205 protein-coding genes, 1 tRNA gene, 2 pseudogenes and 1 riboswitch (2 of these 209 cut by a window edge) are annotated in these 228,431 nt (G+C 63.2%); of the genes and pseudogenes, 85 read left to right on the top strand and 123 right to left on the bottom strand.

The annotated features are described in order from the left end of the window. The 4 genes in view from AC1DYO_RS01845 to AC1DYO_RS01830 are tightly spaced (at most 10 nt apart) and all read left to right on the top strand, a layout consistent with a single transcriptional unit that may run on beyond the window. Positions 1–287, top strand: the end of a protein-coding gene (locus AC1DYO_RS01845) for a type I restriction-modification system subunit M (RefSeq protein WP_477259734.1). The gene continues 1,255 nt to the left of window position 1, outside the view; 287 of the gene's 1,542 nt are visible here — the last part of the coding sequence; its start codon lies off the left edge, out of view; its stop codon occupies positions 285–287. Further along, positions 284–1,483, top strand: coding sequence for a restriction endonuclease subunit S (locus AC1DYO_RS01840; RefSeq protein WP_477259732.1), 1,200 nt, complete (start codon positions 284–286; stop codon positions 1,481–1,483). Before AC1DYO_RS01845 ends, AC1DYO_RS01840 begins: the two co-directional genes overlap by 4 nt. Then, positions 1,480–2,421, top strand: a complete 942-nt coding sequence (locus AC1DYO_RS01835) for a hypothetical protein (protein WP_477259730.1) — start codon at positions 1,480–1,482, stop codon at positions 2,419–2,421. Before AC1DYO_RS01840 ends, AC1DYO_RS01835 begins: the two co-directional genes overlap by 4 nt. Before the next feature lie 10 nt (positions 2,422–2,431). Continuing rightward, positions 2,432–5,851, top strand: coding sequence for a DEAD/DEAH box helicase family protein (locus tag AC1DYO_RS01830; protein ID WP_477259728.1), 3,420 nt, complete (start codon positions 2,432–2,434; stop codon positions 5,849–5,851). A 2-nt stretch (positions 5,852–5,853) separates the two neighbouring features. Here AC1DYO_RS01830 and AC1DYO_RS01825 read toward each other — a convergent pair whose 3' ends face one another. Continuing rightward, on the bottom strand, positions 5,854–6,774 hold the full coding sequence (locus AC1DYO_RS01825) for a DUF1003 domain-containing protein (protein WP_477259727.1): 921 nt from the start codon (positions 6,772–6,774) through the stop codon (positions 5,854–5,856). Between the two features lie 167 nt (positions 6,775–6,941). Between AC1DYO_RS01825 and AC1DYO_RS01820 the strand changes: the two genes are divergently transcribed. Beyond that, positions 6,942–7,496 (top strand): dihydrofolate reductase family protein, encoded by a 555-nt coding sequence (locus AC1DYO_RS01820; RefSeq protein ID WP_477259725.1) that lies wholly within the window; start codon positions 6,942–6,944, stop codon positions 7,494–7,496. 99 nt (positions 7,497–7,595) lie between these two features. Here the strand turns inward: AC1DYO_RS01820 and AC1DYO_RS01815 are convergent, their stop codons facing one another. Both AC1DYO_RS01815 and AC1DYO_RS01810 read right to left on the bottom strand, forming a co-directional pair. Further along, a complete protein-coding gene (locus AC1DYO_RS01815; protein ID WP_477259723.1) occupies positions 7,596–11,441 on the bottom strand; it encodes a DUF7929 domain-containing protein in 3,846 nt (1,281 codons plus the stop codon). Between the two features lie 10 nt (positions 11,442–11,451). Continuing rightward, positions 11,452–13,386, bottom strand: coding sequence for a hypothetical protein (locus AC1DYO_RS01810; protein WP_477259721.1), 1,935 nt, complete (start codon positions 13,384–13,386; stop codon positions 11,452–11,454). Positions 13,387–13,895: 509 nt separating this feature from the next. Between AC1DYO_RS01810 and AC1DYO_RS01805 the strand changes: the two genes are divergently transcribed. Next, complete coding sequence (locus tag AC1DYO_RS01805) at positions 13,896–15,488, top strand: ABC transporter substrate-binding protein (RefSeq protein WP_477259719.1); 1,593 nt, start codon at positions 13,896–13,898, stop codon at positions 15,486–15,488. A 6-nt stretch (positions 15,489–15,494) separates the two neighbouring features. After that, on the top strand, positions 15,495–16,355 hold the full coding sequence (locus tag AC1DYO_RS01800; protein ID WP_477259717.1) for a hypothetical protein: 861 nt from the start codon (positions 15,495–15,497) through the stop codon (positions 16,353–16,355). A 5-nt stretch (positions 16,356–16,360) separates the two neighbouring features. On the opposite strand, the gene AC1DYO_RS01795 is transcribed toward AC1DYO_RS01800, so the two are convergent. The 7 genes from AC1DYO_RS01795 to bcoG all read right to left on the bottom strand — a co-directional run bounded on the left by AC1DYO_RS01795 (position 16,361) and on the right by bcoG (position 24,143). Beyond that, positions 16,361–17,314, bottom strand: coding sequence for an alpha/beta hydrolase (locus AC1DYO_RS01795; RefSeq protein ID WP_477259715.1), 954 nt, complete (start codon positions 17,312–17,314; stop codon positions 16,361–16,363). A gap of 55 nt (positions 17,315–17,369) precedes the next feature. Further along, positions 17,370–18,152 (bottom strand): carnitinyl-CoA dehydratase, encoded by a 783-nt coding sequence (locus AC1DYO_RS01790; RefSeq protein WP_477259713.1) that lies wholly within the window; start codon positions 18,150–18,152, stop codon positions 17,370–17,372. Next, complete coding sequence (locus AC1DYO_RS01785; RefSeq protein ID WP_477259711.1) at positions 18,145–20,223, bottom strand: acetate--CoA ligase family protein; 2,079 nt, start codon at positions 20,221–20,223, stop codon at positions 18,145–18,147. Before AC1DYO_RS01785 ends, AC1DYO_RS01790 begins: the two co-directional genes overlap by 8 nt. Positions 20,224–20,303: 80 nt before the next feature. Continuing rightward, positions 20,304–21,467 (bottom strand): acyl-CoA dehydrogenase family protein, encoded by a 1,164-nt coding sequence (locus tag AC1DYO_RS01780; protein WP_477259709.1) that lies wholly within the window; start codon positions 21,465–21,467, stop codon positions 20,304–20,306. Positions 21,468–21,472: 5 nt separating this feature from the next. Beyond that, positions 21,473–22,567: a carnitine 3-dehydrogenase gene (locus tag AC1DYO_RS01775; protein WP_477259707.1), complete on the bottom strand. Its 1,095-nt coding sequence runs from the start codon at positions 22,565–22,567 to the stop codon at positions 21,473–21,475. 2 nt (positions 22,568–22,569) lie between these two features. Next, complete coding sequence (locus tag AC1DYO_RS01770) at positions 22,570–23,193, bottom strand: HD domain-containing protein (protein ID WP_477259705.1); 624 nt, start codon at positions 23,191–23,193, stop codon at positions 22,570–22,572. A gap of 38 nt (positions 23,194–23,231) precedes the next feature. Further along, positions 23,232–24,143: a 3-dehydrocarnitine:acetyl-CoA trimethylamine transferase BcoG gene (gene bcoG, locus AC1DYO_RS01765; protein ID WP_477259703.1), complete on the bottom strand. Its 912-nt coding sequence runs from the start codon at positions 24,141–24,143 to the stop codon at positions 23,232–23,234. 78 nt (positions 24,144–24,221) lie between these two features. On the opposite strand from bcoG, the gene AC1DYO_RS01760 reads away from it, so the two are divergent. Next, the gene (locus AC1DYO_RS01760; RefSeq protein ID WP_477259701.1) at positions 24,222–25,202 is read left to right on the top strand and encodes a GlxA family transcriptional regulator; all 981 of its coding nucleotides are present in this window, start codon (positions 24,222–24,224) and stop codon (positions 25,200–25,202) included. A gap of 14 nt (positions 25,203–25,216) precedes the next feature. Here the strand turns inward: AC1DYO_RS01760 and AC1DYO_RS01755 are convergent, their stop codons facing one another. Together AC1DYO_RS01755 and xylA are read right to left on the bottom strand one after the other, a co-directional pair. Further along, a complete protein-coding gene (locus tag AC1DYO_RS01755; protein ID WP_477259699.1) occupies positions 25,217–25,423 on the bottom strand; it encodes a hypothetical protein in 207 nt (68 codons plus the stop codon). Between the two features lie 205 nt (positions 25,424–25,628). Next, positions 25,629–26,954: a xylose isomerase gene (gene xylA, locus AC1DYO_RS01750; RefSeq protein ID WP_477259697.1), complete on the bottom strand. Its 1,326-nt coding sequence runs from the start codon at positions 26,952–26,954 to the stop codon at positions 25,629–25,631. Between the two features lie 112 nt (positions 26,955–27,066). Here xylA and AC1DYO_RS01745 point away from each other — a divergent pair, with 112 nt between their 5' ends. Further along, on the top strand, positions 27,067–27,429 hold the full coding sequence (locus AC1DYO_RS01745) for a nuclear transport factor 2 family protein (RefSeq protein WP_477259695.1): 363 nt from the start codon (positions 27,067–27,069) through the stop codon (positions 27,427–27,429). Positions 27,430–27,626: 197 nt separating this feature from the next. Here the strand turns inward: AC1DYO_RS01745 and xylB are convergent, their stop codons facing one another. The 4 genes from xylB to AC1DYO_RS01725 form a co-directional block, all read right to left on the bottom strand. Then, a complete protein-coding gene (xylB, locus tag AC1DYO_RS01740; RefSeq protein ID WP_477259693.1) occupies positions 27,627–29,081 on the bottom strand; it encodes a xylulokinase in 1,455 nt (484 codons plus the stop codon). 82 nt (positions 29,082–29,163) lie between these two features. Further along, entirely contained in the window at positions 29,164–30,486 is a 1,323-nt protein-coding gene (locus AC1DYO_RS01735) for a tetratricopeptide repeat protein (protein WP_477259691.1), read from the bottom strand. A gap of 124 nt (positions 30,487–30,610) precedes the next feature. Beyond that, positions 30,611–30,961: a hypothetical protein gene (locus AC1DYO_RS01730; protein ID WP_477259689.1), complete on the bottom strand. Its 351-nt coding sequence runs from the start codon at positions 30,959–30,961 to the stop codon at positions 30,611–30,613. 290 nt (positions 30,962–31,251) lie between these two features. Continuing rightward, positions 31,252–31,875: a LysE family translocator gene (locus tag AC1DYO_RS01725; protein ID WP_181056726.1), complete on the bottom strand. Its 624-nt coding sequence runs from the start codon at positions 31,873–31,875 to the stop codon at positions 31,252–31,254. A 228-nt stretch (positions 31,876–32,103) separates the two neighbouring features. Here AC1DYO_RS01725 and AC1DYO_RS01720 point away from each other — a divergent pair, with 228 nt between their 5' ends. The 6 genes from AC1DYO_RS01720 (at position 32,104) to AC1DYO_RS01695 (ending at position 38,124) form a co-directional block, all read left to right on the top strand. Continuing rightward, positions 32,104–32,871, top strand: a complete 768-nt coding sequence (locus AC1DYO_RS01720; protein ID WP_477259687.1) for a L,D-transpeptidase — start codon at positions 32,104–32,106, stop codon at positions 32,869–32,871. A 100-nt stretch (positions 32,872–32,971) separates the two neighbouring features. Beyond that, entirely contained in the window at positions 32,972–34,138 is a 1,167-nt protein-coding gene (locus AC1DYO_RS01715; protein ID WP_477259685.1) for a diphosphate--fructose-6-phosphate 1-phosphotransferase, read from the top strand. Between the two features lie 25 nt (positions 34,139–34,163). Beyond that, a complete protein-coding gene (locus tag AC1DYO_RS01710) occupies positions 34,164–34,898 on the top strand; it encodes an MBL fold metallo-hydrolase (RefSeq protein ID WP_477259683.1) in 735 nt (244 codons plus the stop codon). A 211-nt stretch (positions 34,899–35,109) separates the two neighbouring features. Beyond that, positions 35,110–36,642 carry a DegQ family serine endoprotease gene (locus AC1DYO_RS01705; protein WP_477259681.1) on the top strand — a complete coding sequence of 511 codons (1,533 nt, stop codon included), beginning with the start codon at positions 35,110–35,112 and terminating at the stop codon, positions 36,640–36,642. Positions 36,643–36,775: 133 nt separating this feature from the next. Further along, positions 36,776–37,387: a molybdopterin-dependent oxidoreductase gene (locus AC1DYO_RS01700; protein ID WP_477259679.1), complete on the top strand. Its 612-nt coding sequence runs from the start codon at positions 36,776–36,778 to the stop codon at positions 37,385–37,387. Next, positions 37,384–38,124: an FAD-binding oxidoreductase gene (locus AC1DYO_RS01695; protein WP_477259678.1), complete on the top strand. Its 741-nt coding sequence runs from the start codon at positions 37,384–37,386 to the stop codon at positions 38,122–38,124. Before AC1DYO_RS01700 ends, AC1DYO_RS01695 begins: the two co-directional genes overlap by 4 nt. A gap of 90 nt (positions 38,125–38,214) precedes the next feature. Here the strand turns inward: AC1DYO_RS01695 and AC1DYO_RS01690 are convergent, their stop codons facing one another. The 4 genes from AC1DYO_RS01690 to AC1DYO_RS01675 form a co-directional block, all read right to left on the bottom strand. Beyond that, positions 38,215–39,684 carry a nucleotidyltransferase family protein gene (locus AC1DYO_RS01690; protein WP_477259676.1) on the bottom strand — a complete coding sequence of 490 codons (1,470 nt, stop codon included), beginning with the start codon at positions 39,682–39,684 and terminating at the stop codon, positions 38,215–38,217. After that, the gene (locus tag AC1DYO_RS01685) at positions 39,684–39,836 is read right to left on the bottom strand and encodes a hypothetical protein (protein ID WP_477259674.1); all 153 of its coding nucleotides are present in this window, start codon (positions 39,834–39,836) and stop codon (positions 39,684–39,686) included. Before AC1DYO_RS01685 ends, AC1DYO_RS01690 begins: the two co-directional genes overlap by 1 nt. A 166-nt stretch (positions 39,837–40,002) precedes the next feature. Beyond that, positions 40,003–41,103 (bottom strand): FAD-binding oxidoreductase, encoded by a 1,101-nt coding sequence (locus AC1DYO_RS01680; protein WP_477259672.1) that lies wholly within the window; start codon positions 41,101–41,103, stop codon positions 40,003–40,005. Between the two features lie 37 nt (positions 41,104–41,140). Next, a complete protein-coding gene (locus tag AC1DYO_RS01675) occupies positions 41,141–42,388 on the bottom strand; it encodes an aromatic ring-hydroxylating oxygenase subunit alpha (protein ID WP_477259670.1) in 1,248 nt (415 codons plus the stop codon). Between the two features lie 117 nt (positions 42,389–42,505). Continuing rightward, positions 42,506–42,707, bottom strand: a riboswitch (cobalamin riboswitch). Positions 42,708–43,208: 501 nt separating this feature from the next. Here AC1DYO_RS01675 and AC1DYO_RS01670 point away from each other — a divergent pair. Together AC1DYO_RS01670 and AC1DYO_RS01665 are read left to right on the top strand one after the other, a co-directional pair. Beyond that, the gene (locus AC1DYO_RS01670) at positions 43,209–43,415 is read left to right on the top strand and encodes a DUF680 domain-containing protein (RefSeq protein ID WP_477259668.1); all 207 of its coding nucleotides are present in this window, start codon (positions 43,209–43,211) and stop codon (positions 43,413–43,415) included. Positions 43,416–43,513: 98 nt separating this feature from the next. Continuing rightward, positions 43,514–43,696, top strand: a pseudogene (locus tag AC1DYO_RS01665) (DUF680 domain-containing protein); the annotation flags it as partial. A 65-nt stretch (positions 43,697–43,761) separates the two neighbouring features. Here the strand turns inward: AC1DYO_RS01665 and AC1DYO_RS01660 are convergent. From AC1DYO_RS01660 to AC1DYO_RS01640, 5 genes are all read right to left on the bottom strand, one after another. Beyond that, a complete protein-coding gene (locus tag AC1DYO_RS01660; RefSeq protein ID WP_477259666.1) occupies positions 43,762–44,874 on the bottom strand; it encodes an ABC transporter ATP-binding protein in 1,113 nt (370 codons plus the stop codon). Between the two features lie 58 nt (positions 44,875–44,932). Then, positions 44,933–46,597: a beta-galactosidase BglA gene (gene bglA, locus AC1DYO_RS01655; protein WP_477259664.1), complete on the bottom strand. Its 1,665-nt coding sequence runs from the start codon at positions 46,595–46,597 to the stop codon at positions 44,933–44,935. 5 nt (positions 46,598–46,602) lie between these two features. Continuing rightward, positions 46,603–47,757: a carbohydrate ABC transporter permease gene (locus tag AC1DYO_RS01650; RefSeq protein ID WP_477259662.1), complete on the bottom strand. Its 1,155-nt coding sequence runs from the start codon at positions 47,755–47,757 to the stop codon at positions 46,603–46,605. 1 nt (position 47,758) lies between these two features. Next, the gene (locus tag AC1DYO_RS01645) at positions 47,759–48,772 is read right to left on the bottom strand and encodes a carbohydrate ABC transporter permease (RefSeq protein ID WP_477259661.1); all 1,014 of its coding nucleotides are present in this window, start codon (positions 48,770–48,772) and stop codon (positions 47,759–47,761) included. A gap of 219 nt (positions 48,773–48,991) precedes the next feature. Continuing rightward, a complete protein-coding gene (locus tag AC1DYO_RS01640) occupies positions 48,992–50,347 on the bottom strand; it encodes an ABC transporter substrate-binding protein (RefSeq protein ID WP_477259659.1) in 1,356 nt (451 codons plus the stop codon). 364 nt (positions 50,348–50,711) lie between these two features. Here AC1DYO_RS01640 and AC1DYO_RS01635 point away from each other — a divergent pair, with 364 nt between their 5' ends. From AC1DYO_RS01635 to AC1DYO_RS01620, 4 genes and pseudogenes are all read left to right on the top strand, one after another. Beyond that, positions 50,712–51,734 (top strand): substrate-binding domain-containing protein, encoded by a 1,023-nt coding sequence (locus AC1DYO_RS01635; RefSeq protein WP_181056708.1) that lies wholly within the window; start codon positions 50,712–50,714, stop codon positions 51,732–51,734. A gap of 573 nt (positions 51,735–52,307) precedes the next feature. Next, the gene (locus AC1DYO_RS01630; RefSeq protein WP_477259656.1) at positions 52,308–53,333 is read left to right on the top strand and encodes a hydroxyacid dehydrogenase; all 1,026 of its coding nucleotides are present in this window, start codon (positions 52,308–52,310) and stop codon (positions 53,331–53,333) included. Between the two features lie 43 nt (positions 53,334–53,376). Beyond that, positions 53,377–53,661: pseudogene (locus AC1DYO_RS01625) on the top strand (substrate-binding domain-containing protein); the annotation flags it as partial. A gap of 171 nt (positions 53,662–53,832) precedes the next feature. Further along, positions 53,833–55,179 carry an NAD(P)/FAD-dependent oxidoreductase gene (locus AC1DYO_RS01620; RefSeq protein ID WP_477259654.1) on the top strand — a complete coding sequence of 449 codons (1,347 nt, stop codon included), beginning with the start codon at positions 53,833–53,835 and terminating at the stop codon, positions 55,177–55,179. A gap of 13 nt (positions 55,180–55,192) precedes the next feature. On the opposite strand, the gene AC1DYO_RS01615 is transcribed toward AC1DYO_RS01620, so the two are convergent. Together AC1DYO_RS01615 and AC1DYO_RS01610 are read right to left on the bottom strand one after the other, a co-directional pair. Further along, entirely contained in the window at positions 55,193–55,537 is a 345-nt protein-coding gene (locus tag AC1DYO_RS01615) for a VOC family protein (RefSeq protein ID WP_477259652.1), read from the bottom strand. A 120-nt stretch (positions 55,538–55,657) separates the two neighbouring features. Continuing rightward, positions 55,658–56,566 (bottom strand): LysR family transcriptional regulator, encoded by a 909-nt coding sequence (locus AC1DYO_RS01610; protein ID WP_477259650.1) that lies wholly within the window; start codon positions 56,564–56,566, stop codon positions 55,658–55,660. Positions 56,567–56,672: 106 nt separating this feature from the next. Between AC1DYO_RS01610 and AC1DYO_RS01605 the strand changes: the two genes are divergently transcribed. Further along, entirely contained in the window at positions 56,673–57,491 is an 819-nt protein-coding gene (locus tag AC1DYO_RS01605) for a class I SAM-dependent methyltransferase (RefSeq protein WP_477259648.1), read from the top strand. A gap of 23 nt (positions 57,492–57,514) precedes the next feature. After that, positions 57,515–58,009: a hypothetical protein gene (locus AC1DYO_RS01600; protein ID WP_477259646.1), complete on the top strand. Its 495-nt coding sequence runs from the start codon at positions 57,515–57,517 to the stop codon at positions 58,007–58,009. A 10-nt stretch (positions 58,010–58,019) separates the two neighbouring features. Here AC1DYO_RS01600 and AC1DYO_RS01595 read toward each other — a convergent pair whose 3' ends face one another. From AC1DYO_RS01595 to puuE, 15 genes are all read right to left on the bottom strand, one after another. Continuing rightward, positions 58,020–59,450 (bottom strand): S8 family serine peptidase, encoded by a 1,431-nt coding sequence (locus AC1DYO_RS01595; protein WP_477259644.1) that lies wholly within the window; start codon positions 59,448–59,450, stop codon positions 58,020–58,022. Next, positions 59,440–60,108, bottom strand: a complete 669-nt coding sequence (locus tag AC1DYO_RS01590) for an anti-sigma factor (RefSeq protein ID WP_477259642.1) — start codon at positions 60,106–60,108, stop codon at positions 59,440–59,442. Before AC1DYO_RS01590 ends, AC1DYO_RS01595 begins: the two co-directional genes overlap by 11 nt. Beyond that, complete coding sequence (locus AC1DYO_RS01585) at positions 60,105–60,671, bottom strand: sigma-70 family RNA polymerase sigma factor (protein ID WP_181056698.1); 567 nt, start codon at positions 60,669–60,671, stop codon at positions 60,105–60,107. Before AC1DYO_RS01585 ends, AC1DYO_RS01590 begins: the two co-directional genes overlap by 4 nt. A gap of 295 nt (positions 60,672–60,966) precedes the next feature. Then, entirely contained in the window at positions 60,967–61,806 is an 840-nt protein-coding gene (locus AC1DYO_RS01580) for an alkaline phosphatase family protein (RefSeq protein WP_477259640.1), read from the bottom strand. Positions 61,807–61,987: 181 nt separating this feature from the next. After that, positions 61,988–63,643 (bottom strand): ABC transporter ATP-binding protein, encoded by a 1,656-nt coding sequence (locus tag AC1DYO_RS01575; RefSeq protein ID WP_477259638.1) that lies wholly within the window; start codon positions 63,641–63,643, stop codon positions 61,988–61,990. Further along, positions 63,643–64,467, bottom strand: coding sequence for an ABC transporter permease (locus AC1DYO_RS01570; protein ID WP_477259636.1), 825 nt, complete (start codon positions 64,465–64,467; stop codon positions 63,643–63,645). Before AC1DYO_RS01570 ends, AC1DYO_RS01575 begins: the two co-directional genes overlap by 1 nt. A gap of 9 nt (positions 64,468–64,476) precedes the next feature. Next, on the bottom strand, positions 64,477–65,436 hold the full coding sequence (locus AC1DYO_RS01565) for an ABC transporter permease (RefSeq protein WP_477259634.1): 960 nt from the start codon (positions 65,434–65,436) through the stop codon (positions 64,477–64,479). A 15-nt stretch (positions 65,437–65,451) separates the two neighbouring features. Beyond that, positions 65,452–67,041: an ABC transporter substrate-binding protein gene (locus tag AC1DYO_RS01560; protein ID WP_477259632.1), complete on the bottom strand. Its 1,590-nt coding sequence runs from the start codon at positions 67,039–67,041 to the stop codon at positions 65,452–65,454. Positions 67,042–67,197: 156 nt separating this feature from the next. Continuing rightward, on the bottom strand, positions 67,198–69,183 hold the full coding sequence (locus AC1DYO_RS01555; RefSeq protein ID WP_477259630.1) for a CocE/NonD family hydrolase: 1,986 nt from the start codon (positions 69,181–69,183) through the stop codon (positions 67,198–67,200). Between the two features lie 79 nt (positions 69,184–69,262). Further along, on the bottom strand, positions 69,263–69,676 hold the full coding sequence (locus AC1DYO_RS01550) for a type II toxin-antitoxin system MqsA family antitoxin (RefSeq protein WP_477259628.1): 414 nt from the start codon (positions 69,674–69,676) through the stop codon (positions 69,263–69,265). Positions 69,677–69,712: 36 nt separating this feature from the next. Continuing rightward, positions 69,713–69,934, bottom strand: coding sequence for a type II toxin-antitoxin system MqsR family toxin (locus AC1DYO_RS01545; RefSeq protein WP_477259626.1), 222 nt, complete (start codon positions 69,932–69,934; stop codon positions 69,713–69,715). A 95-nt stretch (positions 69,935–70,029) separates the two neighbouring features. Next, a complete protein-coding gene (locus tag AC1DYO_RS01540) occupies positions 70,030–70,623 on the bottom strand; it encodes a nucleoside deaminase (RefSeq protein ID WP_477259624.1) in 594 nt (197 codons plus the stop codon). Continuing rightward, positions 70,623–71,126, bottom strand: a complete 504-nt coding sequence (locus AC1DYO_RS01535; protein ID WP_477259622.1) for an ureidoglycolate lyase — start codon at positions 71,124–71,126, stop codon at positions 70,623–70,625. The genes AC1DYO_RS01540 and AC1DYO_RS01535 overlap by 1 nt, the downstream gene beginning before the upstream one ends. Beyond that, positions 71,123–71,980 carry a bifunctional allantoicase/(S)-ureidoglycine aminohydrolase gene (locus AC1DYO_RS01530; protein WP_477259620.1) on the bottom strand — a complete coding sequence of 286 codons (858 nt, stop codon included), beginning with the start codon at positions 71,978–71,980 and terminating at the stop codon, positions 71,123–71,125. Before AC1DYO_RS01530 ends, AC1DYO_RS01535 begins: the two co-directional genes overlap by 4 nt. Before the next feature lie 26 nt (positions 71,981–72,006). Then, positions 72,007–73,425 carry an allantoinase PuuE gene (puuE, locus tag AC1DYO_RS01525; protein WP_477259618.1) on the bottom strand — a complete coding sequence of 473 codons (1,419 nt, stop codon included), beginning with the start codon at positions 73,423–73,425 and terminating at the stop codon, positions 72,007–72,009. A 182-nt stretch (positions 73,426–73,607) separates the two neighbouring features. Here puuE and uraH point away from each other — a divergent pair, with 182 nt between their 5' ends. From uraH to xdhC, 4 genes are all read left to right on the top strand, one after another. Continuing rightward, entirely contained in the window at positions 73,608–73,982 is a 375-nt protein-coding gene (uraH, locus tag AC1DYO_RS01520) for a hydroxyisourate hydrolase (RefSeq protein WP_181056687.1), read from the top strand. Positions 73,983–73,985: 3 nt separating this feature from the next. After that, the gene (gene xdhA, locus AC1DYO_RS01515) at positions 73,986–75,467 is read left to right on the top strand and encodes a xanthine dehydrogenase small subunit (protein ID WP_477259616.1); all 1,482 of its coding nucleotides are present in this window, start codon (positions 73,986–73,988) and stop codon (positions 75,465–75,467) included. Next, positions 75,467–77,812 carry a xanthine dehydrogenase molybdopterin binding subunit gene (gene xdhB, locus AC1DYO_RS01510; protein WP_477259614.1) on the top strand — a complete coding sequence of 782 codons (2,346 nt, stop codon included), beginning with the start codon at positions 75,467–75,469 and terminating at the stop codon, positions 77,810–77,812. The genes xdhA and xdhB overlap by 1 nt, the downstream gene beginning before the upstream one ends. 62 nt (positions 77,813–77,874) lie before the next feature. Beyond that, positions 77,875–78,885, top strand: a complete 1,011-nt coding sequence (gene xdhC, locus AC1DYO_RS01505) for a xanthine dehydrogenase accessory protein XdhC (protein ID WP_477259612.1) — start codon at positions 77,875–77,877, stop codon at positions 78,883–78,885. Positions 78,886–78,897: 12 nt separating this feature from the next. Here the strand turns inward: xdhC and AC1DYO_RS01500 are convergent, their stop codons facing one another. From AC1DYO_RS01500 to AC1DYO_RS01490, 3 genes are all read right to left on the bottom strand, one after another. Further along, positions 78,898–80,148 (bottom strand): LLM class flavin-dependent oxidoreductase, encoded by a 1,251-nt coding sequence (locus AC1DYO_RS01500; RefSeq protein ID WP_477259610.1) that lies wholly within the window; start codon positions 80,146–80,148, stop codon positions 78,898–78,900. Continuing rightward, complete coding sequence (locus AC1DYO_RS01495) at positions 80,145–81,083, bottom strand: LLM class flavin-dependent oxidoreductase (protein ID WP_477259608.1); 939 nt, start codon at positions 81,081–81,083, stop codon at positions 80,145–80,147. Before AC1DYO_RS01495 ends, AC1DYO_RS01500 begins: the two co-directional genes overlap by 4 nt. 126 nt (positions 81,084–81,209) lie before the next feature. After that, on the bottom strand, positions 81,210–82,130 hold the full coding sequence (locus tag AC1DYO_RS01490; protein WP_477259606.1) for a LysR family transcriptional regulator: 921 nt from the start codon (positions 82,128–82,130) through the stop codon (positions 81,210–81,212). Between the two features lie 139 nt (positions 82,131–82,269). Here AC1DYO_RS01490 and AC1DYO_RS01485 point away from each other — a divergent pair, with 139 nt between their 5' ends. Genes AC1DYO_RS01485 through AC1DYO_RS01470 form a run of 4 tightly spaced genes read left to right on the top strand, consistent with a single transcriptional unit; the run spans position 82,270 to position 86,622 of the window. Continuing rightward, a complete protein-coding gene (locus tag AC1DYO_RS01485) occupies positions 82,270–83,487 on the top strand; it encodes a urate hydroxylase PuuD (protein WP_477259605.1) in 1,218 nt (405 codons plus the stop codon). A 2-nt stretch (positions 83,488–83,489) separates the two neighbouring features. After that, positions 83,490–84,809 (top strand): guanine deaminase, encoded by a 1,320-nt coding sequence (gene guaD, locus AC1DYO_RS01480; protein ID WP_477259603.1) that lies wholly within the window; start codon positions 83,490–83,492, stop codon positions 84,807–84,809. Between the two features lie 53 nt (positions 84,810–84,862). After that, positions 84,863–85,366, top strand: a complete 504-nt coding sequence (locus tag AC1DYO_RS01475; protein WP_477259601.1) for a heme-degrading domain-containing protein — start codon at positions 84,863–84,865, stop codon at positions 85,364–85,366. Next, on the top strand, positions 85,363–86,622 hold the full coding sequence (locus AC1DYO_RS01470; RefSeq protein WP_477259599.1) for a glycerate kinase type-2 family protein: 1,260 nt from the start codon (positions 85,363–85,365) through the stop codon (positions 86,620–86,622). The genes AC1DYO_RS01475 and AC1DYO_RS01470 overlap by 4 nt, the downstream gene beginning before the upstream one ends. Before the next feature lie 16 nt (positions 86,623–86,638). On the opposite strand, the gene AC1DYO_RS01465 is transcribed toward AC1DYO_RS01470, so the two are convergent. Beyond that, positions 86,639–88,024, bottom strand: a complete 1,386-nt coding sequence (locus tag AC1DYO_RS01465; protein WP_477259597.1) for a glutamine synthetase family protein — start codon at positions 88,022–88,024, stop codon at positions 86,639–86,641. A gap of 62 nt (positions 88,025–88,086) precedes the next feature. Continuing rightward, on the bottom strand, positions 88,087–89,469 hold the full coding sequence (locus AC1DYO_RS01460; protein ID WP_477259595.1) for an aspartate aminotransferase family protein: 1,383 nt from the start codon (positions 89,467–89,469) through the stop codon (positions 88,087–88,089). A gap of 157 nt (positions 89,470–89,626) precedes the next feature. Between AC1DYO_RS01460 and AC1DYO_RS01455 the strand changes: the two genes are divergently transcribed. Further along, a complete protein-coding gene (locus AC1DYO_RS01455) occupies positions 89,627–90,007 on the top strand; it encodes a hypothetical protein (RefSeq protein WP_477259593.1) in 381 nt (126 codons plus the stop codon). Between the two features lie 76 nt (positions 90,008–90,083). Here the strand turns inward: AC1DYO_RS01455 and AC1DYO_RS01450 are convergent, their stop codons facing one another. The 4 genes from AC1DYO_RS01450 to AC1DYO_RS01435 form a co-directional block, all read right to left on the bottom strand. Further along, positions 90,084–91,058, bottom strand: coding sequence for a WD40 repeat domain-containing protein (locus AC1DYO_RS01450; RefSeq protein WP_477259591.1), 975 nt, complete (start codon positions 91,056–91,058; stop codon positions 90,084–90,086). A gap of 111 nt (positions 91,059–91,169) precedes the next feature. Beyond that, positions 91,170–91,697, bottom strand: coding sequence for a GNAT family N-acetyltransferase (locus AC1DYO_RS01445; RefSeq protein ID WP_477259589.1), 528 nt, complete (start codon positions 91,695–91,697; stop codon positions 91,170–91,172). Then, complete coding sequence (locus AC1DYO_RS01440; RefSeq protein WP_477259587.1) at positions 91,694–91,972, bottom strand: type II toxin-antitoxin system TacA family antitoxin; 279 nt, start codon at positions 91,970–91,972, stop codon at positions 91,694–91,696. Before AC1DYO_RS01440 ends, AC1DYO_RS01445 begins: the two co-directional genes overlap by 4 nt. A gap of 80 nt (positions 91,973–92,052) precedes the next feature. Continuing rightward, the gene (locus tag AC1DYO_RS01435) at positions 92,053–93,105 is read right to left on the bottom strand and encodes a CobW family GTP-binding protein (protein ID WP_477259585.1); all 1,053 of its coding nucleotides are present in this window, start codon (positions 93,103–93,105) and stop codon (positions 92,053–92,055) included. Between the two features lie 421 nt (positions 93,106–93,526). Between AC1DYO_RS01435 and AC1DYO_RS01430 the strand changes: the two genes are divergently transcribed. Further along, positions 93,527–93,997, top strand: a complete 471-nt coding sequence (locus tag AC1DYO_RS01430) for a MarR family winged helix-turn-helix transcriptional regulator (RefSeq protein WP_023694717.1) — start codon at positions 93,527–93,529, stop codon at positions 93,995–93,997. Positions 93,998–94,012: 15 nt separating this feature from the next. Here AC1DYO_RS01430 and AC1DYO_RS01425 read toward each other — a convergent pair whose 3' ends face one another. Continuing rightward, positions 94,013–94,873: an AraC family transcriptional regulator gene (locus AC1DYO_RS01425; RefSeq protein WP_477259583.1), complete on the bottom strand. Its 861-nt coding sequence runs from the start codon at positions 94,871–94,873 to the stop codon at positions 94,013–94,015. Between the two features lie 47 nt (positions 94,874–94,920). On the opposite strand from AC1DYO_RS01425, the gene AC1DYO_RS01420 reads away from it, so the two are divergent. The 6 genes from AC1DYO_RS01420 (at position 94,921) to AC1DYO_RS01395 (ending at position 99,769) form a co-directional block, all read left to right on the top strand. Then, positions 94,921–95,328 carry a DUF2000 family protein gene (locus AC1DYO_RS01420; protein ID WP_477259581.1) on the top strand — a complete coding sequence of 136 codons (408 nt, stop codon included), beginning with the start codon at positions 94,921–94,923 and terminating at the stop codon, positions 95,326–95,328. A 185-nt stretch (positions 95,329–95,513) separates the two neighbouring features. Continuing rightward, positions 95,514–96,398 (top strand): DMT family transporter, encoded by an 885-nt coding sequence (locus tag AC1DYO_RS01415; RefSeq protein ID WP_477259579.1) that lies wholly within the window; start codon positions 95,514–95,516, stop codon positions 96,396–96,398. 65 nt (positions 96,399–96,463) lie between these two features. Continuing rightward, positions 96,464–97,486 carry a LacI family DNA-binding transcriptional regulator gene (locus AC1DYO_RS01410; RefSeq protein WP_181056868.1) on the top strand — a complete coding sequence of 341 codons (1,023 nt, stop codon included), beginning with the start codon at positions 96,464–96,466 and terminating at the stop codon, positions 97,484–97,486. After that, complete coding sequence (locus tag AC1DYO_RS01405) at positions 97,483–98,466, top strand: 2-hydroxyacid dehydrogenase (protein WP_477259577.1); 984 nt, start codon at positions 97,483–97,485, stop codon at positions 98,464–98,466. The genes AC1DYO_RS01410 and AC1DYO_RS01405 overlap by 4 nt, the downstream gene beginning before the upstream one ends. A 90-nt stretch (positions 98,467–98,556) precedes the next feature. Continuing rightward, on the top strand, positions 98,557–98,946 hold the full coding sequence (locus AC1DYO_RS01400; protein ID WP_477259575.1) for a hypothetical protein: 390 nt from the start codon (positions 98,557–98,559) through the stop codon (positions 98,944–98,946). A 151-nt stretch (positions 98,947–99,097) separates the two neighbouring features. After that, positions 99,098–99,769: an outer membrane protein gene (locus tag AC1DYO_RS01395; RefSeq protein WP_477259573.1), complete on the top strand. Its 672-nt coding sequence runs from the start codon at positions 99,098–99,100 to the stop codon at positions 99,767–99,769. Between the two features lie 34 nt (positions 99,770–99,803). Here the strand turns inward: AC1DYO_RS01395 and AC1DYO_RS01390 are convergent, their stop codons facing one another. Then, on the bottom strand, positions 99,804–100,577 hold the full coding sequence (locus AC1DYO_RS01390) for a gamma-glutamyl-gamma-aminobutyrate hydrolase family protein (RefSeq protein WP_477259571.1): 774 nt from the start codon (positions 100,575–100,577) through the stop codon (positions 99,804–99,806). 297 nt (positions 100,578–100,874) lie between these two features. Between AC1DYO_RS01390 and AC1DYO_RS01385 the strand changes: the two genes are divergently transcribed. Then, entirely contained in the window at positions 100,875–101,984 is a 1,110-nt protein-coding gene (locus AC1DYO_RS01385) for a TRAP transporter substrate-binding protein (protein ID WP_181056664.1), read from the top strand. 72 nt (positions 101,985–102,056) lie between these two features. On the opposite strand, the gene AC1DYO_RS01380 is transcribed toward AC1DYO_RS01385, so the two are convergent. The 4 genes from AC1DYO_RS01380 to AC1DYO_RS01365 all read right to left on the bottom strand — a co-directional run bounded on the left by AC1DYO_RS01380 (position 102,057) and on the right by AC1DYO_RS01365 (position 106,600). Continuing rightward, a complete protein-coding gene (locus AC1DYO_RS01380; RefSeq protein WP_477259569.1) occupies positions 102,057–103,085 on the bottom strand; it encodes a zinc-dependent alcohol dehydrogenase family protein in 1,029 nt (342 codons plus the stop codon). Between the two features lie 33 nt (positions 103,086–103,118). Further along, the gene (locus tag AC1DYO_RS01375) at positions 103,119–104,894 is read right to left on the bottom strand and encodes a TRAP transporter large permease (protein WP_477259567.1); all 1,776 of its coding nucleotides are present in this window, start codon (positions 104,892–104,894) and stop codon (positions 103,119–103,121) included. After that, positions 104,891–105,496 (bottom strand): TRAP transporter small permease subunit, encoded by a 606-nt coding sequence (locus tag AC1DYO_RS01370; protein WP_477259565.1) that lies wholly within the window; start codon positions 105,494–105,496, stop codon positions 104,891–104,893. Before AC1DYO_RS01370 ends, AC1DYO_RS01375 begins: the two co-directional genes overlap by 4 nt. A 198-nt stretch (positions 105,497–105,694) precedes the next feature. Continuing rightward, on the bottom strand, positions 105,695–106,600 hold the full coding sequence (locus AC1DYO_RS01365) for a branched-chain amino acid ABC transporter permease (protein ID WP_477259563.1): 906 nt from the start codon (positions 106,598–106,600) through the stop codon (positions 105,695–105,697). 95 nt (positions 106,601–106,695) lie between these two features. Here AC1DYO_RS01365 and AC1DYO_RS01360 point away from each other — a divergent pair, with 95 nt between their 5' ends. The 6 genes from AC1DYO_RS01360 (at position 106,696) to AC1DYO_RS01335 (ending at position 115,160) form a co-directional block, all read left to right on the top strand. Beyond that, positions 106,696–107,307: a CGNR zinc finger domain-containing protein gene (locus AC1DYO_RS01360; RefSeq protein WP_477259561.1), complete on the top strand. Its 612-nt coding sequence runs from the start codon at positions 106,696–106,698 to the stop codon at positions 107,305–107,307. Then, positions 107,300–107,827 (top strand): hypothetical protein, encoded by a 528-nt coding sequence (locus AC1DYO_RS01355; RefSeq protein ID WP_477259559.1) that lies wholly within the window; start codon positions 107,300–107,302, stop codon positions 107,825–107,827. Before AC1DYO_RS01360 ends, AC1DYO_RS01355 begins: the two co-directional genes overlap by 8 nt. Positions 107,828–108,045: 218 nt before the next feature. After that, entirely contained in the window at positions 108,046–111,516 is a 3,471-nt protein-coding gene (locus AC1DYO_RS01350; protein ID WP_477259557.1) for an indolepyruvate ferredoxin oxidoreductase family protein, read from the top strand. A gap of 106 nt (positions 111,517–111,622) precedes the next feature. Beyond that, positions 111,623–113,965, top strand: a complete 2,343-nt coding sequence (locus AC1DYO_RS01345) for a putative bifunctional diguanylate cyclase/phosphodiesterase (protein WP_477259556.1) — start codon at positions 111,623–111,625, stop codon at positions 113,963–113,965. Between the two features lie 171 nt (positions 113,966–114,136). Next, complete coding sequence (locus tag AC1DYO_RS01340) at positions 114,137–114,904, top strand: N-acyl amino acid synthase FeeM domain-containing protein (protein ID WP_477259554.1); 768 nt, start codon at positions 114,137–114,139, stop codon at positions 114,902–114,904. A gap of 106 nt (positions 114,905–115,010) precedes the next feature. Next, on the top strand, positions 115,011–115,160 hold the full coding sequence (locus AC1DYO_RS01335) for a DUF3096 domain-containing protein (protein ID WP_477259552.1): 150 nt from the start codon (positions 115,011–115,013) through the stop codon (positions 115,158–115,160). An 8-nt stretch (positions 115,161–115,168) separates the two neighbouring features. Here AC1DYO_RS01335 and AC1DYO_RS01330 read toward each other — a convergent pair whose 3' ends face one another. Then, positions 115,169–115,984 (bottom strand): alpha/beta fold hydrolase, encoded by an 816-nt coding sequence (locus tag AC1DYO_RS01330; RefSeq protein WP_477259550.1) that lies wholly within the window; start codon positions 115,982–115,984, stop codon positions 115,169–115,171. Positions 115,985–116,243: 259 nt separating this feature from the next. Between AC1DYO_RS01330 and AC1DYO_RS01325 the strand changes: the two genes are divergently transcribed. The 6 genes from AC1DYO_RS01325 (at position 116,244) to AC1DYO_RS01300 (ending at position 121,800) form a co-directional block, all read left to right on the top strand. Next, positions 116,244–116,468 (top strand): aa3-type cytochrome c oxidase subunit IV, encoded by a 225-nt coding sequence (locus AC1DYO_RS01325; RefSeq protein WP_112563740.1) that lies wholly within the window; start codon positions 116,244–116,246, stop codon positions 116,466–116,468. An 81-nt stretch (positions 116,469–116,549) separates the two neighbouring features. Next, on the top strand, positions 116,550–117,827 hold the full coding sequence (locus AC1DYO_RS01320) for a Re/Si-specific NAD(P)(+) transhydrogenase subunit alpha (protein ID WP_477259548.1): 1,278 nt from the start codon (positions 116,550–116,552) through the stop codon (positions 117,825–117,827). After that, the gene (locus AC1DYO_RS01315; RefSeq protein WP_477259546.1) at positions 117,827–118,258 is read left to right on the top strand and encodes a proton-translocating transhydrogenase family protein; all 432 of its coding nucleotides are present in this window, start codon (positions 117,827–117,829) and stop codon (positions 118,256–118,258) included. Before AC1DYO_RS01320 ends, AC1DYO_RS01315 begins: the two co-directional genes overlap by 1 nt. Before the next feature lie 11 nt (positions 118,259–118,269). Next, positions 118,270–118,815 carry a hypothetical protein gene (locus tag AC1DYO_RS01310; protein WP_477259544.1) on the top strand — a complete coding sequence of 182 codons (546 nt, stop codon included), beginning with the start codon at positions 118,270–118,272 and terminating at the stop codon, positions 118,813–118,815. Between the two features lies 1 nt (position 118,816). Continuing rightward, positions 118,817–120,214 carry an NAD(P)(+) transhydrogenase (Re/Si-specific) subunit beta gene (locus tag AC1DYO_RS01305; RefSeq protein ID WP_181056650.1) on the top strand — a complete coding sequence of 466 codons (1,398 nt, stop codon included), beginning with the start codon at positions 118,817–118,819 and terminating at the stop codon, positions 120,212–120,214. 131 nt (positions 120,215–120,345) lie between these two features. Next, a complete protein-coding gene (locus AC1DYO_RS01300; protein ID WP_477259542.1) occupies positions 120,346–121,800 on the top strand; it encodes a hypothetical protein in 1,455 nt (484 codons plus the stop codon). A 36-nt stretch (positions 121,801–121,836) separates the two neighbouring features. On the opposite strand, the gene gyrB is transcribed toward AC1DYO_RS01300, so the two are convergent. From gyrB to AC1DYO_RS01275, 5 genes are all read right to left on the bottom strand, one after another. After that, on the bottom strand, positions 121,837–124,308 hold the full coding sequence (gene gyrB, locus AC1DYO_RS01295; RefSeq protein WP_477259540.1) for a DNA topoisomerase (ATP-hydrolyzing) subunit B: 2,472 nt from the start codon (positions 124,306–124,308) through the stop codon (positions 121,837–121,839). A gap of 145 nt (positions 124,309–124,453) precedes the next feature. Then, positions 124,454–127,084 carry a caspase family protein gene (locus tag AC1DYO_RS01290; protein ID WP_477259538.1) on the bottom strand — a complete coding sequence of 877 codons (2,631 nt, stop codon included), beginning with the start codon at positions 127,082–127,084 and terminating at the stop codon, positions 124,454–124,456. A 101-nt stretch (positions 127,085–127,185) separates the two neighbouring features. Further along, positions 127,186–129,273: a caspase family protein gene (locus tag AC1DYO_RS01285; RefSeq protein WP_477259536.1), complete on the bottom strand. Its 2,088-nt coding sequence runs from the start codon at positions 129,271–129,273 to the stop codon at positions 127,186–127,188. 11 nt (positions 129,274–129,284) lie between these two features. Next, positions 129,285–130,430 (bottom strand): trypsin-like serine peptidase, encoded by a 1,146-nt coding sequence (locus tag AC1DYO_RS01280; protein WP_477259534.1) that lies wholly within the window; start codon positions 130,428–130,430, stop codon positions 129,285–129,287. 131 nt (positions 130,431–130,561) lie between these two features. After that, on the bottom strand, positions 130,562–131,131 hold the full coding sequence (locus AC1DYO_RS01275) for an NADPH-dependent FMN reductase (RefSeq protein ID WP_477259532.1): 570 nt from the start codon (positions 131,129–131,131) through the stop codon (positions 130,562–130,564). A 207-nt stretch (positions 131,132–131,338) separates the two neighbouring features. Here AC1DYO_RS01275 and AC1DYO_RS01270 point away from each other — a divergent pair, with 207 nt between their 5' ends. Next, positions 131,339–132,709: a cytochrome P450 gene (locus AC1DYO_RS01270; RefSeq protein ID WP_477259530.1), complete on the top strand. Its 1,371-nt coding sequence runs from the start codon at positions 131,339–131,341 to the stop codon at positions 132,707–132,709. A gap of 9 nt (positions 132,710–132,718) precedes the next feature. On the opposite strand, the gene AC1DYO_RS01265 is transcribed toward AC1DYO_RS01270, so the two are convergent. The 7 genes from AC1DYO_RS01265 to AC1DYO_RS01235 all read right to left on the bottom strand — a co-directional run bounded on the left by AC1DYO_RS01265 (position 132,719) and on the right by AC1DYO_RS01235 (position 139,027). After that, positions 132,719–133,702: a complex I NDUFA9 subunit family protein gene (locus AC1DYO_RS01265; protein ID WP_477259528.1), complete on the bottom strand. Its 984-nt coding sequence runs from the start codon at positions 133,700–133,702 to the stop codon at positions 132,719–132,721. Positions 133,703–133,806: 104 nt separating this feature from the next. Continuing rightward, positions 133,807–134,259, bottom strand: coding sequence for a DoxX family protein (locus AC1DYO_RS01260; RefSeq protein ID WP_477259526.1), 453 nt, complete (start codon positions 134,257–134,259; stop codon positions 133,807–133,809). Between the two features lie 324 nt (positions 134,260–134,583). Beyond that, complete coding sequence (locus AC1DYO_RS01255; protein WP_477259874.1) at positions 134,584–135,585, bottom strand: Ldh family oxidoreductase; 1,002 nt, start codon at positions 135,583–135,585, stop codon at positions 134,584–134,586. A gap of 146 nt (positions 135,586–135,731) precedes the next feature. After that, positions 135,732–136,541 carry an ABC transporter permease gene (locus AC1DYO_RS01250; RefSeq protein WP_477259524.1) on the bottom strand — a complete coding sequence of 270 codons (810 nt, stop codon included), beginning with the start codon at positions 136,539–136,541 and terminating at the stop codon, positions 135,732–135,734. Then, positions 136,541–137,254, bottom strand: coding sequence for an ABC transporter permease (locus AC1DYO_RS01245; protein ID WP_477259872.1), 714 nt, complete (start codon positions 137,252–137,254; stop codon positions 136,541–136,543). The genes AC1DYO_RS01250 and AC1DYO_RS01245 overlap by 1 nt, the downstream gene beginning before the upstream one ends. A gap of 109 nt (positions 137,255–137,363) precedes the next feature. Further along, a complete protein-coding gene (locus tag AC1DYO_RS01240; protein WP_477259522.1) occupies positions 137,364–138,158 on the bottom strand; it encodes a transporter substrate-binding domain-containing protein in 795 nt (264 codons plus the stop codon). 53 nt (positions 138,159–138,211) lie between these two features. Further along, the gene (locus AC1DYO_RS01235) at positions 138,212–139,027 is read right to left on the bottom strand and encodes an ABC transporter ATP-binding protein (protein ID WP_477259520.1); all 816 of its coding nucleotides are present in this window, start codon (positions 139,025–139,027) and stop codon (positions 138,212–138,214) included. 214 nt (positions 139,028–139,241) lie between these two features. Here AC1DYO_RS01235 and AC1DYO_RS01230 point away from each other — a divergent pair, with 214 nt between their 5' ends. From AC1DYO_RS01230 to AC1DYO_RS01215, 4 genes are all read left to right on the top strand, one after another. Then, on the top strand, positions 139,242–140,114 hold the full coding sequence (locus AC1DYO_RS01230) for a dimethylarginine dimethylaminohydrolase family protein (RefSeq protein WP_477259518.1): 873 nt from the start codon (positions 139,242–139,244) through the stop codon (positions 140,112–140,114). Then, positions 140,084–140,752 carry a TetR family transcriptional regulator C-terminal domain-containing protein gene (locus tag AC1DYO_RS01225; protein WP_477259516.1) on the top strand — a complete coding sequence of 223 codons (669 nt, stop codon included), beginning with the start codon at positions 140,084–140,086 and terminating at the stop codon, positions 140,750–140,752. Before AC1DYO_RS01230 ends, AC1DYO_RS01225 begins: the two co-directional genes overlap by 31 nt. Next, a complete protein-coding gene (locus AC1DYO_RS01220) occupies positions 140,749–142,329 on the top strand; it encodes a 5-guanidino-2-oxopentanoate decarboxylase (RefSeq protein ID WP_477259514.1) in 1,581 nt (526 codons plus the stop codon). Before AC1DYO_RS01225 ends, AC1DYO_RS01220 begins: the two co-directional genes overlap by 4 nt. 183 nt (positions 142,330–142,512) lie before the next feature. Further along, the gene (locus AC1DYO_RS01215; RefSeq protein ID WP_477259512.1) at positions 142,513–143,220 is read left to right on the top strand and encodes an SDR family NAD(P)-dependent oxidoreductase; all 708 of its coding nucleotides are present in this window, start codon (positions 142,513–142,515) and stop codon (positions 143,218–143,220) included. A 418-nt stretch (positions 143,221–143,638) separates the two neighbouring features. Here the strand turns inward: AC1DYO_RS01215 and AC1DYO_RS01210 are convergent, their stop codons facing one another. From AC1DYO_RS01210 to aroA, 4 genes are all read right to left on the bottom strand, one after another. After that, the gene (locus AC1DYO_RS01210; protein WP_477259510.1) at positions 143,639–144,460 is read right to left on the bottom strand and encodes an MOSC domain-containing protein; all 822 of its coding nucleotides are present in this window, start codon (positions 144,458–144,460) and stop codon (positions 143,639–143,641) included. Positions 144,461–144,663: 203 nt separating this feature from the next. Next, positions 144,664–146,361: a 30S ribosomal protein S1 gene (rpsA, locus tag AC1DYO_RS01205; protein WP_112563700.1), complete on the bottom strand. Its 1,698-nt coding sequence runs from the start codon at positions 146,359–146,361 to the stop codon at positions 144,664–144,666. Positions 146,362–146,567: 206 nt separating this feature from the next. Further along, the gene (cmk, locus tag AC1DYO_RS01200; protein WP_477259508.1) at positions 146,568–147,218 is read right to left on the bottom strand and encodes a (d)CMP kinase; all 651 of its coding nucleotides are present in this window, start codon (positions 147,216–147,218) and stop codon (positions 146,568–146,570) included. 242 nt (positions 147,219–147,460) lie between these two features. After that, positions 147,461–148,819: a 3-phosphoshikimate 1-carboxyvinyltransferase gene (aroA, locus tag AC1DYO_RS01195; protein ID WP_477259506.1), complete on the bottom strand. Its 1,359-nt coding sequence runs from the start codon at positions 148,817–148,819 to the stop codon at positions 147,461–147,463. A 206-nt stretch (positions 148,820–149,025) separates the two neighbouring features. Between aroA and AC1DYO_RS01190 the strand changes: the two genes are divergently transcribed. From AC1DYO_RS01190 to AC1DYO_RS01180, 3 genes are all read left to right on the top strand, one after another. Next, positions 149,026–149,418: a TIGR02300 family protein gene (locus AC1DYO_RS01190; protein WP_181056631.1), complete on the top strand. Its 393-nt coding sequence runs from the start codon at positions 149,026–149,028 to the stop codon at positions 149,416–149,418. 265 nt (positions 149,419–149,683) lie between these two features. Next, a tRNA-Ala gene (locus AC1DYO_RS01185) sits at positions 149,684–149,759 on the top strand. 102 nt (positions 149,760–149,861) lie between these two features. Further along, positions 149,862–150,251 carry a hypothetical protein gene (locus AC1DYO_RS01180; protein WP_477259505.1) on the top strand — a complete coding sequence of 130 codons (390 nt, stop codon included), beginning with the start codon at positions 149,862–149,864 and terminating at the stop codon, positions 150,249–150,251. A gap of 20 nt (positions 150,252–150,271) precedes the next feature. Here AC1DYO_RS01180 and msuE read toward each other — a convergent pair whose 3' ends face one another. Further along, complete coding sequence (msuE, locus tag AC1DYO_RS01175; protein WP_477259503.1) at positions 150,272–150,829, bottom strand: FMN reductase; 558 nt, start codon at positions 150,827–150,829, stop codon at positions 150,272–150,274. A 59-nt stretch (positions 150,830–150,888) separates the two neighbouring features. Between msuE and AC1DYO_RS01170 the strand changes: the two genes are divergently transcribed. Both AC1DYO_RS01170 and AC1DYO_RS01165 read left to right on the top strand, forming a co-directional pair. Beyond that, a complete protein-coding gene (locus tag AC1DYO_RS01170) occupies positions 150,889–151,113 on the top strand; it encodes a hypothetical protein (protein ID WP_477259501.1) in 225 nt (74 codons plus the stop codon). A gap of 52 nt (positions 151,114–151,165) precedes the next feature. Next, on the top strand, positions 151,166–152,185 hold the full coding sequence (locus tag AC1DYO_RS01165; protein ID WP_477259499.1) for an LLM class flavin-dependent oxidoreductase: 1,020 nt from the start codon (positions 151,166–151,168) through the stop codon (positions 152,183–152,185). A 45-nt stretch (positions 152,186–152,230) separates the two neighbouring features. On the opposite strand, the gene AC1DYO_RS01160 is transcribed toward AC1DYO_RS01165, so the two are convergent. From AC1DYO_RS01160 to AC1DYO_RS01140, 5 genes are all read right to left on the bottom strand, one after another. Then, on the bottom strand, positions 152,231–153,076 hold the full coding sequence (locus AC1DYO_RS01160; protein WP_477259497.1) for a fumarylacetoacetate hydrolase family protein: 846 nt from the start codon (positions 153,074–153,076) through the stop codon (positions 152,231–152,233). Positions 153,077–153,152: 76 nt separating this feature from the next. Beyond that, positions 153,153–153,884: an SDR family oxidoreductase gene (locus AC1DYO_RS01155; RefSeq protein WP_477259495.1), complete on the bottom strand. Its 732-nt coding sequence runs from the start codon at positions 153,882–153,884 to the stop codon at positions 153,153–153,155. 286 nt (positions 153,885–154,170) lie between these two features. Then, positions 154,171–156,543, bottom strand: coding sequence for an aldehyde dehydrogenase family protein (locus tag AC1DYO_RS01150; protein WP_477259493.1), 2,373 nt, complete (start codon positions 156,541–156,543; stop codon positions 154,171–154,173). Positions 156,544–156,774: 231 nt separating this feature from the next. Beyond that, entirely contained in the window at positions 156,775–157,824 is a 1,050-nt protein-coding gene (deoC, locus tag AC1DYO_RS01145; RefSeq protein ID WP_181056620.1) for a deoxyribose-phosphate aldolase, read from the bottom strand. A gap of 217 nt (positions 157,825–158,041) precedes the next feature. Next, positions 158,042–158,869: a ferredoxin--NADP reductase gene (locus AC1DYO_RS01140; protein WP_477259491.1), complete on the bottom strand. Its 828-nt coding sequence runs from the start codon at positions 158,867–158,869 to the stop codon at positions 158,042–158,044. A 222-nt stretch (positions 158,870–159,091) separates the two neighbouring features. Here AC1DYO_RS01140 and AC1DYO_RS01135 point away from each other — a divergent pair, with 222 nt between their 5' ends. Both AC1DYO_RS01135 and AC1DYO_RS01130 read left to right on the top strand, forming a co-directional pair. Next, a complete protein-coding gene (locus tag AC1DYO_RS01135; protein ID WP_477259489.1) occupies positions 159,092–161,176 on the top strand; it encodes a hydantoinase/oxoprolinase family protein in 2,085 nt (694 codons plus the stop codon). A 1-nt stretch (position 161,177) separates the two neighbouring features. Continuing rightward, positions 161,178–162,863 carry a hydantoinase B/oxoprolinase family protein gene (locus AC1DYO_RS01130; RefSeq protein ID WP_477259487.1) on the top strand — a complete coding sequence of 562 codons (1,686 nt, stop codon included), beginning with the start codon at positions 161,178–161,180 and terminating at the stop codon, positions 162,861–162,863. Between the two features lie 40 nt (positions 162,864–162,903). Here the strand turns inward: AC1DYO_RS01130 and AC1DYO_RS01125 are convergent, their stop codons facing one another. Further along, positions 162,904–163,794, bottom strand: a complete 891-nt coding sequence (locus AC1DYO_RS01125) for an SGNH/GDSL hydrolase family protein (RefSeq protein WP_477259485.1) — start codon at positions 163,792–163,794, stop codon at positions 162,904–162,906. A 255-nt stretch (positions 163,795–164,049) separates the two neighbouring features. Between AC1DYO_RS01125 and AC1DYO_RS01120 the strand changes: the two genes are divergently transcribed. Both AC1DYO_RS01120 and AC1DYO_RS01115 read left to right on the top strand, forming a co-directional pair. Further along, positions 164,050–164,820 (top strand): ABC transporter substrate-binding protein, encoded by a 771-nt coding sequence (locus AC1DYO_RS01120; RefSeq protein ID WP_477259483.1) that lies wholly within the window; start codon positions 164,050–164,052, stop codon positions 164,818–164,820. A 69-nt stretch (positions 164,821–164,889) separates the two neighbouring features. Continuing rightward, the gene (locus AC1DYO_RS01115) at positions 164,890–166,005 is read left to right on the top strand and encodes an aminomethyl transferase family protein (protein ID WP_477259481.1); all 1,116 of its coding nucleotides are present in this window, start codon (positions 164,890–164,892) and stop codon (positions 166,003–166,005) included. Between the two features lie 4 nt (positions 166,006–166,009). On the opposite strand, the gene AC1DYO_RS01110 is transcribed toward AC1DYO_RS01115, so the two are convergent. From AC1DYO_RS01110 to AC1DYO_RS01085, 6 genes are read right to left on the bottom strand one after another with little or no spacing between them, the layout of a single operon-like run. Continuing rightward, positions 166,010–166,471 (bottom strand): MarR family winged helix-turn-helix transcriptional regulator, encoded by a 462-nt coding sequence (locus tag AC1DYO_RS01110; RefSeq protein ID WP_477259479.1) that lies wholly within the window; start codon positions 166,469–166,471, stop codon positions 166,010–166,012. Then, positions 166,468–167,052: an amino acid synthesis family protein gene (locus AC1DYO_RS01105; protein ID WP_477259478.1), complete on the bottom strand. Its 585-nt coding sequence runs from the start codon at positions 167,050–167,052 to the stop codon at positions 166,468–166,470. Before AC1DYO_RS01105 ends, AC1DYO_RS01110 begins: the two co-directional genes overlap by 4 nt. Further along, positions 167,045–167,929, bottom strand: a complete 885-nt coding sequence (locus AC1DYO_RS01100) for a UPF0280 family protein (protein ID WP_477259476.1) — start codon at positions 167,927–167,929, stop codon at positions 167,045–167,047. The genes AC1DYO_RS01105 and AC1DYO_RS01100 overlap by 8 nt, the downstream gene beginning before the upstream one ends. Then, positions 167,929–169,470: a 6-hydroxynicotinate reductase gene (locus tag AC1DYO_RS01095; RefSeq protein ID WP_477259474.1), complete on the bottom strand. Its 1,542-nt coding sequence runs from the start codon at positions 169,468–169,470 to the stop codon at positions 167,929–167,931. The genes AC1DYO_RS01100 and AC1DYO_RS01095 overlap by 1 nt, the downstream gene beginning before the upstream one ends. Continuing rightward, positions 169,467–172,268, bottom strand: coding sequence for a molybdopterin-dependent oxidoreductase (locus AC1DYO_RS01090; protein WP_477259472.1), 2,802 nt, complete (start codon positions 172,266–172,268; stop codon positions 169,467–169,469). The genes AC1DYO_RS01095 and AC1DYO_RS01090 overlap by 4 nt, the downstream gene beginning before the upstream one ends. Further along, positions 172,265–173,128 (bottom strand): FAD binding domain-containing protein, encoded by an 864-nt coding sequence (locus tag AC1DYO_RS01085; RefSeq protein WP_477259470.1) that lies wholly within the window; start codon positions 173,126–173,128, stop codon positions 172,265–172,267. Before AC1DYO_RS01085 ends, AC1DYO_RS01090 begins: the two co-directional genes overlap by 4 nt. Positions 173,129–173,425: 297 nt before the next feature. On the opposite strand from AC1DYO_RS01085, the gene pncA reads away from it, so the two are divergent. Then, positions 173,426–174,040 (top strand): bifunctional nicotinamidase/pyrazinamidase, encoded by a 615-nt coding sequence (gene pncA, locus AC1DYO_RS01080; RefSeq protein WP_477259468.1) that lies wholly within the window; start codon positions 173,426–173,428, stop codon positions 174,038–174,040. A 22-nt stretch (positions 174,041–174,062) separates the two neighbouring features. On the opposite strand, the gene AC1DYO_RS01075 is transcribed toward pncA, so the two are convergent. Next, complete coding sequence (locus tag AC1DYO_RS01075) at positions 174,063–174,746, bottom strand: hypothetical protein (protein WP_181056607.1); 684 nt, start codon at positions 174,744–174,746, stop codon at positions 174,063–174,065. A 314-nt stretch (positions 174,747–175,060) separates the two neighbouring features. On the opposite strand from AC1DYO_RS01075, the gene AC1DYO_RS01070 reads away from it, so the two are divergent. After that, a complete protein-coding gene (locus tag AC1DYO_RS01070; RefSeq protein WP_477259870.1) occupies positions 175,061–176,434 on the top strand; it encodes a sodium:proton antiporter in 1,374 nt (457 codons plus the stop codon). Here AC1DYO_RS01070 and AC1DYO_RS01065 read toward each other — a convergent pair whose 3' ends face one another. From AC1DYO_RS01065 to gcvA, 8 genes are all read right to left on the bottom strand, one after another. Further along, entirely contained in the window at positions 176,435–177,157 is a 723-nt protein-coding gene (locus tag AC1DYO_RS01065) for an ABC transporter ATP-binding protein (protein WP_477259466.1), read from the bottom strand. Further along, positions 177,154–177,879, bottom strand: coding sequence for an ABC transporter ATP-binding protein (locus AC1DYO_RS01060; protein ID WP_477259464.1), 726 nt, complete (start codon positions 177,877–177,879; stop codon positions 177,154–177,156). Before AC1DYO_RS01060 ends, AC1DYO_RS01065 begins: the two co-directional genes overlap by 4 nt. After that, on the bottom strand, positions 177,876–178,838 hold the full coding sequence (locus tag AC1DYO_RS01055; protein ID WP_477259462.1) for a branched-chain amino acid ABC transporter permease: 963 nt from the start codon (positions 178,836–178,838) through the stop codon (positions 177,876–177,878). The genes AC1DYO_RS01060 and AC1DYO_RS01055 overlap by 4 nt, the downstream gene beginning before the upstream one ends. Next, positions 178,835–179,716, bottom strand: coding sequence for a branched-chain amino acid ABC transporter permease (locus AC1DYO_RS01050; RefSeq protein WP_477259460.1), 882 nt, complete (start codon positions 179,714–179,716; stop codon positions 178,835–178,837). The genes AC1DYO_RS01055 and AC1DYO_RS01050 overlap by 4 nt, the downstream gene beginning before the upstream one ends. Positions 179,717–179,923: 207 nt before the next feature. Further along, the gene (locus tag AC1DYO_RS01045; RefSeq protein ID WP_477259458.1) at positions 179,924–181,228 is read right to left on the bottom strand and encodes an ABC transporter substrate-binding protein; all 1,305 of its coding nucleotides are present in this window, start codon (positions 181,226–181,228) and stop codon (positions 179,924–179,926) included. Positions 181,229–181,481: 253 nt separating this feature from the next. Continuing rightward, positions 181,482–182,924 carry a hypothetical protein gene (locus AC1DYO_RS01040; RefSeq protein WP_477259456.1) on the bottom strand — a complete coding sequence of 481 codons (1,443 nt, stop codon included), beginning with the start codon at positions 182,922–182,924 and terminating at the stop codon, positions 181,482–181,484. Positions 182,925–183,121: 197 nt separating this feature from the next. Further along, positions 183,122–184,426 (bottom strand): nicotinate phosphoribosyltransferase, encoded by a 1,305-nt coding sequence (pncB, locus tag AC1DYO_RS01035; RefSeq protein ID WP_477259454.1) that lies wholly within the window; start codon positions 184,424–184,426, stop codon positions 183,122–183,124. Between the two features lie 168 nt (positions 184,427–184,594). After that, positions 184,595–185,563, bottom strand: a complete 969-nt coding sequence (gene gcvA, locus AC1DYO_RS01030) for a transcriptional regulator GcvA (RefSeq protein WP_477259452.1) — start codon at positions 185,561–185,563, stop codon at positions 184,595–184,597. Positions 185,564–185,770: 207 nt separating this feature from the next. Here gcvA and speB point away from each other — a divergent pair, with 207 nt between their 5' ends. The 8 genes from speB to AC1DYO_RS00990 all read left to right on the top strand — a co-directional run bounded on the left by speB (position 185,771) and on the right by AC1DYO_RS00990 (position 192,998). Next, complete coding sequence (gene speB / locus AC1DYO_RS01025; protein ID WP_477259450.1) at positions 185,771–186,832, top strand: agmatinase; 1,062 nt, start codon at positions 185,771–185,773, stop codon at positions 186,830–186,832. A 93-nt stretch (positions 186,833–186,925) separates the two neighbouring features. Next, on the top strand, positions 186,926–187,708 hold the full coding sequence (locus AC1DYO_RS01020) for a transporter substrate-binding domain-containing protein (protein WP_477259448.1): 783 nt from the start codon (positions 186,926–186,928) through the stop codon (positions 187,706–187,708). 6 nt (positions 187,709–187,714) lie between these two features. Further along, positions 187,715–188,371, top strand: coding sequence for an amino acid ABC transporter permease (locus AC1DYO_RS01015; RefSeq protein ID WP_477259447.1), 657 nt, complete (start codon positions 187,715–187,717; stop codon positions 188,369–188,371). Further along, on the top strand, positions 188,368–189,015 hold the full coding sequence (locus AC1DYO_RS01010) for an amino acid ABC transporter permease (RefSeq protein WP_477259445.1): 648 nt from the start codon (positions 188,368–188,370) through the stop codon (positions 189,013–189,015). The genes AC1DYO_RS01015 and AC1DYO_RS01010 overlap by 4 nt, the downstream gene beginning before the upstream one ends. Before the next feature lie 68 nt (positions 189,016–189,083). Then, entirely contained in the window at positions 189,084–190,172 is a 1,089-nt protein-coding gene (locus tag AC1DYO_RS01005) for an ABC transporter substrate-binding protein (protein WP_477259443.1), read from the top strand. Between the two features lie 137 nt (positions 190,173–190,309). After that, positions 190,310–191,347: an ABC transporter ATP-binding protein gene (locus AC1DYO_RS01000; RefSeq protein ID WP_477259441.1), complete on the top strand. Its 1,038-nt coding sequence runs from the start codon at positions 190,310–190,312 to the stop codon at positions 191,345–191,347. Next, positions 191,344–192,198 carry an ABC transporter permease gene (locus AC1DYO_RS00995; protein WP_477259439.1) on the top strand — a complete coding sequence of 285 codons (855 nt, stop codon included), beginning with the start codon at positions 191,344–191,346 and terminating at the stop codon, positions 192,196–192,198. The genes AC1DYO_RS01000 and AC1DYO_RS00995 overlap by 4 nt, the downstream gene beginning before the upstream one ends. Then, entirely contained in the window at positions 192,195–192,998 is an 804-nt protein-coding gene (locus AC1DYO_RS00990) for an ABC transporter permease (protein ID WP_477259437.1), read from the top strand. The genes AC1DYO_RS00995 and AC1DYO_RS00990 overlap by 4 nt, the downstream gene beginning before the upstream one ends. Positions 192,999–193,277: 279 nt before the next feature. Here AC1DYO_RS00990 and ccoS read toward each other — a convergent pair whose 3' ends face one another. The 14 genes from ccoS to AC1DYO_RS00920 all read right to left on the bottom strand — a co-directional run bounded on the left by ccoS (position 193,278) and on the right by AC1DYO_RS00920 (position 207,063). Continuing rightward, positions 193,278–193,424, bottom strand: coding sequence for a cbb3-type cytochrome oxidase assembly protein CcoS (gene ccoS, locus AC1DYO_RS00985; protein ID WP_477259435.1), 147 nt, complete (start codon positions 193,422–193,424; stop codon positions 193,278–193,280). Next, positions 193,421–195,709 (bottom strand): heavy metal translocating P-type ATPase, encoded by a 2,289-nt coding sequence (locus AC1DYO_RS00980; RefSeq protein WP_477259433.1) that lies wholly within the window; start codon positions 195,707–195,709, stop codon positions 193,421–193,423. The genes ccoS and AC1DYO_RS00980 overlap by 4 nt, the downstream gene beginning before the upstream one ends. Before the next feature lie 37 nt (positions 195,710–195,746). After that, positions 195,747–196,532: a DUF2189 domain-containing protein gene (locus AC1DYO_RS00975; RefSeq protein ID WP_477259431.1), complete on the bottom strand. Its 786-nt coding sequence runs from the start codon at positions 196,530–196,532 to the stop codon at positions 195,747–195,749. Positions 196,533–196,563: 31 nt separating this feature from the next. Beyond that, positions 196,564–196,794 (bottom strand): hypothetical protein, encoded by a 231-nt coding sequence (locus AC1DYO_RS00970; RefSeq protein WP_477259429.1) that lies wholly within the window; start codon positions 196,792–196,794, stop codon positions 196,564–196,566. Next, a complete protein-coding gene (gene ccoP, locus AC1DYO_RS00965) occupies positions 196,791–197,672 on the bottom strand; it encodes a cytochrome-c oxidase, cbb3-type subunit III (RefSeq protein ID WP_477259427.1) in 882 nt (293 codons plus the stop codon). The genes AC1DYO_RS00970 and ccoP overlap by 4 nt, the downstream gene beginning before the upstream one ends. Continuing rightward, a complete protein-coding gene (locus AC1DYO_RS00960) occupies positions 197,663–197,833 on the bottom strand; it encodes a cbb3-type cytochrome c oxidase subunit 3 (protein ID WP_477259425.1) in 171 nt (56 codons plus the stop codon). Before AC1DYO_RS00960 ends, ccoP begins: the two co-directional genes overlap by 10 nt. Then, complete coding sequence (gene ccoO / locus AC1DYO_RS00955; protein ID WP_477259423.1) at positions 197,830–198,567, bottom strand: cytochrome-c oxidase, cbb3-type subunit II; 738 nt, start codon at positions 198,565–198,567, stop codon at positions 197,830–197,832. Before ccoO ends, AC1DYO_RS00960 begins: the two co-directional genes overlap by 4 nt. A gap of 3 nt (positions 198,568–198,570) precedes the next feature. Further along, the gene (gene ccoN, locus AC1DYO_RS00950) at positions 198,571–200,214 is read right to left on the bottom strand and encodes a cytochrome-c oxidase, cbb3-type subunit I (RefSeq protein WP_477259421.1); all 1,644 of its coding nucleotides are present in this window, start codon (positions 200,212–200,214) and stop codon (positions 198,571–198,573) included. A 458-nt stretch (positions 200,215–200,672) separates the two neighbouring features. After that, positions 200,673–202,076 carry an MATE family efflux transporter gene (locus tag AC1DYO_RS00945; protein ID WP_477259419.1) on the bottom strand — a complete coding sequence of 468 codons (1,404 nt, stop codon included), beginning with the start codon at positions 202,074–202,076 and terminating at the stop codon, positions 200,673–200,675. Positions 202,077–202,272: 196 nt separating this feature from the next. Then, positions 202,273–203,034: an SDR family NAD(P)-dependent oxidoreductase gene (locus tag AC1DYO_RS00940; protein ID WP_477259417.1), complete on the bottom strand. Its 762-nt coding sequence runs from the start codon at positions 203,032–203,034 to the stop codon at positions 202,273–202,275. A 10-nt stretch (positions 203,035–203,044) separates the two neighbouring features. Beyond that, entirely contained in the window at positions 203,045–203,857 is an 813-nt protein-coding gene (locus tag AC1DYO_RS00935) for an ABC transporter permease (RefSeq protein ID WP_477259415.1), read from the bottom strand. Beyond that, on the bottom strand, positions 203,857–204,720 hold the full coding sequence (locus tag AC1DYO_RS00930) for an ABC transporter permease (RefSeq protein ID WP_192255222.1): 864 nt from the start codon (positions 204,718–204,720) through the stop codon (positions 203,857–203,859). Before AC1DYO_RS00930 ends, AC1DYO_RS00935 begins: the two co-directional genes overlap by 1 nt. Positions 204,721–204,782: 62 nt before the next feature. After that, complete coding sequence (locus AC1DYO_RS00925; protein ID WP_477259413.1) at positions 204,783–205,946, bottom strand: ABC transporter substrate-binding protein; 1,164 nt, start codon at positions 205,944–205,946, stop codon at positions 204,783–204,785. Next, on the bottom strand, positions 205,927–207,063 hold the full coding sequence (locus AC1DYO_RS00920; protein ID WP_477259411.1) for an ABC transporter ATP-binding protein: 1,137 nt from the start codon (positions 207,061–207,063) through the stop codon (positions 205,927–205,929). Before AC1DYO_RS00920 ends, AC1DYO_RS00925 begins: the two co-directional genes overlap by 20 nt. Before the next feature lie 113 nt (positions 207,064–207,176). Here AC1DYO_RS00920 and AC1DYO_RS00915 point away from each other — a divergent pair, with 113 nt between their 5' ends. The 7 genes from AC1DYO_RS00915 to AC1DYO_RS00885 all read left to right on the top strand — a co-directional run bounded on the left by AC1DYO_RS00915 (position 207,177) and on the right by AC1DYO_RS00885 (position 214,584). Continuing rightward, positions 207,177–207,986 (top strand): response regulator transcription factor, encoded by an 810-nt coding sequence (locus tag AC1DYO_RS00915; RefSeq protein WP_477259409.1) that lies wholly within the window; start codon positions 207,177–207,179, stop codon positions 207,984–207,986. A 220-nt stretch (positions 207,987–208,206) separates the two neighbouring features. Further along, a complete protein-coding gene (locus AC1DYO_RS00910; protein ID WP_477259407.1) occupies positions 208,207–209,124 on the top strand; it encodes an AraC family transcriptional regulator in 918 nt (305 codons plus the stop codon). Positions 209,125–209,352: 228 nt separating this feature from the next. Next, positions 209,353–210,624: an ABC transporter substrate-binding protein gene (locus tag AC1DYO_RS00905; protein WP_477259405.1), complete on the top strand. Its 1,272-nt coding sequence runs from the start codon at positions 209,353–209,355 to the stop codon at positions 210,622–210,624. 104 nt (positions 210,625–210,728) lie between these two features. Continuing rightward, entirely contained in the window at positions 210,729–211,595 is an 867-nt protein-coding gene (locus AC1DYO_RS00900) for a carbohydrate ABC transporter permease (RefSeq protein WP_477259403.1), read from the top strand. Beyond that, the gene (locus tag AC1DYO_RS00895; protein ID WP_477259401.1) at positions 211,592–212,419 is read left to right on the top strand and encodes a carbohydrate ABC transporter permease; all 828 of its coding nucleotides are present in this window, start codon (positions 211,592–211,594) and stop codon (positions 212,417–212,419) included. The genes AC1DYO_RS00900 and AC1DYO_RS00895 overlap by 4 nt, the downstream gene beginning before the upstream one ends. 15 nt (positions 212,420–212,434) lie before the next feature. Continuing rightward, the gene (locus AC1DYO_RS00890) at positions 212,435–213,481 is read left to right on the top strand and encodes an NAD(P)-dependent alcohol dehydrogenase (RefSeq protein WP_477259400.1); all 1,047 of its coding nucleotides are present in this window, start codon (positions 212,435–212,437) and stop codon (positions 213,479–213,481) included. Positions 213,482–213,483: 2 nt separating this feature from the next. Beyond that, positions 213,484–214,584 carry an ABC transporter ATP-binding protein gene (locus AC1DYO_RS00885; protein ID WP_477259398.1) on the top strand — a complete coding sequence of 367 codons (1,101 nt, stop codon included), beginning with the start codon at positions 213,484–213,486 and terminating at the stop codon, positions 214,582–214,584. On the opposite strand, the gene AC1DYO_RS00880 is transcribed toward AC1DYO_RS00885, so the two are convergent. The 10 genes from AC1DYO_RS00880 to AC1DYO_RS00835 form a co-directional block, all read right to left on the bottom strand. Further along, complete coding sequence (locus AC1DYO_RS00880) at positions 214,577–216,163, bottom strand: FGGY-family carbohydrate kinase (protein WP_477259396.1); 1,587 nt, start codon at positions 216,161–216,163, stop codon at positions 214,577–214,579. The two genes, AC1DYO_RS00885 and AC1DYO_RS00880, sit on opposite strands and share 8 nt — an antisense overlap. Further along, entirely contained in the window at positions 216,160–216,843 is a 684-nt protein-coding gene (locus AC1DYO_RS00875; protein ID WP_477259394.1) for an HAD family hydrolase, read from the bottom strand. Before AC1DYO_RS00875 ends, AC1DYO_RS00880 begins: the two co-directional genes overlap by 4 nt. A gap of 11 nt (positions 216,844–216,854) precedes the next feature. After that, positions 216,855–218,333, bottom strand: coding sequence for a mannitol dehydrogenase family protein (locus AC1DYO_RS00870; RefSeq protein ID WP_477259392.1), 1,479 nt, complete (start codon positions 218,331–218,333; stop codon positions 216,855–216,857). Between the two features lie 177 nt (positions 218,334–218,510). Next, complete coding sequence (locus tag AC1DYO_RS00865) at positions 218,511–219,281, bottom strand: L-iditol 2-dehydrogenase (protein WP_477259390.1); 771 nt, start codon at positions 219,279–219,281, stop codon at positions 218,511–218,513. Then, complete coding sequence (locus AC1DYO_RS00860) at positions 219,278–220,282, bottom strand: ABC transporter ATP-binding protein (RefSeq protein WP_477259389.1); 1,005 nt, start codon at positions 220,280–220,282, stop codon at positions 219,278–219,280. The genes AC1DYO_RS00865 and AC1DYO_RS00860 overlap by 4 nt, the downstream gene beginning before the upstream one ends. A gap of 52 nt (positions 220,283–220,334) precedes the next feature. Next, on the bottom strand, positions 220,335–221,159 hold the full coding sequence (locus tag AC1DYO_RS00855; protein WP_477259387.1) for a carbohydrate ABC transporter permease: 825 nt from the start codon (positions 221,157–221,159) through the stop codon (positions 220,335–220,337). 11 nt (positions 221,160–221,170) lie between these two features. Next, the gene (locus AC1DYO_RS00850) at positions 221,171–222,043 is read right to left on the bottom strand and encodes a carbohydrate ABC transporter permease (RefSeq protein WP_477259385.1); all 873 of its coding nucleotides are present in this window, start codon (positions 222,041–222,043) and stop codon (positions 221,171–221,173) included. A 119-nt stretch (positions 222,044–222,162) separates the two neighbouring features. Beyond that, positions 222,163–223,473 (bottom strand): ABC transporter substrate-binding protein, encoded by a 1,311-nt coding sequence (locus AC1DYO_RS00845; protein ID WP_477259383.1) that lies wholly within the window; start codon positions 223,471–223,473, stop codon positions 222,163–222,165. 233 nt (positions 223,474–223,706) lie between these two features. Then, the gene (locus AC1DYO_RS00840; RefSeq protein WP_477259381.1) at positions 223,707–224,192 is read right to left on the bottom strand and encodes a hypothetical protein; all 486 of its coding nucleotides are present in this window, start codon (positions 224,190–224,192) and stop codon (positions 223,707–223,709) included. After that, entirely contained in the window at positions 224,105–225,013 is a 909-nt protein-coding gene (locus AC1DYO_RS00835; protein WP_477259379.1) for a LysR substrate-binding domain-containing protein, read from the bottom strand. The genes AC1DYO_RS00840 and AC1DYO_RS00835 overlap by 88 nt, the downstream gene beginning before the upstream one ends. Positions 225,014–225,123: 110 nt before the next feature. On the opposite strand from AC1DYO_RS00835, the gene AC1DYO_RS00830 reads away from it, so the two are divergent. Beyond that, positions 225,124–225,309: a hypothetical protein gene (locus tag AC1DYO_RS00830; RefSeq protein ID WP_181056574.1), complete on the top strand. Its 186-nt coding sequence runs from the start codon at positions 225,124–225,126 to the stop codon at positions 225,307–225,309. A 22-nt stretch (positions 225,310–225,331) separates the two neighbouring features. On the opposite strand, the gene AC1DYO_RS00825 is transcribed toward AC1DYO_RS00830, so the two are convergent. After that, a complete protein-coding gene (locus tag AC1DYO_RS00825) occupies positions 225,332–226,288 on the bottom strand; it encodes a sugar-binding transcriptional regulator (RefSeq protein WP_181056573.1) in 957 nt (318 codons plus the stop codon). A 212-nt stretch (positions 226,289–226,500) separates the two neighbouring features. On the opposite strand from AC1DYO_RS00825, the gene AC1DYO_RS00820 reads away from it, so the two are divergent. After that, complete coding sequence (locus AC1DYO_RS00820; RefSeq protein ID WP_181056572.1) at positions 226,501–227,133, top strand: HAD family hydrolase; 633 nt, start codon at positions 226,501–226,503, stop codon at positions 227,131–227,133. Between the two features lie 3 nt (positions 227,134–227,136). On the opposite strand, the gene AC1DYO_RS00815 is transcribed toward AC1DYO_RS00820, so the two are convergent. Continuing rightward, entirely contained in the window at positions 227,137–227,904 is a 768-nt protein-coding gene (locus AC1DYO_RS00815) for a class II aldolase and adducin N-terminal domain-containing protein (protein WP_477259376.1), read from the bottom strand. Positions 227,905–227,984: 80 nt separating this feature from the next. After that, a protein-coding gene (ureG, locus tag AC1DYO_RS00810) for an urease accessory protein UreG (RefSeq protein ID WP_023695873.1) crosses the window boundary here: on the bottom strand, positions 227,985–228,431 show its 3' portion. It continues 186 nt past the right edge of the window; the window shows 447 of its 633 coding nt (coding positions 187–633); its start codon lies off the right edge, out of view — the gene reads right to left on this strand; its stop codon occupies positions 227,985–227,987.

Here is a 228,431-nt window from a genome sequence, read left to right as displayed (position 1 = left end):
AGGCACATCTTGATGAAGACGAACGCGCGAAGAACAACCTGCCCGATATCGCTGCGCGCTGGGCAGAGCGCCATGGCGCCGAGCGGGAGCGTCCGCGCACCGGGCAGAGTTTTTGTGTGCCCAAGGCCCAGATCGCCGCAGCAGGCTACGATCTTTCGATCAATCGCTACAAGGAAGTGCTGCATGAAGCGACGGATCATCGCCCGCCGAAGGAGATCATAGCGGAGCTGAAAGCGCTGGAGCAGGAGATTGCTGGCGGCCTCGGTGACCTGGAGGCAATGTTGTGAATATCCGCCTAGCACCAATAGGTGACTTCGTTGAATCTGTTCGGACTTGGAATCCAGCGACAGCACCCGGCTCGGATTTTCTCTACGTCGATCTGAGCAGTGTCGACCAAATTGAAAAACAGATAAAATACGCCACCCTAGTTCGCGGGTCTGAAGCCCCAAGCCGTGCGCGGCAGTTAATTAAGAAGGGCGATATTCTTGTTTCGACTGTTCGGCCTAATCTCAATGGTGTCGCAGCGGTTACCGATGTGTTCGATGGCGCGACGGCCTCAACCGGCTTCTGTGTTCTACGACCGCGTCGTGAGAAACTATCTAGCAATTATCTGATGCATTGGGTCCGCGCACCGCAATTCATTGAACAGATGGTTCGAGAAGCGACGGGGGCTAGCTATCCGGCTGTCAGTGACCGCATCATAAAGGCTTCACATATTCCGCTCCCCCCGCCTTCGGAGCAGCGGCGGATTGCGGCGATCCTGGACAAAGCGGACGCGCTACACCGCAAGCGCAAACATGTCCTTGATATGATTGATAGCCTCAGCCAGTCGATCTTTCACGAGATGTTTGGTGAGTGGATAAAGGTCGGCAAGCACTTCATTGCCTTCGGCGAAGCGGTTGAGGAATTTCGCTATGGGACGTCAAACAAGTCGAGCACCACCGGCCATCCGGTCTTGCGAATTCCGAACGTGATCGGGGGACAAATTGACCTATCTGATCTTAAGACTGTCCCATTGGAGCAGCGCGAGTTTCAGCGCCTAAGCATGCAAGATGGTGATCTTTTGTTGGTGCGGACGAACGGCAACCCCGAGTATGTAGGTCGTTGCGCCGTCGCTGATATGGAGCTTGAAAGGAAGTCGAAATTCTCGATTCACCAATATGTGTATGCATCCTATCTTATCCGCGCTCGGATCAGGCAGGACATTTTCAACCCCTATTTTGTGCAGGCATTCCTCTCATCGCCTAGTGGCAGAAAGGCGCTGTTGGAAAGGTCAAAAACATCCGCCGGCCAGTTCAACATAAATACTGAAGGTTTGGGCTCCATAATGCTACCTGCCCCAAATCCCGATTTGCAAAATAAGTTTGCGAGCCGTGTATTGCTAATTCGTCGGTATGTGGCATCGTCTTTAGCGTTGACGGTTAAGACAAAAGCGCTTTTCTCTTCTCTTCAACACCGCGCTTTCTCTGGAGAACTGAGTTGAACGGTGAGCTTCTGCCGGCCTGGCAACGTAGCTGGCATGAGATATGGATACCTTTATCTAAATCAGCAATTGCGCCCGATGATATCTTCGTCGAACTCGTAAGGAGCATCGCGGTAGTTCCGCAGCAACCAATGGCGCCGCCGTTACCTTCTGAGGACGCGTATGATGCCGACGGAATTCTGACTGAACCGGCAGCTTTGCAAGCAGTCGTTGCCTACACGGCCGCCATGTTGCAGTTTGAGTCATATCGCGACGACTATGAAACCGCCCTTTCAGGAGCTTCGGGAGTCGCGGCAAAACCGTTCTTCAAAAAGCTACATCGAGAAGTAAATAGCGAAACCGTGGCGATCGAGTTTTTGGAAATGGCGTGGTCAAGCCTCGTTGGCTATGAAAACGACCGATTGAGCTCGCGATATAGAGAGCTAGTGAGCAATTTTCTCACCAAATTTAATATTAGATATGAGCTAAGCAAACCATTCAGGTTGCACGCAACGGTCCCAGGCGTCTTCACCAAACTATTTTCTGAGGTTAAGCGGATATCAAAAGCAGACCCGCATCTAAACAATCTTTTGCTGGAGTTTGAGGAGGCGTTTAGTGATTTGAGACTCGATCGGAGTCAGTCACGGATAAAAACTTGCCTCCAAAAGCAGTTCAATTTGCTCGAGGCCTTGGGGCAAAGGTGCCCCAGCGTTACAGAAACAACACTCGGCGCGATATGCAATCAACTGGACTGGCCACACGCGACAATCAGGGATGTCGGGAAAAGGCTGTATGGGTTTCGCTCGGACTATCCAGGTGTGGGACATGGGGGCAATGCACAGGGGGTGTTAAGACAACTTGAAATGAAAGATTTTGTCGGCCTTTCTATGATGCTGGCTTCTTTCATGCCCTATGTCACCCACAACCTCGATTGTAATCACTGCTACAGCGCCGCTTAGCGGGTTTCTCATGTCCAACTTCGCTTTTCTCGCCGCCGAGTTCCCAACTGTCCACGAGGCGGCGGTGGAGGCTGAGCGACAGGCGGCGGTGTCGCCGACGGCAGCGGCGTTCTTCGCCGGCAAGACGGTCGAGCTTGCGGTAAAATGGGCATTCCGCTCCGATCCCGGCCTGAAGCTGCCCTATCAGGACAACATTGCCGCGTTGCTGCACGAGCCAAGCTTTCGCCGTGCGGCGGGCGAAGCGGTGTTCGCCAAGGCGAAGTTAATCAACACGCTGCGCAATCGCGCCGTCCACGAGGAAAGGACGATCCGTCCCGGCGATGCCGCCGGCGCGGTCAAGGAACTTTTCCACGTCTGCTTCTGGCTGGCGCGCACCTATGCACGAAAGTCCAAGCCAGCGGACGGGCTCGTGTTTGACGCCTCGGTTCTTTCGCGCCGTGACGAGACACTGAAGAAGGCGTTCGCTCATCTGAAAATGCAGCAGGAGGAACTCGACGCCAAGAACGGCGAGCTGGCAAGGCTCCTTTCCGACAAGGGCAATCTCGACGGCGAATTGAAGCGGCTGCGCGCCGAAGTCGCGGTGGCGCGGCAGGCCAGCGAGGCGACGCCCGACCGCCACGACTACAACGAGGCCGAGACTCGCGACCGCTATATCGACCTGCTGTTGCGCGAGGCCGGCTGGGCGCTCGACAAGCCGGAGGACATTGAGTTCCGTGTTGAGGGCATGCCGAACAACGAGGGCGTTGGCTTTGTCGACTATGTGCTGTGGGGCGCCGACGCTAGGCCACTCGGACTGGTCGAAGCCAAGCGCGCTCGCAAGGATGCACAGCAGGGTCGGCAGCAGGCGAAACTCTATGCAGACTGCTTGGAGGCGCGAAACCGGCAACGGCCAGTCATCTTCTATTCAAACGGCTACGAACACTGGATCTGGGACGATCAAAATTATCCGCCGCGCCAGATCGGCGGCTTCTACAAGCGTGATGAACTGGAACTCCTGATCCAGCGCCGCACCAGCCGGAAGTTGATAAGCTCAGAAGCGATCAATCGCCGCATAATCGAGCGTCCATATCAACACCGAGCCGTCAGAGCTATTGCACGTAGCTTTGAAAAGGAAGGCGAGCGTAAAGCGCTGCTAGTCATGGCGACCGGCTCCGGCAAGACGCGCACGGTCATCGCCCTGGTCGACCTGCTAATGCGAGCCGGCTGGGCAAAGCGTGTTCTGTTCCTGGCCGACCGCGTCGCTCTGGTCAACCAGGCGGCTGGTGCCTTCAAGGCGCATCTGCCGGACTCTGCCCCGGTCAATCTCGTCACCGAACGGACGAGCGAGGGCCGCGTCTTCCTCTCCACTTATCCGACGATGATGAACCTGATCGACGGCAAGGCCGACGAGAAGCGCAAGTTCGGACCCGGTCACTTTGACCTTATCGTCATCGACGAGGCGCATCGTTCGGTCTACCAGCGCTATCGGGCGATCTTCGAATATTTCGATAGCTTCCTCGTCGGGCTTACAGCGACGCCCAAGGACGAGATCGACCACAACACCTATTCGCTGTTCGACCTCGAGGACGGTGTGCCGACCGATGCCTACTCGCTAGACGAGGCGGTGGCCGATGGCCATCTCGTGCCGCCCAAGGCGATCTCCGTGCCGCTGAAAATCGTGCGCTCTGGCCTGCGCTACGACGATCTGAGCGATGAGGAGAAAGATCGCTGGGACATGCTGGAGTGGGGCGAGGAGGAGATCCCCGACAGCGTCGATGCCGCTGAAGTCAACAAGCGGCTGTTCAACACCGACACGGTTGATCTCGTCATCGCGCACCTGATGACCAATGGCGTGAAGGTCGAAGGCGGTGATCGGCTCGGCAAGACCATCATCTTCGCCAAGAACCAGGCGCACGCGGCGTTCATCGAGGCCCGGTTCAACGCGGCCTATCCAAACCTCGCCGGCCATTTTGCCCGCGTGATCACCTATGAGAGCGGACCCTACGCTCAAACGCTGATCGACGACTTTTCGAAGAAGACAAAGGCGCCTCATATCGCCATCTCGGTCGACATGCTCGATACCGGCATCGACGTCCCGGAGGTGGTCAATCTCGTCTTCTTCAAGCAGGTGCGCTCGAAGACGAAATTCTGGCAGATGATGGGGCGCGGAACCCGCCTGTGTCCAGACCTGTTCGGACCAGGCCAGGACAAAGAATTCTTTCGTGTCTTCGACTACTGCCAGAACCTCGAATTCTTCGGCGTCAATCCAGAACTGAAGGAAGCAAGCGCTGCGAAATCGCTGACGGAACGGCTGTTTGCGGCGCGGCTCGATCTGGTGCGTGCGCTGGATGAGAAGAAGCAAAAGTCCGATGGCCTGGCGGAGGATCCCACCCCTTTCAAAATCCCGGACGGCGCCGCCCTGCCACCAACCGAGAATGACATCCGGACTGAAGCGGTGAACGTTCTACGAGACACCGTAGCAGGGTTGAACCTCGACAATTTCATTGTGCGTCAGCGTCGTCGTGCAGTGGAGAAATACCAAAAGCCGGAAGCTTGGATTTCGATCGATGACGAGAAGCGCAAGGAGCTTGTCGATGAGGTTGCGCCATTGCCATCGGCGAAGCAGTTCGGCACCGAGGAAGCGAAGCGGTTCGATCTGTTGATGTTCTCGCTGCAGCTTGCGCTGCTGAAAGGGTCCAAGCGTTTCGCGACGCTCAAGAAGCAACTGCTGGAGATCGCATCGGCATTGGAAGGACAGACAGGCATTCCAGCGATCGCCCAGCAGGCCGTCTTGATCGAGGAAATCCAGACGGACCTTTGGTGGGAAGGCGTCACGGTTTCATTGCTGGAACTGGTAAGGCTGAGGTTGCGCGAGCTTGTCCAGCACATCGAAAAAGGGCGGAAAGCTGTGGTCTATTCCGACTTCGCCGATGAGATCGGCGAAGGGGTCGAGGTTGACCTCCCGCAAGTTGGCGAGGCGGACTTTGCCCGCTTCAAGCAGAAGGCGCGCCATTTCCTCAGAAAGCATGAGGATCATCTCGTCCTCCACAAGCTGCGGCAAGGCAAGCCACTGACCGCCATCGACTTGGCCGAGCTGGAGAAGATGTTGCTTGATGCTGGCATTGGCGACGCCGGCGACATCGAACGTGCTCGCGAGACCAGCCAAGGTTTTGGTCGTTTCGTGCGTTCATTGGTCGGGCTAGACCGTGCGGCCGTTCGGGACGCCTTTGGCGAGTTCCTGTCGGCGGGAACCGCTTCCGCCGCGCAGATCGAATTTGTCGACATGATCATCGAGCATCTGACCGACCAGGGCACGATGGACCCGAGCCTGCTCTACGAGCCGCCCTTCACAGACCTTGCGCCCATAGGTCCGGAGCAGGTGTTCGACGAAGAACGTGTGACCCGGCTTGTCAGCCGCATCCGCGAGATCAGCGATAGCGCGGTCGCCTAACCTCACCCCGCCACTTCGGCCTTCGCCACCCTCCTGCGCACCCTGCGGGTGGTGCGCTTCGCCTTCTTCGCACCCGTCAGCTCGTGCATGGCATCCAGCTGCATCTGCTGCATTTCGGCCAGCCGCGTCCATTGGCGCGAGATCAGATAGTCGAGCTTTTCGTGCAGGTGGCGCACTTCCAGTTCGGCTTTCAGGTTCACCCGGTAGTCGTTGAAGGAGCGCAGGCGGTCCTTGGCCTCCGTCCGTCTCTGGCTCATCATGATGATCGGCGCCTGGATGGCGGCGATGCAGGAGAGCAGCAGGTTGAGCAGGATGAAGGGGTAGGGGTCGAAGGCGCTGCTCATGCCCGCGATCAGGTTGATGCCGATCCAGACGGCAAGCACGCTGCCGAACGAGATCAGGAACCACCAGCTGCCGCCGAAGGCCGCCATATTGTCGGAGACGCGGTCGGCGAACGACCTGTGCTCCTCGAACTCCTCTTCCGAGTTTTCCGAGATCGTGTCCTGCCTGGCGATCGATTCGACCACCTGGCGGTCGAGCTCGGAGAATTCGCCATGCTCCTGCTGCAGCAACTCCTCCATGTAGCGCATGCGGTAGCGGCCGAGCTCCTCGCGGCTGATGCGGGCGCCGCGCGGCAGGTCGGGATGGTCGGAGCGGATGCGGTCGGCCAGGCTGGGCCTCAGATCGTCGATCCGCACCAGGTCGCGCTTGCGGAATTTGCGGCCCGATATCGCCGACGGCTTGCGCTTCGGCTTCAGGCGCCCGTGAACAGTGGGTTCGGAGTCCGGCACATCAGGCGCTTCGAGCGCCTCGTCGGCAACCAGCTCGGCTTCATGGTCGCCAATGGTCGGCGCTTCGAAATACTCGCCGCCGCTGTCGTTTTCGTCGGCGGCCTGCTCGGATGGTTTTGGGACGGTGCTCATGATGCCGGCTCCTGCTGTCGCGCCCACGATACGCCAAGCCGGCGCGGCATAGCCACTGTTGCGGCGCATTTCGCGCATGTCCGGATTTCAATTCTTCTTGCGACAAACCGCTTGCAGTTCGCAAGCGGTTATGCCTCATTCAGTGTGGACAAGAACGGAGAGGTCAGATGGCCAGGATCGTCTATTCCATGCTGACGTCGCTGGACGGCTTTATCGAGGGACCGTCGGGCGACATCGGCTTGCCGGTGCCCGAGGAAGAATTGCACCGGCATTTCAACGACGAGATGCGGCGGACCGCGATCGCGCTCCGCGGACGCCGGATGTATGAGGCGATGCGCTTCTGGGACAGTCCGGAGCGGGAGACCGGCGAGGAGGTCGAGGTAGATTTCGCCCGGGCCTGGCAGCAGACACCGAAGATCGTGTTTTCGACGACGCTTCGCGACGTCGGACCCAATGCCCGGTTGGTAAGCGGCGATGTCGAGACCGTTGCAAACCAGATCAAATCGCAGACGGAGGGCGAAATCTCCGTCGGCGGCGCCGATCTTGCCGCTCACTTCGCGCGCGCGGGCTTGATCGACGAATACCGGCTCTACATGCAACCGGTCGTTCTCGGCGGCGGCAAGCCGTACTTCCAGTCCGGCCTGTCGCTGACCTTGCAGCCGCTCGGCACGCAAAGCCTTGCCCAGGGCGTGACGTTGTTGCGCTACGCACCCGCCAACTGAGATTCGGCCTGGAACAGGTCGACGACACTGTGCCGCCTGAAAGAAGAACCCCGCCGGATCGCTCCGGCGGGGTTCTGAATTTTGACTCGTATCCAGATCCTATGGCTTGAAGTTGGTCGCCGGATCCCTTTGCGGCTGCGTGTCCTGCTGCGGCGTGCGCTTCGGTATCAACTGCTGAAGGATACCCGGATTGAGCAACAGGGTCGGATCAAGCGACGGCTGTTGCCGGATGGCCCTGCAGTTCGGATACCGTCCAATCGTGCCTTCCGGGCAGCGCCGCTTGATGATCGGCACGCACTGGCCACCGACCATCTGCGAGCCCGGTGCGCATTCCACCTGCGGCCTCGGCTTGCGGCATGCGCCGTTGATCACCTGGGTGCCGCGCAGGCACACGCAATCGCCGTTACCGTTGTGGACCTGGCCGCGTATGTCGCACTGTTCCTGCACAGGCCTCTTCTTGCGGCAGGCATTGCCTTGCACCTCGGTACCCCGCGGGCAGACGCAATTGCCATTGGCGTCGTGAACCTGACCGCGGATGGTGCATTGCTCGGGCTTCGGCCGGATCGGCCGGCAGGCTCCATTGCGCACCTCGGTGCCACGCGGGCAGACACAATCGCCGTCGGCGTCATGAACCTGACCACGGATCGAGCACTGTTCAGGCTTTGGCTGGATCGGCCGGCAGGCTCTATCGCGCACCTCGGTCCCACGCGGGCAGACGCAGTCGCCATCGGCGTCATGAACCTGGCCGCGTATGGTGCACTGCTCGGGCTTCTGCTTGTCGCGCACGCAGGCATTTGCCTGTCGGTCGAGATGCGTGCCGTCGGGGCAGTAGCAGCCATTGCCGTCCGACGTCGGAACCGAACCGGGGATGGTGCAGCCCGGCTTGTCGGTCTTGACGCAGGCGCCGTTCTCGAGCTCGGTTCCACGCGGACAGACACAGCGCCCATCCTCGGTGCGGATCTGGCCCTTGAGCAGCACGCACGGCCTTGGCTTTGGCTCGATGATAACGCCACCGTCGGGCGAGCACTGGCCGTTGCGGAACGTCGTGCCTTCCGGACACACGCACCGGCCTGCGTCGTTCATCACAAAGCCCGGCGAGCACTCTTTCTTCACCTGACGCTTGATGGTGAAGGGATGGCACGCATAGGCCTTGCCGCGATCGCCCTGGATGTTGGTCTGATCGCCGGACAGCACGTCGCCGCCTTGCACCCTGGTATCAGGAGACAAGACACCGACGCAGTTCCGGCCGCTGACGTCGCCCTGCAGCTTGGCCAGGCGGCCGTCGTCGGGAAGGACCACGGTGACATTGTGCACGTGGCTTTCCCCGGCGCCGAGCGTCAGGTTGGCAATACAGGACAGAGGCAGTGTCGTCGGTTCCGGCGAGCAGCCGAAGGGCGGCGAGATTGAAGTGATCTCGACACCTTCCAGCCGGCCGAGCCCGTCCACGCCGATCGCATCGCCGATGCGGACCGGACCCGAGAATGGGGTCTGGCCGTCATTGGTGATGGTGATCTCGAACGAGCAGGGCTGTCCCGGCTGGCACTCGGCATCGCCGGTCTTCTTGACGCTGATCGTGGACGTGCCACCGCCCTTGGCGCAGGCCTGGCCGATCGGGTAGACGATGTCGTCTCCCGGAGCCGGGCCATACGAGCCGCGTGCACAGTTCTCGAACGCGCCATTGGCCGAGACCGTCACGTCGAAGTGCCTGGAGGTTCCAGGCGTCATCACGGCGCCGGGAATCTGGCACGACAGCGCGTTGGCTGGAACCGCTCCGCAGGCCCATTCCGCGCCGTCGGGGGTGACGGTCTGGATCTGGACCGGCGCGCCGCCCGAGATCAGCGTGGCGGCATCGTTGACCCGCACCGGACCGGTGGGGGCAGCGGTGCCAAGGCTGATGACGGTGATGCGGCAGGAAACGACCGCCGCGCCGGCCAGCGAGCCGTTGCAGACCTTGGTTATGCGCAAGGTTGGCTTGCCGCCATTGGGATGCCGGAAGCGTTCCTTGGCGCAGGCCTTGTTGTTGGTGAGGTCGACCTCACCGGGGACAGGCTTCAGCGCCGCGCAGTTTTCCACCGAGTCCGACTGGTAGCCGGCCGGCATCACCGCCTTGACGACGATCGGCGTCGAGGCGCCCGGCATCAGCACGATGCCGGCATTGTCGCAGCGGAACTGGCCGGGGCCATTCGGTCCGCATGTCCAGGGTGGAGACGGGCCGAAGGTCGAAGAGGCCGGCGCGCCGCCCGGGTAATTGTCGATGACCGTCAGCGGCCCATTATAGGGGACGCTGCCATTGTTGATGATGTCGATCACGAAGTAGCAGATGCCGTCGGGCGTGCAGACCGGAATGCGGGCACGCTTCTTCAGGATCAGGTCGACCTTCTTGTCGACCGGCGGCCGGCAATCGCGGTCGCGATCGCCACGCCGGCAGATCGGGATCGAGGCGCAGCCGCGATCGTTCTGCTGGCTGCCGAACAGCGGCTTGCCGCTGGCGCCATAATTGTAGGTGGCGCAGTTGCGCAGCACGCTGCCTTGCCAACCGCCCGCCGGCTTGAAACCGAGCTTGAGGTTGACGGAGGCACCCGGATTGAGCGTGGTCACCGGATAGGTGCACGTCATCGGCGTCACGCCGGGCACGCAGACCCAGGGCGGATTGGGCCCTGAATCCAGCGTCGAGCCGGCCGGCAGCGTCACCTCGTCGAGCACGATCTTGCCGTGATACGGCCCGTCGCCGACATTGGTGACCTTGATGGTGAAGTCGCAGCCGCCGCCCATCGTGCAACGCGTCACGTCGGCGCGTTTCTCGACCTTGAGGTCTGGTTCCTTGTCTTTGGGCGGACACCTCAGGTCACGCGGAATGACGATGTCGATGGTCTGCGTGCAGCATAGCCCCCAACCCTCCTTCGGGCCGGCATAGGTCTCGATGCCGGTGACAATGAGGTGGATGACGTCGCCGGGCGATGCGCCGACGATCTTCCAGTTGAGCACGCCGCCGCCCGCCGGCACCAATTGGGTGTCGGGGATGATGGTGATGCCGGGGGTGGTCGTCGACACCTGCACCCACTTGCCGCCCATCTCCGGGCCGACAGGCATGTGGTAGATGAAGGCGCCGCCGCCTTGCACGCAATCGACCGTGCCGCGCTCCACCTTGAAGCATTCCCGGTCGGGAGGCGGAGGCCGCTTGTCACAGTTGGTGAGGTCGATCTTGATCGAGGTCTTGGCGCCGGTCTTGTAGTCGCCATCATCGGGCTTGCCCGGATCCTGCGACGGGATGATGGTCCCGGTGCCGGCTCCGTTGCTCACCTTGATCAGGCCCTGATTGTCGATGACGGTCGGCGAGGGAAACGCCGCATGGTCGATCTTGGCCGTGATCTGGAAGTTGATGACGCGTTCATTGGCGGCCCCCGCGCCGTCGAGATCGGCGGCGGAGAGCCGGAAATCAGACACGGTTGCCGTATCGTTCGGACCAGCCGAGGTGCTGATCGAAACGCCGGGCAATGGTCCGCCCGACGCGTCCGTGCCGTCGCCCGACACATGCGCGCTGACGATCGAAAGGCCGTGCGGAAGCTGGTCCTTGAACTCGATCTTGAGCGTTTTCAGCAAGCCGGCCAGGTCGGCAAAGGCTTGCGCGTCGCCGCGCAGGCCGAAACTCAGAGAGTAGACGACGTAGTCGCAGCTCCGCTGGGTGCCTTTCTTGGTGAAGAACGGCACGACCCGTTCCGGCCTCGGATTGATGATTTTCGAATTATCGAGGTCGAGCCGCAGTTCCGGCGTGATCGGGACGGCGTCTTCGGCGTGGCTTGCCACAGGGGTGTACATGGCGACCGCGATACCGGCCGCCATCAGCCAGCGCGCGCCGCGCCTGGCGTATGACAGGGGTCTCATGATGGTCTCCATGACGGTTTTCTGGTTGCGCGTCGCGGTGGGGGAAAGTGCAGAAATGTTCATCTCTCCCTCCTCAACGTTCGCAGCTGACGGCTGGGGTTCTGAGCGGCAAAGTCATCTTGCAGCAAGGGTAGTAGCCACCCTTGTCCTTGTCGGACTGCCTGTAGAAGCAAAGTCCAACATCGACTCTGTCGCCCGGAGAATGGCCGGTGATGTCGACCGTGTAAGGCTTGCCGGGCGCATGCGACTGGGGTGATGTCACCCCGACGCCTGGCGTCCTGGACTGGGCCTTGATCGAATCGCCGCCGAAGCCGGCATGGTCATGGAGATAGAGGTCGGCCTGGAGGCCGCGAGGCGTGCAGTAGAACTGAACATCCTCGACATCGATGCACGGAGGCAGGTCGCCGGGCGGTGGGAAATCCGGCGGATAGAAGGGCGGCAGATACCCGCCGGGGATCTCTTCATAGTAGCCGGCACGGCCTTCGCAGGGGTGCCAGACCTCGACATCGCCGACATGGCCTTCCACCTCTGGGTCTTCGAAATAGCCGTCGAAATCGACGAACCACGACCCGAAGGGCGGCACGTTGGCCGGCTTGACCAGCGGCGTCGGCGTGATCTGTACGCCGTGCACGGCAAGCGGCCCGCCGGCGGCGAGCTGGTCGGCAAGTGTCGGGTTGTCGCGCAGCTTGTCGCCGGTGTTGACCAGCGTGTCGGTGCACACACCGGTGTCGAGATTGCCGTCGGCGTCATAGCCATATTGCAGGTCCAGCCCGCCGGCCGACTGCCGGTTGCCTTGCGGGAAGCCGACCGCATATTCCTGCGGCTCTTCCACCCACTCTGATTCCGTCGCCGGATCGTCGGGGTTTTCGCGCCAGTAGCGGATGACTTCGCCTTTGCCGGAATCGGCGAACTGGCTGTAATCGTAGCGGTTTTCCACCGGGCCGCGCTGCGCCAGGTACATGAAGCCCTGGTTGTCGAAAGCGATGTCGGTGACGGCGTAATCCTTGTCGGCCTTGACCGTTAGCTCCCAGCGCGGATCGCCGGCGAAGCTGCCGTCGCGGGCAATGCCCACCGACCAGATCTCGGCCTTTTCGCCGACCGAATAGTAAACCCGGCCGCCATGATAGGCGACGGACCAGACGCGGCGCTCGTCCTGCGTGTAGCCCCAGCTGTCGGGGTCTTCCGAGTCGAAGGCAGCGCCCTGTATGTCCATCACCGCGCCGTCGTCGGCGACGGGCGCCAGCCCATGCGCCGGCCGCCCGGCAACGCCGTGATCGAACGTATCGATCAGCGTGCCGATGGCGTCGATGCGGTGGATGAGGCCGGTATCGAGGTCGCTGGCGAAGAACTCGCGGTGATTGCTGTCGAACGTGACGTCACTGATGCCGGGACCGCTGTTGGTGTCGATGTCGGCAAATTTGGAGACGGCGCCGGTAATGCCGTCGATCTTCCAGATCGTGCCGGGACCGCCACCGTTTTCGGTGCCGAACTGGCCGTCCATGAACACGGCGCCGGCTGTGCCGCGGCGCTGCCGCTCGGGCCGGCCGTCGGAATCTTCGTCAGGGGTGACGATGCGAATGCCGTGCAGCGAGGTGGCGCCGGCATAGAGGTTGGGGATGCCCGAGGGAACGCCGTCGCGCACGCCATCATCATAGGTGACGGCGAACACCTGGCCGATCTGTTCGGCCGTCACCTCGAAAGGCGGCGGCGTGTAGACGAGCTGGCCGGAGGCTGGTCCGCCCAGCGCCGAAACGTCGAAAACGCGCAAGGTAGCGCGCGTCGTGTCGATGAAGGTTTCGTCGACCGGGTCGACACCGGGCGGCAGCCCTTCGTCGAAATTGGGAATGACAGTGCCGGAAAATCCGGTCACGGCCATCGAGCCGGGATAGATGATCTGGGTTTCCTGCGCCCGGGCAGCTGTGCCCAACCAGAGCGTGGCGCTCAGCGCCAGGGCAAGCAAACCGCCGCTCAGTTGGAGCGAACGGCGAAAACCGCTTGGAGATGGCATGGATGTGCCGCGATCGCAGGACATAAAACTCCCCCCGAAGTTTTCGGGAGGAACATCCGGTCCCGCCGCGCGAGTCAGGGCAAGGCGCGGCGTTCCGGCACGTTCGTCCCTGATCGAATTGTCTGCTTTCCTCATCCTCACGATACGCCTGCTCCTACGCAGGGTCAACGGAATCAGCCGAAAGCCCAGCGCATCGACCCCGTCCCGAAGGCGGTGGTCGCGCTGAGCTTGCGTTGGTCCCGGAGACCGTGGAGCCTCTAGGGTCCTGGTCATTGGGGGCGTCCTTTCCGGCCCCGCACCATGCGGCGCCTGGTCGTCAGTCGCAGGCTGGAACGGAAAGGTTCATGCAAAACGGCGGCTGGGTCTGTTTGCCATTTCACAGAAGTGGCGAACGGCTCTTTGTGTCAGGCAACTCAGAATGGAAACCAGCCTGGCGCGAAAGAACTGGCCGGCTTACTTACCGTCAGTGCCGCCTTCTGCTAGCGTCTTCCCAACCCTGGGGGGGTACCATGACACGCAGGCATTTCGTTCTGTTGCTGGCCGCGCTTTTTCTATGTGCGTTGCCGGTTCATCAGTCCGTAGCCAAGACCTTGGTCTACTGCACCGAGGTCAGTCCGGACACGTTCGATCCCGCACTTGCCTCCGGCGCGCGCGACGCCTCGGCCACCGCGCTCTACAACCGCATCGTCGAGTTCGAGCCCGGCACCACCAAGGTGCGCCCCGGCCTTGCCGAACGCTGGGAGATTTCCGACGACGGTCTCACCTACACATTCCACCTGCGGCATGGCGTGAAATTTCACAGCATCGAGGGCTTTACGCCGAGCCGCGGCTTCAACGCCGACGATGTGCTGTTTACCTTCGACCGGCAGGGCAATGCGCAGAATCCGTTCAACACTTATGCCAAACGCCAGTACATCTACTTCGACGGCATTGGCATGCCGGGTCTCGTCGCCGGCTGGCGCAAGCTTGACGACTACACGGTCGTGATGACGCTGAAGGCGCCGCATTCGCCGATGCTTGCCGATCTGGCGTTGGATTTTGCTTCGATCGTGTCCAAGGAATATGCCGACAAGCTCGTCACCGAGAAGCGGCTGCTCGATCTGGCGCTGAAGCCGGTCGGGACGGGTCCGTTCCAGCTTGTCGACTATCAGCAGGATGCGGTCATCCGCTACAAGGCCAATCCGGACTACTGGCGCGGCAAACCGAAGATCGACGATCTCGTCTTTGCCATTACCGCCGATGCCAGCATTCGCATGGAAAGACTGCGCGCCGGCGAATGCGATCTCATGCCCTATCCAAATCCGGCCGACCTGGAGGCGATCGAGGCGACGCCCGGCATCAAAATCATGCGGCAGGAGGGCCTCAACACTGGATACCTCGCCTTCAACACCTTGCAGAAGCCCTTCGACGATCCGAGGGTGAGAAAGGCGATCGCCATGGCCATCGACACCCAGGCGCTGGTCGATGTCGTGTTCCGAGGCACCGGTAAAGTCGCACGCAATCCGCTGCCGCCGACCTCCTGGGCCTATGACAAGACGAGCCCCGATCATGTCTTCGACCCCGCCGCCGCCAGGCAGGCGCTCGCCGATGCCGGCATCAAGGACCTGCACATGAAGATCTGGGCCATGCCGGTGCAGCGTCCGTACAACCCGAATGCGCAGCGCATGGCTGAGATGATCCAGTCGGACCTGGCAAAGATCGGTGTCAGCGTCGACATCGTCACCTATGAGTGGACGGAATACCTCGCCCGCTCAAAGGCACGCGACCGCGACGGCGCCATGTTGTTCGGCTTCACCGGCGACAATGGCGACCCCGACAATTTCCTGTCGGTGCCGCTTGGCTGCGCCGGCGTCGGCACCACCAATCGCGCCAACTGGTGTTTCCCCGCCTTCGACAATTTGCTCAAGCAGGCGGCCGGGATCGTCGACCCCGCTGCCCGCGCGAAACTCTATGCGCAAGCGCAAGCGATCTTCAGGGAGCAGATGCCGTGGATCGTCATCGCCCACTCCGTGGTCTCGATACCGATGCGAGAACGGGTGACCGGCTATGTCATGGACCCGTTTGATCACCATGATTTCTCGGGCGTCGATATCAAGGAATAGCGGCTCGTGGCGGCCGATCTCGATGTCTATGTGGAAAGCCTGCGCAATTTCCGCCTTGTGCGGGGCTACAGCATCGCGCAGCTGCTGCCCTACCTGGAACAGGCCGGATTGACGGTGCGCCTGCTCGATCGGCCCGCCCGCCATGATCGGGCGACGGCGGCCCTATTGCACATCGACCTGACCGTGGTCCCGCCACCCTACCGTGACATCGGCCAACGCTACGAGCGCACGATCAATGGCCGCGCGCTGTCCATCCACAGGTACCTCTATTCGACGCTGAAGCTGGAGGCCGGCGACAGCCACAAGGGGCCGGTTATCGTCAAGACTGTCCTCAACTCCAGGGGCCGGCCAGAGCAGCGCTGGTGGCAGCACCGCAACGGCTTGACCCGGAGCGCTCACGCCATCCGCAAGCTCTTCGACCCCGGCTACAAGGAACGCCTGTGCCCACCTTATCAGGTCTACCAGACGATCGCGGAGGTTCCGCCGGATGTATGGCGCAACGATCGCCTGATGGTCGAGAAATTCGCCTTCGATACACTCGACCTGCCCATCGTCAAGCATCGCTACATGTTCCTGCTTGGCGCCGAGATCAACATGCGGCAGGTCTTTGATGATGTGTTGTGCGCCGGCTCAAAAATACTAAGCAATGAGGTGGGCGGCGCCGTCCCGCCGGAGGTGCTGGCGGTGCGGCAAAGGCTCAATCTGGATTTCGGCGCCATCGACTATTTCATCGTCGACGGCAAAGGCATTGTCGTCGACGCCAACAAGACCGTCGGCTCAAATCCGGAATGGCTGAAGAAAAACCGCTTTCGCCAGGAGTTCAACGATCGCATGGCCGAGGCGCTGATCGCCTTTGTTCGCGGCTGAGCCGTTCACCAGATCCACTCGCCTCTGCCAAGCACCGAGACCGCCTCGACGATGCGACTGAACGAGGCTCGGGCACGGCCGACCGTGTGCCTGGCCCGGAGATAGCCGTGCACCAGTCCTGGCTCTTCGAACCAGGTGGCATGGCCGCCGGCGGCAAGGATGCGGTCGCGATAGGCCTCGCCGTCGGATGACAGCGGGTCGCACTCAGCGGTGATCAGCACTGTCGGCGGCAGGTTGGTGAAATCGGCGTCGGCCAGCGGCGACAAGGTGATGTCGCCGGTCCGATCCACACCACCGGTGCGGATGTGCTTATAGAACTCGATATCGCGCACCGTCAGCATCGGTGCCTCGGCATGCGTCACATAGGAGCCCTTCGACCGGTCGCCGAAAAGGCCGGCATAGATCAACACCTGACCGACCGGCCTTTTGGCGTGACCGCGCGTCGCGTGGGCGACGGCGGCGCAGAGATTGCCACCGGCGCTGTCGCCGCAGAGCAGGACAGGTTGATCGTAGGTTTTGGCCGCCCATTCGAAGGCATGCAGCGCATCGTCGAAGGCGGCGGGGTGCGGATGCTCCGGCGCCAGGCGGTAGCCCACGGAGACCACCTCGAAGCCAGTGCGAGCGCAAAGCTCGGCGCAGACATCGTCGTGGCTGTCGAGCCCGCCGAGGATGAAGCCGCCACCATGGACGTAGAGCACCATCGCCGCCTTGTTAGGGGTAGCGCTGCTGCGATAGATGCGGATCGGGATGTCATGCGCCGCAATGATTGTCGTTTCCGCCGTCACACCATCGGGATAGCCGGCAAAGAACTCACGACACATCCGGTCATAGATCGCGCGCTGCTGGGCAATGGTGTAGTCGATCGTGTCGGGCGGATAATAGGAATTCGTCCGTTCGATGAAGGCCCAGGTCTCGGCGTCGATGAGGGTTTTGGGGGGGGGGTGGGCCGCGCGGCGCATCACCCCACCCCGGACCTTCGGTCCGACCCTCCCCATCGAGGGGAGGGTAAAGAGGCTACTTCCCCTTCCACACCGGATCGCGCTTCTCGGCGAATGCGCGGAACCCTTCCATGTTGTCCTCCGAGCCATAAAGCGCATCGACGGTCGCCAATTGCCTCCGCGTCACGCGGTTCATCGCGTCCTGGAAGGTCAGCGCCTCGGCCACCCGCGCCGTCTCCTTGATCGCCGCGAACACCAGAGGCGGGCCGCTGGCGAGCAGGCGGGCGATCTCCCAGACGCGGTCCTCGAGCTTTTCCTTGGGCAGCACTTCGTTGACTAGGCCCCAGCGATGCGCCTCGGCGACATCCATCCAGCGGCCGGTGAGGAGAAGGTCCATGGCGACGTGATAGGGAATGCGCTTGGGCAATTTGATCGTCGCGGCGTCGGCCAGCGTGCCGGCACGGATCTCGGGCAGCGCGAAGGAGGAATGGTCGGAAGCGACGATGAGGTCGCAGGACAGCGCCAGTTCGAAGCCGCCGCCGACCGCCATGCCGTTGACGCAGGCGATGACCGGCTTGTTCATGTCGCGCAGCTCCTGCAGGCCGGCAAAACCGCCAACGCCATAGTCGCCGTCGACGGCATCGCCACCGGCGGCGGCTTTCAAATCCCAGCCGGCGCAGAAGAACTTGTCGCCGGCGGTCTTGACGATGGCGACGCGAAGCTCCGGATCGTCGCGGAACGCCTTGAACGTTTCGCCCATCAGCCGCGAGGTCTTGAGGTCGATGGCGTTGGCCTTCGGCCGGTCGAGCGTGACCTCGAGGATGGTGCCTTCGCGGCGGGTCGAAATAACGTCAGACATTCTTCTTGTCTCCCAGCACCAGCAGCGCGTCGGCGATCCAGGCGCCCTTGCCCTCGGCGCAGACGATCAGCGGGTTGATGTCGAGTTCCTCGATCTCGCCGGCATTCTTCTGCACGAAGTCGGCAATGCCCGCGATGGCCTCGATGGCAGCCGCGACATCGGCTTTCGGCCGGCCACGATAGCCCTCGAGCAACGGGAACAGTTTCAGGCGGCGCAGAGCGGCCTCAATGTCGTCACGCGTTGCCGGCAGCATCAGGGTGACGCTGTCGCGCAGCAGCTCGACCAGCACGCCGCCGGTGCCCAGCGTCATCACGGCGCCGAACATCGGGTCGCGGGTGAAACCGACGATCAGCTCGGCGACGCCGTCGCGCACCATGCGCTCGACATAGAGCCCGGTGCCGAGTGGCAGCAGATCATGCGCCGCCGTGCTGACGGATTCGGCGTCCTTGAGGCTCAGCCTGACGGCGCCGACTTCCGACTTGTGGGTGACGCCGAGCRCTTTCAGCGCCACCGGGAAGCCGAGCGCCATCGACGAGATGACGGCCTCGACCGCATTGGCGGCCCGTTCGCCCTTTGGCACCGGCAAGCCGGCCTTGATCAGCCGCTCCTTGGCTTCGGCCTCGTCAGGCGTCACATGGCCGCCTTCGGAAGCGCCCGCGGCCGACGTGTCGATGGGCTGCGCCTGCGGCTCGGCCCAGGCCCAGCCGATGAAGGCTGCGGCACCCGCGGCGTCCATGGCCTCGGAGATGCCGAACAACGGCACCATGCCGCGCGCCATCAGCTCGGCGGTGTATTCCTCCGGCAGGTTCTCCGGCAGCGACGAGACGATCGCGCCATGCGCAGTGTTGGTCTTCAGCGCCGATTCGAAGGCGCGCAGCGTCGCCCACCAGTCGGTGACCGAGCAGCGATCCGGGCGCGGAAAGTCGAGCACCAGCATGCTGAGGTCGAAGCCACCCGACACCATGGCGGTGAAGGTGGCGGTCATCGCCGGCTCGTTGTTCCAGATGAAGGTGTGGTAGTCCAACGGATTGGCGACAGCGACCAGCGGCCCGAGCGTCGATTTGACATGGGCGCGGTGCTTGCTCGTGAGCTCCGGGAAATTGACCCAGCGGCCCTCGGCGCTGTCGGCCATCACCGAGGCTTCGCCGCCCGAGCAGCTCATCGACGACAGCCTGTAGCCGGGCAGCGGCCCGGTGACATGCAGCAGCTTCAGCGCCTCGATGAAGGCGGGGATGGAGTCAACGCGCGCAATGCCGAGCCGCCTAAGAAAGGCGCCTGAGGCGGCATCCGAGCCGGCGAGCGATGCGGTGTGCGAGACCGTTGCCTGCCTCGCCTGTTCGGAGCGGCCGACCTTCATGGCAATGATCGGCTTCTTCAGCTCGCGCGCTCGTGCGGCCAGCTTCTCGAAGCCGGCTACCGAATCGAAGGCCTCGATGTGCAGGCCGAGCGAGGTGACGCGGTCGTCCTCGATCAGGCCGAGCGCCATTTCGGACAGGCCGGTCTGCGCCTGGTTTCCCGCGGTCATCAGAAAGGCGATCGGCAGGCCGCGCTTCTGCATCGTCATGTTGATGGCGATGTTGGAGGACTGGGTGATGATGGCGACGCCCTTGGCGCCTTCGGGCAGCCTGATGCCGCCATGCTGGTCGGGCCACAGCAGCGCGCCGTCGGCGTAGTTGATCAAGCCATAGCAATTCGGCCCGATGATCGGCATCTGGCCGGCAGCAGCCACCAGTTCGGCCTGCAGCCGCTCGCCGTCGTCGTCATAGGCCTCGGTTTCGAGAAAGCCCGCGGCAAAGCAGACGCCGCCGCCGGCGCCACGCTCGGCCAGCGCCTTGACCACCTCGATGGTCAGATGCCGGTTGACACCGACAAAGGCAGCGTCGGGCGCACCGGGAAGGTCTGCAACAGAACGATAGGCCTTACGGCCGGCGACCTCGTCCTTGGTCGGGTGCACCGGCCAGATTTCGCCGGCAAAACCCATCTTGATCGATTGCGCGACGACGGCAGCAGCCTGCGCCCCACCGAACACGGCTATGGATTTTGGGCGCAGGAGACGTTCAAGCTTGTGCATATTTCCCGTCTTTTCTTTAAGTCTTTGTTTTGATGCATGTCGTTCTCCCAAAACCGCTTCGCACTTTTGGGCGACATGCACTATGCCCCGAACGGGCGCAGCAGCGCCCGCGAAATGATGTGGCGCTGAATCTCCGAAGTGCCTTCCCAGATGCGCTCGACGCGGGCGTCGCGCCAGATGCGCTCCAGCGGGAGGTCATCCATCAGCCCCATGCCGCCATGGATCTGGATCGCCTCGTCGGCGACGAAAGCGAGCATTTCGGTAGCCTTCAGCTTGGCCATGGCCATGTCCTGATCGGTGACGGTGCCCTGATCGTACTTCCAGCCAGCTTCGAACACCATCAGGTCGGCGGCCTTCAATTCGGTGGCCATGTCGGCGAGCTTGAACGACACGCCCTGGAACTTGCCGATCTGCTGGCCGAACTGCTGGCGCTGCGCGGAATATTCGATGGCATGGCCGAGCGCCCGCTCGGCGCGGCCGAGACAAGTGGCGCCGACCTGCAGGCGGGTGGCTCCGAGCCAGGAATTGGCGACCTCGAAGCCCTTGTGCATTTCGCCCAACACCTGGCTCGCCGGCAGCCGGCAGTCGTCGAATTCGAGGATGGCGTTGGTGTAGCCGCGATGCGAGACGTTGCGGTAGCCGTCGCGCACCGCAAAACCCTTTGTGCCCTTGTCGACGAAGAAGGCGGTGATCTTCTTGCGCTTGCCACGCGGCGTTTCTTCCTCGCCCGAGGCCATGAAGACGATGGCAAAGTCGGCAAGATCGGCGTGGCTGATGAAATGTTTGGTGCCGTTGAGCACCCAGTCATCGCCATCCTGCACAGCAGACGCCTTCATGCCGCGCAAATCGGAACCGGCGCCCGGCTCGGTCATCGCCAGGCAGTCCCACTTCTCACCGCGGATACACGGGAACAGATACTTTTCGCGCTGCTCAGGTGTGCCGGCGAGAAGGATGTTGGAGGGGCGCGCCACGCAGGTCCAGTGCAGCGCGTAATTGGCGCGGCCGAGTTCCTTTTCGTAGAGCAGCCAGGTCACCGTATCGAGGCCGGCGCCACCGACATCGGCCGGCATGTTGGCGGCGTAGAGCCCGGCCTCGATCGCCTTGACCTTGATCTCTTCGATCAGCTCGCGGCGCAGCACGCCGGTGCGCTCGACCTCACGTTCATGCGGGTAAAGCTCATTTTCGACGAAGGCGCGCGTCGTCTCGACGATGAGCTTCTGTTCCTCCGACAGCCCGAAATCCATGGTCTTCAGCCCTTCTTCATTTTCTTTGGCTTCTCGGCTTTCTTCACCGGCTTCGACGCCTTGGCCTTTTCGGCGGCCTTGGAAGCGGCCGGCTTCTTCGCCGCCAGCTTGGCCAGCTGCTTGGTATAGTCCTTGTGCAAGGCGCCGGCGCCCCACCCCTTGCCTTTGTTCTGCTTCGACAAAGCATCCATGATCGCGACCAGATTGTCGTCGCGGATCTTTTCCAGTTCGCGGATCGACAGGCCGTGCGCCTGGTCGTCCGACTGGGTGGCGATCAGATCGACCAGCTCGTCGTTGAACTCCGGCACGTCCATCAGCTTGGTCCACGGCCATTTGAGGCACGGCCCGAACTGCGCCATGAAGTGGCGCATGCCAGCTTCGCCGCCGGCAACGCGGTAGACCTGGAACATGCCCATCTGCGCCCAGCGCAGGCCGAAGCCATAGCGCATGATGTCGTCGAGTTCCTCGACCGTGCAGATGCCGTCCTTGATCAGCCACAGTGCCTCGCGCCAGGCCGCTTCCAGCAGGCGGTCACCGACAAAGGCCTCGATCTCCTTGCGGATCACCACCGGCTTCATGCCGATCGAGGCATAGATTTCCTTCGCGACTTCGATCGCCTCGGGGAACGTCTGCTCGCCGCCAACGATCTCGACCAGCGGCAAGAGATAGACCGGGTTGAAGGGATGTCCGACAACCAGCCGCTCCGGATGCTTCTTCATCGCCACCTGCATGTCGGTCGGCTTGATGCCGGAAGTCGACGAACCGACAATGGCGTTGGCCGGCGCATAGAGATCGATCTCGGCCAGCACGCGATGTTTCAGGTCGAGCCGTTCCGGCACGCTTTCCTGGATGAAATCGACATCTGCCACCGCCTCGGCGATGGTCTTGGCGAAGGTCAGCGTGCCTTCCCTAGGCAAGCCGCCGGGAACCATCTGCTTGTACGCGCGGCGCGCGCCCTTCATCACTTCCGAGACCTTGCGCGACGCCTCCGGATCGGGATCGAAGATCGACACGTCGATGCCGTTGAGCAGCAGCCGCGCCACCCAGCCGGCGCCGATGACACCGCCGCCAATGGCAGCCGCCTTGTTGATGACGCTCATGGTCAGGCTCCGGTTCTTGTCTTGGCTGTTTGAGGGTCGATGAGAGGCACACGCTCGCCGGCGCGGATGACGGAAGCGTCGTAGGCCTTGCGGGCAAAGACTTCGAGCACGAAGGGCCGGAAGAATTCGACCGGCAGCGTGTCGTAGTCGGGGTCGAAGCTCGACTGGTCCCAGCGTTCGCAGAACTGGTCGCAATCGTCGAAATAGGCATAGCCGGCGAAGCGGTCGCGCGCATGGCGGTTGCCGCCGAGATGATGAGCAAAGTAGAGGCGCTGGAAGTCGCCGTGTTTCTCCACCACCCAGGTGCATTGCTCGCGCACGAAGGGTTTCAGGATCGAAGCCGCGTATTCGTCGTGATTGTAGGGCGCATAGATGTCGCCGATGTCGTGCAGCATTGCGCAGGCGATCCAGTCGGTGTCGGCGCCGTCGCGCCAGGCGCGCGTCGCCGCCTGCAGCGAATGGCCAAGCCGGGTGATCTTGTAGCCGGACAGGCCCTCGTCGAGCTGGACCAGCGCGTCGAGCAGCCGTTCGCCGGTCTTCGCCGCATAGTCGATCTCGTGCTCGGTAAGGAAGGCGTAATCCTCGCGGTCGCCATCCTTCATGGCGGTGAACTTCACGGTCTTCATCGGCGGCTCCTCCTTAACCGATTTCTGGCTACCCTTGCTCAGACTGGCGCGCGCTTCGTCAGATTGAGCTTCTTGCGCACTTCTTCCGGCCCAAGGATACTGGCGCCGAGATTTGTGACGATGCTGGCGGCACGCTCGACCAGCTGCGCGTTGGTCGCCAGCACACCCTTGTCGAGCCAGAGATTGTCTTCGAGCCCGACGCGGACATTGCCGCCGGCCAGAACCGCTGCTGCGGCATAGGCCATCTGGTTGCGGCCGATGGCGAAGGCCGACCAGTTCCAGGTCGACGGCACATTGTTGACCATCGCCATGAAGGTGTTGAGGTCGTCCGGCGCGCCCCACGGCACGCCCATGCAGAGCTGCACCAGCGCATCGGGGTTCAGCACCTTTTCCTCGACCAATTGTTTGGCGAACCAGAGATGGCCGGTGTCGAAGGCTTCGATCTCCGGCTTGACGCCGAGCGCCGTCATCATGCCGCCCATGGCGCGCAGCATGCCGGGCGTGTTGGTCATGACATAGTCGGCTTCGGCGAAGTTCATCGTGCCGCAATCCAGCGTGCAGATTTCCGGCAGGCACTGGCGCACATGTTCCATGCGGTTGGTGGCGCCGCCCATGTCGGTGCCTTTTTCGTTGAGCGGCAACGGCGCTTCGGGTGAACCGAACACCATGTCGCCGCCCATCCCGGCGGTGAGGTTGAGCACCACATCCACATTGGCGTCGCGGATGCGCTCGGTCACCTCGCGGTAGAGATGCACATCGCGGCGCGGCTTGCCGGTTTCGGGGTCGCGGACATGGCAGTGGACGATCGCAGCGCCGGCCTTGGCCGCATCGATCGCCGAATCGGCGATCTGCTTGGGCGAGCGCGGCACGTGCGGCGAGCGGTCCTGCGAACCACCGGAGCCGGTTACTGCACAGGTAATGAAAACCTCACGGTTCATCGCAAGCGGCATGGAATTCTCCTCCCAGTCAAAACAGAGCACAACATTGCTCGACTTGCGGCAGACTGCTTTGCGCTTTACGAAGGTGGCATGATAAAAAACGAAAAAACGACAATCTTTCGCTCCGAGCAGTCGCCGCTCAAGGTTACGCTGCTGGTGTTTTCCGGAGCATCGATCATGTGCGTGGCATGCGCCGTTGATCCGCTGCGTGCCGCCAACCGCATCGTCGGCGAGACGCTGTTCGATTTCAAACTGGTCTCGGTCACCGGCGAGGCGCCGGTCACCACGTGCGGCCTGCCCGTGGCGGTCAGCGGCCGGTTCGATGCGACGGAACCGACCGATGTCCTTGTCGTGGTCGCGGGCTTCGGTACGCAGAACTATGCCACGTCAGCCTTGCTCGCCGGCCTGCGCCGCGCGGCGCGGGCGGCCCGCGCCTGCGGCGGCGTCGAGGCGGGCACATGGCTGGTGGCGCGTGCCGGCTTGCTGGAAGGACGTAGCGCCACCACCCACTGGGAGGACATGGAGGATTTTTCGTCCGCCTTCCCGGGCGTCGACGTGCGCCCCGACCGATACATTATAGACGGGCCGGTCTTTACCACAGGCGGGGCGTCGCCGACCTTGGATCTGATGCTGCACCTGATTCGCACCCGGCTTGGTATGGCCGTGGCGCTGGATGTGGCAAGTTCGTTCATCTACGACCAGGCCCGCGCCGCGACCGACGCGCAGCCGCTGGTCTCGCTCGGCCGACTCGACGGCTACGATCCGCGTCTGGCGCAGGCGATCAGGCTGATGGAATCGCATGTCGACCAGCCGCTGACCATCGATGCGGTGGCAAAACGCGCCGGGGTGACGGCGCGGACATTGGAGAGCATTTTCCGCAAGTCGATCGGCGAGACGCCCGGCGCCTATTATCTCAGGCTGCGGCTGGGCGCGGCGCGGCGGCTGGTGGTCGACACGAGGATCGCCATGGCGGATATTGCCGGGCGGACGGGGTTCTCGTCCGCCGCGGCATTTTCCAGAGCGTTTTCAAGAGCTTTTGGCGAAGCCCCGGTCAGGCTGCGCCGACGATAATCATATCCAGGGGACTACGCGGCGTTCTGTCGATCGCCGCCGGCGTCCATCTGCGAACGCATCTGCCTCGCCAGCCGGACTTCGAAGCGGCTGCTGACAGCGCGATCCCATTCGTTTTTCACATTGTCGGTCGGCCTCGGCAACGCCATCAGCCGGTCGATGATCGATCCGGTCTCACCGGATGAGAGTAGGGCGTCGATTTCGCGTTCGTGTTGCATCATCGGTTCGCCTCCTTCCTTTTCACCCGCCACGACGGCACTCTTATACGAGATACGTGACGGCAGTTTGAAGGCAAGAGCGAGGTCATTGAGGGGCGACAAAGGGCAAAACCATGTCGCCGGAAGAGGGCTGCCGCACAAAGCATTCCAAGGCGGCAGGGGTGTTCATCCTGCCGCCCCTTACGCAGTGCGAATCGGTTTTCCGCCTTCAGACGTAGCGGTTGACGATGTTCTCCAGCAGCTCCTGGCGGCCGGAGCGCGGCTGCGGCTCGATCTTCTTCTTTACAACGCGCTCGGCGATATCCTCCAGCGAGCGCTTGCCCGACAGCATCGCCTTGGCCTCGGCCGAATTCCAGCCGGCATAGCGTTCGGCAAGCGGGCCTGACAGCGCCTTGTCCTCGACCATGCGGGCCGCGGCTTTGAGGCCGCGTGCGCAGGAATCCATGCCGCCAATATGGCCGATCAGCAGATCCTGCGGATCGAGCGACTGGCGGCGCAGCTTGGCGTCGAAATTGGTGCCGCCGGTCTTGAAGCCTCCGGCCTGCAGGACCTGGTAGTAGGCCAGCGCCATCTCCGGCACATTGTTGGGGAACTGGTCGGTGTCCCAGCCGGACTGGTAGTCGTTGCGGTTCATGTCGATCGAGCCGAAGACGCCGAGCGCATTGGCCAACGCCAGCTCGTGCTCGAAGGAATGGCCGGCGAGGATGGCGTGGCCCTGCTCGATGTTGAGTTTTACTTCTTTCTCCAGCCCGAAGCGCTTGAGGAAGCCGTAGACCGTGGCGACGTCGTAATCATACTGGTGCTTGGTCGGCTCCTGCGGCTTCGGCTCGATCAGGATCGTGCCCTTGAAACCGATTTTGTGCTTGTAGTCGACGACGAGGCTGAGGAAACGGCCGGCCTGCTCCTGCTCGCGCGCAAGGTCGGTGTTGAGCAGCGTCTCATAGCCCTCGCGCCCCCCCCACAGCACATAGTTCTCGCCCTTCAGCCGCTTGGTGACGTCGATGCAGCTTTTCACCGTCGCCGCCGCATAGGCAAAGACATCCGGATCGGGATTGGTGGCGGCACCCGACATGAAGCGGCGGTTGGAGAACAGGTTCGCCGTGCCCCAGAGCAGCTTGACGCCGGTCTTCTTCATCTTGGCGGCGAAATAGTCGGCGATCTCGTCGAGCCGCGCCGCACTTTCGGAAAAATCCTTGCCCTCGGGCCGCACATCGGCGTCGTGGAAGCAGAAATAGGGCGCGCCGAGCAGCGAGAACATCTCGAAGGCGACGTCTGCCTTGAGCTTGGCCAGTTCCATCGTGTCGACGCCGCCCGCCTTGGGGAACCAGGGACGGTCGAAAGTCTGGCCGCCGAAGGGGTCGCCGCCCGGCCAGGCGAAGGAATGCCAGTAGGCGACAGCAAAGCGCAGATGTTCTTCCAGCCGCTTGCCGGCGACGACCTCGTCGGGGTTGTAGAACCGGTAGGCCAGCGGATTGGTCGAATCCGGTCCTTCATACTTGATCTTCTGGATGTCGCCGAAAAATCCGCTGCTCATGATTTCTGTCCTCTCACAAAGTTCTGCCGCCATTACCTCAGGCGTAATTGGTTTCACGCCGGCGCTGATCGAAAAGGGTCATGTCAAAGCCACTCAACCAAGGAGACAGACCATGACCGACCTCAACACGATCGCCCAAAACTACATCACCGCCTGGAACGAGGCCGATGCGGGTCGCCGCACCGAATTGCTCAGGGCGACGTTCACCGAAGACGTCAGCTACCGCGATCCGCTGATGCAGGGCGACGGCCATGCCGGTGTTGCCGCGCTCATCGATGGCGTGCAGCAGCGCTTTGCCGGCTTCCGGTTCTCGCTGAAGGGCAAGCCGGACGGGTTCGCCGACACGATCCGCTTCTCGTGGAACCTCGGGCCGGAAGGCATTCCATCGGTTATCGAAGGCACCGATATCGGCATCATCGAGAACGGCCGCCTGAAGAGCGTCACCGGATTTCTGGACAAGGTGCCGGCGCAGTGAGGTTAACTGATGAGGAGGGGTGCGAGCCGCCCCCCTCTGGCCTGCCGGCCATCTCCCCCTCAAGGGGGGAGATTGGCTGTCACGCGGACCTTCGCCAACGACCAACGTGGAAAGAGATGAGGCATTGCTAAGCCTGCCGATCTCCCCCCTTGAGGGGGAGATGCCCGGCAGGGCAGAGGGGGGTGCCTCGCGCCTACTCACGCCGTGGCGTCCTTGATCGCCGGATAGAGCGCCCGGTAGCGCTGATAGGCATCGGCATAGGCGCCGCCCAAGGCGGACTCCGGTTCGATCGTCGCATCCGTCCTCGGCGCCGTGCAGACGCTGAGCGGATCAGCCCCCGTCGCCGCGATCAGCCCAAGCCTTGCCGCCCCAAAGGCGGCGCCGAAATCGCCGTCTGCCGGAATATCCACCGGCATCTGCAGCGCGGTGGCGATCGCCTTCAGCCAGTAGCGCGAGCGCGAGCCGCCGCCGATCGCGGTCACCCGCGTCAGCGTAGTGCCGGCCGTCTTCAAAGCTTCGAGACTGTCGCGGAAGGCGAAGGCAACGCCCTCAAGCACCGCTTGTGTCAACACCGCGCGGCTGGATTCATGCGCCAGCCCGGTGAAGGCGCCGCGAATAGCGGAATCATTGTGCGGCGTCCGCTCGCCCGAGAGGTAGGGCAGGAACGACACCCCGCTCGGCGCCTTCAGCGTCTCGCCGAGTTCGGCGGTCAACTCGCCGGCTTTCTTGCCTGATATCTCCGACAGCCAATTGAGCGAATCCGTCGCCGACAGGATGACGCCCATCTGGTGCCAGGTGTTGGGCAGCGCGTGGCAGAAGGTGTGCACCGCGCTGGCCGGATTAGGCAGATAGGACGCGTTGGCGGCAAACAGCACGCCGGATGTGCCCAGCGACACAAAGGCATGGCCGGCGCCGACGGTGCCCATGCCGCAGGCGGACGCCGCATTGTCGCCGGCGCCGCCGGCAACCGGGACGCCTGATGTCATGCCCCAGCTTGCGGCCAGTTCGGCGCGCAAGGCTCCGGCCCTTTCCGTGCCTTCGACCAGCGACGGCATCTGCGTCTCGTCGAGCGATGTCGCTGCCAGCAATTCCGCTGACCAACGCCGCTTGCCGACATCGAGCCAGGAGGTGCCGGCCGAGTCGGACATTTCCGACATATGCTCGCCGGTTAGCCAGAATCGCAGGAAGTCCTTGGGCAAAAGCACCTTCACCACCTTGGCGAAGACGGCGGGCTCGTTGTTCTTCACCCAGGCGAGTTTCGGCGCGGTGAAGCCGGGGAAGACGATGTTGCCGGTCAGCTTGCGGAAGCGCGGATCGGCGTCGAGTGCTGCCGCCTCGGCGTGGCTGCGCGTGTCGTTCCACAGGATACAGGGGCGCAGCACCTGGTCGGCGGCGTCGAGCAAGGTGGCGCCATGCATATGGCCGGAGAGGCCGATGCCTTTGACCGCGGCAAGCTCTTTGGGATGCGAGGCTTTCAACTCGGCAATGGCGGTCTCGCAGGCGCGGACCCAGTCGGCGGGGTTCTGCTCGGACCAGCCGGGGTGCGGCCGCGATACGTCAAGCGAAGCATGGCCGGAGCCGATGACGGTTTGCCCGGCATCGATCAGCAGCGCCTTGACGCCCGACGTGCCGAGATCGAGGCCGAGATACATGCAGTCCTCCCATCGCCATTAATTTTTTCGGGTCCCGAAAAAATCTGGCTCGGCCAGTTTTTAAAACAAGATCCGCTGCGGGTCAATTCTCTGACAAATCTGCGGCGCGCCGCGAAAAGAGCGCCGACAGCGGACTGTCCGGCCGGGCCAGTTGACGCTCGGCCGTCAAGGCCCGTGCAAGTGCCGTGCCGCCGGCGCGCAACGCCGCTTCGATCAGCGTCAGGTCGATGACGTCGCGCTGGGCATGGCTGCCGCCGAAGCGATAAGCTATGGCACGGATGGGACGGATCAGGCGCACCGTCTCGTTGTAATTGCCCTCGCCAAAGGCCTTGATCGCCAGCGTCAACGGATGGCCGACATCCCTGGTGAAGGCAGCGTTGTCGTCACTGCCGCGCATCGCCGCTTGCTGCGCCTCGAGCAAGGTCTTGGCGGGCGCTTCGAGCCCTGCTCCGACGAAGGCCATCATCGCATGGGCGTCGTTGAAGGCGTAATTGCCGGCACCGACCTTGGGCCAGTTGGCGGCGAGCGCTATCCAGCGGTCGCCGACATCGACGCCACCGAGATGAAGCCGCCACAGGATTGCCGAGGCATCGACCATATTGAGCGCCATCGCCGACGGGGTGCCGTAGATCGGCCCGTCATAGAGGTCAAGCACTTCGCCGGTCTCGCCGAGATCGTAGTGGAACAGCGCCAAATGCCACCAATTGTGCACCTGCAGGAAGCTCTCTTTTGCCCACGCTTCGGGATTGGCGCGCATCCAGACGATGCCATCCCTTTGCCGGCTTTGCATCTCCATGACGTGAGCGACGGCATGTTGGCCCCAGCCGTCGCGCGGCTCGATGGCGACCGCGGTGCGACCAAACTTCTCGGCCTGTGCATAGTCGCCCATCTCTTCCAGCCCGAACGCCTGCATACCGAGCATGGCGTGGTATCCAGGCATGTCCTTTTGCCATGACGGCAGGGCGCGGCCGATGCGGTCGCGCAGCATGCGGGCGTTGCCGGTGAAGAAGTCGATCTGGTGCCCGGTCTGCAGTGCCACCGCGTCGAGCGGGAAGTCGATGGCGATATCTTCGAGCAAGCGCGAGGCTTCGTGCCAGCGGCCGGCGGCAAGATGGCCAAGGGCAGCCACATGCGCCTGCTCGCGCGCTGTCGCGGCAAGCGGCAGCGCAGCTTCGTGGCATGCCTTGGCCATCGCCGTTGCCTCGCGCTCGGTGGCGAGGCCGAACAGGTAGCCCTTGAACACATGCGCCATGACGAAGCCCGGGTCGGCCGCAATGGCGCGATCGACGGAAGCGACGGGGTCGCCGATGAAGCATTGCAATTCGCGGACGGCCTGGCTGTAGGGCGTGAAGCCGGCCTCCGTCGCGCCTGATAAGGTCAGGCCGAATGCGTCCCTGACTGCCATGTCGGCCCTCCGGTGATCATAAAATTCCAGCTGCGCGCCGATCCTAGAGCATCGGCGGCGGGCGCGCCAAGCGAAGTCTGGACCAATCAATACCGGAGTCCAGTTCAACTAGTTTCGCAGTTCATCAACCATGAGGCACAGAATAGGCTTTGTAAAATCTGGCGGATTGTGTCTTCATTGCGGCGCCCGGCGGGGAGCTTGAAATCGCGAATCGAGAGGGACGCGATGCGGCACCGGAAGAACAAGCCTGCGGACAGTTGTTTGCGGGATACGGAGGAAACAGTTGCTTTATCGCGACGAAAGCCGTGTCAGCCAAACGCGACAGCGCCTGTTTGCGCTCTTGCGCGAACAATGAAAACTCAGTCGCGTTGGTCGCGCCACACAGGCTTGCCGCGATCATCATCACGATCAGGTCGCCAAGCCGGTGCGTGGCGTTGGCTGCGCGGATCAGGCACCGCGCCGAAATAGCTCTCAAGGCTGGAAATGGCAGTCGCTCCTTCGCTAAGACTGCCTTCCCAAAGAATCCCTTCTCAAACCAACTTCAAGCCTAAAATCGCCATATGCGATTCCCCTGCCGTGAACGGGGAGAAAGAAGCTGGCCGCTACCTCGCCGCTTATCCTGCAACGTTGGTGATTGGCGAAATCTGTGGTGACAGCGTCCTTCTCCCCGTTCACGGGGAGAAGATGGCGGCAGCCAGATGAGGGGCGGCGCCGACTTTCGCAGTGGGCGAATCCAGTCTCGACCGTCGGCCTTGGTAATCCTACCTAATTCCCCGAGCGCATTGCCACCGTGGCGATCCCCGCGCCGACCAGCAGCGTGCCGCCGGTGCGGTTGAAGATGCGGATTGCCTTGGGGTTGCGCACGACGTTGCGGGCGCGTGCCGCAATCAGCGCGTAGCCGAAGGCATTGGCGAAGGCGAGCGCCAGGAAGGTCGTCTCGAAAATCAGCATCTGCGGCCAGAAATCAGCTTCCCGGTTGAGAAACTGCGGCAGGAAGGCGACGAAGAAGGTGATGCTTTTCGGGTTGAGCGCGGTGACCAGCCAGGCATGCGCCATCATCTTGGCGGCCGAGACGGCGTCGGTGCGCGGCTCGGCTTTCAGAGCGCCGCCGGCACGAAACAGTTTAATGCCGAGATAGATCAGATAGCAGGCGCCGATAAGCTTCAGGATGGTGAACACGGTTGCCGAAGCCGCCAGCAGCGCGCCGATGCCAAGCATCGACAATGTCATGGCGGTGAAGTCGCCCAGCGCCACGCCGACGGCCATCGGCAAGGCGGTGCGCCAGCCCTGGCCCAGCGCATAGGACACGACCAGAAGAATGGTCGGGCCGGGAATGATCAGCAGGACGGTGGAGGCGGCGGCGAAGGCGGCCCAGTTTTCGAACGACATCTTTGTCTCCTTGAGCGCAAAGAAAAGGATAAATCCTCGGGTCCGGGGGAATGTAAAGAGCCATCTGAAAAAATGCGCGGCGTGCCATTTCGCGCGGCCGTTGCGGCTAACGGCGGCACAGGGTTAAGACCGATCGTGAGACCTTCACCCTTTTTCAACCATGTTTGGCGAAACTGCCTGCTATCCGGCCGGACCGTGTTTCCCGCCGACAGTGTAGGGTTTGGGTGCATGCGTGAGTTGCCGCAGAATGTGACGCCGCCTGTAAATGGCGACGCAATCGAAACCGAAAATCTCTATTCCCGCCGCTTCGTCCTGTCAGGCGCCGGCGCCATGGCGCTGCTCGGCATGGCCGGCTGCAGCACCTCGACGCTCGAACTGCCCCAATTGCAGCTGGACGATACGGTCACCGGCTCGGTGCGACCGATCCGCCCGGCGATCAGCGTCGACAAGAACATCACCGGCCCCGACGTCATGTACGCCGCGCTCACCGATGGCGGTTTCCAAGTGCCGGCCGTGCCCTATCAGAAGGTCAAGCCGGAGTTCCGCCGCCAGATCGTCGTCAACGAGACCGGCGAGGCGCCCGGCACCATTGTCGTCCATCTGCAGGAGCGTAAGCTCTATCTCGTGCAGGAGGGCGGCGACGCCATCCGCTACGGCGTCGGCATCGGCAAGGACGGCTTCCGCTGGTCGGGCCGCGCCAACATCCAGTACGGCAAGGAATGGCCGGTCTGGACGCCGCCGCCGGAAATGATCCAGCGCAAGCCGGAACTGGTGAAGTGGCAAGACGGCCAGCCCGGTGGCCTCACCAATCCGCTCGGTGCCCGCGCCCTCTACATCTACCAGGACGGCAAGGACACCGGCTACCGCATCCACGGTTCGCCGGAATGGGCAAGCATCGGCCAGGCGATGTCGTCGGGCTGCGTGCGCCTGATCAACCAGGACATCATCGACCTCTACAGCCGCGTTTCCAAGAAGAACCCGGTCGTCGTTGTCTGATCCCTCTGCGGCGTGTTAGCCCCGCTGGAAACTCCCGTTGCGCGATGCGGCAAGCTAGGCCAAGGTGCCTTGAAAACCATCACGCCGGGAGACATCAAGCATGGCTGGAACGTTTGTTATCGCGCAGGGTGGCGGCCCGACCGCCGTCATCAACCAGACGGTCGTCGGCGCCACGCTGGAAATCCGCAAGCGCCATCCCGGCGCCAAGGTGCTGGGCTCGATCCACGGCGTGCGCGGCATTCGTGACGGCAACTATGTCGACCTCTCCGCTATCCCCGAGGATCGTCTGCGACTGATCGCCGGTACGCCGAGTGCCGCCCTCGGCTCGACGCGCGACAAGCCGGATGCGGCCTATTGCGAGGTCATCCTCAACGGCCTGAAGAAGGCCGGCGCTGACGCCTTCATCTATATCGGCGGCAACGACACGTCGGGTACGCAGCAGATCCTGACCGACGCCGCCGGCGGCAGCATTGCCTTCGTCCATGCGCCAAAGACCATCGACAATGATCTCGAGGAAAACGACCACACGCCGGGCTTCATCTCGGCGGCCGAATTCGTTGCTGGCGCCTTCCTGTCCGTCGATCTCGATTTCCGCGCGCTGCCCGGCATCTATGTCGGCATCGTCATGGGCCGCCATGCCGGCTTCCTCACCGCCGCTGCTGCCGCCTGGCAGCTCGATCCCGACAGCGGCCCGCATCTGGTCTACGTGCCGGAGCGACCGTTCTCGGCCGCCGGCTTCATCGACGACGTGCGCGCCTCGCTCGACCGCCACAAGCGCTGCATCGTCGCCGTCTCCGAGGGCGTCAGCACCGCCGACGGCAAGGCGCTGGTCGAAAGCCTGGTGCCGCCGGACAAGCTCGAGCGCGATGCCCATGGCAACGTCAAACTGTCGGGCAGCGACCTGCCGGCGGCGCTCGAACGGGCGCTAGCCGAAGGCCTGCCGGGCAAGCGCGCCCGTGTCGACGCATTGGGCTATATGCCGCGCGGCTATATCGGCGCGATCAGCGCCGTCGACGCGCAGGAGGCCTTCGATGCCGGCGCGTTCGCGGTTGCGGTTGCCGGAGAAGGCGGCGGCTCGGTGGCGTTGCAATATGACGGCAGCAAAACGGTACTGAAGAAGGTGCCGCTGAAGAACGTCGCCGGCAAGACGCGCCATATGCCGGACGATTTCATGAAGCCCGACGTCAACCAGCTGTCGGAGGCCGGCATGGCCTATTTGAAGCGGCTGGTGCCGGAAAAATACAAGGTCGGAAAGCCATTCGTCTGACGGGCCCGTCGTGGGCGGCGGTTTCATGGGTGAGCGTGTCGTCGGCGACTGGTTCGGCAAGACCGTCATCGATGCCAATACAACGATGCTGACCGAGCCGTTCGTGCACGATTTCGTGCGCGCCAACATCTGGCACCTCAAAGGCCGCGATGCCGACCTTCTTGTCGACACCGGCATGGGCATTTGCCCACTGGCGCCGCAGATCGACACGCCTAAGGGCAAGCCGCTGATCGTTGTGGCCACCCACATCCATCTCGATCACGTCGGCTCGCTGCACGAGTTTCCGCTGCGGGCCGGGCCGAAGCACAGTGCCGAACATTTCGAGACCATGAACGAGGCGGTGACCTACGCCTACATGTTCAACAATCTCGACGGCGCCGTCTCGAAACTGCCGGCACCGGGCTGGACGGCGGCCGATTACAAGATCCCGCCGGCACCGTTGACGCGCACGCTGGACGAGGGCGACATCGTCGATCTCGGCGACCGGCAGTTCCGCGTGCTGCATCTTCCCGGACATTCGCCGGACTCGATCGCGCTGTTCGATGAGGCCGATGGCCTGTTCTTTGCCGGCGACGCCATCTACGATTCCATGCTGATGGACGACCTGCCGGACTCGTCGCGCTCCGACTATCGCCACACCATGCGCAGGCTGCTCGATCTGCCCGTTCGGCTCGGCCATGGCGGCCATGGGCCGAGCTTCGACGGCAATCGGATGCGCGAGATCGCCACCGCCTATCTCAGGCGGGCCGGTGGGGTTTGATCTTGGCCAGGCGCAGCCCCGGATATTAAATCTTCGTAAGATAGCGCAAAAACCCTAAATCGGGCCGATCTCTGCCCTAGATGCAGGGTTGTCGATCCGGTCCGCTGCCATGCCAGGCGAGACGGGCAACCGCGACCGTCGACACGCCGGATGGCTGATTTCCCCGCGAACGGCCACGGCGCCGGATCACCTCTCGCCCGGACAAACGACCATGTCAGACATCCTTCGCAGACATCGCGTCGCGGCCTTGCTGGGCGCTGCGCTGATCATATCCCCCTTCGTCGTGTCTTTCGCCGAAAGTGCCAGCAACGCCGTTGCGACGACCCAGACCCCTGTTGCCGGCATAACGGCGCCCAACGGCTCGTTCGCTCCGATCGTGGCGACCGACAAGCCGGCGGTAGTGACGGTCACCACGGTGATGAAGGCACAGCCGCAAACCATGGGCGAGGAGTCTCCCTTCGACGGCGGCGGCTCGCCTTTCGACGAACAATTCCGCCAGTTTTTTGGTGATCAGGGCATACCCATGCCGAAAACGCCGCCGCAGCAACAGGCACAGCGCACTGAGGCCCTCGGCTCCGGCTTCATCGTCGGCGCCGACGGCACCATCGTGACCAACAACCATGTCGTCGACGGCGCCACGTCGATCAAGGTAACGCTCGACGACGGCACCGAGCTTCCCGCCACGTTGGTCGGCCGCGACGCCAAGAACGACCTCGCGGTGCTCAAGGTCAAGTCCGGCAAGCCTTTGCCGACCGTCAAATGGGGCGATTCCGACAAACTCATGCCGGGCGACCAGATACTCGCCTTCGGCAACCCGTTCGGCATCGGCACCACGGTCACAGCAGGCATCGTTTCGGCACGCGGCCGCGACCTCGACAGCGGGCCTTTCGATGATTTCATCCAGATCGACGCGCCGATCAACCACGGCAATTCCGGCGGCCCGCTGGTCGATGTCAGCGGCAATGTCGTCGGCATCAACACGGCGATCTTTTCACCGAACGGCGGCAGCGTCGGCGTCGGCTTCGCCATTCCGTCGGACCAGGCGCAGAAGGTCGTCGCCAAGCTGATGAAGGGCGGCAACATCGAATATGGCTATCTCGGCGTGCAGATCCAGCCGGTGACGCCGGATGTGGCCGGCGCCGTCGGCCTCGACCATCCCGGCGGCGCGCTGGTTTCCGACGTCACTCAGGGATCGCCGGCGGCAAAGGCCGGGATCAAAACTGGTGATGTCATCACCAGCTTCGCCGGAGTGCCGATCAAGGACCCCAAGGACCTGTCGCGTGCCGTCGCCGATGTCGCGCCCGGCGCGAAGGAAACGCTCGATGTCTGGCGCGGTGGCAAGACCGTGCAGATCTCCGCCGATGTCGGCCGCAACAGTGACGATGTGAAGACGGCCTCCACCGAGGGCGACAATCAAAGGCCCTCGGCCGGCCAGGCGCTGCGCGTGCCCTCGCTCGGCCTCGGCCTGACCGACCTCACGCCCGATATCCGCGAGGAGCTGAACCTGGCGGCCAACCAGCGTGGCGCCGTGGTCGAGCGGGTCAATCCGGACAAGGCGGCGTCCAATGCCGGCCTGCAGCCGGGCGATGTCATCGTCGCCGTCGACCAGTTGCCAGTGCGCAACGCAAGGCAAGCCAACCAGGCGATCGCCGAGGCCGGCAAGTCGGGCCGGAAGTCGGTGCTGCTTCTGGTCGACCGTGGCGACGCGCAGATCTTCGTCGCCGTACCTTTCGCCGCCGGCTGAGGCACATGATGCGGCAGGCTCGCCGGAACCACCGGCAGGCCTGCCGTACCGCGCCGCCAAAATTCCTGTTGCCCGCCGAGATATCTTCGAGAACACTGCGGCAGCTCGGCTCGCAGCAAACGGACAAGTCCCGATGGCCACTCGCGGTTTTTTCTCTAGTCGAAAGCCTCCAACCGAGACCGATGCGCGCATCCCGCCCGGGCAGTATCTGGAACAGGGTTTTCCGGTGCTGTCGGCGGGGCCGACGCCGCGGGTGCGCACCGAGGACTGGTCGTTCACGCTCAAGCACGGGCCGCGCCCGATCAAGAAGTGGAACTGGGCCGAGTTCAACGCGCTGCCCTTGACCAAGATGACTCGCGACATCCATTGCGTCACCGCCTGGACCAAGTTCGACACCGCCTGGCAAGGCGTGCTGGTCGACGACATTCTCGCCGATGCCGGCATCGAAGCGCCGACCGGCTTCCTGCTGGCACATGGGTTCGACGGCTACACCACAAATGTGCCGGCCAAGGATCTCACCACCGGCAAGGCGATGGTGGCGCTGCTCTACGAAGGTAAGCCGATCACGCCGGACCATGGCGGTCCGGCGCGGCTTTTGGTGCCGCATCTCTATTTCTGGAAGTCGGCCAAATGGCTGAACGGATTGCAATTCACCGAGCGTGACGAGCCGGGCTTCTGGGAATTGCGCGGCTATCACATCTATGGCGATCCGTGGCGCGAACAGCGCTATAGCGGCGATCCATGAGCGAAGCGCCGCAATCTCCCTGGCAGACGGCGAAAATCACCCGGATCGAAAAGCGCACGCCGCGCGTCACCAGTTTCTTTTTTGCGCTGTCGCGGCCTTTTGCCTATCGCGCCGGACAGCATGTCGACGTCAGGCTGACGGCGCCTGACGGCTACCAGGCGCGCCGCTCCTATTCCATCGCCTCGGCGCCGGAAAGCGGCGCCACGATCGAGCTGGCGATCGAAAAACTCGACGACGGCGAGGTCTCGCCCTTTTTCCACGAGGTGGCGGCGGTCGGCGATGAGATCGAGCTGCGCGGACCGCTTGGCGGGCATTTCGTCTGGTCCGACAGCGATGGCGGGCCGCTGCTTCTGGTCGGCGGCGGTTCCGGCGTGGTGCCGCTGATGGCGATGGTGCGTCACCGGACCTTGCGCAAATCGGCGGAGCCGGTCGCGCTGATGTTTTCGGTGCGGGTCTGGGATGAGGTGATCTTCCGTGACGAGTTGATCGGTCTCGACGACCACCGCGACGGTTTCGACCTCGTGTTGACGCTGACGCGTGAGGCGGCACGGCGCCCGTCCGACTATTCGAGGCGTATCGACACGGCAATGGTGATGCAGGCGCTGGCGCGGCTGCCGCAACCGCCGACGCTCGCCTTCGTCTGCGGCTCGAACGCCTTTGTCTCGGCGGCCGCCCAGGCGCTGATCGACGCCGGCATATCAGCGGACATCATCCGCACCGAGCGCTACGGCGTCTGAACAGATATGTCTTTGTTTTTACGCAATTCCCAAGGGAAAGCGCTCCGCGCTTTTCCCGGGAAAACCGCCCACACTTTTCCTGGAATTGCTCTAGCGGGTTGGCGAAAACCGTGCCGACAGCAATTGGAACGGCAATGCGCCATAGGCGGCGATTTCGGCCTCATTGTCCCAGGTGCGGAACTGGCGTGACGGCCGGGCTTCGAGCATCAGCGCCCGGCCGGCCTCCCCCAGGCTAACCCGACCGCGAAAATGCAGCACCTTTTCCCCGCCGGCGCGGCTGATCACCAGCGAGCGCAGGCGGGCGACATGCTGGCCGCCGGCATTGATCTCCATTTCGATTCGGCGGCGCACCGGCGGAACGACGATCCTGACGGTGACGTCCAGCATCATCTCGCCAGCCATGTTCGGAGACGGCAGAGCCTGCGAAAGCGCAAAGGCCGCCGGCGCCGGCTTTGCCCTGCGCAAGACCGGCTTGCCGCGCCAGACGGTTGCTGCCGGCTGCTGCAGGCGGCCTTTCTTGCGTTTCAGGCGCAGTTGCTTGGCAAAGCCGCGCGACAGCCAGACGAGGCCACCGAAATCGGTGCGTGGCTTGGCTTGCAAGACCGAGGACCAGCGCGACAGGCCGGCGCGATCGGCGCTCGCTACCGTTCGTGCGAGTTCGCCCGGTGGCACCGCAATGCCGATCTCCAGGCTGAGGTAGGACAGCGCCACCGCCGCGGCGACGGCCAGGTGGCGCCTGGCGACGATGTCGGCAAATACGTCCCAGTCGACCTCGCCGCCCTGGATGGCGACGGCGCAGTCGACCAGCCAGTCGCTGTGGGTATGGGCATCGAGGCCGCCATGCGCGATGGCGAGCGTCATGCGGTCGGCAGGTGATGGGACGAGCAGGCGGACGCCGTTGAACTCGGCAAACCGCGCCCGCTGCCAGATCGCCAGATCATCTTCCGCGCTTTGCTGCGATCCGTCATAGGCCTGCTGGTGCAGGTCGATATCGCCGAAATTACCCTTGAAGAAATTCATCGATCGCAACGACGCCAGCCTGGTGCGCAGGAACTGCGGGCTGACGCCGGTTGCGATCTGCCAGTCGCGCTGCGTCAGCACGTCGAAGGCGGCGAGCATGTCTTGCGGGCGCACCAATATGTCGATGTCGTGCGCCACCCGGCCGCGCTGCGCCGATGCGTTCACCGCGATGCGGCTGGCGCCCTTGATCAGCATGACCGCGCAGCCGGCACCGACCATGGCCTGAAGGGCAGGCTCGGCCTCACGCATCGCCAGCCGCGATTTGGTCCACAGCATCTTTTGCAGGCCGACAAGGCGTGGATGCGCCGGGTGGCCGGCGAGTTTGCGGCCAAACCTGTCGGAGATCGCCGCCAGCAGCCGATGTTCACGGAAGGAGACATGGTCGATGTCGTTGTCATCGAGCCAACGCGCAGCGTAACGGCCGGCCGCCTCTTCATCAGGCAACAATGCGGCCTTTAGCAGCTGGTCGAGGCCGCCTGTGGGCCATGACCACCCATAGTCCGGAAACCGGCGGCCGATGCGGCGAAGAGCCTTGGCCATCACTCGGTCTTCTTCCCTGCCCGCGTTTGCATGGCCAGCCTTACGACGTCGAGAGAGCGGCGTAAGGCCAGGACCTCGTCGAGCATGGTCAGTACAATGCCCGCCTCGCGCGCCCGGGCGACAGCGACGATCGCGTAGACCCGCTGCTGCATCGCTCTATCCCCGTCGCGGACGCCCCTGAAGGGATCGCCCCCGGTTCACGGTCTGGCAGGCCCTTCCAAAGGTGCGTCTAGATCAGTTGGCCCTTGCTTGGCAAGACTAAGACCCGCGAGCGCCATGCCTGCGCCTCGTGACCAGTTGCGGCGATGTCGGCGCCGCTCAGGCCTCGATCTCGAGCGCCGACAACGGTTTCGAGCAGCAGGCAAGGATGAAGCCGTCATCGATCTCGTGGTCGAGGATGCCGCCATTGTGGCTCATCTCGACAGCGCCGGAGACCTTCTTCACCTTGCAGGTGCCGCACAGGCCGAACTCGCAGGCCGCAGGTATCCGCACACCCGAGCTGCGCGCTGTCTGCAGCACGGTCTGGCCGGCGACGCAGTCCGCGTCGACCTCCGAAAGCGAGAAGCGGATCGGCGTCACGGCTTCGCCAGGGACAGCAGTGCCGTCTTCGGCGGGTGAGGCAAACGGCGCCGGGACTTCCTCCACCGCAGGCGCGGCAAAGCTCTCCTGATGGTATTTCGTCATGTCGAAGCCGGCGGCATCCAGCATGCCGCGCACGGCGCGCATGAACGGATCGGGGCCGCAGCAGAAGATCTCGCGTTCGCGGAAGTCGGGCGCCAGCAGCGGCAGCCGGATCGCGTCGATGCGGCCCATATGACCGTACCAGCCTTCACGGCTCGAGCGTTCCTCGATCATGAAGCCGAGCGATAGGCCGGGCATATGGCCGCCGAGCAGTTCGAGTTCCTTGCGGAAGATGATCTCTTCCGCACGCCGCGCGCAATTGACGAAGCCGACATCTGTCCATGGCGCGCAGTCGTTCAGCCAGCGCAGCATCGACATCATCGGCGTCACGCCGGAGCCGGCCGAAATGAACAGATATTTAGCCGCTGGGTGGCTGTGCAGTGAGAAGTCGCCGGCCGGCCCATAGGCCTTGACGTGCGAGCCGGGCACCAGATGGTCGAACATCCAGCGCGTGCCGATGCTGCCGGCCTGCGCCTTCACCGTCACCGCGATCGAGAATGGCCGCGACGGCGACGACGACAGCGTGTAGGTGCGCATCAGCGGCCCGTCCGGCGTCGGCAGTTCCAGCGTCAAGAACTGGCCCGGCTGGTAGCGGAACCAGGTCTGGTTGTCGGAGCGAAAGGTGAAGGTCTTTACGTCAGGCGCCTCGTCGGCGACGCCGATCACTTCCAGCACCTGCAGCCTGTCGTTCCACGGCGCCATCTGGTCGAGATGGCGATAGAGGCCAAGATCCGTCATCGCATTCATCCTCTGGTCCTTCTTCGCCTGCTTGAGCTCACGCCACGCTGCGCAGCGCCGGCCGGCCGCCTTCGGCGAGGCGCGGACCGATGAAGGCTGCGTACCATTCGACAAACTGGATCACGCCGCCCTCATGCAGCTCCGAATAGGGACCCGGCTCATAGGCGGGAGACAGGATGCCGAAGGCGTTTTCCTCGACGATGCGGCGGTCCTGGTCGTTGGTCTCGGTCCAGACATGAATGAGTTCGTCGATGGTGTAGTCGACGCCCTCGACGGCATCCTTGTGCACCAGCCACTTTGTCGTCACCGCGGTTTCGGTGGCGCTGATCGGCAGAACCCGGAAAGTGACCGCATGGTCGATCAGGATGTGGTTCCAGGTCGTCGGATAGTGATAGTGCATCAAGGTGCCGATGCGGTCGGCGGCAACGGTGTCGGACAGATTCTTCGTCACCGCGCGCTTTCCCGTCATCGTATAGCTGACCGCATCGCGCAGCAGCGGCGCGCGGGTGGCGCGGTACTGCCCGGCCGGATCGATACGGAATTTGCTCGGCAGGCCCGCCGCTTCGCATTTTGCCCAGTGCGCCAGCATCTCCGGATCGCTGTCGGCGCCCTGCACGCCGGTCACCGTCGGCGCTTCCGGGAAGGTCTTGCAGAGCTCGGGATGGTTGCCGGCGCAGTGATAGCACTCGCGGTTGTTTTCCCAGACCAGCTTCCAGTTACCCTTCTCGACGATGGTCGATTCGAAAGCGATCTTGGCTTCATTCAGCCGATGCGGCTTGAGGTAGGGCTCGATCATGGCGCGCATCGGCGCGAAGTCGGCAGGTTCTTTCGCCAGGCAGATGAAGATGTAACCGGCCACACTTTCGCAGGCGACCGGCTTCAGGCCGAACTGGCTCTTGTCGAAACCCTCGGCCATCTGGCGGGCGAACAAGAGCCGGCCATCCAGCTCGTAGGTCCACTGGTGATAGGGGCAGACGAGCTTTGCCGCCGTGCCTTTCTCGGTGTTGCAGACGCGGCTGCCGCGATGGCGGCAGGAATTGTGAAAGGCGTTGATGTTGCCCTTCTGGTCGCGGACCAGAACCACCGGATAGTCGCCGATCTGAACGGTAATATAGCTGCCGGGCTTCGGCAGCTCGCAATCATGGCCGATGAACAGCCAGTCGCGATACCAGATCAGCTCCATATCGAGCTTGAAATAGTCCGGGTCGGTGTAGAAGGGCTGTTCCAGCGAAAAGCCTTGCTTGCGGCCATTCAAGAGCCTCAGCATATCGTTGCGCGCATCCATAGTTCCGTCCTCGTGGTTTAAGGACTGAACTTGGTGGTGATGGAGGAAGGATCGGCCGCAGGCCGGCAAGCCGCCGGACATGCGCTACCCACCTCTTGACCGCCCACCGCGATCAGTCGAGTTCAAGCATCTCGGGCTGGTTTCCGGGCTCTGGAGTTGTCCTTGCGGACCATCGCGACACCTTCCCAGGCTGTTGCCCAGTGGTCTCCCGTTGCGACTTGAACTCCACCACCGTTGCGGGGGCAGCGCCGGATTCTGACCGGCTTCCCAATTCTCCGCTGCGTCGTCACGAAGCGGCACCTGAGATGTGATCATCTAACCACGGCAGCGATCGCGACATCGGCATGAAAGCGACATCGTATCCATGCGGCGCGACACGCGCGGCATGCGCTTCAGCCGACGACTGAACGGCTGAAATCCTGTCTTGGGAAGCGATCCTCGCCGTTTCGAATCGCTTCGAATCCAGCCCCCTGCGCCGGCAAAATAGGTTAACAGTATCGAAAAGTTACTATTAGCGATCTCTAAAATCGAACCGAACGGTTCGTTTCTGTTGACAATGCGTGCAGGACGGTGTGAACGACGGCCCGAAAGCTGACACCGGAGCGAACCGCTCGGTTCGACATAACTATCTGAAAACAATGCAATAAAGCACCATGAGGGAACTCTCTGGCACAATTTCAAGGTGCAGAGTCGTGGTCCACACGGAACAACTTCGTGATTGGAAACCAGCCTATGGCTTTCCCACATCGGGGCTGTCCGAACGACGCGAAATCCTCCCAGGACACGCCGCTAGACGGACAGACAAACTGGAGTACTAAAAATGAAAAAGATCATCCTTACTGCCGCCGCCGTTTTGGCCATCACCGGCAGCGCCTTCGCTGGTAGCGACAATTACAGTTCCAATGGTTCGAACCAGCCTGCGGTTACGTCGACCGACAGCGGCCATACCGCTGCTATCGTGAAGTCGGATTCGGCTGCTCAGGCCCCTGCACAGGGCGCCGACCGTAACCTCTTCGGCAACCGCTAACAGCCGATCGGGATCTGACCTCAGAGTTTTTCCGAAAACGATCCCAGTCGAACATCGAACAAGACGCAGAGCGGCGGGATCACCGGCCGCTTTGCCGCATGATGAAATTCAGGAGACTTGAAATGAAGAAGATTGCTCTTGCTGCCGCTGCGCTTTTGATTGCCGCCGGCAGTGCTTATGCCCGCAACGACAATGTCGGCTCAAGCGCCGTCGACAACCAGGCGACCGTCAACGTCGACAATACCCGCACGTCGTCGGTACCGAACACCGGTTCGCCGGTCTACAAGCTGTTGAAGGGGGGCCTGGCCCGCCGCTCTTTTTTCATGCCGATACGAGGAGCCGGCTCTCAGGCCGCCTTCACTTCCAGGGGCTTGAGCGAGAAGGAGTGTCCGTCGGCGTCGAAGATGTGCAGGTCGCCGGCATCCGCGGTCAGCCGCAGCTTTGCCCCGCGCTTGACCTCGACATTGCCGGGCAGCTTGGTCACCAGAGGCAGGTCGGCGCGGCCGATGTCGACATAGACCAGCTGGACCTCGCCGAGCTGCTCGACATAGTCCACCACCCCCTCGAACAGATATTCCGCGCCGGTGGCGACCGACAGATCCTCCGGCCGCACGCCGAAGCTGACCGCCGCGCCCTTGGCGGACGCCGGCGTCGCGATCGGCACCGTCGCCTTGCGGCCGCCGACATGGCTGACAATGGTCGGATCGCCCGTCTTGTCGATCGTTGCCGGCAGGATGTTCATGGCCGGCGAGCCGATGAACTGGGCAACGAACAGATTGCCGGGCTTCTTGTAGAGGTCCATCGGCGTGCCGACCTGCTCGATATGGCCGTCCTTCAGCACGACGATGCGGTCGGCCAGCGTCATCGCTTCGACCTGGTCGTGGGTGACATAGATCATCGTCGTGTTGGGCATCGATTCCTTGAGCTTGGCGATTTCGATGCGGGTAGCAACGCGCAATGCGGCGTCGAGGTTCGAAAGCGGCTCGTCGAACAGGAACACTTTCGGGTTGCGCACGATGGCGCGGCCGATGGCGACGCGCTGGCGCTGGCCGCCCGACATCGCCTTGGGCAGACGGTCGAGATATTTGGTCAGCTGCAGGATCTCCGCTGCCTGCCGCACCCTTTTGTCGATCTCGGCCTTGCTTTCCTTGCCGATCTTCATCGAGAACGCCATGTTGTCGTAGACGGTCATGTGCGGATAGAGCGCGTAGGACTGGAACACCATGGCGATGCCGCGCTTCGACGGCGGCACGTCGTTGACCACCTCGCCGGCGATCTTCAGCTCGCCGGAGGTGATTTCCTCAAGCCCGGCGATGGACCTCAGCAAGGTCGACTTGCCGCAGCCCGACGGACCGACAAAGACGATGAACTCGCCCGACGTTATGTCGAGGTCGATGCCGTGGAGAATGTGTAGATTGCCGTATGATTTCTTCACTTGTCTCAGCGTGACATCGGCCATGATTTCCTCCCAGTGATTTCCCTAGAGATTTCCTCAAGAAATTCAGTTTCGTCAAAACTCAGTCGATACGCCCGAACCAGGCGCCGTAGCCGCCGAGGCGGATGGAACCGGTGCCGGATTGTCCCGAAAAACCGTGCCCTGGCAGTGGTTGCAGCGCCTGGCCGCCGAGATTGACCTCGGCCGGCCTGCTGGCCAAATTGAAGACGCAGACGATCTGCTCATTGCCCTCACGGCGGGTGAAGGCGACAGTGTCGCCCTCGCTTTCGATGAACTCGATGTCGCCTTTGGCCAGCGCCGGATGCTGGCGGCGGAAGCCGAGAAAGCGCCGGTAGTGCTCGAGCAGCGAGGCGGCGTCGCCCTGCTGAACATTGACCGCTTGCGACAAATGCTTGCCGGGCACCGGCAGCCAGGGCTTGGCCGTTGAAAAGCCGGCATTGCTGGCGGTGGCGTCCCACACCATCGGCGTGCGGCAGCCGTCGCGACCCTTGAATTCGGGCCAGAAGCGGATGCCGTACGGGTCCTGCAGATCCTCGAACTTAAGCTCGGCTTCGCCCAGCCCAAGCTCCTCGCCCTGATAGAGGCAGACCGAGCCACGCAGCGACATCAGCAGCGCCGAGATCACCTTGAGATAGGCGGCCGGATCGGTCTCATCGGCGGCCCAGCGCGAGGCCGGACGCATCACGTCATGATTGGAGAAGGCCCAGCATGACCAGCCGTCGCTGGCGACCTTGCCGAAGGCTTCCAGCACCTGGCGCACCTTGGCGGCGCTGATCTTTTCCGGCGCCAGGAAATCGAAGGAATAGCACATGTGGACGCGTTTGCCGCCGGCCGTGTAGGCGGCGACCACTTCCAGCCCGCGCTGCGAATCACCGACTTCGCCGACGGCGGCGGTCGCCGGATATTCGTCGAGCAGCGCCCGGAACCGTTCGAGGAAGGCAAGGTTCTCCGGCCGGCTCTTGTCGTAGATGTGGTCCTGGTAGTTGTAGGGGTTGACGGCAGGTGCGGTCTGGTCGTTGCGCTCTTCCGGCGGCAGCGGCGGATTGTTCTCCAGCCCCTGGCTGTGGAAGTAGAAATTGATGGTGTCGAGCCGGAAGCCGTCGACGCCGCGCTCCAGCCAGAAGCGGGTGACGTCGAGCAGCGCGTCCTGGACTTCCAGATTGTGGAAGTTGAGGTCCGGCTGCTCTGACAGGAAATTGTGCAGATAATATTGCTGGCGGCTGGTGTCCCACTGCCAGGCCGAGCCGCCGAAGATCGACAGCCAGTTGTTGGGCGGCGTGCCGTCGGGCCGGGCGTCGGCCCAGACATACCAGTCGGCCTTCGGGTTGCTGCGGTTGGCGCGGCTTTCCTTGAACCATGGATGGATGTCGGCGGTGTGCGACAGCACCTCGTCGATCATCACCTTGAGGCCAAGGTGATGGGCTTCGGCAACCAGCGCATCGAAATCGGCAAGCGTGCCGAACATCGGGTCGACGTCGCAATAGTCCGAGACATCGTAGCCGAAATCCTTCATCGGCGACTTGAAGAAGGGCGAAATCCAGATGGCATCGACGCCCAGCGAAGCGATGTAGGGCAGCCTGCGGATGATGCCCTTGAGATCGCCGATGCCGTCGCCATTGGAGTCCTGGTAGGAGCGCGGATAGATCTGGTAGATCACCGCGCCCCGCCACCAGTCGCGATCGATGGCGAGATCGGGTTTCGAGGTCGCCTTCAAAGCGGATTGCATCAGTCTCAACCTCCTTTGACCGAGCCGGCCAGCAGCCCGCGGACGAAATAGCGCTGCAGCGAGAAGAACACGATCAGCGGCACGATGATGGTCACGAAGGCCGATGTCGTCAGGATCTCCCAGTCGCCGCCGCGCGAACCGAGCAGCGCATTAAGCTTGGCGGTCAGCACGATCTGATCGCCCTCGGTACCGAGGAAAACCATCGCCACCAACAAATCGTTCCACACCCACAGGAACTGGAAGATGGCGAAGGAGGCCAGCACCGGGAACGACAGCGGCAGCACGATCTTGACGAAGATCTCGAAATCGCTGGCGCCGTCGATACGTGCCGATTCCATGATCTCTCGCGGCAGACCGGCAATGTAGCTGCGCAAGAGATAGATGGCGAAGGGCAGGCCGAAGCCGGTATGCGCCAGCCAGATGCCGAGATAGGTTTTCGACGGAACGCCGAAGAAAGTTCCGACGCCGTTGTAGAGTTTGAGCAATGGAATCAGCGACATCTGCAGCGGCACGACCAGCAGGCCGATGATGACGGCGATCAGCAGCGCACGGCCGGGAAAGCGCATCCAGGCCAGTGCATAGGCGGCGAAAGCCGCGATCAGGATCGGGATGACGGTCGCCGGAATGGTGACGGTCAGCGAGTTCATGAACGAGCGGCCGATGCCTTCTGAAAACAACACGGTGTTGTAATTGTCGGTGGTGAATTTCGGCGGCGCCGACGAGGCATAATAGACGCGCTGGCCACGGTCGCCCTCAAAGGCTTTCGGCGACGACATGACGAAAGTCCCGTCGGCATTGAGCTGCAAGGTGACGCCGTCGCCGAGATCGGCCGTCGTTCCTGCCGGATACTGCGTCGGCGCGGCCGACTTGACGCCGAAGGCGCTGATGTTGCGGGCGGCAGCGTCGCCGAAGATGTTGCCGGCAAGCACGAACTTGCCGTCCTTTTCGACCTGCGCCGAGGCCGGCGGCAACCGGCCGGCTTCGGTCTGGGTGGAGCTGGAGAACGAGTTCCACCAGCCCGAGGCGATGATCTGGTCCTTGTCGCGCAGCGACGAAACCAGGATGCCGAGCGTCGGCACGGTCCAGATGGCGACGAAGATGAGTACGGCGATGTGGACGCCGAAACGGCTGGCAAAGGATTTTCCGGTTGCGACGGCCATCTCAATGTCCTCCCGTCTCTTTGTTCGCCTGGCGGATGTTCCAGACCATGATCGGGATGACCGCGATCATGATGATGATGGCGATGGTCGCGCCGCGGCCGAAATCACCGCCGCCGCGGAACATCCAGTCAAACATCAGATTGGCCAGCACCTGACTGTTCCATTGGCCATTGGTCATGGTCAGCACGATGTCGAATACTTTCAGCACCAGGATGGTGATCGTCGTCCAGACCACGGCGATCGTGCCCCAGATCTGCGGCACCATGATCTTCCAGAAGATCTGGAACGGATTGGCGCCGTCGATGACGGCGGCTTCGAGTGTCTCTTCGGGGATGCCGCGCAATGCCGAAGACAGGATGACCATGGCAAAGCCGGTCTGGATCCAGATCAGGATGATCATCAGGAAGAAATTGTTCCAGAACGGCAGCGATATCCAGACCTGCGGCTGGCCGCCGAAATACTGGATGATGGCGTTGAGCAGGCCGATCTGCGTCTGGCCCTCGCCGCGATATTCGTAGATGAATTTCCAGATCACGCTGGCGCCGACGAAGGAGATCGCCAGCGGCAGGAAAATCAGGCTCTTGGCGATCGTGCCCCACCAGATCTTGTCGGTGAGCACGGCGATGATCAGCCCGAGGAAGGTGCACGCCGCCGGCACCACCGCCAGCCAGATGATGTTGTTGAGGATCGAGTTGCGGAACTCGCGGTCGCCGAACGCCCATTCATAGTTGGCGAAGCCGACAAAGTGCTGGCCGCCGCGGTCGAGGAAGGACAGCCAGAGCGTCGCCACCACCGGATAGATCAGATAGACGGTGAGGATGATCATCGCCGGGCCGACGAACAGCCACGGACGGACCAGCCCTTGCCGGCGCAGATTGTCGATGGCTGCAGCCCCGGCGACACCGCGCGACGGGAATATCAGGTCGACCAGTTTGTTGGCGCCCCAGAAATAGGCGACGCAGCCGCCGACGCCGATGATGATGACAAAAATGGCCGAGAAGATCTGAGCAGCCATGGGTCCCTCTCCCTGCGCATGATCGGCCGGGCCTTGAACAGCCCTGGCGATGTGGCAATGCGCCGATTTAAGTTATTCGGAACGAACGAACGCAAATCGGTCCGGCACACTGTGCCGGTCGGATCCGGGCCAACAAGGCCCGGATCCCGTCTGTGGAGGACGTCCTAAAAACTGCAGCCTGAGCGGCTGCTGACTCGCCGCTGATTACTTGCCCACTGATTACTTGATCGCGTCCCAGCTCTTCTGGATGTCGGTGGCGACATCCTGCGCCGACTTGCCGCCGACCAGATCGATCATGCCGGTCCAGAAGGCGCCGGCGCCGATCTTGCCCGGCATCAGGTCCGAGCCGTCGAAGCGGAAGGTCGACGCGTTGGCCAGGATGTCGCCCTGCTTGCGCAGCGCGTCACTGGCATAGGCATCCTTGTTGACCGACTTGAACGGCGTCACGAAGCCGCCTTGGGCCATCCAGATTTCATGCGCCAGCGGCATCTTCAGGAATTCGATGAAAGCGCGCGCGCCCTTCGAGTCCTTGGTGATCATGGCCAGCGTACCAGCGCCGAGCACAGGCGTGCCAAGCTCGGGCTTCGAGGCATAGGGCGGGTAGTAGAAGAAGTCGGCGTCCTGACCCACCTTGGTGCCTTCCGGGAAGAAGGTCGGGATGAACGAGGCCTGATGGTGCAAATAGCATTTCGGCGGCACCGAGAAGAGGCCCTTCGGGCTGTCGCGGAAGTCGGTCGCGGCAACCGCCTTGGCGCCGCCGTCGACCATCTTGTCGTCGGTGGCGATCTTGCCGAAGATGTCGATGGCATTGACCACCGCCGGATCGTTGAACGGAATCTCGTTCTTCACCCACTTGTCGTAGACGTCGGGCGCCTGGGTGCGCAGCATGATGTCTTCGACCCAGTCGGTCGCCGGCCAGCCGGTGGCGCCGCCCGAGCCGAGGCCGATGCACCACGGCGTGCCGCCGTCGGCGACGATCTTCTTCTCGAGATCGGCGAGTTCTTCCTGGGTCTTGGGAACCTTGTAGCCGGCTTCCTCGAAATTGTCCGGCGAATACCAGACCAGCGATTTCACGTCGGCCTTGTAGGGGAAGGCGAAGAAGCCCGGCTTGCCGTCCTTGTCCTTGAAAGTGCCGAGGTCGACCCATGACTGGCCGGCGCCGTAATTATCCTTGACCCATTTGGCGGTGTCGTCGCCCAGCGGCGTCAGCAGGCCTTTGGAGGCCAGGTCCTGGATCAGGCCCGGCTGCGGCAGCACGGCGATGTTGGGCGGGCTGCCGGCCTGGGTGTCGATGACGATCTGCTGTTCGTAATTCTCCGACGAGGAGTATTTGATCTCGGCGCCGGTGGCTTCCTGGAAATATTCGAGAACCGTGCGGATGAGGCCTTCGTCCTCGCCGCGCCATGGCCCGAAGATGGTCAGCGTCTCGCCCTTGAGATCGACCTTTTTCAGCTCTTCGTAGTTGGCCCAGTTGAACCGCGGGTCCTCGCCCGGCTTGAACTTCAGTTCGGCTTGCGCCGGCAGGGTCAAGGCCAGCGTGGTAAACGCTGCGCCAAGCAGAAGCATCTTCTTCATCGGTATTCCTCCCAGTGGTCACATACACCCGGACGGAACCTCCATTCCGTCCGCCGACGCCGCAGGACTGTGACTCACTCGGAAAGGAACCGCAACCTTTCGAAAGAGTCTTCCAAAGCGCTTTGGTCCTTTTGATCTCGCCATTGAATCCAACGGAAGTCAAGAGGGTAGTAGGCTAATCGATTTAATTTCATGCTGCAACACTTGATAAAGTGCACTGCAGCATAGTTTTTTGGCGGTGCAGCAGCATATTATGCTTCAAACTGGCCAGACCAGTGCGTATGGTCGATGGGCTCGGCGGCGCCCGTCGTGGCGGCAGCGTGGATTCAAAATTAAAAGCGCTTTGAGGCTTGGAGACCTCCCGGTGAACCTGAAGCAGCTCTCCCATATGCTGGCTCTGTCGCAGACAACGGTCAGCCGTGCGCTCAACGGCTATCCGGAGGTCAACGAGGAAACCCGCCGGCGCGTGGTGGATGCCGCCAAGCGCCACGGCTACCGGCCCAACCCGAGCGCGCGCCGGCTGGCGACCGGCAAGACCGGCATGATCGGCTATGTCCTGCCGACCGGCGCGTCGGTCGACATCGATCCGCATTTCGTCGAATTCCTCTCCGGTCTGGGCGACTATGCCCGCTCGCACGAACTCGACCTCGTTCTGTCGCCGGCAGATGCCGACGACCAGGAGACCACCTATCGCCGCATCGTCGCCAACCGACAGGTCGACGCGGTCTACATCTCCTCGCCACGGCCGGCCGACCGGCGGGTGGCGCTGGTCAACACGCTCGGCATCCCCTTCATCGTCCATGGCCGCAGCGACGGCTTCGATTTCGACTACCCGTTCACTGACATCGACAATGAGGGCGCCTTCCACGAGGCGGCCCGGCTGCTGGTCCAGCTCGGCCACCGGCGCCTCGCGCTGATCAATGGCGACGACCGCGAGACCTTCGCCATCCACCGTGAGCGCGGCATGCGCCGAGCGCTGGCCGCCAGCGGCCTGACGCTCGGCGAGCGCCATGTCTGCTCGGTGACGATGACCGAGGAGAACGGCTATCGCGCCGCCCGGCGCCTGCTCGAACAGAGCGAGCCGCCAACCGCGATCGCCTGCTCCAGCCTGATCATGTCGCTCGGCGTCGTGCGCGCGGTGCGCGATCTCGGCCTGACCATTCCCGGCGACCTGTCGCTGATTGCTCATGACGACGTCTTCCCATGGCTGAAGCCGGAGAATTTTTCCGTTCCGCTGTCGACGACGCGCTCGTCGATCCGCCTTGCCGGCGCACGCGTCGCCGAGCGGCTGGCGGCGCGGATATCAGGGCTGGAGGAGGGCGCCCGCGGCGAGGTCTGGCCGGTCGACCTGGTGGTCAGGGGCTCGGTGGCGGGCGCGCCGGTATAGGGTCAGAACTCAATCACATGTAGCGATCGAGCTGGAGCCAAAGCCTACGTCCGTCTTCCACGACGCGAATGGCCCCTACGCGCCCAACATCAGCCGTGGAGCAGACATACATGCGTCCCGGAAAGCGGACGCGATGCACTCCTGCTTCTGGCGCGATGTGGGTTGGGCGACCAGATCGTGCTCGACGGCACTGACCGCGTACTTCGCGCCTCGACCAACGCCGCCAACTGAGGCGGAGATACTCCCGCTATAGCCAGGAAAAGTGAATGCAGGACCTCTGCTGCGCTATTTTTTTGGACGGTCGTGTGCGAGGCTTAGGCCGTGGGTCCGATATGCCCTAGGAAAGAAGCATGCTTAAGATGCGTTGCGCCCCCTCCGGCAGCGATTGCGGTTGAGCACTCAAGCCGCTGCCCGGCAACGCGGGGAATGCGCACGCATCTGTCCAACACCTGCCAGCGCATTTTCCGCGGCCGACGGACCAACCAGCCCGGACGGCGCTTCGAAGCGGATTGAAATCGGCAAGAACTGTTCCGTCGGGAGAATTCGAAGGTATTTGAGGAGATCGCCACCATCATGAGCGCTCAAGGCTTGCCCAGCGTTCTCGCATTTGAACGCTACGACCCGACTGATGCCTCGCTGGACTGGCTGCGCGAGCGTGGGGTCAACGTCATTTTCGGCAATGCGCTCTGGGAAATGCCGTTCAAGCGCTTCACCGAGGATGAGCTGATTGCCAAGGCACATGGCTGTGTCGCCTTGATGGGGGCAAGCGGCACCCGCATCACCAGGCGCGTGATGCAGGCGCTTCCGGATCTGCGCTACATCTCAAAATATGGCATTGGCGTCGACAGCATCGACATCGACGCCGCCACCGAGCACGGCATTCTGGTTTCGAGTACGCCGAACGATTTTCAGATCTTCACGGTCAGCGAGCACGCGGTCGCCCTGATGCTGGCGGTTGCCAAACAACTTGGCACGTGGACGCCCGAATTCATGCGGCGTGGCGGGTGGCGCGGCCTGACCCATGGCGCGACGCTGCGCGGCGCCACCGTCGGCATCCTCGGCCTCGGTCGCATCGGCCGTGGCGTGGCGCAACGGCTGTCGGGCTGGGAGACCCGCATCCTTGCCTACGATCCCTTCCTGAAGGAAGCGCCTCCAGGCATCGAACTCGTCGACTTCTTCACCCTGATGGAGCAATCCGACTTCCTGACGCTGCACGCAACGCCGAGCCCGGATAACCATCACATCCTGAACGCCGCCGCGTTCGCGAAGATGAAACCGTCAGCCATCGTCGTCAACACCGGGCGCGGGTCGCTGATCGACTACACAGCCCTGCGAGCAGCGCTGGCCAATGGCCAAATCGCGGGTGCGGCGCTCGACGTGTTCGACCAGGAGCCGCCGAAGACCGACGATCCGCTGTTTTCGCTACCCAACGTCTTGTGCACCCCACATGTCGCGGCCTGGACGACAGAAGGAACTCAGGCCATCGGCTGGCATGCGGCCAAGAACCTGTGGGCCATGATGAGCGGCGAAGGACAAGCCGATATCGTCAACCCGCAAGCCAAGCAGCGTAGGACTGCGGCCTCGCTCAGCGACGTGTGATTTCAGGAGGCTGCACCAAGCCGCCCCTTGATGCCCTTGCTCATCCAGCCTGATCATGTCGCTCGGCGTCGTGCGCGCGGTGCGCGATCTCGGCCTGACCATTCCCGGCGACCTGTCGCTGATTGCCCATGACGACGTCTTCCCATGGCTAAAGCCGGAGAATTTCTCCGTTCCGCTGTCGACGACGCGCTCGTCGATCCGCCTTGCCGGCGCCCGCGTCGCCGAGCGGCTGGCGGCGCGCATTTCCGGCCTGGAAGAGGGCGCCCGCGGCGAGGTCTGGTCGGTCGACCTGGTGGTCAGGGGTTCGGTGGCGGGCGCGCCGGTTTAGGGATCAACCCAGTCACTCCTTTAGACCGAGTTCGACACCTTGCGGACGTTTGACTGCGGATAGATTGAAGTGTCGTGGGACAACGGTCTGCCTGGCCCTGTCCTTGCTTTGGCTTCTAGGGGGTGGCAACCAGTCAGCCAGAGCCATCGACCAGCCTACAGGGTGCGCCACTTGCCTACATTCCCGTTCTCCGAAGCGGATACAATCCAGCATCCTGGCCCACCGCCGAAGAGTTCGGAGGTGGTGATCGTTGGCGGCGGTGTTATTGGCGTAACGACGGCGCTTTTCCTGGCGCAGCGCAACATTCCGGTGACGCTGCTGGAGAAGGGACGCGTTGCGGCCGAACAGTCCTCGCGAAACTGGGGCTGGATACGAAAGCAGGGACGAGACGCCGACGAGTTGCCCATTGTCATCGAGGCTATTCGCCTGTGGCGGCAACTGGCTGAGGAGTGCGGCGAAGACATCGGGCTGACCCAGACAGGCGTGACCTACCTGGCGAACTCGGACAAGGACATGGCCGGCTTCGAAGCATTCATGAAGATCGCGGCGATCCATGCGCTCGACACGCGCCTCCTGGACGGCGACGAAACGGCGAAACTCATCAAAGGCACGTCGCGCAAGTTCAACGGCGCGATGACGACACCCTCCGACATGCGTGCGGAGCCTTGGTTGGCGGTGCCGGCGCTTGCCCGGCTTGCCGTGCGAAAAGGCGTCAAAATCGTCGAGAATTGCGCAGCACGGACACTCGAGATCTCGGCCGGCAGGATCAAGGGCGTGTGGACCGAGGCGGGGTATATCGAGGCCTCCAGCGTACTGGTTGCGGGCGGCGCCTGGTCATCCCTGCTTTTGCGAAGACACGGCGTGTCCATCCCCCAGCTCAGCGTCAGGGTGACCGCAGCCGCAACGGAGCCCTTGCCTGAGATCTATCCGGGCGCGGCGGCTGATGACCACATCGCTTTCAGGCGCCGGCAGGATGGCGGCTACACGCTCGCCCCGGGGAGCAGCCATTTGCTTTACCTGGGGCCTGATGCATTCCGCCACGCCACCAAATATCTGCCCGCCCTTAGGGACAGTCCGCTGGGAACACGCTACTTGCCGTTCGCGCCATCAGGCTACCCCGATGGCTGGTCGACCCCGCGCGATTGGGCGCCGGATTCGCAGAGCCCTTTCGAGAGAAAGCGGGTGCTCAACCCGGCCCCGGAACCCGCCAAATTGCGATCGATAGAACGCAATTTCAAACGCCTTTTTCCACAGTTCGAAACCGTTCGCCTGAAGGCCGGCTGGGGCGGCATGATCGACGCCATGCCCGACGTCGTCCCCGTCGTGGATCGGGTAGAGGCAATCGGCGGTCTGTTCGTCGCGACGGGAATGAGCGGCCACGGCTTCGGTGTCGGGCCTGGCATAGGGCGCGTCGTTGCCGACCTGATTCAGGGAAACCAGACCGGGCACGATCTCAGCCGTTTCCGCCTGTCGCGCTTCCATGATGGGAGCCCTGTCCGGTTAGGTCCGGCCCTCTGACGATCAGTGGAACTTACTTTGAGGGAGGTTCCGCCAAGGTGATCAGGTTGCCATCGGGATCGTTAAGCTGTGCAATCTTCCCGAATTCGCCGGCCTTCTCGTCCCGAACCGACAAGCCCGCACGTGCGAGTTCCTGTCGGGCAACGGACATTTGCGGAACGACAATAGTGCAGCGGCCGTGACCGGCGTTGGTTTCGTCGCGAAAAAGTTGAATGTTGGCCCCAGCAACGTCGCGCCATTGGATGAGATTGTCCATCGGACGATCGTCCGGCCCACGCCCGAACAAGATCGAATAAAACTGTTCAGCCCGTTTCATATCCTTGGTTGTCAGTGCCGCATAAACGCCTTGGATCTGCATTTCGTTCTCCTTCATCTAGGAGAAAAACTCAGCCTCTGGCGGTTTGGTTCCGTCCGGGATCTTCGCCGTCAGACTACTCACTTCTTCAGCGCTTCCGCCGCTTTCTACCCATTCATTGCCTCAAGCCGCAGATTTGAGGTGATCGATGAAAGCGCGCAGTTTCGGCAGGACTTGGCGCTTGCCGGGATGATAGAGGAAGACGCCTGGCGTCGCGGCGGCCAAGCCCTCCAGCACCGGCTTGAGTTTTCCCTGGGCGATCGGACCTTCAGCGACGGGTCGAGGCGTCTGCGCCAGCCCGACGCCCTGCATCGCAGCCCCCAGCAACGTCGGATAGTCGTGCGCGATCAGCGGGCCTGTGACCATCGCCTCGACCGCCTCGTTGCCGTCGGCGAAAGACCAGGGCGCAAGGGCGCCGTTCGAGCGGCGCAAGCGCAGGCAGGCGTGGTGGCGCAAGTCGTCGACACGCTCGGGACAGCCGTGGCGGTCGAGATAGTCGGGGCTGCCGACAACTACAAACGAGAACGATGGCGTAAGTCGCACCGCGACCATGTCGGGCGCGATGAACTGTCCCAAGCGAATGCCGGCATCGAAGCCGCCGGTCGCCAGATCGACCATCTCGTCGCTCGCGGCAATCTCCAGTTCGATCTCTGGGTAGGCCCGGCAGAACGACGCGATCATCGGCTCCAGGATCAAGGGCACGACGGAACGGGGCACCGATAGGCGCAGCAGCCCCGTCGGCCGTTGGCCGACGTCGCGCGCGGCCTCGCCGGCCGCGACGATCTCCTCGAAGGCAGGTCCGGCGCGGTCGAGGAAGCGCTGGCCGGCCTCGGTCAGACCGACGCTCCGCGTCGTGCGGGCGAACAGCGCCGCACCCATACGGGCTTCCAGCGTGCGCACCGCCTGGCTCACCGCGGATGGCGTCACTCCGAGATCGGCGGCGGCACGGCGGAAGTTGCGGTGCCTGGCGACTGCCAGGAAGACCTCCACGCCCTCCAGGGCGCCATGCCGGATTGTGTAGTTCTGCTTCATAGGTTGTTCTGATTACAGCGGATGRTCGAATTATGGAAGCGGGCTTAGGTAAGAGCGGCAAGTCAGACATCTTGCCCAGAGATATCTTGCCCAGGAGATATATTGCATGACCGATGAACTTGATGGCGTGCGTGACCATTATCGCGCGACCGGCCTGACCGAGCGGCTGAAGACGGTACTGGCTGCCCTCGGCCCGGAGGATCAGCGTCTTACGCCCCAGCAATTGGGTGCCGTCGACCAGTTTCACACCCGTGGGCTTGCTGCCACCGCCGAGCTTGCCCAATTGGCGGGGATCGCGGCCGGCATGTCGGTTCTGGACGTCGGTTCGGGCGTCGGCGGGCCGGCGCGCTTTCTGGCCGCGACCCATGGCTGCTTGGTTACCGGCGTCGACCTCAGCGAGCCTTTCGTGGATGCCGCGCGCTACCTGACCGAGCGGACGGGACAGAGCGGGCAGCTGTCATTCCAGATTGCCAGCGCGCTGGGGCTACCATTCGATGATGGCCGTTTCGACGTCGCGCTGCTGCAGCATGTGGCGATGAACATTTCCGACCGGGCGCGGCTCTACAGTGAGATCCGGCGCGTGCTGAAGCCTGGCGGCAGGTTTGCCACCTTCGACGTCGTCTCGGTCATTGGCGAGCCGCACTATCCGCTGCCTTGGGCGCGAACGCCGGCGACGAGCTTCCTCCTCACAGCCGAAGCGACGGGCGAGACGATCGAACCGGCCGGCTTCCGCGTGCTGGCATGGCAAGACGACACCGAGACCGCCAAGGCCTGGTTCGCGCAACTGCGCGCATCCGGGCCGCCGCCTTCACCAAATCTCGGCGTGGTGATGGGACCGGACTTCGCTGAGCTCTCGACCAACCTGGGACGAAATCTCATGCAAGGCCGGCTCGGCGTCCTGACCGCGGTGTTCGAGGCCGTGTGAACCAACTGATGATGGGAGGCCAAATGTCGACGGAAGTCCTGTTCCAAATCCATCTCGTTCTAGGCTATGTCGCGTGGCTGCTTTGCTTTGGCGCTTATATTTGGCCGTGGTTAAGCGCGATGGAAGGGGTCGCGGCGCAACGCGCCATCGCTACCCTCCACAGCTTCCGCTTCTTCGGGCTGGTCTTCATCCTTCCGGGCGTCGTCAGCCCCGATCTACCTTCCAGCTTCGCCACCTTTGCCGCCTATGGCGACTTCGCAACAGGCGTGCTGGCCATGCTGGCGCTGCTCACGGTGAGGATACGTTCGCTGTTCTGGCTGTTCGTCGTCGCCTTCAATCTCGTGGGAACTGTCGACATCGTCGTCGACTACTACCATGCCATACAGGTCAACCTTCCCGCGCACGCGGAGTGGCTGGGCGGCACCTACGCGATCCCGGTCATCTATGTACCGCTGCTGATGATCACGCACATCGTGGCAATCTATTTTTTGGTACGTCCTCGGCAAACCGAGACTTGAGCCAGCGCGGCTACTCCTTCGCCGCTTCCGCCGCTTTCGTATCCAGCAGGCCGTAGCCGAAATCATTGTCGCGCCCCTTCGGGCCGAGATCCCTCGCGGTGGCGGCCAGCGCCTTCTCGATGTCGTCGGCCGAGCGTTCGGGCGCGGCATGGATCAAATTGGCGATGGCGCCGCTGACGATCGCGGCGGCAAACGAGGTGCCGGTGACGACGTCCGAGCCGGCGCCGCTCGGCGCCACCATCTCGACGCCGGGCGCCGAGATAAAGACATAGGCGCCGCGATTGGCCTGCTGCATCAGCCCGTCCTTGGCGTCGGTGGCGGTGACCGCGATGACGCCGTCATAGGCGGCGGGGTAACCATAGGGCGCTTTCGGCCCGTTGTTGCCGGCCGCCGCAACCAGAATGATGCCGAGCCCGCGCGCATTGCGGCAGGCTGTGGCGAGCAGTTCGTTCTTGGGGCCGACGAAGCTCATATTGATGATGCTGACATTCTGGTCCGCCGCCCAGTCGAGCGCCGACAGGATGACGTCCATCGTCGACTTGCCGTCCTCGAAGGCGCGGGCGTGATAGATACGGGCGCCGGGCGCCATGCCTTCGAGTGCACCGACACCGGCGATAAGGCCGTCGACCGAAGTGCCGTGGTCGCGCTTTTCGATCGGCACATTGGGCATGGCGTCGAACTGGTCGGCAATGACGCCGGCCAGCGCCGGATTGGTGTCGTCGATGCCGGTGTCGATGACGGCGACGCGCACATTTTCGCCGCTGGCCTTTTTGTTGTCGAGCTGAATGCGCTCGAAGGCATAGTTGACGATGCCGGCGGCCTGCTGCAGCGAATAGACATGGTTGGGCTCGCGCCGCTGGGTGCGGCCGTCGGCGGCCAGCTGCGCCAGCACGGTGCCGACCGGGCGGCCGTCGGGAATGCCGAAGCGGACCAGCGTGGTGCCGAGCAGCCGCGACTGGCGCTGCGAGCGCACTTGCAGGCCAAAGGAGGCGGCGATCTGCTGAACGGCGCCGGCATCGCCATCGACGGTCACCAGCACCTCGTCGGGCACGAAATCGCCGGCGATGGCACGCCGCGGCGCAGTCGCGACAAGATCGGTCGGCGAAACGATCGGGCCGCCGACCGGCGGTCCGGCCTGCGTATCGGCAGGCGGCGCTGACGGCCGTGGCGTCGGCACGGGTGCCGCGGAAGCAGGCGGATTGGGAAACAGGTCGACGATCAGGGCCGGCAAGACAACAGCGCCCTGGCCGCCGCCCGCTCCGCCATTTGCACCATCGTCGTCCTTGGGGCAGTCGGCAGCCGCCGCACCGGCCGCGTCGGTGCAGTCCACCTTTGTGCGGCCGGTATTGGGTTCGTTGGTCTGGGCGGACGCGGGCACGGCGGCGATTGTCATCGCCGCCGTAAGGATTGCCACAAATCGAAGGGCTGCTTCAGCCGCCATCAACCGGTTTCCTTCCCTCGATGACAGTCTCCGCAAAAGGCTGGGCGGCAATAAGGCCGACAAGCTTGGTGTAGTCTGCTCCGGTCTTGGCCGGGATGGCAATGCGGAAGACGCCCGAGGCGGTCGGCCCGCCGGCGATCTTCAATCCGTTCTGGTCAAGGAAGACGGCGATGTCGGACATCTTGGCCTCCGGCTTGAACTTGACCAGCGCGAACGGCAGTTTCGCCAGATCGTCCTCGGCGCCTGCAATCTCGAAATCATTGCCCTTGCCACCGGTGTGCACGTAGGACTGCACCACGACGAGCGCCAGCAGCACCGCGGCTGCCGCCCAGGCGACACCGACCGGCACCGCCATGAAACGGTCGAGCGCCTGCGCCAACCAGGAGCGACCCGCCGGCGCGCGCACCGGCCCGGCTTCGGCGTCGAGCGCCTTGGCAAAGCGGCTGAGCGCATCGGCCGGCGGCCGGATCGCCTCGTTGGCGGCGGTGGTGCCGGAGAATTCGGCCTCGGCCTCGGCAAGCGCTGCCATCGCGGCCGGATCGGACGCCAGCCATTCCTCGACGGCTTCGAGGTCAGAACCCTCCAGCGAGCCGTTCAGGTAGAACGGCAGCAGCGTTTCCATTTCGTCGCGGCGCGACATCTTTTCAGCGGCACTCATGGCCACCCCCTGTCGTAACCGGCGGCCTTGAGGGCTTCGCCGAGTTTCTTGCGGGCGTAAAACATTCGGGTCTTGACGGTGGCGACCGGGATGTTGAGCACCTCGCCGATCTCTGTCACTGACTGTCCGTGGTAATAGGCAAGGTCGATCACCGAGCGGTGTTCTTCCGGCAAGGCATCGACGAAGCGGCGCAAGGCGGCGCCCTTGTCTTCCTTCATGGTCGCGACTTCCGGCGTGTCGGCGCTGTCGGGAACCTGCGCCGCATCGTCGTCGTCGATCCAGTCTTCCTTTTTCTTGCGCAGCATCGACAGCGCCTTGAAACGGGCGATGCCGAGCAGCCATGTCGAGACTTCCGAGCGTCCTTCGAAGCCGGGCGCCTGGCGCCACAGCTCAAGAAAAACTTCGTTTGCGATATCGTCGGCCATCATTTCCGATCCCGTCTGGCGCACCACGAAGCGGTAGACCCGCGCGTGGTGACGCATGAACAGCAGCCGAACAGCGGCACGGTCGCCCTTCGCGACCCGGTCGACAAGCGCGCGATCAGTCTCTGTCGCTGCCGTCATTGCCGGTCGAGCCGCCTGGCTCCTGTCTGCTCTGTCGCCGATCGGTCCAAAAAGGTTCATCCTTCCGCCAAGGAATTTTCCGGAAGCTAACTGAAGAAGGTGAGTGTTGCCAGAGGTGCGCCTTTTTCCCTTCTCCCCCTGTGGGAGAAGGTGGATCGGCGCGTAGCGCCGAGACGGATGAGGGGTGTTCCAGCGAAATGAGGCGTTGGCGTTCCCTGAAACACCCCTCATCCGACCTCGCTTCGCGAGGCCACCTTCTCCCACAAGGGGAGAAGGTAAGGGCTCTGCACTCACATCACCCCAAAAACGGCTTCGCCTTCATCGTCTCCGGCACCGCCACGCCCAGCCGCTTCAGCACCGTCGGCGCCAGCTGCAGCTGGTCGAGCAGCGTGTCCGCATTCGGCCCTTTGCCTTTCCCGAAATAATACAGTGCGAAATCCTGCATTTCGTCGTCGTGGCCGCCATGATGGCCACGGTCGGTCTGGCCGTGATCTGCGGTAACGATCACCTCGTAGCCGGCTTGCCGCCAGAGGGGCAGGAAGGCGGCCAGCATGCCGTCCATCGCATAGCAGGCATGGTCCATCTCGTGGCAATCGTGGCCGAAGCGGTGGCCCATCGAATCCAGCGTACAGGTGTGCAGGATGCCGTATTCGATCCCGTGGCGCCGGGTCAGCATGGTCAGGGTCGCAAACAGGTCGACATCGCTCGGCGTCATCTGGTTGCGCAAATTGTAGCCGGTCATGGTGTGGAAGCGGCCATGCGTGATCGGTCCGTCCGGCTCATCGAACTCCATGTCTTCGACCAGGTCGAACGGATAGGAGCGGAAGAATTCCGACCAGTAGGAGTGGGTCACCGCGCCGGTCTTGCCGCCGGCCTTGCTGACCTCGGAGAAAATGTCCGGCTTGTTGACGAGAAAACGGTTCTCGTTGGACAGGATGCCGTGCTCCTGCGGCGTAACTCCTGTGTGGATCGAGGCGTAGCAGCAGGCCGAGGTCGACGGCAGCACCGAGCGCATCTTCCACACCTGCGCCTCGCCCGACTGCACCCAGCCCTCGAGATTGCCCATCAGCCGGCGCCAGTTTCGGTAGGGCACGCCATCGAGGACGATGAGGAGAAGCTTGGTCTTGAGCGCCATGGCAGGCTCTATGAAGTTGGCAGTTTGAAATCAGGACGCCGTGTGCCGTTTCGGGCATGCGGCGTTTGATAGTGTCAGCTGAATGCTAGGCGTTCAGCCGCGCGAGCCGTGTCCGCTCGCGCCGATCTTTTCCGTTCAGCATTGCAGCCGGATGACGGCAGCGCTGTCTATCTCGGGCGGATCAGTTGCCCGCGCTGGCCATGCGCCGTCCCTTGATCGCCTTCTCCAGCCAGCCGATCTCCATCTCTGGGACGGAGGACAGGAGCAGGTCGGTATAGGCGTCGAAGGGTGGCGTCAGCACCTTGCTCTTGGCGCCGTAGCGCACCACCTCGCCGCGATACATCACCGCGATCGAATCGGCGATCGACTTCACCGTTGCCAGATCGTGGGTGATGAAGAGGTAGGCGACCTTCTCGTGCTGCTGCAGGTTGAGCAGCAGCTTGAGGATGCCGTTGGCGACCAGCGGGTCGAGCGCCGATGTCACCTCGTCGCAGATGATCAGCTTCGGCTTGGCGGCAAGCGAGCGGGCGATACAGACGCGCTGCTTCTGGCCGCCGGACAGTTCGGCCGGATAGCGGTCGAGGAAGCCCTTGCCCATCTCGATCTCGTCGAGCAGTTCGGCAACGCGCTTGTCGCGCTCGCGGCCGCGTATGCCGAAATAGAATTCCAGCGGCCGGCCGATGATGGTGCCGACGGTCTGGCGCGGGTTCATCGCCACGTCGGCCATCTGGTAGATCATCTGCAATTGCCGCAGATCCTCCTTCGGCCGGTCGGCAAGCCGGTTGGCTAGCGGCCTGCCATCGAAGGTGACGGTGCCTTCCTCGGGCGGCAACAGCCCGGTGATGGCGCGCGCCAGCGTCGACTTGCCGGAGCCGGATTCGCCGACGACGGCCAGCGTCTGGCCCGGATAAATGTCGACCGAGACGTTCTTCAGCACCTTGACGTTGCCGCCGCCATAAGCGGCGGTGACGTTCTTGACCGACAGGAACGGCGCGGTACCTGGCTTCTGTTCGGCATGCTCGATCTCATGCACCGAGACCAGCGCATTGGTGTATTCCTGGCGCGGTTCCTTGATGATCTGGCGGGTGCCGCCCCATTCGACCAGCCTGCCATGGCGCAGCACCATGATCTCGTCCGAGACCTGGGCGACGACGGCAAGATCGTGGGTGATGTAGAGCGCCGCGACATGGGTGTCGCGGATGGCGTCCTTGATCGCCGCCAGCACATCGATCTGCGTCGTCACGTCGAGCGCGGTGGTCGGCTCGTCGAAGACGATCAGGTCGGGTTCCGAGCACAGCGCCATCGCCGTCATCACCCGCTGCAGCTGGCCGCCGGAGACCTGGTGCGGGAAACGTTCGCCGATGGTTTCAGGATTCGGCAGGCTGAGCTTCTTGAACAGCGCCACGGCGCGTTTCTCGGCCTCGGCCCGTGTCGCCGTGCCGTGCAACAGCGTGGCTTCCACCACCTGATCCATCAGCTTGTGCGCCGGGTTGAAGGCGGCGGCCGCCGATTGCGCGACATAGCAGACCTCGCGGCCGCGCAATTTGCGGAAACCTTCCTTGCCGCCCTTGAGGATGTCGCGGCCGTTGAGGAGCACCTCGCCGCCGGTGATGCGCACACCGCCGCGGCCATAGCCCATCGACGACAGGCCGATGGTCGACTTGCCGGCACCGGACTCGCCGATCAGGCCGAGCACCTTGCCCTTTTCCAGCGTCAGCGAGACATCGTGCACCAGCACGATGTTCTTCGGCGCCTCGCCGGGCGGAAACACTGTCGCTTCGATGCGCAGATTGCGGATATCGAGCAGCAGGCCGGGTTTTGCCTTTGTGTCAGCCATCACCCGCGTCCTCCCTTCAGGCTTGTCGTGCGGTTGAGGATCCAGTCGGCGACAAGGTTAACCGAGATTGCCAGTGCGGCGATCGCCCCGGCGGGAATAAGTGCCGCCCCGATACCGAAGACGATGCCGTCCTTGTTTTCCTTGACCATGCCGCCCCAGTCGGCATCCGGCGGTTGCACGCCAAGGCCGAGGAAGGACAGCGTCGACAGGAACAGCACCGCATAGATGAAGCGCAGGCCAAGTTCCGAGACCAGCGGCGACAGCGCGTTGGGCAGGATCTCGCGGAAGATGATCCAGCCGCTGCCTTCGCCGCGCAATTTGGCGGCCTCGACATAGTCCATGACGTTGATGTCGACGGCCACCGCTCGCGACAGGCGATAGACGCGGGTCGAGTCGAGAATGCCCATCACCAGGATCAGCGTCACCAGATTGGTCGGCAGCACCGAAAGCACGACGAGGCCCATGATCAGCGTCGGGATCGACATCAGGAGATCGACAAGCCGCGACAGCAGCGTGTCGTACCAGCCGCCGAAAACCGCCGCCGAGAAGCCGAGGATGGCGCCGAGCGAGAACGACAGCGCGGTGGCCAGCACGGCGATGAACAGCGTGATGCGGGCGCCGTAGATCATGCGCGACAGCAGGTCACGGCCGAGATTGTCGGTGCCGAGCCAATGTGCGGATGACATAGGTTCCCAGACGTCACCGATGATTTCGCCATTGCCGTGTGGCGCGATGAAGGGCGCGAAGATCGCCGCCAGCACGAACAGTGACGTCAGCACGATGCCGATCAGCGCGGGGATCGGGATGCGTTTGATATCGAGCATACCCGCCCCCTATTTCGGATGTCTGAGACGCGGATTGGCGACGATTGCCGCAATGTCCGCAATGATGTTCAGGCTGATGTAGACGGCGGCAAAAATCAGGCCGACCGCCTGCACGACGGGCACGTCGCGCTTGGTGACGTGGTCGACCAGATATTGCCCCATGCCCGGATAGACGAAGATCACTTCGACCACCACGACGCCGACGATCAGGTAGGCGAGGTTGAGCATGACGACGTTGATGATCGGCGCGATGGCGTTGGGAAAGGCATGCTTGCGAATGACATTGAACGCCGACAGGCCTTTCAGCTCCGCCGTCTCGACATAGGCCGACTGCATGACATTGAGGATCGCAGCGCGCGTCATGCGCATCATGTGGGCAAGCACCACCAGCGTCAGAGCCGTCGCCGGCAACGCGATCGCCTGCATGCGTTCGAGGAACGGCATCCCCTCATAGACGGTGGAGATGCCGGGAAAGATCTGCCACTTCACGGCGAAGAAATAGACGAGCACATAGCCGATGAAGAATTCGGGAAACGACGTCGAGGCGAGCGCCAGCCCCGAGATCAGCTTGTCGACCCAGCCATTGCGATAACGCACTGCAATCAGACCGAGGATGATCGCCAGCGGCACGGCGACGACCGCCGCCCAGAAAGCGAGGAACAGCGTGTTCCACAACCGTCCGCTGATCGACGTTGCAATATCCTGGCCGCTCGACATCGCGGTGCCGAGATCGCCGGTCACGACGCCGCCGAGCCAGCGGAAATATCTGAGATAGGCCGGGTCGTTGAGACCCAGCTGCTCGCGCAGATTGGCGAGCGATACCGGCGTCGCGGATTGTCCGAGAATGGCTTGTGCAACATCGCCGGGCAGGATCTGGGTGCCGGCGAAGATCAGGACCGAAACGGCCAACAGGAGAACGATGCCCAGCGCAATGCGCTGGGCAATTAGTTTCAGGATGGGTGAGGACATATCCGCAAGGCCGGCTCAGGCTTCGAGCCAGCACTTGGCCAGAGCGTATCCGTTCATCAGCTCCTGATGCGGATCGTCCACCCAACCGGCGACCTTGGCGCCCGTCGCGTCGATGAACTGATTGAACATCGGCAGGATGAGACCGCCTTCGTCGCGGACGAGCATCGCCATGTCTCGATACATAGCTTTGCGCTTGGCCTCGTCGAGCTCGCCGCGTGCCGCCAGCACCATCTTGTCAAAATCCGGACGCAGGAAACGCGTGTCGTTCCACTCGGCCGTCGACAGATAGGCGGTGGAGTACATCTGGTCCTGCGTCGAGCGCCCCCCCCAGTAGGAGGCGGAGAAGGGCTGCTTGTTCCAGACTTCCGACCAGTAGCCATCGCCGGGTTCGCGCTTGATCTCCAGCGTGATGCCGGCCTTGGCCGCGCTCTGCTGATAGAGCTGCGCCGCATCGACGGCGCCCGGGAAGGCGACGTCCGATGTGCGCAGCAGGATGGCGCCGTCATGGCCCGACTTCTTGAAGTGGAACTTGGCCTTGTCGGGATCGTATTTGCGCTGCTCGATATCGTCGGAAAACAACGGGTAGGCCGAATTGATCGGGAAATCGTTGCCTAGCGAACCATAGCCGCGCAGGATCTTGTCCAGCATCTCCTCGCGATCGATCGCCAGCTTCAGCGCCATGCGCAGATCGTTGTTGTCGAAGGGCGCCGTGTTGCAGTGCATGATGAAGACGTAGTGGCCGGGGCCGGCGTGGTTGCGGATGGTGACGCCGGGCAGACGCTTGATCAGGTCGACGATCTTCGGCTCGACGCGGTTGATCATGTTCACCTGGCCGCCCTGCAAGGCCGCCGTGCGCGCCGTCGCGTCGTTGATGACGATAACCTCGACCTGGTCAGCATGGCCCATCTTGTCGCCTTGCCAGTAGTTGGCGAAGCGCTCACCGCCATGGCGCACGCCCGGCTCGTTGGTGGTGATCTTGTAGGGGCCGGCCGAGATGCCGGCATCGGCCTTGTCTTTGCCGCCATTGGGCTGGACGATCAAATGATAGTCGCTGAGCAGGTAGGGAAGGTCGGCATTGGCTTCCTTCAGCGTCAGCACGACTTCCTTGCCGCTGGCCTTGATCGTCTCGATGCCCTTCATGTAGCCCAGCGCGCCGGACTTCGACTTCTCGTCCGAATGACGCTCAAGCGTGGCAGCCACGTCCTCGGCGGTCACCGTCTTGCCATTGTGGAACTCGACACCGTCACGGATTTTCAGTGTCCAGGTCTTGGCGTCATCCGACGCACCGATCTCCTCGGCAATGCGGTTCTCGAGTTTGCCTTCCGGAGAAAGCTCGACGATCATTTCGCCCCACATCTTGGCGAAGGCGAACGGCACCTGGGTCATCATCAGTGCCGGATCGAGGCTGTCAGTGGACTGGCCGCCGACCAGACCGGCCTTCAGCGTGCCGCCCTTGACCGGACCTGCCGCGCGCGCAGCGCTTGAGAGCAGTGAGTTGGCGAAGGGCGCGGTCACGCCGAGCGCTGCCGCCCGGCCGAGAAAATCGCGACGGCTCAGTTTGCCGGACGCAACGCGCCGGCTCAGATATTCGAGTTCGTTGGACATTTGAGTTCCTCACTCTGTTGGTTCGACCTTGTGGTCGTTTTTTTGTTTGTTATTACCGAGGGAATAATGACCGGAAGCCAAAGCCGTAAGCAAGACCGAATGCGACATGCCGTGGCGTAAATCGCACGTCGCAACTGGACCAGTCCACTCGGGAGCTCAGAGCAGGGAGCGCGGGACGCTTTCTTCGAAATTGCGCTCGAAAACCAGGATATCGCCTTCATAGGCTTCGATTCTGGCGCTGACGATGAAGTTTTGCGCATCGCAGCGCATCTCGGCAGACGTCTCGGTGCGCACTGACCATCCATTTCGCGACAAGGTCTGCGTCCAGTGCGTCCGGCCCGAGGCCGACAACGGGTCGTCGGGATGGATCGACCACCTCTCGCGGGCAATGCTGCCATTGGCAAGCCCATGCGCGAGATCGCGCACTTCGCCGAAATCGTCGGTAATGGACAGCGTGACGATGCCGGTCTTCTCGTCGCGATCCACATGACGCTCGGAATTCGCCGCACGAACCGTCTCGGTCGCCCAGGGCGTAGCGCCTTCAGGGGCCTGGAATGAGACCTCGTCGCCTTTTGCCAATGGGCGCAACGGCAGCCTCAGCGTCGCCGCCGAAAGGTCGAGCCGCACCGGCTCGGGCGACGGCCAGATCATCGGCCAGTAAGCGTTGGAGACGGCAATGCGCAGGCGGTGTCCAGCCGGAACGCGGTAGGCGCATTGGTCGAGGACAACGCGCGCCGAAACGGTCTCGCCCGGCACCAGCGCTTGCGGGTGTTCATGCGAGTTGCGATGCGTCAGGTTGAGCACACCGTAGGAGATCAGCTCCGAGGCGCCGTCGGGATGGACGTCGCACAGCCGTACCGCAATGTTTGCCTGTGGCCGATCCGACGATACCCCGATGAGAAGCTCCGGCGCGCCGACGATGTCGATGGCTTCAGCGAGCGGTGGCTGGTCGAAACAGACCGACAGTGCGTCGTCGGGGCGCTGGTCGCCCGGCAGTTCCGGGCCAAAGGTGAAGGGAAAATATTCGCCGCCGGCGAGCCCGCAGCTTTGCGGTGTCACCACGATCGCCGGCTTGGCGTCGGCTGCGATGAGTTCGATCGTCTCGATCTTGATGTTGGGTGACGGCCACTCCTGCTCTGCGATCCAGCGGCCAGGCCGCTCCGGGTGCCAGCGCGACGGCCGCACGCTGTCCATGACATAGGCGCGATAGTCCGGGTCGGCCTCGACGCCGGTGTCGACGCCCTTCAGCCAGCGATCCCACCAGCGCAGAGCCTCCTGCAGGAAACCGATGGCAGGCTTTGGTCCTGCATAGTGCGGGTATTTGTGGATCCACGGCCCGACAATGCCCTTCACCGGCGCCTGGATGTTGGTGACCAGGTGCGAGATCGTGTTGCGGTAGCCGTCATGCCAGCCGCCGATCGACAGCACCGCAGCTTTGACAGCGGAAAAATCCTCGCAGATCGAACCGCGTTTCCAATAGGCGTCGCGGTGCTGATGGCTAAGCCATAGCGGCAAAAGGAAAGACTGGTTTTCCAGCCGTGTCAGCCACAAATCGCGCCAGCGGTTGTCGCCGGCGATTAGCGGATCCGGCGGCCGCGACGAGTAGGACAGCATGGTCGAAGCCCAGCCGAAATTCTCAGTCAGCAGGCAGCCGCCCTTGTAATGGATGTCGTCGGCATAGCGGTCGACGGTCGAACACAGGCTGATGACAGCCTTCAGCGCCGGCGGCTGTTTGGCCGCCACCTGCAGGCAGTTGAAGCCGCCCCAGGAGATGCCCATCATGCCGACGCTGCCGTTGCACCAAGGCTGCGCAGCCGCCCATGCGATGACGTCGCTGGCGTCCTGCAATTCCTGTTCGGAGTATTCGTCGTCCATCAGCCCTTCGGAATCGCCATTGCCGCGCATGTCGACGCGGATCGAAGCGTAGCCGTGGCCGGCGAAATAGGGATGCGTCAGCTGATCGCGAAAAATGGTGCCGTCGCGCTTGCGGTAGGGCAGATGCTCGAGGATCGCCGGAACCGGATCATCGCCCGCATCCTGCGGCATCCACACCCGCGCCGACAGCCGGCAGCCATCCGGCATGGTGATGCCCATATCCGGAAATTCGACGACCTTGCGGGGAAATTCGGTGACGGTTTTCATAGGCTGGCATAACGCCCCGCCATCCCGAGACTTTCAATCGCCATTCGCGACTGGAGCAGCGAAAAATGCGACCTGGCCGCTACCGCAATTCATCCAGCAGTTCAGGGTGCTTTTCCAGCAGCGTCATCAGCTGGATAGTCGGACCGCTAGGCTCGATCAGGCCTCTTTCATACTTGTCGAAGGCATTCTCGCCGACCTTGAACAAAGAGCCTGCTTCGCGCTGCGACAGTTTGAGCTTTGTGCGCATGCGCCGGATGGTTTCCGGCGCCGGCACACCATCGACTTTTTCCTTGAGACTGCGAAGAGCCGCATCGGTGGCAACCATATCGTCTCCCACATGCACGCCTTCGCCCTCCGAAGCCGGATAGTAACCCGGCAGGTCGACGGTCATGCTCTCGCCCTTGTAGATCACCGTGAACGGACGAACCCCGCGCCTCAGGGTCTCTCCTGTCTCGGGGGAGATCATGGATTCACTGGTTTCTTTTGCCGCCATATCATTTCTCCTTGAATGCCATGACCGTGAAATCAGTCACAACATCCGCCTGGAATTCACATAGAGAACGACGTCGCGTGCCGGCACGTAGTAGACGTCCTGCCAGACCCGATGGTCCGCGAAAGTCGTCATCGATTTCACAAACATCTTGCGTGTCATACCGCCGATCACTTCAACAATGCCGGCGCGATCGAGGCCGAGGGCGTCGCGCAGCGCGGATGTTGTGATCGCCAGCGTATCTACAGACCCGAACGTCATCTTGATCGCGTCAAGATCGTAAGTGGGTCTGCGCTTCCTCAATATGCCACCATAAAGGTGGCAATTCAAGGCAGGTCAGATCAACGACCCGAAGGTCAGTTTAACGGGATCTCGTTTTCGGCCTTGCTATCTTGATAGACGCCGGACAGTTCGTCGTAGCGCGCTGATATCTTGCCGATCCGCGTCTCCAGCCGGCCGCGCTCGGCCTCTGGCAGCGCCCGCACCAATCTGCGTATGGAAAAACTCTTCCAATAGGCGTTTTCGGCGTTGTAGCCGCCGGGATCGAGGGTGAAGACCTCTTTGAGGATCTTCAGATCGTGCGGGATGGCAAAGCTGTCGCGCGAATCTTCGTGGCTGAAGAGGTAGTAGAAATTGTCGAACCCGGTCCAGGTGATCGCCGACAGGCAGAGCGAGCAAGGCTCGTGCGTGGCGATGAAGATGGCATCCTTGGTGTCGACACGCTCGGCCTTGGGCATTTCATAAAAACGCTTCAGGCAGTGCACCTCGCCATGCCAGAGCGGGTTTTCCATCTCATTGTTGGTTTCGGCCAGCACCAGCAAGCGGTCGCTTTTCCGCAGGATCGCGGCGCCGAACAGCTTGTTGCCACGGGCCACGCCTTCTTCTGTCTTCGGCACGATGTCTTGCTCGATGACATCGAGCAGGCGGTCAATCAGCGATATGTCGGTCATTAATGGTTCTCGTCGGGGAGATGGATTTCGTAGGGGTGCGAAAAATGGAATTCTTCGAGGTTGGAGCCGTCGCCGCCACGGTCGACAATGACGAAATCCTGGGCTTCGCCGAGCGGTGTCAGCACGCCGTGCCAGAGATTGCGCGGATAGTTGATGCCTTGGCCGGGCGCGGTGATGAACGCGTGCGGTTCGCCCGGACCATCCTTGCCGTCATGGCAGACGACGACCAGGAACGGCCGCGGCGACTGCGGGATGAAGGCCTGGCTGCCGAAGGGATGGCGCTCGACCATGGTCAGCTTCAGCGGCAGTTCGTAAGGCGTGCCACGCACCATCGAGATCAGCACGCGGGCATTCGGTCCGGCGGCGTCAGCCGTGGCGAGATCGTGGTAGCGCTCTGCCTTGCCGCCATTGATCGGGTAGTGGTTGTCGCCGCCCATGTCGATGACATCGCCGAAGCCGGCAAAGCTTTCGCGGGTCAGCTTCTGTGCTGTGATGCGGATCACCGCGCGCGGCCGCCAATGCCCGCCCCGCCGAGCTTGGCGTGCCGGTTGACGTCCTTGTAGAGCAGATAGCGGAATTTGCCGGGGCCGCCGGCGTAGCAGGCCTGCGGGCAGAAGGCGCGCAGCCACATGAAATCACCGGCCTCGACCTCGACCCAGTCCTGGTTGAGACGGTAGACCGCCTTGCCCTCCAGCACATAGAGCCCGTGTTCCATGACATGCGTCTCGGCGAACGGAATGACGGCGCCGGGTTCGAGCGTGACAATGGTGACATGCATGTCGTGGCGCATGTCGGCCGGATCGACGAAGCGCGTCGTCGCCCAGCGGCCCTCGGTGCCGGCCATCGGCGCCGGCGCCACTTGCTGGTCGCTGCTGAACAGGGCTTCCGGCGCGTCGATGCCGTCGACGGCCTCATAGGCCTTCCTGATCCAGTGGAAGCGTACGGCGTCGCGGCCTTCGTTGCGTACCGTCCAGCCGCTGGCCGGCGGCAGGAAGGCAAAGCCGCCGGCTTGAAGCACGTGTTTCTTGCCGGCCAGCGAAACGGTCAACGCGCCCTCGACCACGAACAGCACGCCCTCGGCGCCGGCGTCCGGCTCCGGCCGGTCGCTGCCGCCGCCAGGCAACACCTCGACGATGTACTGCGAAAATGTCTCGGCGAAGCCCGATAGCGGCCTGGCGATGATCCAGGCCCTGGTCTTGTCCCAGAACGGCAGGGGGCTGGTGACAATGTCCTGCATCACCCCTTTGGGGATGACGGCATAGGCCTCGGTGAAGACAGCGCGGCCGGTCAAAAGCTCATTTTGGCCGGGATGGCCGCCATGCGGGGCATAGTAGGTTTTCTGGTCAGTCTTGATCATATCCATTGGGTCCTGACCCTCAGTCATTAGAGCGGGAGCATATCTTTCAGGCGGAGCAGCGCGATGCGCTCGACCTGTTTGCAGGCGGTGTCGAGTTCGACGCCACGGCTGTTGCCGATGCGCGCCTCGAACTCGGCGAGGATTTCCTCCTTGGCCTTGCCCCGCACCGCGATGATGAAGGGGAAGCCGAAGGTGGTGACGTAAGCAGCGTTGAGCTTGGAAAACAGCTCGCGCTCCTTGTCGGTCAGCGCATCGAGGCCGGCGGAAGCCTGCTCGCGGGTCGATTCCGCCGTCAGCCGCCGCGCCTTGGCCAGTTTGCCGGCGAGATCGGGATGGGCGTTGAGCACGCCGAGCCGTTCGCTCTCGCTGGCGGCGCGGAAGACGCGGCACAGCGCATTGTGCAGGCCGCCAGCGCTGTCATGCGCAGGCCCGAGCTCCAGCTCATAGGCGCGCTCGGCAATCCAGGGCGAATGTTCGAACACGCCGCCGAATGTGTGGACGAAGGTCTCGAACTCCATCTTTGACGGCTTGAGCGCCGCCGGCTTGTAGGCATGGTGCTCCTGCCAGTGCCGGGCGATATCGATGCGCCGTGCCAGCCACACCTTATCGTGCGACTTCACATAGTCGACGAAGCGCTTCAGCGCCGCCACCCGGCCGGGACGTCCGACGAGGCGGCAATGCAAGCCGATATTCATCATGCGCGGCCGGCCCGCTTTGCCCTCGGCATAGAGCGTGTCGAAACTGTCCTTGAGGTAAGCAAAGAACTGGTCGCCCGAATTGAAGCCTTGCGGCGTGGCGAAGCGCATGTCGTTGGCGTCGAGCGTGTAGGGGATGACGAGCTGCGTGCCGCCGCTGTGTTCGAACCAGTAGGGTAGTTCGTCGTCATAGGTGTCCGACACATAGTCGAAACCGCCTTCTTCGGCGACCAGCCGCACCGTGTTGACCGAGGTGCGGCCAGTGTACCAGCCGGTCGGGCGCTGCCCGGTCACCTCGTAGTGCAGTTTGATCGCCGCTTCGAGATCGCGGCGCTCGTCCTCGGCGCTGTGGTCGCGGTAGTCGATCCATTTCAGGCCGTGTGAGGCCATTTCCCAGCCGGCCTCCTGCATCGCCGCGACCTGGTCGGGCGAGCGGGCAAGGGCTGTGGCGACGCCGTAGCAGGTCACCGGCACATCGGCCTCGCTGAACAGGCGCAGCAGCCGCCAGAAGCCGGCCCGCGCGCCATATTCGTAGATCGATTCCATATTCCAGTGGCGCTGGCCGATCCAAGGCGCCGCGCCGACGATCTCCGACAGGAAGGCTTCCGAAGCCTTGTCGCCGTGCAGCACGCAGTTCTCGCCGCCTTCCTCGTAGTTGACGACGAATTGCACGGCTACATGCGCACCGCCCGGCCATTTCGGATCCGGCGGATTGGCTCCGTAGCCGCGCATGTCTCTAGAGTAACGCATTGCCCCTCCTGCCGGACGCTGCCGGAAGTTGTCATCAGGATAGTCGAAAGGACTGCCTGCGCATTCCCCCGAAATTTTTGAAAGTGTTTTTGTGCCGCTCCGCTCGACCGGGACTTATGCATCGCCTTTAATTGGCGCACAATTCATTGCTTTGTTCGATTGTACCGAGATGGGAGGCGCCAGTGGCAGAAACGTCGAAAGCCGATGGCGGACGTCTGACGACGCATGTGCTCGACACCGCGACCGGCAAGCCGGCGGCGGGCCTGTCGATCGCGCTTTATCACCTCGACGGCGAGGCTCGGACACATCTGAAGACCGTTGTTACGAATGCCGACGGACGCTGCGATGCGCCGCTGCTGGCAGGCGCGGAGTTTCGTACCGGCGAGTACGAACTGATCTTCGCGGCCGGCGACTATCTGCGCGGCCAGGGAACAAACCTGCCGAAACCGGCCTTCCTCGATACCGTGCCGATCCGCTTCGGCATGGCTGCAACAGTGCACTATCATGTGCCACTGCTTATCTCTCCTTATGGCTACTCGACCTACAGGGGGAGCTGAAGCATGGCCAAGATCACCATACGCAACGAGATCCGTTTCATCCTCAATGGCAGGGATGTCGCGCTGTCATCGGTGGCGCCCGACGCGACCTTGCTCGACTGGCTGCGGCTCGACCGCTCCTTGCGCGGCACCAAGGAAGGCTGCGCCGAGGGCGATTGCGGCGCCTGCACCGTGCTGGTCGGCAAACTCTCGGCCGGCAAGCTGGTCTATGAAAGCGTCAATGCCTGCATCCGCTTCCTCGGCTCACTCGACGGCACCCATGTCGTGACCGTCGAGCATCTGCGCGGCGCGCCCGACCAGCTGCACCCGGTGCAGCAGGCGATGGTCGATTTCCACGGTTCGCAATGCGGCTTCTGCACGCCGGGTTTCGTCATGTCGCTCTACGGCCTGTGGATGAAGTCGCCCGACCCGTCGAACGCGGCGATCGAAAAGGCGTTGCAAGGCAATCTCTGCCGCTGCACCGGCTACGAGGCGATCATGCGCGCCGCGCACGCCATCTCCAGCTACGGCAAGGCGGCAAAGGACCCGCTGGCGGCCGAGCGCAAGGCAATCACGGCAAGGCTCCAGGCCATGCATGACGGCTCGCGGGTCGAAATCGGCACGGGCAAACAGCGGCTGGTCGTGCCGGCCAATGTCGACGATTTCGCCGCCGTGCTCGACAAGGAGCCCGGCGCCACGGTCGTCGCCGGTTCGACCGATGTCGGCCTGTGGGTGACCAAGCATATGCGCGACATTTCACCGGTGGTTTTCATCGGCAACCTCGACGGGCTGTGTGCGATCTCTGAGGACAATGACGTCATCACCATCGGCGCCGGCGTCACCTACACCGACGCCTTCGCGACGCTGGCCAAGCGCATCCCGACGCTCGGGCCGTTGTTCGACCGCATCGGTGGCGAACAGGTGCGCAACATGGGCACCATCGGCGGCAACATCGCCAATGGCTCGCCGATCGGCGACACGCCGCCGCCCCTGATCGCGCTCGGCGCGCAGCTGACGCTGCGCCGGAGCAAGAAGCGGCGCACCATCCCGCTCGAGGATTTCTTCATCGCCTATGGCAAACAGGACCGGCAGCCGGGCGAGTTCGTCGAGGCTGTGCATGTTCCCGTGCCGGCCAAGGGCACAAAGTTTGCCGTCTACAAGATCACCAAGCGCCGCGACGAGGACATCACCGCAGCCCTCGGCGCCTTTTTCCTCGACCTAGCCAAAGATGGCACGGTGGCCGACATATGCATCGCCTATGGCGGCATGGCGGCAACCCCGAAGCGAGCTTTCGGCGTCGAGAAGTCGCTGCTCGGCAAGCCGTGGACGGAGGCAACGGTGGAAGCGGCAATGGCTGAATATGCCAGCGATTTCACCCCGCTGACCGACATGCGGGCTTCGGCCGAATACCGGGCGCTGGCGGCCAGGAACCTTTTGCTGCGCTTCTTTGCCGAGACCAGCGGCAGCAAAGCGCCGTTCCAGGTGTCACGCAACGAGGCAGCCTGATGAACAAGCACGCTTCTCCCAACCTCAAGGCGCAAAACATTTCCGGCGGTGTCGCCACCGACCAGCGCCATGATTCCGCGCACAAGCATGTCAGCGGCACCGCAGTCTACATTGACGACATGCCGGAGCCGGCAGGCATGCTGCATGGCTGCCTCGGCCTGTCCACGGCGACGCATGCAACCATCACCAAAATGGACCTGTCGGCAGTGCGCTCGGCGCCGGGCGTCGTTGACGTGCTGACCGCGAGCGACGTGCCCGGTGAAAACGACATTTCGCCGACCGGCCGCCATGACGAACCGGTGCTGGCCGACGACAAGGTGCAGTTCTACGGCCAGCCGATCTTCTGTGTCATTGCGAGGACGCGCGAGGAGGCGCGCCGCGCCACGCGGCTGGCCAAGGTCGAATACAGCCCGGTGCCTTTCGTCACCGACATCGGTGACCTCGATCCGCGCAAGGACAGACTGGTCACGCCGCCGCTCACCTTGAAGCGTGGCGATGCCGCGGCCGCGATCAAGGCGGCGCCGCGCCGGCTGAAGGGCAAGATGCGCATCGGCGGCCAGGAGCATTTTTATCTCGAAGGCCATATCGCCGTGGCCATTCCGGGAGAGGACCAGGACGTCACCATTTATTCCTCGACCCAGCATCCGAGCGAAGTGCAGCATATGGTCAGCCATGCGCTGGGCGTGCCGAGCAACGCCATCACGGTGGAAATCCGCCGCATGGGCGGCGGCTTCGGCGGCAAGGAGACGCAAGGCAACCAGTTTGCGGCACTCGCGGCGATTGCCGCCAAGAAACACCATCGCGCGGTCAAAATCCGGCCCGACCGTGACGACGACATGATTGCCACCGGCAAGCGCCATGACTTCCTCGTCGATTATGAGGTCGGCTTCGACGACGACGGCAACATCCTCGGTGTCGATTTCATGTTCGCGGCGCGCTGCGGCTTCTCGTCGGACCTCTCAGGCCCGGTCACCGACCGCGCGCTGTTCCACTGCGACAACACCTATTTCTGGCCTGCGGTGCATGCGCAGTCCGCGCCGCTCTACACCAACACCGTTTCGAATACGGCGTTTCGCGGCTTCGGCGGCCCGCAAGGCATGGTCGGCGCCGAACGCGTCATCGACGAGGTTGCCTTTGCTGTCGGCAAGGATCCGCTCGAAATCCGCAAGCAGAACTTTTACGGCACCAGCGATCGCAACGTCACGCCCTATCACCAGACGGTCGAGGACAACATCATCCATCGCATCGTCGCCGAACTGGAGGCGAGTGCGGACTATGCAAGCCGCCGCCGCATCATCCAGGCCTTCAACGCCAACAGCCGCTTCATCAAGCGCGGCCTGGCGCTGACGCCGGTGAAATTCGGCATCTCCTTCACCGCCACCCACTACAACCAGGCCGGCGCGCTGGTGCATGTCTACACCGACGGYTCGGTGCWKSTGAACCAYGGCGGCACSGARATGGGGCAGGGCCTCTACGTCAAGGTGGCGCAGGTGGTGGCGGAAGAGTTCCAGATCGATCTCGACCAGGTGAAGATCACCGCGACGACGACCGGCAAGGTGCCGAACACTTCGGCTACCGCAGCGTCGTCCGGCACCGATCTCAACGGCATGGCGGCGCAGAACGGCGCCCGCCAGATCAAGGACCGGCTGACCGATTTCGCCGCTGAAAAATACCAGGTGCCGCGCGACCAGGTGCTGTTCCTGCCCAACCGCGTGCGCATCGGCAACCAGGAGATCCCTTTCGCCGACTTGGTCAAGCAGGCCTATATGGCCCGCATCCAGCTGTCGGCGGCGGGCTTCTACAAGACGCCGAAAATCCACTGGAACCGCGACAAGGGCGAGGGCCGTCCGTTCTACTACTTCGCCTATGGCGCTTCGTGCTCGGAAGTCTCGGTCGACACGCTGACCGGCGAATACATGGTCGAGCGCACCGACATCCTGCACGAGACCGGCCGCTCGCTGAACCGCGCTATCGACCTTGGCCAGGTCGAGGGCGGCTTTATCCAGGGCATGGGCTGGCTGACGACGGAAGAACTGTGGTGGGACGACAAGGGCCGGCTGCGCACGCACGCGCCGTCGACCTACAAAATCCCGCTCGCGTCCGACCGGCCGAAGATCTTCAACGTCACGCTGGCCGACTGGCCGGAGGCCAACGAGCCAACGGTGCACCGTTCCAAGGCGGTTGGCGAGCCGCCCTTCCCGCTCGGCATGTCGGTGCTGCATGCACTGTCCGATGCGGTGGCCAGTGTGGCCGACCACACGGTCTGTCCACGCCTCGATGCGCCGGCGACCCCCGAACGCGTGCTGATGGCAATCGAGCGGTTGAGAGCCGCAAAACCGGCCTGATTGAGCCAGAACGTGCAAATCGAGCCTGAAAACGCTATGTTTCCCAGGTGGGAATGCAGACGATGAACTCGAAAGTGCAAAGCCTGAAAGCCTTCCTTGCCAGCGCCGGCCGGCTTGCCCTGGTCGAAGTGGCGGGCACCAAAGGCTCGACGCCACGCGAGAAGGGCGCCTTCATGCTCGTCTCGCAGGCAGCGATTTTCGGCACCATCGGCGGCGGCCAGCTTGAGTATATGGCGATCGACAAGGCCAGGCAGATGCTTTTCTCCCCCCTTGAGGGGGAGATGGCCGCGAAGCGGCCAGAGGGGGTCCTCTCAGAAGGCACCGCAAAGACGTCGCGCACTGCCGCAGAGACCCCACCCGGCGGCTCCGCCGCCACCCTCCCCTCGAGGGGGAGGGGCACCCGTATCGAGGTTGATGAAGTCTGCGCCACGCTCGATGTGCCGCTAGGCCCCGAAATCGGCCAATGTTGCGGCGGGCGGGTCGAAGTCTTGATCCGGCTCGTCGATACCGCGCTGGCTACCGAATTGGTTGCTGCTGCGGAAGCCGAGGAATCCCATTTGCCGCATGTCTATATCTTCGGCGGCGGCCATGTCGGTCAGGCGCTGGCGTCGACCATCGCGCTCCTTCCCGTGCATGGCGTCGTCATCGAGACGCGGGCCGAGGCGCTCGAAGGCATGCCGGAAACCGTCGAAACGCGGCTGACACCAATGCCCGAAGCCGAGGTGCGCAGCGCCCCCGCCGGCACCGCCTTCGCCATCCTCACCCACGACCACGCGCTGGATTTCCTGATCGTCGCCGAGGCGCTGAAGCGTGACGACGCGGCCTATGTCGGCATGATCGGCTCGAAGACCAAAAAGGCGACGTTCAAGCACTGGTTCATGAAGTCGGCGGATGGCAGCGACGCGGAATTCGCTCGCCTCGTCTCGCCGATCGGCGGCGACGCCGTCAAGGACAAGCGCCCGCCCGTCATCGCGGCGCTTGCTGCAGCCGAGATCATGACCGCGCTGGTAGTCCATAACGCGGCGTCAAGTGCCGACCATCAGGTTCAACGAGACAAAGAAATAGCCGGCTAAGCTTCGGCGCGGCTAAGCAGGCCGCTTCAACCCCAGATGCTCGCGCAGCGTGCTGCCTTGGTACTCCCGACGGAACAGGCCGCGCCGTTGCAGCTCCGGCACCACGAGGTCGCAAAAGGCATCGAGTTCGCCGGGAAAATATGACGGCATGACATTGAAACCGTCCGCGCCGCCGCCGTCGAACCGCGCTTGCAGTTCGTCCGCGACTTGGGCGGCTGTCCCGACGATGCGCCAATGGCCGCGCGCCCCGGCGAAATGGCGGGCCAGTTGGCGGATCGAAAGCCCGTCGCGGCGCGATTGCTCGACAACCAGCGCCTGTCGGCTCTTCATGCCTTCTGTTTCCGGCAGTTCCGGCATCGGCCCGTCGATCGGGTAGCGCCACAGGTCCGAAATGCTGAGATAGCTGGACAGCAGCGCGACGCCGACATCGTCGGGGATAAGCGCCTGCAATTCCTCGTGTTTCTCCCGGGCCTCGGCCTCGGTTTCCGCCACCACGGGTGCTACACCGGGCATGATCTTGATGTCGTCGGGTTCACGCCCATAGGCCACCATGCGACCCTTGAGATCGTCGTAGAAGGCTTTCGCTTCTTCGAAGGTTTGCGCGGCCGTGAACACGACATCGGCGGTGCGGGCGGCAAGGTCGCGGCCGACATCCGAGGCGCCGGCCTGGACCATGACAGGCGCGCCCTGCGGCGAGCGCGGCAGGTCGAGCGGATCGCGCACCGAAAAGCTCTGGCCGTCATGGCCGTGAAAGCCGCCGCCTTGCCAAAGTCCTGATACCACCTCGGCGAACTCACGCGCCCGCTCATAGCGGTCGGCATGAGGCTTGAGACCGGTCGCACCGAAATTGGCGGCTTCGATGGGGCTCGCCGACGTCACCAGGTTCCAGCCGGCGCGGCCGCCGCTTAAGTGATCGAGCGACAGGAAGGTGCGGGCCAGGCCATAGGGCTCGTTGTAGCTGGTCGACGCCGTCGAGACGAGGCCGATGCGGCTGGTCTGCACGGCGAGTGCGGACAGCAGGCTGATCGGCTCGAAGCCGATCGAGCGCGAGGTCTGGCTGGCGATGCCGACATTGGCTTCGCGCAGGCCGGCGGCGTCCTCGCAGAACACCATGTCGAACTTCGCCGCTTCCGCGACGCGTGCAAGCTGGATGTAATGGTCAATGTCGATGCCCGCCGTGACATGCGCCTTGGGATGGCGCCAGGCGGCGATGTGGTGGCCGGTCGCCCACAGGAAGGCGCCAAGCTTCATCTGGCGGGTCATCGGTCGCCTCCGGCAAGTCCGAGATGCGAGCGCAATGTCGTCCCGGGATAATCCGGATGGGCAAGACCACGCCGTTGCAACTCCGGCAGCACGCGGCTGACGAAACCCTCAAGTGCCGAGGGCGACACCGCGATGTTGAACCCGTCGCAGCTTTGCGAACGGAACGACGCCTCGAGACCGTCGGCGGCGACATCGGCCCCGACAGTCAGCAGCAGCTTTACCATGTCCGGATCGCGTCCGCTGGCTGCAATGCGGCGCTTCAGATCTTCATGGCGCGGCTTGGCGTCATGAACCTCATCCAGCAGGATGACGTCGGCAGTGCGGGCGGCAATATCCAGGTCGGCCTCCGACAGGCCGGAGAGCACCAGCACCGGCGTGTCCTGCGGCGAGCGGGCGACGTTCAGCGGGCCTCGCACCGAGAAGAACTCGCCCTTGTGGTCGAGGAGATGCATCCTGCCGGGATCGTGGAAGCGGCCGCCGGCCTTGTCGAACAGCAATGCATCCGCATCCCAGCCCTGCCATAGGCCCTGGACGATGCCGACATATTCTTCCGTACGACGGCGGAAATCGGCTTCGGAAAATCCTTCCGGCCGACTGAAATTGCCAGCGTCGCGTGGCGCCTGCGCCATGGTAGCGTGCCAGCCTGCGCGGCCATGGCTGATGATGTCGAGCGAAGCAAAACGGCGCGCCAGATTGTAAGGCTGGTGGGCGACCGTCGATGCGGAGGCAACGAGGCCGATCCTGCTCGTCACCGTCGCCAGTGCCGCCAGCAAGGTCGTCGCCTCGAAAGGGCTCGACCCGGCGCTGTCCGGCGCGGAGTCGTCGAGGACAATCATGTCCAGCCCGGCCGCTTCCGCCCGCTTGGCAAAGCCGGCGAGGTCGCTGAACGCGAGCGGCTGCCCGGAAGCAATGTTGAGCGAAACGGCGAGATGCATAGTGGTTTGCTCGTCAGTCGGCGCGGGGCGGAGCATGCAAACCTAAGGTCGCCTGCGTGTAAGGCAACCCTTGCGACTGGGCCAACAGCCCATCACTTGCCGGCCAGCCTATTTGTCGGCCAGCCCCTATTTGCCTGCCAGCAAATCCTTGATCAGCCGCTGGCAGCGCTCGGCCATGAAGTCGAGCAGCAGCCGCACCTTCGGGTCCTGCAGCTTCTTGTGCGGATAGACAGCGGCGAACTGCACCGGCGTCGGCGGCGTGCTGGCCAGGATGACCTGCAGCCGCCGGTCGCGGATGAACGGTTCGACCTCGAAGCGCGGCTTGTTGATGATGCCGCGCCCCGACAGCGCCCAGCCGGTCAGCACATCGCCATCGTCGGTATCATAGGGGCCGTGCACCTCGAATTTCTGCGGGCCCGCAGGCGTCTGCAGCGTCCAGACATATTCGCGCGCCCCGGAATAACGCAGCATCAAGCAGTCATGCTTCTTGCCGATCAGTTCCTGCGGCTCCAGGGGTTCGCCGCGCGCCTCCAGATATTTCGGCGCCGCGACCAGCACGCGCTCGCATTCCATGATGCCGCGCATTCGCAAGCTGGAATCCTCGATGATGCCGAGCTTGAAGGCGACGTCGATGCCTTCCTTCATGATATCGATATTGTGGTCGGAGAGCCTGAGCCGGACCTCGATATCGGGGTATTTGTCGTGGAAATCGGGAATGCCCGACGCCACCAGCCGGCGCCCCAAGCCGAGCGGCGCCGTCACCCGGATGGTGCCGCGCGGCTGGCCGGAGAGCGCCGAGACAGCGGCTTCCGCCTCGGTGATCGCTTCCAGCACCTGCTTGGCGCCGGAATAAAAGACATTGCCATGTTCGGTCGGCATCAATTGCCGCGTCGTGCGATTGAACAGCCGCACGCCAAGGTGTTTTTCCAGCTCCTTGATGCGGTTGGAGGCGACCGCAGGTGAGATGCGCATGTCGCGGCCCGCAGCCGACAGATTGCCAAGCTCGACGACGCGGACGAAGACGGCGATGTTGTCGAGATAGGCCATAAGATTTTCGTGGCTCTCAAACGGCTGCGTGGGATCAACCTACTATTTTCCATTTTTTTTTGAAAGTCATCGTACACCTCGCCTCTTTTCGTTTGCGCCCCACACCGTAAAGTCAGCCAATCGGCAGGGACGATTTCAAATGATGGATTTCGCGATTTTTTGGGACTGGCTGAGTTTCGCCGTGCGCTGGCTGCACGTCGTCACCGGCATCGCCTGGATCGGCTCGTCCTTCTACTTCGTCGCACTCGATCTCGGCCTGCGTCAGCGCCCCGGCATGCCGGTCGGTGCCTTTGGCGAGGAATGGCAAGTGCATGGCGGTGGCTTCTACCACATCCAGAAATATCTGGTGGCGCCGGCCGAAATGCCCGAGCATCTGACCTGGTTCAAATGGGAATCCTACGCCACTTGGCTGTCCGGCTTCGCCATGCTGTGCGTGGTTTATTACGCCGGCGCCGACCTGTTCCTGATCGATCCCAACGTTCTGCCAATGTCGGTACCGGTCGGCATCCTGCTGTCGATGGCGACGATCGGCGTTGGCTGGGTGGTTTATGATCTTCTCTGCCGCTCGCCGCTCGGCAACAGCGACACCGGCCTGATGCTGGTGCTCTATGGCGTGTTGGTGTTCATCGCCTGGGGACTGACGCATCTGTTCACCGGCCGCGCCGCCTTTCTGCATCTCGGCGCCATCACCGCCACGATCATGTCGGCCAATGTCTTCATGGTGATCATTCCAAACCAGAAGATCGTCGTTGCCGACCTCATCGCCGGGCGCAAGCCCGATCCGAAATACGGCAAGATCGCCAAGCAGCGTTCGCTGCACAACAATTACCTGACGCTACCCGTGCTGTTCCTGATGCTGTCGAACCACTATCCGCTGGCGTTCGGCACTGAGTTCAACTGGGTCATCGCCTCGCTGGTGTTCATCATCGGCGTCTTGATCCGGCATTATTTCAACACCGTGCACAAGCGTGCCGGCAACCCCCACTGGACCTGGATGGCCGCCGCCGTGCTGTTCGTCATCATCATCTGGCTGTCGACGGCGCCAAAGGTGCTGACCGGCGAGCCCAAGGCCTCGGCCGCCGCAGAAGTCTACATCGCCTCGGCGCATTTCCCGGCGGTGCGCGACACCGTGCTTGGCCGCTGCTCGATGTGCCATGCTGCCGAGCCGGTCTATGAAGGCATCTATCATGCGCCGAAAGGTGTGATGCTCGACACCGATGCCGGCATTGCCGAGCATGCCCGCGAGATCTACCTGCAGGCCGGACGCAGCCACGCCATGCCGCCGGCCAACATCACCCAGATCAGCGACAAGGAGCGGGCGCTGCTGGTCGCCTGGTTCGAAGGCGCAGGGAAATAAGCATGACCTCCACACTTCTGCGCGGCCGCACGCTGAGCTTTTTGCGCTGGCCCGAAGCAATAGACGACCATACCGCCTGGCGCTACGAGGAGGATGGCGGCCTTTTGATCCGCGACGGCCGTATCGTCGCTGCCGGTGCCTATGGGCAAGTAGAAAAACAGGCCGGCGAGGGCGTAAGGAAAATCGACCATCGGCCGCATTTGCTGCTGCCGGGCTTCATCGACGCCCATGTGCATTTCCCACAGATGCAGGTCATCGCCTCCTACGGCGCCGAGTTGCTCGACTGGCTGAACACCTACACTTTTCCCGAAGAAACCAAATTCGCCAACGCGCAGCACGGTCGCCGCATCGCCCGGCTGTTCCTGGACGAAATGGTGCGCCACGGCACGACCACGGTTGCCGCCTATTGTTCCGTTCACAAGGCCTCGGCCGAAGCCTTCTTCGCCGAATCGCATGACCGCAACATGCTCAACATCGCCGGCAAGGTGATGATGGACCGCAACGCGCCGGCAGGCGTGCTCGACACGCCGCAATCCGGCTATGACGATACCAAGGCGCTGATTGCGGAATGGCATGGCAAGGGCCGGCAGCTTTATGCGATCACGCCGCGCTTCGCCATCACCTCTTCGCCGGAGCAACTGGAGATGGCCGGCGCGCTTTGCCGCGAACACCCCGATTTGCACATGCAGACGCACCTGTCGGAAAACCACGCCGAGATCGCCTTCACGCAAAAGCTCTACCCGCAGGCGCGCGATTACACTGATGTCTATGAACAGTACGGTCTGTTGGGCAAAAAGAGCCTGTTCGGCCACTGCATCCATCTGTCGGAGCGCGAAGCGGATGCGCTATCGGACTCAGGCTCGGTGGCGGTGTTCTGCCCGACCTCCAACCTGTTCCTCGGTTCGGGCCTGTTCGACTACCAGCGTTTTCGCCGCCGCGACAAGCCGATCAGGATCGCCGCCGCGACGGATGTCGGCGGCGGCACCAACTATTCGATGCTGCGCACCATGGACGAAGGCTACAAGGTGATCGCGCTGAATGGCGAGAAACTGAACCCGTTCCAGTCCTTCTGGCAGATAACGCGCGGCAATGCCGAGGCGCTGTCGGTGGCGGAGAAGGTCGGCACGCTCGACGAAGGCACCGACGCGGACATCACCGTGCTCGACGCCCGCGCCACGCCGGCGATGCGGCTGCGGATGGAAACTGTGGAGACGCTGGCCGAAGAGCTGTTCCTGCTGCAGACGCTGGGCGACGACCGCGCGGTGCGCGAAGTCTATGTCGCGGGGCGGCCGGCCAAGGCAGACATGGCCAGCCAGGCTTGACCCCACGGCAGCCATCGGTCAAACCGTGCGGCGACATTTGACAGGGGAAGACCATGGCCGCTGCGGACGATATCGCTTTGATCCAGAAACAGGAAGAGACGCTGGTCTTCCCGGCCTTTGACGAGGCCGTCGCCTTCAAGATCGGCGCGGCGATCCGTGAGCGGGCGCTGGCCGAGGCCATGCCCATCATCGTCGACATCAGGCTGTGGGATCGGCCGCTGTTTTATGCCGCGATGCCTGGTTCGAATGCCTCCAATCCGGATTGGGCGCGGCGCAAGATCAACGTGGTCAAGCGCTATCTCAAAAGCACCTATCGCATGGTGCTGGAACAGCAGCGCCCCGACCGCACCTTCAAGATCGGCGAAGGGCTGGACGTTGTCGACTATGTGTTGGCCGGCGGCGGCTTTCCCATTACGGTCAAGGGCGCCGGCGTCATCGGCGCGATTACGGTCTCCGGCCTGCCGGAGCGTGACGACCACGGCGTCGTCGTCGAGGCGATCTGCAAGCATCTGGGCGTCGACGCGCACAAATTAGCTCTGCCGCCGGAAGCAAAATGACCGACCCCAAGCCTTTCCTCATCTCGATCTTCAATGCCGCTGTCGCTGCCGCCGATCCCGAGCGGACGATCAGGGATCATCTGCCGGCCAAGCCCAAGGGCCGCACCATCGTCATTGGCGCCGGCAAGGGATCGGCGCAGATGGCGGCGGCTTTCGAGAAGGCGTGGGAAGGCCCCATCGAAGGGCTGGTCGTCACCCGCTATGGCTACGGCGCCAAATGCGAGCGCATCGAAATCATCGAGGCGGCGCATCCGGTGCCGGACGCCGCCGGGCTTGAGGCCGCGCGGCGGCTGCTCGAGAAGGTGCAGGGGCTGACGGCTGACGATCTGGTCGTGGCGCTGATATCGGGTGGCGGCTCGGCGTTGTTGCCATCGCCTGCCGCCGGCCTGACATTGGCCGACGAGATCGCCGTCAACGAGGCGCTGCTCGCTTCCGGCGCGCCGATCGCGGCCATGAACACCATTCGCAAGCATGTCTCGACCATCAAGGGCGGCAGGCTGGCGGCGGCCGCCTGGCCGGCCAAGGTCGTGTCGCTGGTCGTGTCGGACATTCCCGGCGACAACCCGGCTCTGGTCGCCTCCGGCCCGACCGTTCCCGACACCGGCAGCCGCGCCGATGCGCTGGCGTCGATCGCAGCCTATGGCATGAAGCTGCCCGACGCCGTCATGGCGCATATCAATTCGCCAGAGGCGGATGCGCCAGATCCGGATGACCAGCGCTTTTCACGCAACGAAGTGCATCTGATCGCCTCGGCCGGCGTGTCGCTGGAAGCAGCAGCCGCTGAGGCAAAACGGCAAGGGATCGAAGCCGTCATCCTCTCTGATTCCATCGAGGGCGAGGCCCGTGAGGTCGGTGGCGTGCATGCCGCGATCGCGCGCGAAGTGGCGACGCGCAACCGGCCGTTCCAGAAGCCGGTGCTGATCCTGTCCGGTGGCGAAACGACGGTCACCTTGCGTGCCAAAGGCAAGGGCGGCCGCAATTCTGAATTCCTGCTCGCCTTCGCCATCGGCATCAGCGGTGCGGACAATATCCATGCACTGGCCGCCGACACGGACGGCATAGACGGTTCGGAAGACAATGCCGGCGCCTTCGCAGATGGCTCGACCGTCTCGCGCATGCGTGCAGCTGGCGTCGATGCCAAGGCGATGCTGGCGGGGAACAATGCCTGGACGGCGTTCAATGCGGTTGGCGATCTGTTTGTGCCGGGGCCGACGGGAACGAATGTGAATGATTTGAGGGCGATTCTGATCCGCTGAGTCGCGGAGCGGGCCATCAAACTTCGTGCAAATAGAGGTGGTAGTCCAGTTCGCTCACCGTGCGGGCAACGCGCAGATATTCGGACTGCTTGATTGCCACGAAGGTGCGGTGCAAATCCTCGCCCAACGCCTCTTTCAGGAAGCTCGATGCTCGGGCCGCCTCGATCGCGGCGCGCCAGTCGACCGGCATGGTCGTGCGCGTGACGGCTGCTTCATAGCCGTTGCCGGTTGTCTCTGGGCCGGGGTCGAGACCTTCGTCCAGTCCCTTGACGATACCGGCCAGCACGGTTGCGGCGATCAGGTAGGGATTGGCGTCGACGCCCGACGGTCGGTGTTCGATGCGCCGGTTCTTCGCATCGCCCGCCGGCACGCGCAGCGCCACCGAACGATTGTTGACGCCCCATGTCGGCGCCACCGGCGCATAGGATTGCGAGACGAAGCGCCGCCAGGAATTGGCGTGCGGTGCAAACACCAGCATTGATTCCGCCATGGTCTGGATCAGGCCGCCGAGCCCCTGCAGCAGCGGCAGCGACCAGCTTTCGCCGCCGGCCTCGGCAAAGACGTTTCGGCCGTTCTTGTCCTGCAGCGAAACATGGAAATGCATGCCCGAGCCGGCGTATTTTTCGATCGGCTTGGCCATGAAGCAGGCGGTGACGCCATGGCGGCGCGCCTGCGCCCGCACCAACCGCTTCAGCATGACCAGATCATCGGCCGCCCGCATCACATCCTTGCGGTAGTTCAGCGTCAATTCATACTGGCCGGGCGCATATTCGGAAATCACCGTCTCGGCCGGAATGCCTTGCGCCTTGGCCGCGGCATAGATGTCGGAAAACAGCGGCTCCATGCCGTGCAGATGGTCGACCGAATAGACCTCGGTCTTGGCCGAGCGGCGGCCGTCGAGCACGGCGTCCGCCGGCTTCACCTTGCCGTCGGCGTCGCGCTCATTGGCCAGCAGGAAAAATTCGAGCTCGAAAGCGCCGGCGGGGTAGAGGCCTTTGGCCGCCAATATGTCGACCTGCCGGGCAAGCGCCAGCCGCGGGTCCGACGACATTGGCTGTCCCTCGAGATGGTACATCGCCATCAGAAGCTGGCCGCGGGGCGGGCTAGTGCCGTAGAGCGGCACCAACGTGCCGGGGATCGGCCACGCCCTGAGATCGCCGTCGCCGGTCGTCCAGATCAGCCCGGTCTCGTGCACATCCTCGCCGGTGATATCGAGGCCGAGGATCGAGATCGGCATGTGGCGGCCGCCCTCATAGATGCTTTTCAGCTCATGCCGGCGCACGATCTTGCCGCGACCGACGCCGTTGGCGTCGGTCAAGACGATGTCAAAAGCTTCGATTTCAGGATGGGCGTCGAGAAAGGCTTGCGCCTCGGCGGGCGTCGAGCCCGAAGGTGAAGTCATGATTACTGTACTCAAGGTTTCCTTGGCGGTCCGTTCGGTAGCCGCTCGTTCAGTCGCTTGTCTCATGCCGTCAGCCTTGCCGCAACTGTGGCGAAGGCGGTGATCAGCCGGTTGACCTGGGCGCCGGTGGTGGCCGGCGAGATCAGCATCATGTTGTGGAAAGGCGCGATCAGCACGCCCTGGTTGACCAGCGCGACATGCACAGCCGCCTCGAGCTCCGGCGCGTGCGCCGCTTCCGCCTCGGCGCCATTGCGCAACGGGCCGGGGGCGCAGATGAACTCGACGCGTGCACCGACACGGGCGACATGCCAGGGCAGATTGTAGCGATCGATGACCCCGGTCAGCCCGGCGTCGAGCCGCAGCGCCAGACGGTCCATCCGGTCGTAATTCTCCTGCGTCATCACCTCTTCGAGCGTCGCGCGCATCGCTGCGAACTGCAGCGGATTGGCGGACAACGTCGTGCCCATCCCGGAATAGCCCGGTTGCTTGGTCCTGTTGTAATCCGCATAGCGGGTGGCGACGTCGTCGCTCATCCCCCACACGCTCGCCGGCACGCCGCCGGCAATCGGCTTGCCCAAAACGAAGAAGTCCGGCTCCAGTCCGAATTTTTTGGTGTAGCCGCCGGGGCCGGTGGAGATGGTGTGCGTTTCGTCGATCAGCAGCAGCGTGCCGGCCGCACGCGTCAGTTTGCGCAAGGCATCGTGGAAACCCGGATCGGGCAGCACCATGCAGGAATTGGTCAGCACCGGCTCGGCGATGACGCAGGCGACATCCTTGTGCTTGAGTGCCGCTTCCAGCGCGGCGACATCGTTGAACTCGATGACCTTCGCCGTCTTGGTCAGGTCGCGGAATTCGCCCGCCAGTCCCGGCCGGTTGACCGGGATACCGTCGACCAGCCGCACCATCGTCTCGTCGACCGAGCCGTGATAGCAGCCATTGAAGACGAGGATTTTTTCGCGGCCGGTGACGGCGCGGGCGACGCGCAGCGCGAAGCGGTTGGCGTCAGTGGCAGTGGTGGCGATCTGCCAGAACGGCAGGCCGAAGCGCTGCGCGAGAAGCGACCCGATCGCCAGCGCGTCCTCCGACGGCAGCATGTAGGTCAGACCGCGTCCGGCCTGGCGGCGGATGGCGCGCGCGACCGGCGGCGGCGAGTGGCCGAACATCGAGCCGGTGTCGCCGAGGCAGAAATCGTCGAGCCTGTTGCCGTCAATGTCGGTGATGGTGGCGCCCTTGGCGCTCTCGACCAGGATCGGGAACGGCGTCGGCCAGTCGTTCATCCAATGCATCGGTACGCCGCCGAAGAAACCGGGCAGGCCGTTGCCCACCTTGGCTGCCGATTTCGGCCGCGCCTTGCGGAACGTTTCGGCCTCGCTCTCGCGCAATGCAGCGATGCGGGCAGCGCTGATGCCGCCGATGGACGTCTTTGAACTGTCAGTGCTGTGCATGAAATCCCTCTCGGCAGGCACACTAGCCAATTGGCGTCGGCAACCGCAATTGGCCGGGTCGATGCCCTGCATTGGCTCAGCGGCAAGTTCGGCAGGCTTGACCTTGCGGCGCGGTCAGGCGCCAATGCGGTCGGTTTTGTGGTTTGGGGGGAGAAAAATGCGAACAATCATCTGCACTGTAGCGCTACTCTTGTCGGCCGGCGCGGCTTCGGCATCCGGCGGTATCTGGTGCGATGTCGACGATGCGATGGTGAAATTCGATGTCGGCGCCGGCGTCACCAGAGGCATGGGCGGCCCCACCTTCAATTTTCGCGGCGATCTCGAAATTCTCGGGCGGCCTGACGGCGACAGCCTGCGCAAGACCGTCTTCGAGGATTCCGACCTCACCCAGTACTGGCTGGACGACAAGGAGTTGCGGCTGAACATCTACCATGAGCATCAGCTCGGCGATAAATTCAACTCTGTCGAACTGACGATCCTGACCAAGACCAGCGACGAAGGCGTCTATGACGGGCCAGTACACGCTCGCCATCTATGACAATGCCGCCGACACGGAAAAGGACGGCAAGCCGAAAGAGCTGACCGGCAAGGTGTCGTGCGGGGCGGAGTAGGTGTCAGGCGGAGATATCGATGACGCCGCAATCGCCGGCGGCACTGCCGAAGGCGACGCGGCGCTCTTCCTTGTCCCACATCATCGATGTAATGGCGCCTTTGCCCGGACGGCGCAGCAGCACCTCCCTGGCGTCGGCGAAGCGCACCGCCATGATCATGCCGTCGTCATAGCCGACCGCGACGACATCCTGGCTCGGATGGCAGGCGACTGAAGTCACCATGGCGTTGCCGCGCGTGCCGAGTTCCAGCGGCGCCTTGCCCATCGGACCATCCTTGCCCGAAAACGGCCAGACGATCGCCGCCGGCGCGCCGGAACTCGCCAGCCACTTGCCCTTCACGCTCCACGACAGGCTTTTGACCTTGCCGGGATAGCCAGTCATGCGCATGTGCTTGCCGTCGGCGAGCTTCCAGCCATGCAGCGCGTTTTCCTGCATCGTGGTGACGAGGAAGGCGCCGTCTGGCGAAAAGGTGATGCCGGTATGGGCGCCGGCCCATTCGAGCTCCGCCGGCTTGCCCTCAGCGGCCGGGAAATGCAGCGTCGCGCCATTGTAGCGGGCGACGCCGAAGCGCATGCCCTTGGGCGAGAAGGCCAAGCCCTCCACCGAACGCGGATGGGTAAATTCCTTGGTCTTGCCATCGGCGAAGCGCACGAAGGCGGTCTTGCCCGTGGCATAGGCGATGGCGCCTTGCGGCCCGGCGGCAACGCTGGTGATCCATTTCTTGCCGGCGCTCGCCAGTTCGCTGACGGCGCCGCCTGCGCTAACGGAAAACACCTTGCCGTCCTCGCCGCCGGTGATCAGCCGGTCATTGGCGGCGTCATGGAACGTGGAAAGCAGGCCGTCATTGGCCTGAATTGTCTTGTGGCCATTGTCGAGCCGATGCACAGCGCCATCAGCCAGCGCAAAATGCGGCACATTGTCGAGGAAGACGGCGGCAAGGCAGTGACCTTCGAGATCAAGCGGGGCAACGGTCGGCATGGCTTCCCTAGGGAACGAGGTTTTAGATTTATCTTGGCGGCTTACTCGACGTTTCCCTCATCGGCAACCATAGGGATCGGCGGTGGTCCGTGAAGGGCAGGTGGAAGGGCATCAAAGCAGCCCCTTTGCCCGCAACTCCGTCGCGAAAGTCGCAAGCGGCATCACCAGAGTCAGAGGTTGGCCTTGGAGAGGCTCGGCGCCGTAGCCGGCATACCAGCTTGCAGCCCGCTCACTCTTGGCGTCAATGATGAGCAGGACGCCGCCACCTTCGCCAGCGAGGCGCAAGCAGCGCAGCGCAGCGGCGGCCAGCAATTGACCTCCCAGCCCTTGCCCTGCGACGCTGCGATCGGTCGCGAGACGGGCGAGCTTGAAACCGGAAACCTCGTGCCTCGCCAACCCCTTCGTCATCGCCACTGGCACATTTTCATGAGCTACTGCAGACGGCGCGATTGTATAAAAGCCGAGAATCCGCTCGGTAGTCGCGTCGTCGATCGCACAGAAGGTCTTGGCGGCATTTTGTTCATGGCTTTGTCGCGCAAACCGCCGCAGAAAATCGTTCATCTGCACATCGCCGCAGTCGAACGAGGCCCGATCGTGCTGTTTCGCAATCGGCTGCTCGTGCCAGGACGGAAGTGTCACAGTGTATCCGGCAGAGCCGCGATCGCCGCTCGCAGTTTTGCGTTGGGTTTCGGCGGATTCTCCAACAGGTCGAGTATGCGTGTGAAATTGCGGTCGGATACTTTTGTGACCTCTGCGGCTTCGATCACAGCCTGTGCCTCGGGAACGACCTTATTGAGGATGAAATCGGCAACGTCCTGATGCGACAGTGCAGCGGCGCGAGCGATCATCGCCTTCTGCGCGGGCGCAATGCGAATTTGATAGCGCTCAGTCTTGTTGTCAGCGGGTCGCGGCATAGGGTGCCTCCTCGGTTTCATGTACACATGATATGTGTACATGAAACAAAAATCAACCTTTTGGTATTGATAAAAGGCGTCTAGGCCGCCTGGCAGGCCTCGAAGCTCTTCTTCAGCCGCTCGGCATCGAGCTCGCGGCCGATGAAGACCAGCCGGCTTTCATGCTTCTCGCCGTCCTTCCAGGCGCGCTGGTGGTCGCCTTCGATGATCATGTGCACGCCCTGGATGACATAGCGCTCGTCGTCGCCCTTGAGCGCGATGATGCCTTTCAACCGCAGGATGTTGGGGCCTTCCATCTGGGTGATCTTTTCGATCCATGGGAAGAACTTCTTCGGGTCCATCTCGCCGCCGCGCAGCGACACCGACTGGACCGTCACGTCATGGATGTCGGAGGGGTGCGCGTGATCGTGATGATGGTCGTGGCCGTCATGATCGTGATGGTGGTGATCATGGTCGTGGTCGTGATCATGATCGTGCGCTTCGAGGAAATGCGGGTCGTTCTCCAGCGCGCGCGAGAGGTCGAAGGCGCCGCGGTCGAGCACTTCGGACAGCGCCACGCCGGCGCGGGTGGTGCGGTGGATTCTGGCCGCCGGGTTGATGGCGCGGATGGTCGCTTCAACCTTGGCCAGCTCTTCCGGCGTGACGAGATCGGTCTTGTTCAGCACAACGACATCGGCGAAGGCGATCTGGTCCTCGGCCTCCCTGGAGTCCTTGAGCCTGAGCGGCAGATGCTTGGCATCGACCAGCGCCACGACCGCGTCGAGCTTGGTCTTGGAGCGCACGTCATCGTCCATGAAGAAGGTCTGCGCCACCGGCACGGGGTCGGCCAGCCCCGTGGTTTCGACGACAATGGCGTCGAAACGGCCGGGGCGGCGCATCAGGCCCTCGACGACGCGGATCAGGTCACCGCGCACCGTGCAGCAGACGCAGCCATTGTTCATTTCGTAGATTTCCTCGTCGGATTCCACGATGAGCTCGTTATCGATGCCGATCTCGCCGAATTCATTGACGATGACGGCGTAACGCTTGCCATGGTTTTCCGACAGGATGCGGTTGAGCAGGGTCGTCTTGCCGGCGCCGAGATAGCCGGTGAGAACGGTCACGGGGATTTGCGTCGTCTGTGCATCGCTCATGTCTTGCCTCGAAATGGCTGGGCCACGAAATTCCGGGCCGCAAGAAAGGATTGTGGCCTGATATAGGATGTGTCCCGCCCTTTTGCACGAGGCAAACCGCTTGGGCGGTTGACCCAGGCGCGACAAGCGGATGGGTGGGTCGAAATATCACCCGTGCGAGGGATGCGGACCGTCCAACGCGTCGCTTGAAACACCTCTTCGTTGACCGGTGCGGAGCCGCGCCGCGTTAAACCGTTGCAATCGTCTTGGCGGAAACTTGTTTGTCATCTAACTGAAATAAACATCTGGCATCACCATTTCGGGCACCACAAATGCTTGCCGGCAAAGCTGTTTCGAAAGCCGGAATCTTTTTGATCGTCGATTGCCAACCGGCCGGCTGCGTCTATGCTGCACGCACCGGTACGGCCGAAGAGGGATCACCATGGCCAAGGCGGACAAGACTGCAACGATGAGCCGGCTGCATTCGGCGGCAAGGCTGGCAAGAACCGCGCTGGCGGCGCGGCTTCTGGCGCACGGCTTCTATGCCGGCCAAGACCAGATCATGCTGACGCTCGACCGCGAGGACGGCCAGACGCCGGGCAATCTCGCCGGCCGCCTCGGCGTACGCCCACCGACCATCACCAAGACCATCAACCGGCTGCAGGCGCAGGGTTTTCTCGAAAAGCGCGCCTCCTCGGCTGATGCCCGCCAAGCGCATATTTTCCTCACCGACACCGGCCGCGAAATCATCCACGCCATCGAGAAATCGGTGAAGAAGACCGAGAAGCAAGCCTTGAAGGGCCTCGACAAGAAAGAGCAGAAGACGCTGTTCAAGCTGCTCGCCCGCATCGAGGCCAATCTGTCGAACGAAGAACTGGTCCTCGTCGACGACGATGCCGACATCGACGATTGATCGGCGCGTCTTGGGCTAAGCCGCCACGGAAGGTCCGCGCACCAGCACCGACCAGCGTCCGGGCGTCAGGCCGAATGCTTTCTTGAAATGTCTGTTGAAATGGCTTTGGTCGCTGAAGCCGGCGCCAACAGCGATTTCGGCGAGGGGCTCGCCTGCCTCGATCATCCGCCTTGCCTTTTGCAGCCGGCGCATCAACAGGAAACGATGCGGGCTTGTGGAATAGGTCGCGCGAAAATGCCGTGACAGCGCATAGCGGTCGAGCCCGGTGATCGCCTCCAGTTCGTCGGAACGGACGGGACGCTCGGCGTTCTCCTCGAGATAGTCTCGCGCCAGCGCCGCCGCGCGCCAGGCCGTCTTTCCCATCGGCTTTGCCTTTTGTCCGGCATGGCGGCCGAGATGCTGCGCCAGCTCTGCAATGAAATCGGCGACGAACAGCTCGTCCAGTTCCTCGTCGAGCGGCGCCAAGGCCGAAAGCAGCGTGCCGCGCAAGGCAGGATCGCTGACCACCGCATCCCTGACGAAAGGCAGCGGCGCGCCGTCGAGGCCGTCGAGCAGGAGCGACGGCTCCAGATAGAGGATCCGGTAGCGCAACCCGTCCTCGGTGCCGGCGCCGCCATCGTGCACTTCGTCGGGATGCAGCACGATCACCTGGCCTGGCATGCTGTGCTGGATTGCGCCGCGGTAGTGGAAGCGCTGCACGCCGGAAAGCGTCACGCCGATGGCAAGCGTATCGTGGCGGTGCAGGTCGAAGGCGTTGCCATGGAAATGCGCCTCGATGCGCTCGATCCCGGTGGTAACAGGCGCCGACACGATGCGATCGTCCGCGCACGAACGTTCAAGACCCTGTGCCGCCTCACCGTCTATACCGTGCGCCATCGCCTATCCCGGCCCTTCATGGGCGTGCCCTCGGAGTCCTAATCTTGGTGTTCGATACGAAATTTGCAATCGTGCTGCGGGACGATCTCCCCATCTGGCAGAAGCTCAACGTCACGGCGTTCCTGACCAGCGGCATCGTCGCGCAATTCCCTGACATCATCGGCGAACCCTACCGCGACCGCGCCGGCAACCTTTACAATCCACTGTCGATCCAGCCGGTCATCGTGCTTTCGGCCGATGGACCGACGCTCAATGCCATCCACCGGCGGGCGCTGGAGCGCGGCGTGGTGACGTCAGTCTATGTCGAGGAGATGTTTGCCACCGGCTTTGATGCGGCCAACCGCGCCGTCTTCGCCGAGTTCGCGCCTGAAGACGCTAAGATCGTCGGCATCGCGTTGCGCGCCGACAAGAAACTTGTCGACAAGATCACCAAGGGCGCCCGCATGCATGCCTAATTCGTAGGCAGTTCGGTTTCAGTGCGCTGAGCCTGTGCGCGGCGCCTGTTATGCCAGTCGCTTTTGGCTTGCCGGGTCCCGGCGATTGCCGCAAAGGTAGGCGTCTATCCTCCCTGCCCGGCCTGACCTTGAACGTTCCCACAAAATCAGACGAAAGCGCAACGCCGCCCGCGGCGATGCTGTTCATGCTTTCCACCTATGTCTTTTTCACCTTTCTCGACACGTCGAGCAAATATCTGGTGCTGGCCGGCGTCTCGGCGCTGATCGTCGCCTGGGCCCGATTCACCGTCCATGTGCTGTTGGTCGGTGTCTTTCTGCGCGGCTGGCGCGAACCGTCGCGGTTCCGCGCCAACAATCTGCCGGCGCACATCCTGCGCGGCGGACTGCTGTTCGGCTCGACCATGTGCAACGTCATGGCGCTCAAAACCCTGCAACTGGCCGAAACCACCTCGATCTATTTCTTCGGCCCGATGGTGATCACCGCCCTTGCCGGCCCGCTGCTTGGCGAATGGGCGGGCTGGCGGCGCTGGCTGGCGATCCTGTCAGGCTTTGTCGGCGTGCTCGTCATCACAAGGCCAGGCGTCGGCGTTTTCGGCGTCGGCCATCTCTTTGCGCTCGGCTCGATGCTGTCGAACAGCTTTTACGTCATCATGACGCGGCGCATGTCGGCCAGCGAAAGCTCGGAGAGCCTGATCCTGTTTTCGGCGCTGGCGCCGGCTCTGCTGCTTTTGCCGATGCTGCCGTTCTCACATCAGCTGCCGCAGGATGGCTGGCACTGGTTCATCCTGGTGATGCTGGGCGTCTTCGGCGCCGGCGGCCACTGGCTGCTGGTGCAGGCCTACCGCCTGGCGACCACCACGGCGCTGGCGCCGTATCCGTATTCGCAAATGGTCTGGATGATCCTGTCCGGCTGGATCATCTTCCACCAATTCCCCGACCGCTGGACGCTGGTGGGTGCTGCCATCATCGTCGCCAGCGGCCTCTACATCATCCATCGCGAGCACCGTTTGCGGCTGCGCAATCGCACGACCGTCGACGTCGAGGCGGAGGCGTTGGCGAAAAAACTTTGATTTGCTCCGAATCCGATGGCATAACGCCGCATTTAAAAAATTTAAAAAACTCGGGGAGCGAAGGGCTGGCACAAAAGATCAAGCTTTCGACGATCGCGGATGCGCTTGGCGTGTCCACGGCCACGGTCTCCCTTGCCTTGCGCGACAGCCCGCTGGTCGCCGGCGCCACGCGCGACCGCATCAAGGAACATGCCCGCGCCATCGGCTATATCTACAACCGCCGCGCCGCCTCACTGCGCACCTCGCGCTCGGGCATTGTCGGCGTCGTGGTGCACGACATCATGAACCCGTTCTTCGCCGAGATATTGCGCTCGATCGAGAGCGAACTCGACCGCAGCCGGCAGACCTTCATCCTGTCCAACCATTACGACCAGCTGGAAAAGCAGCGCACCTTCATCGACACGCTGCTGCAGCTCGGCGCCGACGGCGTCATCATGTCTCCGGCCATCGGCACACCGGCTTCCGACATCGTCATGGCCGAGGAAAACGGCCTGCCGGCGGTGCTGATCGCGCGCACCGTGGAAGGCGCCGACGTGCCGGTGTTCCGCGGCGACGATGCCTATGGCACCGCGCTTGCCACCAACCATCTGATCTCGCTTGGCCACAAGCGCATCGCCATGATCGGCGGCACCGACCAGACCTCGACCGGGCGCGACCGCTATCAGGGCTATCTCAACGCCATGGAAGCCGCCGGACTGGAGGTACGACCGTCCTGGCGCATTCCCGGGCCGCGCACCAAGCAGGGCGGATTCGAGGCGGCTGGACAATTTTTGGCGCTGAAAGACAAGCCAACCGCCGCCTGCTGCTGGAATGATCTCGTCGCCATAGGGCTGATGAACGGCATTGCCCGTGCCGGCCTGGTGCCGGGCGCCGACATCTCGGTCACCGGCTATGACGATCTCGAGGAGGCGGCAATCGCGACACCGGCGCTCACCACAGTCTGGAATGGCCAGCGCGAGGTCGGCCGCCGTGCCGCCAGTGCACTGCTCGACAAGTTGAACGGACAGGCGGTACGGCCGTCGCAGGAACTGATCAAGCCGGAACTGCATGTGCGCCAGTCGACCGGCAAGCCGGTGGAGCGTGCATGACCAGGCCTGAGCAGTTGCACTCCGTCGCCGTTCTGGTGCCGGGGCATTTCAACGACCATGCGGTCGAACGCATCGACCGCACCTTCAGACGGGTCAAGATCGAACGCGCCGATCCGGCGCTGGTCACCGACGAAATGCGCTGTGACGTGCGCGCCATTGCGTCCTTCGCCGGCATCAGCGCGGCGATGATGGATGCCTTGCCCAACCTTGAACTCATCGCCTCGTTCGGCGTCGGCTATGATTCGGTGGACGCCGCCCATGCGGCCAAGAACAACATCATGGTCACCAACACCCCCGATGTTTTGACCGAGGAGGTCGCCGACACCACGATCGGCCTTTTGCTCAACACCGTGCGTGAGTTGTACACGGCCGAGAAATGGCTGCGTGACGGCAGCTGGGTGAAGAAGGGCAACTATCCGCTGAGCCGGCTGACCTTGCGCGGCCGTCATGTCGGCATTTTCGGCATGGGCCGCATCGGCCTCGCCATTGCGCGCCGGCTGGAAGCCTTCGGGCTGACGGTCGCCTATCACAACCGGCGCAAGGTCGAAGGCCTCGCCTACCAATACCACCCGACGCTGAAGGGCCTTGCCGAAGCTGTCGATACGCTGATTTCCGTGGTGCCGGGCGGCGCTTCCACGGAGAAGGCGGTCAATGCCGAAGTCCTGACCGCGCTTGGCGCCAATGGCGTCTTCGTCAACATCGGCCGTGGCAGCACGGTCGATGAGCCGGCTCTCGCGGCAGCGCTTGCCAACGGCACCATCGCCGCCGCCGGGCTCGATGTCTTTGCCGACGAACCGAATGTACCCAAGGCCTTGCTCGAAGCGCCCAATACCTCGCTGTTGCCGCATGTCGGCTCGGCCTCGCACCACACGCGCCGCGCCATGGCGGATCTGTGCGTCGACAATCTGGTCTCATGGTTCAGCGAGCGCCGGCCGCTGACGCCGGTGCCCGAGACGGTGAATGTGAAGGCGGCCGGTTAACGCCGGGGCGCGAAAGTCACATTTATTAACGTCAGCTTAACCCTTCGAAATGATTATTCATCCGGGGCGTATGTGTGGATGAATACCAGAATGAAGATACTTTCCGCATTGATCGCCGCCGCGGCGCTGTTTGGCGGCGTTCAGCTGTTTCACGGTGGCGCTGGCCAAAGCGCTGCCGACGAGGTCACGCCGTCCACCAGCTTCCGGCTGGTCGCCAATGGCGATGAAGGCGACTGCGCGGTCACCCGCGGCGCCGCGATTAACGATGGCCTGTCGCTGTTGACGGTGGCGCCGAATTGCCGCCGGCTGCTGCCTGGCATCGAGCGGGCGAAATTCTGGCGCGAGGGAGAGGATGGTACGGTCGCCTTCAGCGCCGACGGCATCGATCCGATCGTCACCTTCTCGGTCGCCGATGGCGACGGTTACGAATCCTACGCGCCGGCCACGCCGCTGCTGTCGCTGGCGACAACCGACAATTGATCTGCCGGAGATCGCTCGCCGGGCGAAAAGCGTGGGGTTTCTGCAACGCCGGATTGGAAAAGCGCCTCGAGAATGCCTCAAGGTAGCCAGACATTCTTGCATTGCAACTGAAGCGGGATAAGGCTGCACCTGTTCTATCCGGGGGTGCTACGTGAAATCGATCCTTCTTGCGTCAACCATTCTTGCGGCCTTTTCGGGCAGCGCTTTCGCCGCGGATTCGATTGCTGCGGCTCCAGTGGCTTACGAATGGAGCGGCTTCTACGCAGGCGCGCAGCTTGGTTACGGCTGGGGTCATGTCAAAAGCCACGATGCGGAAATCGGCAATGGCTTTTCCGACTGGGCTGATTCGTGGAACTCCAATGGGGTGCTCGGCGGCATTCACCTCGGCTACAACAAGGCCTTCAATTCGATTGTTCTCGGTGCCGAAGCCGATATCGAAGGCTCTGGAATGAGCGGCTCCGTGGATTCAACATTTGCCGGCACCATCAAAACCAAGATCGACGTTCAGGGTTCGCTGCGGGCGCGCCTTGGCTATGCGATGGGGCCAGCCCTGCTGTACGCGACGGGCGGTCTCGCAATTGCTCACTTCGACACCCACTATGACGATGGCGGAACGACGGACAGTTCGTCGCATACGAAGGCTGGCTGGACGCTGGGCGCCGGTGTCGAATATGCTTTCACGCAAAACTGGACGACGCGCGTTGAGTATCGCTACAGCGATTTCGGCAAATTCACCGACAATCCGGCGACCGACAGCAGCTTCCTGTACCCGACCGAGGTGACGACTCAAACTGTCCGCGTGGGCTTCAGCTACAAGTTCTGATATCGCTTAGCGAGTTTAAGCGCCGGGCCGCCGTTTACTCGGCCGCCGCCCGCGCGCCGGCTTTCGCCGCCGCATGCAGGCGCACCGCATCGCCGAAAGCGCGAAAAATCTTGGCCGAGTTGCTGTCCGACTTGACCCAGTATTCTGGGTGCCACTGCACGCCGACGGCGAAGGCGCGGGCATCCTTCACCGAAACCGCCTCGACCGTACCGTCGCCGGCGACGGCCTCGATTTGCAGCTTCGAGCCGAGCCGGTCGATCGCCTGGCGATGCAGCGAATTGACTTTGATGTCGCCGGGGCCGAACACGCCGGCCAGGCAACTGCCGGGCTTGATCGAAATGGTCTGGTGAATGGCGAAGCGTTCGTCCTGATTGTCGCTCACCGGGGCGCGATGGTCGAGCGAGCCCTCGCGCTCCTGGATCTCGGTGCCTAGCGTGCCGCCCAGCGCCACGTTCAACTCCTGGATGCCGCGGCAGATAGCAAGCAGCGGCACGCCGCGCTCAATCGCCTTTCGGATCAGCGGCAGCGTGGTGGAATCGCGCGCCGGATCGTAGGGGCCGTTGGCCTCGCTGGCGTCGCCGCCATAGAGCGAGGGATGGACGTTGGACTTGGAGCCGGTGACCATGACGCCGTCGACCGACGACAGCAGCTCGTCGAAATCGAGCCGGTCGCCGAAGGACGGCACCAGCAGCGGAAACACGCCAGCACCCGAAAGCGCCGCCTCGATATATTGCTGCGGGGCGGCATGCCAGGTGTAGTTGTCGAACTGACGGACGTCGGTCGATATGGCGACGAGCGGCTGGTGCATTTTGGGTCCGGATTCCCTTTTGGCGCGAAGCGAATAGCTATTGTGCCTGCAAAATAGGCGATCCGATGGCGATTTTCCATGGCAAGTTTCGTTGTCTCGCATGGGCCACGCAATAAACGTTAGACTATAGTTGCAGGCCGGGCGCCAAGCCTGCGGATTTGTCACTAGCGCCGCCGTCAAATCCCGCTGCCATGCTGGACTCGACCCCTTGCCCGTGTATTGTTTCGGGCAAACCGATACCGGGGCGTGAGGAGATGTCCCTGATATCGGTTTGTTGGTCCAATAGGGAGGAACTGCATGGATCGTCGTTCATTCATCCGCAAGGCCGGGGTCACCGGCGTGGGCGCCGCGGCGGCTGCCGCCACGCTAGCCGCGCCGGCAATAGCCCAGTCCAATCCGAAAGTGACATGGCGGTTGGCGTCATCCTTTCCCAAGTCGCTCGATACGATCTATGGCGGCGCGGAAGTCTTCTCCAAGATGCTGTCGGAGGCGACCGATGGCAATTTCCAGGTCCAGGTCTTCGCCTCCGGCGAACTCGTGCCTGGCCTCCAGGCCGCCGACGCCACCACTGCCGGCACCGTCGAGGCCTGCCACACGGTGTCATACTATTATTGGGGCAAGGACCCGACATGGGCGCTGGGTGCGGCGGTGCCGTTCTCGCTCAATGCGCGCGGCATGAACGCCTGGCACTACCATGGCGGCGGCATCGACCTGTTCAATGAGTTTCTCGCCACGCAAGGTCTTTTCGGTCTGCCGGGCGGCAACACCGGCGTGCAAATGGGCGGCTGGTTCCGCAAGGAGATCAACACCGTCGCCGACCTTTCCGGCCTCAAGATGCGCATCGGCGGCTTTGCCGGCAAAGTTGTCTCGAAGCTCGGTGTCGTGCCGCAGCAGATCGCCGGTGGCGACATCTATCCGGCACTGGAAAAAGGCACGATCGACGCCGCCGAATGGGTCGGCCCCTATGACGACGAGAAGCTCGGCTTCTACAAGGTCGCGCCCTACTACTACTATCCCGGCTGGTGGGAGGGCGGCCCGACCGTCCACCTCTTGTTCAACAAGGCGAAATACGAAGAGCTTTCGCCGGCCTACAAGTCGCTGGTGCACACCGCCGCGCAGGCGGCCGACGCCAACATGCTGCAGAAATACGACTATCTCAATCCTGCAGCAGTGAAGCGGCTGGTGGCCGGCGGCGCGAAATTGCGCCCGTTCAGCCAGGACATCATGGCTGCCTGCTTCGAGAAGGCCAATGAGGTCTACACCGAAATGGAAGCCACCAACGCACCGTTCAAGAAGATCTGGGACTCGATCAAGGGCTTCCGCAAGGAGCACTATCTCTGGGCCCAGGTGGCCGAATACAATTACGACACCTTCATGATGGTCCAGCAGCGCAACGGCAAGCTGTAGGCGCACTGTCCACGTTCAAAGAAACCCCGGGCGGCTCGGCCCGGGGTTTTTCTTTGCCTGATGCCGAGTGTCTCAGCCCTTGCCCGGCACCACCAGCACCTTGACCTCGCCGGGTGCGGCCGGATTGGCGATCACAGAGGGGGCTTCCTCCAGGCCGACCTGTCTTGAGATGAGCTTGTCGATTTCGATTGCCCCGGAGGCGACAAGGTCCGCCGCGCGCCTGTGGGTGAAGGGATTGATGAACGAGCCAAGAATCTTCAATTCACGAAACAGGATGTCGAACGGTTCGAAGGGCACCTTCACGCCTTGCGGCATCACGCCGACAATCACCACCGTGCCGCCCGACTTCGCCAGCCGCATCGATTGTTCGACGGTGTTGGGGACACCCGCGCATTCGAGCACCACGTCGACACCGCCGGGCACCAGGCCGGCCGGCCCGGCGATGGCCTCGATCGGGTCGACGGCGCCTGGATCGACCGTCGCCGTTGCGCCGAGCTCTTCGGCGAGCGCCCGGCGGGAGGCCTGCCGCGTCGACAGGATGATTGTCGCCGCTCCTGCGAGCCTGGCCAATTGCACGGTAAGCAGGCCGATGACGCCGCCACCGAGCACCACCACCGATGCGCCGGGTCTGATGGCGGCGAGGTCGACAGCGTGCAGGCAGCACGCCAGCGGCTCGCAGAAGGCACCATGCGTTGGCTTGAGGTTCGCAGGCAGAAGGAAAGCCTGGCTCTGCGGCATCACGACATAGTCGGCGAAGCCGCCGTCGCGATGGATGCCGATGGCTCTGAGATTGCTGCACAAATTGATGCGGCCGGCCCGGCAATGGCTGCAGCGCCCGCAGGAGATGTTGGGATCGCCGGTGACGCGGTCGCCGACGGCGATGCCGGAAACCGCTTCTCCGACGGCCTCGACGATGCCGCAGAATTCGTGACCAAGCGTAACCGGCGGGCTCGAAGGGAATTCGCCGTGGAGGAGGTGACGGTCGGTGCCGCAAACGCCGCAGGCTTCGATGCGCACGAGAACGTCCTGCGGTCCCGCTACGGGCTTGTCGACTTCCCGCAGCCCAATGCTGCCCACGGCTTCCAGGCGCACGGCTCTCATGACGTCCTCACTTAGTTATCGGTACTTTGGGCATCAGTTGAAGTTCGGCGGCTGCGACAGGTCGGTTGCCGGCGCCGCCGGCTTGGCGGGCGGCGTCTCGCCGAAGTTCGGCGGCTGCGACAGATCGTTCGAGGGTGGCGCCGCGGGTGAGGCGCCATCGGCTGGCGGTGGTGTGCCGAGAGGCGCAAGGCCTGGCATGTCCGGCAACTTGATCTCGATCGTGCCCGGGTCGACGGCCGCACCCTTGTAGTGCATGACCATTTGCGGGAAGGCGATGGTGAGCCCGATCATGATCACCTGGATACAGACGAAGGGCACCGCCCCCCAATAGATCTGGCCGGTCGTCACCGGCGCGATCTGCTTGCCGGTGAGGCGGTCGAGATAGGGCACGCGTGCGGCGACCGAGCGCAGGTAGAACAGCGCAAAGCCGAAGGGCGGGTGCATGAAGGAGGTCTGCATGTTGACGCCGAGCAGTACGCCGAACCAGATCAGGTCGATGCCAAGCTTGTCGGCGGCCGGCGCCAAAAGCGGCACGATGATGAAGGCGAGCTCGAAGAAATCGAGAAAGAAGGCAAGAAAGAAGACCAGCAGGTTGACGCCGATCAGGAAGCCGACTTCGCCGCCCGGCAGCGACGTCAACAAATGCTCGACCCAGATGTGGCCGTTGACGCCGTAGAAGGTCAGCGAGAACACCCGCGCGCCGATCAGGATGAACAGCACGAAGGACGACAGCCTGGTCGTCGAGGTCAGTGCCTGCTTGATGACATCGAGCGACAGTCGCCCCTTTGCCGCCGCCATGGCCAATGCGCCGACGGAGCCCATGGCGCCGCCCTCGGTCGGCGTGGCGATGCCGAGGAAGATGGTGCCAAGCACTAGGAAGATCAGCGCCAGCGGTGGGATCAGCACAATGATCACCTGCTGCGCCAGCCTGGACATCATGTTGACGTTGAGCCGCTTGTCGGCAATCGCCACGATGTAGATGAACAGCACGCCGACGCTTGCGCCGAGGATGTCGGCATTGTCGCCATGCGCCGGTGCGAGATAGCGGTAGGCGGCATAGGAAACCGCTACTGTCACCAGCAGTGCTGCCAGCAGCGAAAGGATGCCGTGGCCGAGCGTGCGGGCCTCCAGCGGCAAGGCTGGCATCGACTTCGGCCGGACGATCGACATGATCAGGATGTAGAGGGCATAGAGGCCTGTCAGGACCAGGCCGGGGATCAGCGCGCCGGCATACATATCGCCGACCGAGCGGCCGAGCTGGTCGGCCAGCACGATCAGCACCAACGACGGCGGGATGATCTGCGCCAATGTGCCGGAGGCGGCGATGACGCCCGACGCCACCCGGCGGTCGTAACCGTAGCGCAGCATGATCGGCAGCGAGATCAGACCCATGGCGATGACCGACGCCGCCACCACGCCGGTCGTCGCCGCCAGCAGCGCGCCGACGAAGATCACGGCATAGGCAAGCCCACCGCGGACCGGCCCGAACAGCTGGCCGATCGTATCGAGAAGGTCTTCGGCCATGCCGGAGCGTTCGAGCACGATGCCCATGAAGGTGAAGAACGGAATGGCCAGCAGTGTGTCGTTGGACATCACCCGGCTGCCGTAGAAATTGTCGGGCAGTGCGTGCAGCAGCGGCCAGGCCAGGTTGATCGAGCCGCCCGAATAGGGCGACAGCACGACGCCGATGAAGAAGAACATCAGGCCGTTGGCGGCGAGCGAGAAAGCGACGGGGTAGCCGATCAACAGGAAGATGATCAGCGAGGCGAACATGATCGGCGCCATGTTCTGGGCGATGAACTCGATCATGGGCGCGCCTCCTGGGCGAGCGCCTTGGCTTCTTCGGCGAGTGCCTTCGCCTCGAGCTCGGCCTGTTCATGCGCCGATATGAACGGGTTGGGATCATCCATGTCGCCACGCATGATGGCGATCTTCTTGATGATCTCGGAGACGCCTTGCAGCGCCAGCAGGAAGAAGCCGACGAGCAGGATCGCCTTGGCCGGCCAGATGATCAGGCCGCCGGAATTGTTCGACATCTCGCCGCTGCGGAACGACAGCGACACGTAAGGGACGAAATAGATCACCATCAGTGTCACGAACGGCATCAGGAAGAACAGATGGCCGAGCAGGTCGATCCAGTGCTGCACGCGGCGCGACCACATGCCGTAGACGATGTCGATGCGGATATGGTCGTTCTGCTTCAGCGTGTAGGCGGCGGCCAGCATGAAGGCGGCGCCGAACAGGTACCACTGCAGTTCCAGCCAGGCATTCGACGAGACGTCGAAGACCTTGCGGATGATGGCATTGGCGGCGCTGACCAGGATTGCCAGCAGGATCAGCCACGATATCCATCTGCCGATGAACTCGTTCACACGGTCAATCGTTCTGGATAGAGCGAGCAGCCCTGCCATGCATTCCTCCCTGATGTCGAAGGCGCGCCGGCTCCCCTTATTTTCCGTCGCGCCGCTGTGGCCCAACGGTATGCCGCGCGTGGTTCGGCGGGTCAACATGGCATGGGCGCGATCAACGCCGTTGTGACTTGAGGCAGGGGATAAAGTGCCGGCCGGCTGCTACGTCATGCAACCAAAGTCTGACGCCGGATGCGGCGGTCAGGCGATCTTCTGCTGGTCGCGGCCGGGACCGATCAGCACAAGTGCCGCGACCAGGAACAGATACATCCAGCCATCGCGCCATTCTATCGGGAAATAGCCGGCCCATAGCGATTCGGCCATGCCGAAGGCGGCGGCGCCGAGCGCGGCCCGCGGCGGCGAGAGATAGCCGCCCACTGCAGTCACAAACAGGATTTTCAGCCCGTAGACGAGGCCGGAGCCGAAGCTGACATTGCCGTAGTAAAGGCCGGCCATGACGCCGGCCAGCGCGGCGCAGAACCCGCCGGACAGCACCGCATGCCGGAACACCTTCCGCACGTCGACGCCGCACATCGCCGCCGCCTTGGGATCATCAGAGACGGCGCGCCAGCGGCGGCCGAAGCCTGAGCGGGCAAACGCCCATGCGGCGAGGATGATTGCCGCCAGAACTATCGCGCAGTCGATGAGCTGGATGAGAGTCAGCGTCGCCTTGAAGCTGGCGTCCTGAGCAAAAACGATAGGTTGCGCCAGCATCGGCGGCAGCCACCAGTCATGCGTGTCGGCGGCAATGCGGCTTGCTTCCGACAGCACCAGCAGAATGCCAAGCGTTGTCACCACGATCGCATTGGGCGTTCGGTCGGCCAGCGGTTCGAAGACGCTGCGCGACAGTACATGGCTGATCAGTGCGGCATAGAGGAAAGCCGTAACGACGCCGAGCACCACTGCCGCCAGCAATGTCAGCCACAGCACCTGATAGCCGAAGGCCACGGTCAGGATCATCGTCTGGCCGCAAAAGGCGAACAGCGCGCCATAGGCAAGGTTGGTCCGGTGCAGGATGCCGTTGGTCAGGACGTAGCCGAAGGCGAGCAGCGCATAGAGCGCGCCCGAATGCAGCCCGTTCAGCACCTGCTGGAAGAAATAGAGCATAGACAGCTTTCCAGGCGGCGGAGCCCGCGCCCGAGGCAAGGTTTGCATTGTAGAATCTAACTTGTCAAATGCGATTTATCGGTTAGATTTCTGACATGACGGTATCCTGGACCCCTCATCGCTTCACCGGTGGCATTCTTGCGCTCGACACGGCGAACACCGTGGTGCTGCGCAACGATCCGGAAAAAACCTTCGACCGGTTTGCCGATCCGGCCGAGATCGCGCGTTTTGCCGATGCCGCTAGCGGTTTTCGCGGCGCCGAGCTTGGCGGCAGGCGGCTGGAGGCGGGCTCGCCGGACAGGATCGCGCCGGTGGTGCTGTCGATCCGCGAGACCACCGACCGCCTGTTTCGTGGTGCCGTGTCGAAAGGTGCGCTTGCCGCCGGCGATCTAGCCCATTTTCTCAAAGCCTGCGCCAGCGGCCTCGATCGGAGCCCGGTCGAAATCGGCGCCTCGGGAAGGCCGTTCGGCGATCCGGCGACACCGATCGCCTTTGAGGCGGCGCTGGCGGTTTCAGCCTTGTCGCTGCTGCGCGACGGTACGGTTTCCAGGCTCAGGATCTGTCCCAACTGCAGCTGGCTGTTCGTCGACAGAAGCCGCAATTCCAGCCGCCTCTGGTGCGACATGGCGGTTTGCGGCAACCGCCAGAAAGCAAGCCGTCACTATCGCCGCCGCCGCACGGCGGCTCACGAGGTCAAGAATGCCTAGGGTTTTCCGTTCGATCCTTGTCGGCGCAGCACTCATTGCCGCCGTTGCGCTCGGCGCCTGCCGCGATACCGGCGGCGATGGCAAGCTGTTCGAGGTTTCCGGCAAGGTCGTCGTCTTCAACTATCGTCTCGCCCGGGCGACCTATGTCGTGACGCTGCGGCCCCTGCAGCCGATGGGCGAAGGCCAGGTCGCGGTCGCCAGTTTTCAAAATCCGGCCGGCGGTCCTCCCCTGGTGGTCGAGCAGAAGGTCTGGCCGAGACTCGACAAGGTCAGCCTGGAGAGCCCGGCGCTGACCTGTATCGTCAAGGACAAGCCCTATGCGATCTCCATCAGCATCAGGGGTCCTGACGGCACGTTCCTGCAGAAGATCGACACCACGCTGATCTCGACAGAGGACCAGTCGATCCTGCCCGACCGGCCGCTGGTGGTCGACCAGCTCTATACTGCCAATCCTGACCTTGCCGGCCACCCCGACGGCAAGCTGCCCGGTGAGCCCAAGCCGGATTGCTCGAAAGGCTGACGCGTCTTTGCCCGGTGCGATTGCGTGGAAATTTTCGGTCGCCGGACAACCGCCGCAGATAGGATTCGTGACAGATTGGAGATCGTAACGGATCGTTCGTTGCGCTTTGCCTGGCACTTTCGATTTCGTTTGACCTGCCTTGCAAGCAGAGAAAGACTGCGCCATCTCACTCCTACGTTGGCTGCGCCCCCCCGCCGCCTCCGCAGAGGAAATGCCTGATGACGCTGCACGACGTCGCGCTCGACGACAAGTTCGATCTTGGTAAGGAGCGCATCTTCCTGTCCGGCGCGCAGGCGGTCATCCGCATGCTGTTGATGCAGCGCGAGCGCGACCGCCGCGCCGGCCTCAACACGGCCGGCTTCGTCTCCGGTTATCGCGGCTCGCCGCTCGGCGGCCTCGACATGCAGCTGTGGCGGGCAAAAAAACAGCTGGCGCAGGCCGATATCGTCTTCCAGCCCGGCCTCAACGAGGAGCTTGCCGCCACCGCCTGCTGGGGCTCGCAGCAAACGGAATTGCTAGGCGAGGGCACGCATGACGGGGTGTTTTCGGTCTGGTACGGCAAGGGGCCGGGTGTCGACCGTTCGGGCGATGTCTTCCGTCACGCCAACCTCGCCGGATCGTCCAAGCATGGCGGCGTGCTTGCGCTGATGGGCGACGACCACATGGCCGAATCCTCGACCAACGCGCACGCTACCGAATTCCTGTTCATCGACACCATGGTGCCGATCCTCAACCCGGCCGGTGTCCAGGAGATCATCGACTACGGTCTGTACGGCTTTGCCATGTCGCGTTTCGCCGGCACCTGGGCAGCGATCAAATGCGTCAAGGACAACATCGAGTCGACGGCCTCCGTCGATGCCGCGCTCGAGCGGCTGAACATCGTCGTGCCGGAGTTCGACATGCCGCCCGGCGGCCTCAACATCCGCCATGAGATCGACATGCTCGGCCAGGAGGAGCGGCTGCATGAGCACAAGCGCGCCGCCGCGTCCGCCTTCATCCATGCCAACGGACTGAACCGCATCATCTATTCCGGCGGCCGCAGCCCGAAGCTCGGCATCATCACGCTGGGAAAGAGCTATCTCGATGTCCGCCAGGCGCTGGAAGACATCGGCGTCGACGAAGCCGCCGCCAACCGGATCGGCATCCGCCTGTTCAAGGTCGGCTGCCCGTGGCCGCTCGACCTGCAGCATATCGCCGAATTCGCTCGTGGCCTCGACACCATCGTCGTCGTCGAGGAGAAGCGCTCGCTGATCGAGGTGCAGTTGCGCGAAAACCTCTACGGCACCGCCACGCAACCGGCCATCGTCGGCAAGAAGGACGAGCGCGGCGACTGGCTGTTCCCGGCCAAGGGCGCGCTCGATCCCAATGAGATCGCCATTGCGCTGGGCGAGCGGATCCTTCGCACCATCGGTCCCTCGGAAGAGATCGCCGCGAAGGTGGCAAAGCTGCGCCAGTTCCAGGCGATGCTTGCCGACACCAGCGATATCGGTTCGCGCACGCCGTTCTTCTGCTCCGGCTGCCCGCACAATTCCTCGACCAAGGTGCCCGACGGCTCGATCGCCGCCGCCGGCATCGGCTGCCACTTCATGGCGCTGTGGATGGATCGCAACACGGTCGGCTTCACCGCCATGGGCGGCGAGGGCGCGCAGTGGGTCGGCCAGGCGCCGTTCTCCAAGCGCGAGCACATTTTCCAGAATCTCGGCGACGGGACCTACAACCACTCCGGCACGCTGGCGATCCGCTTCGCGCTGTCAACCGATGCCAACATCACCTACAAGATCCTCTACAACGACGCCGTCGCSATGACCGGCGGCCAGCCTCATGAGGGCGGCCTGACGGTGGACATGATCGCCAGGCAAGTGCGTGCCGAAGGCGTCGACCGCATCGCCATCGTCACCGACGAGCCGGACAAATATGCCGGGAAGGCCGAGTTCCCGGCCAGTGCTACCATCCATCATCGCGACGACCTCGATCTCGTCCAGCGCGAGTTGCGCGACGTCAAAGGCGTCTCGGTGCTGCTCTACGACCAGACCTGCGCGGCCGAAAAGCGCCGCCGCCGCAAGCGCGGCACCTTCCCGGATCCGGACAAGCGGGTGTTCATCAACGAACTGGTCTGCGAGGGCTGCGGCGATTGCGGCGTGCAGTCGAACTGCGTCTCGATCCAGCCGGTCGAGACCGAGTTCGGTCGCAAGCGCAAGATCGACCAGTCGAGCTGCAACAAGGATTTCTCCTGCGTCAACGGCTTTTGCCCGTCCTTCGTCACCGTCCACGGTGCCAAAATCAGGAAGGCCGAAGGCATTGCCGGCCGGACCGATCCGCTCGACGGCGTGCCGGTCCCGGCTGAATTCCCACTCGGCAGCGAGGGCTGGGCGGCGATCATCAACGGCGTCGGCGGCACCGGCGTCGTCACCATCGGCGCGGTGCTCGGCATGGCCGCTCATCTCGAGAACAAGGGCTGCGGCATGATCGACATGGCCGGCCTCGCCCAAAAGGGCGGTTCGGTGTTCACCCATGTCCGCATCGCCCGCACCCCCGACGATATTCATGCCATCCGCGTTTCGGCGGGCAAAGCCGACCTAGTGCTGGGCTGCGACCTGGTCGTGTCCGGCGCCAAGAAAGTGCTTGGCGCGGTGCGCGAAGGCCATACCATCTTCCTCGCCAACACCGCCGAGATCATGCCCGGCGAATTCGCCCGCTCGGCCGATTTCTCGCTGCCGATCGAACGGCTGAAGAAGGCGATCCGTGCTGCTGCCGGCGACGACAAGGCGCATTTCTTCGACGCGACGCGAACCGCCACGCAATTGTTCGGCAATTCACTCGGCGCCAACATGTTCATGCTCGGCTTCGCCTTCCAGCATGGCGGGCTGCCGCTGTCAGCCGAAGCCGTTGAAAAAGCAATCGAATTGAACGGCGAAGCGGTGGCGATGAACATCGCCGCGTTCCGCTGGGGCCGGCGCGCCGCGCATCAGCCGGAGTTCGTGCGCGGCCTCATCGCGCAGCCGGGCAAGGCCGTGCCGATCGCCCAGACGCTGGACGACGTGATCGCCCGCCGCGTCGCTTTCCTCACCGCCTATCAGAACGCCGCTTATGGCAAGCGCTATGCCGAAAAACTGGCCGTTTTGCGTGCCGCTGAGGTAAGGGCCGTGCCCAGTTCGACCGCGGTCACCGAGGCGGCGGCCAAAAACCTGTTCAAGCTGATGGCGATCAAGGACGAATACGAGGTGGCGCGGCTCTACACCGACGGTTCCTTCGCGACGGAACTGTCAAAACAGTTCCAGAGCTACGAAAAGCTCGAATTCCATCTGGCGCCACCGATCATGGGCAGGCACGGCAATGACGGCAAGCCGAGGAAATCGAGCTTCGGCCCGTGGATGATGAAGGGTTTTCGCCTGCTGGCGGCGCTGAAAGGCCTGCGCGGCACGGCTTTCGATCTGTTCGGCTACAGCGCGGAGCGGCGCATGGAGCGACAGCTTCTGGCCCGTTATGAGGCCGATCTCGAGCTTATCGCGGCGGCACTTGCACCGGGCAGGATCGAGGCCGCCGTAGCGCTGGCCTCGGTGCCGGCGCTCATTCGCGGCTATGGCCATGTCAGGCAGGCCAGCGCCGAAAAGGCCGATGGCGAGCGCAAAAGGCTTGTCGAGCGGCTGGCCAACACGCCGGCGCGGCCTGAACTCCAGGCCGCAGAGTGACGCCTTGTTTACCTGAACAAGAATTTCCCCGGCTTACGCCGGGGTAGCCGACTTGACGACAGACGCCGAAACGGCATCTCTAAACCTTTCTTAAGGCGAATGTGCCATGACTGCGGTTCGTGCGACACCGCAGGCCATGCAAGAAAACAAAGCCGCAGAGATAGGTGAGGACGTCTATGCTGGGTTCGTGCGATCGTTGTTTAACGATCCCGGGATCCTGCTGATTGGCGCGTTTTGCCACGGCCTCATCGGTGTTCTCGTTTATTTTACCTCAGGGCATCCAGCCTATCTTGCACTGGCCGCGCTTATGCTTGCGGCCGGCCTTTACCGTTACTACGGCATCCGCAAAGGCCTGCGCGTCGGCAGTTTCGAGACCTATGAACAAGCCAAGAAGTGGGAGCGCTACTACCTGGTTGGCGGCACCATCCAGGCTTTTTTCATGGGGTTTTTCTGCTTTACCTCGATCTATCTCATTCCCGACGTCTTCGGGGAAAGCGCTGCCATTGCCGTCATAATGGGCTCGACGGTGACCATTGTCGGCCGCAATTACGGCTCCAAGACCATGGTCGCGGTGCAGGCTTTCACGGTCGTGCTGCCGATCGCCGTCGGGCTGATGCTCAAGGGCCATGTCGGCGATTTCATCCTCGGCCTCTATATCGTGCCGTTCATCTTCATCATCACCCGCATGGCCAGCCACGTTCGCACGGTGCTGTTCAACGCCATTTCGGAGCGCAAGACGGCGGCCAGGCTCGCCGAGCGCTTCAACCGCGCACTCAATACCATGTCGCATGGCCTGGTCATGCTCGGCCCCGACGGCAAGGTCTTGGTCGGCAATGCCGAAGCCGCGCATCTGATGTCGTTGCGCTCGCCGGACCAGCTGCTCGGGCGATCGATCCATTCCCTGCTGCTGCGCGGCGTTGCCGGCGGCATGCTGGCGCCCAAGGACTGCCGCTATGTCGAGGCGCAGCTGACGCGCGCACTGCGCGAGGGCCGCGACCGCAAGGTGCTGGTCTCCTTCTCCAATGGCCAGTACTTCGAGTTCTCTGCCCGCGAGGGCAATCAGGACCTCGGCGTCATTACCTTCGAGGACGTCACCGCCCGCGTCGAGGCCGAAGAAAAGATCCGCTTCATGGCGCGCTACGACAGCCTCACCGGCCTGCCGAACCGCGCCTATTTCCATGAGCTGGTCGGCGAAGCGATGGCGTCAGGCAGCCGCGACCGCCTGTGCGCGCTGGCGGTGATTGATCTCGACGATTTCAAGAGCGTCAACGACACGCTCGGCCATCCGGTCGGCGACGGGCTGATCTACGCCGTTGCCGAACGCCTGGCGGCCGTCGCCGGACAAGGTGTCAATGTCAGCCGCTTCGGCGGCGACGAGTTCATGATCTTCTTCGACCGCGTCGAGGATGAAAGCCATCTGACCGGCCTGCTCGACCAGATTTTCGCCGATCTGCAGGGCGAGGTCGATGTCGCCGGCCATGGCCTGCGCATCCAGGCCAGCGCCGGTGCCGTGCTGTCGAAGGTCGAGGACACCGATGTCGACGCCATGATCGTCAAGGCCGATCTGGCGCTCTACAAGGCCAAGGAACTCGGCAAGAACAACTGGCGGCTGTTCGAGGCTGCGATGGACGCGGCGTTCCGCAACCGCCAGCTGATGAAGGCGGATCTGCGCACCGCCGTTGAAGGCAAGGCGCTGCGGGTGGTCTATCAGCCGATCGTGGCGATGAGCACCATGCGCATCGCCAGCTGCGAGGCGCTGTGCCGCTGGGATCATCCCGATCTCGGGCCGGTTTCGCCCAGCGTCTTCATTCCGCTGGCCGAGGAAATGGGCATCATTTCCGAGATCAGCACTTTCGTGCTTGAGGCGGCCTGCGTCGAATGCGCCAAATGGCCCGGCCAGACCAGCGTCTCGGTCAATCTTTCGGCCAAGGATTTCCGCAACCGCGACGTCGTCCAGAAGGTTGCCGATGCGCTTGCTAAATCGGGGCTCGCCGCCGGCCGCCTGGAGATCGAAGTCACCGAAACCGCCCTGCTCGACGACAAGTCGCTGACACGCCAGTATATCGAGGAAATGAAGCAGCTTGGGGTGCGCATCGCGCTCGACGATTTCGGCACCGGCTATTCAAGCCTGAGCTATCTCCACAAGCTGCCGCTCGACAAGATCAAGATCGATCGTTCGTTCCTGATGGACGTGACCCAGAACAAGCGCTCGCTCGACCTGTTGAAAGGCATTGTCGACCTGACCCGCGTGCTCGGGCTGTCCGTCACCATCGAGGGGGTGGAAACCTTCGAGCAGCTGAAGGTCCTGGTGCATTCGGTGAAGCCGGATCTTGTCCAGGGCTTCCTGTTTGGCGCGGCACTCAGCGCCTCGGGCATCGAAACCATGTCTAATGTGACCTGGCCTTTCGCAGCGGAGCTGCGACCGGTGGCAAAACTCGCCACGCCCTGACTTTACCGTGATTAATTTGCGCTTGAAAAGCCCGTCTAAAAGGCGTTGTATTGTCTAGGCGTTAACCCTTTGTTAAGGTTAACGTTCAGTAAACGCAGACGATTTAAGTTTCATCTTCTTGTTCCTGCGGTCGTCCGGTATTGTTCTCCTGCGGCGGTACGAGGGGAAGTAATGGACACGCATCAGTCAGGCCTGCCTTCGGGTGCGGCGGTCAAATCCGAGCCGATTTCCTTGTTCGCCCGCAATGTGCTCGACGTTCTGGAGCGCATCGAATACCGGCGCTGCGAAAGCGGCGAGGATCTCGAAGCGATTTACCGGCTGCGCTACAAGGCCTTTCACACGCATGGCCTGCTTGACACCATCGTCGAACAGAAGCTCGCCGATCATCTTGACGAGGCGCGCAACTGCTACTGCTTCGGCGTCTTCATGGACGGCGAGCTCGTCAGCACCGTCCGGCTCCATCACCTGACCCGCGAGACCCCCGAGGCGCCGATCATGACGGTTTTCGGTGACCGGTTGCTGCTGCGGCTGGCGCGAGGCGAAACCTTCATCGACCCGAGCCGACTGGCGATCGATCCGCAAATGTCGTCGGCCAACCGGGCCCTGCCTTATGTCACGCTGCGGCTCGCGGTCATCGCCAACACCTTCTTCAACGCCACCAGCTGCATTTCGATGATCCGCGAAGAGCACACGGCGTTCTACCATCGCATCTTCGGTTCGGTGCAGGTCGGTGAGCCGCGCCTCTATCCGCCTTTCACCATGCCGATCTTCTTCTATGAATCGATCTGCGAGCAGAACATGGCGCCGACGCTGCAGCGCTTCCCCTTCTTCCAGTCGACGGCGCTGGAGCGGCGCATGCTGTTTGCCAAGGCGCCGGCCGGCGAGTTGGCGCCGCTGACCATCCTGCCGACCGCCAAATATTTCCGCGAAGCAGCGTAACGCCGGCAAAGCTCACGAAATTTAGCGCGTTGGTTCTGGAGCTTTCCGGCCGCTTCGGCGTTCTGGATGACGCGGCGCCTGACGCGTCCATCGAAAGGAACCCGACATGCACATTTCCACGCTTGCGCTCACCCCGCTGATCTCGCTGATCGCCGGCGTGCTGATCCTGGTGATGCCGCGGCTCCTCAACTACATCGTCGCCCTCTATCTGATCGTCGTCGGACTGCTCGGACTGTTCCCGCATCTGGCCGGCTGAGAGAAACGTCAGCCGGCGAAAAAGCGAAGCGCCGCAGCCACTATCGCTTCCGGGGCGTCTTCCTGCATGAGATGGCCGGAGTCAGGAACAAGTGTGAGGGCGCAATCCGGCAGCAGGGCGGCGAGCGTCTTGCCACTGTCCGGCGATATCCAGTGGTCCTCCTGTCCCCACAGAAGCGACACCGGGCAACGAAATTCTCGGTAGCGCTGTTCGACCTCGTCGGTGAAGCATTGGTCCATCTGGGCGATCTGGCGATAGAAGGCCGGCTGGCCGACAGGCCCCATCCAAGGCGCGATGTAGGGCTCAAGCTCGCTATCCGATAGTGGCCCGTAGGCTGCACCCGAAATATAGGCCTTCAAGATCGCCGCCTGGATGTAATCCGGCGTCCCCGCAAAAGCGGCCTCATGTTGCCGGACATGCTGGACAAAGGGCGAGCCCCAGGGACGCACGGCAACCGGGTCGATCAGCAGCAGCCGCTCATAGCCGCAACCGTCGATCAGGTGCGCGCGCAAGGCCGTGGCGCCGCCGAAATCATGGGCAATGACCTTCGGCCGGTCGAGCTTCCAGAAGGCTAGCATTGCCGCCAGCGCCTTGTTCTGAATGCCAAGCGAAACATCCTGACCCGTCCGTTTCTCGGACCGCCCATAGCCCGGCAGGTCGTAGAAATAGAGTGTGTGGTCACGGGCCAGTTCCGGAGCGACCCGGTGCCAGACATGCGAGGAAAACGGCGTTCCGTGGACCAGCACGACGGGCGGACCGGAGCCGGTCGTACCCCACGCGATGCCGGTGCCGTTCCAGTCAAATATCCGTGTCGGCGAGATCATGACGCATCACCGTTCGGCGGGAGCATCAAGCGATGATAGTCGCGCATCCTGTCGCCAGGAACGTGAAATCATCGGTCCAACTGCAATGGCATTGGCGAGGTCGCCTGAGGCGGCCGCAAAACCGGCTTCAGCGCAGCCGTGCTGACCGCTTTCAACATTCCTTTGAGGCTGTTGTCGCTGGCTGTGCGGCAATAGCGCCATTGCTCTTGGCCCGGCTTTTCGCTATGTGCCTCAAAGATGTCTTCGAAGGGGTATTCCTATGGCTGATCACACGCCGACCGGTCCTGTCGAACTGGGCGCGAAGATGGACTATGCGGAGCACGACCGCACCTATCACGGCTTTCTGGCACTGGCTAAATACGGCTCGCTGTTCTGCGGCGCCCTGCTCCTGGCCATGGCTTTCGGCTTCTTTGCAGGCGGCTTCTTCTCGGCGACCATCCTGTTCGTGCTGATCCTGGCCGTCGGCGCCTTCATTCTCCGATAGACTTTCAGACCCTTCGTCCGACGCCGCCGGACATCCGGCCGGTGACTTGCGCGAACAGGTTCCAGCCGAAAGGATCATGCGGTGGGACAGACGGTTTTCATCCCTCGTGAGCTCGACGCCAACGAGCCGCGCGTTGCCGCCTCGCCCGATACGGTGAAGCGGCTGGCAGCGCTGGGCCTCGACGTTACCGTCGAGACCGGCGCCGGGACCAGGTCGCGCATTCCCGATGAGGAATTTGCCAAGGCCGGTGCCGCGATCGGCAAGGCTGCGGATGCCGGCAAGGCTGATGTGGTGCTGAAGGTGCGCCGTCCCACGGATGCCGAACTGAAAGGCTACAAATCGGGCGCCGCGGTCATCGCCATCATGGATCCCTACGGCAACGACGCCGCGGTCGCAGCCCTTGCCAAGGCAGGCGTCACCGCCTTCTCGATGGAATTCATGCCGCGCATCACCCGCGCCCAGTCAATGGACGTGCTGTCGTCGCAGGCCAATCTCGCTGGCTACCAGGCAGTGATCGACGGCGCATCGGAATATGACCGGGCGCTGCCGATGATGATGACGGCGGCAGGCACCGTGCCGGCGGCGAAGATCTTCATCATGGGTGTCGGCGTTGCCGGCTTGCAGGCGATCGCCACGGCGCGCCGCCTCGGCGCCGTCGTCACCGCTACCGACGTTCGTCCCGCCGCCAAGGAACAGGTCGCCTCGCTCGGCGCGAAGTTCCTCGCCGTCGAGGACGAGGAGTTCAAGGCGGCCGAGACCGCCGGCGGCTACGCCAAGGAAATGTCTAGGGAATATCAGGCCAAGCAGGCGGCCTTGACCGCAGAGCACATCGCCAAACAGGACATCGTCATCACCACGGCGCTGATCCCCGGCCGGCCGGCGCCGAAGCTTGTGTCGGCGGCGATGGTCGCCTCGATGAAGCCGGGCTCGGTGCTCGTCGACCTTGCCGTCGAGCGCGGCGGCAATGTCGAAGGTGCCGTTCCAGGGCAGGTGGTTACCACGGCCAACAATGTGAAGATCGTCGGACACCTAAATGTCCCCGGCCGCGTCGCCGCGTCGGCTTCTCTGCTTTATGCCCGCAACCTGTTCGCTTTCGTGGAAACACTGGTCGACAAGACGACCAAGACGCTCGCCATCAATCGCGACGACGATCTGGTCAAGGCAACCATGCTGACCGACGGCGGCAAGATTGTGCATCCGGCCTTCGCCAAGGCGGCGGAGCAGCCGCATGTCGAACCGGCGGCCATCCCGGCCAAGACCATGGTCGCTGATGCCGCGCCGAAGAAGGCCGCACCGAAAAAGGCGTCCGACAAAGCCACTGCCGGCAAGTCCGCCGCCAAGCCGAAGGGGATCGCGTGATGGATCAGACCTTGCAGAAAGCCCTCGACCAGCTCGACCAGGCAAGTGCCGCTGTCCGGCTGGCGGTGCAGAACCTCGCCAATGCGCCCGGTGGCGCCGAGGCGGCGGGTGATGCCGCGCACGCCCTGTCCGGCGGCGCCATCGATCCTTTCGTCTTCCGCTTCGCCATTTTCATTCTGGCGATCTTCGTCGGCTACTACGTCGTCTGGTCGGTGACGCCAGCGCTGCACACGCCTTTGATGGCGGTCACCAACGCGATCTCCTCGGTCATCGTTGTCGGCGCGCTTTTGGCTGTCGGTATCTCGGCCTCCGGCATTGCCACCGGCTTCGGCTTCGTCGCGTTGATGTTGGTCTCGGTCAACATTTTCGGCGGCTTCCTCGTCACCCAGCGCATGCTGGCGATGTACAAGAAGAAAGAGAGCGCCAAGTAGGCGGCCGACACATGGGAGGGATCGCACGGCTCATCGTGGTGGCATTGGCGCTCGCTTTCGCGAGCGGCATCGTTGCCGCGCGCCCGCTGACGGATAGCGAACGCTCGGGCCTTGCCGATACGGTTGCCACGTTTGATGCCGCGATGCGCGGCGCTGACTATGCCGCGGTGTCCAAGACCATCCCGCCAAAGGTTCTCGGCTTTATCGCGAACAAGGGCGGGATGGACGTCGAGAAGCTGCGCGAAGTCGTCATAGAGCAGATGACGAAGGCGCTGGCCGAGGTCAAGATCGAGGCGTTCAGCATGGATCTGGCCAATGCCGAGTACCGCGAGCTGCAAACCGGCGAACCCTATGTGTTGATCCCTACCGAGACGATCATTAACGCAGGCGACAAGGGCCGGTTCAAGGCGAAAGCGCAGACGCTGGCGCTTATCGATGACGGCAAATGGTATCTGCTGCGTGTCAATGAGGACAAGCAGGTCACCATCATGCGTCAGGTTTATCCGCAATTTGTTGGCGTCGAATTCGACAGCGGTTCGGTGGAGGCTTTGAAGTAACATGAACGCCAACTTTGCGTCGTTTCTCTATCTGGTCTCCGGCGTCCTGTTCATCATGGCGCTGCGCGGCCTGTCGCATCCGACCACCAGCCGCCAGGGCAACATGTACGGCATGATCGGCATGGGTATCGCCATCGCCACCACGCTGGCGCTGGCCGTTCCTTCGGCCGGCGGCTTCGGCCTGATCGTGCTTGGCCTGGCCATTGGCGGCGGCGTTGGCGCCGTCACCGCGCGCCGCATCGCCATGACCTCGATGCCGCAACTGGTCGCCGCCTTCCACTCCCTGGTCGGCCTCGCCGCCGTGATGGTGGCGGCTGCCGCTATCTACGCGCCGGAAAGTTTTGGCATCGGCACCAACGGCGACATCCACGCCCAGGCGCTGATCGAGATGAGCCTTGGCGTTGCCATCGGCGCCATCACCTTCACCGGCTCGGTCATCGCCTTCCTGAAGCTCGACGGCCGCATGTCCGGCAAGCCGATCATGATCGGCGGCCGCCACTTCATCAACGCCGCACTCGGCATCGCGCTGATCGTGCTGATCGTGCTGCTCGTCACCACCGAGGCCAAGCTGGTGTTCTGGCTGATCGTCGCGGCGTCGCTGGTGCTCGGCGTGCTGCTCATCATCCCGATCGGCGGCGCCGACATGCCGGTGGTCGTCTCGATGCTGAACTCCTATTCCGGCTGGGCCGCGGCCGCGCTCGGCTTCACGCTCGGCAATCTGGCGCTGATCATCACCGGCGCACTGGTCGGCTCGTCCGGCGCGATCCTGTCCTACATCATGTGCAAGGGCATGAACCGAAGCTTCATCTCGGTCATCCTCGGCGGCTTTGGCGGCGAGACCGCGGCAGCCGCCGATGACGGCATCGAGCGCACGGTCAAGCAGGGCTCGGCCGACGATGCCGCCTACCTGATGATGAACGCACAGAAGGTCATCATCGTGCCCGGCTACGGCATGGCGGTCGCCCAGGCGCAGCACGCGCTGCGTGAAATGGCCGACAAGTTGAAGGCCAACGGCGTCGATGTGAAATACGCCATCCACCCGGTTGCCGGCCGCATGCCCGGCCACATGAACGTGCTGCTCGCCGAGGCGAATGTTCCCTATGACGAAGTGTTCGAACTCGAGGACATCAACTCCGAATTCGCGCAGGCCGACGTCGCTTACGTCATCGGCGCCAATGACGTCACCAATCCTTCGGCCCGTGACGACAAGTCATCGCCGATCTACGGCATGCCGATCCTCGACGTCGACAAGGCGCGCACCTGCCTGTTCGTCAAGCGCTCGCTCGGCTCCGGCTATGCCGGCATCGACAACACGCTGTTCTACAAGGACGGCACCATGATGCTGCTCGGCGACGCCAAGAAGATGACCGAAGAGATCGTCAAGGCGATGGATCACTGAGCCGGCGAGCGCCGCAACCCACAGGAAACGCCCGGCTCCATGTCGGGCTTTTTCTTGGCCAGACGGCGGTTTCAGCGTTACGATGATGCCTTCCCGTCCTGTCGGCGGGATTACCGTCAACGGAGACGTTGGTGCCCAAAGCTGTCAAATCGCCGGCTTCCAAAAAAGCCTCGCACAAGCCCAGCCAGGCGGTTGTGATCGTGCATGGCATGGGCGAGCAGCGGCCGATGGATACGCTGCGCGGCTTTGTTCAGGCGGTCTGGAGCGGCGACCCGACCCGCGCTCCGCCTTATGCCCAGATCCCTGATCCGGCTGCCCCCGGCACCACGATCAACCAGAGCTGGATCACGCCCGACAGCCGGACCAAGTCGCATGAGCTGCGTCGCATCACCACGCCTTACGATGTCGATGGGCGCCGCACCGATTTCTACGAGCTCTATTGGGCCGACATCACGCAAGGCACGACGCGTGGCCGGCTGGCCGCCTGGGTGACGAACCTGTTGTGGCGCAAGCCCGCCGACATCCCACCCGACGCCCGCAAGCTCTATGTCGCCACGCTTTTGATCGTCATCCTGATTCTCGGCGCGGCGCTGGCGCTGGCGACATCGGTCTGGCAACAGGCCGTAACCGTGACCACCGGCCTTGTGGTCACCGCTTTCGCTTCTCTTGTCATCTGGGCGGTCGACCAGTTCGCGCTGCCCTATTTCGGCGACGTCGCCGCTTATGTGCGCGCCGAGGCGGGAACGGTCGAGAAGCGCGCGTTGATCCGCGACCGCGGCCTGACGCTGCTCAAGACGCTCATGACCGACGACCGCTACGACCGCATCGTGCTGGTCTCGCACAGCCTGGGGTCGATCATCGCTTACGACCTGCTGCAGATCTTGTGGTCTGAGTTCCGGCCACGAAAACTGGAAGCCGTCCGGGACAAGGCGAAACTGGAAGCGGTCGAGGCCAGCGACAAGGCAACGCTCGGTTCCGATGGCTCGACGTGGCCCGCGAGCCTTGGGGATCTCGCCGGTTTTCGACGCGGCCAGTGGGCGCTGTACCGGCAGCTCCGAACCAAAGACGCCGACCACCCGCTGCCGTGGAAGATCAGTGATTTCGTCACGCTTGGCAGTCCGCTGTCTCATAGCGAATTCCTGGTGACCTACAATCTCGCCGAATTCAGGCGCGGCCTTGCCGAGCGGCTGTTCTCGGCCTGCCCGCCGATTGCCGACGGCGGCCAGGCCGGCGGCACCGTGCTTTATCAGGAAGGACACAGCCCCGCAGGCAAGGCGCAGCGCGCGGTGCATCATGGCGCGGTGTTCGCGGCAACGCGCTGGACCAACGTCTTCGATCGCGGCAATGGCTGGGCGACAGGTGATCCGATTTCCGGACCGATGACGGAAAATTTCGGCCCCGGCGTCGAAAACATCCAGGTCGAGCTCAAGGGCTCGCTCGGCCGCGTCTTTACCCACACGCTTTATTGGTCATCGACGGCAACCGGCAGCGAGGTCGCGCCGCCTGTAGGCGCCACGCCGCGCTCGCATCTGCAAGTGCTGCGCGACGCTGTCGACCTCGGCCGCAAGCTGGAACCAAAAGCCTAACCCCGGAGCTCTGCTCCGGCGGCAAGGCGCCCGGCGTCAAATATCCAGATTGGCCACCGACAGGGCGTTGTCCTGGATAAATTCGCGCCGTGGTTCGACCTCGTCGCCCATCAGCCTCGAAAACAGCGAGTCTGCATCGGTCGCATCATTGACCTTGACCTGCAGCAGCGAGCGCACATTCGGGTCGAGCGTGGTTTCCCACAGCTGCTCGGCATTCATCTCGCCAAGGCCCTTGTAGCGCTGCATGGTCAGGCCCTTGCGGCCGGTCGCAAACACCGCGTTGAGCAGCGCCAGCGGCCCCGAAATGGTTTCGGCGACATCCTTGCGGCGCAGCACCGGCGGCTCGCCATAGACCTCTGTCAGGCGCGGCGCATAGCGGTCGATCTGGCGGGCGTCGGCCGAATTGATCAGCCCGGCGTCGATCTGCGCGAATTCCTTGACGCTGCGCACCGTGCGTTCGAACACGTAGCCGCCGACACCTTCATTGGAGGTCGACAGCCGGCCGGTCCAGCCGCGCTCGGTGTCCTCGGCAATGATGTCGAGGCGCTGGGCGACGCGTTCGGCCATGGCGTTGGCGCGGCCGAGGTCGTTCAGCACGTCGGCATTGAGCGCGCCGGCGATCGCCGCCTGTTCGACCACGCCTCTGTTGTAGCGCGTGTGCAGCCCGTTGATGAGCTGGCGCACCGCCAGCGCATCATCGATGGAGCCGCGCAGATCCTGTCCGGCTCGCGCTTCGCCGGAGGCAAGCGTCAGCGACGCCTCTTCCAGCCCCGAACCGATCAGGAACTCCTCGAAGGCGCTTTCATCCTTGATGTATTGCGAACTCTTGCCCCGCGTCACTTTGTAGAGCGGCGGCTGGGCGATGTAGAGATGGCCGCGCTCGATCAGCTCCGGCATCTGCCGGAAGAAGAAGGTGAGCAGCAAGGTCCTGATATGGGCGCCGTCGACGTCGGCGTCGGTCATCAGGATGATCTTGTGATAGCGCAGTTTGTCGGCGTTGAACTCGTCCTTGCCGATCGAGGTGCCGAGCGCGGTGATCAGCGTGCCGATCATCTCGGAGCCGAGCATGCGATCGAAGCGCGCGCGCTCGACATTGAGGATCTTGCCACGCAGCGGCAGGATCGCCTGGTTCTGCCGCGAACGGCCGCCCTTGGCCGAGCCGCCGGCCGAGTCACCCTCGACGATGAAGATTTCGGATTTCGCCGGGTCGCGTTCCTGGCAGTCGGCCAGCTTGCCGGGCAGCGAGGTGACGCCGAGCGAGCTCTTGCGGGTGATATCGCGCGCCTTGCGCGCGGCTTCGCGCGCCGCAGCCGCCTGGATCACCTTGTCGATGACCACCTTGCCCTCGGTCGGGTGTTCTTCCAGCCATGTGCCGAGCGCCTCGTTGACCAGGCCTTCGACCACCGGGCGGACCTCTGACGAGACCAGCTTGTCCTTGGTCTGCGAGGAGAATTTCGGATCGGGAACCTTGACCGACAGCACCGCCGTCAGGCCCTCGCGGCAATCGTCGCCGATCAGCGCCACCTTTTCCTTCTTGGTCAGGCCCGAGGACTCGCCATAGCCGGTGATCTGGCGCGTCAGCGCGCCGCGGAAGCCAGCCAGATGGGTGCCGCCGTCGCGCTGCGGTATGTTGTTGGTGAAGGCCAGCACGTTCTCGTGGTAGCTGTCGTTCCACCACATCGCCACTTCGACGGTAATGCCGTCGCGCTCGGCCTTGATGGCGATCGGCTTGTCGATCAGCGGTTTCTTGACCCGGTCGAGATATTTGACGAACTCTTCCAGGCCGCCATCATAGTGCAGCTCGTGGCGCACGACGTCAGCATGGCGGGCATCGGTCAAAACGATGCGCACGCCCGAATTCAGGAAGGCAAGTTCGCGCAGCCGGTGCTCCAGCGTGCCGAAATCGAACTCGACCATTGTGAAGGTCTCGGACGACGGAAAGAAGGTGATCTCGGAGCCGCTGCGCCCTTCATAGGTACCGGGCTGCTTGTTCTGCTCGTAGCTGCCGGTGGCCTTGAGCGGCGCATCCGAATTGCCATGCGTGAAGCTCATTTCGAAAATCTGGCCGTTGCGGCGGATTTTCAGCTTCAGCCAGGCCGACAGCGCGTTGACCACCGAGACGCCGACGCCGTGCAGGCCGCCCGACACCTTGTAGGAATTCTGGTCGAATTTGCCGCCGGCATGCAGCTGCGTCATGATCACTTCGGCCGCCGAAATGCCCTCACCGGTGTGGATATCGGTCGGAATGCCGCGGCCATTGTCGATAACGGTGACCGAACCGTCGGGATTGAGCGTCACCGTGACGAGGTCGGCATGGCCGGCCAAAGCCTCGTCGATGGCGTTGTCGACCACCTCATAGACCATGTGATGCAGACCCGAGCCGTCATCGGTGTCGCCGATATACATGCCCGGCCGCTTGCGGACGGCGTCCAACCCCTTCAAAACCTTGATGGAATCGGCGCCGTATTCGGCTTCGACGCCGTTGGTGTTCTCGGTCTGGTCGCTCATGAAAACCTGTTGTCTAGATGCCGTTTTTACAGCGCGAAAAATCGGCCCCGAATCGCGCCTCTGATATGGCTTAGATATAGGCGCTAAAGGCGGTTTTTCCAAGGTTTGCGGGGATTTCGGGACCGAATCCCCACCTGGCAGCCGGCTATTTTTTCCGGGCGTTGGAATGAGCCAGAAGGTTGCGCAGATATTTGATCATGAATTTGTCTCCGGGCGCCAGCCGGCCCGTATTGTCAAGGTCCTGCGTCAGCTTCAGCGCCTTGGTGAGCGCCGCCTTCGGATCCCTCGCCACATAGGCATAGGCGACGTAGGCGCGCGCCAGATCGATTTGCCAGACCGCATTGTCCGGATCGGACTGGGCCAATTTCTGGGCAATGGCGAGGCTGGCTTCGAAGGCCGCCTTGGAACCCTCAAAGTGACGTCGGTCGGTTTCCAGATAGCCGATCTTTTGCAGGGTGATCGACATATCGCGTTGCCAGTTCGAATTGGCAGGATCGAGCTTGGCCAGCCGGTCGGCTATAGCAAGACTATCCTGATAGTTTTGCAGAGCACCGCCGGCATCGCCCTGCTCCCTAAGCACCTCGGCGACCTGTTCGAGACACACCGACAGGTCGCGCTGCCAGTCCGTGTTGCCGGGATCGATGGTGGCAAGGTCGCGCGCCGTGGCCAGCGCCTGCTGGAAGGACTCCAGCGCGAGCGGCCAATCCTTCTGGTCGCTGTAAGCTTTGCCGATCTTGGCGTAACCGACCGACAGGTCGCGCTTCAAATCGGTGTCGTTTGAGTCGCGGCGCACAAGCGCTTCGGCGATCACCTGGCTCTTGTTGTAGGCGTCGAGCGCACCGGCAGCGTCGCCTCGCTCGCGCAGAACGTCGCCGATCCTGGTGTAGCTGACGGAGACAGCGCGCTGGTGCTTGGGGTCATCGGGGTTGTTCTGCGCCAGCGCCAGCCGAATTCTCAGGCTCTCTTCGAATGCCGTCTGGGCGCCGTCGAGCTGGCCGGCGGTGCGGGCAAGATCGCCGATTTCGTCATAGGTAATGGTCAGGTCGCGCAGCAGATAGGCGCTGTTCGGCTCCGCATCGGCCAATTGCTGCTTGATCGCCAAGCTTTGCTGATAGGCTTGGGCCGCCGCACCCACATCGCCTTGCGTCGCCAGCACATTGCCGATCTTGTCGTTGGCCATGGCCAGATCGCCGAGCCAGGCTTTTTTGTCCGGAACCCTTGCAGTCAGATCCTGCAGCATGTCCCGGGCCGCCTCATAGTTTTGCAGGGAGGCCGGCAGGTCGCCTTGCTCCATCTTGATGTTGGCAAACTTGATATGGCCGATGGCGAGATCGCGTTTGACGCTGGGGTCGGTTTCCTGACGCGACCGCTGCTCGAGGTTGGCCAGCAGTGCCGTAAAGGCGCGGCCGGCTGCTTCGACATTGCCGACCGTCGTGTAGAGGATGCCGAGTTCCTCCATCGTGCGGCTCTGGCGGTCGGCCTGTTCCAGGCTGAGCGAAGTCTGCCCGGCCTCGCCGTAGAGCGACAGCACCGTTTCATAGTCCTTGATGGCGGTAGCATAGTCGAGCCCGGCGCGCGCCGCGCCGCCTGACAGAAACCGCGTCGCGGCCTCGGAAAGGGTGCGGCTGACGAATTTGGATTTCAATGTGTTGCGCGAGACATTGTCGATGTCGGCGGCCTTGGCAAGGATCGCGCGTGCGCCATCGAAGGCGCCGAGCGACAACTGCTCCTCGGCCTGGCGGCGCAGCTCCGTCACCGTCGGATCATCGGCGGCAAGTGTCCTCATGTCGTCGCGCACCTTGACGAAGGCGTCGGCAGCCTCGCGCAATTTGGCGTCCAGGCTTTCGCCGGAGAGATGGCTGGTGTCGGTGCTGATCAGCGCGCCATAAAGCGGCGCCAGCGGCATATCGGCGTCGCTGGCGATCCGCTCGACCGCGCCGCGCATTTCCGGCGTGACGTCGGCCATGGCAAGCAGCAGCCGCTCGCGCTCCGGCAATTGCTCCTTGGCCGCCGAGGCAAAGAACAGCTTCGGCAGGCCGTTCTCGACATAGGGCAATTGCTTGCCGCGGCTGAGGTCATAGACCTCCTGCTGCACCAGCGTCAGCACAGAGCGGATCTCGAGGCCGTCGGTGCCGAGATATTTGGTCAGCGCCGCCGTGAAGGGCGAGTTTGCGCCGGTACCGTCGGCGGCCGTCTCGCCGGGCGCCGCCGAAAAGGCGAACAGGATGTTTTCCGCCTTGCCGACGCGCCCGAGGCCCGGCTTGATCTTGTCCACCAGATCCTTGATCAGCGATGTCGCGCCGCGTCCGTCGCCACTGCCGACCGTGAACGGATCGCTGCGGCAGGCGTCGAGCACGATCAGCCCGACCTTTGCCGTGTCGGCAACCGCGTCGCGCACCTCCTCCAGCGGCAGGCTGGTCTTCTCCAGCTGGTCGAGCGAGGAGGCGTCGGCGTCGACCGGCAACAGCCGGTTGTCGCCGGATATCTCGACGCCGTGGCCGGAAAAATACACCAGCGCCACATCGGCGCCCTTGGCGTCTTCGCGAAAATCGTCGAGTGCGCGGCGCATACGCCGGAGATCGCGGTTGGTTTCGAGAACGACTTCGAAGCCGAGCTTCTTCAGCGCCGCTTCCATCGCCTCGCCATCGTTGACCGGATTGGCCAGCGGCCGCACCAGCCGGTAGTCGTCATCGGCAATGACCAGCGCCACGCGCCGCTCCGCCACCACAGTAGCGGTGGTCGCAAGCATCAGCAGCAAGGCAAACAAAAACCGCAAGTCGAACCGCCCCCGGCTCAGTCGTTTGCCGACCATTCCATCGGTTTGTGGCGAGGGCAAGTCTGGGTCTAAAAGCCGCCTAAGGACGGAGATATATCAACCTAGTTGCCAGGCTTGCAGAAATTAGCTTCGGCGGCCTCCCAGAAGGTGAAGAATTTTGCAGTGTCAGGCAACCCCATCATGGACGTAACGTCCGCCACGCGCCGATTGTAATTAAAACACGGCCTGAGCAGGGAAAGAGTTCTCGCCGCATACGTGGCGCCATCGACCGTGACTCGTCGTCCTGAGCGAGGAGTGATCTCGTCGATCAGTTTCTCTGAAATCATGTCCTTCGTGGCCTTATTGACCGTTTTGGCATACAGATCAACGATCCTGTTGCCACTCTCAATTCTGTCTGGGCCAGTAAAATCCGATATCAAACTCGCAAGGTTAAATTCCGTAGCTTGATCCTCGGACAGGCAGCTGTAGTCGGCATATTCGCCGGGGTTCTCAACGACTTTGCTGTCGAGAAGTTTATAGCCGAACTCTCTATCGGCGATAAGCTTTCCTCTCATTTCAGTAAACAATTGCTCGGCGAGGCTGTCATCGCTCCCCGTGTCGATCACCAGATTGTACGGGTCTTGTTTGGAGAATCTTGTGAAATCGACACGTCTCTGAATCATTCTCCGGATATTTGTCGCGTATGATTTAGCAACATCGCAATCTGATACAGAAAACAGTAAGACGCGCCATTTTCCCAACGCAAGACTTTCAATCGGGCCGGCCTTGGGCTTGGGCGGCTCCGGATCAGGATCGTCGTCATCCGGTGCCGGTGGCGTCGGCTGCGGCAGGACCACGACGACCTCCTTAAGCACGGGGGAGCCCAGACGTGCGAGGCGGATAACATTACCCCACGTCAGCTCATAGTCCCCCCGCTGATCGCCGATGTTAACCGCTACCAGGCCGAGATAGAGCAGAACCGCCAGCGACAGCATCGCGATCCCGATTCGTCGTTTCCATGACCACCGCGGTGGCGGATTGGCTGGAACTGCGTCTTGTTCCGAAGCCTTAAGCTCGCTCTTCTTGGTTGAGGGCTGTGCAACTCCCTTGCCTACGACGTTCGCGGTGGCTTCCGCACTGCTGACGCCAGTATTCTGTTGGTCAACAAGGGACGGTGCCGGTTGGACCCGCGCCAAATAAACGTCGAGAGCTGCCTGCAGTTTGTCCCGCAGCTCAAAATCCCGTTCCTTGCCCTGCGGGTCAGTATTAAGGCGGCCCTCGAAGGCAGTCTGAACAAGTCCGGCCTGATAGGCATCCTTTCCGCCCAGAACCTTTATCAGCTGATCGATGGCGAAGTTGCGCTCGGTGAGGTTCTGGCTGACCAACTGGTCGAGCAGACGCTGATCCAGCGGCTTGCGCACATTCGGATTGCTGCACAGAACCAGAGTGTCGCTCTGGTTGAATACGGTCAGCTCAGGGGTCGTCTCCACACCATCGCGATTTCGGTGTTCGCGAATGTAGTCGTGGATGTCGGAGACCGTGATGTCCTTGCTGTCGGGAGCGGCATTCCCCGTGGAAATCGCATCGACGATCAGGCCGGTGTAGATCGACTTTGCGGTCTTGGTTTCCGGATCGATCTCCTCGAACGCGCTTTGCCCCGATTGTGACGCCGCCAGTATGTAGGTGCCGGTGCCTACCGGCAGAAAACTGTCGCGCACCAGACCAGCGTCATAGGCAGCGCTGCGCGCCCGCAACGTTCCGTCTTCGAACACGGCGCCGGCATGACAGCAATCGAGGATCAGCACTTTGCGGCGGGATGCCGATTTGGACATTTCATCGAGGATGAACTGGGCCGGCAGAGCGGTGGCGTTCAGCCGCTTGATCTGGGTCTTTCTGACCGCCAGATAGAGCCGGCCGTTATTGTCCCGCACGCCATGTCCGGCAAAATAGAGCAGCAGCAGATCGTTCTTTTTGGCGTCGGCGAAGAGATTGCTGATCGCCAGCCTGAATTCATCGGCGCTGATGTCGAGTTGCGGCGGGGCGACATCGAACCCGCCGATCGCGGGGTCGGACAACAGCGCGCCAAGTTTCTCGATATCGGTTCTGGGTGCCAGGAGCGGCGTTATGGCCGGGTCGACATACGCACTGTTGCCGACCAGCAGCGCCTTGCGGCTGGGATGTGCGCCGTCTCCTTTTGTGCCTTGGCTCATGCGTGCTTTCCTCAGCTCTCCAGATATGAAGCAAAGTCCGAAAGCAGGGTGCGGATCGCCGCCACCGAATGCGCATAATTGCCGATCTTCGGATTGCCGCCGAAATGCAGACCGATGACGCGCAGCCCGTCTTCCCCGAGGTCGACAATGGCCGAGCCTGAACTGCCGCCAAGCGTCGTGCAGTCATGGCTGAACACCGTTTGTTTGGGATCGGTGTCCAGATGCGCGTGCTCGATTTGCCCTGGCGAATAGCGTTTGACGCCGAACTTGAAGTCGAACATGGCTTTCAACAGGCTGAAGGGTTCCGCGCCCGGACGCGGTTTTCCCGGAAAGCCGATCGCGTAGGTGTCGCGGCCCTCGATCACATCGCTCTGCTGGCTTTCCAGGCTGAGCCGTTCTGGAAAGGCGCGGTCGCCGACCTCGCAGCGCAGAACCGCCAGATCGATCTTTCCAAAGTCGATTTTGGCAGGGTCGATTGTGGCTGCGGTCGTCAGAACCAGCTCGGCCAGAGCGAATGGTTTTACCGGCACCGCCGCGTTCTCGCCGCCAAAGTCGATGCCCGCCTGTTCCTGCAGACGCCATTTACCGTTCTCGTCCGCAACGGCGATGTCCTGCAGTACATGCCGGTTGGTCAGCACCAGGCCGGGGCCGATGGCGAACCCAGTTCCGACATGGTTTCCTCCAAGGTTGATCCGGCCAACGGAACTGCAGACTTTCGAGATCGCACCGGCAAAGGCGGTGGTGGCATCATGCCAGATACCGAGCCGGGCGTCGGCGAAATCCAGGCCGCAATCGGTCAGCGCGAGCGAAGGGCGTTGACCGGTGGCGATGACGATCGCCTCCAGCCCGACGGTCTCGTCCGTGGTCAGGATGGCTGCGTCGCCGTCTTGTCCTAGTTTGCCGAGGCCCCTTTTGCCGTCGGCCAGAACTTTGGTCATGCCTTCGTTCTGGGGCAGGCTTTCCATGCCGGAAGACTCGACGGCAATGGAAAGGGCCTCGGTTGCCAGTCCAGCGATCTCGTCGGCGCGTCCCTGGTCCAGTGCCTTCACATCCGACCGGTCTTGCGGTGCGCGTATCGACCGCTCGGTGAATGTGCCGGCAGCATTGTTGCCAGCACCGAGAATACGTAGAAACCTTTCGGCAGCCCGACCAGTCATTTTGCCCCCCAGCAACATCGAGCTTAATGAGTTGAGGGGAAAATACAATATGTAGCCACGAGTGCTACGGGATCTTCGGGTTTATTATCGAATATCTCAAGAACTGCGATGTCGCGCCACCTGCCAACACTTTACGCAACCCGCATCGGCTTCAGCGCGTCGCTCCAGCGCGACAGCTCGTCCAGCATGGTCTTGGTTCCACCCTGTACCTGCTCACTAGCCAGGAAGGAGCCGTCGCTCTCCAGCAGTTTCTGATACAGTGGCAGCGCGACACCTTCGGGGATCGGCATGATGCCGACCGAGGTCAGCAGCGGCTTCAGCGCTTGCGCGGCGCGCAGGCCGCCGGAGACGCCGCCATAGCTGAAGATGCCGGCTGGCTTGTATTTCCATTCCCGCAACAGGTAATCGACGGCGTTGACGATCGCCGGCGCGACGAAATAATTGTACTCCGGCGCCACGAACACAAAGGCGTCGGCGGCATCGATGGCCTTCGACCAGGCTTTGGTGTGGTCGTTCTGGTAATTGCCGAGCCTGGGGTGGTGCGGTTCGTCCAGAACCGGCAGCTGGAAAGCCGCAATGTCGGTCAGCACCGGCTCGAATTTGCCGTGCTCGCGGGCAAAACCCTCCAGCCAGTGGGCGAAGACCGGCCCGGCGCGTCCCGGCCGCGTACTGCCGATGATGATGTTCAGCTGGTGTTTCAAGGCGGGCTCTCCTGGCGATTGGCAGTATCTGTTGGTCACTACGGCAGAATTGCGCGGATGGACAAGGCGCAAAACTTTCGCGCGCGGTCACGATAGGATGAACAGACTGTCCTTACAGTTCATTGGCAACCGCGTGTGGGCCTACCCATCGGTCACATGGACGCCCCGATTGCCAGTCACTACATTGAGGCATCAGCGGAGTACCTCATGGACACGCAGCCCGTCCCCTTCGTGCCGCCGGCGCCCAAGCCGCGCACGACGCCGCCTTCGACGCTGGAGATGATGCGGATCGTCTACCGCAACCCGCTCGAACTGTGGGGCGAGCACACCTACAACGAACCGTGGATTTCGGCGAATGGCGTCGGCGGGCATCTGATCGTCGCCAACGATCCCGGCCTCATCCGCCACGTGCTGATCGACAACGCCAAGAACTACAAGATGGCGACGGTGCGCCAGATGATCCTGCGCCCGATCCTGCGCGACGGCCTGCTGACCGCCGAAGGCGAGGTGTGGAAGCGCTCACGCAAGGCGATGGCGCCGGTGTTCACGCCGCGCCATATCTTCGGCTTCGCCGAACCGATGCTGCGCCGAACGATGCAGTTCGTCACCCGCTACGAGAGTGGCGGCATGTCCGATATCGCCCACGACATGACGCTGCTTACCTACGATATTCTGGCCGAAACGCTGTTTTCCGGCGAGATTTCAGGCGAGCCCGGCAGTTTCGCGCAGGAGATCGATCGGCTGTTCGAAACCATGGGCCGCGTCGATCCGCTGGATCTGTTGCGCGCGCCCGAATGGCTGCCGCGGCTGACCCGCATCCGCGGCCGCAAGACCATGGCCTATTTCCGCAAGATCGTCACCGACACGGTCAAGATACGCGAAGAGCGGCTGAAGCGCGACCCCGACACCGCGCCGCAGGATTTCCTGACGCTGCTGCTGCGGGCCGAGGGGCCGGACGGGCTGACGCGGGCCGAGGTCGAGGACAACATCATCACCTTCATCGGCGCCGGACACGAGACGACGGCGCGGGCGCTTGGCTGGACGCTCTACTGCCTCGCCGAAGCGCCATGGGAGCGCGAAAGGATCGAGCGCGAGATCGATGCCGTGCTGGCGCGCGAACCCGACCCGACGAAGTGGCTGGACGCCATGCCGTTCACCCGCGCCGCCTTCGAGGAGGCGCTGCGGCTCTATCCGCCGGCGCCGTCGATCAACCGCGAGCCTATCGAGACGGAGACGTGGAACGATCTGGTGCTGCCCAAGCGCGCCGCCGTGCTGGTTATGCCTTGGGTCGTGCACCGCCACAGAAAATTGTGGGACAGGCCCGACGCCTTCATGCCGGAGCGTTTCCATCCGGGAAACCGCGAGAAGATCGACCGCTTCCAGTATCTGCCGTTCGGCGCCGGTCCGCGCATCTGCATCGGCGCCAGCTTCGCCATGCAGGAAGCGATCATCGCGCTGGCCATCATGCTGTCGCGCTTCCGCTTCGATGCGACGGCGGAAACGAAGCCGTGGCCGGTGCAGAAGCTGACGACGCAGCCGCAGGGCGGCCTGCCCATGCAGGTGACCCGGCGCGTTTGACGCGACGCCTTAGTTAGCGATACCTCCGGGCTTGCGCTGGAACTGGCCGGCGGCGCGGAAGCGCCAGAGATAGCTTGGCAGGATGGTGCCGATCGATTGCGGCTGGATGTCGAGACCGGCAAGCGTCCGGTTGGTCTTGTTGGCCTCCTCCGAGACGATGTTGTGCTCGCGCAGCTGCAGCACCTGGTCCTTGGTCAGCAGCGGATTGGGCAGCAGGCCGAGGAACGAGGCCTGCAGATTGGCCACCCACCACGGCACCGGCACCAGCAGCCGCTTGCGTTCGATGACGGTGAGCAGCTCTTCCATGCACTGCTTGAAGGTAAGCACTTGCGGCCCGCCGAGCTCGTAGACCTGACCGCCCTTGATCTTGCCATCGACCGAACGCGCCACCGCCTCGGCGACGTCGCCGACATAGACCGGCTGGAACTTGGTCTGGCCGCCGCCGATCAGCGGCAGCACCGGCGAATAGCGCGCCATGTCGGCGAAGCGGTTGAAGAAGCTGTCCTCCGGTCCGAAATTGATCGACGGCCGGAAGATGACGGCGTCGGCGATCGTCTCCAGCACGGCCTTTTCGCCGAGTGCCTTGGTGCGGGCATAGTTGGACTCGGCGTTGAGGTCGGCGCCCAGCGCCGAAATATGGGTGAGACCGGCGCCGACCGAGCGCGCGGCTTCGGCGACGGCGCGGGCGCCGAACTCGTGCACGGTGTTGAATTTCTGCCGGCCGCTCTCATGCAGGATGGCGACCAGATTGATGACGTGGTCGGCGCCCTGCACGGCGCGGTCGACCGACCAGCGCACGCGCACATTGGCCTGCACCGGCTGGATCTGGCCGACATTGCCAAGCGGCTGCAGATGTCCCGCGAGGTCGGGCCGGCGCACCGGCACCCGGATGCGGTAGCCACGCTTGGCCAGCGCCCGCACGATGTGGCGGCCGACGAAGCCAGAGCCGCCGAAGACGACCACGAGCTTGGGGATCTGCAGGATTTCGGTCATGGCTGGCTCCGGCGCTCGAAAGCTTGGCTGAAGCCGTTTCATAGTCCGTTTTGGGCCAAAGGCAAAGGGCGACGCGTCGTCGCTGTCGCCCTGCTTTCGAACCTTCAGAATGCCTTGCCGACCCGCGCGTCGACCGACTGGCGATTGCCGCCGCGGACGACGAAGAACAGCAGGATCGTCGCCCACAACAGCGACTTTTCGGCGCCCGAAAAGCCCTGGCCGACAGTGATCCAGTGGAACCAGACGGTGACCAGAAGCACGACCATGCCGGCGAAGGCGGCAGGCCGGGTCAGCAGGCCGATGGCGATCAAAATGCCGCCGAAGAATTCGGTGCAGGACAAAAGCAACGACCAGAACGCGCCGGGGTAGAAACCGAGGCCTTCGACCATCTCGGCGGCGCCGAACGGATCGGTGATCTTCAGCGAGCCGTGGATGGTGAGGAACCCACCGGCGACGACGCGAAGCAGGGTTTCCACGCCGTCATGCAACAACGAATACAGGCGGCCAAACACCGGGATGATCAGTCTGCCGTGGGAAGCGTCGGTGGTTACGGACATCGTAGCTCCTGTTGTTGAGATGACCCCTCGCAAACGCCCGATGCCTCCCATCAAGTCAAGTTAACAAAAGTTAACTTTCACCATCATGTTTAGCGCACGGAGCACGAAACGCAGAAAACCCCGCCGAAGCGGGGTTTTCCGGGTGACGCAACGGTCGAGACAGGGCTCGAGGCGGCTGACCTGAGACGGCGTACGCCCGCCCCGGCCCTAAACGCATCCGACAGAAGACACCGACCGGGCAAACCCAACCCGGCAGCTATGGGTCGCTGCGATCGGCAGAAAGGTTCAGCCAGGTCGCGGAAAAATTCGTTGCGGAGGACTGCTTCAGCCCGAATAGCGCTCGGCGAATTCGGAAATGCGCTGCACCACCGCCTTGGGGGCATTGATGCCGCGGGCCTGCGCCTTCTCGGCTGCTTCGGCGCGGGCGCGACCTGGCACGTGCACGCCGAAGCGCCGACGCAGCCGGTCGAGCTGGTCCTTCATGCGCTGCTCGAAATCGGGATCGAGCAGTTTTGGCTCGACGGCGAGCACGAACAGGCCGGTTCCCGGGCTGTCCGGTCCGCCGGTGAACCAGGGTGCGTCGAGCGACCAGTTGGCGCCCGACAGGCCGGCCGCCAGCACTTCGACCATCAGCGCGATGTTGGCGCCGCGCTGGCCGCCGAAGGCAAGCATGGCGCCTTTCATGGCGGCGGCCGGATCGGTGGTCGGGTTGCCGCTGACATCCAGCGCCCAGCCTTCGGGGATTTTCTTGCCGTCCTCGGCCGCCTTGCGGATGTTGACGAAGGCGGTGGCGCTCGACGACTGGTCGATGACCAACGGCGCGCCGTCGGCGGCGGGTGCCGCAAACGACATCGGGTTGGTGCAATAGACCGGCTTGACCGAGCCGGAGCCGGCCAGCACGGCCGGCCCGTTGGTGGCGGCGAAGGAAACCAATCCCAGTTGCGCCAGACGCCCGGTGAAATAGCCGAGCGCGCCGCATGTATAGGCGTTCTTCTGCGAGAAGATGGCGACGCCGAAAAGCTTTGCCGCCTTGGCGAGGTCGTCGATGGTGCGGTCGAAGCCGGTATGCGCCAGCCCACCGCGTGCATCGGAGAGATAGACGGCGAGCGCCGGCCTGGTGATCACCGGATCGGCATTGCCGTCGATGCGGCCGGCTTCCAGCGCTTCGAGGTAATCGATGAAATGCGTCAGCCCGACCGTCGACAGCCCTTCCGCCTCGGCGGCTATGATCGAGGCGGTGAGCGACTGCGCCGCCTCTTCATTGGCGCCGGCGCCAAGTGCTGCCATCCGGCACAGCCCTGTTGCCTGGTCGAGACTGAGTTGCATCATGGCGTCCTGCGATTGTGGAATCTGAATTTGCGCCAGTTGGTCTAGCAGCACTAGCGGCAGCGGTGGTGTTGAAAATCGTCCGCAACTGCAAGAAAAGCGGCTGATATCTCCGCGCTTGCGGTCTGCCGATCAGCGTGGTGCCTCTAACCGATCTTGTTCGGAATCCGCGCCTCGATCTTGCTGAAGGCAAACACCAGTATGCCGGTGATGATCATGTAGATCAGCGCCAGCAGCAGCAAGGGCTCGTAAGTGAGATAAGTGTCCTGCCGCACTTTGGACGAGACAGCGAAGATGTCGATGACGCTGATCGTCGCCACCAGCGGTGTCGACTTCAATTGCAGCACGGTTTCACCGGTCAGCGTCGGCAGCGCCCGGTAGATGGCCTGCGGCAGCCAGATGCGGCGGAAAATCTTCCAGCGGCTCATGCCGAAGGCGCGGGCGGCTTCGAGTTGACCTTTGGGCACGCCGGCAAAGGCGCCGCGCATCACCTCGCCCTCGTAACCGGCGAAGGACAAGGTCAGCGCCAGCACGCCATAGGGCCAGGCCTGGCGCAGATATGGCCACATCCAGGACTCACGGATCCAAGGATATTGCGGAAACAGCGAGCCCAGCCCGTAATAGAGCAGCCACAGCTGGATCAGCAGCGGCGTGCCCCTGATGACGGTGCAGAATGTCTTGGCGGGGGCGGCGAACCAGAACGAGCCCGCGGCCTGCGCCAGTCCGAGCGGCACGGCGAGCAGAAAGCCGAGAAAGCAGGTGACGGCCAGGATCCACAGCGAGCGCCAGATGCCGAGAAGTCCCATCTCATAATATTGCGGCAGCCAGTCCCAGCGCATGAAGAAGGCTGCACCGAGAACCAGCGCGATTGCGATCAGGATCAGTACGATGCGATGCGGCTGCAGCCATAGCGACGTCCGCGCGGCGGCGTTGATGAGGGTCGCTTCGCCGGCCATCAACGCGCATCCTTGAGCGAAGGCATGCCGCGCCGCGACCATGCCTCGACGCGGCCGATGAGCAGGTTGGAGACCAGCGACAGAATGAGATAGAGCACGCCCGCGGCGACGAAGAAGGTGAAATAGGCTTTGGTGACGCCCGCCGCCTGCCTCGTCGCCAGCGCCAGTTCGTAGAAACCGACAACCGCCAGAAGGGCGGTGTCCTTGGTGGCGATCAGCCACAGATTGGCGAGGCCCGGTATGGCGAAGGGCAGCATCGCCGGCAGCGTTATGCGCCGCAGCATCAGGCCGGGCGACATGCCGTAGGCGCGGGCAGCTTCGATCTGGCCCTGCGGTATCGCCAGGATGGCGCCGCGGATCACCTCGGTCGAATAGGCGCCCTGGACGAAGCCGAGCACGGCGATGCCGGCGGCAAGTCCGCTGATGTCGATGCGCTGGTAGCCGAGTGCTGCCAGCACCTGGTTTATCAGATCGGTGCCGGCATAGTAGAGCAGCAGGATCAGCACCAGCTCCGGAACGGCGCGCACGACGGTGGTGTAGACCGCCAGGAGGTCGCGCACCACCGGGCCGCCATAGAGCTTGCCAAAGGCACCACCGGTGCCGATCAGCAGACCGAGGACCGTGGCGCCGACCGCGATCTCGATCGAATGGAGCAGCCCAAGCAGAAGCGTGCCGCCCCAGCCGGGCGGATTGGGCGAAAGAAGCTCGATGATACCGGCCGCGGAGGCCGAAAGAAGTGCGTCGATCAGCGTCGCCCCCGAATTGCTGGCGTCAGCCGCTGTCCATTGTTGTCAGCGGTTTCTGCTCAATGCGTGGACGATGTCAGTTCGACTGTGGTTCGTCGCCGTAGATGTCGAAATCGAAATATTTCTTGGTGATCTCGGCATATTTGCCGTTGGCGCGGATGGCCTTGATGCCGGCGTTGATCTTGTCCTTCAGCTCGGTGTCTTCCTTGCGCACACCGGCGCCGACACCTGGCCCGAGGACTTCGAGGTCCGGCGCAACCATGCCCTTCAGGTCGCAGCAGGCCTTGCCCTGGTCCGATTTGAGGTATTCCACAAGCGCGATCGAATCGGCCTGCACCGCATCGAGACGGCCGGCAGCGAGATCCTGGTTGGCTTCGTCCTGGGTCTGGTATTCCTTGATTTCCTGCGCCCCGGTGAAGTGCTTCTTGGCGTACACCGCGTGTGTGGTCGACACTTGGACGCCGATGACCTTGCCCTTGAGGTCGTCCGGCGTCGCGCCGAACTTCTGGTCCTTCGGGCCGATGATCGCCGGCAGCGCGTTGTAGTACTTGTCCGAGAAGTCGATCGTCTTCTCGCGTTCGGCGGTAATCGACATAGAGGAGACGATGAGGTCGATCTTCTTGGTCGTCAGCGCCGGGATGATGCCGTCCCAGGCGACAGGCGTGATGACGCAGTCGAGCTTTTCTTCAGCGCACACGGCGTCGATGAAGTCGATTTCCCAGCCGACCCATTTGCCTGAGGCATCCGGCGAGGTGAAGGGCGGATAGGGCTCGGCGGCGACGCCGATCTTGACCGGATCGGCCTTGGCCACGCCCATGGCGGCGACGCCGAGCAGCAGGGCTGCGGCAAATGTTTTCAGAACAGTCTTCATTTTCACGACTCCCAGTTTGTTGTTGGTTCCCGGTTTTCTTCCGTCCCGGCTTTCTAGCCGATGTTGCGGATGAACTGCTTCAGCCTTTCGGATTTCGGTGCGCCGAAGATCTGCTCCGGCGGCCCCTCTTCCTCGACCAGCCCGTTGCAGAGGTAGACGACATGGGTCGCGACCTCGCGGGCGAATTTCATTTCATGGGTGACCAGCACCATGGTGCGGCCCTCGCGCGCCAGGTCGCCGATCACCTTCAGCACCTCGCCGACCAGTTCCGGGTCGAGCGCCGATGTCGGCTCGTCGAACAGCATGACGCGCGGGTTGATGGCGAGCGCGCGGGCAATCGCCGCGCGCTGCTGCTGGCCGCCGGAGAGATAGGCCGGATAGACGTCGCGCTTTTCGGCGAGGCCGACGCGTGCCAGCAACTTTTCGGCTTCCCTGATCGCGACGTCGCGCTTGACGCCCAGAACATGCACCGGAACTTCGATGACGTTCTCGATCAGCGTCATGTGGCTCCACAGGTTGAAGTTCTGGAACACCATGCCGAGCTTGGAGCGGATGCGTTCGATCTGCCGGCGATCGGCGGGAACGGTATGACCGTGGCTGTCGGCCTTGAGTTTGATCTCTTCGCCATTGACGCGGATGATGCCGCTGGTTGGATTTTCCAGGCAGTTGATGCAGCGCAAGAGCGTCGATTTGCCGGAGCCCGAGCCGCCGATAATGGCGATCACCTCGCCGTCGCGCGCCGACAGCGAAACGCCCTTCAGCACATGCAGCTGGCCGAATTTCTTGTGCAGGTTCTCGACATGGATGGCTTCGGCGGCGCTATTCTGCGCCTTGCCGGATTGGACTGCGGCGGCTCCCACCGCGCTCACCGGGCGACCTCTACCACAGGGTCGGCCGCAGATCGTCGAACGTCTATCCGGCTAATCAACATACGCTGTAATGCCCACTCCAGACTTCAGCATGGACCCAACGGCGCGAGCCCGTCAATCCCGCTCATTACGGCACTTGCAGCCTTATTGTGCAAGTGTATAAATAGCTTTCGATGAAATTTCTTCCATTTTTTTCACCTGGAAAAGGGCACTGATGAGCGCTTTCGGATCACAGTCCATGGCGGCGCCGTTGCGGCGTGTGCTGATGCGGTCGGCGGCCAATGCCATGCGCGGCGCCGACAGCGCTACCTGGCACTACGGCCCAGGTTTCGACCCGGCGAAAGCGGCGTCGCAACACGCGGCCCTCGCTGAACTGGTGGCAGCTTCCGGCGCCGACATCGAATGGATCGATGACAAGGCCGACGGACTGTCGGATTCGGTATTCACCCACGACCCGTCGCTGATGACCGACCGCGGCGCGCTGATCCTGTCCATGGGCAAGCCATTGCGCGCCAGGGAGCCATCGCTGCATGAGGAAACCTACATACGCCTGGGTATTCCTATCCTCGGCCGCGTCCAGGCTCCCGGCCAGGTCGAAGGCGGTGATTGCGTGTGGTTGGACGCCCGCACGCTGGTGATCGGGCGCGGTGTGCGCTCCAACCAGGAAGGCATCCAGCAGGTGTCCAACCTGCTGACGCCGCTGGGCATTTCCGTCTACGGCTTCGATCTGCCGCTGTGGCAGGGCGAGGAGGCGTGCCTGCATCTGATGTCGGTGATCAGCCCGCTGGCTGACGACCTCGCTTTGGTCTATTCGCCGCTTTTGCCGGCGCCGTTCTATCAGTTGCTGAAGGCGCGCGGCATTCGGCTGGTCGAAGGCGACGCCGAAGAGTTTGCCGCGTCAAATGGCCTCAGCCTGAACGTGCTGCCAACCAGCCCGCACAAGGTCATTGCCGTCGCAGGCTTTCCCAAGACCAAGGCTGCGATGGAGGCAGCCGGCTGCACGGTTGAACTCTTCGAGGCGGACGCGCTCTGCATCGCCTGCGAAGGAGGGCCGACATGCCTGACACGGCCCATCCTGCGCCAATGAATGAGCGCCGCAAGTTCCGCCGCGAGGGCGAGGAGCGGCGGCGGCAGGATTTGATCGACGCGACCCTGGACAGCGTGGCGGAACATGGCCTGGAGGGCGCCAGCCTGCGCACCATCGCTTTGCGCGCTGGCGTCACCGCCGGGCTAATCCGGCACTATTTCCCCGGCAAGGAAGAATTGCTGCAGGAAGCCTACGCGACGCTGATGGGCCGCATGACCGAGCAGGCAAAGGCGGCATTGGTCATGGAAGGCGCCTCGCCGCGCCAGCGCCTTGCGGCCTTCGTCACCGCCAACCTCAACGCGCCGATCATCGACGCGCGGGTGTTTTCGCTCTGGGCAACCTTCATCGGCCGCGCCGGCGCGGATCCGACGCTGGCTCGCGCCCATCGCGAAGGCTATCTCGGCTTTCGCAACGAGGTGGAAGCAGTCGTGGCCGAAGTGCTCGGCGCCGAACAACGCAGGCCGGACGCAAATGAGCTGCGCCACCATGCCATTGCGATCAACGCGATCCTCGACGGGCTCTGGGTAGAAGGCTGCCTGGCTGGCGAGATGTTCTCGCCTGGCGAATTGGCGACGATTGGCGTCAAAGCCATAGAGGCCGAGCTCGGCCTCGCGCCGGAAAAGGGAGAAGACAAGTGACCACCATCGGCGAAGCCCTGATCACTCTGCTCGAAGCGCATGGCGTCGACACCGTCTTCGGCATTCCGGGCGTCCATACGGTCGAGCTTTACCGTGGGCTGGCGCGCTCAAAAATCCGCCATGTCACACCGCGCCACGAGCAGGGCGCCGGCTTCATGGCTGATGGTTATGCGCGCGCCAGCGGCAGGCCGGGCGTCGCCTTCGTCATCACCGGACCGGGGTTGACCAACACCATCACCGCCATGGGCCAGGCGCGCGCCGATTCGGTGCCGATGCTGGTGATTTCGGGCGTCAACGCGATGCCGACGCTGGGCAAGGGGCTGGGCTTCCTGCACGAGCTGCCGGACCAGCGCGGCATGATGGAAAAGGTGGCGCTGTTTTCGCAGCGCGTCACCGAGGCCAGCGAATTGCCCGGCGCGCTGGCGCAGGCTTTCGCCCTGTTTTCGTCCTCGCGCCCGGGGCCTGTGCATATCGAGATCCCGACCGACGTCATGGTCAAACCGGCCGACGGCATCACTGCTTCGCTCACCAACGCGGCGCCACCGACGCCGGATGGCGCGGCCATTGCCGAAGCCGCCAAGCTGATCGCCACCGCGCGCCGGCCGCTGATCCTGGCCGGCGGCGGCGCCAAGCGCTCCGATGAGCCATTACAGCGCCTGGCCGAGCGGCTTGGGGCGCCAGTCGTGCAGACCGCCAATGCGCGCGGCCTGCTGCATGCGCATCCGCTTTGCGTGCCCGCCAGCCCGAGCCTGAAAGCGGTGCGTGCGCTGATGGCCGACGCCGATCTGGTCATCGCCGCCGGCACCGAATTCGGCCCGACCGACTATGACGGCTATAGCGACGGCGGCTTTGTATTGCCGACAAATCTGATCCGCATCGATATCGGCGCCGACCAGCTCGCCCGCCGCCCGGTGAGCGTCGCCATCCAGGCCGATTGCGCCGAGGCTCTTCGTGCTCTGCTTAACGCGACCGGCCCCGATCATCCCGCAGCGAAAGACGGTGAGGCGCGCGCCGCCGCGTCGCGAGAGGCGGCCTTTGCCGAGCTTAGCCCCGCCTATGCGGCACAGGTGCATGCGGTGGAAACCATTCGCGATGCCTTGCCGGGCGCCATCATCGTCGGCGATTCGACACAGCCGATCTACGCCGCCAACCTCTATTACGACCATGACCGGCCGGGCGGCTGGTTCAACGCCGCCACCGGCTTCGGCGCACTCGGCTACGGACCGCCGGCTGCGATCGGTGCGGCGCTCGCCATGCCCGGCGTGCCTGTGGTCTGCCTCACCGGCGATGGCGGTTTCCAGTTCACCCTACCGGAGCTTGGTGCGGCGCTCGATGCACCGGCGCCGGTCATCTTCGTCGTCTGGAACAACAGAGGCTATCGCGAGATCGAGACCTCGATGCTCGATGTCGGCGTCGAGCCGGTCGGCGTGTCGCCGGCGCCGCCGGATTTCTGCAAGCTGGCCGAGGCCTACGGCATTGCCGCCGAACGGCTTGCCGGCACCGGCGGCCTGGCGAATGCGCTCAAGCGAGCACGCTCGACCGGGCTGCCTTACGTCATCGAAATCACCATCGACTGACGCTTTGCCGAGTGCCGTACGTCCATGCGCCGGCAAAGCGGCCGGCCGGCGGCTTCGAGCGATGCAAAGACGCAACACTGCCATGTCGAGATGGCGGTTGAGTGATCGTGCAAAAGGCGCGACGCTCTGCGTCGGGCGCGGCACAACGAGACATAATCATAAAAAACGACAGGAGCGTCCAGGATGACGGAAACACTTCAGGGAAAGCATATCGTGGTGACCGGCGGTACCGGGGCGCTCGGTGCAGCGGTCGTCGGCAAACTGCTGGCCGACGGCGCGATCTGCCATGTGCCCAATGCGCACGCGTCGGCCCCCTCGCATTTTCCCTTCGTGGCCGACGATCGCGTCCGGCTGGCGCATAATGTCGATCTCGCCGACCCGGCCAAGGTCGATGCTTTCTATGACAGCGTTCCGGATCTCTGGGCCTCCATCCATCTCGCCGGTGGTTTTGCCGGAGCACCTGTCGAGAAGATCGAATCGGCATCCTTTGCTGAAATGATGGACACCAACGCCCGCACTGCCTTCCTGTGCTGCCGCGCGGCGGTGCGCTCCATGCTTGGCTCGGCTACTGCGGGCCGCATCGTCAATGTGACGGCGCGCGCCGGGCTCGACCCGCGCCGCGGTGCCGGCATGGTCGCCTATACCGCCAGCAAGGCCGCAGTCGCAGCTATGACAGTAGCAATGGCGGAGGAGCTGAAGCACAAGGGCATACTGGTCAACGCGGTCGCGCCCTCGACGCTCGATACGCCCGCCAACCGTGCCGACATGCCGGATGCCGATGTCACCAAATGGGTCAGCCTGGAAGCCGCCGCTGAAGCCATCGCCTATCTCGCATCACCTGCCAATCTGGCGATGAGCGGCACGCTGGTGCCACTCTACGGCCGCGCCTGAGGAGGCGCCGCCGCGGGGCGGCTCATTTGCAGACGAGCTTGCCAACCTGCAGCTTGAACTTGCGCGGGCCTGGCATCTGTTCGGCGCTCGCGTCGTCGACGATAAACACATCGAGCGCGCAGGAGCCGGCCCGCACCTGGTAGTGGTCGTTTCCGACATGCTCGATCGCGTCGATGGGCCGTGATCTTCCAGCCTGCGCGCAACATCGCCACTGTCGGCGATGGCGTTGATCTCGGCCTTGCGCTGCCAGTAGGGCGGCAATGCCGCCGACGCCGCCACTGTGCCGATCAACAGGAATGCTGCGACAAAACCGATGCGAGTCATGGGGCCTCCGATCGTCTGGCTTCCAATAGCGGCCTTTGCCAAACTGGCGAGCATGGCGGCCGCCGACGCTCTACGGCATTAGAAGAACCCGCGACTATGTCAGGTTCGAGACGCCCGCCTCCACGACCTCGACTGCATCGCCGATGGCGATCGTCCCGGCGTTGTTGGGGATCGCATTCTGGCCGAAGATGATGCCGCCCTTGGCGGAGCGGTGGAGTTTGCCAAGCGTCTGCAACGGCTCACGCGGGTCCGGCTGCTCGCCGCTGCGCGGATCGCGGGTGGTGATGACACAGCGCGAGCAGGGCTTTGCGATCCGCATCTCGACAGAGCCGATGCGGATCGTCTTCCAGCGGTCTTCGGGCCATGCGCCTTCCGCGTCGAGGACGATGTTTGGTCGAAACCGCGCCATCTCGATGGGTCTGGCAAGATGGCTGTTCAGATGATCCAGCGAGCCCGTCGTGGCGATCAGCAACGGAAAACCATCGGCAAAGCTGACGTAGTCGCCAGGCTGGCCGAATTCCGGATCGACCGGCCGGTTTCGCGGATCGTCGAAATAGACGAGATCGACGGGCCGGCCAAGAATAGCCGAGAGATAGACGCCGGCGGCCGGATCGCCCGATCTTGCTGTAACCATGTCCTTCCAGATCTTGACCTGGCGGAGCGCAGCATCGGGGCCTGGAGCCTCGACGGCGTGCGAGCCATGCCGTTCATGTTTCAGCAGGATGCCCGTGCCGCGATGCTCGACGTCGATCGTCGTCATGGCCGGTATCTGGCGAATGGTGAGGAATTGTCCGTCCTTCTCGACGACCATCCAGCGGCGGTCCCCGGCCATGCCCATGGTCTCGACGTCGGCGCTCTGCACGGCATGGCCGCGCAGGCTCTTGACCGGATAGCGGTGGAGTTCGACGACCTTCATGCGCAATGCTTCTCTGTTGGCCGAGGGGCAGGACTTCCCGTGCGACCCTCCACATACGCGCGACCCTACAGCCGCGCGCGTGGAGTTGAAGGGGTTGCACGGTCTTTGTCTTGTGCCACCCGGCCGCACATGAAAAACCCGCGAGCCTTGCGGCCCGCGGGTTTCTTGTTCAGGCCGCGCGCAAGGCGCGGCGGAGCCGAGGCTTAGCTGCCCTGCTTCTTCAGCGCGGCGCCGAGGATGTCGCCCAGCGAAGCGCCGGAGTCGGTCGAGCCGTACTGAGCGACCGCTTCCTTCTCTTCGGCGATTTCCAGCGCCTTGATCGAGACCTGCAGCTTGCGGGTCTTCTTGTCGAAGGCGATGACGCGGGCGTCAACCTTCTGGCCGACGGTGAAGCGCTCGGGGCGCTGCTCGTCGCGATCACGGCTCAGATCGGAGCGTTTGATGAAGGTCTCGATGCCGCTGTCGACCAGCCGCACTTCCAGACCGCCATCCTTGACGCCGATGACTTCGCAGGTGACGACCGCGTTCTTGCGCAGTTCGCCCGAAGTCGCGGCTTCGCCGACCGTATCCTTGGCCAGCTGCTTGATGCCGAGCGAGATGCGCTCCTTGTCGATGTCGACGTCGAGCACCTGCGCCTTGACCATGTCGCCGCGATTGTACTCTTCGATGACCTGCTCGCCCGGACGGGTCCAGTCGAGGTCGGACAGGTGCACCATGCCGTCCACGTCGCCTTCGAGGCCGATGAACAGGCCGAACTCGGTCTTGTTCTTGACCTCGCCCTCGACCTGGCTGCCGACCGGATGGCTCGAGGCGAAAGCCTGCCACGGATTCTCGAGCGTCTGCTTGAGGCCGAGCGAGATGCGGCGCTTGGCCGGATCGACCTCGAGCACCACCACGTCGACTTCCTGCGTCGTCGACAGGATCTTGCCGGGGTGCACGTTCTTCTTGGTCCACGACATTTCCGAAACGTGGATGAGGCCTTCGATGCCCGGCTCCAGCTCGACGAACGCGCCGTAGTCGGTGATGTTGGTGACAGTACCCTTGATCTTCTTGCCGATCGGGAACTTGGTGCCGATCTCGGACCACGGATCGCTCTCGAGCTGCTTCATGCCGAGCGAGATGCGGTGGGTTTCCTGGTTGATGCGGATGATCTGCACCTTGACCGTCTGACCGATGTTGAGGATTTCGGTCGGATGGTTGACACGGCGCCAGGCCATGTCGGTGACATGCAGCAGGCCATCGATGCCGCCGAGGTCGACGAACGCACCGTAGTCGGTGATGTTCTTGACGACGCCTTCGACAACCTGGCCTTCTTCGAGGTTCTGCACGATTTCCGAACGCTGTTCGGCGCGGCTTTCCTCGAGCACGGTGCGGCGCGACACCACGATGTTGCCGCGACGGCGATCCATCTTGAGGATCTCGAAGGGCTGCGGGTTGTGCATCAGCGGGGAGACATCGCGGATCGGGCGGATATCGACCTGGCTGCGCGGCAGGAAGGCCACGGCGCCGTCGAGGTCGACGGTGAAGCCGCCCTTGACCTGGTTGAAGATGACGCCTTCGACGCGCTCACCCTTGGTGAACTTCTCTTCGAGCTTGACCCAGCTCTCTTCGCGACGGGCCTTGTCGCGCGACAGGACGGCTTCGCCCAGCGCGTTCTCGATGCGCTCGACCATGACCTCGACCGTGTCGCCGACCTTGAGCGTCGAGTCCTTGCCCTTGACGCCGAATTCCTTCAGCGGCACGCGGCCTTCGACCTTGAGGCCGACGTCGATGATGGCCATGTCTTTTTCGATCGCCAGGATCGTGCCTTTGACGACCTGACCTTCGCCGGAGTGACCGGTGGTAAATGATTCTTCGAGCAGGCTCGCGAAATCGTCGCGAGTGGGATTTGCAGCTGACATATTTTCTCCTGGAGTGCCCCGCATCTGGAAGCGGGACGGGCGCCGTGGGTTAGCGTTGCGTTAGCCTGCCGGCGTTCCGGGCTACAAAAGCCCTGGGCCGCCTAGGCGGCAATTCCGGCGCATGAAGAATGCTGGCAGGCTGGTTCGTGCCCGATATGGGTATTTTCTTCGCTTCCGGCAATCGGTGGCAGCGGGAAAACCTTCAATCAGGCCTTATCTCTCTTGGCCAAGGCGTCGTCGATGATCGCTTTGGCCGCCAGAAACGCGGCCTCTATAGCCATTTCGGAGGTATCAAGCAAGTGCGCGTCGGCGGCGGGCTTCAGCGGCGAGTCGGCGCGACCCATGTCGCGCTCGTCGCGGCGCACGATATCGGCGAGGATTTCGGTGAAATTGGCGGAGCCGCCGATGCTCTCGATCTCCGCCAGCCGGCGCTGCGCGCGCACCTCGGCACTTGCCGTCACATAGAGTTTTATGTCGGCGTCGGGGCACACGACGGTGCCGATATCGCGCCCATCAAGCACCGCGCCCGGCGACGTTTTGGCGAAGCCGCGTTGCTTTTCCACCAGGATGCGCCGCACGGTCGGGTAAACGGCGATCTTCGAGGCCGCCTCGCCAACCGCATGCGCCGACAGCACCGCCCGGTCGAGCTTCGCCAGATCGACCTGGCGGGCGGCGGTTTCAGCCGCTGAGACATTGTCGAGCGGCAGCGCGTGCTGGATCAGCGCATGGGCCACGGCGCGGTAAGTGAGGCCGGTGTCGAGCAGGTTCAGCCGGTAGTGGTCAGCCAGTCGCCGGGCAAGGGTGCCTTTACCGGCGCCGGCGGGTCCGTCGATGGCGATGGTGAAGACGTGTGTCATTGGCGGGCCAACCGAAGGCGCAGGCGCCGCGATCCTTCGCGCCCCCCTCTGTCCTGCCGGACATCTCCCCCACGAGGGGGGAGATTGGCAGTTCTGTCGCTCCGCTCAATTCTGCAACGTTGGCGACTGGCGAAAGCCGCAGTGACAGCTGATCTCCCCCCTTGTGGGGGAGATGTCCGGCAGGACAGAGGGGGGCGCTGTCCCGCCAACATCTCTGCTTGCTTTGCGCTTACCATCAACTTTTACCCGATCTCCGCGCCCAGCCCCGTCATCAATCCCATGAACTCCGGAAAGCTCGTCGCGATCATGGCGGCGTCGTCGATGGTCACCGGCTTTTCGGTCGCCAACCCCATCACCAGAAAGCTCATGGCGATGCGGTGGTCGAGATGGGTCTGCACCGTCGTGTCCTGGCCATTGGGATGGCCACCCAGCCCTTTACCGCCGGGCTTGCCGCGCACCGCAAGCGAAGCCTCGCCTTCGGTGCAGTCGACGCCATTGATCTTCAGGCCGTTGGCTACCGCCGCCAGCCGGTCGGATTCCTTCACCCGCAGTTCTTCCAGCCCCTGCATCAGCGTCTCGCCCTCGGCGAAGCTGGCGGCAACAGCCAGCACCGGATATTCGTCGATCATCGACGGCGCTCGTTCGGTCGGCACGGTGACGCCTTTCAGCTCGGAATAACGCACGCGCAGGTCGGCGACATCCTCGCCGCCGGCATTGCGCGAGTTCAAGATGTCGATCCGGCCGCCCATTTCCTGCAGCGTCAGCAAAAGGCCGGTGCGGGTCGGGTTCATCAGCACGTTCTCGATGATAATGTCCGAACCCGGCACGATCAGTGCCGCCACCAGCGGGAAGCCGGCCGAGGAGGGGTCGCCGGGCACCGCGATGATCTGTCCCGTCAGCTTGCCCTGACCCTCGATGAAGATATGGCGCACGCCGCGCTCGTCGGTCTCGACCGACAGATTGGCGCCAAATCCCCTAAGCATCTTTTCCGTGTGGTCGCGCGTCATCACCGGCTCGATCACGGTGGTGATGCCCGGCGTGTTGAGACCGGCGAGCAGCACGGCCGACTTCACCTGCGCCGAGGCCATCGGCACGCGGTAGGTGATGGGTGCGGCGTGTTTCGGCCCATGCAGCGTGATCGGCATGCGGTCGCCCGGCGTCGCCTTCAGCACCTGCACGCCCATCTGGCGCAAGGGTTCGAGCACACGGCCCATCGGCCGACCGGACAAAGAGGCGTCGCCGATGAAGGTCGTTTCCATGTCGTAGGTGCCGACAAGGCCCATGGTGAGGCGCGAGCCGGTGCCGGCATTGCCGAAATCGAGCGGGCCTTCCGGCTGCAGTAGCGCGCCATTGCCGGTGCCGCGGATCACCCATTCAGCGCCGCGCTTCTCGATATGGGCGCCCATCGCCTTCATGGCCGCGGCCGTGCGCATTACGTCCTCGCCTTCGAGCAGGCCGGTGACGCGGGTTTCGCCGGAGGCCAGGCCGCCAAACATCATGGAACGGTGTGAAATCGACTTGTCGCCCGGTACGCGGGCAGTGCCGGAAAGGGCAGATGATTTGCGGGCGGTGGCCGGCTTGGCAGCGGCGGCGTGAGACATGGAATTTCCCTGGACGGAATGCCGGCGCACCGGCGCTTTTCATTTGTTGCGGCGGTCTCGTATCACGGCGGGCACAAATGGTCATCCCCATGGTCGTCACTTGGCGCGAGGCCTTTCAGTACTTGGTTTTGTGACGCCGGCTTTTCGCTTTGACAGCGCGGTAAACTGTGGTTAAGGGGACCACTCTTTTACTGACGAGGCTTGCCGTGGCAAAAAACGAACTTGGCACAAAGCGTGTCGACCCTGAGACGGGCCGAAAATTCTACGACCTGAACAAGGACCCGATCGTCTCGCCCTATACGGGCAAGACCTATCCGCGTTCCTACTTCGAGGAAGGCAAGATTGCCGCCATCGAAGAGGAAGAGGAAGTGGCCGAGAAGGAAGTGGACGCCGAGGAAGAAGAAGGCGTTGAAGTCGTCTCGCTTGAAGAGGCCGACGAAGACGTCAAGGCCGGCGACGACCTTCCCGATCTGGGCGACGACGAGGACGATGTCGACCTCGGCGACGACGAGGACGATACGTTCCTTGCCGACGAAGAAGAAGAAGATGACGACGTCGCTGACATGATCGGCGTCGGCGACGACGACGACGAGGTCTGATCGGCCGCGGGCCTAGAGCGTTTCACGGAAACCGCGAACCGCTCTATCTTATTGTTTTGACGCAATTCCGGACGGAAAACCGCTCACACTTTTCCTGGAATTGCTCTAGCGCCCGCAGGCTTTCTTGCGCTGTTTCGAAAAAGCGGTTCTTGCAGGCTTGATATTCAGGGAAGGCGGGGTTAGAAGCCGCCTGCACTAAACGGCGCGGTCTTGAAAACCGCGCCGGACCTCTACGCCGGCAACGGCGCCGGCTGACTGCCGGAGTGGGGCCATAGCTCAGTTGGGAGAGCGCTTGAATGGCATTCAAGAGGTCGTCGGTTCGATTCCGATTGGCTCCACCAAACAGTCTCTTTCCGACGCTCGGTTTCGCGGCATTCATGCTTGTCGCCTGCCAGTCGGCGCCTGAACCATCATCCCCGCCGCCAGCGCCGGCACCTCAGCCCATGGCGCCTGCCGCGATCTCTGCTCCGGACGGTGCGGCGGTTCTCGATCCGTCTGTCAGGGTCATGCCCCCAGGCGAGGGCATCCCGGCCAAATATGTCGCATTTTCCGGCATTTGGGGCGGACAGCTGGATGGGATGTATGACGGCAAGCTCGCCGTGCTGACGATTTCGCGCGGCGGCAATGTCACCGCCACCTACGCCTGGGGCGATATCGCCGACAACAAACCGGGCGTGGCCGACGGCGAAGGCAAGATTTTCGGCAACACGTTGAAACTGCGACGCCTTCCCAATGGCGGGGACGTCAGCGCGGTCATGCAGGCGGACGGAACGCTGGCCGTCACCTATGGGCTTGCCGACCGCACTTATACGGGCACGTTCACCAAGCAATAGTCGTGGACGACATTCCGCGTTCAGGCGGCAAGGCCGACCCGGTACGGCACTCCGGCCACCCGGCATGCCTCGGCGACTGCCTGGCGGGCCCGCGCCAGGACGGCTTCGGACACCGGCACGCCGTTGGCGAAATCCTTGTCCGAGGCGTAGATCGCGGTCGGCATGGTCTGCGCCTCGAAGAAGCCGAACAGCGGCCGCAACTGGTGCTCGACGATCAATGAATGACGCTCGCCGCCACCGGTTGCCGCGAGGATGACCGGCTTGCCGCGCAGCGATGATGGGTCGAGCAGGTCGAAGAAGTGCTTGAACAGCCCGGTATAGCTGCCCTTGAAGGTCGGCGAGCCGACCACCAGCACGTCGGCGCCGAGCACTAAGTCGACAACGGCGCGGGCCGCCGGGTCGAGATCGGCAAGCTGCCTGGCCGGCGGGAAGGATGGGCCGAGATCCTCGATGTCGAAAACGCTCGAAGCCGCGCTGGCACGGCTCGCCAGCTCGCCGGCGATGTGGCTGACGAACGCCTTGGTCTTGGACGGACGGGTCAGGTTGCCCGACAGTCCCACCACCAGCTTTTTCGGCATTTCGGGCTCCTTGCACGGTTGGCTATGCGCGTTAAGCCTACTGATTTTGTAGAAATTAAATGAGCGAGAAGATTTCAAAACCAGCCCGTGAAGCGAATGGAGTTTGCGGCACATTGCCTTTGGTTGGTTCATTTGCGCCAAAAGGCGCGGCGCGGCAGATGCTGGCATGGCCGCACAATGGCATCGCCGGGGGCCATGGCCTGATGCGTTGCACACTGATGGGTGTCGTCGCGAAATCGTCAAGACCGCTGCCATTGACACTGCGTTGCGTGCGATACGATTGAACCCAGTCGCACGGGCGACGAAGTAGGGATCTGCAAAGAACAGGACGCGCATATGAAAAAGATCGGCTTTCTTTCCTTCGGCCATTGGTCGCCCTCGTCGCAATCGCAGACGCGCTCGGCTGCCGACGCGCTTTTGCAGTCGATCGATCTTGCCGTCGCGGCCGAGGAGCTGGGTGCGGACGGCGCGTATTTTCGCGTGCATCATTTTGCCCGCCAGCTCGCGTCGCCCTATCCGCTTCTGGCCGCGGTCGGCGCCCGCACCAGCCGCATCGAGATCGGCACCGCCGTCATCGACATGCGCTATGAAAATCCACTATACATGGCCGAGGATGCCGGTGCTGCCGACCTGATCGCCGGTGGCCGGCTGCAGCTTGGCATCAGCCGCGGCTCGCCGGAACAGGTGATCGACGGCTGGCGCTACTTCGGCTACGTGCCGCAGGAAGGCCAGAACGACGCCGACATGGCGCGCAGCCATGCCGAGGTGTTCCTGAATGTGCTGCGCGGCGAAGGTTTTGCTCAGCCCAATCCACGGCCGATGTTTCCCAACCCGCCCGGGATGCTGCGCCTCGAACCGTTCTCGGCCGGGCTGCGCGATCGGATCTGGTGGGGCGCCGCCACCAACGCCACCGCCGAATGGGCGGGAAAGCTTGGCATGAATCTGCAGAGCTCGACGCTGAAGTTCGATGAGAGCGGACAGCCGCTTCACATCCAGCAGGCCGAACAGATCCGCGCTTTCCGCGCGGCGTGGAAGGAAGCCGGGCACGCCTGCGAGCCGCGCGTCTCTGTCAGCCGCAGCATCTTCGCGCTGGTCGATGACCGCGACCGCGCCTATTTCGGCGGCAACGACAGCGAGGACCATTTCGGTTACATCGAGCCCGAGAAGCGCGCCGTCTTCGGACGCACCTACGCGGCCGAGCCGGATGTGTTGATCGATCAGCTGAAAGAGGACGAAGCGATCGCCGAGGCCGATACGCTGCTTCTGACCGTCCCCAACCAGCTCGGCGTCGAATACAACGCCCATGTCATCGAGGCGATCCTGAAGCACGTCGCGCCGGCTCTAGGCTGGCGCTGACGCAAGCGCCATCCGTCGGGCAAGCGGGCCTAAGAGAAGTGGCGGCTAAACGTCCGCCTTGAAGGTCTGCTTCTGCTGGCCGAGCCCCTCGATGCCGAGCTCCACCACGTCGCCGGCCTTCAAGAACACCGGCGGCTTCATGCCGAGGCCGACGCCGGGCGGGGTGCCGGTGGAGATGATGTCGCCGGGATGCAGCGACATGAACTGGCTGAGATAAGAGACGAGATAGGCGACGCCGTAGACCATGGTCTTGGTCGAGCCGTTCTGCATGGTCTTGCCGTTGACGGTCAGCCACATTTTGAGGTTCTGCGGGTCCTTGACCTCGTCCTTGGTGACCAGCCACGGGCCGGTCGGGCCGAACGTGTCGCAGCTCTTGCCCTTGGTCCACTGGCCCTGACGCTCGGCCTGGAAGGCGCGCTCGGACACGTCATGGGCGACGGCATAGCCGGCGACATAGTCCAGCGCCTCGGCTTCGCTGACATACTTCGCCGTCTTGCCGATGACCACGGCGAGTTCGACCTCCCAGTCGGTCTTTTCCGAGCCACGCGGGATCAGCACGTCGTCGTCCGGGCCGACAATGGCCGAGCTGGCCTTCATGAAGATGATCGGCTCAGGCGGCACGGTGGCGCCAGTTTCGGCGGCATGGTCGGAATAGTTCAGGCCGATGCAGATGAATTTTCCCGTGCCGGCGACGCAGGCGCCGAGACGGGGCTTGCCGGAAACGACAGGCAGCGACTTCGGGTCGAGCTTCGACAGCATGTCCAGCGAGGTCGGATGAAGCGCGGTGCCGGCAATGTCGGCGACATGGGCGGAGAGATCGCGGATCGTTCCGTCCGCATCGAGCAGGCCGGGACGTTCGCTCCCTGTCTCGCCATAGCGCAACAACTTCATCGTATTTCTCCTGTTTGAGGGCGACCGGCGGGCGTGATTCCTGGAGCCACCGATCGCCGATAAGGGCTGGAAGCGGTCAGATCGACCAGCCGCCGTCGATATTGTAGGCCTGTCCCGACGTGTAGGTGGCGCCGGCGAGATAGACGGCAAGGTCGGCGATTTCCTCGGGCGTGCCGAGACGGCCCATCGGCTGGCGGGCGATGAAGGCGGCCCGCGCCGCGTCATAGTCGCCCTGCGCGTGCATGCGCTCCTGCAGCGACGGGCTTTCGACAGTACCGGGGCAGATGGCGTTGCAGCGAATGCCCTTGGCGACATAGTCGGCGGCGACCGCCTTGGTGAGGCCGATCACGGCCGCCTTGGTGACGCCATAGGCGAAGCGGTTGGGCACGCCCTTGCCGGCGCCGGCGACGGAAGACATGTTGATGATCGAGCCGTCGCCACGCTCCAGCATGCCGGGCAGCACAGCCCGAATGGTGCGGATCATGGCGCGGACATTGAGGTTGAAGGCGAAATCGAGATCGGCATCCTTCATCTCGAGGATCGAGCCGGAATGGACGAAGCCGGCGCAGTTGAACAGCACGTCGACGCGGCCGATTTCGGCGAAGCCCGATGCCACGGCATCGTCGTTGAGAACATCGAGCTTGCGGGTCTTGATGTCAGAGGTCCTGGCGAGTTCGGCCAGCAGCGCTTCGTTGATGTCGGTGGCATGGACGACGGCACCTGCCTTGGCGAAGGCCAATGCGCTCGCCTTGCCGATGCCTTGCGCCGCCGCCGTGACGACAACGACCTTGCCTGCCAGATCCGCCATGCTTTTCTCCTCGCCCTGTTGGCTCAGTCCGATTTACTGACGGCCGGCCAAGGCGTCCTGTGCCAGACAGGCGCGACTATGCGGCCTGCACTATCCATCAGTCTACGAATAATATATGTTTTTTCTCGTTAAAGAACACAAGTTCAGGCGTCAAGCCCGAACGCGATCACCTTCACGACAGCCGATGTAATGCACATCGCTTGCTCTGACGCAACGACATGTATGACAACCGGACAATGAGTCACGCTGCCTTGGTTCGTTCAAGCACGAAGCGCCTTAGCGACATTCAGTCGCCGTAAGGCACCCAGACGTTCTTGACCTCGATGGCCCGGCGCAGCAGGGCATCGCCGGCGGCTTCATCGGACGCCCAGTCGAGGTTGCGGCCATTGCCGGTCCAGACACGCTTGAGATTGCCGATGGAATCGGCCTCCGCCTTGGCGCAGGTCTCGGCATCGGCGAACAGCCAGAGCCCGTCGACATCGTCATGCTTGGCCAGCACGCCGGCAAGCTCCGCCGTGCGGCCGGTGACGATGTTGATAGCACCGGCAGGGACGTCGGAATATTCGATCACCTGGTAGAGATCGGTGGCGAGCAGCGGGTATTTTTCCGACGGCACGGCGACCACGGTGTTGCCCATGGCAAGTGCTGGGGCGATCAGGGAGATGAATCCGAGCAGCGGCGCGCTGTCCGGGGCAACGATGCCGACGACGCCGACCGGCTCGTGCAATGCCAGCGTGACGGCGCGGGCCGGCGGCTGATGCACGCGGCCTTCGAACTTGTCGGAGAGGCCGGCATAGAGGAAGAGGCGCTCTATGGACTGCTCTACTTCTTCCCGCGCGGCCTTGGCGTTGGCGCCGGTCAGTTCGGTGAGGCGCGCGGCGAACTCGTTTGCGCGGCCGGACAGGTTTTCGGCGAGGTAATAGAGCACCTGGGAACGGTTGTAGGCGGTCGCTTCCGGCCAGGCCTTGCAGGCGCGAGCCGCCGCAACGGCATCACGGATATCCTTGCGGCTGCCAAGGCCGACTTCGCCGGCGAGCTTGCCCTTGGCGGTGGCGACGGCCAACGAGTAATTGCCATCGGGCCGGACTTGCTTGCCGCCGATGAACAGCTTTGCCGTACGATCAATGGCGCCGCCATCCGCTTGCTCGACAGGCTGTGCCGAAGACATTGCCGGCTTGATGACAGGGCCAAGCGGCAGTTTTGCCGTGAGATATTCGAACATGCCCTCACGGCCGCCTTCGCGACCAAAGCCGCTTTCGCGGTAGCCGCCAAAGCCGCAGGCAGCGTCGAACATGTTGGTGCCGTTGACCCAGACGACGCCGGCCTTCAATTGCGGCGCGACGTGGAGCGCGAGGTTGATGTTCTCGCTCCACACGGAGGCCGCCAGCCCATAGCGGGTGTTGTTGGCAAGCTCTATCGCTTCCTCGGTGTTGCGGAAGGTCATGGTCGCCAGAACCGGGCCGAACACCTCTTCCTGTGCCAATATATTAGCCGGCGAAACTCCGGTGGCGAGCGTCGGCAGATGGTAGTAGCCGGAAGACGGCAGCGCTGCGTCCGGCTGCCAGCAGACGGCGCCTTGTTTTGCGCCCTCGGCGACCAGACCTTTGACCCGGTCGAGCTGCGTGGCATCGACCAGCGGGCCGATATCAGTGTTCTTGTCGAGCGGGCTGCCGACGCGCAGCCGGCTCATCCTGACCTTGACCTTGGCTATCAAGGCTTCGGCGATGCCTTCCTGCACCAGAAGCCGCGACCCGGCGCAGCATACCTGGCCCTGGTTGAACCAGATGCCGTCGACCAGACCCTCGACCGCGCTGTCGAGATCGGCGTCCTCGAACACGATGAAAGCCGATTTGCCGCCGAGCTCCAGCGATAGTTTTTTTCCTGACCCCGCCGTGGCTTTCCTGATGATCTTGCCGACTTCCGAAGAGCCGGTGAAGGCGATCTTCTGGATGCCGGGATGGTTGACGATGGCCACGCCCGCTTCAGGTCCGCCCTGGACGATGTTGACGACGCCCTTCGGCACGCCGGCGCGCTCGCAGATCTCGGCGAACAGGATGGCGGTGAGCGGCGTGAACTCGGCCGGCTTCAGCACCACCGTGCAGCCGGCGGCAAGGGCTGGCGCAATCTTCCAGGCCAGCATCAGCAGCGGGAAATTCCACGGGATGATCTGGCCGACGACGCCAACGCCCTTATGGCCGGGGAAATCCTTGTCCAGCGCCTGCGCCCAGCCGGCATGGTGGATGAAATGGCGGATGGCGAGCGGCACGTCGATGTCGCGGCTTTCGCGGATCGGCTTGCCGTTGTCGATTGTCTCAAGCACTGCGAACAGGCGCTGATGGCGCTGCATGGCGCGGCCGATGGCATAGAGCACTTTCGCGCGCTGGTAACCCGAGGATGCCGACCATTTCGGCAGCGCCTTGGTGGCGGCAGCGACCGCGGCGTCGATATCCGCGGCGCCTGCATCCGAGATCTTGGCCAGCAGCTTGCCGGATGACGGCTCGCTGGTGTCGAAAGTCTTGCCACCGGCAGCCGCCTTCCAGGCGCCATCGATGAACAACGCCTTGCCGAAGTCGCGCGCGGCGAGCCAGGCATCGGCCTCATTGCGGGCTTCCGGCGCCGGGCCGTATTCCATGGCGTGATAGCGTTCGAGGATGTTCATGGCACGCTCCAGATAATTGTCTTGGCAGGCGCTCTGTCGCGCCCCCCTCTGTCCTGCCGGACATCTCCCCCACGAGGGGGGAGATCAGCCTTCACCTCTGTCGGCCGCGATACTGCAACGTTGGCGATTGGCGAAATCGCCGATGCCAGCCAATCTCCCCCAAAGTGGGGGAGATGTCCGGCAGGACAGAGGGGGGCGCGAAGGAACTCGGCGTTCAAGGCCCTACGCGCCCTAAGCCATCGCGTGGCGATGATTGGCCGAATAGTGCCCGGTCAGATGATGCTCGAGCTGGCGCTCGATGTCGGTGAGCAGACTCGAGGCGCCGAAGCGGAACAGGTCTGGTTCCAGCCATGGCCGTCCGAGCTCTTCCTTCATCAGCACCAGCCAGTCGAGTGACGCCTTGGCGGTGGAGATGCCACCGGCCGGCTTGAAGCCGATAAGAAAGCCGGTCTCTTCGAAATAGGCCCTGATGGCACGCACCATGGCGAGGCCGACGGGCAGCGTGGCGTTGACGCTTTCCTTGCCGGTCGAGGTCTTGATGAAATCAGCGCCCGCCATCATCGCCACCATCGAGGCCAGCATGACATTGCGCAAAGTGGCGAGGTCGCCGGTGCCGAGGATGACCTTCAAATGCGCATCGCCGCAGGCTTCGCGCATCGAGACGATCTCGTTGTAGAGCTCCTGCCATTTGGCGCCGAAGACCAGGCCGCGCGGGATGACGACGTCGATCTCGTCGGCGCCGTCGCGCACCGATGCCTCGATCTCCTGCAGGCGCGTCGACAGCGGCGCGAGGCCGTGCGGGAAGGCGGTGGAGACAGCGGCGACATGGATGCCAGTGCCGCGCACGGCGTCGACAGCCGTGGCGACGAAGGGATGATAGACGCAGACCGCCGCCGGGCGGATCTTCTCGCCCTCTATGCCGAGGCCTTCGACGATGTCGCGGCGGAACGGGTTGATCGCCTTGGCGCACAACCGGCGCACGCGTTCTTCGGTGTCATTGGAATTCAGCGTCGTCAGGTCCATGCAGGAGACGGCGCGCAGCAGCCATGCCGCCTGGTTGTCGGCCTTGATCGAGCGCCTTTTGGTCAGGCTGGCGACGCGACGCTCCAGCGCCGAGCGGTTGACGCTGCGCACCGATTCCATGAAGCCGAGATCGAGCCGCATGCCGGTGTTGCGGGCAATGCCATGGGTTTGCGGCACGGGCGTGTTGGCGGCGGCACGCGCCGGCAGCGGCGTGATCTTGGACGCGCCGAGATCGGCTTCGCGGATTGTGCTGCTCATCTCCTGCCCTTTCGCTCGACGATTTTACGTCGTGGTGCGTGTCGGTGCTCGAACCGACTGGCGGTTTGGGTGACACACACCGAAGATAGCCCGTGAATCGATGCTTCACGAGTCCTTCAAGAGGTCATAGCGGAAAAAGGCGGCAAAAGCAGCTGAATTTTGACCGTATGGTCAAAACGTGAATCCAAGAGCGCAGCCGCCGAAGCGTCGGCTGATGTCAGCCGACGAAAGCGCGCTCGACGACGAAAGTCGAGGGATGGCTGAGCGAACCCTCATGGAAGCCGAGGCTTTCAGCCAGTTCCTTGACGTCCTTCAGCATGTGCATCGAGCCGCAGATCATGATGCGGTCCGTCTCCGGATTGAGCTTCTCGATGCCGAGGTCTGCGTAGAACTTGCCGGAGCCGATCAGCGCCGTGATGCGGCCCATGCGCGCCGACTCTTCGCGGGTCGTCGAATTGTAGAGCGTAACGCGGCCGGTGGTCAGTTCGCCGATCAGCGGATCGTTCTCGAGCGCCGCCACCAGTTCCTGGCCATAGACCAGTTCGGCATTGTCGCGGCAGGTATGGGTGAGGATGAGCTCGTCGAACTTCTCATAGGTGTCGGGATCGCGCAGCAGGCTGGCGAAGGGCGCAATGCCGGTGCCGGTCGAAATCATGAACAGCCGCTTGGCCGGGGTCAGCGCGTCGACGACCAGCGTGCCGGTCGACTTCTGGCGCATGATGACGGTGTCGCCGACCTGGATCTTCTGCAATTCGGAAGTCAGCGGGCCTTCCGGCACCTTGATCGAGAAGAACTCCAGCTCTTCGTCCCAGGCCGGGCTCGCCACCGAATAGGCGCGGTACACCGGCTTCTCGGCATTGGGCAGGCCGATCATGACGAACTCGCCGGAGCGGAAGCGCAGCGACTGGGGACGGGTGATGCGGAACGAGAACAGGCGGTCGGTGTAGTGCTTCACCGAGACGACGGTTTCGGCATAGACATTGGCCGGAATCGGGAACTGCAGCGGACGGGCGCCGGCCGTGTTGAATGCGGATGTGGTGTTCATCAAATCCAACTCTGTCTTGCCCACTCACATATGCGGGCGCCAAACCATTTCCTGCGCGCCCAGACCATTCAGGTCCCGGCGTGCCGTTCACACACTCCAAAGCGGTAAGCTCTTGTGTCCGAAATTTATTAGTATACAAACGATATTTGTGTCAAGATACCACGCTAAAACAGCTTTCCAAACTGCGGCGTATTCGTAGTCCTGCCATTTCGGGTTTCGACAATGAAAGAGAATTTTTCGGTGCAGCAACCGGATTCCCTGGGTAACGTCGTTGCCGGCATCGATGTCGGCGGAACCTTCACCGACCTCATTTTGATCGACGGCAAGGACGGCGGCAGGGTGCATATCGCCAAGACGCCGACCACAGTCGACAACCAGGCCTTCGGCGTGGTTTCAGCGCTTGGCGCCACCGGCTTTGCCATAGACGGCATCGACCTCATCGTGCATGGCACGACCACAACCACCAATGCGGTGCTGGAACGCCGGCTGGCCAAAACCGGCATGATCACCACGCGCGGTTTTCGCGACGTGATCGAGCTTGGCCGGCGCACACGGCCGCAGCCTTATGGCATGACGGGGACGTTCGTTCCGATTATCCCGCGCGATCTCAGGCTGGAAGTGTCGGAGCGCGTCGAAGCATCGGGCGCGGTGCGCACGCCGCTCGACGAGGCCGAGATGCGCGCGGCAGTGAAGACGCTGGTTGTGGCAGGCTGTGAGTCGCTGGTCATCCATTTCCTGCATTCCTACGCCAACCCGACACATGAGCGGCGCGCCGCCGAGATCGCCGCCGAACTCTGGCCGAACAGCTACATCACCACGGGCCATGCGCTGCTGTCGGAAGCGCGCGAATTCGAGCGCGGGGTGACGGCCGCAGTCAACGCCTCGGTGCAGCCGATCCTCGAGCGCTATGTCGAGCGGCTGCGCAAGGAATTGGCTGCCAAAGGCTATGCCCGCGACTTCCTGATCATGAACGGCAATGGCGGCATGATCTCGGCCCGTTTCGTCACCAGGGAATCGGCCAAGACCGTGATGTCCGGTCCGGCGTCCGGCGTCATCGCCGCTGCCTATACGGGTAAGCGCGCCGGCTTCGAAAACCTCGTTACCTACGATATGGGTGGCACCTCGACCGATGTGGCGCTGATCCGCAACGCCGAACCGGCGGTCTCCAACGAGATCGAGATTGAATATGCGATGCCGATCCACGTGCCGATGGTCGCGGTGCATACTGTCGGCGCAGGCGGTGGTTCGATTGCCCGCGTCGATGCGGCCGGGCTGATCCAGATCGGTCCGGAAAGTGCCGGCGCCAATCCCGGCCCGATCTGCTACGGCCGTGGCGGCAACGAGCCGACCATCACCGACGCCAATCTGGTGCTCGGACGGCTGGCGCCGAAGAAGCTGCTGGCGGTCGAAAACCCGGTCACCGTCGAGCGCGTCACCGGCATTTTCGAGGACAAGATCGGCAAGGCCACTGGCCTGTCCGGCGTCGAGGCGGCGGGCGCAATCCTGCGGCTCGGCAACATGAAGATGGCCGGCGCCATCCGCATGGTCTCGGTGTCGCGCGGCCATGATCCGCGCGATTTCGCGCTGTTCGCCTTTGGCGGCGCCGGGCCGTTGCACGCATCCGCGCTGGCGCGTGAACTCGGCCTGCCCCGTGTGCTGGTGCCGGCGCGTCCGGGCATCACCAACGCGCTTGGCTGCGTCGTCGCCGATCTTCGCCATGACTTCGTCAACACGATCAACCAGCCCGTGGTGGCGGTCGATGAATCCCAGCTCCATTCGGTATTGGAACGGCACCGAAACGAAGGCGAAGAGCTTATCGGCAAGGAAGCTGTAAAGCCGGAGACGATCCGCGTCACCCATTCCGCTGATATGCAGTTCGTCGGCCAGACCCACATCATCAACGTGGCGCTGCCGTCTTCGTCAGTGACACGGCAAGAGTTGCAGGCGTTGTTCGAAAAGGCCTATTTCGCCCGCTTCAAGGTCGAGCTGCCAGAAATCCGCGCCAATCTGGTCAACCTCAACACTTCGGTCACCGGTGTGCGGCCGGCCATCGATCTGTCACGGCTGATCGACCCGGCCGGACGCGCCAGGACGCTTGACGAGGCGCTGCGCGAGACAAGGCCTGTCTGGTATGCTGGACGCTGGCACGATACGCCGGTGTATGCGCGCGAAAAGCTGCCTCGCGATGCCGTCATCGAAGGGCCGGCGATCCTCGAACAGATGGACGCCACCACCGTGCTCGAACCCGGCGACCGCGCAAGGTCGGACGCCGACGGCAACATCATCATCGACATCGGCGAGGCCTGAGATGCAAAAGCTCGACGCCATCACGCTTTCGGTTCTGCAGGCAGCACTTCAGCAAGTCTGCGATGAGATGGATTTGACCTTTTCCCGCGCCGCCTTCTCGCCTGTCATCGCCGAGGCCAATGACCGCTCCGACGGCATCTATTCCGCCGTCGACGGTTCGCTGATCGCGCAAGGCAGCCAGGGCCTGCCGGTGTTCGTCGGCGTCATGCAATATTCGACGAAGACGGTGATCGAGATGATTGCCGACGGCCGCTGCCTGGCGCCGGAACCCGGTGACATCTATATCGTCAACGACCCCTATCTCGGCGGCACGCATCTGATGGATGTGCGTTTCGCCATGCCGGTCTATCGCGGCGGCCAGATTTTCTGCTGGCTATCAAATACCGGCCACTGGCCCGATATTGGCGGTTCGGTGCCGGGCGGCTTCTCCGCATCGGCGACGGCGGTCGAACAGGAGGGCCTGCGCCTGCCGCCGGTCAAGCTGTTCAAGAAAGGCGTGCTGGACACCGAAATCTACGCCATCATCTGCTCCAACATCCGCGTTGCCGACCAGCGCATCGGCGATATCCGGGCGCAGGCTGCTGCACTGCTGATCGGCCAGGACCGGCTCAATGGAATCCTGGATCGTTACGGTGACGAAACGGTCGTCGAGGCGATCGCCGAACTGCGCCGCCGCGCCGCCGAGCAGATGCGCGCCAACATCTCCGCCATTCCCGATGGCACCTACAGCTCGACGGCCTTTGTCGACTCGGACGGCGTGGTCAACGAGCCGCTGACCATTGCGCTCGCCGTCGAGAAGCAGGGCGACACGCTGACGTTCGATTTCTCTGGTTCGTCAAAGCCATGCGCCGGGCCGATGAACAGCGTGCTGGCGACGACACTGTCGTCGGTCTATCTCGCCATGCGCCATATTTTCCCTGATGTGCCGATCAGCGCCGGCGCGTTCGAGCCGCTGATCGTCAAGCGGCCGGAAGGCACCTTCCTCGACGCGAAATACCCGCGCCCGGTTTCAGGCTGCGCGGCGGAAGTCTCGCAGCGCATCGCCGAGGCGGTGTTCGCGGCGATGGTGCAGGCGCTGCCCGACAAGGTGACGGCCGCACCCGCCGGCTCCAGCGGCAATTTCGCGCTTGGCGGCAACGATCCCGCGCGCGGCCGCGACTATGTCATGTACCAGATTTCCGGTGGCGGCTATGGCGGCAATTCTGGCCATGACGGGCTGACCAATGGCTGCTCGACCATCGGCATTTCAAAATCGCCACCGGTCGAGATCATGGAACAGGCGTTTCCTGTGCTCTACCGCCACTACGCCTTGCGCGAAGGCTCCGGCGGCGCCGGCAAGCAGCGCGGCGGTTTCGGCCTCTTCTATGAAGTCGAAATCCTGCGCGGCGAGGCACGCGCCTCCTTCGTCATGGATCACGGCCGTTTCGGCCCGCAGGGCGCGCTTGGCGGCAAGGATGGCGCGGTGAACACGGTGACCGTGTTCCGCGGCGGCGAGGAACATGTGCCGCCGCATCTGTCGAAGGAACAGGACATCGCGCTCAAGGCCGGCGACCGCGTGCGCGTCGGCACGCCAGGCGGCGGCGGCTATGGCGATCCGCGCCAGCGCGATCCAAAGCTGGTCGCCGAGGACGTCCGCCTTGGCTACTACACGGCAGCGCAAGCCAGAGACCTTTTCGGTGTGAAATAGACTCGACGGCGCGTGATTCCGGCGGGAGACAGCCCAACCATCAAGTCTGCAGCTTGGCCTTCAGCGCATCGGCGAATTTCTGCGCGATCTTCTTGAACCCGGCGGGATCGGGATGCAGCTCGTTGGCCCAGTCGGCCAGCTTCAGCGTTCCCTGCGTGTCGACCAGATGGAAATTGTTGTGGGGATCGTCGGCCAGGCGCTTCACCACATCGCGGAACGCTGCCAGCGCGTCGTGGACGATGACCGTGCCCTTGGCCACCGTCCAGTTGCAGAAATCGAGCGACGGTTTCAGCCACGGGCCGACACAGGACGGATGCGCTCCGTTCGGAATCGGAAAATCATAGCAATGGCCGAAGATCGGAACGCCTGGCGCGACACGGTCGCGCAGCGCGAACAAATCGAGATAGCAGGCCTCGACCATGCCGAGCGCCTTGGCGAAGCGGTTCTTGTTCAGGCCGGGGGCATGGCCGTCATTGAAGTCGAGGAAGATGCAGAACTGGTCGCCGGCAATGTCGTTGCCGCCGGCCGAGAACAGGATGGCGTCTGGTTTGCCGTTCAGCCAATTGGCCTTGTTGCGCAGGGCCGCGATCATCCGTTGCTGTTTGGGCAGCGACATCTCGTCGGTTGCCGCATCGCCATGATGGGCAAGGTTGAGGATGGTCGGCGGCATCGAGCCTATGCGCCGCAGCTGCGCGATCACATCGGTGTCGACGAAGGGAAATCCGTTGCCGGTCAGCGGATAGTCGAACCAGGAATCGCCCTGAGCCAGCATGACCAGTGGTCGATTGGCGACAGCGGCCTCGAGATTGCCGGCACTTTCTATTGCGGTTTCAAGCCGCTCGATGTTGGCCTGGTGGACCTTGATGCGCTTGGCGATGTCTTCGTCGATGCGCCGTTGCGCGGCTTCCTGCACGAATTCCTGCTGGTCCATCCCCTGGTCCCTCCCACGACCGCCTATGACTGGCTCAGCATGAGCCGATGCACATGATCGTTCTGTAATTTAGATCACAGTAAGATTTCCTGAGGAGGGACGGCTTGCCGCGCCGTGATCGCCGCAGAGCATGTCGTTTCCGTCTCCGTCACGCCCCGCAAAGGCCGTAGACTTCTATCTTGTTTTTGCGCAATTCCGGACGGGAAACCGCCAAAACTTTCCCTGGAATTGCTTTAGTCAACGGGGAACCAGAACATGCGTATTTTCGGTCGTTTCGTGCTTGCCGCTTCCGCCGCTCTGGCACTCGCCACCGGTGCTGCCTCTGCCGAGAAACTCAGGATCGGCACGGAAGGCGCCTATCCGCCCTTCAACTATGCCAATTCGGACGCCACGCTGGGCGGCTTCGACATCGATCTCGGCAAGGCGCTGTGCGCCGAGATGAAGGCCGAGTGCGAGTTCTCCGTGCAGGATTTCGATGGCTCGATCCCCGCGCTGCAGGCCGGTAAGTTCGACGCCATCATCAACATCACAATCACACCGGAGCGGGCCCAGAAGGTCGAGTTCACTCACAAATACTACCAGACGCCGCCGGCCATCGCCGTGCCGAAGGATTCGACCATTGCCGGCACATCGCCCGACGATCTGAAGGGCAAGGTGCTGGGCGTGCAGAGCGCCACGATCCACCAGAATTTCGCCGAGCAGAAATACTCCGGCTCGACCGTGAAGGCCTATCCGACCGGCGACGACGCGCGCACCGACATGGCCAATGGCCGTCTCGACGCCATGATGGACGGCTCGATCATCCTGACCGAATGGCTGAAGAAGCCCGACGGCGCCTGCTGCAAACTGCTCGGCACGCTGACCGCCGACCCGGCCATTCACGGACCCGGCGTCGGCATTGCGCTGCAGAAGGGCAACAAGGAACTGGCCGACAAGTTCAATGCCGCCATCGACGCGCTGCGCGCCAACGGCAAGTACAAGGAAATCAACGACAAATATTTTTCCTTCGACGTCTACGGGGGTTAACCACTTCACCGATCCGACCTCGGCAGCGCCGCCCGGCGCTGCCGTTTTCATGAATGACGGAGAAGTTTCTTGGTTGAGCGGCGCTCCCCTTTTTACAACAGCATAGTCGGCCTGGGTGCCACCATGGGCCGGGTCGGCGGTAACTTCGTCTCGGCCAAATACTATTCCGGCATTGCCGACGAGCACCTGAACACGCGCAAAAATGTCGGCGTGCAGGATCTCAGCACCATGGGCAAGATGGACATCAAGGGGCCGGAAGCCGAGGCGCTGGTCAATCATGTCATCGTCAACGATGCCGCAGCGATGAAGCCCGGCCAAGTGCGCTATTCCACCGTCTGTCGCGACGATGGCGGCATCATGGATGACCTCACCGTATTTCGGCTGGCACCGGAGCATTTCATGCTGGTGACCGGCTCGGTTAACCGGCTGAAGATGCTGCCCTGGCTGCAGCACCATTCTGAAGCGCGACAGGCCTATGTCACCGACATCACCGCGGCCGTCGCCTTCCCGACCATACAGGGGCCGCGCTCCCGCGAACTGTTGAAGGCGCTGGTGTCGGATGCCGATCTGGACGGGTTGAAGCGCTGGGCATTCACCGCAGGACGTATCGGCGAGACCAAGGTGCTGATCTCGCGCACAGGCGTGACCGGCGAGGTTGGCTTCGAACTGTTCGTGCCGGCTGATGAGGCGACTTCGGTCTGGGGCGCGCTGATGCGGGCCGGTGGCGATTTCGGGCTAAAACCTTACGGCGTGCTGGCGATGTTCACGCTCGGGCTGGAGAAAGCCTATCCGGCGCACGGTATCGACATGGATGAAAGCCGCACACCGTTCCATGTCGGGCTCGATCGCTGGATCAAGTTCGACAAGGGCGAGTTCATCGGCCGCGACGCGCTGCTCAAGGTGCGGGACAAAGGCCTCGACGAGCGCTGGACCGGACTGATCCTCGACGGCGACCGGCCGGCCGCCACGGATGCCAGGGTTTTCGCCGACGGCGAGGATGTCGGCGTCGTCACCTACAGCGACCACGGCCATTCGCTGGGCAAGGTGTTGGCGACGGCGCATCTGCGGCTGCCGTTCACTGCGATCGGGACGGAACTGAGCATCGACATCGACGGCAAGCCGACCCGCGCGGTAGTGGCGCCGATGCCATTCTTCGACCCAGAGGGGACGAGCCTGCGCGCCTAAGATATCAGGCCAACTTCGCCAGCAGTCGCATAAATGTGGCCGCTTCCTTGGCGGTCAGCGGCGCCAGCGTTTCCTGGGTGATGGTGCGGGCCAGCGGGATCAGCCGTTCGATCGCCTCGCGTCCCTCAGGCGTCAGATTGACCAGCAGCCGTCTCTTATCGACCTCGTGCTTGGTGAGATCGACAAGGCCACGCGCCTTCAGCCGGTCGATGACGCCCTTGACCGTCGCCGCATCCATGGCGATCAGCGTTCCCAACTGGTTCTGCGAGGTCTCGCCGACATCGTGCAGCTTGGCCAGTGCTGCAAATTGCGGCGGCGTCAGGTCGCTGATCTGGGCGGCAAAGATCGAGACATGGCGCTGATGCGCCTTGCGCAGGATGAAGCCGACCTGCTCCTGCAGGCGGTAGTCATGTTCGTCAGGCTCTTCGGCCTCGACCAGCTTCAGAAGATTGTCCCCGCCGCTCATCGCAAGCCATCCCAGGCCTTGATATCGCCGACGGCCAGGCCGCCCATGCGGTCATGTACGCGCGGACCGCAGCTCATGGCGAGGCAGAACAGGATTTCGTCGGCACGCGGTCCGTCGCTGATGCCGACCTCCATGGCGTCGAAATGGCTGCGGACATAGGCGGCGTTGGTGTGGCCGAGCGGCACATCGAGCCGCGAGCCGAAGGCGCCGACCTTGGTTGCCGACGGCACGATCGCCTTGGCGTCGCCGAGCCGCTCGCGCATGGCGTAGCCGCCCGGCACATGCCACAACGCGCCATGCTCGAGCTCACCTAACGAGCCGACGATGGTGCCCTTGCCGTAGGCGTCGATCTGCTTGATGTCGCCGCCCAACGCGGCAATGAGCTTGTCCGTGAGCAGCAGGCCAAGCGGCTTCAGATCGTCCATGGCGCTCTGTAGGTCTTCCACGTAGCGGCCGGCGAACGGGTTCTTCACCAGCGCCACGGCTGCGGCGCGTCGGCGCGGCGCGGCAGCAACCGGCCCGCCATCGTGAAAAATCTCCTCGGTCAGAACCGCGATCTTGCGGATCGGAAACTCAGGCATGGGCAACTTCCTTCCCTGGATTTTTGTTGGGCGCGGCAAGCGCCATGGAACCACTGATGCGGGCTTCCCCGCCTAGAAACAGCGCCGATGCGGCAATCAGGCCGCGCCGGCGAAAATCTTCGGCGACGGCAAGGCCATTGTCCAGCGCCCGCTCCACATCGCCACGCGCGAGAATGCCGACGCCTTGTGTCACCAACCGTGCACCGAGATCGCTGTCGGGCAAGAGTTCTTGTGCGGGAATGCGCTTGATGGCCGGATTGCCGGGCAGGTCGACGGCGTTGGCAATGAGTGTCGCCGCCGCATCGGCCTCGGCGCCGGTCCGTGCCAGCACAGTGACGGCGTCGGCAATGCCCAGCGAAAACGAACGACCGCGCCAGCCACTGGTGGCGACGCCGCGCACACCGTCTGCTGAGCGAACGGTGATGCGGTCGGCCATGCCGTTGCCGGTGCCGGCGATCGCCAGGTTCATTGACTTGCCCTTGCCTATATGGAGAGCGCTGTCGCCGCCATTGTTGACATAGGCGCGGTCGAGCGTGCGGCCGGCCAGCAGGGCAGCGAGAATTTCGTCGGCTACCGATCCGGCAACGGCAGCCATCGGCGTGATGAAGCATTCCGCCAGCGGCATGACGGCTGCTTCCATCCGGCGCGCTGTCGGGCCGGCAAAGGTGCGCGGCGCCAGGAAAAATGCCGGAAGCCGCAATTCGGGAAGCTCCTCGACCAACTCGATCAGGATCGTCTGGAAGCGCGAGATCGCCTGGTCGTAGGCGGCAAGACACTCATCCGCTTCGCCAAAGGCCTCGACGATGAGGTCGATCGGCCCGTGGTTGAGGTGCAGCCGCTTGCCGTCCTGCAGCCAGTTGACCTGCGGGCCTTGCATCAGCCGGCCCCGTTCGAGCCGGCGCTGCGCAACTGCGCCAGGGGCGGCCACGGATTTTGGGCCTCGGCACCTGTGCCACGGCGCGGGTTGAGGTATTCGCCACCCTTGGCAACAATATCCTCGATGCTGCGGATCTCGGCCTCGTAGCCGCCCAGCCTGACATAGTCGTCGCGGCGCAAGGTGAATTCGATTGGCGCTACCAATGCCGGGGTCGGCACATAACCGAAGGCGCCTTCCGGCACGCGGGTGACGTCGACCATCAGCGTGATGCCGCCGCCTGGCCAGACATAGACCGGCGCGCCGCCGACCGTCACATAGGTCTTCAAGCCTTGTACCGAGCGGGTCAGATTGACCGGGTTTTCGGTGACGCCGGCGCGCAGCGAACCGCCGGCGCCGCCGATGAACAACACCGTGCAGAGCGCTGGCTCGCAATTGTCCTCGATCAGGCCAACGGACTTCTGCAGCCGTTCCGGGAACGGTTTTTCCACAGGCTTCAATTCGTCGTCGAGCTCGTAGTAGGCGAACTGCTCGCCGGTGGTCGACACCATCAGCAGCGACAGGCCGGGCCGTGCGCCCTTCTTGGCGTTCCATTCGCCGAGGATCGACAGCGGGTCGGAAATCGAGGTGCCGCCCCAGCCGAGTCCGGGCTCGGAGACCTTGAAATAGCGGCCTGGCGTCGATCGGCGGCCGATGATCTTGATGCCAGTATCCTGCCATCCCAGCACCTTGCCGGCCTGATGCTCCGAGACGACGCCGGTGATGTGGTCGTCGACCACCACCACCTCGTCGACCAGGCCGCGCCATTGCGTGGCGAACATGCCGATGGTGGCCGAGCCGCAGCCGACGCGCATGCGTTGTTCCTGCTTGCCGTCGATGACAGGCGGTTTGCCGGCTTCGACGATGATGGTGGCGCCGCCGTCGATGGTCAGTTCGACCGGCTTGCGGTTGCACAGATTGAGCATCGCGTCACAGGTCGCGCGTCCCTCGGCCTTGGAGCCGCCGGTCAGATGATGCACGCCGCCAAGCGACAGCATCTGCGAACCGTATTCGCCTGTGGTGACGTGGCCGATCGCCTCGCCTTGCGAGCGCACGATTGCCGTCTCGGGGCCGAGATGGCGGTCGGTGTCGATCTTCACCTTGACGCCGCAGTAGGAGAAGATGCCCTCGGTGACCACCGTCACCAGATCGACGCCCTCGACCTCCTGGCTGACGATGAACGGAGCCGGCTTGTAATCGGGATAGGTGGTGCCAGCGCCGATTGCCGTGACGAAGCGGCGGCCGGTGTTGACCAGTTCGCCATCCCATTGCTCGCCTTCGGCGGTGAAGGGGACCATGGCGGCGCCAGTCTCGGCCGCGTGGTCGAGAATGGTCAACGGGTCCATGCGAACGATGCGGCCGCCGATATTGCCGTAGCGGTCGCAGGCGCCTGTGCGACCGTCGGCGATGTAGCACATGACCGGGCAGGCATCGCAGCGGATCTTTTCCGCAACCAGCTTCTCGCCGGGGTCATGGGTTTCGAAGCGTTCGGCAAGCTCGCTCATGCGCGTGCGTCCTTCTCGCGAATCGCAGCGCGGATGCGCGTCGGCGTCGCAGGAACCTTGGTGATGAGAACGCCGGTGGCGTGGCGGATAGCGTTGAGGATCGCCGGTGCGGTCGGGATCAGCACATGCTCGCCCAGGCCCTTGGCGCCGAACGGGCCTTCCGGATCGGGAACCTCGATCAAGATGTGCTCGATCGGCGGCACGTCGCCGATGGTCGGGATGAGATAGTCGTGCAAATTCTCGGTGCGGCCGGGGATATACTCCTCCATCAGCGCCATACCGATGCCTTGCGCGATGCCGCCCTCGATCTGGCCTTCGACCAACAGCGGGTTGATCGCCTTGCCGACATCATGCGCGGCGGTGATTTTCAAGAGGTTGACGGTGCCGAGCTTGAGATCGACCTCCAGTTCGGCGATCTGCGCGCCGTAGCCATAGACGGCGTACGGCTTGCCCTGCCCCTTGGCATCGAGCGGCAGCGTCGGCGGATCGTAGGTCTCCTCGGCGCGGAAGACGAAACCGTTCGCATCGACATCGAGGGCGGCAAGATCGATGCGGCGGGTGGCTTCGCCTTCGCGGATGACGATCATCGGGCCGTCCAGTTGCAGGGCCGCGTTCTCCGAGACGTTGGCAAAGCGCAGAATCTTTTCGCGCAAAGCACGGCCGGCTTTTTCTGCAGCCTTGCCCGTCACAAAAGTCTGGCGCGAGGCCGATGTCTTGCCGGCGTCGGGGCTGATCGCGGTGTCGGCGCTCTTCAGCCGGAATCGTTCCAGCGGCAGGCCGAGCGCGTCGGCGCAGATCTGGGTGATGACGGTGTTGGAGCCCTGGCCGATATCGACGGCGCCCTGATGCAGGATGACCTCGCCCGCTGGCGCAATGCCGACCCTTATGGTCGACGGATTGGGCAGCGAAGTGTTGCCGCAGCCATACCAGCAGGACGCGATGCCGACGCCACGCTTTTTGCTCGTATTGGAGGAATTGAATGCATCTGCGTCGGCTGTCGCGCGAGCCCAATGCGGCCGCAAGGAGTCAAGGCATTCGAATATGCCGACGCCCGACTCCAGCCTCTGCCCGGTAACCGTTTCGGAACCGTTCCGAAGGCAGTTTTTCAGGCGGAAATCGAGCCGGTCCATACCAAGCTTGCCGGCGAGCTCATCATAGAGCGTCTCCTGCATGATCGTCGCCTGCGGCACGCCGAAACCACGGAAGGCGCCGGAGATAGGCCCATGCGTGTGGATAGCGCGGCCCTCGGCGCGGTAATTCGGCGTCGCATAGGGGCCGGAGGCATGCACCGGCACACGGTTGGCGACGGTCGGACCCCAGCTGGCATAGGCGCCGGTGTTGAAATCGCCGGTGAAGACCATACCGGTGACGCGACCCTCGGCATCGGCGCCGATGGTCGCCTTCATCTGCGAGGGATGGCGCTTGGTAGTCGACATCATGGATTCGTTGCGAGTGTAGGCGAGCGCTGCCGGCCGGCCGGTCTTCAGCGCCACAAGGCCGATGAGCGGCTGCAGCGACACGTCCAGCTTCGAGCCGAAACCGCCGCCGGTCGCGGTCGGAACGATGCGCACCTTGTCGACGGCGAGACCGAGCACCTTTGCCGTGTCGTCGCGGTCCATGTAAGGCGCCTGTGTGCAGGCGACGACGACCAGCGTGTCGCCGTCCATATAGGCATGGCCGGCTTCGGGCTCGATGTAGGCATGCTCGACATAAGAGGTGTCGATGGCGCCGGTCACGGTGAAGGCGGCGGCGGCAATGGCAGCCTCAGGGTCGCCGCGCTCGACAAAACCCTTGGTCAATAAATTGTCCGGGCGGTTGGGATGAATCAGCGCCGCACCTTCCGCCTGCGCGTCGCCGGGCAGCAGAAAATGCGGCAGCTCGGTCCAGCGGACAGGGAAATCCTGGAGGTCGAGATCGAGGATCGCCTCGCGCTCGCCGGCGACTAGCGCCACTGCCTCGCCGCGCAGGCGCGCAAAGCCTTCGGCCAGCGCCGGCTGGTCGGCGAACGGGCCGATGACGCCGAAACAGTTTTTTCCGGGAATGTCGGCGGCGGTGAAGACACCGATGATGCCGGGATGCTTCTTCGCCCAGCCGTCGAGGTCGCCGAAGGCGAAGCTGCCGTGGTAGTGCGGCGAACGAACCACCAGCACGGCCAGCGCATCGGCGGGGAAGGAATCACCGCCGAATTTTTCGCCGCCGGTGACTTTTGGCACGCCGTCGAGCCGCACCGGTGACGAGCCGATCGCATGCCCCGACTCCGGCATGCGGAAATCCAGGCTGGCTGTCTGCGATGAGGCATCCATCACCGCCGTGATGATCTTGCGGTAACCGGTGCAGCGGCAGAGGATGCCGCCCAGCGCATCCTGTACCTCTACCTCGGTCGGGTGCGGTTTCGTCTCCAGCAGCGCCGTTGCCGCGACCAGCAGCGCCGGCGTGCAGATGCCGCATTGCGCCGCGCCATGCGCCAGGAAAGACGCCTGCAGCGCCGACAGGCGGCCATTGGCGAGGCCCTCGACCGTCGTCACGGCCGTGCCCGCCGCGGAGGCCGCCGACATCAGGCAGGCGCAGACGGCGTCGCCGTCGACCAGCACCGTGCACGCGCCGCAATCGCCGGCGTCGCAACCGATTTTGGTGCCGGTGAGCTGCAATTCGTCGCGCAAAACCTGCGACAGACGGCGCAGCGGCGGCACGTTGACCGAGACGGCAGCGCCATTGACCGCGAAAGCAATTTCCGCGCGCTCGAGGCCGTAGCCCGGCACGAGATCGGGCAGAGCTTCAATCATCTCGGACTGGTTCATGCCGCCACCATGCTGTTGTCGTTCGTCAATCCGCAGGCGCCCAGTACGGCGCGGGCGACAAGCTCGCGCGCGGCGTCGAGCCGGTATTCGGCGCTGCCGCGCACATCGGCGATCGGCGACAGCTCGGGCATCGGCGCGGACAATACGGCATCGGCAAGCCCCTGATCTGCAGCAAGCCCGCGCAGGGCAGTCTCGACGCCAGCCAGCCGCCTGGCCACAGCCGAACAGGAGCCTACGGAAACAGCCGCTTCCGTGACTGTGCCGCTGTCGATGACAAGGCGCGCCGCCACCATGGCGATGGAAATGACAAGATAACGCCGCGCACCGAGCTTGACGAAAGCGGAGGTACCGGCGGCCGCATGCTTGGGGACGCGGATGGCGGTGACCATTTCGCCCGGTAGCAGCGCCGTGCGGCGGTTGCCGAGAATGAAATCCTGCAGCGGCAGATGGCGCGTCGTGGCCGCCGATCGCAGCTCGACCTCAACGTCGAGCACCAGCAGTCCCGGCACGCCATCGGCGGCCGGAGAGGCGTTGCAGAGATTGCCCGCGATCGACGCAACATTCTGGATCTGCACGGAGCCGACTTCGCGCGCGGCTTGCTTCAGCGCATCGAATGCCGGCGGCAAGGGATGGCGGACAAGGTCGGTCCAGGTGGTGCGGGCGCCGACAACCCAATGGGTTTCGGTCTCGGCAATGCCGCGCAGGCAAGCCAGGCCATTGATGTCGAGAACATTGTCGCGGAACGGCTTGGCGCCTTGCGCCGGATAGAAATCGGTGCCGCCGGCAAGCACGCGCCAGCGATCCTCGCCAAGCAGAGCGAGCGCCTCATCGAGCGTGGTGGGTTTCGCGTAACGGATCACGCCTTACCTTCCAAAAAAATTGGCCTTCCCAAAAAGGCCTTCCATTGGGGCCTTGCCAAAAGTGGGTTCTTCCCGAACCCCTGCCAGTATCAGATCCGGCCAAATTCATTCGTATGCAAATGATATCAAGCTGGTGGAAATTGTCAAAGCCGGAGTTTGAGGGAAGCTGGCCGCCACGCTTTTGTTATGTCTCCAGAGGTTGACGCCAGCCAGTATCTGGTCAAGTTTCTGCATCCGGTCGCATCCGCGGCGTTTTTCACTCGATCCCCGCTCGAGACGAAGAAGAGGAGAGGCGCCATGGCCGACGAAGCGCTTGTTGTCATCGACCTGCAGAACGACTTCTGCCCCGGCGGCGCGCTGGCGGTTGCCGGCGGCGACGAGATCGTGCCGCTGGTCAACGATTTGATCCGGCACGCCGAGCATGTCGTGCTGACGCAGGACTGGCACCCGGCCGGACATTCGAGCTTCGCCTCCAGCCATCCGGGCGCGCAGCCTTTCAGCGCAATCGAGATGCCCTATGGGCCGCAGACGCTGTGGCCCGACCATTGCATTCAGGGCAGCCTTGGCTCGGACTTTCATTCGGGACTCGCCTGGACCAAGGCCGAACTGGTGATCCGCAAGGGATTTCGCCCAGCGATCGACAGCTATTCCGCCTTCTTCGAGAACGACCACAAGACACCGACCGGGCTCGGTGGCTACCTCAAGGAGCGCGGTATCGATACTGTGACCCTGGTCGGCCTGGCGACCGATTTCTGCGTTGCCTTTTCAGCGCTCGATGCGGTCAAGCAAGGCTTCAAGACGACGGTGCGGCTCGACGCCTGCCGCGGCATCGATCTCAACGGCTCTGTCGAAGCGATGCTGAAGCGAATGCGTGAGGCCGGGGTGATGCTCGAAGATCAAACTTCGGACTGATGGCTACCCAAATCCTGTCGAGCTATTCGACCTTGACCAGCAACAGCCCGTAATACAGGCCGTTGCCCTGGATCGAAGAGTTCGAATTGCTTTGCACGGAGCCGCCGAACGATGCCTTCAGGGATTCGATTACCAGGCTCTTCACTTCCGCGGACGCGCCGCGCTTGAAGTTGGCGGTATAGACCACGTCGGCCCTGATCGCCCCCTTGGTCTGATAGGCGATCGATTTCTTCTTGAAGCTCTCGACAAGGTCGGCGCAGACAGGTCCGAGCTGCGACCGGATGGTGGCGAGGTCGTCGAAGGCCAGTTGCTCGATCTTCACATTGCTGAACTTCATGGTCACGGATTCGACATTGCTCACACCGGCACTGATGCCGAGATCGGCCAGCGCCGTGGCGTCGAGCTTGAAGGTGCCGTTGAACTCGCGTGATGCTTCCGACGAGGCCGCCGTGTCGATGATCGGTGGCGGCGCATTGGTGAAATCGGGGCGGCAGAGGTAGGTCAGCTTCAGCGGCGAGGCAAAGCCGGAACCCTTGACCGATGTCACCAGCGAGCCCGGGCCATAGGCCGTCGACGGCAAGGCGACGGCTTCGTAGCCGAGCTTTTGTATGGCCGCGGTCGGCGATGGCGACGGCGCTATCGGATCCGGCGTGGTGCAGCCCGCCAACGCGACTGCCCCAAGGACAGCGGCAACTCTCCTGAACATGTGACGCCCCCAGAATTCCCTGAAGTAATGAAGCACGGCAGGAAAAATCATGCAATGCGATTTACTTGGGCAGGGAAGACATGCCGAAACAAAGTCGCCCACAGTGTCTTTACCGCTACATGGGCTGGTGTCGCGACGAAGCTTGTTTCGGCCTCGATCCGCTTCGCGCACCGACCGGCGGAAGCGACCGGGGTTGCGCCGCGCGGCTGGAGCGGCCATTGATCCTTGCAACACGCAATCAGACCGGCAGAGGTTCCATGCGACCATCGACAGGCAAGACCGCCCTCCTTGCCAGCCTGTTTCTCCTGGCAACAATGGTGGGCGCTTCGGCGGCCGAAGAGCACGGCCTGCCGGGTGCAGCAATGTCGTTGTGGTGGGGGCTGCCGTTTGCCGGCCTGCTGCTGTCGATCGCCACCGGACCGCTGCTGTTCCACCATGTCTGGGAGCATCACTACGGCAAGATCGCCGCCGCTTGGGCGGCGCTGGTGGTGGTGCCGCTGGCGATCGCTTTCGGCATGTCTTTGGCGAGCGAGGCGGTGCTGCACACGCTGCTCACCGAATACATGTCGTTCATCATCCTCTTGTTCGCGCTCTACACCATCTCCGGCGGTATCCTTGTCGCCGGCAACATCCATGGCACGCCGCTGGTCAATGCCGGGCTGCTGCTCGTCGGGGCGGTGCTGGCTTCGGTGATCGGCACCACCGGCGCCTCGATGATCCTGATCCGGCCGATGCTGCGCGCCAATGACAACCGGCCGTTCAACGCCCATGTCGTCATCTTCTTCATCTTCCTGGTGTCCAACATCGGCGGCTCGCTGACGCCGCTCGGCGACCCGCCATTGTTCGTCGGCTTCCTGCGCGGCGTCGACTTCTTCTGGACGACCACCAATCTCTGGCGCGAGACGCTGTTCACCGGCGGCCTGGCGCTGCTTGTCTTCCTGGCCATCGACATCGTGCTGCATCGCCGCGAAGGCGGCGCGCCGAAGATCAAGGATCCGACGCCGGATACGAAGGTGCGCATTCGCGGCCTGGCCAATCTGCCGCTGCTGGCCGGCGTCATCGGCGCCATCCTGCTCTCGGCGGCATGGAAGCCGGGCGTGAGCTTTTCCGTTCTGGGCATCAGCCTCGAACTGCAAAACCTGGTGCGCGACGCCATCATCCTGGCGCTGGCCGGGCTGTCGCTTGTCGTCTCCTACAAGAGCCATCGCGAGGCGAATGGCTTCAACTGGGGCCCGATCGCGGAGGTGGCACAACTGTTTGCCGGTATCTTCATCTGCATCGTGCCGGTCATTGCCATCCTGCGCGCCGGCCATGACGGCGCGCTGGCGCCGCTGGTCGCGCTGGTCACTTCGCCCACCGGACAGCCCAACGATCTCGCCTATTTCTGGCTGACCGGCGGTCTGTCGTCCTTCCTCGACAATGCACCGACCTATCTGGTGTTCTTCGAGCTGGCCGGCGGCGATGCACAGCATCTGATGACGGAGTTTGCTTCGACGCTGGCGGCGATCTCGGCGGGCGCCGTGTTCATGGGCGCCAACACCTATATCGGCAACGCGCCCAACTTCATGGTCTACGCCATCGCCCGGCATCGCGGCGTGAAGATGCCAGGCTTCTTCGGCTACATGGCGTGGTCGGGACTGGTGCTGATCCCGATATTTTTGATTGCCGGGTTCCTGTTCTTCGGCTGATCATCCCACACCCACATAGCGCCGGACCGCCGACGGGTCGGCGCGAAGCTGCTCGACATCGACGGTCTCGCGGTTGCGGCCGTTTTCGATGAAGCAGACGCGGTCGGCGACCGATAGCACGGCGTCTACCCGCTGCTCGACCAGGATCGTCGAGACGCCAAGTTCACGCAACTTCACCACCGTCTCGCGGATCTTGGCGATCATCGACGGCATCAGGCCTTCGGTCGGTTCGTCGAGCAGCAGCACCTGCGGCTCAAGACAAAGCGCGCGGGCCATCGCCAGCATCTGCTGCTCGCCACCGGACAAGGTGCCGGAGCGTTGCCGCAATCGTTGGCGCAGCAATGGAAAAAGGTCGAGGACGTTTTCCCGCACGGCCTTGCCCTTGCCGCGCGCCATCAGGCCGATCTCGATGTTTTCCGCTACCGTCATCTCGGCGAACAATCGCCTGCCTTGCGGCACATAGGCGACGCCGGCCTTCGGCACCTCATGCGCCGGCAGGCCGGCCAATTCCTGGTCCCCCAGCCGGATCGAGCCGGCCTCCGCCGGCACCAGGCCCATGATTGCCTTGAGCGTCGTCGTCTTGCCGGCGCCGTTGCGGCCGAACAGGCACAGCACCTCGCCCTTGTTGAGGACCAGGTCGAGCCCGTACAGCACCTGGACCTCGCCGTAGAAGCAGTCGAGCCCGGAGATGGTCAGCGCCTCGGTCTTAGGGGCTTCGGTCATGTCGCGGTCCCCAGATAGGCTTCCTGCACCTGGGTGTTGGCGCGGACCTGTTCGGGCGTACCTTCGGCCAGGATCCTGCCGGCGTTGAAGACAGTGATGCGGTCGGCCAGCTGCATGACGACCGGCATGTTGTGCTCGATCAAAAGCACGGTGGCGCTTTTGGCGATCTCGCGCACCAGCTCGATGAAATTGTCGATCTCGCTGTCGGCCAATCCTTGCGTCGGCTCGTCGAGAATCAACAGCCGCGGCTTCAGCGCCAGGCCCATCGCCACTTCGAGCAGGCGCTGATGGCCATAGGAGAGCTGGCCGGCCGGCATGTGGGCGCGGTCGGCGAGGCCGGTGCGCTCGAGTGCCGCCATGACGCCGGTGCGCACCGCACCTTTCGAGCGGCCATCGGTCAGCGTGCGCTGCACCGGCAGCGCAACATTGTCGTAGGCGGAGAGGTTGGCGAAGACGCTGGTGATCTGGAAGGTGTAGGCGATGCCCTGGCGTACCCTGAGATAGGCCGGCTGGCGGGTGATGTCGGCGCCGTCGAAGACGATCATGCCCGAGGACGGCTGGATGCGGCCGCTGATCAGACTGACGAAAGTGGTTTTGCCTGCACCGTTGGGGCCGATGACGGCGCGGATCTCGCCCGGCATCAGCTGGAAGTCGACACCGTCGACGGCGCGCAGACCGCCGAAATTGCGCGCCAGGTTCTTTGTCGTCAGCAGCGGCATCATGGCAACCACCCGAGCCAGCGCTGGCGGATGGTGCCCAGAATGCCTTTGGGGAAAAATAGCACCAGAAGGATGAGCGCTATGCCGACGATCAGGAGATAGGCCGAGGTGTAGCCACTGGCGATGTCGATGACATAGTACATGAACACCGTGCCGATCAGCGCGCCCAGCGTCGTGGCGGCGCCGCCGAGCAGCACCCAGAGTAGCGGCAGGATGGAATACTGCACCGAGGCAAAGCTCGAACCGACATAGCCGAACAGCAGCGCATAGGCGGCACCAGAGGCTGCACAGATGGTGCCGGAAACGACGACGGCGATGAGCTTGTTCGAAAAGGTGTCGTAGCCCAGCATTTTCGTGCGCTCCTCGTTCTCGCGCACGGCGACCAGAACGCGGCCGTAGCGGGAGCGGACGATGGCGAGCGTGATGAGCAGCACGACCGAGAACAACGCCAGCGCGCTCATGTAGCGCACGATCGGGTTGGTGAGGTCGAGCGACGTCGCGCCGAAATTCAGAACTCGCGCTGGCTGCGGCACGACCAGGCCCTGGTCGCCGCCGGTCCAGGCGGCGAAATAGAGGATGGTGAGGTAAAACACCTGCGCGAACATCATGGTGACGATCATGAAAGCGACGCCGGTGGTGCGCAGCGCCAGCAAGCCGATGACCAGCGCCAGCAACGCGCCGCAGGCGATGCCGGCGAGGAAGGCCAGTGGCACGTTCCAGCCGAGATGGATGACGGCGAGGCCTGCGCCATAGAGCCCTGCGGCAAAGAACATGGCGTGGCCGAGGCTGAGCAGGCCGACATAGCCGAACAGCATGTTGTAGCCCATGGCGAACACCGCCAACACCATGATGCGGGCGAGCAGGCCGTGATGGTAGTCGGGCAGGACGAAGCTCAGCGCGAAGAGCAGCGCGATGACGCCGAGATGCAACGCATAGGCTTTTGCCGGCGACGCTTCGCTCATCGCGACGCTTGCCCGAACAGGCCTTGTGGCCGGAACACCAGCACCATGGCCACCAGCAGCGTGGCGATGATCTTGGCCAGCGTCGGTGAGAAGAACACCGAGATGATGCCGTCGGAGAGGCCGATCAGCACAGCAGCAACGACCGTGCCGCGCAGCGAACCGAGGCCGCCGATGATGATGACGATGAAGGAGAGCAGTAGTGGGTCTTGCCCCATCAAATAATGCGCCTGGCTGATCGGCACGATCAGTACGGCGGCGATGGCTGCCAGCATGGCGCCGAGCGCAAAGACGCCGGCATAGACGCGGTCGACCGGAATGCCGAAGGCCTGCGCCGTCTCGCTGTCATATTGCGTGGCGCGCATGATGAGGCCGATCTTCGTGCGCGTCAGCACCAGCCAGGTGGCGACCAGCAGAAGCGCCGAGGCGGCAATGATCGACAGCTTGTAACCGGAATAGCCGAACCAGGGCAAAAGGATGCGGTAGCTGAAGGGCGGCTCCACCGGCCGCGCTTCCGGACCGTAGAAACTCAACGCCAGCTGCTGGATGATGTAGAGCATGCCGATGGTGGCGACGATAGTGGCTTCCGGATTGTAATTAAGCCGGCGCAGCACCAGCCGCTCGGCAACCAGTGCAATGGCGCCGACAATCAGCGGCGCGATCACCAGTGCGGCGAGGAAGCCGACCGTGGGATGGCCGGGGATAGCCGTCGAGATGGCCCATGCCAGCACCGCGCCCAGCATGAAGAACTCGCCATGGGCGACATTGACGACGCGCATGACCCCGAACACCAGCGACAGCCCGAGCGCCGTCAGCGCCAGTACGGCTGAGGTGACGAGGCCTTCGAGGGCGGCGAGGAGGAGATGGGGTCCAAAGTGCATGGGCTAGGCACCAGCGGATGCGCGAGGCACCCCCCTCTGCCCTGCCGGGCATCTCCCCCTCAAGGGGGGAGATTGGCTGTACCTGCGACGGCGCCTCTCGGCCATCGTTGGTAGTTGGCGAAACCCGCCGTGAAATCCAATCTCCCCCCTTGAGGGGGAGATGTCCGGCAGGACAGAGGGGGGTAGCCTGGCGCTCACGCTGCTAAGCTACAGCGCCTGCGTCGTATAATCCCCCTCGGCCTCGTACAGCCCGTCCTCGATCTTGGTCTTGTGGACGACATTCATCTTGCCGCCTTCGACCTTGGAGATGTTCTGGATGCCGAAACACTGGTGGATCTTGCCGTTGAACGTCTTCGGCCCCTGCGGATGCTCCGGTCCTTCGGCGAATTCGGTCAGCGCCTCGGTCGCCTCGACCAGCTTGCCGCGGTCCTCCGGACCCTTGTAGCCAGCATCTTCCATCGCCTTCTTGACGACATAGAGCGTTTCCCAGCAGCCGAACATGTGGGCGGCGGTGGAGACGTCCTTGGGGTCGCCGACGGCAGCGCCATTGTCGTCGATGCCCACGGCGGCGCGGTAGGCCTTTTGCGCGGCTGAGTCATCCGCCTGGGCATAGCGCGGCGAGCCTTCCCAGAAATGGCTACCGTCGAGGAATTCGAGGCCGGGGCTGTTGATGTCGGTGGCTTCGAGCGAATCGATGAAGCCGAACAGCTGCGGCCGGTTGGAGCCGTAGAACTCGCCGAGTTCCTTGACGAAGGTGAGCACGGCCGGGCCGACCATGACATGGTAGATGACCTCGGTTTCGGCCGGGATCTGTGGAAAATACTTGGTGAAGGAGGATTCCGTCGGCGGGATGGCGATCTGGGCGATGACTTCGGCGCCTTGCGCCTTCAGTGCTGGCGGCAGGTAATCGCGATGGTCGTAGCCGAAGGCGAAATCGGGGAAGATCTGCGTCACCTTCTTGCCGGCATTGGCGGCAATCCACGGCGCCATCGACTGGATCTGGCTCTTCACGTCGGTGATGCCGGGCTGGAAGACGTAGCGGTTGAGCTTGGTCGAGGCGACGTGGTGGCCTTCACTGACGACGAAATAGGGGATCTTGTTTTCGCCGGCGGCGGGCGCGGAGCCGATCACGACATGCGAGAACAGTGTACCGAAGACGATGTCGGTCTTGTGCTGGGTGGCGAACTTGCCGACCACTTCGGCGCCGCGGCCGGGGTCGGTGCCGTCATCCTCGATCACCAGTTCAACCGGACGGCCGTTGATGCCGCCGGCATCGTTGATCGCCTTGACCGCGGCCGCACTGGTCTTCTCGTACCAGCGGCCATAGGCGGCGCCGATGCCGGTGCGGTGCGACTGGAAGCCGATCTTGATCGGCGCCGAGCTCTGCGCCTGCGAGTAGCGGACGAAGCCCGGCGCGAGCGTCAGACCGGCGCCTGCGGCGAGACCTTTTAGCGCCGTGCGGCGGCTAAGAGTGCTTTTGGAGAGGTCGAAAAACCCATTCTTGTCAGTCACGGCAGTTCCCCTGTTTTTGAGTTTTGACTGTCTGTAACGAGGCAAGGCCACTCCCTTGCAGGAGGGGCAGAAATCGCATGTATACAAACTAAATCATCAAAGCTTCGACCTGGCAAGCGGGCTTTCCTCTCCAGCGCCGCGCGTCCGTTAGGACGCGTAAAGGATGCTGGAGCATTTTTAGTGTGCGCATGATCCTTTCCGAAAATCGAATCCGATTTTCGGGTCATGCGCTGGGCATGCCGGTCGCCTTTTGTCATCCCGCCGTCGGCGTGGCAAGCAACCAGAGGCCGAAGATGGTGTAGGCGATCATCAGCACGGTGAGCGGCAGCTGGCTGAGTGCGGCGCGCGATGGCACCGAGTGCAGTCGCCAGGCCAGACCATGGGCGACGAGCACCGCCAGCATATGGCCGGCGATGATGATGCCGGCCTGCACATTCCACAGCCACCAGGCGGAGTCGGCGCCGGCGACGATGCCGGCTTCGATCTGCATGTCGGCGGTGCCGAACAGGTTCCAGCCCAGCGCGAACGGGTCGGACAAAGCGGCCATCGCATACTGGCCGTCGACCAGCAGCGCCGTCAGATAGTGGGCGACATGATAGGCGAGCGCGATCGGCACGATCGACCAGACCAGCAGTCCTGCCGCTTCGCCAAGGGAATGCCGGCTGCCGGCAAGGCGCTGGCCGAGGATGATGGCCAGCATGAACACCGCCGCCAACAGAATGAAGGTCAGCACCAGGCCAAAACTGCCGATGCCGATCAGCACGGTGCGGCCGGGATATTCCAGCGGATTGATGCCGAACAGGCCGAGCCAGAAGAAGGTTTTCGACAGGCCGTCGAACGACACCGATGACAGGCTGAGCAGCAGGAAAGCGATGCCGCTTGCCGGCAGAGGCGCGGCGCCGAGCAGTTTGGCGCCGGCCCAGCAAAGGTTGAGCCGGCCTTTTTCGTCGCGTTCGACAGGAGCAAAACGCGCCACCATGGCGAAGAACACCGTCAGGAATTCGCCGCGCCTGCTCCAGTTGGGGTAGCCGACGATCAACATTGCGATGAAGGTGAACAGCCAATAGAGGCCGGCGGCATATGCCAGCCGCGCGGGGTCGTCGGGCGCCGGATCGATCAGCTCGAACCAGGCGAAGGCGAAGAACAGGATGACGGCCGGCCAGAAGCCGAGCCATTGCAGCAATCGCGATTCCTGCGCCTCGGCATCGCGCTGGCCAATCAGGCGGGTGACGACGCGCCATGGGCCGTACCAGGGATTTAGCCAGGACCAGAGATCGCCAAGCAGACCTTGCGTGATGGCGAGGCCGACCCAGAGCAGCGTCCAAATGACAAGCGGGAGCGGGTTGGAGAGCGGGTCGCGGCTGCCGAACTGGCCGGCGGTGATGAGGGTTACGAAGCCGGCAAAGGAGATCAGGCTGACGATTGTGCGGGGCACGTTGGTAAACCCGAAGAGTGGCAGGCGGCGACGCCAGAAGCGGTCGAGTGTGTCGGGTGGCAGGAGAGCCAGGATGAGGAAGCTGACGGCGACGGCGAGCGCTCCGCCGGCGATGTAGTAGCCGGTGGGGAGGAGGAGGACGTGGCCGCGGTCGGAGGCGTGGGCGAAGGTCGGGGTGGGGAGGGATGCGAGGGCGATGGTGAGAGGGGCTAACCGTTGACGACAGCACTCTACGGCGCCCCCCTCTGTCCTGCCGGACATCTCCCCCACTTGGGGGGAGATTGGCGGTTTCGCCGGCGGCTCTTCCCTTGCAATGTTGGAGATTGGCGAAGGTGGAGATGCGAGCGTAATCTCCCCCCTCGTGGGGGAGATGTCCGGCAGGACAGAGGGGGGCGCGAAGGAACTCAGCCTATCCAACCTTGCCTACTCGCATCGCGATGCCGGAGCTTCGGCCGCCTTCAAACCTTGACCAGCTGCTCCACGCGGTCCTTCGCCCCGAAAATCCTGAGATAGCGCTCGATCTCTTTCTTGTCGCCCGTCGCCTTGGCCGGATTGTCCGACAGCTTCACCGCCGGCCTGCCATTGGCCTCGGTCACCTTGCAGACCAGCGAAATGGCATCGAGGCTGTTGGTTTCGGTCGGCGCGCAGCCTTCGAAGTCGTTGGTGAGGTTGGTGCCCCAGCCGAAGGACATGCGCACCTTGCCCTTGAAGTGCTGGTAGGTCTCTTCGATGGTCTCGACCTCGAGCCCGTCGGAGAAGATCAGCAGCTTCTGCCTGGGGTCCTTGCCCTTCTCGCGCCACCAGTCGATGATTTTCTCGCCGCCTTCGATCGGCGGCGCGCTGTCGGGACGGAAACCGGTCCAGTCGGCGACCCAGTCCGGCGCGTCGCGCAGGAAGGATGCGGTGCCGAAAGCGTCGGGCAGCACGATCAGCAAATTGCCGCCATAATAGCGCTGCCAGTCCTGCAGCACCTTGTAGGGCGACTGCTTCAGTTCCTTTTCGGTATTGGCAAGGGCGGCAAACACCATCGGCAGTTCATGCGCGTTGGTGCCGAGCGCTTCGAGGTCGTTGTCCATGGCAAGCAGCACGTTTGAGGTGCCGGTGAAGGCTTCGCCAATGCCTTCCTTGAGCGCCTCGACGCACCAGCGCTGCCACAGGAACGAATGGCGGCGGCGGGTGCCGAAATCGGAGATGCGGATGCCGGGCAATGCCTTCAGCCGCTCGGTCTTGGCCCACATCTTGGCCTTGGCGCGGGCGTAGAGCACGTCGAGCGCGAACGGGCCGTAGGCGCGCATGGCGGCGCGGGAACGAAGCTCATTGATGATCGCCAGCGCCGGGATTTCCCACAGCGTGGTGTACATCCAGGGACCGCTGAAGGAGAGCTCATACTGGCCGTCGCGCTTGGACAGCTCATAGTCCGGCAGCCGGAAACCTTCCAGCCAGGCGAGGAATTCCGGCTCGAAGATCTGCTTGCGGCCATAGAAATTGTTACCGCCGAGCCAGATCATCTCCTTCTTGGAAAAGCGCAGCGTGCGGGCATGGTCGAGCTGGTCGCGCAATTCGCCTTCGTCGATCTCGTCGGCCAAGCGCACCGATGTGGTGCGGTTGATCAGCGAGAAGGTGGTGTCGACCTTGGGATACATGCCCCAGATCATCTGCAGCATCAGCAGCTTGTAGAAATCGGTGTCGAGCAGGCTGCGGACGATCGGGTCCAGCTTCCAGGTGTGGTTGTAGACGCGCCGCGCTATATCGGTTCTTGCCATGTCCTGCCGTCGCCTTCGCTGCTCACGTCTGTCTTACGCAATTCCGGACGGAAAACCGCCGCACGCTTTCCTGGAATTGCTTGGCAAGAGCTTATTAGCATTGAATTTTTGAAAGCGCTTCCCGCTTTCCGGGCTGGCCCGACAAAAAGCAGTCGCTCCGGTCCAGCCTCAACTCTTGGAGCCGACCATCCGCAGCGCCGGGCGCTTCCTGCGGCTGCCGATGCGACCGGCCACCGGCGCGTCGGCGCGGCTGTCGGCCTGTTCCTTTTCGGCGAACAGCCAGTCGACGAACAGTTGCACAATCGGCGCCGAGCGCATCTCGTTGCGGCAAACGACGTAGAAATCGTCGACCGCCGGCACCGACAGGCTGAACGGCGCCACCAGCAGGCCCCTGGCGAGCAGCATGCTGGCGGTCACGGAATCGCCAAGCGCCACGCCATGGCCATGCACCGCGGCCTCGATGGCCGTGCGGGCATCGCCGAGATGGTGACGGCGGCCACGCTCGAGATCCAGCCCGTCGGCGGCGGCCAGCCAGGTGTGCCACTCGCGGCCGTCATCGCCATGCAGGATGACATGGTCGGCAAGATCCCGGCAGACGCGGATCGGCCGGTTGTTGATCAGCGTCGGGCTGACCACCGGGAACAGTTCGAGGCCCGACCATTTGCGCATCCAGCAGTCGGTCCAGCTGCCGTCGCCATAGAGCACGCAGACATCGACCTGCGGCGCGCGGATGTCCTTGGGGTCGTTGGAAGGGATCAGCGTCAGCCTGATGTCAGGATATTGCGCCATGAAGCTGCCGAGCCGCGGCGTCATCCACAAAAGCAGCAGCGCCGGCACGCAGGAGACCGACAGCGTGCCGGCGCTGGCCGGTCTCGTCATGCGCTGGGTGGCGGCGGCGATGCCATCGAAGGCGGTCGACACCGCCGGCAGCAGTTCGGCGCCATGCGGTGTGAGCTTTACCCGCTGTCCGGTGCGCTCGAACAGTTTTACGCCCAGCGATTGCTCAAGCGCCTTGATCTGGTGGCTGATGGCGCCGTGGGTGACATTCAGCTCCGCCGCCGCCTTGGTCAGCGAGGCATGGCGCGCCGTCGCCTCGAAGGCGCGCAGGGGATTTAAGGGGGGCAGACGCTTGGCCATGAGCAACCGGAAACTCTGTGAGTTTTTCTCACAACCGACACCCTAACAATATCAATTGATTTTTCAATGCGGCTGCCGGACACTTTGGCAGGTCAACAGCATCAGTGACGTGAAATCTGCAGGCAGCCAGCGGGACAGCGACCCGGCCGGATGATGGTCAGTTCGCAAACGCTGCCGCATGCACTGGCCCGGCAGGAGGAGACCGACATGGGTTATGATCGTGGCAAGCTCGAGGCGCTGCGCCGCAAATATGGCGAGAGCCATGGCGGTGAGATGTTCGACCCCAAGTTCCGCCAGGTCGCCGACAAGATCTTCACCAAGACCGGCACCAGGCTGGCGCCCTATTCCGGCATCCCGACTTTCCTCGCCGCGCCCTACCGCGAAATAGCAGCCGACAATCCGGATTTCGGCGACTTGCAGGTGGCGATCATCGGTGTGCCGATGGATCTCGGCGTCACCAACCGGCCCGGCTCGCGCTTTGGACCCAGGGCGCTGCGCGCCATCGAGCGCATCGGCCCCTACAATCATGTGCTGGAATGCGCGCCGACGCATGAACTGCGCGTTGCCGACATCGGCGATACGCCGTTCCGCAGCCGCTACCGGCTGGAGGTCAGCCACGAGGACATCGAGCGCCGCACCAACCAGATCGTCGATGCCGGCGTGCTGCCGCTCTCGGTCGGCGGCGACCACTCGATCAGCCATCCGATCCTGAAGGCGGTCGGCAGACAAGCGCCGGTCGGCATGATCCATATCGACGCCCATTGCGACACCAGCGGGCTGTTCGACATGACCAAATTCCATCATGGCGGCCCGTTCCGCAACGCAGTGCTGGACGGTGTGCTCGACCCGACCCGCACCATCCAGATCGGCATTCGAGGCTCGGCCGAATATCTGTGGGAATTCACCTACGAGTCCGGCATGACCGTGGTGCATGCCGAAGAGGTGACTGGGCTGGGCATCCCCGCCATCATCGAGAAGGCGCGCAAGATCGTCGGCGACGGCCCGACCTACATCTCCTTCGACGTCGACAGTGTCGATCCGGCCTTCGCGCCGGGCACCGGCACGCCGGAGATCGGTGGCCTGACGACGCGCGAAGTGCTCGAACTGCTGCGCGGCCTGAAAGGCCTCAACATTGTCGGCGGCGACGTCGTCGAGGTAGCGCCGCAATACGACGCCACCACCAACACCGCCCATGTCGGCGCGCAGGTTCTGTTCGAGATCCTGAGCCTGATGGTGTTCAGCCCGGCCATTACGAGCAAGGGGGCCTGACGGACTTTAAATGCAAAGGCGGCCGCCGCGCTGGAGCCGGCGGCCGTTTCAAAACAAACAAGCTTCCAGAAGGGAACCACAATGAATTTTCACATGAAATCAACCGTCGCCGCCGCGCTGATGCTCGCCGGCCTCGGCCTTACCGCGCAAGCGCATGCCGACGCCGTCGACGACATCACCAAGGCCGGCGCCATCAATGTCGGCATCTTTTCCGACTTTCCGCCCTTCTCCTCGGCGAGCGCCGATATGAGCATCAAGGGCTATGACGTGGACGTGGCGCAGGCCATCGCCGACTCTCTGAAGGTGAAGCTCAATCTGGTCAGCGTCACCGGCCAGAACCGCATCCCCTACCTCACCGACAAGCGCGTCGATATTCTGATGAGCGTCGGCTATTCCAAGGAACGCGAAGAGGTGATCGACTTCGCCGCCGCTTACGCGCCCTACTACATCGCCGTCATTGGCCCGGCAGCACTTTCGGTCAAAGGCAAGGAAGACCTCGCCGACAAGTCGATCGCGGTCAATCGCGGCACGCTGGAAGATACCTCGCTGACCGAAGCGGCACCGGCGTCGGCCGACATCAAGCGCTTCGACAACTACAATTCCGTCATCCAGGCCTTCATCTCCGGCCAGACCCAGCTGATGGTGGTCGGCAACGATGTCGGCGCCCAGGTGCTGGCCAAGCAGGACGCGCTGAAGCCGGAGCAGAAGTTCCAGCTTTTGACCTCGCCCTCGCATATTGGCCTCAACAAAAAAGAGGACCGGCTGAAGACGGCGGTCAATGATGCGGTGGCCAAGATGCTGGCCGACGGTAAGCTCGACGAGAGCTCGAAGGCCTGGCTAAAGACGCCGCTCAATCCTGACAATCTGAAGGATTGAGTTGCCGTGGCCTTTGGCTGGCTTGCAGGCGCCCTGGGCGACATCGCGCGCGGCGCGGCCACGACGATCCTGTTGATCGTCGTGACCACGCTCGTGGGTACGCTGCTCAGCATCCTGGGCGCTGCAGGCCGGCGCAACGGCCCGGTGTTCGTGAAGCGTGCGATCGCGGTCTATGTCGAGGTGATGCGCAACACGCCGTTCCTGGTGCAGCTGTTCTTCATCTTCTTCGGCCTGCCCAGCCTCGGCATCAGGCTCGATCCGATCCTGGCCGCCATGCTGGCAATGACGCTCAACATGGCGGCCTACACGATTGAAATCGTCGGCGCCGGTCTCGATGCCGTGCCCGGCGGACAGACAGAAGCCGCTCTTTCACTGGGGCTTCGGCCACGCCAGGTGTTCATCAAGATCGTGCTGCCGCAGGCGCTGACGGTGATCTACCCCGCGCTGACCAGCCAGATCGTCATCATGATGCTGGAATCGGCCGTGGTGTCGCAGATCGCGGTGCGCGAGCTGACCTACGAGGCCGACATGCTGCAGGCGCGCACGTTCCGTTCCTTCGAGACCTATTTTGTCGTGACCCTGGTCTATCTCGCTTTGTCGATGGCATTGCGCCGGGCACTGGTCACCGGCGGGCGCCGCGTTCTGGGAGCCGGCGTGTCATGATCGAATTCACTTTCTGGGACATCGTTCGCAACCTTTTGCTCGCCGCCCGCTGGACGGTGCTGTTGTCGCTGGCGGCCTTCGTCGGCGGCGCGCTGGTTGGGCTGATCGTGCTGTTCTTCCGCATCGCGAAGAATAAATGGAGCCGGCGCATTGCCTCCGGCTATATCGCACTGTTCCAGGGGACGCCGCTGCTGATGCAGCTGTTCCTGATGTTCTTCGGCCTGCCGATGCTGGGCCTGCGCATCGAGCCATGGACGGCAGCCGTGCTCGGCCTCACCTTCTTCGCCAGCGCCTATCTCGCCGAGATCTGGCGCAGTGGCGTCGACGCGCTGCCGCGCGGACAGTGGGATGCCGGCGCCAGCCTTGGCCTGCACCGTCTGCAGGAGCTGCGGCTGATCATTCTGCCGCAGGCGTTCTCGATCACCAGGGCGCCGATCGTCGGCTTCCTGGTGCAATTGATCAAATCGACGGCACTGACCTCGATCATCGGCTTCGAGGAGCTGGTCAGGACCTCCAACGCAATCAACAACGCCACCTTCGAACCGTTCAAGGTTTACGGACTGGTGGCGCTGATCTTCTTCGTCATGTGCTTTCCACTGACGCAATACGCCCGTACGCTCGAACAACGAGCGGCGGCCCACTGACGCCAGGCGGCGACAGTGCGTGAAGGGAACCTGCCGGCATTGAACGGCATCAACTGAGGAGAAACCGGATGAACAGACTGATCGGAAAATCCCTGACACGGCGCGGCGTGCTTAGCGCGGGCCTCGCCACCGCAGGCGTGCTCGCCATGCCGTCGATCCTGAGGGCGCAGGACAAGTCACTGAAGGTCGGCGTCTATGGCGGCTATTTCAAGAAGTCCTTCGACGAGCACGTCTTCCCCGACTTCACCAAGGCAACCGGCATTGCCGTGGAATCGGTCGCCGAGCCGACCGGCGAGGCCTGGCTGGTGCAGCTGGAGCAGGCGGCCAAGGCCGGTCAGGCGCCGGCCGACCTTTCGATGATGTCGCAGACCTCGACGCTGAAGGGCCAGTCGACGGAATTGTGGACGCCGCTCGATACGTCGAAGTTCAAGCACTATGGCGACCTGTTGCCGCGCTTCATCAATAAGTATCCGGATGGCCGCGTCGCCGGCATCGGCGCCGTCGCCTGGTGGATCACGCTTGTTACCAACACCGACGTCTACAAGGATGCGCCGAAATCGTGGGATGCGCTGTGGGACAAGGCCAATGAGGACAAGCTCGGCCTACTGGCGCTTGCCTCCAATTCGTTCCTGCTCGAAGTGACGGCCAAGACCTTCATGGGCGGCACCAATGCGCTCGATACCGAGGACGGGCTGAACAAGGCGTTCGAGAAGCTCGCCGAGCTCAAGCCGAATGTCCGCCTGTGGTATCGCGACGAGGCGCAGTTCGAGCAGGCGCTGAAGTCGGGCGAGATCCCCATGGGCCAATACTATCACGACGTCACCGGGCTTGCGGTCGCCGACGGCTTCCATGTCCGCTCGACCTTCCCGAAGGAAGGCGGCATCCAGGATTCCGGCAATTGGGTGCTGTCGCGCGCCTCGACCAAGGTCGACGAGGCGCATGTCTTCATCGACTATATGAGCCAGCCGTCTATGCAGGGTGTCATGTCGCGCAAGGTCGGCACCACGCCGACGCTGAAGAAAGAAGTGCTCGACCTCAAGCCGGAAGAGTTCGCCGCGGTGTCGTCGGACATCGATCCGATCATCCCGCGTTACGACCTCTATACGTCGAAGGCCGACTGGATCAACCAGAAGTGGACCGAGCTGATCGTCGGGTGAGCGCCTAAGAGCTCGCCTGACCTCGCATAATGCCTCTCCCTGTCAGGGAGAGGCAGCCGATCGCCGAATTCCCTTTCGCATCGCGAAGCGGGGAAGCAGTGCCATTCGCAATATCCTCCGGTTTACAGGATCAACTCATGTCCGGACTAGACATCAACGCCATCACCAAGATGTTCGGCAATTTCGCCGCCGTCGACAATGTCCAGCTCAACGTACCGCATGGCACGTTCGTGTGCCTGCTCGGGCCGTCGGGCTGCGGCAAGACCACGCTGCTGCGCATGATTGCCGGGCTGGAGGAGCCGACCAGCGGCGCCATCGTGCTCGACGGCGAGGACATCACCCCGCTGCCGACGCACAAGCGCAATCTCGGCATGGTGTTCCAGTCGCTGGCGCTGTTTCCGCATCTCTCCGTCGGCGACAACATCGCCTATGCGCTGCGCATTCGCGGCGCCTCGAAAGAAGAGCAGAAGAAACGCGTCGACGAATTGCTGAGCCTGATCCATCTGACCGGCTTTGCCGACCGTCCGGTGGCGAAACTGTCGGGCGGCCAGCGCCAGCGCGTGGCGATTGCCCGGGCACTCGCTCTGTCGCCGAAACTGTTCCTGCTCGACGAGCCGCTGTCGGCGCTCGACGCCAAGCTGCGCGAGGCCATGCAGGTCGAACTGCGCCAGCTGCAGCAGCGGCTCGGCATCACCACCATCGTCGTCACCCACGACCAGCGCGAAGCCATGACCATGGCCGACCTCGTCGTTGTCATGGGCCACGGTAAGATCCTGCAGGCGGCGCCGCCGATCGAGATCTACCGCAAGCCGGCCGATGCCTTCGTCGCCGACTTCATCGGCATCACCAATCTGCTGCCGGCGGAAGTCGACGGCGCTGGACGCACCACCATCCTAGGCACAGCCATTCCAGGCCTTGCCATCCCGGCGGGTCAGACCAAGGCTTCGGTTTCGGTGCGTCCCGAGGACGTGCATCTCGGCAGCCCCGGCGGCTCGGCCATTACCGGCGAGGTGAGTTTCGTGCGCGACCTCGGCGGCACCATCGAGACCTTCGTCGATGTCGGCGGCACCAGCATCATTGCGGTCACGACACCGCGCGAGCGGCATGACGTGCCGGTCGGCGCCAAGGTCGGCGTCACGCTGCCGCCCGCCAGCTGCGTGGTGCTTGGCGCATGAGACGCGAAGCTCCGAAGTCGGTAGCCGACTACACGCCGCTGTTCTTTCCAGCGCTGATGCTGGTCGTCTTCTTCGTCGTGCCGTTCTCGACGATGATCGCGGTCAGCTTCTTCAAGCGCAATCCGGCCGGCTTCTACACGCCGGACTTCGTCTTCGACAATTACGCCCGCTTCCTGTCGGGGTTCTTCGGCGGCGTGCTCGGCTTTTCTCTGATGCTGGCGGTGCTGGTCGCGGTCTGCTGCGTCACCATTGCCTTTCCCTTCACCTACCTCCTGACAAGGCGGCCGCGCCGCGTGCAGACGCTGTGGCTGGTCGGCCTCTTGTCGGTGCTGTCGCTGTCGGAAGTCATTATCGGCTTTGCCTGGTCGACACTGTTTTCGCGCACCGCCGGGATCACCAACCTGTTCGTGGCGATCGGGCTGATGGACAAGCCGGTGGCGCTGCTGCCGACCTTCGGCGCGGTGCTGACGGGCATGGTCTACCAGGCGCTGCCTTATACCATACTGGTGCTGTATCCCGCCCTTGTTCGCCTCGACCCGACGCTGCTCGAAGCCGCGCGCACGCTCGGCGCCTCACCGATCCGAGCCTTCTTCAACGTCGTCGCGCCGGCGCTGCGCAACACCATCGTGGCGACGCTGATCATGGTCTTCGTCTTTGCGCTCGGCTCCTACCTGCTGCCGCAGATTCTGGGGCGGCCGCAACACTGGACGCTGTCCGTGCTGATCACCGACCAGGCGATCTACCAGTCCAACATGCCGTTCGCCGCGGCGATGGCGGTGTTCCTGGTGCTGATCTCGCTGGCGTTGGTCGGACTGACGCTGCTCGTCGGACGCCGGGAGAACGCCCTATGACCGCGACCTTGCTGCGCCGTGTCTATTTCACCATCGTCGCCCTGTTCCTGGCGGCGCCGCTGATCGTCGTCGCTGGCGTGTCGGTGAACTCGCGGCAGGAACTCTCATTCCCGCCGGTCGGCTTCTCGCTCGCCTGGTATGCTCAGATCTTCACCGATCCGGAATGGCGGCTGGCACTGATCCATTCGGTGACGCTGGCCGTCTGTTCGGCGGCGATTGCCGTTGCGGTGGCGCTGCCGCTGGCCTGGTTCCTGTGGCGGCGCATCGCGCCGTGGGCGAACATTTTCCAGGTGCTGGGGCTGGCGCCCTTCATCCTGCCGCCGGTCATCACCGCGCTCGGCTTTCTCAGCTTCTGGGCGACGGTCGGGCTGTTCGGCCAGTTCTTCACCGCCATCATCAGCCACGCCATCTTCTTCGTGACGCTGCCGCTGGTGACGCTGTCGCTGGGCTTTGCCTCGATCGACCGCTCGCTGGTCGAGGCCGCCGCGACCATGGGCGCCGATGACCGCATGGTGCTGAAGACGGTGGTGCTGCCGCTGATCCTGCCCTACCTCGTCTCGGGCTACGCCTTCGCCTTCGTGCTGTCGCTCAACGAATACATCGTCGCCTATATGACGATCGGCTTCACCACCGAGACGCTGCCGATCAAGATATTCAACGCGCTGCGCTATGGCTACACGCCGACCATGGCCGCGGTGTCGGTGTTCTTCGTCGCGGTGGCGGCACTGGTGTTCGGCTCGATCGCCCGGTTCGGCGATATCCGCCGGCTGCTCGGCGCGATGTCGTCGGACGGCAACTGAGCGAATTCATTTTGTAACAGAACCCCTCGATCATTGCTCAGAACCTCCAATGCCATCAAGGCATCCTATGCACCCGCGGATGCGGCACTTTGCGCCTCAACTCCGTCATAGAGGCAACCTTTGCCTCCGCCCGGAAGCGGACATCGTGGGTGACAATGCTGGAGGTCATGTTCGCGCCATGAGCGGTCGTCGGTGAGTGCCGAGGTCGAGTGTCATCCGGTCACAGGCGGCTCCATACCGTTAGCCAGCTTGACCGAGCCACGCTGGTTTCCTCGACTATTACTCTCGATCATCATCCATAAGGATTCGCTCGGCCGCGCCGTCGAGATCGTCATACTGTCCTGAACGCAGCGTCCACATGAAGGCGGATAGCCCTACAAGGCCCATCAGGATTGCGATCGGCACCAGAACGGACAGGTAGCTCATGATGCTGGTACCATCGCTTGATTGGCGTGGGTGGGTGCGGCTTGCGAGCGGGTCAGTTTTCCGGGGGTGCCAAGACGAAGAGCGTTGGCCACAACGGCAATCGAAGAGAGCGACATGGCGACGGCTGCCACAAGAGGCGTCACGTGACCGAAGACGGCGACCGGTACCGCGATGATGTTGTAGCCGATCGCCAGCGTGAAATTCTGGCGAATCAGGATCCCTGCATTGCGCGAGATTTCGAGAGCGTGCGTCACCGCCGAAAGGCTCTCGTGCAGGAAGACGAAGTCCGCGGCGTTGCGGCCAACATCGGCCGCTGTCGCGGGAGCCATGGACACATGCGCGGCCGCAAGCGCTGGAGCATCGTTCAGGCCATCGCCGACCATCAGAACCGTGCCTCCGGCCTTGCTCAGTTCGGCGATGCACGCAACCTTGCTGGATGGAAGCAGTTCCGGCATGTAGCTGTCGATCCGGAGAGACGAGGCCAGTTCTTCGACGACAGATCGTCGATCCCCGGAGAGGATCCCGACAGCAAGGCCTTGCCGCTGCAACCGGCTGACCGTCTCTCGAGCCTCAAAACGGGTGCCCTCCTCGAACACGAAGCGGGCCAACGGCGCGCTGTCCTTCACGAGGAGTGAAACGGACAAAGCGCCCTCGTCGGAAATTGCGAATTTGCGGCCAAGCGCCCAGTCCGGGCGCCCGAGTCGGTAGGTTTCGTTTCCCGATTTCGCTTCCAGCCCGCAGCCCGGATATTCCAAAATCCGGTCGAACTCATGAAGTGCCTGGCAGCCGTTTTGTCCAGCGTCCGCGATGGCAACAGCCATTGGATGCCGGGAACGGGCGGCGATCGCCGCTGCCGTTCCCAGGGAAGACGTTTCAATGTCGCAGGCGTTGACGAGGCGCGGCTTTCCGAGCGTCAGTGTTCCCGTCTTGTCGAATAGCACCGTATCGACTTCCGCAAGACGCTCCAGCGCCGAGCCGTCCTTGATCATGATGCCTTTTTCGAAGAGCCGACGAGCGGCCACGACCTGGACGATGGGGACGGCAAGTCCCAATGCGCAGGGGCAGGTGATGATCAGGACGGCGATCGCGATCGTGATGGATGCGTGCCAGTCCCTGGTGGCGGAGATCCAGCCGAGAAAAGACACCAGGGCAATTCCATGGACCACCGGAGAATAGAGGGAGGAGGCCCGGTCGGCCAGCCGGCGGTAACGCGCCCGTCCGCCTTCGGCTGCCTCCATCATGCGGACCATTTCGGCAAGGAACGAGTTTTCGGCACGCTGGGTCGTCCGGATTGTCAGCGGCCCCGTAAGGTTCATCAACCCGGCCTGGATCGTGGTCCCTGGTCCGGCGTATTTGGGTGCGGCCTCGCCCGAAACCAGCGAGCAATCGAGTTCGGAAGTGCCTTCCGTCACCACTCCATCGAGAGGGATTCGATCACCAGCGGCAACGAGCAAGGACGCTCCGGGCTCGATCTCGCCAACTGGCACATAGCGCCTCTGGCCATCGGCTTCGATGACCATTGCGCCGGCAGGCGCCAGCCTGGCCAGGCCAGCCACCGCCGAGCGCGCCTTTTCGCGCATCACATGGTCGAGTGTACGGCCGATCAGCAGGAAGAACAGAAGCGATGTCGCAGCATCGAAATATGCATGAGGGGCGTTGTGGACGGTGTCGTAGACGCTAAGCGCGAAGGCAAGCGTAACACCGACCGAAATCGGCACGTCCATGTTGGTCCGTCGGTTGCGAAGCGCGGACCACGCTGAAGCGTAGAAAATCCGCCCCGAGTAGATCAGCGCGGGCAGCGCAAGCACCGCCGATATCAAGTGGAAGGCCTGGCGTGCGCCCGCATCGGCGCCTGACCACACAGATACGGACAGAAGCATGATGTTCATCGCCGAGAACCCGGCAACGGCGAGCGCCCGGATGAGCCGCGAATACTCAGGATCGCTCCGATCGGATTCGATCGAGAATACATGTGCATCGTAGCCGACGGCGCGCAGAGCCCCGATCAGATCGGGCGTGTCGTTTTCGCCCGCACGCCAAGTGACGGTGACGCGCTTCATGGACAGGTTCACGCGGGCAAATTCAACACCGGGCAGTGTCGACAGGGTTCTCTCGACCGATGCGATGCAGGCCGCGCAATGGACACCGGGGACCGAAAGATCGATCTGGCGGATGCCGCTGCCGAGATCACGGCTGGCCAGGCGGATTTCGTCCGCCGGGTTCGACCGATCATCGATCCCTGCGATCGACAAGGCAGCCTCAGCACCAGGCGCGCAACAGCTCATGAGCCATCCGCCTTTCGCAGACTGAGCACAACCGAGGTCATTTGATCGCCTTGTAGGCATGCCAGGTAGCGTGCCCGAGCAGCGGAAAAACGACGATCAGGCCGACCATTGCTGTCAGGAGGCCGGCCGCGGTCAGCGCAACCACAATCGCGCCCCAAACGATCATGACAGGCCGATTGTTCCAGACGCGGGAAATGCTCATGCCCATTGCCGTAAAAGCGTCCGTCCGCTCGTCGAGGAGCATCGGGACGGAGAAAACGCTGATCGCAAAGGAAAACGCCGCGAAAACCCCGCCAACGACGGTACCCGTGACGAGCATGGCCCAACCGATGCCCGTGGTGAACAGCATCGAAGCAACATGGTCGAGGCCTGGAAACGGCCGCAAACCGAAGAACAGCGCGAAGAGAATGACGGCGGCGCGCATCCACAGCAAGGCCAGCCCCAGCATGATGACACCGGTGAACAAGACCTGGGCTCCGGAGGCCGGCCTGACGAAGATCATGCGCCGCAGCGAAACTGGTTCGCCGGCCTCGATCAGCCGGCTCTTTTCGTAGAGACCAATGGCGACAAGCGGACCGACGACCATGAAGGCAGCGATGGCGGGAAACAGGATGTAGTCAAGGCCGAGGAAGAATAGTCCCGCGACGATCGCGACTGAAACGATGAACACAGCGAGGCCGTAGGCAAGGCTGGAACCAGGCTCTGCCATAAGGTCACGCCAACCGGCGCGCAGCCAGCCAAGGGCGGCGCCGACGGGAAGATGGCGATTGCGGGCCACCACGAAGGTGGGGCCTTCCGCTGATGCCAGATCAACATTACCCATTGCGATGTTCCTTCCTGCCCTGCTTGGTTCGTTAGCAAGCCGGATCGGCGGCTTGGTAGAGGCCTCCCGGAATGGCGGATCGTGACACCTTGCTGTGTGGAACGCAGTCCGGCTGCGACATGATTGCCACGTAGAGGAAATGCCCGTTTGCAGCGGTTAATGTGGCAAGTCCAACGGCAACCAAGGCGATCGCCAGGGCCTTGCCGCGCCAGGATGCCCGTGGAGCGATCCCTCTTTCTGTTTTTTCAGCGGCGACCGTCACGATCCTTTCTCCGAAAGTGACAGGACATAAATTGCGAGGATCTTGCGTTGGGTCGTCGAAAGGCGCTGCTCCCACGACGGCATCTGTCCCTGGTGCCCCGCATAGATCGACGTGTGGATCGACTCGCTGTCTCCCCCATAGATCCAGCTGGCATCGGTGAGATCAGGAGCGCCGACGTCTTGTTTGCCTTTGGCATCCTCGCCATGACAGGCAACACAGTTCGCGACAAAGACTTCCTTTCCGCGAGAAACGGCATCAGGCGAAGCGACCGTCGTTTCGGTCGACCCGCCGAGAGACTGAACGTAGGCACGCACATCGTTGATCTGCGGCAGGCTGAGGATTCCGTCACGGCCGAAGGCGAGCATCTGCGAGGTCCGTGTTTCGTCATGCACTGAATTGATCCCAACGCGTAGCGTTTCGGCGATCGTCTCTGGAGTGCCGCCCCAGAGCCAGGCTGCCGCTGTCAGGTCGGGAAAACCCTTACCTCCCGTGCCACGGGCTCCGTGGCACGCCGCGCAATTGTCCTTAAAAACCGTCGCTCCGGCTTCGCGCACGGTTTCCATCAGCGCCGGATCTGCTCTGATCGCCGCGAAATCCATCTCGTCAATCCGCTTCGTCCATACCGTGCGTTCGGCGGTGGCCTCTTGAACCTGGCGTTCGACTGTCGTTTTCTGGTCAATCCCGAGAAGGCCCTTCGTGTATGTCCGGCCCAAGGGCCAGGCAGGCATGAGAATCCAGTATCCGACGGCGAAAAGGGTGGTCACGATCAGAAAGAAAATCACTACCCGCGGTACCGGGGTATAGAGCTCCTTTATGCCGTTCCATTCATGCCCCGTCGTCAGCTGGCCGCTGACCGGATCGCGTTCGCCTACTTCCATGGCTTGTCGTCCTCATCGAGGATGCTCTTCTTTGCCTCGTGGAACTGTTTCCGGTTCGACGGCCAGAAAACATAAATCAGGACGCCAACTGCCATGGCAATCAGGTAGAACAACCCCCAACTCTTCGTGAAGCCGACGACGGTGTCATGGTCGAGGATCATGTTGCAGGCTCCGCGGCTGCTGCCTGCTTGTGGGCAGCGTCGGTCAGGTGGCCAAGGATCTGGAGATAGGCGACCAGCGCATCCATTTCGGTAATGGTCGCCGGATCACCGTCAAAAGCCCTGACTTGCGTTGCTTCTCCGTAGCGCTTGACAACACCTGCGGCGAAATCACCATCGGGGGCGGTTTGACCGAGCGCATCCTGGGTCGCGTTGGCGATCATGTCGTCGGTATAGGGAACGCCGACTTTTCTGAGAGCGGCCAAATGCTCGCCAAGGTCGTCGATGCGGAGGGCATTGCGCTGCAGCCAGCCATATTTCGGCATGACCGATTCAGGCACGACGTCTCGGGGATTGATCAGGTGGGCGACCTGCCATGCGTCAGAATATTTTCCCCCGATGCGGGCCAGATCCGGTCCCGTGCGCTTTGATCCCCACAGCATCGGATGATCATATTTCGATTCGACGGCGAGCGAATAAGGACCGTAGCGCTCGACTTCGTCGCGCAGTGTTCGGATCATTTGAGAATGGCAGGCGTAGCAACCTTCGCGCGTGTAGATGTCGCGCCCAGCCTGCTCCAGTGGAGTGTAGACCCGCATGTCCGGCGCGTCCTCGACCGTCCCATCGATCGTGAACAGGGGGGCGATCTCGACAAAGCCGCCAATGCTGGCGACGACGACGATGGCCAGAACAAAGCCTAAGGCGTTGCGTTCAATCTTGCGATGGAATTCGGCCATGTCCTACTCCGCCGGCCGGGGGGCGAGCCTGGGCTCGGGAAGGTCAGCGGACTCCGCGGCGGGCTCCGGCTCGCCACGGATGGTCATCCAGATGTTGTAGGAGCCGACAACAGCGCCCATCAGGAACAGCAGACCGCCAAAGGCGCGCGCGATATAGTAGGGATGCATGGCGACCATGGACTCCACAAAGGAGTAGGTCAGCGTTCCGTTCTCGTTGTAGGTCCGCCACATCAGGCCCTGGAGGATGCCCGAATTCCACATCGCGAAGGCGTAGATAACCGTTCCGATGATGGCCAACCAGAAATGGACTTCGACCAGCCGCGCCGAATACATGCGCTCGCGCTTCCAGAGCCACGGAACGACGCTGTAGATCGAGCCGAACGTTATCAGCGCGACCCAGCCAAGCGCGCCGGCGTGTACGTGTCCGACGGTCCAGTCAGTGTAGTGGGATAGCGAGTTGACTGGGCGAATGGCCAGGAACGACCCCTCGAACGTGGTCAGTCCGTAGAAGACAGCCGCGGCCATCATGAAACGCAGGGTCGCGTCGTCGCGAACCTTGTGCCAGGCGCCGTTGAGCGTGGCCAGCGCGTTGCCGGCCGAAGCCCAGGAAGGCACGAGCAGTACCAGCGAGAACGTCATGCCGAGCGTCTGTACCCACTGCGGCAGAGCCGTGTAATGCAGGTGGTGGGAACCCGCCCACATATACATGAAGGTGATGCCCCAGAAGCTGATGATGGAAAGCCTGTAGGAATAGATCGGCCGCCCGGCCCGCTTCGGCAGGTAGTAATACATCATGCCGAGGAAGCCGGCCGTAAGGAAGAACGCGACGGCGTTGTGGCCGTACCACCATTGAACCATCGCATCCTGGACACCTGAAAACGCGGAATAGCTCTTGGCATGTCCGAGCGACACCGGAACGGCTAGGTTGTTCACGATGTGCAGGATCGCGACGACCAGGATGAAGGCCATATAGTACCAATTGGCGACGTAGATGTGGGGTTCCTTCCGCCGCGCGAGCGTGCGGATGTAGATGGCGAAATACGCCACCCAGACGATGACCAGCCAGATATCAGCATACCATTCGGGCTCGGCGTATTCCTTGGACTGTGTCACGCCCATGAAGTAGCCCGTCGCCGCGACCACGCAGAACAGATTGTAGCCGATGAGCACGAACCAGGGGCTGAACTGGTCTGGCAGCCGAGCGCGCGAGGTCCGCTGCAGCACATGGAAAGACGTAGCGATCAGCGCGTTGCCACCGAAGCCGAAGATGACGGCGCTGGTGTGGGCAGGGCGCAGGCGGCCGAAGCTCGCCCATGCTGCGTCGAAGGTCAGGTCCGGCCACGCGAGCAGACTTGCGACCCAGACGCCGAGGAACATGCCAACCACCGCCCAGGCCATGGTAAGCACGATGCCGACCTTGCTGGGGTCGTCATAGTAGTGCTCCAGCCGTTCTGGGGACGGCTCCGGCGCGTAGAAGGCGCCGAGCACCACAAAAATGAGACCGGCGCAGATCGCCAGGACGATGAAGCCATGCACGCCAAGTGGGTCGTCTCGGCCGGCTGCTGCCATCGCCAAGCCAGCGATCGCAACAAGCGTGAGGACCACGATTGCAAGCTGACGTTCGCTTATTGTGAGCTGTGCGACCATATCAAGTGTTCCCCCTTGGTTGAACACAAATGCGCCGAGGCGCCTTTATATGATCCTCTTGTTACTGCGCTGTCCAGAACAGCTAGCAGCCCAGCACGATGGATTCGACCAAGTCGGCTGCCGCTGCCTCGCCGCCCTTCGGCATTCCATCCTGTTGTTTTTCCCCTAGACTACTGACCTGACCTCTCAGCGGAACGTAACTTACGTGGATGGTAGGGTAATTCTCTGACTACAAGGTCGTTCGAAGGAGACCTAATTTAGCCTCAGGACAGCCATGAAGCGCGCCTCGCCGCAAGTCGGCTTTGGGTCAGCTCACGACGATGCCCGCGCCGACCTGAATGTCCGCTCTTGAAGCTTCCGCAGCCTGAAGCTGCCAGTCCGCTGTCGGCCCAAAGGCGACATCAGACATCTGCTCTGCATTGACCCTTCGGGCAACTGGCGGACCGCTTGGTGTGCCATCAATGGCTGAAGACGAGCGGTGGCGCGATGCGGTCGCGCCGCAGCCAGCGGGCCAGGAGCAGCACTGCCACCACCGCCAGACCTGACGCCAGGCCGATCCAGATGCCGACGCCGTGCAAGCCGAAATGGAAGGCAAGCAGCACGCCGAGCGGCAGGCCGATGCCCCAATAGCCGATGGCGGCATAGATCATCGGCACCTTGGTGTCGTGCAGGCCGCGCAGCATGCCGGCGGCAACGGCTTGCGCGCCGTCGAAGATCTGGAACAGGGCTGCAAAGGCGAGGAACGATACGGCAAGCGTGATCACTCTTGCATTGACCGGATCGGTCATATCGATGAAGGCGCTGATCAGCAGATGCGGCCATAGAACCATCACCAGCCCCATCAGCGCCATGAACGAGACGCCGATGACGAACGAGGTCCAGCCGGCGCGTGAGACGCCTTCCGGATTGCCGGCGCCATGGGCGAGCCCAACGCGCACCGTCACCGCCTGGTTGAGGCCGAGCGGCACCATGAAGGAGATCGAGGCGATCTGGATGGCGATGGCGTGCGCGGCCAGCGAATCAGCATCGATCAGGCCCATCAGCAGAGCCGCCGCATTAAAAATCGTCACCTCGAAGGCGAGGATGCCGGCGATCGGCAGACCGAGCCGCAACAGGCCCTTGAAGCGTGGCCAGTCGGCGCGCCAGAAGCGGCCGAACAGCCGGTAGCGGCGGAACTTCTTCTCCAGCATCACGACAGCAGCCATGCCAACAAACATCAGCATGCTCGACAGCGTTGTGGCCAAGCCGGAGCCGGCGATGCCCATTGCCGGAACACCGAGATTTCCGAACATGAACACCCAGTTGAAGAGCACGTTGCAGGCGACGGCAACGAAGACGATGACCAGCGCCCAGCCGGGGCGCTCCATCGCCGAGATGAAGGAGCGCAGCACGATGTAGCCGTAGAAGGGCAGCACCGCCCATTCGAGCCAACGCAGATAGATACCGGCTTGATGGGCCAGAACGGGCTCCTGTCCCATGGCCAGCAGAATGGCTTCCCCATGCCAGAGGACGATCCAGATCGGGATCGAGATCAGGATCGCCAGCCACAGGCCCTGGCGCACGGTGCGGCGCAGGTCGCGCACGGAATGGCGGCGGCGGCCGAGCTCGGTCGCCATCATCGGCGAGGTCGCCAGCATCAGGCCGAGGCCGAAGATCAGCGGCATGAAATAAAGGTTGGCGCCGAGCGCGCCGCTGGCCAGCGTGTTCGCGCCCAGACGCCCCATCATCATGACGTCGGTTGCAGTCATCGCGGTCTGGCCGAGATTGGTCAGCACCATCGGCCAGGCCAGCGCCAGTGTCGCCCTGATTTCCTGACGCCAAAGATTTTCCGGCGCATGAGCGCCGGCTTCGATCGCAGACATTGTCCTGCTCTTTCCGATTGCGGCGCGTCGGCAACGAGGCCGGAAGCCGCACTTCCAAACGGCAAAACCTTCGGTTTCGCAGCGTTTGCGTCGTTCTATTGGACGAAATGCGACATGATGGCAAGGGAGGACGGGCAGGCAGCGATTGAGCCAGAAGGCAAATTCCGCCTTCTCGCTTGGGCAGAGAAGCCCTTGCTCAGCCGATGCTCTCGCCACCGTCGATGACCAGCGCCTGGCCGGTCATGAAGGATGAGCGCTCGGAGACGAGGAACAGGATCGCTTCGGCGATCTCTTCGGCGCTCGCCCAGCGCCCCATCGGGATCTTGGTGCGGACATAGGTCTCGATCGCCTCGCGTCCGCCCATCTGGGCGATGAACGGCTCGTTGAATGGCGTGTCGACCCAGCCCGGGCAGAGCGCGTTGACGCGCACATTGTGCCGGGCATAGTCGAGCGACATCTGCCTGGTCATCGCCACCACCGCATGTTTGGACGTGGCATAGGCGATCATCTCGCGGTCGTAGAACACGCCCGAATTCGAGGCCGTGTTGAGGATGACGCCACCACCTTGCGCGATCATCGACGGCATGACCAGCCGCGCAGCGAGGAACTGCGCCCGCACATTAACGCGCCAGGAGGCATCCATGCCGTCGACTTCGACCTCGGTCAGCGTTCCGCCGACCTGGATACCGGCGTGATTGTGCAGGATGTCAATGCGGCCATATTTGCCGAGCGTGCCCGTGATGAGCCGCCCGACCGCCGCGTCGTCAGAGACGTCGGTGACGATCGCCTCGGCCTGACCGCTCGCCGCGCGGATGTCCGCCGCGGTCGTCTCGCCGCTGGCCTGATCCCGGTCGGCGATAACCACCAGCGCGCCTTCCCTGGCCATGATCATGGCGCCGGCACGACCGATGCCGGAGCCGGCGCCAGTTACCACGGCGATGCGGTCTTTGAGGATCATGATGCGGCTTTCAGTTTGACGGCTTGCGCTGGCGCAACTGCCATTGGGCAAGCACCACGAGCAGGACCGAGGCGACGAGCACGATGGTGGCGATGGCATTGATTTCCGGTGTCACGCCGCGCCGGATCGAGGCGAAGACATAGATCGGCAGCGTCGTCTGCGCGCCGGCAACGAAGAAGGCGACGATGAAATCGTCGAAGGAGAAGGTGAAGGCAAGCAGGAAGCCGGCGACCACCGCCGGCATGATCTGCGGCAGCACAATCGAACGGAACGTCGTCAGCGACGTGGCGTAGAGATCGCTCGATGCCTCGACCAGATTGCGGTCGAGGCTGGCGAGACGCGTGCCGACAATCATCGTCACCAGCGCCATCGAGAACAGGCCGTGGGCGGCGATAATCGACCCATAGCCCAGCGACAGCCGCGGCGGCTGGTCGTCAGGCCAGATCGAAGCGAGGAACGGATTGAGCACGCCAAACAGCTGGACCAGCGCAACCAGCGTGGAGATGCCGATGACGACGCCGGGAACGACGATCGCGGCACCCATCAGCGCGTCGAAGACGGCGCGGGTTCTGAGCCCGACCCGTGCCAGGCCGAGCGCCGCTGCCGTGCCGCACACAGCCGCCAGAAGCGCGCTGGTGGTGGCGATAAACAGGCTGTTCTTCAGCGCCTCGACCAGGAACGGGTTCGACAGCGCCGTGCCGTACCACTGCACCGAAAAGCCGGTGAACTCGCTGGCATGACGGCCGGCGTTGAAGGAGAACAGCACGACCAGCGCGATCGGCAGATAGAGGAAGGCAAAGACGGCGGTGACGAAGGCGCGCATCAGATCAGATCCACCCTGCGAGCGCCCGATACCCGTGTCGAAATACGATTGGCGGCGATCAGCACCACCACAGAAACCGCCACCAGCGTGATCGCGATGGCCGATCCGAACGGCCAGTTGCGCGACTGCAGGAACAGGTCGACCAGCGCATTGCCGATGAAGAACACCTTGCCGCCGCCAAGCAGCGTCGGGATCAGGTATTCGCCAAGCAGCAGGATCATGACCAGCGAGAAACCTGTCATCACGCCCGGCAGCGACAGTTTCAGCGTCACACCTAGAAAGGTTGAGAGCGGCGTCGCGCCGAGATCGGCGGAGGCCTCCAGCAGCCGACGGTCGAGCCGCTCGAGACTGACATAGATCGGCAGGATCATCAGCGGTAGATAGCCGTAGACGATGCCGAGCAGCACGGCGCCCGGCGTGTTGATCAGCCTGACATCCTCGATGCCGACAAAGGCCAGCAGCGCCGGGATGCCGCGTCCGCCCAGAATGTACATCCAGGCATAGGTGCGCATCAAAAGGCTGGTCCAGAACGGAATGACGACGAGCGCAAGCAGGATCAGCCGCCAGCGTTGCGGCGCCTTCAAGGCAAGGTAGTAGGCGACGGGATAGGCGACGAGCAGACAGGCGAGCGCGCCCACCGGCGCCAGCATCATCGTGTTCCAGAAGGCGGTCGCCCGCGCCGGGAGGTTGGCGTATTGCGCCAGCGTGAAGGCGGCCTGGTAGCCGCCCTCCGGCGCCCGCTCACCGACGCTGAACACGGCAATGGCGATGAACGGCAATACCAGAAACACCACCAGCCACACTGTAGCCGGAGCGAGCAGCAGCGCTGTCAGGATATTATGCCGAAATCTGTTGCCGTGCATGGAAACCGCCCCGATGCCGGCGGACATATGCCCGCCGGTTTTCCGTTTGCGTCAGGCCGGCTTCAAGCCGACTTGAAGCGCGCCATCAGCTCGGCGCGGCCCGGATCGGTCAGCGTTGCCGCCGCGCCGAACTCAAGCGGCGTCAACAGGTCGGCCGCAGGATAGAGGATAGGATTGTCCAGCACTTCCTTGGGCAGCAGCTTGTTGACGCGCGCATCGGTCGAGGGCGCGCCATTGGCCAGATGCTCCTTCACCGCGACCTCAGGGGTCATCAGATAGTTGAGCAAGGCATAGCCGGCAGGCTTGTTCGGCGCATCCTTCGGGATGGCGTAGAAGTCGGTCCAGATCTCGCCGCCTTCCTTGCCCAGCACATAGGCGATCTCGGGGATATCGCGATGCAGCTGTGCGCCGTCATTCGTCCAGCACATGGTCATCCAGGCGTCGCCCGCCCGCATGCCCGGCTGATAGTCGGACGAGACCGCGAACAGATGCGGCTTGACCTTGAGCAGCAGTTCCTCCGCCTTGGCGAGTTCGTCCTGCTTAAGCGAGTTGAAGGAATAGCCGTAATATTTCAGCGCGTTGCCGATGGTGGTCAACTGATAGTCATGCACCATGGTGCGGCCATCGCCCTCGACCATGGCGACGTCCCAGAACTCCTTCCAGCTGGTCATCGGCTTGGCCAGCTTCTTGGTGTTGACGGCAAAACCGGTCGTGCCCCAGTTCTTCGGCACCGCGTAGGTCGTGCCCTTGATCGTGCCCTCCGAGGTGAAGCGTGGGTCTTCCTGGGAGCCGTCGAAATTCGGCAGCTTCGCCATATCGAGCGGATCGATGATGCCGAGCTTCTTGTAGGTCGAGATCGTGTAGTTGGTCGGCACGAAGAGGCTCCAGCCCGAGGCGCCGGCCTGCAGCTTGGCCAGCATTTCCTCATTGGAGCCGAACACGTTGACCTCGACGGCGACGCCGGTGTCCTTCTTGAAGTTTTCGAAGGTCTGCGGGTCGTGATAGTTCGGCCAGGTGGCGATCGACATGCGGTCGCCAAGGTTTTCGGCGGCAAAGGCCGACGTCGGCATGATGCCGATCTCGCGCGCCATCACCGCGGTCGCGATGCCCAGGCCGGTGAGGCCGAGGAAATCGCGGCGGCCGATCGAGCCGCGCTTCAAACGCATCAGTTGGTCGACGAAGTTCTCAGGGCTTATCGGCAGTCCGTCACGATATGATTTCGACATTTTTTGCTACCCTCTGGTTGGTCCCGTTGTTCTTGGTCTCCGGAAACGCCAGCGGCGTCCCGGAGGCAAAGCCGATGGCGACGGGTTCACCCGGCTTGAAGAGATTGCCATGGCCGATCACATGGTCGGCCTTGGCCAGCAGCGTTCCGATGCCTTGCACCTCGATCGCGTATTCCGCGGTCGAGCCCAAAAATATCCGGTTGCGGACGATGCCCTTGAACGGGCTGCCTTCCGTGGCGCCGAGGCTTAGCGATTCAGGGCGCAGGCTGACCGAAACGGTCTCGCCTTGCTGCAAGGCGGTTCGCTTGCGCGCGGCAATGACGGTTCCGTCGGCGAGCGCCACATTCACCAGATCGCCTGTATGCCCGGCGACCTTGCCGCTCAACAGATTGGTCTTGCCGACGAAATCGGCGACGAACAGGTCGGCCGGCTCGTCATAGATCTCGCTCGGCTGGCCGAGCTGGACGATACGGCCGCCGTTCATGACGCAGACGAAGTCGCTCATCGACAGCGCTTCCTCCTGGTCGTGGGTGACCAGCACGAAGGTGATGCCTATCTCACGCTGCAGGTTCTGCAGCTCGATCTGCATGTCGGTGCGCAGTTTCTTGTCGAGCGCGGCAAGCGGTTCGTCGAGCAGCAGCACCGCCGGCTTGTTGACCAGGGCGCGCGCCAGTGCGACGCGCTGCTGCTGGCCGCCGGAGAGTTCGTGGATCTTGCGGCCGCCATAGCCGGCGAGCCGCACCATTTCGAGCGCTTCGCCGGCGCGGCGGCCGATTTCCTGCGACGACAGGCGCGGCCGTGCCTGGCGCAGTCCGTAAGACACATTGGCTTCCACATCGAGGTGCGGAAACAGCGCGTATTGCTGGAACACCATGTTGACCGGCCGGCGATAGGGCGGCGTGCCGGCCATGTCCCGGCCGCGGATGAACACCTGGCCTTCGCTCGGCTGCTCGAAGCCGCCGATCATGCGCAGGCAGGTCGTCTTGCCGCAGCCGGACGGTCCGAGAAGGGCGACAAAGGCGGACGGAGGGACGGTCAGATCGATGCCGCTGACAGCGGTCACCGCGCCATAGCGCTTGGTGACGCCGCGAAACTCGATGTCGGGCACTGCGGTCAAAGTGCTGGCTCCAGCAACAGGGCTATGTCAGGACGCTACCAGAGCCAATGGCGGCTAGTATATACCTCGCAGGTGGTATATCTGATCTATTTTCTCGTTTAAGGGGGTATAGTTTGAGTGCGTCCCGCAGCGACGAATACAGCCAACTCGCTGCCCTTATCGCGGCGACGCGAGAGACCAACGGCGACCTGTTCGGCCAGGCTATGGTCGATTGGCTGAGGCAGCATGTCAGCTTCGACCACTGCGTGATCTTCGGTTATCGCGGTGCCTCGCGACCGCCGCTGCTGTTCGAAACCTTCTCGCCGGCCGAGAGCCATGTCTTCGTCACGCTCTATCAAGAAGGGCCTTATCTGCTCGATCCGTTCCACCACGCGGCGGTGGAGCGCAAGGAGGGGTTCTGGCGTATGCGCGAACTGGCGCCCGACCGCTTCTATGCCAGCGAATATTTTCGCACCTACTACAGCCAGACAAGGCTGGCCGAGGAGGTCGGCTTCTTCGTGCCATTGCCCGGCAAGGATGCGCTGGTGCTGTCGCTGATGCGATTGCAGGCCTCGGGGCCCTTCGGCACCGCCGATACCAGGCTGCTGCGCGACATGGCGCCGGCGGTGATCGGTTTCGCCCGGTTGCGCTGGCCCGCACTTACGGCTGACGAGCCGGACGAAGCGGAGCAGGGCGAAACGATCGCGGCGGTGAACGAATTCGACCGCGCCCACATCTGGGAGAGCCTGTCGCTGACTCCGCGCGAAAAGCATGTCGTCGATCTGGTGCTGCAGGGGCATTCCACCGAGTCGATCGCGAGAGCCATGCGCATCGTGCCGGGAACCGTGAAGGTTCACCGCCGCAACATCCATCGCAAGCTCGGCATCAAATCCCAGGCCGGGCTGTTCGCCCGTTTCATCGAGATCATCGAGAGCCGGCGTTGAAATCGCGAAGATAGACATCGTTCACTTGCCTGCGACAGACTGCTAGAGCGTTTCGCCGTTTCACGGAAACGGTGAGCCGCTCTATCTCTTTGTTTCTACGCAATTCCCAAGGGAAAGCGCTACGCGCTTTTCCCGGGAAAACCGCTCACACTTTTCCTGAATTTGCTCTAGGAACGAGCCGAGACCGGACCGCATCCGGATTTCGCCCGGAGAGCAGACGATGGCATTCAGGCGCAGAAAGAACACGGCCGCGATCCCGCGCACGGTGCCTGCCTTCGAGCATATCGTCACCGAGGCGAGCGACAGTTTTCTGTGGCGGCTCGACGACTATCCCTGGGAACGCAATGTCTGGAATTTCCATCCGGAATACGAAATCCATCTCCTGAGGAAGTCTTCCGGTGTGGTGCTGGTCGGCGATCACATCGGCGAGTTCGGGCCGGGCTACCTGACCATCGTCGGCGGCGGGCTACCGCATGACTGGGTAACGGCGGTGCAGCCAGGCGAGCTGATCGAAGGGCGCGACATCGTCCTGCAGTTCGATCCCGAAAGGCTGCGCGGATCGGCCGGGTTGTTGCCGGAGCTGCGCGAGTTGGAGCCGTTCCTGGAGCGGTCGCTGCGTGGCATCGTCTTCCATGGCCGCACCGCGCTCGAAGGCGCCGCGCTGATGGAGCGGATGGGCACGGTGCACGGGCTCGCCCGGCTTTGCCTGTTCCTCGAACTGGTGGATCTGCTGGCCAGGACCGACGAATACGAGCTTTTATCGTCACCGGATTTCTCGCCCGCCCTCGACGCCACCTCGCTGGACATCATCCAGCGCACGCTGACCTATCTGTTCCAGCATTTCGCCGAGGACCTGAAGCTGCCGGAGGTGGCGGAACTGGCGGGGATGAGCGAAAGCACGTTCTCGCGCTTCTTCCAGAAAAACACCGGCAACAGTTTCAGCGACCACATCGCCAAGCTCCGGCTCTGGCAGGCCTGCAAGCTGCTCGCCGACACCGATATTCCGATCACCGACATCTGCTTCCAGGTCGGCTACATGAATATCTCCAACTTCAACCGTGCCTTCCTGCGCAAGCACAGGATGACGCCGTCATCCTACCGCAAGCTGTCGCGGCAACGGCTGACGCTGCGTGCCTGAAACCGGCCTTCTTCTCTCCATCGGTACTCATCTGACGAAGCGCGTTCAGATCGTTCGACTTTTGCAGCGCACAATGCATAAAAGTACAGGTCTGCTGCACCGGGGCTTCTAGCGCGGCCTTTAGTAACTCCTCATTTTGGCGATGGGTGGCTTGTCGCTCGGGCGATGGCGAGGATCGCGCAACCGAGGACTTCCGCTTCCTGCGACTGTTCCTGGAGGAGAAAACCAATGAAACCAATTCGGCTCGCTGCGAGCATAAGCGCAGCTTTCATGCTTACCACCACCCTCTCGACCATGGCGCTGGCGGCGCCGGTCTGCTCGACGCCGGTCAAGGTGCTGGCGCAGCCGCGCGACGGCCTGACGCTGCTGGAAGAGTCCAAGGACGAGTTCCAGAAACTGGCCGGCGCCAGTTTCCAGATCGACTATCTCAACGAGAACGACCGGCGGGCAAAGTCGCGCGCCGATGCGTCCACTGTCGGCAACTACAACGTCTACTATGTCGACGAAGCCAATGTTGCGCTGTTCGCCTCGTCGAAATGGATCGTGCCGCTGACCGATTATTATCCGGCTGACTATGACTATGCCGATTTCGATCCGGGCCGGCAGAAAGTCGCCACCTATGACGGCAAGGTTTGGTTCGCGCCGCTGACCGGCGGCGGCGACCTGATGGTCTACCGCAAGGACATTCTGGAGGCCGCCGGCATCCAGCCGCCGAAGACACTGGACGAATTGATTGCCGACGTGCCGAAGCTGACCGACCCGGACAAGGGCATGTACGGCATTGCGCTGCGCGGCGCGCGTGGCTCGGGCGCCAATGTCTGGCGCTGGATGCCGTTCTTCAAGGCCTATGGCGGCAAATGGTTCGATGGCGACAATCCGGCTTTCAACTCCGAAGCCGCCGTCAAGGCGACCGAGACCTACCTGAAGCTGTTCAAGGATTCGGCGCCCGGCACACAGACCGGCAGCTGGGATGAATCGACCGGCGCGTTCCTGTCGGGCCAGGTCGCCATCCTCGTCGAGTCGACGCCGCTGTCGGGCATGGCCGTCGACCCGAAGACCTCGCAAGTGGTCGGCAAGATCGGCTTCCTGCCACCGCCGTCGCCGCTGACCGGCGGCGGTTATGGTCATGGTCTTGCCATTGCCGCCAAGGCCAACGTCGATGATGCCTCGAAGCAATGCGCCGGCCTGTTCATCGCCTGGGCGACGTCGAAGGAGAACGAGAAGCGCCGGCTCGACGCGCACCAATTCGGTGAACTCAACCGCACCAGCATCCTGTCCAGCAAGGAGTTCGCCGACATTTACGGCGCCGACCTCGGCCAGGCGCTTGCCGAGACCGGCAAGGTGACGGCGGTCAACTTCTGGCAGGATCCGCGCTGGCCGGATCTCGGCGACCGCTGGGGCATCATCCTGGAAGAGCTGGTCACCGGCACACGCACCGACGTCAAAGGCGGCCTCGATGAGCTCGAAGCCTACGCCAACGAGTTGGTGAAGAAGAAGTAATCCTCCCGCCCGCGGCGCGCGGTCCACGGCATTCAACGCAATGCCGGGACCTGTGCGCCGCGGGTCCCCCGCCACTCCCGAAAGGCATAGCCCGAGGATAGGCAATGCGCCGACGCTCTTCCTTGCCCGTGACGTTTCTCGTTCCGACGCTCGCCATTCTTCTGGTGTTGTCGATGGTGCCGACGCTCTACGCCATCGTCATCGCCCTGCAGAACCGCGAACTGAGCTCGTCGGACTATTCCTGGGTCTGGCTGTCGAACTTCATCGATCTGTTCCTCGACCGGCGTTTCCTCAACGCCGTCTGGGTGTCGGTGAAATGGGAGGTCGTCACCGTGGTGGCGACGATGGTGGTGGCGATCGGGCTCGGCGTGCTGATGTTCGAAGTGGCGTCGCCGCGGCTGCGCAACATCTACTGCCTGCTGTTCATCATCCCGGTGCTGTTGCCGCGCGTCTCGGCGGCCTTCGTGTGGAAGTTCGCCTATCATCCGCTCTATGGCATCGCCACCTACCCCTACCGGCTGATCACCGGCGGGCTGATTTTCGATCCGCTGTCGAAACCATCGACGGCGCTGTTTGCCGTCGCCTCGGTCGATGTCTGGCAATGGGGGCTGTTCTTCGCCGTCATCGTGCTGAAGCTCCTGGAGACCTTGCCGCCGCAGCCGATCGAAGCGGCGCGGCTCGACCATGCCAAACGCTGGCAGATCCATGCCTACGTGACCTTGCCGATGCTGAAGGCGCCGCTGATCAGCCTGATGTTCGTCAAGATGATCGAATCGCTGCGCTCCTTCGACCTGATCTATGTGATGACCCGCGGCGGGCCGGGCGTGGCGACCGAGACGCTCGACATGTACGCTTTCTCGCAGGGCTTCATCGAATCCGGCAAGGTGTCCTACGCCTCGGCCATGGCGGTGCTGATGATGATCGCGACCGTGATCACCTTCACCATGCTGTGGAAACGGGTGCAGGCATGAGGCCACATCACGCAAGATTGGGCCTGCTCATTGGCAAGACCGTCCTGGCATTTGCCGGCTTCATGGCGGTGTTTCCGCTCGCGTGGACGGCGCTCAATTCGCTGAAGAACAATGTCGACATCATCACCCGCGTGCCGCGCCTGGTGTTCACGCCGACATTCGACAACATCAGCTACATCATCGGCCGCGACAGCGTCATGACCGGGCTCTACAATTCGGTCATCGCCTGCGGTTGCGCGGTGCTGATCGGCGTCGTGCTCGGCCTGCCGGCCGCCTATGCCGTAGCGCGCTACCCCAACCGTTGGGCCGGCGACATCCAGTTCTTCGTGCTGTCGCTGCGCTTCCTGCCGCCGGTCGCGGTCGCCATTCCGCTGATGGTGATCTGGCTGCAGATCGGGCTCTACGACACGCTGCCGGCGCTGATCGTCACCTATTCGCTGCTCACCATCTCGGTGATCATGTGGCTCGCCATTCCCGCTTTCCAGGCCGTGCCCAAGGAGATCGAGGAAGCCGCCTTCGTCGACGGCTACGGCGCCTATTCGGTGTTCTGGCGGATTGCGCTGCCAGTTGCGGCGCGCTCGCTGATCGGCGCTGTCGCCTTCAGCTTCGTGCTGGTGTGGAACGAGTTCCTGATCGCGCTGATGCTGTCGAGTTCCAACGCCAAGACCTTGCCGATCGTCGCTTCCGAACTCTCCCAGCAAGGCATGAACGTACCGTGGGGAATCCTCAACGCCTCGGTCGTGCTGTTGTCGCTGCCGCCGTTGCTGTTTCTCGGCGTGCTCAGCGGCTTCCTGAATTCCGTTTTCCGGCAAAAAAAGACTTGATGCGAGGACTGACCGATGCGGGCACTGGTGCTTGAGAAAAAAGGCGAACTGTCGCTGCGCGAAATCGCGCTGCCGCTCGACGTCGGACCGGACGACGTCAAAATCGCCATCCATACGGTCGGCGTATGCGGCAGCGACGTGCACTATTACACGCACGGCGCCATCGGCAGCTATGTCGTGCGAGCGCCGATGGTGCTCGGCCATGAAGCTGCGGGAACGGTCGTCCAGGTCGGCGCCAATGWCGAGACGTTGAAGGTCGGCGACCGGGTCTGCATGGAGCCCGGCGTGCCGAACCTGTCGTCGCGCGCGACAAGGCTCGGCATCTACAATGTCGATCCCGACGTCACCTTCTGGGCGACGCCGCCGGTGCATGGCGTGCTTGCGCCCTATGCGGTGCATCCGGCCGCCTTTACCTACAGACTGGCGGACAATGTTTCCTTTGCCGAAGGCGCGATGGTCGAACCCTTTGCTATCGGCATGCAGGCGGCAAGCCGTGCCCGCATCGTGCCGGGCGATGTCGCTGTTGTCGTCGGCTGCGGGCCGATCGGCATCATGATCGCGCTGGCGGCCGTTGCCGGTGGCTGCTCGAAAGTGCTGATCTCCGATTTTTCCGCGCCCAAGCTCGAGATCGCCGCGCAATATGCCGGCATCGTCCCGGTCAATATCGGCGAGCAATCGCTGGTCGACGCCGTTGCTGCCGCGACCGACAATTGGGGCGCCGATATCGTGTTCGAGGCAAGCGGCAGCCCCAAGGCTTTCGCCAATTTGTTCGATGTCGTGCGGCCGGGCGGCGCTGTGGTGCTGGTCGGGCTTCCGGTCGAGCCGGTAAGCCTGAACGTTCCGGCGGCGATCTCCAAGGAAGTGCGCATCGAGACGGTGTTCCGCTACGCCAACATCTTCGACCGCGCGCTGCAGCTGATCGCCTCGGGGAAGGTCGACCTCAAGCCGCTGATCACCGGCACTTATGCTTTTGCCGACAGCATCGAGGCCTTCGAGCGGGCGGCGCAAGGCAACCCGCAAGACGTCAAGCTGCAAATCCTGCTCACCGGCGAGAAGGGCTGATCATGTCCGCAATCGTGTGCTCTCATGTCGACAAGGCGTACGGCGCCACGACCGTCATCCGCGATCTCAACCTCTCGATCGAGGAGCACGAATTCGTCGTGTTCCTCGGCCCGTCCGGCTGCGGCAAGTCGACCTTGCTGAGGATGCTGGCCGGGCTGGAGGACATTAGCGGCGGCGAGGTGTCGATCGGCGGCAGAGTGGTCAATGACCTCGACCCCGGTGACCGTGGCATCGCCATGGTGTTCCAGAACTATGCGCTCTACCCGCATATGACGATCTTCGACAACATCGCCTTCGGCCTCAAGCGGCAGAAGGTGCCGGCCGCCGAGATCCAGAAGCGGGTCGAGGCGGTTGCAAAGACGCTCGGCCTCGAGCCCTACCTCGCCCGCAAGCCGACCGCGCTTTCCGGCGGCCAGCAGCAGCGCGTGGCGATTGCACGCGCCATGATCAAGACGCCAAAGGTGTTCCTGTTCGACGAGCCGCTGTCCAATCTCGACGCCAAACTGCGCAACCATATGCGGGTCGAGATCGCCCGGCTGCACCAGTCGCTGAAGACCACCACTGTCTATGTCACTCACGATCAGCTCGAAGCGATGACGCTGGCCGACCGCATCGTGCTGCTCAGGGACGGCGTCATCGAACAGATCGGCTCGCCGGCGGAGATTTACAGGCGGCCGGGCAATCTGTTCGTCGCCGGCTTCATCGGCACGCCGAACATGAATTTCATCGACGTGGCCGTCGGGCGGAAAGACGACCGGTGGATCCTGACCAGCGCCGGCGCGACCTTTTCCATCGAAGGCTCCGGCTTCAATCTGCGCGGCTTGCATCGCGCCGTGCTTGGGATCCGGCCCCCGGACCTGAAGACCGCCGGCGCCGGGGACAGCATCGATCCTCTGCAAGGCACGGCCGATCTCATCGAATTCCACGGCAATGACGCGCTGGTGACCTTCGCCTGCGGCGGCAAGGAGGTCAGCGCGCTGGTGCCGGCCCGCGAATGCCCGGCGTTGCGCGCGCCTGTGCGCTATACGTTCGAGGAGGAGAGCGTCCACCTGTTCGACGCGACGTCAGGCGCATCCTTGCGCAGACGAGAAAATCCTAACTGATGGCGTCGAGCGCCTGCCGCTGGCGGTGCATTTCGAGGAAAATCTTGTAGTCGCGGTCGAAGCGGCCTGCCGTAGCCGGGTTCGACGCGCGCGTCCGGCCGCCTTGCTGCATGGCGACGCAGGCGGCATTCAGGTCCGGAAACAGTCCGGCGGCGGTGGCGGCGATCATGCCGGTGCCGAGCAGAACCGCTTCGTCGGCCAGCGGCTCGATGACGGCGCAGCCGGTGGCGTCGGCATAGAGCTCCATCAGCAACGGGTTCTTGGTGTGGCCGCCAGTGACATGCAGCGTGTCGATCAAATAGCCGTTCTCGTTCAGCGCCTCCAGCACATGGCGCACGCCGAGCGCTATGCCGACGGCGGTGCGCCAGTAGAGCTTGCACAGGCTGTCGAAAGAGGAATCCAGCGTCAGCCCGCTGACCACGCCGACAGCATGCGGGTCGGCAAGCGGCGAACGGTTGCCGTGGAAATCGGGCAGCACATGCAGCCTGGCGGCGAGCTTGTCACCCTCGGCGATGCGCAGTTCGGCGACGCGCCTGGCGATTTTGGCATGCATGGCGGCGTCCGGCTCACCGCCGGCGCCGTGCCAGCGGATGATGTGGTCGAGCAGCGCGCCCGTTGCCGACTGGCCACCTTCCGACAGCCACAGTTTTGGCAGAGCGGCGCCGTAGTATGGGCCCCAGACGCCGGCAAAGGGCTGCGGGTCAGGCGACATCGCCATGACGCAGCTCGATGTGCCGGCAATCAGCGCCAGATGCCGGCCGATATCCTGCTCGTCGCCGGCAAAGCCGCCGAGCACGCCAAGCGCGCCGGCATAGGCGTCGATGACGCCGGCCCCGACCCGGCATTTTCCCGTCAGACCAAGCTCGGCTGCCGCTTCTGCCGAGAGCGTGCCGATATCGGCGCCAACCGCACTTGCCTTCTCCGGCAGATTGCCGTGTTCGAAAAGATCGCTGAGTCCGACGGTCTCGAAGAAATCGCGCCGCCAGCCGGTGTCTTCATGTGCCAGATAGGTCCATTTGGCGGTCAGCGTGCATTGCGAGCGCGCCAGCGAGCCGGTCGCCTTCCAGGTCAGGAAATCGGTGAGGTCGAATAGATAGCCGGCTTCATGCCATGTTCCAGGTAGATTGCGCTTCAGCCACATCAGCTTCGGCGTCGCCATTTCGGGCGACATGACGCCGCCGATATAATCGAGCACGGCGTGGCCGCTTGCCGTGCATTCATCGGCCTCGGCGATGGCGCGATGGTCGAGCCAGACGATGGTGTCCCAGCGCCGTTCGCCCGTCACCGAGACACTGAGCTGGCCGCCATCCCTGTTCAGCACCACCAGCGAGCAGGTGGCGTCGAACGAGATGCCGACAATGTCCTGCGCCGCCACGCCCGCCTTTTCGCGTGCCGCGCGGACCGCGATGCACACTGCCGACCAGATATCCTGCGAATTGTGCTCGGCATGATCGGCCTTCGGCTGGTTCATGACGATCGGATGCTCGGCGCGGCCGAGCAAGGCGCCGGTGGTGTCGAGAATGCCCGCGCGGGCGCTCCCGGTGCCGACATCGACCGCGCAAACGAAGCTTTTCGTCAAGATGCTTTTACTCTCGCTCCCAGGCCTGCAATCAGATCGGGCAATTGCAGCATGTCAGCGAATATAAAGTCCGGTTCACTCGACGCAAGCCGCGCTTTCAAGGCCGGGTTGCCGGCGTGCGAGCCGCCGGTGAAGGCAAAGACGCGCATGCCGGCGGCACGCGCCGCGGCGATGCCGGCCGGGCTGTCCTCGACGACGATGCAGTTGCCAGGATACGCGCCCATGGCGGCCGCGGCGTGCAGAAAAAGATCCGGCGCCGGCTTGCCGCGCGCGACCATGGCGGCGCTGAACAAATGCGGTTCGAGCAGGTGGAGCAGGCCGGTGACGTCGAGCGCATAGCGGATACGGTCGAGCGTGCCGGAAGAGGCGACGCAGCAAGGTACGCCCAGCTTCGGCAGGACGTCCCTGATGCCGGGTATCGGCTTCAGCTCCTCGCGGAATTTGCGCATCAATTCGACGCGCATTTCGGTCAGATGCCGATCGGTGATGTCTACGCGGAAGTCGCGGCCGAGGATTTCGCGCACGCTCTTCATGCTCTTGCCGAGGAAATGCTCGTAGGCGGTATCCTCGCTGACCGAGCCACCGGCTGCAGAAATCATGCCGAGCAGGGCCGAGACGGAGAGCGCCTCGCTGTCGACCAGCACGCCGTCACAGTCGAAGATGACCAGTTCGGGCGTCATTGCGGCTCGCGTCAGAGCTTGCCGGCGATGTAGCGCGTCAGCGTCGCGCGCGTGCCATTCGCCCACAAGACGTTGAGCGCATGGGCGAAGGCCTCGGCGAACGGCGCCGAGCGGCCGACATCGCCATAGATGTCCTCCATCGCCAGCCAGGCGCCGGGCTTGTCCTTCGCCGCCTTGGCGGTGGCCTGCAGCCTGTCCCAGCTGGGATCATTGGCCTCGATGACGGCGCCGCTGTCGGTGGTGCCGAAGCAGTAGCGGCACCAAAGTGCTGATTCCAGCGCCAGACCAGCGACGCTTTTGCCGGCTTTCAACCGGTCGGCGATGGTCGGGATGATGAATTTCGGCTGCCGGTTGGAACCGTCGAGGCAAAGCCGGCGGATGGTGTCGCCGATCTTGGGGTTGGAGAAGCGGTGCTCGATGAGCTGATAGTAATCCGCCAGCACGGTGTCCGGCACCGGCGGCACGGTCGGGATGATCTCGTCATGCTCGAGCTTGGCGAGGAAGCCGCGCACCAGCGGCTCCTGCATCGCCTCATGGACGAAATGGATATCCATCAGCCCGGCCGGATAGGCGATGGTGGCATGGCCGCCATTGAGGATGCGGATCTTCATCAACTCATAGGGAGCGACATCCCTCACGAATTGTACGCCGACCTTTTCCAGCGGCGGCCGGCCGTCGGTGAAATGATCCTCCAGCACCCATTGCTTGAACGGTTCGCAGAACACCGGCCAGTTGTCCTCAAGGCCGAATTCCGTCGCCAGAATGCCGCGCTCGCGATCGGACGTGGCCGGCGTGATGCGGTCGACCATGCCGTTCGGAAAGGCGACGTTGTCGCTCACCCAATTCGCCAGATCCTCGTCGATCAGCCGGGCCAATCCAATGACGCCATCGGAGGTGACATGGCCGTTGTGGGGGATGTTGTCACAAGACATGACGGTGAATGGCACGATGCCATCGGCGCGGCGGCGCATCAGCCCGGCGAGAATGAGGCCGAACACTGTCTTCGGCGTCGTGCCTGCCTGCGCATCGGCGACGATGTCGGGATGGGTCGGATTGAACTTGCCCGAGGCCGGATCGATGAAGTAGCCGCCTTCGGTGATGGTCAGCGACACGATCTTGATCGCCGGATCGGCAAGCTGGTCGATGATGGCATCGGCATCGCCGGGCGTCAGGAAGTCGATCATGACGCCGGTGACGCGGGCGCTCATATGGTCGGAATCCTGCTCGACCACCGTGGTCAGCCAGTCCTGCTCCTGCAGCTTGGTGCGGCCGATTTTCTCGCCCTCGAAGACACCGGCGCCGATCAGCGCCCAGTCATGGCCGATGCCCGCATTGAAGAGGTCGTCGAGATAGACGGCCTGGTGCGAGCGATGGAAATTGCCGACGCCGAAATGGACGATACCGGCCTTGAGCCTGGCGCGGTCGTATTGCGGACCGGCAACCTTGGCTGGGAGTTTGGCGAGGATGGAGGAAGAGAGTTTCACGGTCATCTGCTTTACCCTTTTGCCGGTGCTTACCCTTTGCCGGCCTGACAATTCCGCCCTCAGTCCTTCAGGTTGGAGTGCGTGGGCGGCACGTGCCCTTTGGCATTCATGCCGCCCCGCCCCGCGACGCCTTTCTCCCCGGAGGAAAGGGATAGGGGCGCCTCCCCCCTCAACTCATCCGCGTCAACTCATCCATTGGCCGCCATCGACATTGTAGGTCTGGGCGACGATGTATTCGGCATCGTCGCTGGCCAGGAACACGGCCATGCCGGTCAGGTCCTCCGGCTTGCCCATGCGGCCGTAAGGTACACCCTCACCGACCAGCCGCTTCTTCTCGCCCTTCGGCCGGTTCTCGTATTTGGCGAACAGCGCATCGACCTCATCCCACATATCGCTGTCGACGACGCCCGGCGCGATGCCATTGACGTTGATGCGGTGCTTGATCAGGTCGAGCCCTGCCGACTGGGTGAGCGAGATGACCGCAGCCTTGGTGGCGCAGTAGACGGCGACCAGCGCCTCGCCGCGCCGTCCGGCCTGGCTGGCGATGTTGATGATCCTGCCGCCCTTGCCCCTTGCGATCATCGAACGGGCCGAGGCCTGCAGCATGAACAAAGTGCCGGCGACATTGACCGAAAACAGCCTGTCGTAGCTCGCCTTCGATATCTCGACGATCGGCGCCAGGTCGAACAAAGCAGCGTTGTTGATCAGAATGTCGAGCCCGCCGGTCTTTTTCTCGACAGCACCCACCGCGGATTCGATCGAGGCAAGATTGGTGACGTCCAGCTTCACGGCATAGGCGCCGCCGCCAATCTGCGAGGCCGTCTTTTCCGCGGCCTCCAGATTGATGTCGCCGATCGCGACCACAGCACCTTCGCGCGTATAGGCTTCGGCAAAAGCCCTGCCGATGCCGCGTGCGGATCCGGTGATCAGCGCCGATTTGCCTTTCAGCCTCACTGCGTCAGCGCCTTTCCGTCGGGGCCGAAGCGGTGCATCCGGACCTTGTCGGGCGTGAGGTAAATGGTGTCGCCGTGACGAACAGGCATTTCGCCATCGGCGCGCACGGTCAGCGACCCGACGCCGTCAGCCTGGACGTGCAGGAAGGTGTCGGATCCCAGATGTTCGGCGACGCCGACAAGGGCTTTCCAGTCACCCGCCGTGGTCGAGATGTTCATATGCTCGGGACGGATGCCGATAGTCTTGGCGTTGTATTTGGCGGCCGGCGCGCCTTCGATCAGGTTCATCTTCGGCGAACCGATGAAGCCCGCCACGAACAGGTTCTTCGGCGACTTGTAGAGTTCCATCGGCGAGCCGACCTGTTCGATGTTGCCGGCATTGAGCACGACGATCTTGTCGGCCATGGTCATGGCTTCGATCTGGTCGTGGGTGACGTAGACCATCGTCGTCTTGAGCTGATGATGCAGCTCGCTGATTTCGAGGCGCATGGTGCCGCGCAGTGCTGCGTCAAGGTTGGACAGCGGCTCATCGAACAGGAAGGCCGAGGGTTGGCGCACGATGGCGCGGCCGATAGCGACGCGCTGGCGCTGGCCGCCGGAGAGCTGGCCGGGCCGGCGTTCGAGATAGTTGGTGAGGTTCAGCACGCGAGCCGCGTCCTTCACCTTCTTGTCGATCGTCGCAACATCCTCGCCCGCCATCTTCAAGGGGAAACCGATGTTCTTGGCCACCGTCATATGCGGGTAGAGCGCATAGGACTGGAACACCATGGCCAGCTTGCGCTTGGCCGGCGCCGCGCCGGTGACGTCACGGCCATCGATGTTGATGGTGCCGCCGCTGGTGTCTTCGAGACCGGCGATAAGGCGCAGCAGCGTGGACTTGCCGCAACCCGACGGGCCGACGAAGACGACGAACTCGCCATTTTCGATGACCAGGTCGAGACCCGGAATGATGACCGTCGATCCGAAATGCTTGGAGACGTTCTTGAGCGTGATGTTTCCCATGGTTTCCTCCCCGAGGGGTTATTTTTAGCCGGTTGCTTCAGGCAGTTTCGGTTTACTTCACGGCTCCGAACGTCAGGCCGCGCACCAGCTGCTTCTGGCTGAACCAGCCCATGATCAGGATGGGGGCGATCGCCAGCGTCGACGCCGCCGAAAGCTTGGCCCAGAACAGGCCTTGCGGGCTTGAGAACGAACTGATGAACGCCGTCAGCGGCGCCGCCTCGGTGGTGGTGAGACGAATGGTCCAGAACGCTTCGTTCCACGCCAGGATGATGTTGAGCAGCATGGTCGAAGCGATGCCCGGCACCGCCATCGGGGTCAGCACATAGATGATCTCGCCCCACAGCGTGGCGCCGTCCATGCGCGCCGCTTCGAGGATTTCACCCGGGATTTCGCGGAAGTAGGTGTAGAGCATCCATATCACGATCGGCAGGTTGATCAGCATCAGCATGATCATCAGGCCGACGCGGCTGTCGAGCAGGCCGGTGTCGCGGAAGATCAGGTAGATCGGGAACAGCACGGCAACCGCCGGCATCATCTTGGTCGAGAGCATCCACATCAGGATGTCCTTGGTCCATTTGCCCGGCGAGAAAGCCATCGACCAGGCGGCCGGAACCGCAACGATCAGGGCCAGGATGGTCGAGCCGACCGAGAGCAGCACCGAGTTGAAGAAGAACTTGAAGTAGCCGCTCTGCGCCTGGACCTCGGTATAGCTCTCGAACGTCCCCGACGGGATCAGCGCGAAGCCCTGGATGGCTTCCTGCTCCGACTTGAACGAGGTGATGATCGTATAAAGGATCGGGAAGAAGATCAGCAGCGCGACGATCCAGGCGGCGCCTGTCGCAATGACCTTGTGTTGGGTGGTGACTGCACGTGCCATCGTATCCTCCCTTACTTGTCCAGGTTCTTGCCGACCGCGCGCATGGCGAAGAAGGCGACGATGTTGGCGAGAATGACGGCGATGACACCGCCGGCGGATGCCTGGCCGATTTTGAACTCCAGCAATGCCTTCTGGTAGACGAGGAAGGGCAGGTTGGTGGAGGCGTAGCCGGGGCCGCCATTGGTGGTGACCAGGATCTCGGCATAGACCGACAGCAGGAAGATGGTCTGGATCAGGATGACGACGGTGATGGCGCGCGACATGTGCGGCAGCGTCAGATAGATGAAGCGGCTGACGAAGCCGGCGCCGTCCATCTCGGCGGCTTCCTTCTGCTCACCGTCGAGCGACTGCAGCGCGGTCAAAAGGATCAGCGTGGCGAAGGGTAGCCATTGCCAGGCGACGATGATGATGATCGCCATCATCGGATGCTGCCCGAACCAATCGATCGGTTGAGCCCCGAAGAAGCGCGCAATGTCGGCAAAGACGCCGTATTGCGGGTGCATGATCATGTTCTTCCAGACCAGCGCCGCCACCGGCGGCATGACGAAGAACGGTGAGATGACGAGGATGCGCACGATCCCCTGTCCCCACATCGGCTGATCGATCAGCAGCGCCAGCATAATGCCGCCGATGACGGTGATCAGCAGCACGCTGCCGACCAGGACAAGTGTATTGAGGATCGACTGCAGGAATGCCGGGTTGGAATAGAACAGCGCGTAGTTGGAGAAGCCGACGAACCCGTCACGGACCGGATTGAGCGGATTGTACTGCTGGAAGGAGAACCACAGGGTGATGACCAGCGGCACGATCATCCAGACGAACAGCAGCACCACGGATGGCGCCATCATGAAACGGGCAAGCGAACGGGTCTGCTGAGTAGCCATGACGGTCACCCTTCAAGGTCAGCCAAATTTTCAAATGTGTGAAAGGGGCCGCCCGAACTGGGATTCGGGCGGCCGTTGCCGGCCAGGAAGGCGGCCGGCAGTCGGCACCGGGAGGAGCCTTACTTGATATAACCGCCTTCGGTCATTGCCGCGGTGGCAGCGTCCTGGGCCTGCTTCAAGGCGTCATCGACGCTCGACTGGCCGGCAAGAGCCGCCGAGAAGAGCTGGCCGACGGTGGTGCCAAGGCCCTGGAACTCGGGGATGGCGACGAACTGGACGCCGACATAGGGCACCGGCTTGACGGTCGGATGCGTCGGGTCGGCGGCGTTGATGGAGTCCAGCGTCATCTTGGCGAACGGAGCCGCCTTCTGGTACTCGGCATTGGCGTAGAGCGAGGAGCGCGTGCCCGGAGGAACGTTAGCCCAGCCTTCCTTCGCCGCAACCAGTTCGGCGTAGTGCTTGCTGGTCGCCCATGACACGAACTTCTCGGCGGCATCAGCCTTCTGCGTGCCAGCGGGAACGGCCAGCGACCAGGCCCACAGCCAGTTGCCGCGCTTGCCCAGACCATTGTCGGGAGCCAGTGCGTAGCCAACCTTGTCGGCGACGGTCGAGTTCTTCGGATCCGAGACGAAGGAGGCAGCGACGGTGGCGTCGATCCACATGCCGCACTTGCCCTGCTGGAACAGCGCCAGGTTTTCGTTGAAGCCGTTGGAAGAGGCGCCCTCCGGACCGTCGGCCTTCATCAGGTCGACATAGAACTGCAGCGTGCTCTTCCATTCCGGCTGATCGAACTGCGGCTTCCAGTTCTCGTCGAACCAGCGGGCGCCGAAGGAGTTCGACATGGCGGTCAGGAAGGCCATGTTCTCGCCCCAGCCGGCCTTGCCGCGCAGGCAGACGCCGTTCACGCCATTGGCGCGATCGGTCATCTTGTCGGCGGCCTGCCTGATGAAGTCCCAGGTCGGGGCGTCGGGCATGGTCAGCCCTGCCTTCTCCATCAGGTCCTTGCGGTACATGACAAAGGAGCTTTCGCCGTAGAAGGGCGCTGCATAGAGCTTGCCGTCGACCGACAGGCCGCCGGCAATGGCCGGGATGATGTCCTTGGCGTCATAGTCGTCGCCGAGCTTGTCGAGCGGCAGCAGCCAGCTCTGCTTGGCCCAGATCGGAACCTCGTAGGTGCCGATGGTCATCACGTCATACTGGCCACCCTTGGTGGCGATGTCGGTGGTGACGCGCTCGCGCAGCACGTTCTCTTCGAGCGTGACCCAGTTGAGCGTGATGTCGGGGTTAGTCTTGGTGAAGTCGTCCGTCAGCTTCTGCATGCGGACCATATCGCCATTGTTGACAGTGGCGATGGTGATGGATTCGGCATGCGCGGCGAAAGCGAGAGCGCTGGCCGACAACAGGCCCAAAGTGAGCGTGCGAAGTTTCATCAATTCCTCCCATGAACCAAGATGAGCATTTGCCTTGGTGCTGAGCAATTACTCACTCACCGTTAATTATGTCAAGTCGGATTCGATGCTGCAGCGCAGCACGGGAGGGCGTGCGCGGGGTCGGACGGAGAGAGAATATTGGATGGATTAGGGGTAGCTCGCCGGGCGCGAGTATCGAACTGGCTGGATGCCGGCCATCGCAACCCCATCGATCATGAGCTAGGGCCGAGCCCTCAGCCGTGGGCCGGGTAGCTTCCGACGGAATATTCGAAAACCCTGCCATCGCGGGTTTTCTTGGCTCTGGTCAGCGTTTCGGTCACCCGGATCCAATTGGGCTCGTCTTTGCGCAACCTAACTTCCCGGCCGATTGCCTTTATGGCAGCTTGAAACGGTGTGAATGCTTCGATCGCGTGCGTCACACGCACGGCGTTATTTTCGATTTCTTCGACACGATAGACTTTCATCAGCCCACTGATAGATCCTGCTTCAATCTGCAGACGATTGATCAGCGTCGACTGAGTCGCCACAAGTGCGGGCGAAGCCCGGCGGATGATATCGACAGCGTTTTTCTCAAGCTTGGTTAACCGGGCGACCCGACCGTACTTGTCGATCCTGGAAAACGCGAACTGCCCTAAGCGCAGGCGATCTCGGCCAGGATCCAGTCGCGGAAGGCCTTTATCTTCGGCACGTTGCGGCGCGCCGTCGGATAGACCAGCCAATAGGCGTGCCCGTCGTCGCCGACCAGGTCGAAGGGCTGAATGAGGCGACCGGCGGCGAGCTCGGTCTTGAACAGCGCCGTGGTCAGGATCGCCACGCCATGGCCGGCGATTGCCGCATTCGCCTCATAGGCCTGCGCGCCCATGCTGGTGCCGGTGCGGTTGGCAAGTTCATCCGCCGGCACACCGGCAAGGGCGAACCATTCCCGCCACCAGATGTCGGTGGGATCGAGAATAGGCAGTTTGAACAGATCGGCCGGCTCGTGGACGCCACCGATAGTGGCAGCGAGTGCCGGGCTCAGCACCGGCGTAAAATCTGCCTTGAACAAAAGATGGATTTCCACTCCAGGCCACTTGCCGCTACCGGAGCGGATGGCGATGTCCATATCCTCGCGGGCGAAATCGATAACCCTGTTCGACGTATCGACGCGCACCGCCAGCGACGGATGCGAGAGCTGGAAGGAGCCGAGATGCTGCGCCAGCCAGTTCGAGGCGAAGGTCAGCAGCGTCGACACGCAAAGCACGCCATCGGCGCCGCCGCGCGCGGCCGAATAGGCGCTGCTGAGCAGGCTGAACGCCTCGCTCACGGCAGGCGCCAGGCGCTGGCCGGGTTCGGTCAGCACGATCTGGCGCGGCTGGCGCAGGAACAGCGGCGAACCGATGCGTTCTTCCAGGAGCTTGATCTGGTAGCTGGCGGCGGCCTGGGTCATGCCGAGCTCCTCCGCGGCCTTGGTAAAGGAGAGATGCCGCGCGACGGCCTCGAACACCCTGATTGCCTGCAGCGGCGGCAGTTGGGCGGGCTGTGGTGCCTTGAGTTCGGGCATAAGCCCTCCTTATGGGTCATGATCGACGTTTGATTGGTAGCAGGAGCCGATCAGACCGATATTTGGTGTCGACGATCAATCCAGTTCAAGCATAGCGGAGGCTGAAGATCATGACCACGGTACAGCAAAAGCTCCATTCGAGCCCGGCACAGAGCTGGTTTTCCGTGCTGACGCACGAATTTTCCCAGCTTTTGAGCCGTCGGCGCGGTTATGTCGACGTCAGGGACCTGTCGCCGCATTTGCAGCGCGACATGGGTTTCCTCGATGGCAACGATGTTTGCGGGCGGCATAAATAGCCGTGCCGATTTTATCGCTAGCTCAGGCGTCGAGTAGGGCCGTGGCGGTCCGCTCGTCGGTGATGAGGCCATTGACCAGCCGCCGGTTCACCGCAGCCAGAATGCCCGGCAATTTGCGCTCGCCCATGGCGAGCGCAATGACCAGCGACTTTTCGCGTGACGGCAAAGCGGCCGACGACACCCGGTCGTTGGTGATGCCCTCGATCATGCGGCCTTCCCGGTCGAATACCCAGCCGACGATCTCGGCAACGCCGCCGGCCTTTTGCAGTGCCTTCAATTCACTTTCCGAGATGAAGCCGTCCTCGTAGAGCGGCGCCTTCGGGCCGAGATCGCCGATGCCGACAAAGGTGACGTCGGCTTCCGCGGCGAGCGCCAGCGTCGGCTGGATCATCGGCTGGGCGAGCAGCATCTCGCGCTCTTCCGGTGACGAAGCGATGACCGGCAGCGGCATCGGGAACGAGCGCGCCTTGACCCTGTCGGCCATGGTGAAGATGACGTTGTAGAACGCGGCCGAACCGTCGGGCGAGATGTTGCCGGTCAAGGACACGACCTTATGCTGCTGGCATTCCATCGGCGGCAACTGCTCGATCGCCGCTTTCAGCGTGCGCCCGGTACCGATGGCCATGACGATCGGCGTCGGCGACCGCAGCCGCCGCTCGATCTCGGCCGCGGCCGCCTCGGCAATGCCGATCGTGGTCGAAGACGAGGTCGGATCGCTCGGCACCACTTCGACCAGATCGAGCGCGAAGCGCGATCTCAGCCGCGCGGCAAGGTCGAGGCAATTGGCGATCGGGTGGTCGACGCGCACCTTGATCAGCCCTTCCGACACCGCCAACGACACCAGGCGCTGCGCCGTCTGCCGGGAAATGCCGAGCGTGGCGGCGATCTGGTCCTGCGTATTGCCGGCAACATAATAAAGCCAGCCGGCGCGCGCCGCCTCGTCCAGCCTGTTGCTGCCGCCGTCCTGCCGCGAATTCAAGGTCTGCCTCCCAAGCCCGCCCCCTTTGGGCGAAGCGCTATAGTCTTGCAGGGAATGCGCTGGTGCGCAATTGTCTATGCGAAGGGCAATTGCTTGCGGCGTCGGCCTGACAGCAACGAGGCAATCGTCTTAGCCAAAATCGTGAGCAGACGGGTTCGGCGGTTTATCTCCCGGTGCAAACGCTTTAAGGGGATCGGCAAAAGGAGCCTCGCATGACGCCGAAAGCGGTTTTCTGGGATATGGACGGCACGCTGGTCGACAGCGAGCCGCTGCATGAGGCTGCCCTGGTGGCGGCGCTGCGCAGCGTCGGCATCGCGCCGCCGGTCGACCTGCATGAGCGGGTGCTAGGCGTCGCCGCCGGACCGGTCTACGACATGCTGCGCAGCGAGTTCGGCCTCGACCTGCCCTTCGACGACTGGATCGTGCGCAAATACGATCATTACATGCCAATGGCCGAGACGCTGAAGCCGCGCCCCGGCGCAATCGAAGTGTTCAACGCATTGCGCGCGCTTGGCGTGCAGCAAGCGGTGGTGTCCAATTCCGACCGGGTGATCGTCGACGCAAACTTGAGCGCCGTCGGCCTGATCTACCCCGGTATGCGCACGATCAGCCGCAACGACGTGCGCGAAGGCAAGCCGCATCCCGAGCCCTTCCTGCGCGCCGCATGGCTGGCCGGCGTCGATCCCTCAGATGCGGTGGCGGTCGACGACAGCGTCACCGGCGCCACATCCGGCCTGGCCGCGGGGATGCGGACGATCTTCTGGCCGGAAGCGCCGATGGAAGGACCGCCGGGCGCTGTTGTGATCAACAGTGCCGAAGAGTTGCGTAAAGAGCTCGGGCTCTAGAGATCAGCTCCGGTAAACCGGCTCTTCTTCGTCGAGGATCGCCTTGAGCTCGGCCAGATGGCGCTCGGCCTGGCCGGGATAGTCGTCCATTTCGCTGGCGGCCTTTTCGGCAATGGCGTCGGACAGCGTGCGCAGCGGCCGGCCGGTCCACAGCGCCTTGATGTAGGTCTCGGCGGCGCGCTCGAAATAGAACATGCGGTTGAAGGCGTCGGCGACGGTATCGCCGATGACCATCACGCCATGATTGCCCATCACCATTACCTTGACCTTCGGGTCGGTCAGAAGCTGTGAGCAGCGCTCGCCCTCTTCCTCGAAGGCCAGCCCGCCATAATGCGCGTCGACGACATGGCGATTGAAGAACATGGCCGAGTTCTGGTCGATCGGCGGCAGGGTCGAATCGGCCAACGAGGCCAGCACGGTAGCGTGGATGGAATGCACATGCATGGCGCAGCGTGCATGCGGCACGTTGCGATGGATGGCGCCGTGCAGCCCCCAGGCGGTCGGGTCCGGCGCATTGGGGCCGGTCAGCGTGTCCGAATCATTGGCGTCGATCAGCAAAAGGTCGCTCGCCTTGATGCGCGAGAAATGCACCTGGTTGGGGTTCATCAGGAATTTGGTGCCGTCCTCATTGACGGACAGCGAGAAATGATTGGCCACCGCCTCATGCATGTTGAGCCGTGCGGTCCAGCGGAAGGCGGCGGCGAGATCGACGCGCTCCTCGTAGTAGGGCAGGTTGGTCAGCGTTTCCTTCTGCAGGCGGGCGATGCTCATCTGAAAACCTCCGTTTTCGAGAGAATGCCGCGCCCGACCTTGGCCAGCAACCGCAAACTGGTGGGTCAGGCTGTCCTGCGTCAGGCGGCCGAGCGTGCCGACTGCAGCCCGCCATGCTCGACGATGAAGTCGATCACCTCCTGCAGACCCTTGCCGCGCGACAGGTCGGTGAAGCCGAATGGGCGCTTGCCGCGCATGCGGGCGGCGTCGCTCTCCATGACATCGAGGTTGACGTTTACATAGGGCGCCAGATCGCTCTTGTTGATGACCAGGAAATCGGAACGGGTGATCGCCGGCCCGCCCTTCCTCGGGATCTCCTCGCCCTGGCAGACCGAGATGACATAAAGCGTCAGATCAGCCAGATCGGGCGAGAAGGTGGCGGCGAGATTGTCACCGCCGGATTCGATGAAGACGATGTCGAGATCGGGAAACTTTTTGTTCAGCCCGGCGATCGCCTGCAGGTTGATCGAGGCGTCCTCGCGGATGGCGGTGTGCGGGCAGCCGCCGGTCTCGACGCCGACGATGCG

It is taken from the genome of Mesorhizobium sp. P2_F5, assembly GCF_056403715.1.
This window is presented reverse-complemented; position numbering and strand designations above follow the sequence as displayed.

What these genes read in the sequence shown, in the direction of transcription:
- AC1DYO_RS01690 (WP_477259676.1), bottom strand. Translation starts at nt 39,684, where the DNA reads ATGGCCAAGGCTCTTCGCCGCATCGGCCGCCGGTTTCCGGACTATGGG.
- AC1DYO_RS01095 (WP_477259474.1), bottom strand. Translation starts at nt 169,470, where the DNA reads ATGAGCGAGCTTGCCGAACGCTTCGAAACCCATGACCCCGGCGAGAAG.
- AC1DYO_RS01805 (WP_477259719.1), top strand. Translation starts at nt 13,896, where the DNA reads ATGACACGCAGGCATTTCGTTCTGTTGCTGGCCGCGCTTTTTCTATGT.
- AC1DYO_RS01440 (WP_477259587.1), bottom strand. Translation starts at nt 91,972, where the DNA reads ATGCCGCGACCCGCTGACAACAAGACTGAGCGCTATCAAATTCGCATT.
- AC1DYO_RS01345 (WP_477259556.1), top strand. Translation starts at nt 111,623, where the DNA reads ATGACTGCGGTTCGTGCGACACCGCAGGCCATGCAAGAAAACAAAGCC.
- AC1DYO_RS01415 (WP_477259579.1), top strand. Translation starts at nt 95,514, where the DNA reads ATGCTTTCCACCTATGTCTTTTTCACCTTTCTCGACACGTCGAGCAAA.
- AC1DYO_RS01590 (WP_477259642.1), bottom strand. Translation starts at nt 60,108, where the DNA reads ATGAGTGCCGCTGAAAAGATGTCGCGCCGCGACGAAATGGAAACGCTG.
- AC1DYO_RS01055 (WP_477259462.1), bottom strand. Translation starts at nt 178,838, where the DNA reads ATGAGCGAAGCGTCGCCGGCAAAAGCCTATGCGTTGCATCTCGGCGTC.
- AC1DYO_RS01155 (WP_477259495.1), bottom strand. Translation starts at nt 153,884, where the DNA reads ATGGCGGATCTGGCAGGCAAGGTCGTTGTCGTCACGGCGGCGGCGCAA.
- AC1DYO_RS01640 (WP_477259659.1), bottom strand. Translation starts at nt 50,347, where the DNA reads ATGAAGAAGATGCTTCTGCTTGGCGCAGCGTTTACCACGCTGGCCTTG.
- AC1DYO_RS01285 (WP_477259536.1), bottom strand. Translation starts at nt 129,273, where the DNA reads ATGAGCCAAGGCACAAAAGGAGACGGCGCACATCCCAGCCGCAAGGCG.
- AC1DYO_RS01010 (WP_477259445.1), top strand. Translation starts at nt 188,368, where the DNA reads ATGATCGAATTCACTTTCTGGGACATCGTTCGCAACCTTTTGCTCGCC.
- AC1DYO_RS00845 (WP_477259383.1), bottom strand. Translation starts at nt 223,473, where the DNA reads ATGAAACTTCGCACGCTCACTTTGGGCCTGTTGTCGGCCAGCGCTCTC.
- AC1DYO_RS01725 (WP_181056726.1), bottom strand. Translation starts at nt 31,875, where the DNA reads ATGTCGTTCGAAAACTGGGCCGCCTTCGCCGCCGCCTCCACCGTCCTG.
- AC1DYO_RS01315 (WP_477259546.1), top strand. Translation starts at nt 117,827, where the DNA reads ATGGATCAGACCTTGCAGAAAGCCCTCGACCAGCTCGACCAGGCAAGT.
- AC1DYO_RS01360 (WP_477259561.1), top strand. Translation starts at nt 106,696, where the DNA reads ATGACGGTATCCTGGACCCCTCATCGCTTCACCGGTGGCATTCTTGCG.
- AC1DYO_RS01475 (WP_477259601.1), top strand. Translation starts at nt 84,863, where the DNA reads ATGGCCGCTGCGGACGATATCGCTTTGATCCAGAAACAGGAAGAGACG.
- rpsA (WP_112563700.1), bottom strand. Translation starts at nt 146,361, where the DNA reads ATGTCAGCTGCAAATCCCACTCGCGACGATTTCGCGAGCCTGCTCGAA.
- AC1DYO_RS00815 (WP_477259376.1), bottom strand. Translation starts at nt 227,904, where the DNA reads ATGAGCATCGCCCGCCTGCAGAAGGAAACGCTGACCAACCTGCCCTAC.
- AC1DYO_RS00830 (WP_181056574.1), top strand. Translation starts at nt 225,124, where the DNA reads ATGACCACGGTACAGCAAAAGCTCCATTCGAGCCCGGCACAGAGCTGG.
- cmk (WP_477259508.1), bottom strand. Translation starts at nt 147,218, where the DNA reads ATGACACACGTCTTCACCATCGCCATCGACGGACCCGCCGGCGCCGGT.
- AC1DYO_RS00885 (WP_477259398.1), top strand. Translation starts at nt 213,484, where the DNA reads ATGTCCGCAATCGTGTGCTCTCATGTCGACAAGGCGTACGGCGCCACG.
- AC1DYO_RS00820 (WP_181056572.1), top strand. Translation starts at nt 226,501, where the DNA reads ATGACGCCGAAAGCGGTTTTCTGGGATATGGACGGCACGCTGGTCGAC.
- AC1DYO_RS01105 (WP_477259478.1), bottom strand. Translation starts at nt 167,052, where the DNA reads ATGCCTGAGTTTCCGATCCGCAAGATCGCGGTTCTGACCGAGGAGATT.
- AC1DYO_RS01335 (WP_477259552.1), top strand. Translation starts at nt 115,011, where the DNA reads ATGCACATTTCCACGCTTGCGCTCACCCCGCTGATCTCGCTGATCGCC.
- speB (WP_477259450.1), top strand. Translation starts at nt 185,771, where the DNA reads ATGGGTTATGATCGTGGCAAGCTCGAGGCGCTGCGCCGCAAATATGGC.
- AC1DYO_RS01270 (WP_477259530.1), top strand. Translation starts at nt 131,339, where the DNA reads ATGGACACGCAGCCCGTCCCCTTCGTGCCGCCGGCGCCCAAGCCGCGC.
- AC1DYO_RS01305 (WP_181056650.1), top strand. Translation starts at nt 118,817, where the DNA reads ATGAACGCCAACTTTGCGTCGTTTCTCTATCTGGTCTCCGGCGTCCTG.
- msuE (WP_477259503.1), bottom strand. Translation starts at nt 150,829, where the DNA reads ATGCCGAAAAAGCTGGTGGTGGGACTGTCGGGCAACCTGACCCGTCCG.
- ccoS (WP_477259435.1), bottom strand. Translation starts at nt 193,424, where the DNA reads ATGAGCTACCTGTCCGTTCTGGTGCCGATCGCAATCCTGATGGGCCTT.
- AC1DYO_RS01555 (WP_477259630.1), bottom strand. Translation starts at nt 69,183, where the DNA reads ATGAAAACCGTCACCGAATTTCCCCGCAAGGTCGTCGAATTTCCGGAT.
- AC1DYO_RS01000 (WP_477259441.1), top strand. Translation starts at nt 190,310, where the DNA reads ATGTCCGGACTAGACATCAACGCCATCACCAAGATGTTCGGCAATTTC.
- AC1DYO_RS00945 (WP_477259419.1), bottom strand. Translation starts at nt 202,076, where the DNA reads ATGTCTGCGATCGAAGCCGGCGCTCATGCGCCGGAAAATCTTTGGCGT.
- AC1DYO_RS00935 (WP_477259415.1), bottom strand. Translation starts at nt 203,857, where the DNA reads ATGCGCGCCTTCGTCACCGCCGTCTTTGCCTTCCTCTATCTGCCGATC.
- AC1DYO_RS01490 (WP_477259606.1), bottom strand. Translation starts at nt 82,130, where the DNA reads ATGGCCTATCTCGACAACATCGCCGTCTTCGTCCGCGTCGTCGAGCTT.
- AC1DYO_RS01710 (WP_477259683.1), top strand. Translation starts at nt 34,164, where the DNA reads ATGGGTGAGCGTGTCGTCGGCGACTGGTTCGGCAAGACCGTCATCGAT.
- guaD (WP_477259603.1), top strand. Translation starts at nt 83,490, where the DNA reads ATGACCTCCACACTTCTGCGCGGCCGCACGCTGAGCTTTTTGCGCTGG.
- AC1DYO_RS01135 (WP_477259489.1), top strand. Translation starts at nt 159,092, where the DNA reads ATGAAAGAGAATTTTTCGGTGCAGCAACCGGATTCCCTGGGTAACGTC.
- AC1DYO_RS01770 (WP_477259705.1), bottom strand. Translation starts at nt 23,193, where the DNA reads ATGAAGACCGTGAAGTTCACCGCCATGAAGGATGGCGACCGCGAGGAT.
- deoC (WP_181056620.1), bottom strand. Translation starts at nt 157,824, where the DNA reads ATGAGCAGCACAATCCGCGAAGCCGATCTCGGCGCGTCCAAGATCACG.
- AC1DYO_RS01825 (WP_477259727.1), bottom strand. Translation starts at nt 6,774, where the DNA reads ATGAGCACCGTCCCAAAACCATCCGAGCAGGCCGCCGACGAAAACGAC.
- xylB (WP_477259693.1), bottom strand. Translation starts at nt 29,081, where the DNA reads ATGTATCTCGGCCTCGATCTCGGCACGTCGGGCGTCAAGGCGCTGCTG.
- AC1DYO_RS01160 (WP_477259497.1), bottom strand. Translation starts at nt 153,076, where the DNA reads ATGAAGTTGTTGCGCTATGGCGAGACAGGGAGCGAACGTCCCGGCCTG.
- AC1DYO_RS01405 (WP_477259577.1), top strand. Translation starts at nt 97,483, where the DNA reads ATGACCAGGCCTGAGCAGTTGCACTCCGTCGCCGTTCTGGTGCCGGGG.
- ccoN (WP_477259421.1), bottom strand. Translation starts at nt 200,214, where the DNA reads ATGGTCGCACAGCTCACAATAAGCGAACGTCAGCTTGCAATCGTGGTC.
- ccoO (WP_477259423.1), bottom strand. Translation starts at nt 198,567, where the DNA reads ATGGCCGAATTCCATCGCAAGATTGAACGCAACGCCTTAGGCTTTGTT.
- AC1DYO_RS01550 (WP_477259628.1), bottom strand. Translation starts at nt 69,676, where the DNA reads ATGGCGGCAAAAGAAACCAGTGAATCCATGATCTCCCCCGAGACAGGA.
- AC1DYO_RS01110 (WP_477259479.1), bottom strand. Translation starts at nt 166,471, where the DNA reads ATGAGCGGCGGGGACAATCTTCTGAAGCTGGTCGAGGCCGAAGAGCCT.
- AC1DYO_RS00850 (WP_477259385.1), bottom strand. Translation starts at nt 222,043, where the DNA reads ATGGCTACTCAGCAGACCCGTTCGCTTGCCCGTTTCATGATGGCGCCA.
- AC1DYO_RS01565 (WP_477259634.1), bottom strand. Translation starts at nt 65,436, where the DNA reads ATGTCCTCACCCATCCTGAAACTAATTGCCCAGCGCATTGCGCTGGGC.
- AC1DYO_RS00875 (WP_477259394.1), bottom strand. Translation starts at nt 216,843, where the DNA reads ATGACGCCCGAACTGGTCATCTTCGACTGTGACGGCGTGCTGGTCGAC.
- AC1DYO_RS01645 (WP_477259661.1), bottom strand. Translation starts at nt 48,772, where the DNA reads ATGGCTGCTCAGATCTTCTCGGCCATTTTTGTCATCATCATCGGCGTC.
- AC1DYO_RS01695 (WP_477259678.1), top strand. Translation starts at nt 37,384, where the DNA reads ATGAGCGAAGCGCCGCAATCTCCCTGGCAGACGGCGAAAATCACCCGG.
- AC1DYO_RS00905 (WP_477259405.1), top strand. Translation starts at nt 209,353, where the DNA reads ATGAAACCAATTCGGCTCGCTGCGAGCATAAGCGCAGCTTTCATGCTT.
- AC1DYO_RS01140 (WP_477259491.1), bottom strand. Translation starts at nt 158,869, where the DNA reads ATGAACACCACATCCGCATTCAACACGGCCGGCGCCCGTCCGCTGCAG.
- AC1DYO_RS01215 (WP_477259512.1), top strand. Translation starts at nt 142,513, where the DNA reads ATGACGGAAACACTTCAGGGAAAGCATATCGTGGTGACCGGCGGTACC.
- pncA (WP_477259468.1), top strand. Translation starts at nt 173,426, where the DNA reads ATGGCCGACGAAGCGCTTGTTGTCATCGACCTGCAGAACGACTTCTGC.
- AC1DYO_RS01435 (WP_477259585.1), bottom strand. Translation starts at nt 93,105, where the DNA reads ATGAGCGATGCACAGACGACGCAAATCCCCGTGACCGTTCTCACCGGC.
- AC1DYO_RS01210 (WP_477259510.1), bottom strand. Translation starts at nt 144,460, where the DNA reads ATGAAGGTCGTCGAACTCCACCGCTATCCGGTCAAGAGCCTGCGCGGC.
- AC1DYO_RS00925 (WP_477259413.1), bottom strand. Translation starts at nt 205,946, where the DNA reads ATGTCGAAATCATATCGTGACGGACTGCCGATAAGCCCTGAGAACTTC.
- AC1DYO_RS01130 (WP_477259487.1), top strand. Translation starts at nt 161,178, where the DNA reads ATGCAAAAGCTCGACGCCATCACGCTTTCGGTTCTGCAGGCAGCACTT.
- AC1DYO_RS01020 (WP_477259448.1), top strand. Translation starts at nt 186,926, where the DNA reads ATGAAATCAACCGTCGCCGCCGCGCTGATGCTCGCCGGCCTCGGCCTT.
- AC1DYO_RS01375 (WP_477259567.1), bottom strand. Translation starts at nt 104,894, where the DNA reads ATGATCGAGTTCATCGCCCAGAACATGGCGCCGATCATGTTCGCCTCG.
- AC1DYO_RS00980 (WP_477259433.1), bottom strand. Translation starts at nt 195,709, where the DNA reads ATGAGCTGTTGCGCGCCTGGTGCTGAGGCTGCCTTGTCGATCGCAGGG.
- AC1DYO_RS00940 (WP_477259417.1), bottom strand. Translation starts at nt 203,034, where the DNA reads ATGATCCTCAAAGACCGCATCGCCGTGGTAACTGGCGCCGGCTCCGGC.
- AC1DYO_RS00900 (WP_477259403.1), top strand. Translation starts at nt 210,729, where the DNA reads ATGCGCCGACGCTCTTCCTTGCCCGTGACGTTTCTCGTTCCGACGCTC.
- AC1DYO_RS01815 (WP_477259723.1), bottom strand. Translation starts at nt 11,441, where the DNA reads ATGAACATTTCTGCACTTTCCCCCACCGCGACGCGCAACCAGAAAACC.
- AC1DYO_RS01070 (WP_477259870.1), top strand. Translation starts at nt 175,061, where the DNA reads ATGGTGGGCGCTTCGGCGGCCGAAGAGCACGGCCTGCCGGGTGCAGCA.
- AC1DYO_RS01455 (WP_477259593.1), top strand. Translation starts at nt 89,627, where the DNA reads ATGCGAACAATCATCTGCACTGTAGCGCTACTCTTGTCGGCCGGCGCG.
- gcvA (WP_477259452.1), bottom strand. Translation starts at nt 185,563, where the DNA reads ATGGCCAAGCGTCTGCCCCCCTTAAATCCCCTGCGCGCCTTCGAGGCG.
- xylA (WP_477259697.1), bottom strand. Translation starts at nt 26,954, where the DNA reads ATGAGCAGCGGATTTTTCGGCGACATCCAGAAGATCAAGTATGAAGGA.
- AC1DYO_RS01255 (WP_477259874.1), bottom strand. Translation starts at nt 135,585, where the DNA reads ATGCAACTCAGTCTCGACCAGGCAACAGGGCTGTGCCGGATGGCAGCA.
- AC1DYO_RS01225 (WP_477259516.1), top strand. Translation starts at nt 140,084, where the DNA reads ATGCCTGACACGGCCCATCCTGCGCCAATGAATGAGCGCCGCAAGTTC.
- AC1DYO_RS01370 (WP_477259565.1), bottom strand. Translation starts at nt 105,496, where the DNA reads ATGGCAGGGCTGCTCGCTCTATCCAGAACGATTGACCGTGTGAACGAG.
- AC1DYO_RS01425 (WP_477259583.1), bottom strand. Translation starts at nt 94,873, where the DNA reads ATGGCGCACGGTATAGACGGTGAGGCGGCACAGGGTCTTGAACGTTCG.
- AC1DYO_RS01100 (WP_477259476.1), bottom strand. Translation starts at nt 167,929, where the DNA reads ATGCAAGGCCCGCAGGTCAACTGGCTGCAGGACGGCAAGCGGCTGCAC.
- AC1DYO_RS01575 (WP_477259638.1), bottom strand. Translation starts at nt 63,643, where the DNA reads ATGGCTGACACAAAGGCAAAACCCGGCCTGCTGCTCGATATCCGCAAT.
- AC1DYO_RS01820 (WP_477259725.1), top strand. Translation starts at nt 6,942, where the DNA reads ATGGCCAGGATCGTCTATTCCATGCTGACGTCGCTGGACGGCTTTATC.
- AC1DYO_RS01745 (WP_477259695.1), top strand. Translation starts at nt 27,067, where the DNA reads ATGACCGACCTCAACACGATCGCCCAAAACTACATCACCGCCTGGAAC.
- AC1DYO_RS01180 (WP_477259505.1), top strand. Translation starts at nt 149,862, where the DNA reads ATGGCGCCTGCCGCGATCTCTGCTCCGGACGGTGCGGCGGTTCTCGAT.
- AC1DYO_RS00995 (WP_477259439.1), top strand. Translation starts at nt 191,344, where the DNA reads ATGAGACGCGAAGCTCCGAAGTCGGTAGCCGACTACACGCCGCTGTTC.
- AC1DYO_RS01280 (WP_477259534.1), bottom strand. Translation starts at nt 130,430, where the DNA reads ATGACTGGTCGGGCTGCCGAAAGGTTTCTACGTATTCTCGGTGCTGGC.
- AC1DYO_RS00930 (WP_192255222.1), bottom strand. Translation starts at nt 204,720, where the DNA reads ATGCACGGCAACAGATTTCGGCATAATATCCTGACAGCGCTGCTGCTC.
- AC1DYO_RS01330 (WP_477259550.1), bottom strand. Translation starts at nt 115,984, where the DNA reads ATGATCTCGCCGACACGGATATTTGACTGGAACGGCACCGGCATCGCG.
- AC1DYO_RS01650 (WP_477259662.1), bottom strand. Translation starts at nt 47,757, where the DNA reads ATGGCCGTCGCAACCGGAAAATCCTTTGCCAGCCGTTTCGGCGTCCAC.
- AC1DYO_RS01075 (WP_181056607.1), bottom strand. Translation starts at nt 174,746, where the DNA reads ATGTTCAGGAGAGTTGCCGCTGTCCTTGGGGCAGTCGCGTTGGCGGGC.
- AC1DYO_RS01385 (WP_181056664.1), top strand. Translation starts at nt 100,875, where the DNA reads ATGGATCGTCGTTCATTCATCCGCAAGGCCGGGGTCACCGGCGTGGGC.
- AC1DYO_RS01830 (WP_477259728.1), top strand. Translation starts at nt 2,432, where the DNA reads ATGTCCAACTTCGCTTTTCTCGCCGCCGAGTTCCCAACTGTCCACGAG.
- AC1DYO_RS01065 (WP_477259466.1), bottom strand. Translation starts at nt 177,157, where the DNA reads ATGACCGAAGCCCCTAAGACCGAGGCGCTGACCATCTCCGGGCTCGAC.
- AC1DYO_RS01545 (WP_477259626.1), bottom strand. Translation starts at nt 69,934, where the DNA reads ATGACGTTCGGGTCTGTAGATACGCTGGCGATCACAACATCCGCGCTG.
- AC1DYO_RS01250 (WP_477259524.1), bottom strand. Translation starts at nt 136,541, where the DNA reads ATGGCCGGCGAAGCGACCCTCATCAACGCCGCCGCGCGGACGTCGCTA.
- AC1DYO_RS01810 (WP_477259721.1), bottom strand. Translation starts at nt 13,386, where the DNA reads ATGCCATCTCCAAGCGGTTTTCGCCGTTCGCTCCAACTGAGCGGCGGT.
- AC1DYO_RS01705 (WP_477259681.1), top strand. Translation starts at nt 35,110, where the DNA reads ATGTCAGACATCCTTCGCAGACATCGCGTCGCGGCCTTGCTGGGCGCT.
- AC1DYO_RS01795 (WP_477259715.1), bottom strand. Translation starts at nt 17,314, where the DNA reads ATGCGCCGCGCGGCCCACCCCCCCCCCAAAACCCTCATCGACGCCGAG.
- AC1DYO_RS01390 (WP_477259571.1), bottom strand. Translation starts at nt 100,577, where the DNA reads ATGCACCAGCCGCTCGTCGCCATATCGACCGACGTCCGTCAGTTCGAC.
- AC1DYO_RS01500 (WP_477259610.1), bottom strand. Translation starts at nt 80,148, where the DNA reads ATGACCCGCCAGATGAAGCTTGGCGCCTTCCTGTGGGCGACCGGCCAC.
- ccoP (WP_477259427.1), bottom strand. Translation starts at nt 197,672, where the DNA reads ATGGAAGTAGGCGAACGCGATCCGGTCAGCGGCCAGCTGACGACGGGG.
- AC1DYO_RS01540 (WP_477259624.1), bottom strand. Translation starts at nt 70,623, where the DNA reads ATGACCGACATATCGCTGATTGACCGCCTGCTCGATGTCATCGAGCAA.
- AC1DYO_RS01050 (WP_477259460.1), bottom strand. Translation starts at nt 179,716, where the DNA reads ATGCACTTTGGACCCCATCTCCTCCTCGCCGCCCTCGAAGGCCTCGTC.
- xdhA (WP_477259616.1), top strand. Translation starts at nt 73,986, where the DNA reads ATGGCCAAGATCACCATACGCAACGAGATCCGTTTCATCCTCAATGGC.
- AC1DYO_RS01355 (WP_477259559.1), top strand. Translation starts at nt 107,300, where the DNA reads ATGCCTAGGGTTTTCCGTTCGATCCTTGTCGGCGCAGCACTCATTGCC.
- AC1DYO_RS01380 (WP_477259569.1), bottom strand. Translation starts at nt 103,085, where the DNA reads ATGAGAGCCGTGCGCCTGGAAGCCGTGGGCAGCATTGGGCTGCGGGAA.
- AC1DYO_RS01340 (WP_477259554.1), top strand. Translation starts at nt 114,137, where the DNA reads ATGGACACGCATCAGTCAGGCCTGCCTTCGGGTGCGGCGGTCAAATCC.
- AC1DYO_RS01465 (WP_477259597.1), bottom strand. Translation starts at nt 88,024, where the DNA reads ATGACTTCACCTTCGGGCTCGACGCCCGCCGAGGCGCAAGCCTTTCTC.
- AC1DYO_RS01265 (WP_477259528.1), bottom strand. Translation starts at nt 133,702, where the DNA reads ATGACCGAAATCCTGCAGATCCCCAAGCTCGTGGTCGTCTTCGGCGGC.
- AC1DYO_RS01595 (WP_477259644.1), bottom strand. Translation starts at nt 59,450, where the DNA reads ATGGCGGCTGAAGCAGCCCTTCGATTTGTGGCAATCCTTACGGCGGCG.
- AC1DYO_RS01165 (WP_477259499.1), top strand. Translation starts at nt 151,166, where the DNA reads ATGAAAAAGATCGGCTTTCTTTCCTTCGGCCATTGGTCGCCCTCGTCG.
- AC1DYO_RS01005 (WP_477259443.1), top strand. Translation starts at nt 189,084, where the DNA reads ATGAACAGACTGATCGGAAAATCCCTGACACGGCGCGGCGTGCTTAGC.
- AC1DYO_RS01450 (WP_477259591.1), bottom strand. Translation starts at nt 91,058, where the DNA reads ATGCCGACCGTTGCCCCGCTTGATCTCGAAGGTCACTGCCTTGCCGCC.
- AC1DYO_RS01605 (WP_477259648.1), top strand. Translation starts at nt 56,673, where the DNA reads ATGACCGATGAACTTGATGGCGTGCGTGACCATTATCGCGCGACCGGC.
- AC1DYO_RS01120 (WP_477259483.1), top strand. Translation starts at nt 164,050, where the DNA reads ATGCGTATTTTCGGTCGTTTCGTGCTTGCCGCTTCCGCCGCTCTGGCA.
- AC1DYO_RS01060 (WP_477259464.1), bottom strand. Translation starts at nt 177,879, where the DNA reads ATGATGCCGCTGCTGACGACAAAGAACCTGGCGCGCAATTTCGGCGGT.
- AC1DYO_RS01240 (WP_477259522.1), bottom strand. Translation starts at nt 138,158, where the DNA reads ATGAAGACTGTTCTGAAAACATTTGCCGCAGCCCTGCTGCTCGGCGTC.
- AC1DYO_RS01485 (WP_477259605.1), top strand. Translation starts at nt 82,270, where the DNA reads ATGATGGATTTCGCGATTTTTTGGGACTGGCTGAGTTTCGCCGTGCGC.
- AC1DYO_RS01585 (WP_181056698.1), bottom strand. Translation starts at nt 60,671, where the DNA reads ATGACGGCAGCGACAGAGACTGATCGCGCGCTTGTCGACCGGGTCGCG.
- bcoG (WP_477259703.1), bottom strand. Translation starts at nt 24,143, where the DNA reads ATGCCGCTTGCGATGAACCGTGAGGTTTTCATTACCTGTGCAGTAACC.
- AC1DYO_RS01720 (WP_477259687.1), top strand. Translation starts at nt 32,104, where the DNA reads ATGCGTGAGTTGCCGCAGAATGTGACGCCGCCTGTAAATGGCGACGCA.
- puuE (WP_477259618.1), bottom strand. Translation starts at nt 73,425, where the DNA reads ATGCGTTACTCTAGAGACATGCGCGGCTACGGAGCCAATCCGCCGGAT.
- AC1DYO_RS01170 (WP_477259501.1), top strand. Translation starts at nt 150,889, where the DNA reads ATGAGCGAGAAGATTTCAAAACCAGCCCGTGAAGCGAATGGAGTTTGC.
- AC1DYO_RS01400 (WP_477259575.1), top strand. Translation starts at nt 98,557, where the DNA reads ATGAAGATACTTTCCGCATTGATCGCCGCCGCGGCGCTGTTTGGCGGC.
- AC1DYO_RS01790 (WP_477259713.1), bottom strand. Translation starts at nt 18,152, where the DNA reads ATGTCTGACGTTATTTCGACCCGCCGCGAAGGCACCATCCTCGAGGTC.
- AC1DYO_RS01310 (WP_477259544.1), top strand. Translation starts at nt 118,270, where the DNA reads ATGGGAGGGATCGCACGGCTCATCGTGGTGGCATTGGCGCTCGCTTTC.
- AC1DYO_RS01260 (WP_477259526.1), bottom strand. Translation starts at nt 134,259, where the DNA reads ATGTCCGTAACCACCGACGCTTCCCACGGCAGACTGATCATCCCGGTG.
- AC1DYO_RS01600 (WP_477259646.1), top strand. Translation starts at nt 57,515, where the DNA reads ATGTCGACGGAAGTCCTGTTCCAAATCCATCTCGTTCTAGGCTATGTC.
- AC1DYO_RS01610 (WP_477259650.1), bottom strand. Translation starts at nt 56,566, where the DNA reads ATGAAGCAGAACTACACAATCCGGCATGGCGCCCTGGAGGGCGTGGAG.
- AC1DYO_RS01495 (WP_477259608.1), bottom strand. Translation starts at nt 81,083, where the DNA reads ATGCATCTCGCCGTTTCGCTCAACATTGCTTCCGGGCAGCCGCTCGCG.
- AC1DYO_RS01700 (WP_477259679.1), top strand. Translation starts at nt 36,776, where the DNA reads ATGGCCACTCGCGGTTTTTTCTCTAGTCGAAAGCCTCCAACCGAGACC.
- AC1DYO_RS01230 (WP_477259518.1), top strand. Translation starts at nt 139,242, where the DNA reads ATGAGCGCTTTCGGATCACAGTCCATGGCGGCGCCGTTGCGGCGTGTG.
- AC1DYO_RS01470 (WP_477259599.1), top strand. Translation starts at nt 85,363, where the DNA reads ATGACCGACCCCAAGCCTTTCCTCATCTCGATCTTCAATGCCGCTGTC.
- AC1DYO_RS01680 (WP_477259672.1), bottom strand. Translation starts at nt 41,103, where the DNA reads ATGACGGATCTTGGCCTCTATCGCCATCTCGACCAGATGGCGCCGTGG.
- AC1DYO_RS01365 (WP_477259563.1), bottom strand. Translation starts at nt 106,600, where the DNA reads ATGCTCTATTTCTTCCAGCAGGTGCTGAACGGGCTGCATTCGGGCGCG.
- AC1DYO_RS00835 (WP_477259379.1), bottom strand. Translation starts at nt 225,013, where the DNA reads ATGCCCGAACTCAAGGCACCACAGCCCGCCCAACTGCCGCCGCTGCAG.
- AC1DYO_RS01090 (WP_477259472.1), bottom strand. Translation starts at nt 172,268, where the DNA reads ATGAACCAGTCCGAGATGATTGAAGCTCTGCCCGATCTCGTGCCGGGC.
- AC1DYO_RS00960 (WP_477259425.1), bottom strand. Translation starts at nt 197,833, where the DNA reads ATGATCCTCGACCATGACACCGTCGTCGGCTTCACGAAGAGTTGGGGG.
- AC1DYO_RS01615 (WP_477259652.1), bottom strand. Translation starts at nt 55,537, where the DNA reads ATGCAGATCCAAGGCGTTTATGCGGCACTGACAACCAAGGATATGAAA.
- AC1DYO_RS01670 (WP_477259668.1), top strand. Translation starts at nt 43,209, where the DNA reads ATGAAAAAGATCATCCTTACTGCCGCCGCCGTTTTGGCCATCACCGGC.
- AC1DYO_RS01125 (WP_477259485.1), bottom strand. Translation starts at nt 163,794, where the DNA reads ATGGACCAGCAGGAATTCGTGCAGGAAGCCGCGCAACGGCGCATCGAC.
- AC1DYO_RS00895 (WP_477259401.1), top strand. Translation starts at nt 211,592, where the DNA reads ATGAGGCCACATCACGCAAGATTGGGCCTGCTCATTGGCAAGACCGTC.
- AC1DYO_RS00855 (WP_477259387.1), bottom strand. Translation starts at nt 221,159, where the DNA reads ATGGCACGTGCAGTCACCACCCAACACAAGGTCATTGCGACAGGCGCC.
- xdhC (WP_477259612.1), top strand. Translation starts at nt 77,875, where the DNA reads ATGAACTCGAAAGTGCAAAGCCTGAAAGCCTTCCTTGCCAGCGCCGGC.
- AC1DYO_RS01685 (WP_477259674.1), bottom strand. Translation starts at nt 39,836, where the DNA reads ATGCAGCAGCGGGTCTACGCGATCGTCGCTGTCGCCCGGGCGCGCGAG.
- AC1DYO_RS01660 (WP_477259666.1), bottom strand. Translation starts at nt 44,874, where the DNA reads ATGGCCGATGTCACGCTGAGACAAGTGAAGAAATCATACGGCAATCTA.
- AC1DYO_RS01040 (WP_477259456.1), bottom strand. Translation starts at nt 182,924, where the DNA reads ATGTCCGGCAGGACAGAGGGGGGCGCCGTAGAGTGCTGTCGTCAACGG.
- AC1DYO_RS01630 (WP_477259656.1), top strand. Translation starts at nt 52,308, where the DNA reads ATGAGCGCTCAAGGCTTGCCCAGCGTTCTCGCATTTGAACGCTACGAC.
- AC1DYO_RS01560 (WP_477259632.1), bottom strand. Translation starts at nt 67,041, where the DNA reads ATGTCCAACGAACTCGAATATCTGAGCCGGCGCGTTGCGTCCGGCAAA.
- AC1DYO_RS00990 (WP_477259437.1), top strand. Translation starts at nt 192,195, where the DNA reads ATGACCGCGACCTTGCTGCGCCGTGTCTATTTCACCATCGTCGCCCTG.
- AC1DYO_RS00860 (WP_477259389.1), bottom strand. Translation starts at nt 220,282, where the DNA reads ATGGGAAACATCACGCTCAAGAACGTCTCCAAGCATTTCGGATCGACG.
- AC1DYO_RS01325 (WP_112563740.1), top strand. Translation starts at nt 116,244, where the DNA reads ATGGCTGATCACACGCCGACCGGTCCTGTCGAACTGGGCGCGAAGATG.
- AC1DYO_RS00975 (WP_477259431.1), bottom strand. Translation starts at nt 196,532, where the DNA reads ATGGGTAATGTTGATCTGGCATCAGCGGAAGGCCCCACCTTCGTGGTG.
- AC1DYO_RS01430 (WP_023694717.1), top strand. Translation starts at nt 93,527, where the DNA reads ATGGCCAAGGCGGACAAGACTGCAACGATGAGCCGGCTGCATTCGGCG.
- AC1DYO_RS01780 (WP_477259709.1), bottom strand. Translation starts at nt 21,467, where the DNA reads ATGGATTTCGGGCTGTCGGAGGAACAGAAGCTCATCGTCGAGACGACG.
- AC1DYO_RS01460 (WP_477259595.1), bottom strand. Translation starts at nt 89,469, where the DNA reads ATGCACAGCACTGACAGTTCAAAGACGTCCATCGGCGGCATCAGCGCT.
- AC1DYO_RS01150 (WP_477259493.1), bottom strand. Translation starts at nt 156,543, where the DNA reads ATGAACATCCTCGAACGCTATCACGCCATGGAATACGGCCCGGCGCCG.
- AC1DYO_RS01715 (WP_477259685.1), top strand. Translation starts at nt 32,972, where the DNA reads ATGGCTGGAACGTTTGTTATCGCGCAGGGTGGCGGCCCGACCGCCGTC.
- AC1DYO_RS01675 (WP_477259670.1), bottom strand. Translation starts at nt 42,388, where the DNA reads ATGGATGCGCGCAACGATATGCTGAGGCTCTTGAATGGCCGCAAGCAA.
- AC1DYO_RS00910 (WP_477259407.1), top strand. Translation starts at nt 208,207, where the DNA reads ATGGCATTCAGGCGCAGAAAGAACACGGCCGCGATCCCGCGCACGGTG.
- AC1DYO_RS01580 (WP_477259640.1), bottom strand. Translation starts at nt 61,806, where the DNA reads ATGGCGCTCAAGACCAAGCTTCTCCTCATCGTCCTCGATGGCGTGCCC.
- bglA (WP_477259664.1), bottom strand. Translation starts at nt 46,597, where the DNA reads ATGCAATCCGCTTTGAAGGCGACCTCGAAACCCGATCTCGCCATCGAT.
- AC1DYO_RS01570 (WP_477259636.1), bottom strand. Translation starts at nt 64,467, where the DNA reads ATGCTCGATATCAAACGCATCCCGATCCCCGCGCTGATCGGCATCGTG.
- AC1DYO_RS01530 (WP_477259620.1), bottom strand. Translation starts at nt 71,980, where the DNA reads ATGATCAAGACTGACCAGAAAACCTACTATGCCCCGCATGGCGGCCAT.
- gyrB (WP_477259540.1), bottom strand. Translation starts at nt 124,308, where the DNA reads ATGAGCGACCAGACCGAGAACACCAACGGCGTCGAAGCCGAATACGGC.
- AC1DYO_RS01735 (WP_477259691.1), bottom strand. Translation starts at nt 30,486, where the DNA reads ATGGCAGTCAGGGACGCATTCGGCCTGACCTTATCAGGCGCGACGGAG.
- pncB (WP_477259454.1), bottom strand. Translation starts at nt 184,426, where the DNA reads ATGGCAAGAACCGATATAGCGCGGCGCGTCTACAACCACACCTGGAAG.
- AC1DYO_RS01760 (WP_477259701.1), top strand. Translation starts at nt 24,222, where the DNA reads ATGATAAAAAACGAAAAAACGACAATCTTTCGCTCCGAGCAGTCGCCG.
- AC1DYO_RS00870 (WP_477259392.1), bottom strand. Translation starts at nt 218,333, where the DNA reads ATGACCGTGAAACTCTCTTCCTCCATCCTCGCCAAACTCCCAGCCAAG.
- AC1DYO_RS01755 (WP_477259699.1), bottom strand. Translation starts at nt 25,423, where the DNA reads ATGATGCAACACGAACGCGAAATCGACGCCCTACTCTCATCCGGTGAG.
- aroA (WP_477259506.1), bottom strand. Translation starts at nt 148,819, where the DNA reads ATGTCTCACGCCGCCGCTGCCAAGCCGGCCACCGCCCGCAAATCATCT.
- AC1DYO_RS01775 (WP_477259707.1), bottom strand. Translation starts at nt 22,567, where the DNA reads ATGAGCGTCATCAACAAGGCGGCTGCCATTGGCGGCGGTGTCATCGGC.